At 40.1% G+C, this 230686-nt stretch carries 233 protein-coding genes, 1 tRNA gene, 1 other RNA gene and 1 pseudogene (2 of these 236 only partly in view); 182 read left to right on the plus strand and 54 right to left on the minus strand.

Going from position 1 to position 230686, the window contains the following annotated elements:
• From E0E32_RS09915 to E0E32_RS10015, 22 genes are all read left to right on the plus strand, one after another.
• A protein-coding gene (locus E0E32_RS09915; protein ID WP_066192259.1) for a TIGR03826 family flagellar region protein crosses the window boundary here: on the plus strand, positions 1-328 show its 3' portion. It extends 80 nt beyond the left edge of the window; only the last 328 of its 408 coding nucleotides appear in the window; its start codon lies beyond the left edge, outside the window; the stop codon is at positions 326-328.
• 149 nt (positions 329-477) lie between these two features.
• Positions 478-732, plus strand: coding sequence for a flagellar biosynthesis anti-sigma factor FlgM (gene flgM / locus E0E32_RS09920; RefSeq protein ID WP_066192261.1), 255 nt, complete (start codon positions 478-480; stop codon positions 730-732).
• A gap of 59 nt (positions 733-791) precedes the next feature.
• Entirely contained in the window at positions 792-1277 is a 486-nt protein-coding gene (locus E0E32_RS09925; RefSeq protein WP_066192263.1) for a flagellar protein FlgN, read from the plus strand.
• 15 nt (positions 1278-1292) lie between these two features.
• Entirely contained in the window at positions 1293-2954 is a 1662-nt protein-coding gene (gene flgK / locus E0E32_RS09930; protein ID WP_130859691.1) for a flagellar hook-associated protein FlgK, read from the plus strand.
• Between the two features lie 4 nt (positions 2955-2958).
• The gene (gene flgL, locus E0E32_RS09935) at positions 2959-3858 is read left to right on the plus strand and encodes a flagellar hook-associated protein FlgL (RefSeq protein WP_130859692.1); all 900 of its coding nucleotides are present in this window, start codon (positions 2959-2961) and stop codon (positions 3856-3858) included.
• 59 nt (positions 3859-3917) lie between these two features.
• Positions 3918-4508, plus strand: a complete 591-nt coding sequence (locus E0E32_RS09940; RefSeq protein WP_130859693.1) for a DUF6470 family protein — start codon at positions 3918-3920, stop codon at positions 4506-4508.
• 13 nt (positions 4509-4521) lie between these two features.
• Positions 4522-4968, plus strand: a complete 447-nt coding sequence (fliW, locus tag E0E32_RS09945; protein ID WP_130859694.1) for a flagellar assembly protein FliW — start codon at positions 4522-4524, stop codon at positions 4966-4968.
• A 1-nt stretch (position 4969) separates the two neighbouring features.
• On the plus strand, positions 4970-5200 hold the full coding sequence (csrA, locus tag E0E32_RS09950) for a carbon storage regulator CsrA (RefSeq protein ID WP_066192275.1): 231 nt from the start codon (positions 4970-4972) through the stop codon (positions 5198-5200).
• Positions 5201-5327: 127 nt separating this feature from the next.
• A complete protein-coding gene (locus E0E32_RS09955) occupies positions 5328-6155 on the plus strand; it encodes a flagellin N-terminal helical domain-containing protein (protein WP_130859695.1) in 828 nt (275 codons plus the stop codon).
• A 134-nt stretch (positions 6156-6289) separates the two neighbouring features.
• Complete coding sequence (locus E0E32_RS09960) at positions 6290-6889, plus strand: DUF8042 domain-containing protein (protein WP_066192283.1); 600 nt, start codon at positions 6290-6292, stop codon at positions 6887-6889.
• Positions 6879-8726, plus strand: coding sequence for a motility associated factor glycosyltransferase family protein (locus E0E32_RS09965; RefSeq protein WP_130859696.1), 1848 nt, complete (start codon positions 6879-6881; stop codon positions 8724-8726). Before E0E32_RS09960 ends, E0E32_RS09965 begins: the two co-directional genes overlap by 11 nt.
• The gene (gene pseB, locus E0E32_RS09970; RefSeq protein WP_130859697.1) at positions 8726-9697 is read left to right on the plus strand and encodes a UDP-N-acetylglucosamine 4,6-dehydratase (inverting); all 972 of its coding nucleotides are present in this window, start codon (positions 8726-8728) and stop codon (positions 9695-9697) included. Before E0E32_RS09965 ends, pseB begins: the two co-directional genes overlap by 1 nt.
• A gap of 8 nt (positions 9698-9705) precedes the next feature.
• Positions 9706-10866, plus strand: coding sequence for a UDP-4-amino-4,6-dideoxy-N-acetyl-beta-L-altrosamine transaminase (gene pseC, locus E0E32_RS09975; protein WP_130859698.1), 1161 nt, complete (start codon positions 9706-9708; stop codon positions 10864-10866).
• 10 nt (positions 10867-10876) lie between these two features.
• Positions 10877-11605: a cytidylyltransferase domain-containing protein gene (locus tag E0E32_RS09980; RefSeq protein WP_130859699.1), complete on the plus strand. Its 729-nt coding sequence runs from the start codon at positions 10877-10879 to the stop codon at positions 11603-11605.
• A gap of 17 nt (positions 11606-11622) precedes the next feature.
• Positions 11623-12672: a UDP-2,4-diacetamido-2,4,6-trideoxy-beta-L-altropyranose hydrolase gene (gene pseG, locus E0E32_RS09985; RefSeq protein ID WP_130859700.1), complete on the plus strand. Its 1050-nt coding sequence runs from the start codon at positions 11623-11625 to the stop codon at positions 12670-12672.
• Positions 12673-12682: 10 nt separating this feature from the next.
• Complete coding sequence (locus tag E0E32_RS09990; protein WP_130859701.1) at positions 12683-13894, plus strand: ATP-grasp domain-containing protein; 1212 nt, start codon at positions 12683-12685, stop codon at positions 13892-13894.
• Positions 13895-13896: 2 nt separating this feature from the next.
• A complete protein-coding gene (locus E0E32_RS09995; protein ID WP_165445008.1) occupies positions 13897-14994 on the plus strand; it encodes a nucleoside-diphosphate sugar epimerase/dehydratase in 1098 nt (365 codons plus the stop codon).
• A gap of 16 nt (positions 14995-15010) precedes the next feature.
• Positions 15011-16039, plus strand: a complete 1029-nt coding sequence (pseI, locus tag E0E32_RS10000) for a pseudaminic acid synthase (protein ID WP_286171863.1) — start codon at positions 15011-15013, stop codon at positions 16037-16039.
• A gap of 640 nt (positions 16040-16679) precedes the next feature.
• Positions 16680-16850, plus strand: coding sequence for a hypothetical protein (locus tag E0E32_RS22195; RefSeq protein WP_165445009.1), 171 nt, complete (start codon positions 16680-16682; stop codon positions 16848-16850).
• Positions 16840-17196 (plus strand): IS66 family insertion sequence element accessory protein TnpB, encoded by a 357-nt coding sequence (gene tnpB, locus E0E32_RS10005; protein ID WP_042528993.1) that lies wholly within the window; start codon positions 16840-16842, stop codon positions 17194-17196. The genes E0E32_RS22195 and tnpB overlap by 11 nt, the downstream gene beginning before the upstream one ends.
• 97 nt (positions 17197-17293) lie before the next feature.
• The gene (tnpC, locus tag E0E32_RS10010) at positions 17294-18850 is read left to right on the plus strand and encodes an IS66 family transposase (RefSeq protein ID WP_130859703.1); all 1557 of its coding nucleotides are present in this window, start codon (positions 17294-17296) and stop codon (positions 18848-18850) included.
• Positions 18851-19024: 174 nt separating this feature from the next.
• Positions 19025-20305 (plus strand): histidine--tRNA ligase, encoded by a 1281-nt coding sequence (locus tag E0E32_RS10015; protein ID WP_130859704.1) that lies wholly within the window; start codon positions 19025-19027, stop codon positions 20303-20305.
• Positions 20306-20448: 143 nt separating this feature from the next.
• Here the strand turns inward: E0E32_RS10015 and E0E32_RS10020 are convergent, their stop codons facing one another.
• Positions 20449-20820 (minus strand): GIY-YIG nuclease family protein, encoded by a 372-nt coding sequence (locus E0E32_RS10020; protein WP_130859705.1) that lies wholly within the window; start codon positions 20818-20820, stop codon positions 20449-20451.
• A 336-nt stretch (positions 20821-21156) separates the two neighbouring features.
• Here E0E32_RS10020 and istA (E0E32_RS10025) point away from each other — a divergent pair, with 336 nt between their 5' ends.
• The 3 genes from istA (E0E32_RS10025) to darG all read left to right on the plus strand — a co-directional run bounded on the left by istA (E0E32_RS10025) (position 21157) and on the right by darG (position 24791).
• A complete protein-coding gene (gene istA, locus E0E32_RS10025) occupies positions 21157-22707 on the plus strand; it encodes an IS21 family transposase (RefSeq protein WP_165445010.1) in 1551 nt (516 codons plus the stop codon).
• Entirely contained in the window at positions 22704-23429 is a 726-nt protein-coding gene (istB, locus tag E0E32_RS10030; RefSeq protein ID WP_130859707.1) for an IS21-like element helper ATPase IstB, read from the plus strand. The genes istA (E0E32_RS10025) and istB (E0E32_RS10030) overlap by 4 nt, the downstream gene beginning before the upstream one ends.
• 309 nt (positions 23430-23738) lie before the next feature.
• A complete protein-coding gene (gene darG / locus E0E32_RS10035) occupies positions 23739-24791 on the plus strand; it encodes a type II toxin-antitoxin system antitoxin DNA ADP-ribosyl glycohydrolase DarG (protein ID WP_130859708.1) in 1053 nt (350 codons plus the stop codon).
• A gap of 79 nt (positions 24792-24870) precedes the next feature.
• On the opposite strand, the gene E0E32_RS10040 is transcribed toward darG, so the two are convergent.
• Together E0E32_RS10040 and E0E32_RS10045 are read right to left on the minus strand one after the other, a co-directional pair.
• A complete protein-coding gene (locus E0E32_RS10040) occupies positions 24871-25299 on the minus strand; it encodes a hypothetical protein (protein ID WP_066192301.1) in 429 nt (142 codons plus the stop codon).
• 460 nt (positions 25300-25759) lie between these two features.
• A complete protein-coding gene (locus E0E32_RS10045) occupies positions 25760-26215 on the minus strand; it encodes a DUF2188 domain-containing protein (protein WP_066192303.1) in 456 nt (151 codons plus the stop codon).
• A gap of 569 nt (positions 26216-26784) precedes the next feature.
• Between E0E32_RS10045 and E0E32_RS10050 the strand changes: the two genes are divergently transcribed.
• The 6 genes from E0E32_RS10050 (at position 26785) to E0E32_RS10070 (ending at position 31855) form a co-directional block, all read left to right on the plus strand.
• A complete protein-coding gene (locus E0E32_RS10050; protein ID WP_207302284.1) occupies positions 26785-28230 on the plus strand; it encodes a hypothetical protein in 1446 nt (481 codons plus the stop codon).
• A gap of 296 nt (positions 28231-28526) precedes the next feature.
• Positions 28527-30077: an IS21 family transposase gene (istA, locus tag E0E32_RS10055; protein WP_130859130.1), complete on the plus strand. Its 1551-nt coding sequence runs from the start codon at positions 28527-28529 to the stop codon at positions 30075-30077.
• Positions 30074-30856, plus strand: coding sequence for an IS21-like element helper ATPase IstB (istB, locus tag E0E32_RS10060; RefSeq protein WP_130859131.1), 783 nt, complete (start codon positions 30074-30076; stop codon positions 30854-30856). Before istA (E0E32_RS10055) ends, istB (E0E32_RS10060) begins: the two co-directional genes overlap by 4 nt.
• 32 nt (positions 30857-30888) lie before the next feature.
• Positions 30889-31215: a MerR family transcriptional regulator gene (locus E0E32_RS10065; RefSeq protein WP_130859132.1), complete on the plus strand. Its 327-nt coding sequence runs from the start codon at positions 30889-30891 to the stop codon at positions 31213-31215.
• Positions 31215-31427: a hypothetical protein gene (locus tag E0E32_RS22200; RefSeq protein ID WP_165445012.1), complete on the plus strand. Its 213-nt coding sequence runs from the start codon at positions 31215-31217 to the stop codon at positions 31425-31427. Before E0E32_RS10065 ends, E0E32_RS22200 begins: the two co-directional genes overlap by 1 nt.
• Complete coding sequence (locus E0E32_RS10070; protein ID WP_165445013.1) at positions 31415-31855, plus strand: hypothetical protein; 441 nt, start codon at positions 31415-31417, stop codon at positions 31853-31855. Before E0E32_RS22200 ends, E0E32_RS10070 begins: the two co-directional genes overlap by 13 nt.
• A gap of 25 nt (positions 31856-31880) precedes the next feature.
• Here the strand turns inward: E0E32_RS10070 and E0E32_RS10075 are convergent, their stop codons facing one another.
• Both E0E32_RS10075 and E0E32_RS10080 read right to left on the minus strand, forming a co-directional pair.
• The gene (locus tag E0E32_RS10075; RefSeq protein WP_130859711.1) at positions 31881-32639 is read right to left on the minus strand and encodes an EAL domain-containing protein; all 759 of its coding nucleotides are present in this window, start codon (positions 32637-32639) and stop codon (positions 31881-31883) included.
• 187 nt (positions 32640-32826) lie between these two features.
• On the minus strand, positions 32827-33888 hold the full coding sequence (locus E0E32_RS10080; protein ID WP_130859712.1) for an NAD(P)/FAD-dependent oxidoreductase: 1062 nt from the start codon (positions 33886-33888) through the stop codon (positions 32827-32829).
• 238 nt (positions 33889-34126) lie between these two features.
• Between E0E32_RS10080 and E0E32_RS10085 the strand changes: the two genes are divergently transcribed.
• The 5 genes from E0E32_RS10085 to E0E32_RS10105 all read left to right on the plus strand — a co-directional run bounded on the left by E0E32_RS10085 (position 34127) and on the right by E0E32_RS10105 (position 39833).
• A complete protein-coding gene (locus E0E32_RS10085; protein ID WP_066192325.1) occupies positions 34127-35083 on the plus strand; it encodes an AAA family ATPase in 957 nt (318 codons plus the stop codon).
• Between the two features lie 7 nt (positions 35084-35090).
• Positions 35091-36194, plus strand: coding sequence for a DUF58 domain-containing protein (locus tag E0E32_RS10090; RefSeq protein ID WP_066192327.1), 1104 nt, complete (start codon positions 35091-35093; stop codon positions 36192-36194).
• Positions 36184-37485 carry a hypothetical protein gene (locus E0E32_RS10095; RefSeq protein WP_130859713.1) on the plus strand — a complete coding sequence of 434 codons (1302 nt, stop codon included), beginning with the start codon at positions 36184-36186 and terminating at the stop codon, positions 37483-37485. The genes E0E32_RS10090 and E0E32_RS10095 overlap by 11 nt, the downstream gene beginning before the upstream one ends.
• An 85-nt stretch (positions 37486-37570) precedes the next feature.
• Positions 37571-39637 carry a flagellar filament capping protein FliD gene (gene fliD, locus E0E32_RS10100; protein WP_066192331.1) on the plus strand — a complete coding sequence of 689 codons (2067 nt, stop codon included), beginning with the start codon at positions 37571-37573 and terminating at the stop codon, positions 39635-39637.
• A gap of 19 nt (positions 39638-39656) precedes the next feature.
• Positions 39657-39833, plus strand: coding sequence for a YjfB family protein (locus E0E32_RS10105; RefSeq protein WP_066192333.1), 177 nt, complete (start codon positions 39657-39659; stop codon positions 39831-39833).
• A 132-nt stretch (positions 39834-39965) separates the two neighbouring features.
• On the opposite strand, the gene E0E32_RS10110 is transcribed toward E0E32_RS10105, so the two are convergent.
• Positions 39966-40346, minus strand: a complete 381-nt coding sequence (locus E0E32_RS10110) for a hypothetical protein (RefSeq protein WP_165445014.1) — start codon at positions 40344-40346, stop codon at positions 39966-39968.
• 190 nt (positions 40347-40536) lie between these two features.
• On the opposite strand from E0E32_RS10110, the gene flaG reads away from it, so the two are divergent.
• The 11 genes from flaG to E0E32_RS10165 all read left to right on the plus strand — a co-directional run bounded on the left by flaG (position 40537) and on the right by E0E32_RS10165 (position 53309).
• Positions 40537-40896 carry a flagellar protein FlaG gene (flaG, locus tag E0E32_RS10115; protein ID WP_066192338.1) on the plus strand — a complete coding sequence of 120 codons (360 nt, stop codon included), beginning with the start codon at positions 40537-40539 and terminating at the stop codon, positions 40894-40896.
• A 28-nt stretch (positions 40897-40924) separates the two neighbouring features.
• On the plus strand, positions 40925-41323 hold the full coding sequence (gene fliS, locus E0E32_RS10120; RefSeq protein ID WP_066192339.1) for a flagellar export chaperone FliS: 399 nt from the start codon (positions 40925-40927) through the stop codon (positions 41321-41323).
• Positions 41320-41676 carry a flagellar protein FliT gene (gene fliT / locus E0E32_RS10125; RefSeq protein ID WP_066192341.1) on the plus strand — a complete coding sequence of 119 codons (357 nt, stop codon included), beginning with the start codon at positions 41320-41322 and terminating at the stop codon, positions 41674-41676. Before fliS ends, fliT begins: the two co-directional genes overlap by 4 nt.
• A 156-nt stretch (positions 41677-41832) precedes the next feature.
• On the plus strand, positions 41833-42393 hold the full coding sequence (hpf, locus tag E0E32_RS10130) for a ribosome hibernation-promoting factor, HPF/YfiA family (protein ID WP_066192343.1): 561 nt from the start codon (positions 41833-41835) through the stop codon (positions 42391-42393).
• A gap of 406 nt (positions 42394-42799) precedes the next feature.
• Positions 42800-45307, plus strand: coding sequence for a preprotein translocase subunit SecA (gene secA, locus E0E32_RS10135; protein WP_066192345.1), 2508 nt, complete (start codon positions 42800-42802; stop codon positions 45305-45307).
• A 14-nt stretch (positions 45308-45321) separates the two neighbouring features.
• Positions 45322-46426, plus strand: a protein-coding gene (gene prfB, locus E0E32_RS10140; protein WP_130859715.1) for a peptide chain release factor 2 whose coding sequence is annotated in 2 segments (ribosomal slippage) — positions 45322-45393 and positions 45395-46426 — 1104 coding nt in all. Because the reading frame shifts where the segments join, the coding sequence is not laid out codon by codon here.
• Positions 46427-46993: 567 nt separating this feature from the next.
• Positions 46994-47680, plus strand: coding sequence for a cell division ATP-binding protein FtsE (ftsE, locus tag E0E32_RS10145; RefSeq protein ID WP_066192348.1), 687 nt, complete (start codon positions 46994-46996; stop codon positions 47678-47680).
• Complete coding sequence (ftsX, locus tag E0E32_RS10150; RefSeq protein ID WP_066192349.1) at positions 47670-48563, plus strand: permease-like cell division protein FtsX; 894 nt, start codon at positions 47670-47672, stop codon at positions 48561-48563. The genes ftsE and ftsX overlap by 11 nt, the downstream gene beginning before the upstream one ends.
• A gap of 36 nt (positions 48564-48599) precedes the next feature.
• Complete coding sequence (locus E0E32_RS10155; protein WP_130859716.1) at positions 48600-50180, plus strand: murein hydrolase activator EnvC family protein; 1581 nt, start codon at positions 48600-48602, stop codon at positions 50178-50180.
• A gap of 169 nt (positions 50181-50349) precedes the next feature.
• Positions 50350-51828, plus strand: coding sequence for a S41 family peptidase (locus tag E0E32_RS10160; RefSeq protein ID WP_130859717.1), 1479 nt, complete (start codon positions 50350-50352; stop codon positions 51826-51828).
• A 332-nt stretch (positions 51829-52160) separates the two neighbouring features.
• Entirely contained in the window at positions 52161-53309 is a 1149-nt protein-coding gene (locus tag E0E32_RS10165) for a PDZ domain-containing protein (RefSeq protein ID WP_066192354.1), read from the plus strand.
• 18 nt (positions 53310-53327) lie between these two features.
• On the opposite strand, the gene E0E32_RS10170 is transcribed toward E0E32_RS10165, so the two are convergent.
• Positions 53328-56555: a DEAD/DEAH box helicase gene (locus E0E32_RS10170; RefSeq protein ID WP_286171864.1), complete on the minus strand. Its 3228-nt coding sequence runs from the start codon at positions 56553-56555 to the stop codon at positions 53328-53330.
• Positions 56556-56782: 227 nt separating this feature from the next.
• On the opposite strand from E0E32_RS10170, the gene E0E32_RS10175 reads away from it, so the two are divergent.
• The 8 genes from E0E32_RS10175 to E0E32_RS10210 all read left to right on the plus strand — a co-directional run bounded on the left by E0E32_RS10175 (position 56783) and on the right by E0E32_RS10210 (position 65642).
• A complete protein-coding gene (locus E0E32_RS10175; RefSeq protein ID WP_066192358.1) occupies positions 56783-58366 on the plus strand; it encodes a peptide chain release factor 3 in 1584 nt (527 codons plus the stop codon).
• A gap of 211 nt (positions 58367-58577) precedes the next feature.
• The gene (gene uvrB / locus E0E32_RS10180; protein WP_066192360.1) at positions 58578-60563 is read left to right on the plus strand and encodes an excinuclease ABC subunit UvrB; all 1986 of its coding nucleotides are present in this window, start codon (positions 58578-58580) and stop codon (positions 60561-60563) included.
• A 5-nt stretch (positions 60564-60568) separates the two neighbouring features.
• Entirely contained in the window at positions 60569-63421 is a 2853-nt protein-coding gene (gene uvrA / locus E0E32_RS10185) for an excinuclease ABC subunit UvrA (protein WP_130859720.1), read from the plus strand.
• A 78-nt stretch (positions 63422-63499) separates the two neighbouring features.
• Positions 63500-63820 carry a hypothetical protein gene (locus E0E32_RS10190; RefSeq protein ID WP_130859721.1) on the plus strand — a complete coding sequence of 107 codons (321 nt, stop codon included), beginning with the start codon at positions 63500-63502 and terminating at the stop codon, positions 63818-63820.
• A 170-nt stretch (positions 63821-63990) separates the two neighbouring features.
• Positions 63991-64344: a YojF family protein gene (locus E0E32_RS10195; protein ID WP_066192364.1), complete on the plus strand. Its 354-nt coding sequence runs from the start codon at positions 63991-63993 to the stop codon at positions 64342-64344.
• 20 nt (positions 64345-64364) lie between these two features.
• A complete protein-coding gene (gene bshB2, locus E0E32_RS10200) occupies positions 64365-65024 on the plus strand; it encodes a bacillithiol biosynthesis deacetylase BshB2 (RefSeq protein WP_066192365.1) in 660 nt (219 codons plus the stop codon).
• A gap of 76 nt (positions 65025-65100) precedes the next feature.
• Positions 65101-65301 (plus strand): PspC domain-containing protein, encoded by a 201-nt coding sequence (locus E0E32_RS10205; protein WP_066192367.1) that lies wholly within the window; start codon positions 65101-65103, stop codon positions 65299-65301.
• Positions 65301-65642 (plus strand): phage holin family protein, encoded by a 342-nt coding sequence (locus tag E0E32_RS10210; RefSeq protein ID WP_066192369.1) that lies wholly within the window; start codon positions 65301-65303, stop codon positions 65640-65642. The genes E0E32_RS10205 and E0E32_RS10210 overlap by 1 nt, the downstream gene beginning before the upstream one ends.
• 105 nt (positions 65643-65747) lie before the next feature.
• Here the strand turns inward: E0E32_RS10210 and E0E32_RS10215 are convergent.
• Both E0E32_RS10215 and E0E32_RS10220 read right to left on the minus strand, forming a co-directional pair.
• Positions 65748-65978: pseudogene (locus E0E32_RS10215) on the minus strand (PH domain-containing protein); the annotation flags it as partial.
• A 200-nt stretch (positions 65979-66178) separates the two neighbouring features.
• Complete coding sequence (locus tag E0E32_RS10220) at positions 66179-67495, minus strand: uracil-xanthine permease family protein (protein WP_130859722.1); 1317 nt, start codon at positions 67493-67495, stop codon at positions 66179-66181.
• A 237-nt stretch (positions 67496-67732) separates the two neighbouring features.
• Between E0E32_RS10220 and E0E32_RS10225 the strand changes: the two genes are divergently transcribed.
• The 11 genes from E0E32_RS10225 to E0E32_RS10275 all read left to right on the plus strand — a co-directional run bounded on the left by E0E32_RS10225 (position 67733) and on the right by E0E32_RS10275 (position 77873).
• Complete coding sequence (locus tag E0E32_RS10225; protein WP_066192374.1) at positions 67733-68713, plus strand: aromatic ring-hydroxylating dioxygenase subunit alpha; 981 nt, start codon at positions 67733-67735, stop codon at positions 68711-68713.
• Positions 68714-68877: 164 nt separating this feature from the next.
• Entirely contained in the window at positions 68878-69840 is a 963-nt protein-coding gene (hprK, locus tag E0E32_RS10230; protein ID WP_066192376.1) for an HPr(Ser) kinase/phosphatase, read from the plus strand.
• A 20-nt stretch (positions 69841-69860) separates the two neighbouring features.
• The gene (gene lgt / locus E0E32_RS10235; protein ID WP_130859723.1) at positions 69861-70703 is read left to right on the plus strand and encodes a prolipoprotein diacylglyceryl transferase; all 843 of its coding nucleotides are present in this window, start codon (positions 69861-69863) and stop codon (positions 70701-70703) included.
• Between the two features lie 456 nt (positions 70704-71159).
• Positions 71160-71801: a pyrophosphatase PpaX gene (gene ppaX / locus E0E32_RS10240; RefSeq protein ID WP_066192382.1), complete on the plus strand. Its 642-nt coding sequence runs from the start codon at positions 71160-71162 to the stop codon at positions 71799-71801.
• Positions 71802-71803: 2 nt separating this feature from the next.
• Positions 71804-72331, plus strand: a complete 528-nt coding sequence (locus tag E0E32_RS10245; RefSeq protein WP_130859724.1) for an acyltransferase — start codon at positions 71804-71806, stop codon at positions 72329-72331.
• Between the two features lie 83 nt (positions 72332-72414).
• On the plus strand, positions 72415-73410 hold the full coding sequence (locus tag E0E32_RS10250; protein WP_066192384.1) for a tetratricopeptide repeat protein: 996 nt from the start codon (positions 72415-72417) through the stop codon (positions 73408-73410).
• A gap of 78 nt (positions 73411-73488) precedes the next feature.
• A complete protein-coding gene (gene trxB, locus E0E32_RS10255) occupies positions 73489-74439 on the plus strand; it encodes a thioredoxin-disulfide reductase (protein WP_066192386.1) in 951 nt (316 codons plus the stop codon).
• 293 nt (positions 74440-74732) lie between these two features.
• Positions 74733-75614, plus strand: a complete 882-nt coding sequence (gene rapZ / locus E0E32_RS10260) for an RNase adapter RapZ (RefSeq protein ID WP_066192388.1) — start codon at positions 74733-74735, stop codon at positions 75612-75614.
• Between the two features lie 2 nt (positions 75615-75616).
• Complete coding sequence (locus tag E0E32_RS10265) at positions 75617-76573, plus strand: gluconeogenesis factor YvcK family protein (protein WP_066192390.1); 957 nt, start codon at positions 75617-75619, stop codon at positions 76571-76573.
• 21 nt (positions 76574-76594) lie between these two features.
• Positions 76595-77542, plus strand: coding sequence for a DNA-binding protein WhiA (gene whiA / locus E0E32_RS10270; protein WP_130859725.1), 948 nt, complete (start codon positions 76595-76597; stop codon positions 77540-77542).
• A 76-nt stretch (positions 77543-77618) separates the two neighbouring features.
• Entirely contained in the window at positions 77619-77873 is a 255-nt protein-coding gene (locus E0E32_RS10275; protein WP_066192399.1) for an HPr family phosphocarrier protein, read from the plus strand.
• Between the two features lie 359 nt (positions 77874-78232).
• On the opposite strand, the gene clpP is transcribed toward E0E32_RS10275, so the two are convergent.
• Positions 78233-78829, minus strand: a complete 597-nt coding sequence (gene clpP / locus E0E32_RS10280; RefSeq protein WP_066192401.1) for an ATP-dependent Clp endopeptidase proteolytic subunit ClpP — start codon at positions 78827-78829, stop codon at positions 78233-78235.
• 396 nt (positions 78830-79225) lie between these two features.
• Positions 79226-79298 (minus strand) — tRNA-Arg (locus tag E0E32_RS10285).
• A 588-nt stretch (positions 79299-79886) separates the two neighbouring features.
• Here E0E32_RS10285 and E0E32_RS10290 point away from each other — a divergent pair.
• From E0E32_RS10290 to E0E32_RS22205, 3 genes are all read left to right on the plus strand, one after another.
• Complete coding sequence (locus E0E32_RS10290) at positions 79887-81683, plus strand: PLP-dependent aspartate aminotransferase family protein (protein ID WP_066192433.1); 1797 nt, start codon at positions 79887-79889, stop codon at positions 81681-81683.
• A gap of 105 nt (positions 81684-81788) precedes the next feature.
• On the plus strand, positions 81789-82751 hold the full coding sequence (locus E0E32_RS10295) for an L-lactate dehydrogenase (protein ID WP_130859726.1): 963 nt from the start codon (positions 81789-81791) through the stop codon (positions 82749-82751).
• A 518-nt stretch (positions 82752-83269) separates the two neighbouring features.
• The gene (locus E0E32_RS22205) at positions 83270-83551 is read left to right on the plus strand and encodes a hypothetical protein (protein ID WP_165445015.1); all 282 of its coding nucleotides are present in this window, start codon (positions 83270-83272) and stop codon (positions 83549-83551) included.
• 57 nt (positions 83552-83608) lie between these two features.
• Here E0E32_RS22205 and E0E32_RS10305 read toward each other — a convergent pair whose 3' ends face one another.
• Positions 83609-85366: a methyl-accepting chemotaxis protein gene (locus E0E32_RS10305; RefSeq protein ID WP_130859728.1), complete on the minus strand. Its 1758-nt coding sequence runs from the start codon at positions 85364-85366 to the stop codon at positions 83609-83611.
• Positions 85367-85681: 315 nt separating this feature from the next.
• Between E0E32_RS10305 and E0E32_RS10310 the strand changes: the two genes are divergently transcribed.
• From E0E32_RS10310 to E0E32_RS10345, 8 genes are all read left to right on the plus strand, one after another.
• Positions 85682-85942 carry a glutaredoxin family protein gene (locus E0E32_RS10310; protein WP_130859729.1) on the plus strand — a complete coding sequence of 87 codons (261 nt, stop codon included), beginning with the start codon at positions 85682-85684 and terminating at the stop codon, positions 85940-85942.
• Between the two features lie 156 nt (positions 85943-86098).
• Entirely contained in the window at positions 86099-87127 is a 1029-nt protein-coding gene (locus tag E0E32_RS10315) for a sugar-binding transcriptional regulator (protein WP_078060100.1), read from the plus strand.
• Positions 87128-87164: 37 nt separating this feature from the next.
• Positions 87165-88172, plus strand: coding sequence for a type I glyceraldehyde-3-phosphate dehydrogenase (gene gap / locus E0E32_RS10320; RefSeq protein WP_066192444.1), 1008 nt, complete (start codon positions 87165-87167; stop codon positions 88170-88172).
• Positions 88173-88253: 81 nt separating this feature from the next.
• On the plus strand, positions 88254-89435 hold the full coding sequence (locus tag E0E32_RS10325) for a phosphoglycerate kinase (protein WP_066192446.1): 1182 nt from the start codon (positions 88254-88256) through the stop codon (positions 89433-89435).
• Between the two features lie 21 nt (positions 89436-89456).
• The gene (gene tpiA, locus E0E32_RS10330; RefSeq protein WP_066192447.1) at positions 89457-90215 is read left to right on the plus strand and encodes a triose-phosphate isomerase; all 759 of its coding nucleotides are present in this window, start codon (positions 89457-89459) and stop codon (positions 90213-90215) included.
• A complete protein-coding gene (gpmI, locus tag E0E32_RS10335; RefSeq protein ID WP_066192449.1) occupies positions 90212-91753 on the plus strand; it encodes a 2,3-bisphosphoglycerate-independent phosphoglycerate mutase in 1542 nt (513 codons plus the stop codon). Before tpiA ends, gpmI begins: the two co-directional genes overlap by 4 nt.
• A gap of 21 nt (positions 91754-91774) precedes the next feature.
• Positions 91775-93061: a phosphopyruvate hydratase gene (eno, locus tag E0E32_RS10340; RefSeq protein WP_066196381.1), complete on the plus strand. Its 1287-nt coding sequence runs from the start codon at positions 91775-91777 to the stop codon at positions 93059-93061.
• Positions 93062-93156: 95 nt separating this feature from the next.
• On the plus strand, positions 93157-93471 hold the full coding sequence (locus tag E0E32_RS10345; protein WP_066192451.1) for a CHY zinc finger protein: 315 nt from the start codon (positions 93157-93159) through the stop codon (positions 93469-93471).
• A 400-nt stretch (positions 93472-93871) separates the two neighbouring features.
• Here E0E32_RS10345 and ptsP read toward each other — a convergent pair whose 3' ends face one another.
• The 3 genes from ptsP to E0E32_RS10360 form a co-directional block, all read right to left on the minus strand.
• Positions 93872-95587 carry a phosphoenolpyruvate--protein phosphotransferase gene (gene ptsP, locus E0E32_RS10350; RefSeq protein ID WP_066192453.1) on the minus strand — a complete coding sequence of 572 codons (1716 nt, stop codon included), beginning with the start codon at positions 95585-95587 and terminating at the stop codon, positions 93872-93874.
• A gap of 7 nt (positions 95588-95594) precedes the next feature.
• Positions 95595-95864: a phosphocarrier protein HPr gene (locus tag E0E32_RS10355; protein WP_066192454.1), complete on the minus strand. Its 270-nt coding sequence runs from the start codon at positions 95862-95864 to the stop codon at positions 95595-95597.
• Between the two features lie 124 nt (positions 95865-95988).
• Positions 95989-96918 carry an alpha/beta hydrolase gene (locus E0E32_RS10360; RefSeq protein WP_066192455.1) on the minus strand — a complete coding sequence of 310 codons (930 nt, stop codon included), beginning with the start codon at positions 96916-96918 and terminating at the stop codon, positions 95989-95991.
• Positions 96919-97060: 142 nt separating this feature from the next.
• On the opposite strand from E0E32_RS10360, the gene secG reads away from it, so the two are divergent.
• From secG to ssrA, 5 genes are all read left to right on the plus strand, one after another.
• Positions 97061-97291: a preprotein translocase subunit SecG gene (gene secG / locus E0E32_RS10365; RefSeq protein ID WP_066192456.1), complete on the plus strand. Its 231-nt coding sequence runs from the start codon at positions 97061-97063 to the stop codon at positions 97289-97291.
• Positions 97292-97485: 194 nt separating this feature from the next.
• Positions 97486-98226: an alpha/beta hydrolase gene (locus tag E0E32_RS10370; protein WP_066192458.1), complete on the plus strand. Its 741-nt coding sequence runs from the start codon at positions 97486-97488 to the stop codon at positions 98224-98226.
• A gap of 38 nt (positions 98227-98264) precedes the next feature.
• Positions 98265-100547, plus strand: a complete 2283-nt coding sequence (gene rnr, locus E0E32_RS10375; protein WP_066192460.1) for a ribonuclease R — start codon at positions 98265-98267, stop codon at positions 100545-100547.
• Between the two features lie 108 nt (positions 100548-100655).
• Positions 100656-101120: an SsrA-binding protein SmpB gene (smpB, locus tag E0E32_RS10380; protein WP_066192462.1), complete on the plus strand. Its 465-nt coding sequence runs from the start codon at positions 100656-100658 to the stop codon at positions 101118-101120.
• A gap of 119 nt (positions 101121-101239) precedes the next feature.
• Positions 101240-101605, plus strand: a transfer-messenger RNA (tmRNA) gene (gene ssrA, locus E0E32_RS10385).
• 252 nt (positions 101606-101857) lie between these two features.
• Here the strand turns inward: ssrA and E0E32_RS10390 are convergent.
• Both E0E32_RS10390 and E0E32_RS10395 read right to left on the minus strand, forming a co-directional pair.
• Complete coding sequence (locus E0E32_RS10390; protein ID WP_286171868.1) at positions 101858-102100, minus strand: hypothetical protein; 243 nt, start codon at positions 102098-102100, stop codon at positions 101858-101860.
• A gap of 306 nt (positions 102101-102406) precedes the next feature.
• Entirely contained in the window at positions 102407-102961 is a 555-nt protein-coding gene (locus tag E0E32_RS10395) for a transposase (protein WP_262361333.1), read from the minus strand.
• Between the two features lie 255 nt (positions 102962-103216).
• On the opposite strand from E0E32_RS10395, the gene map reads away from it, so the two are divergent.
• From map to E0E32_RS10415, 5 genes are all read left to right on the plus strand, one after another.
• Positions 103217-103960: a type I methionyl aminopeptidase gene (gene map / locus E0E32_RS10400; protein WP_066192466.1), complete on the plus strand. Its 744-nt coding sequence runs from the start codon at positions 103217-103219 to the stop codon at positions 103958-103960.
• Between the two features lie 64 nt (positions 103961-104024).
• Positions 104025-104546: a hypothetical protein gene (locus E0E32_RS10405; protein WP_066192468.1), complete on the plus strand. Its 522-nt coding sequence runs from the start codon at positions 104025-104027 to the stop codon at positions 104544-104546.
• A 4-nt stretch (positions 104547-104550) separates the two neighbouring features.
• Entirely contained in the window at positions 104551-104715 is a 165-nt protein-coding gene (locus E0E32_RS22210; protein WP_161485711.1) for a hypothetical protein, read from the plus strand.
• A 42-nt stretch (positions 104716-104757) separates the two neighbouring features.
• Positions 104758-105141 carry a hypothetical protein gene (locus E0E32_RS10410; protein WP_165445016.1) on the plus strand — a complete coding sequence of 128 codons (384 nt, stop codon included), beginning with the start codon at positions 104758-104760 and terminating at the stop codon, positions 105139-105141.
• Between the two features lie 625 nt (positions 105142-105766).
• A complete protein-coding gene (locus E0E32_RS10415) occupies positions 105767-107104 on the plus strand; it encodes a C40 family peptidase (protein WP_066192471.1) in 1338 nt (445 codons plus the stop codon).
• A 292-nt stretch (positions 107105-107396) separates the two neighbouring features.
• Here E0E32_RS10415 and E0E32_RS10420 read toward each other — a convergent pair whose 3' ends face one another.
• Together E0E32_RS10420 and pabB are read right to left on the minus strand one after the other, a co-directional pair.
• Entirely contained in the window at positions 107397-107825 is a 429-nt protein-coding gene (locus E0E32_RS10420; RefSeq protein WP_066192473.1) for a BrxA/BrxB family bacilliredoxin, read from the minus strand.
• 48 nt (positions 107826-107873) lie between these two features.
• The gene (gene pabB / locus E0E32_RS10425; protein WP_066192476.1) at positions 107874-109610 is read right to left on the minus strand and encodes an aminodeoxychorismate synthase component I; all 1737 of its coding nucleotides are present in this window, start codon (positions 109608-109610) and stop codon (positions 107874-107876) included.
• A gap of 567 nt (positions 109611-110177) precedes the next feature.
• Between pabB and E0E32_RS10430 the strand changes: the two genes are divergently transcribed.
• Positions 110178-110657, plus strand: coding sequence for a chemotaxis protein CheX (locus E0E32_RS10430; RefSeq protein WP_066192480.1), 480 nt, complete (start codon positions 110178-110180; stop codon positions 110655-110657).
• A 6-nt stretch (positions 110658-110663) separates the two neighbouring features.
• Positions 110664-111134, plus strand: a complete 471-nt coding sequence (locus tag E0E32_RS10435; protein WP_286171869.1) for a chemotaxis protein CheW — start codon at positions 110664-110666, stop codon at positions 111132-111134.
• A gap of 115 nt (positions 111135-111249) precedes the next feature.
• Here the strand turns inward: E0E32_RS10435 and E0E32_RS10440 are convergent, their stop codons facing one another.
• Positions 111250-111891 (minus strand): YczE/YyaS/YitT family protein, encoded by a 642-nt coding sequence (locus E0E32_RS10440; RefSeq protein WP_130859730.1) that lies wholly within the window; start codon positions 111889-111891, stop codon positions 111250-111252.
• A 180-nt stretch (positions 111892-112071) separates the two neighbouring features.
• Between E0E32_RS10440 and E0E32_RS10445 the strand changes: the two genes are divergently transcribed.
• Positions 112072-113229 (plus strand): acyl-CoA dehydrogenase family protein, encoded by a 1158-nt coding sequence (locus tag E0E32_RS10445; protein WP_066192485.1) that lies wholly within the window; start codon positions 112072-112074, stop codon positions 113227-113229.
• A gap of 138 nt (positions 113230-113367) precedes the next feature.
• Here the strand turns inward: E0E32_RS10445 and E0E32_RS10450 are convergent, their stop codons facing one another.
• Entirely contained in the window at positions 113368-113775 is a 408-nt protein-coding gene (locus E0E32_RS10450; protein WP_066192487.1) for a Fur family transcriptional regulator, read from the minus strand.
• Positions 113776-114272: 497 nt separating this feature from the next.
• On the opposite strand from E0E32_RS10450, the gene E0E32_RS10455 reads away from it, so the two are divergent.
• The 16 genes from E0E32_RS10455 (at position 114273) to E0E32_RS10525 (ending at position 125995) form a co-directional block, all read left to right on the plus strand.
• Positions 114273-114629, plus strand: coding sequence for an arsenate reductase family protein (locus E0E32_RS10455; RefSeq protein WP_066192489.1), 357 nt, complete (start codon positions 114273-114275; stop codon positions 114627-114629).
• A gap of 18 nt (positions 114630-114647) precedes the next feature.
• Positions 114648-115031, plus strand: a complete 384-nt coding sequence (gene gcvH / locus E0E32_RS10460) for a glycine cleavage system protein GcvH (RefSeq protein WP_066192491.1) — start codon at positions 114648-114650, stop codon at positions 115029-115031.
• 141 nt (positions 115032-115172) lie between these two features.
• On the plus strand, positions 115173-115526 hold the full coding sequence (locus E0E32_RS10465) for a ribonuclease M5 (protein ID WP_235817572.1): 354 nt from the start codon (positions 115173-115175) through the stop codon (positions 115524-115526).
• Between the two features lie 15 nt (positions 115527-115541).
• A complete protein-coding gene (locus tag E0E32_RS10470; RefSeq protein ID WP_286171870.1) occupies positions 115542-115871 on the plus strand; it encodes a thioredoxin family protein in 330 nt (109 codons plus the stop codon).
• A 200-nt stretch (positions 115872-116071) separates the two neighbouring features.
• A complete protein-coding gene (locus E0E32_RS22215; protein WP_165444991.1) occupies positions 116072-116224 on the plus strand; it encodes a YuzK family famiily protein in 153 nt (50 codons plus the stop codon).
• A 412-nt stretch (positions 116225-116636) separates the two neighbouring features.
• Positions 116637-117422: a Fe-S cluster assembly ATPase SufC gene (gene sufC, locus E0E32_RS10475; RefSeq protein ID WP_066196387.1), complete on the plus strand. Its 786-nt coding sequence runs from the start codon at positions 116637-116639 to the stop codon at positions 117420-117422.
• Positions 117423-117437: 15 nt separating this feature from the next.
• Positions 117438-118745, plus strand: coding sequence for a Fe-S cluster assembly protein SufD (sufD, locus tag E0E32_RS10480; protein ID WP_066192495.1), 1308 nt, complete (start codon positions 117438-117440; stop codon positions 118743-118745).
• The gene (locus tag E0E32_RS10485; protein ID WP_066192497.1) at positions 118745-119965 is read left to right on the plus strand and encodes a cysteine desulfurase; all 1221 of its coding nucleotides are present in this window, start codon (positions 118745-118747) and stop codon (positions 119963-119965) included. The genes sufD and E0E32_RS10485 overlap by 1 nt, the downstream gene beginning before the upstream one ends.
• Positions 119955-120407, plus strand: coding sequence for a Fe-S cluster assembly sulfur transfer protein SufU (gene sufU / locus E0E32_RS10490; RefSeq protein ID WP_066192498.1), 453 nt, complete (start codon positions 119955-119957; stop codon positions 120405-120407). The genes E0E32_RS10485 and sufU overlap by 11 nt, the downstream gene beginning before the upstream one ends.
• Before the next feature lie 32 nt (positions 120408-120439).
• The gene (gene sufB / locus E0E32_RS10495) at positions 120440-121837 is read left to right on the plus strand and encodes a Fe-S cluster assembly protein SufB (protein WP_066192499.1); all 1398 of its coding nucleotides are present in this window, start codon (positions 120440-120442) and stop codon (positions 121835-121837) included.
• 537 nt (positions 121838-122374) lie between these two features.
• Entirely contained in the window at positions 122375-123352 is a 978-nt protein-coding gene (locus E0E32_RS10505) for a TraB/GumN family protein (protein ID WP_078060102.1), read from the plus strand.
• A 579-nt stretch (positions 123353-123931) separates the two neighbouring features.
• On the plus strand, positions 123932-124306 hold the full coding sequence (locus E0E32_RS10510; protein ID WP_066192500.1) for a hypothetical protein: 375 nt from the start codon (positions 123932-123934) through the stop codon (positions 124304-124306).
• 154 nt (positions 124307-124460) lie between these two features.
• Positions 124461-124934: an SMI1/KNR4 family protein gene (locus tag E0E32_RS10515; RefSeq protein WP_130859733.1), complete on the plus strand. Its 474-nt coding sequence runs from the start codon at positions 124461-124463 to the stop codon at positions 124932-124934.
• A gap of 84 nt (positions 124935-125018) precedes the next feature.
• Entirely contained in the window at positions 125019-125189 is a 171-nt protein-coding gene (locus E0E32_RS22220; RefSeq protein ID WP_161485712.1) for a hypothetical protein, read from the plus strand.
• Positions 125190-125210: 21 nt separating this feature from the next.
• The gene (locus tag E0E32_RS10520; RefSeq protein WP_130859734.1) at positions 125211-125771 is read left to right on the plus strand and encodes a hypothetical protein; all 561 of its coding nucleotides are present in this window, start codon (positions 125211-125213) and stop codon (positions 125769-125771) included.
• A complete protein-coding gene (locus E0E32_RS10525) occupies positions 125771-125995 on the plus strand; it encodes a hypothetical protein (RefSeq protein WP_130859735.1) in 225 nt (74 codons plus the stop codon). Before E0E32_RS10520 ends, E0E32_RS10525 begins: the two co-directional genes overlap by 1 nt.
• A gap of 904 nt (positions 125996-126899) precedes the next feature.
• Here E0E32_RS10525 and E0E32_RS10530 read toward each other — a convergent pair.
• Both E0E32_RS10530 and E0E32_RS10535 read right to left on the minus strand, forming a co-directional pair.
• Positions 126900-127463 (minus strand): GNAT family N-acetyltransferase, encoded by a 564-nt coding sequence (locus tag E0E32_RS10530; RefSeq protein ID WP_286171871.1) that lies wholly within the window; start codon positions 127461-127463, stop codon positions 126900-126902.
• A gap of 136 nt (positions 127464-127599) precedes the next feature.
• Entirely contained in the window at positions 127600-128160 is a 561-nt protein-coding gene (locus E0E32_RS10535) for a TetR/AcrR family transcriptional regulator (RefSeq protein WP_066192510.1), read from the minus strand.
• Between the two features lie 286 nt (positions 128161-128446).
• Here E0E32_RS10535 and E0E32_RS10540 point away from each other — a divergent pair, with 286 nt between their 5' ends.
• From E0E32_RS10540 to E0E32_RS10550, 3 genes are all read left to right on the plus strand, one after another.
• Positions 128447-129196 carry an alpha/beta fold hydrolase gene (locus tag E0E32_RS10540; protein WP_130859737.1) on the plus strand — a complete coding sequence of 250 codons (750 nt, stop codon included), beginning with the start codon at positions 128447-128449 and terminating at the stop codon, positions 129194-129196.
• Between the two features lie 8 nt (positions 129197-129204).
• Positions 129205-129789, plus strand: coding sequence for a TetR/AcrR family transcriptional regulator (locus E0E32_RS10545; RefSeq protein ID WP_130859738.1), 585 nt, complete (start codon positions 129205-129207; stop codon positions 129787-129789).
• A gap of 118 nt (positions 129790-129907) precedes the next feature.
• Positions 129908-130618, plus strand: coding sequence for a DUF998 domain-containing protein (locus tag E0E32_RS10550; protein WP_286171872.1), 711 nt, complete (start codon positions 129908-129910; stop codon positions 130616-130618).
• Positions 130619-130679: 61 nt separating this feature from the next.
• Here E0E32_RS10550 and E0E32_RS10555 read toward each other — a convergent pair whose 3' ends face one another.
• From E0E32_RS10555 to E0E32_RS10565, 3 genes are all read right to left on the minus strand, one after another.
• Positions 130680-131465 (minus strand): helix-turn-helix transcriptional regulator, encoded by a 786-nt coding sequence (locus E0E32_RS10555; protein ID WP_130860182.1) that lies wholly within the window; start codon positions 131463-131465, stop codon positions 130680-130682.
• A gap of 144 nt (positions 131466-131609) precedes the next feature.
• Positions 131610-132770, minus strand: coding sequence for a DUF418 domain-containing protein (locus tag E0E32_RS10560; protein ID WP_130859739.1), 1161 nt, complete (start codon positions 132768-132770; stop codon positions 131610-131612).
• Positions 132771-133042: 272 nt separating this feature from the next.
• The gene (locus E0E32_RS10565) at positions 133043-133969 is read right to left on the minus strand and encodes an FMN-binding protein (protein WP_286171873.1); all 927 of its coding nucleotides are present in this window, start codon (positions 133967-133969) and stop codon (positions 133043-133045) included.
• Between the two features lie 323 nt (positions 133970-134292).
• Between E0E32_RS10565 and E0E32_RS10570 the strand changes: the two genes are divergently transcribed.
• Both E0E32_RS10570 and E0E32_RS10575 read left to right on the plus strand, forming a co-directional pair.
• Entirely contained in the window at positions 134293-135648 is a 1356-nt protein-coding gene (locus E0E32_RS10570; protein ID WP_130859740.1) for an outer membrane protein assembly factor BamB family protein, read from the plus strand.
• Between the two features lie 95 nt (positions 135649-135743).
• Entirely contained in the window at positions 135744-135947 is a 204-nt protein-coding gene (locus E0E32_RS10575; RefSeq protein ID WP_066192523.1) for a CsbD family protein, read from the plus strand.
• Between the two features lie 380 nt (positions 135948-136327).
• Here E0E32_RS10575 and E0E32_RS10580 read toward each other — a convergent pair whose 3' ends face one another.
• Both E0E32_RS10580 and E0E32_RS10585 read right to left on the minus strand, forming a co-directional pair.
• Positions 136328-137173, minus strand: coding sequence for a C40 family peptidase (locus E0E32_RS10580; RefSeq protein WP_130859741.1), 846 nt, complete (start codon positions 137171-137173; stop codon positions 136328-136330).
• Between the two features lie 344 nt (positions 137174-137517).
• A complete protein-coding gene (locus E0E32_RS10585; protein ID WP_130859742.1) occupies positions 137518-138462 on the minus strand; it encodes an alpha/beta hydrolase in 945 nt (314 codons plus the stop codon).
• A 468-nt stretch (positions 138463-138930) separates the two neighbouring features.
• Between E0E32_RS10585 and E0E32_RS10590 the strand changes: the two genes are divergently transcribed.
• From E0E32_RS10590 to E0E32_RS10620, 7 genes are all read left to right on the plus strand, one after another.
• Positions 138931-139458 carry a GNAT family N-acetyltransferase gene (locus tag E0E32_RS10590; RefSeq protein ID WP_130859743.1) on the plus strand — a complete coding sequence of 176 codons (528 nt, stop codon included), beginning with the start codon at positions 138931-138933 and terminating at the stop codon, positions 139456-139458.
• A 121-nt stretch (positions 139459-139579) separates the two neighbouring features.
• Positions 139580-140413, plus strand: a complete 834-nt coding sequence (locus E0E32_RS10595; protein WP_066192531.1) for a sulfite exporter TauE/SafE family protein — start codon at positions 139580-139582, stop codon at positions 140411-140413.
• 16 nt (positions 140414-140429) lie between these two features.
• Complete coding sequence (locus E0E32_RS10600; protein ID WP_130859745.1) at positions 140430-141821, plus strand: bifunctional metallophosphatase/5'-nucleotidase; 1392 nt, start codon at positions 140430-140432, stop codon at positions 141819-141821.
• A 108-nt stretch (positions 141822-141929) separates the two neighbouring features.
• Positions 141930-142241: a YunC family protein gene (locus E0E32_RS10605; RefSeq protein WP_130860184.1), complete on the plus strand. Its 312-nt coding sequence runs from the start codon at positions 141930-141932 to the stop codon at positions 142239-142241.
• Between the two features lie 57 nt (positions 142242-142298).
• Positions 142299-143087 carry a sporulation protein YunB gene (gene yunB / locus E0E32_RS10610; RefSeq protein ID WP_130859746.1) on the plus strand — a complete coding sequence of 263 codons (789 nt, stop codon included), beginning with the start codon at positions 142299-142301 and terminating at the stop codon, positions 143085-143087.
• A gap of 316 nt (positions 143088-143403) precedes the next feature.
• Complete coding sequence (locus E0E32_RS10615) at positions 143404-144885, plus strand: sodium-dependent transporter (RefSeq protein WP_130859747.1); 1482 nt, start codon at positions 143404-143406, stop codon at positions 144883-144885.
• A gap of 22 nt (positions 144886-144907) precedes the next feature.
• Positions 144908-145012 carry a methionine/alanine import family NSS transporter small subunit gene (locus tag E0E32_RS10620; RefSeq protein ID WP_130859748.1) on the plus strand — a complete coding sequence of 35 codons (105 nt, stop codon included), beginning with the start codon at positions 144908-144910 and terminating at the stop codon, positions 145010-145012.
• A gap of 41 nt (positions 145013-145053) precedes the next feature.
• Here E0E32_RS10620 and E0E32_RS10625 read toward each other — a convergent pair whose 3' ends face one another.
• Positions 145054-146010: a M23 family metallopeptidase gene (locus E0E32_RS10625; protein ID WP_286171874.1), complete on the minus strand. Its 957-nt coding sequence runs from the start codon at positions 146008-146010 to the stop codon at positions 145054-145056.
• Between the two features lie 125 nt (positions 146011-146135).
• Here E0E32_RS10625 and E0E32_RS10630 point away from each other — a divergent pair, with 125 nt between their 5' ends.
• From E0E32_RS10630 to E0E32_RS10640, 3 genes are read left to right on the plus strand one after another with little or no spacing between them, the layout of a single operon-like run.
• Positions 146136-146411 (plus strand): YutD family protein, encoded by a 276-nt coding sequence (locus tag E0E32_RS10630; RefSeq protein ID WP_066192543.1) that lies wholly within the window; start codon positions 146136-146138, stop codon positions 146409-146411.
• A 29-nt stretch (positions 146412-146440) separates the two neighbouring features.
• Positions 146441-146881: a DUF86 domain-containing protein gene (locus tag E0E32_RS10635; protein ID WP_130859749.1), complete on the plus strand. Its 441-nt coding sequence runs from the start codon at positions 146441-146443 to the stop codon at positions 146879-146881.
• A gap of 12 nt (positions 146882-146893) precedes the next feature.
• A complete protein-coding gene (locus E0E32_RS10640) occupies positions 146894-147322 on the plus strand; it encodes a YbaN family protein (protein WP_066192549.1) in 429 nt (142 codons plus the stop codon).
• Between the two features lie 44 nt (positions 147323-147366).
• Here E0E32_RS10640 and E0E32_RS10645 read toward each other — a convergent pair whose 3' ends face one another.
• A complete protein-coding gene (locus E0E32_RS10645; protein WP_066192552.1) occupies positions 147367-147882 on the minus strand; it encodes a phosphatidylglycerophosphatase A family protein in 516 nt (171 codons plus the stop codon).
• 80 nt (positions 147883-147962) lie between these two features.
• Between E0E32_RS10645 and E0E32_RS10650 the strand changes: the two genes are divergently transcribed.
• From E0E32_RS10650 to E0E32_RS10685, 8 genes are all read left to right on the plus strand, one after another.
• Positions 147963-148934, plus strand: a complete 972-nt coding sequence (locus tag E0E32_RS10650) for a protein kinase family protein (protein ID WP_066192554.1) — start codon at positions 147963-147965, stop codon at positions 148932-148934.
• A gap of 282 nt (positions 148935-149216) precedes the next feature.
• Entirely contained in the window at positions 149217-150506 is a 1290-nt protein-coding gene (locus tag E0E32_RS10655; protein ID WP_066192556.1) for a homoserine dehydrogenase, read from the plus strand.
• 93 nt (positions 150507-150599) lie between these two features.
• On the plus strand, positions 150600-151661 hold the full coding sequence (thrC, locus tag E0E32_RS10660) for a threonine synthase (protein ID WP_066192559.1): 1062 nt from the start codon (positions 150600-150602) through the stop codon (positions 151659-151661).
• Positions 151658-152569 carry a homoserine kinase gene (gene thrB / locus E0E32_RS10665; RefSeq protein WP_066192561.1) on the plus strand — a complete coding sequence of 304 codons (912 nt, stop codon included), beginning with the start codon at positions 151658-151660 and terminating at the stop codon, positions 152567-152569. Before thrC ends, thrB begins: the two co-directional genes overlap by 4 nt.
• Positions 152570-152890: 321 nt before the next feature.
• Entirely contained in the window at positions 152891-154300 is a 1410-nt protein-coding gene (locus tag E0E32_RS10670; RefSeq protein ID WP_066192563.1) for a PTS mannitol transporter subunit IIBC, read from the plus strand.
• A 32-nt stretch (positions 154301-154332) separates the two neighbouring features.
• On the plus strand, positions 154333-156411 hold the full coding sequence (locus E0E32_RS10675) for a BglG family transcription antiterminator (RefSeq protein WP_130859750.1): 2079 nt from the start codon (positions 154333-154335) through the stop codon (positions 156409-156411).
• Between the two features lie 13 nt (positions 156412-156424).
• Positions 156425-156862: a PTS mannitol transporter subunit IIA gene (locus E0E32_RS10680; protein ID WP_130859751.1), complete on the plus strand. Its 438-nt coding sequence runs from the start codon at positions 156425-156427 to the stop codon at positions 156860-156862.
• A 1-nt stretch (position 156863) separates the two neighbouring features.
• The gene (locus tag E0E32_RS10685; RefSeq protein ID WP_066192569.1) at positions 156864-158003 is read left to right on the plus strand and encodes a mannitol-1-phosphate 5-dehydrogenase; all 1140 of its coding nucleotides are present in this window, start codon (positions 156864-156866) and stop codon (positions 158001-158003) included.
• A gap of 36 nt (positions 158004-158039) precedes the next feature.
• Here the strand turns inward: E0E32_RS10685 and E0E32_RS10690 are convergent, their stop codons facing one another.
• Complete coding sequence (locus tag E0E32_RS10690; RefSeq protein ID WP_066192571.1) at positions 158040-158270, minus strand: NifU family protein; 231 nt, start codon at positions 158268-158270, stop codon at positions 158040-158042.
• A gap of 192 nt (positions 158271-158462) precedes the next feature.
• Between E0E32_RS10690 and E0E32_RS10695 the strand changes: the two genes are divergently transcribed.
• The 3 genes from E0E32_RS10695 (at position 158463) to E0E32_RS10705 (ending at position 160025) form a co-directional block, all read left to right on the plus strand.
• Positions 158463-158708, plus strand: coding sequence for a DUF1450 domain-containing protein (locus tag E0E32_RS10695; RefSeq protein WP_066192573.1), 246 nt, complete (start codon positions 158463-158465; stop codon positions 158706-158708).
• A 17-nt stretch (positions 158709-158725) separates the two neighbouring features.
• Positions 158726-159595, plus strand: a complete 870-nt coding sequence (gene dapF, locus E0E32_RS10700; RefSeq protein WP_130859752.1) for a diaminopimelate epimerase — start codon at positions 158726-158728, stop codon at positions 159593-159595.
• Between the two features lie 70 nt (positions 159596-159665).
• The gene (locus E0E32_RS10705; RefSeq protein WP_066192577.1) at positions 159666-160025 is read left to right on the plus strand and encodes a HesB/IscA family protein; all 360 of its coding nucleotides are present in this window, start codon (positions 159666-159668) and stop codon (positions 160023-160025) included.
• Positions 160026-160381: 356 nt separating this feature from the next.
• Here the strand turns inward: E0E32_RS10705 and E0E32_RS10710 are convergent, their stop codons facing one another.
• On the minus strand, positions 160382-161365 hold the full coding sequence (locus tag E0E32_RS10710; protein ID WP_066192579.1) for an NAD(P)/FAD-dependent oxidoreductase: 984 nt from the start codon (positions 161363-161365) through the stop codon (positions 160382-160384).
• A 409-nt stretch (positions 161366-161774) separates the two neighbouring features.
• Here E0E32_RS10710 and E0E32_RS10715 point away from each other — a divergent pair, with 409 nt between their 5' ends.
• From E0E32_RS10715 to E0E32_RS10725, 3 genes are all read left to right on the plus strand, one after another.
• Positions 161775-163001: an NAD(P)/FAD-dependent oxidoreductase gene (locus tag E0E32_RS10715; protein ID WP_066192581.1), complete on the plus strand. Its 1227-nt coding sequence runs from the start codon at positions 161775-161777 to the stop codon at positions 162999-163001.
• Positions 163002-163246: 245 nt separating this feature from the next.
• Positions 163247-163558 (plus strand): YuiB family protein, encoded by a 312-nt coding sequence (locus tag E0E32_RS10720; RefSeq protein WP_066192583.1) that lies wholly within the window; start codon positions 163247-163249, stop codon positions 163556-163558.
• 66 nt (positions 163559-163624) lie between these two features.
• The gene (locus tag E0E32_RS10725) at positions 163625-163912 is read left to right on the plus strand and encodes a hypothetical protein (protein ID WP_066192585.1); all 288 of its coding nucleotides are present in this window, start codon (positions 163625-163627) and stop codon (positions 163910-163912) included.
• Here E0E32_RS10725 and E0E32_RS10730 read toward each other — a convergent pair.
• A complete protein-coding gene (locus tag E0E32_RS10730) occupies positions 163878-164351 on the minus strand; it encodes a divergent PAP2 family protein (RefSeq protein ID WP_066192587.1) in 474 nt (157 codons plus the stop codon). The two genes, E0E32_RS10725 and E0E32_RS10730, sit on opposite strands and share 35 nt — an antisense overlap.
• A 140-nt stretch (positions 164352-164491) precedes the next feature.
• Complete coding sequence (gene deoD / locus E0E32_RS10735) at positions 164492-165199, minus strand: purine-nucleoside phosphorylase (protein WP_066192589.1); 708 nt, start codon at positions 165197-165199, stop codon at positions 164492-164494.
• 300 nt (positions 165200-165499) lie between these two features.
• Here deoD and E0E32_RS10740 point away from each other — a divergent pair, with 300 nt between their 5' ends.
• The 3 genes from E0E32_RS10740 to E0E32_RS10745 all read left to right on the plus strand — a co-directional run bounded on the left by E0E32_RS10740 (position 165500) and on the right by E0E32_RS10745 (position 166906).
• A complete protein-coding gene (locus tag E0E32_RS10740; protein WP_066192591.1) occupies positions 165500-165763 on the plus strand; it encodes a phosphocarrier protein HPr in 264 nt (87 codons plus the stop codon).
• 329 nt (positions 165764-166092) lie between these two features.
• Positions 166093-166275, plus strand: coding sequence for a hypothetical protein (locus E0E32_RS22225; RefSeq protein ID WP_165444992.1), 183 nt, complete (start codon positions 166093-166095; stop codon positions 166273-166275).
• Between the two features lie 28 nt (positions 166276-166303).
• Complete coding sequence (locus E0E32_RS10745; protein ID WP_286171877.1) at positions 166304-166906, plus strand: superoxide dismutase family protein; 603 nt, start codon at positions 166304-166306, stop codon at positions 166904-166906.
• 20 nt (positions 166907-166926) lie between these two features.
• On the opposite strand, the gene E0E32_RS10750 is transcribed toward E0E32_RS10745, so the two are convergent.
• From E0E32_RS10750 to E0E32_RS10760, 3 genes are all read right to left on the minus strand, one after another.
• The gene (locus E0E32_RS10750; RefSeq protein WP_130859753.1) at positions 166927-168099 is read right to left on the minus strand and encodes a MalY/PatB family protein; all 1173 of its coding nucleotides are present in this window, start codon (positions 168097-168099) and stop codon (positions 166927-166929) included.
• Positions 168100-168354: 255 nt separating this feature from the next.
• Positions 168355-169779: a YfcC family protein gene (locus E0E32_RS10755; protein WP_130859754.1), complete on the minus strand. Its 1425-nt coding sequence runs from the start codon at positions 169777-169779 to the stop codon at positions 168355-168357.
• A gap of 102 nt (positions 169780-169881) precedes the next feature.
• Positions 169882-171036, minus strand: coding sequence for a M20 family metallopeptidase (locus tag E0E32_RS10760; RefSeq protein ID WP_130859755.1), 1155 nt, complete (start codon positions 171034-171036; stop codon positions 169882-169884).
• Positions 171037-171270: 234 nt separating this feature from the next.
• Between E0E32_RS10760 and yugI the strand changes: the two genes are divergently transcribed.
• A complete protein-coding gene (yugI, locus tag E0E32_RS10765; RefSeq protein ID WP_066192603.1) occupies positions 171271-171615 on the plus strand; it encodes a S1 domain-containing post-transcriptional regulator GSP13 in 345 nt (114 codons plus the stop codon).
• Between the two features lie 44 nt (positions 171616-171659).
• On the opposite strand, the gene E0E32_RS10770 is transcribed toward yugI, so the two are convergent.
• Positions 171660-171866 carry a DUF378 domain-containing protein gene (locus E0E32_RS10770; protein ID WP_066192605.1) on the minus strand — a complete coding sequence of 69 codons (207 nt, stop codon included), beginning with the start codon at positions 171864-171866 and terminating at the stop codon, positions 171660-171662.
• A 299-nt stretch (positions 171867-172165) separates the two neighbouring features.
• Between E0E32_RS10770 and E0E32_RS10775 the strand changes: the two genes are divergently transcribed.
• The 4 genes from E0E32_RS10775 (at position 172166) to E0E32_RS10790 (ending at position 176139) form a co-directional block, all read left to right on the plus strand.
• Positions 172166-173512 (plus strand): glucose-6-phosphate isomerase, encoded by a 1347-nt coding sequence (locus tag E0E32_RS10775; RefSeq protein WP_066192607.1) that lies wholly within the window; start codon positions 172166-172168, stop codon positions 173510-173512.
• A gap of 409 nt (positions 173513-173921) precedes the next feature.
• Complete coding sequence (locus E0E32_RS10780) at positions 173922-174320, plus strand: YugN family protein (RefSeq protein WP_066192609.1); 399 nt, start codon at positions 173922-173924, stop codon at positions 174318-174320.
• A gap of 104 nt (positions 174321-174424) precedes the next feature.
• The gene (locus tag E0E32_RS10785) at positions 174425-175483 is read left to right on the plus strand and encodes a M20/M25/M40 family metallo-hydrolase (protein ID WP_066192611.1); all 1059 of its coding nucleotides are present in this window, start codon (positions 174425-174427) and stop codon (positions 175481-175483) included.
• Between the two features lie 92 nt (positions 175484-175575).
• A complete protein-coding gene (locus E0E32_RS10790; RefSeq protein ID WP_066192613.1) occupies positions 175576-176139 on the plus strand; it encodes an ECF transporter S component in 564 nt (187 codons plus the stop codon).
• Positions 176140-176214: 75 nt separating this feature from the next.
• On the opposite strand, the gene E0E32_RS10795 is transcribed toward E0E32_RS10790, so the two are convergent.
• Positions 176215-176586, minus strand: coding sequence for a PaaI family thioesterase (locus E0E32_RS10795; protein ID WP_130859756.1), 372 nt, complete (start codon positions 176584-176586; stop codon positions 176215-176217).
• Positions 176587-176598: 12 nt separating this feature from the next.
• Positions 176599-177531, minus strand: coding sequence for a 1,4-dihydroxy-2-naphthoate polyprenyltransferase (locus tag E0E32_RS10800; RefSeq protein WP_130859757.1), 933 nt, complete (start codon positions 177529-177531; stop codon positions 176599-176601).
• A 484-nt stretch (positions 177532-178015) separates the two neighbouring features.
• On the opposite strand from E0E32_RS10800, the gene E0E32_RS10805 reads away from it, so the two are divergent.
• The 9 genes from E0E32_RS10805 (at position 178016) to metK (ending at position 188693) form a co-directional block, all read left to right on the plus strand.
• A complete protein-coding gene (locus E0E32_RS10805) occupies positions 178016-179407 on the plus strand; it encodes an isochorismate synthase (protein WP_066192619.1) in 1392 nt (463 codons plus the stop codon).
• The gene (menD, locus tag E0E32_RS10810) at positions 179404-181152 is read left to right on the plus strand and encodes a 2-succinyl-5-enolpyruvyl-6-hydroxy-3-cyclohexene-1-carboxylic-acid synthase (RefSeq protein ID WP_130859758.1); all 1749 of its coding nucleotides are present in this window, start codon (positions 179404-179406) and stop codon (positions 181150-181152) included. The genes E0E32_RS10805 and menD overlap by 4 nt, the downstream gene beginning before the upstream one ends.
• Positions 181142-181921 (plus strand): 2-succinyl-6-hydroxy-2,4-cyclohexadiene-1-carboxylate synthase, encoded by a 780-nt coding sequence (gene menH, locus E0E32_RS10815; protein ID WP_130859759.1) that lies wholly within the window; start codon positions 181142-181144, stop codon positions 181919-181921. Before menD ends, menH begins: the two co-directional genes overlap by 11 nt.
• 439 nt (positions 181922-182360) lie before the next feature.
• Complete coding sequence (gene menB, locus E0E32_RS10820; RefSeq protein WP_066192623.1) at positions 182361-183179, plus strand: 1,4-dihydroxy-2-naphthoyl-CoA synthase; 819 nt, start codon at positions 182361-182363, stop codon at positions 183177-183179.
• Positions 183180-183297: 118 nt separating this feature from the next.
• Entirely contained in the window at positions 183298-184728 is a 1431-nt protein-coding gene (locus tag E0E32_RS10825; RefSeq protein WP_130859760.1) for an o-succinylbenzoate--CoA ligase, read from the plus strand.
• Positions 184729-184883: 155 nt separating this feature from the next.
• Positions 184884-185723 (plus strand): ABC transporter ATP-binding protein, encoded by an 840-nt coding sequence (locus E0E32_RS10830; RefSeq protein WP_066192627.1) that lies wholly within the window; start codon positions 184884-184886, stop codon positions 185721-185723.
• Between the two features lie 154 nt (positions 185724-185877).
• Positions 185878-186210 carry a hydrolase gene (locus E0E32_RS10835; protein ID WP_066192629.1) on the plus strand — a complete coding sequence of 111 codons (333 nt, stop codon included), beginning with the start codon at positions 185878-185880 and terminating at the stop codon, positions 186208-186210.
• A 94-nt stretch (positions 186211-186304) separates the two neighbouring features.
• Positions 186305-186778: an RNA deprotection pyrophosphohydrolase gene (ytkD, locus tag E0E32_RS10840; RefSeq protein WP_130859761.1), complete on the plus strand. Its 474-nt coding sequence runs from the start codon at positions 186305-186307 to the stop codon at positions 186776-186778.
• A 715-nt stretch (positions 186779-187493) separates the two neighbouring features.
• Positions 187494-188693, plus strand: a complete 1200-nt coding sequence (metK, locus tag E0E32_RS10845; protein WP_066192633.1) for a methionine adenosyltransferase — start codon at positions 187494-187496, stop codon at positions 188691-188693.
• Between the two features lie 55 nt (positions 188694-188748).
• Here metK and E0E32_RS10850 read toward each other — a convergent pair whose 3' ends face one another.
• On the minus strand, positions 188749-189270 hold the full coding sequence (locus E0E32_RS10850) for a gamma carbonic anhydrase (protein ID WP_066192635.1): 522 nt from the start codon (positions 189268-189270) through the stop codon (positions 188749-188751).
• A gap of 84 nt (positions 189271-189354) precedes the next feature.
• Between E0E32_RS10850 and E0E32_RS10855 the strand changes: the two genes are divergently transcribed.
• Complete coding sequence (locus E0E32_RS10855) at positions 189355-190425, plus strand: tetraprenyl-beta-curcumene synthase family protein (RefSeq protein WP_286171879.1); 1071 nt, start codon at positions 189355-189357, stop codon at positions 190423-190425.
• A 15-nt stretch (positions 190426-190440) separates the two neighbouring features.
• Here the strand turns inward: E0E32_RS10855 and mnmM are convergent, their stop codons facing one another.
• On the minus strand, positions 190441-191010 hold the full coding sequence (mnmM, locus tag E0E32_RS10860) for a tRNA 5-(aminomethyl)-2-thiouridylate-methyltransferase MnmM (RefSeq protein WP_066192636.1): 570 nt from the start codon (positions 191008-191010) through the stop codon (positions 190441-190443).
• Positions 191011-191115: 105 nt separating this feature from the next.
• On the opposite strand from mnmM, the gene E0E32_RS10865 reads away from it, so the two are divergent.
• The 9 genes from E0E32_RS10865 (at position 191116) to E0E32_RS10900 (ending at position 199247) form a co-directional block, all read left to right on the plus strand.
• Positions 191116-191397 (plus strand): DUF2524 family protein, encoded by a 282-nt coding sequence (locus E0E32_RS10865; protein WP_066192638.1) that lies wholly within the window; start codon positions 191116-191118, stop codon positions 191395-191397.
• Between the two features lie 122 nt (positions 191398-191519).
• A complete protein-coding gene (locus E0E32_RS10870; protein WP_130859762.1) occupies positions 191520-192230 on the plus strand; it encodes a hypothetical protein in 711 nt (236 codons plus the stop codon).
• Positions 192231-192232: 2 nt separating this feature from the next.
• Complete coding sequence (locus E0E32_RS10875) at positions 192233-192598, plus strand: GntR family transcriptional regulator (RefSeq protein WP_066192643.1); 366 nt, start codon at positions 192233-192235, stop codon at positions 192596-192598.
• Positions 192591-193247, plus strand: coding sequence for an ATP-binding cassette domain-containing protein (locus tag E0E32_RS10880; RefSeq protein ID WP_066192645.1), 657 nt, complete (start codon positions 192591-192593; stop codon positions 193245-193247). Before E0E32_RS10875 ends, E0E32_RS10880 begins: the two co-directional genes overlap by 8 nt.
• Before the next feature lie 225 nt (positions 193248-193472).
• On the plus strand, positions 193473-194729 hold the full coding sequence (gene codB, locus E0E32_RS10885; protein WP_066192647.1) for a cytosine permease: 1257 nt from the start codon (positions 193473-193475) through the stop codon (positions 194727-194729).
• Positions 194730-195986, plus strand: coding sequence for a cytosine deaminase (gene codA, locus E0E32_RS10890; protein ID WP_066192649.1), 1257 nt, complete (start codon positions 194730-194732; stop codon positions 195984-195986).
• Positions 195987-196085: 99 nt separating this feature from the next.
• Entirely contained in the window at positions 196086-196373 is a 288-nt protein-coding gene (locus E0E32_RS22230) for a hypothetical protein (RefSeq protein ID WP_165445017.1), read from the plus strand.
• A gap of 285 nt (positions 196374-196658) precedes the next feature.
• Positions 196659-197438: a hypothetical protein gene (locus E0E32_RS10895; RefSeq protein ID WP_130859763.1), complete on the plus strand. Its 780-nt coding sequence runs from the start codon at positions 196659-196661 to the stop codon at positions 197436-197438.
• Positions 197439-197537: 99 nt separating this feature from the next.
• On the plus strand, positions 197538-199247 hold the full coding sequence (locus E0E32_RS10900; RefSeq protein WP_130859764.1) for a DNA-binding protein: 1710 nt from the start codon (positions 197538-197540) through the stop codon (positions 199245-199247).
• Positions 199248-199284: 37 nt separating this feature from the next.
• Here the strand turns inward: E0E32_RS10900 and E0E32_RS10905 are convergent, their stop codons facing one another.
• A complete protein-coding gene (locus E0E32_RS10905; protein WP_286171882.1) occupies positions 199285-200520 on the minus strand; it encodes an MFS transporter in 1236 nt (411 codons plus the stop codon).
• Between the two features lie 272 nt (positions 200521-200792).
• Between E0E32_RS10905 and E0E32_RS10910 the strand changes: the two genes are divergently transcribed.
• From E0E32_RS10910 to E0E32_RS10935, 6 genes are all read left to right on the plus strand, one after another.
• Positions 200793-201437 (plus strand): helix-turn-helix transcriptional regulator, encoded by a 645-nt coding sequence (locus tag E0E32_RS10910; protein WP_130859765.1) that lies wholly within the window; start codon positions 200793-200795, stop codon positions 201435-201437.
• A 4-nt stretch (positions 201438-201441) separates the two neighbouring features.
• The gene (locus E0E32_RS10915; protein ID WP_066196402.1) at positions 201442-202248 is read left to right on the plus strand and encodes a pyruvate, water dikinase regulatory protein; all 807 of its coding nucleotides are present in this window, start codon (positions 201442-201444) and stop codon (positions 202246-202248) included.
• Between the two features lie 15 nt (positions 202249-202263).
• Positions 202264-203232, plus strand: a complete 969-nt coding sequence (locus E0E32_RS10920; RefSeq protein ID WP_066192658.1) for a 2-hydroxyacid dehydrogenase — start codon at positions 202264-202266, stop codon at positions 203230-203232.
• A 189-nt stretch (positions 203233-203421) separates the two neighbouring features.
• A complete protein-coding gene (locus tag E0E32_RS10925; protein ID WP_066192659.1) occupies positions 203422-203649 on the plus strand; it encodes a hypothetical protein in 228 nt (75 codons plus the stop codon).
• A gap of 186 nt (positions 203650-203835) precedes the next feature.
• Positions 203836-204606, plus strand: a complete 771-nt coding sequence (locus tag E0E32_RS10930) for a sirohydrochlorin chelatase (protein ID WP_130859767.1) — start codon at positions 203836-203838, stop codon at positions 204604-204606.
• A complete protein-coding gene (locus E0E32_RS10935; protein WP_207302285.1) occupies positions 204578-205615 on the plus strand; it encodes an anthranilate phosphoribosyltransferase in 1038 nt (345 codons plus the stop codon). Before E0E32_RS10930 ends, E0E32_RS10935 begins: the two co-directional genes overlap by 29 nt.
• A gap of 5 nt (positions 205616-205620) precedes the next feature.
• Here E0E32_RS10935 and E0E32_RS10940 read toward each other — a convergent pair whose 3' ends face one another.
• Positions 205621-206238: a precorrin-2 dehydrogenase/sirohydrochlorin ferrochelatase family protein gene (locus tag E0E32_RS10940; protein ID WP_130859768.1), complete on the minus strand. Its 618-nt coding sequence runs from the start codon at positions 206236-206238 to the stop codon at positions 205621-205623.
• Positions 206239-206381: 143 nt separating this feature from the next.
• On the opposite strand from E0E32_RS10940, the gene E0E32_RS10945 reads away from it, so the two are divergent.
• From E0E32_RS10945 to E0E32_RS10980, 8 genes are all read left to right on the plus strand, one after another.
• Positions 206382-206990: an alpha/beta hydrolase gene (locus E0E32_RS10945; RefSeq protein ID WP_066192664.1), complete on the plus strand. Its 609-nt coding sequence runs from the start codon at positions 206382-206384 to the stop codon at positions 206988-206990.
• Between the two features lie 305 nt (positions 206991-207295).
• On the plus strand, positions 207296-207691 hold the full coding sequence (locus tag E0E32_RS10950; protein ID WP_066192666.1) for a GntR family transcriptional regulator: 396 nt from the start codon (positions 207296-207298) through the stop codon (positions 207689-207691).
• Positions 207678-208580, plus strand: coding sequence for an ABC transporter ATP-binding protein (locus E0E32_RS10955; protein WP_130859769.1), 903 nt, complete (start codon positions 207678-207680; stop codon positions 208578-208580). Before E0E32_RS10950 ends, E0E32_RS10955 begins: the two co-directional genes overlap by 14 nt.
• Entirely contained in the window at positions 208555-210531 is a 1977-nt protein-coding gene (locus E0E32_RS10960; RefSeq protein WP_130859770.1) for a DUF6449 domain-containing protein, read from the plus strand. Before E0E32_RS10955 ends, E0E32_RS10960 begins: the two co-directional genes overlap by 26 nt.
• Before the next feature lie 16 nt (positions 210532-210547).
• Positions 210548-211075 carry an RNA polymerase sigma factor gene (locus E0E32_RS10965; protein ID WP_130859771.1) on the plus strand — a complete coding sequence of 176 codons (528 nt, stop codon included), beginning with the start codon at positions 210548-210550 and terminating at the stop codon, positions 211073-211075.
• 138 nt (positions 211076-211213) lie between these two features.
• Positions 211214-211471: a hypothetical protein gene (locus E0E32_RS10970; protein WP_130859772.1), complete on the plus strand. Its 258-nt coding sequence runs from the start codon at positions 211214-211216 to the stop codon at positions 211469-211471.
• Between the two features lie 360 nt (positions 211472-211831).
• Positions 211832-212152: a hypothetical protein gene (locus tag E0E32_RS10975; RefSeq protein WP_130859773.1), complete on the plus strand. Its 321-nt coding sequence runs from the start codon at positions 211832-211834 to the stop codon at positions 212150-212152.
• Positions 212153-212413: 261 nt separating this feature from the next.
• Complete coding sequence (locus E0E32_RS10980; protein ID WP_130859774.1) at positions 212414-213454, plus strand: lactonase family protein; 1041 nt, start codon at positions 212414-212416, stop codon at positions 213452-213454.
• A 41-nt stretch (positions 213455-213495) separates the two neighbouring features.
• On the opposite strand, the gene E0E32_RS22235 is transcribed toward E0E32_RS10980, so the two are convergent.
• The 3 genes from E0E32_RS22235 to htpG all read right to left on the minus strand — a co-directional run bounded on the left by E0E32_RS22235 (position 213496) and on the right by htpG (position 217956).
• A complete protein-coding gene (locus E0E32_RS22235; protein ID WP_162840601.1) occupies positions 213496-213663 on the minus strand; it encodes a hypothetical protein in 168 nt (55 codons plus the stop codon).
• Between the two features lie 24 nt (positions 213664-213687).
• The gene (locus E0E32_RS10985; RefSeq protein ID WP_130859775.1) at positions 213688-215622 is read right to left on the minus strand and encodes an aconitate hydratase; all 1935 of its coding nucleotides are present in this window, start codon (positions 215620-215622) and stop codon (positions 213688-213690) included.
• Positions 215623-216075: 453 nt separating this feature from the next.
• Complete coding sequence (htpG, locus tag E0E32_RS10990) at positions 216076-217956, minus strand: molecular chaperone HtpG (RefSeq protein ID WP_066192679.1); 1881 nt, start codon at positions 217954-217956, stop codon at positions 216076-216078.
• 185 nt (positions 217957-218141) lie between these two features.
• Between htpG and E0E32_RS22625 the strand changes: the two genes are divergently transcribed.
• The 4 genes from E0E32_RS22625 to E0E32_RS11010 all read left to right on the plus strand — a co-directional run bounded on the left by E0E32_RS22625 (position 218142) and on the right by E0E32_RS11010 (position 221010).
• On the plus strand, positions 218142-218960 hold the full coding sequence (locus E0E32_RS22625; protein WP_286171883.1) for a purine-nucleoside phosphorylase: 819 nt from the start codon (positions 218142-218144) through the stop codon (positions 218958-218960).
• 11 nt (positions 218961-218971) lie between these two features.
• Complete coding sequence (locus E0E32_RS11000; RefSeq protein ID WP_066192688.1) at positions 218972-219379, plus strand: cytidine deaminase; 408 nt, start codon at positions 218972-218974, stop codon at positions 219377-219379.
• A 15-nt stretch (positions 219380-219394) separates the two neighbouring features.
• Positions 219395-220060, plus strand: coding sequence for a deoxyribose-phosphate aldolase (gene deoC, locus E0E32_RS11005; RefSeq protein ID WP_130859777.1), 666 nt, complete (start codon positions 219395-219397; stop codon positions 220058-220060).
• Between the two features lie 413 nt (positions 220061-220473).
• On the plus strand, positions 220474-221010 hold the full coding sequence (locus E0E32_RS11010; RefSeq protein ID WP_130859778.1) for a GNAT family N-acetyltransferase: 537 nt from the start codon (positions 220474-220476) through the stop codon (positions 221008-221010).
• Positions 221011-221125: 115 nt separating this feature from the next.
• Here E0E32_RS11010 and E0E32_RS11015 read toward each other — a convergent pair whose 3' ends face one another.
• Positions 221126-222550, minus strand: a complete 1425-nt coding sequence (locus E0E32_RS11015) for a purine-cytosine permease family protein (protein WP_207302292.1) — start codon at positions 222548-222550, stop codon at positions 221126-221128.
• Between the two features lie 343 nt (positions 222551-222893).
• Between E0E32_RS11015 and E0E32_RS11020 the strand changes: the two genes are divergently transcribed.
• Positions 222894-223343 (plus strand): NUDIX domain-containing protein, encoded by a 450-nt coding sequence (locus tag E0E32_RS11020; RefSeq protein WP_130859780.1) that lies wholly within the window; start codon positions 222894-222896, stop codon positions 223341-223343.
• 76 nt (positions 223344-223419) lie between these two features.
• Positions 223420-224193, plus strand: a complete 774-nt coding sequence (locus E0E32_RS11025) for a class I SAM-dependent methyltransferase (protein WP_066192700.1) — start codon at positions 223420-223422, stop codon at positions 224191-224193.
• A 494-nt stretch (positions 224194-224687) separates the two neighbouring features.
• Here E0E32_RS11025 and E0E32_RS22240 read toward each other — a convergent pair whose 3' ends face one another.
• From E0E32_RS22240 to ilvC, 6 genes are all read right to left on the minus strand, one after another.
• A complete protein-coding gene (locus E0E32_RS22240; protein WP_161485713.1) occupies positions 224688-224861 on the minus strand; it encodes an NUDIX hydrolase in 174 nt (57 codons plus the stop codon).
• Between the two features lie 227 nt (positions 224862-225088).
• Positions 225089-225673 carry a 3-isopropylmalate dehydratase small subunit gene (leuD, locus tag E0E32_RS11030; protein WP_066192702.1) on the minus strand — a complete coding sequence of 195 codons (585 nt, stop codon included), beginning with the start codon at positions 225671-225673 and terminating at the stop codon, positions 225089-225091.
• Between the two features lie 20 nt (positions 225674-225693).
• A complete protein-coding gene (leuC, locus tag E0E32_RS11035; RefSeq protein ID WP_066192704.1) occupies positions 225694-227112 on the minus strand; it encodes a 3-isopropylmalate dehydratase large subunit in 1419 nt (472 codons plus the stop codon).
• 102 nt (positions 227113-227214) lie between these two features.
• Positions 227215-228285 (minus strand): 3-isopropylmalate dehydrogenase, encoded by a 1071-nt coding sequence (leuB, locus tag E0E32_RS11040; protein WP_066192706.1) that lies wholly within the window; start codon positions 228283-228285, stop codon positions 227215-227217.
• Positions 228286-228314: 29 nt separating this feature from the next.
• Positions 228315-229838, minus strand: a complete 1524-nt coding sequence (locus E0E32_RS11045; protein WP_130859781.1) for a 2-isopropylmalate synthase — start codon at positions 229836-229838, stop codon at positions 228315-228317.
• A protein-coding gene (gene ilvC, locus E0E32_RS11050; RefSeq protein WP_066192710.1) for a ketol-acid reductoisomerase crosses the window boundary here: on the minus strand, positions 229825-230686 show its 3' portion. It continues 170 nt past the right edge of the window; the window shows 862 of its 1032 coding nt (coding positions 171-1032); its start codon lies off the right edge, out of view; its stop codon occupies positions 229825-229827. Before ilvC ends, E0E32_RS11045 begins: the two co-directional genes overlap by 14 nt.

Below are 230686 nucleotides of genomic sequence, written 5' to 3' on the forward strand. Positions count from 1 at the left end.
GAAAGAAGAAAAACAATTTCAATTAGTCTACCAATTTTTAAAAAAACGAACGAACCGACAAGCAACCATACCAGAGATAGCGGAGGGGACAGGTGTTGAAGAAAAAGTGATTCTTCAGTTCGTCCAAGAAAAAAGATTAAATCCTGTCCATTTTCCTAACCTAAACTATCCGTGTGAACGCTGTGGGCAGCCGATCGTGACAGGCACCATCTGTACTAGCTGTCAGACTGAATTAAAGGAAGACATTCAAAAGCATGACGATAGAAAGCGATTAAAAGAAGAACTAGAAAAGGCGGAAAGGAAAAAAACCTATTTTACAAGAGATTGAAGAAAGTTGATCAAAATCAGATTAAACATTTCTGATTAGCCGCCGATATAATAAATAAAGCATTACTGTCATATGACAACGAGAAGTATCAAGGTGATCAGTGTATCAGGATGAAAATTCGTGTCATTACAGGAAAGAGGTGAACGGTTTTGAAAATTAACGGAACAAATCAGACAAATGTAAATCCTTATCATAAACAAGCACAAGCAAACCAGAAAATAACAGAGCAGATAAAAAAACAGAAACCGGATCAACTGGAAATTTCAGATCAGGCATTGAAATTGCAGCAATCCTCTACACGAAAGGCTTATGTCAATGAAATCAAACAACAAATTGACAACGGCCAGTATGTTACTAATTCTCAAGAGACAGCGAAGAAGATTTTGAATTTTTGGAAAGTATAACGAAGGCTGGCACTGGGACAATGGTCAAAGGCAAATCGTTAGCAAAGGGGCAAAACTAAATGCCGGTACAAACCATCATTAAACAACTAAACAAACTGATAGAGCTTCACGACAGTCTTATTGGCATCTCGAAACAAAAAACGGAAATCGTTAAGGCAGGAGATACCCAATCCTTGCAAAATTTGTTGATTAGGGAACAGAAGCATGTACAGGCGATTAATCAAATAGAAGAACGACGGATAGCATCTGTGCAAGCCTGGGCAGCAGCGGAAAATATGGATCCGAAGACCGTTACGGTAGCAGATATTATTGAAGAACATGCGCAAGGAGTAGAAAAGATTCAATTAGAAGAGGTGACGGTGGCCTTGGCGAGTCAGCTTATGGAACTGCGACGTCAGGAAGACTTAAACAAGCAGTTAATTCAGCAGTCACTTCAATTTATCCAGTTATCATTGGATATGATGCAGCCGTCTATCACCAATATGAATTACGGGAATACGACACAATCGGGTCCGAAACGATCGGTGTTTGATTCGAAAGCGTAAGAAGGAGTTGACATAATGGGATCAACATTTAATGGGCTTCAAGTAGCTAAACGGGCTTTACATACTCAACAGTCTGCCCTGTATACGACGGGGCACAATATTGCCAATACCAATACAGAAGGTTATACGAGACAAAGGGTAAACATGCAACCAACTGCCCCCTATCCATCCATGGGAAGAAATCGGGCAGAAATACCTGGACAGGTGGGTAGTGGTGTAGAGGCAGGTTCGATTGAACGAGTGCGGGATAGTTTTATTGATAAACAATATCGGCAAGAGAATGCCAAGGTTGGTTTTTATGATACAAGGGCCGATATGATGTCGAAAATGGAGGCTATTCTTAATGAACCAACCGATGAAGGATTATCGGCTATTATCGGGCAATTTTGGCAATCACTGCAGGATTTATCTGTCAACCCAGAAGATGCGGGGGCCCGTGTAGTGGTCAAGGAACGTGCCAATGCGGTTGCAGAGTCTTTTCAGTATGTACACACATCGCTGGAGCAAGTCCGTACGAATTTTCAAAACGAGATTGGCGTTGATAATACCAAGGTGAATTCCTTAGTGGATCAAATTAATCAACTCAACGCACAGATTAATAATGTTGAACCACACGGCTATTTGCCGAATGACTTATACGATGAACGGGATCGATTGGTTGATGAATTATCATCGTATGTAGATATCAAGGTAGATTATCGCAAGAGCTCTGGAGATCCTAGTCCGATGGCACAAGGGATTGCAACGATTACGCTGGTAACCGATCAAGACAATATTGAAAATGGTGAAGGGGAACCAATTACCCTGGTCGATGGCAGTGAAGGAGTAATACCAGGTAGTAATGAGGCTGTTAATCATGTGTTTACCTCCTTCAATGAGGATAATAACGTACAAGCCATCTTTTTTGCCTCACCGGATGACAATAGAAGTAAAGAAGAGCAGCTTGCTGATTTAGTGGAAAACCATGGTGATGAGGTGCACATTTATGCCGACCATTTTGATGTGCAAGGGAAGTTGCGGGCATTGATGGACGGCGCTGGATATGTCAGTGATTTTGCCTTTGATGGAGATCCTGGAACTGCAAAAGGAAGCTATAATGATATGCTGACTAACTTGGACCGACTGGTAGAGAATTTTGTCACAGAATTTAATGCCGTCCATCGTCAAGGATACACCTTAGCTACGGATGACAATGGTGATCCGATCCAAGGCAGTGACTTTTTTACCGGAACAACGGCCGATACGATTGCCCTATCCGAAGCAATCGACAATGATCCTGATTTAATCGCGGCAAGTGAGTCAGGTGCTGCCGGTGATGGGGAACATGCCACCACCTTAGCGGATGTTTATAGCAAACGGGCGGAAAATTATTTATCTTATGACCCAGACAATCCCAATCAGTTAGATGACAAAGCTTCGGTGAAGAGTTTCTTTGAAGGGGTTATCGGAGAAATGGGTGTGATGGGAGAGGAATCGCAGCGTATGCAAAATAACTCCCAGGTGCTTCGTCAGCAAATTGAAGAAACAAGACATTCGATCAGCTCGGTATCATTAGATGAAGAAATGACCAACTTAATTCAATTTCAGCATGCCTATAATGCGGCCGCTCGAAATATGACAGTAGTGGATGAAATGCTCGACCGAATTATTAATAATATGGGATTAGTAGGGAGGTAAGTAAATGCGTGTCACACAAAATATGCTAACGAGTAACATGCTTCGTAATATCAGTAACAGTTACAGCAATATGGGCAAGTATATGGATCAGCTGTCAACTGGTAAGAAAATTAACCGTCCTTCCGATGATCCTGTTGTTGCAATGAAGGGAATGGACTATCGCACCCAATTAGCCCAAATGGAACAATTTGAGCGTAATATTGGTGAAGTACACAATTGGATGGATAACTCGGATTCTGCTTTAGATAAGGTGGAAAAGGGATTGGAACGTCTTCGTGACTTAGCCGTACAAGGTTCCAATGGCACTTATGAAGAGGGGCAGCGTGGTAATATGGCTGAGGAAGTAGAACAGATTAAAGAACATCTTGTCGAATTAGCCAATACCAAAGTGAATAATAAATATATTTTTAACGGTAAGGCCACGACAGGTAATAATGGCGAAGCACCGTATCAATTGAATGAGGATGGAGAACTGATTGCACCGATTAATACCGATGATGTCAACATTGAGGTATCCAGCGGTTCTAAGCTCCGCGTCAATGTCAAACCAGACAGCGTCTTTACCGAGCAGTTATTCACCGATCTCACCGAATTTGCCAATACGTTAAGGGACTCAGATACCGAAGATGAGGAAATCAGCGAATTTATCGATCGCATCGATACACATATCAATAATAACGTGAATGCTCGCGCCGATCTTGGTGCTCGGCAGAACCGCATTGATTTAGTTGAAAATCGTATCAATCAGCAATTAGTGACAGTAGAGGACATGAAGTCACGAAATGAAGACGCCGATTTCGAAGAAGTGATTATGAACTTGATCTCGCAAGAATCGGTACACCGAGCAGCTTTAAGTGGAGGATCCCGGATTATCCAGCCTACTTTATTAGATTTCTTACGCTAATCAATATCCGCCTTACCTAAATTACGGGTAAGGCTTTTTTCAAAAAAAGGAGGATAGCGATGCAACTCCCACAAATTCGTATCCAACAACAAGCTGCGCAAATAGGTCTGAACATTCAGTCAGCACAGCTCACGATCGAGCAAGCACCTGCTCAGCAGACGATCGAACAGCAGCAGCCGGAAGTACATATTACCACCAGACCCGGACGATTGACGATTGATCAGTCGAAGGCATTGGCTGATGTCGGTATCATGCCTGTCAAACAATCGATTCAAAATTGGGCCAATAATGCCATGCAAGCAGCGATCTCCGGAAGCAGACAAAAACAGCAGGAAGGTGATCGGCTGATGAAGATTGAGCATGGCGGCAGCCCGCTAGTAGATTTTGCTAAACAGATCGGATTTTCGCAACAAAAGCAACTCGCTATCGATTGGATTCCTTCCGCCGATGGGGTAGAGATTAACTATGAACCAGCTGAAGTGCATATCGAGGCAGAGGTCCGTCCACCTGTCATTCAAGCAGCAGCAACACCTACCCAGTTTCATTATCAACGAGGTGGTGTCGAAACCTATCTCGAACAGCAAAATTGGCTAGAGATCGATATCGCTGATTTAACATTCCAAGGCTATCAGTTTGAACTAGAAATATAAGAGGGTGAACAGCATGCAAATACAGACAAAATATTTTGGTGAAACAACGATTAAGCAAGAGGAAATCCTCGCATTCCCTCAAGGGATTCCTGGATTTCCCCAAGAAAAGCAATTTGTCCTGCTTCGCTTTGAAGAGGCTGGTTTATTTCAAGTACTGCAATCTACCAATACAGAGACGTTGGCCTTCGTTGTCGTCGATCCCTTTTTATTCGTGGAAGATTATCAATTAACACTAGATGACACGATTCTAGAACAGCTGGCCATTATAAAAGAAGAGGATGTCCACACTTTGGCCATCGTCACGGTCAAAGATCCATTAACGACGAGCACGGCTAATTTACAAGCACCGATTATCATCAATCATTCCAATCAGTTAGCCAAACAATATATCACCAAAAGCGAGCAATATACACCACGTGAACCAATCTTTCAAACACCTTCTCAGAAAGAGGTGGATTAAGATGCTAGTGTTAACAAGAAAAAAGAATCAAGCGATCCAAATTGGCGAGGATATTGAGATCAAGGTGATTGGCATCGATGGCGATCAAATCAAGCTAGGCATTTCCGCACCAAAGGATGTCGAGGTGCACCGCCAAGAAATCTATCAGGCGATTCAAGCGGAAAATAATACCGCCGCTAATCTCTCCGAAAATATTTTCGATATCCTAAAAAAAAATCAACAAAATGACTAAACATTCTAGAAGCGTGAGCCGATAGTAATAGTAGGAGCTAGTTTTAGTGATCGGCGGCCGCTTTCACTACAACTAGTACATACCACAAGGATGTGGAAATTGAACTTACTCAAGGAGGAAATTTATTATGATTATCAACAATAATATCCCTGCGTTAAACACACACCGTCAGCTAGGGATCAACCAAGGCAACATGCAGTCTTCAATGGAGAAATTGTCTTCAGGTTTGCGTATCAACCGTGCTGGTGATGATGCGGCAGGGCTTGCGATTTCTGAGAAAATGCGTGCGCAAGTGCGTGGGTTGGATCAGGCGAGTCGAAATGCGCAGGATGGTATTTCTATGATTCAGACGGCTGAAGGAGGACTGGATGAAACACACTCTATCTTGCAACGTATGCGTGAATTAGCAGTGCAATCAGCTAGTGATACCAATGTTGAGGTTGATCGCGATGAATTAAACAAAGAATTTGAACAATTGGCTGAAGAAATCGGTCGTATAAAAGATAAATCACAGTTCAACACACAGAACATATTGGATGGTTCTGCAGGAAGTGGAGTAACATTACAAGTTGGAGCCAATGAGGGAGATGTTATCGCGATTGATTTTACAACCTCAGGTGTGAATCTTACTAATGTGCAATCTGATGTAGCCGCTTTGGATATTTCTGATCGCGGAGGAGCAAGTGGTGCAATTGAGGCAGTAAATGCGCAAATTGAACAAGTATCAGCTGGTCGTTCTTATTTAGGTGCAATGCAAAATCGTTTAGAGCATACAATAGCTAACCTAGACAATTCTTCTGAAAACTTATCTGCTGCAGAATCTCGTATTCGTGACGTAGATATGGCAAAAGAGATTATGGAGATGACTAAATCGAATATTCTTTCTCAAGCCTCTCAGTCTATGTTAGCTCAAGCTAACCAGCAGCCACAAGCTGTGTTACAGTTACTTGGATAATAAATAATGATGAGACGGAGACTCTAGCTTTGCTGGGGTCTCTTTATTTTGGTTAAATTTATTGTAAATTAGACTTTAATATTTAATAAAAAGTCCGATAAATAATAGTAAGAGTTATAATTGGGGGACTTAAGATGAAACTAATTGTAAATGAAAAGAACATTGATACAAAGGAAATAACAACAGCAACTCAAATGGTTGAAAAAATTCAAACATTAGCAGATGACGATATAATTAATCAGGTAACAATTAATGCTCAAGATGTATATGACGATTTTGAAGCTTATTTGGAACAGCATTGGCAAAGCATTGAGTATATAAAAGTAATAACACAGTCAAAGAAGCAGTTTATCAATGATACATTATTGACAGCAGAGAATTATTTAGATAATGCAGTGGATTTAGTACAAGAACTTTCTAATAATTTTTATCAAAAGCCAGGAGCAGAAGATTGGAATCAGTTTCAATATTTCACAGAAGGAATTACATGGTTTTCAAATATACTAGTAACTATCGATTCTTTAAAAGAGCGTCCTAATAATTGGAAATGTTATGTTGACCAATATCATAAATTGGAGGACGGAATTAAAGAGTTAGCAGAGGCTGTAGAAGCTGACGATGAAACTTTAATAGCTGATATTATTCAATATGAAATGATTCCAATTTATCAGAATTTAAAAAAATTAATCTCAAATACAATAGATACTGAAGGATGTCGACCTCATGCTCATTGATAATAAAAACTATTTAAGTGTCAAAAATCGTCCGTTATTACAGTTGCTGAATGAAACTACCACTGATGAAGAATTTGTAGAAATAGAGATGGCCAAGTCTGAGCAGTTAACCTTAAAAATAAAACAGAATGACTCCTACAAATATGTACATAGTAAATATAACCCACTAATAGAGATAGATAAATTAGTTAACCAATTTGACTTGATAGAAGGTAAATCACATATTTTATTATTTGGTTTGGGAATGGGTTATCATTATACGGCACTTAAAAAGAAATTTCCGCATGCCACTTTTTCTATCTATGAACCGGATTTGTTAGTGTTGAAAAAGTTATTATCGCATATTTCATTAGAAGAATTATTTGGTAAAGATAATGTCACCATAGTGGTAAAGGAAACAATGGAATCTAGTATTCAACATTTTTTACAGTCACATCAAAATAAAATAGAAGTCTTTGCACTTCCGTATTACCAAAAGAATTATCAAGTGGAACTAGATAAATTATATGCGCTTTTAGTAGATCAATTAAAAAATACAAAAAGTAGATTAGTAACTAATTTATCATTCCAAAAACGTTGGACAATTAACGCAATTAAAAACTTTCCAACAGTATTAAAAACACCAAATATATTAAGGGATATAGATGAATCAGTTTTTAAAGGAAAACCAGCAATTATTGTATCGGCAGGTCCAAGTCTGAATGAAGAGTTTGAGAATTTAAAGTATATAAAAAAGCATGGTTTAGCTTATATCTTTTCGGTAGGATCGGCGATTAATGCGTTGATTGAAAATGATATTTTACCAGACGCCATATGTACCTATGATCCACAGGCTCACAATTATAAAGTTATTCAGAAAGTGAAAGATCGGAACATAGCTACTATCCCATTGATTTTTGGAAGTACCGTAGGGTATGAAACCCTATTTGATTATCAAGGCCCCTTGTTGCATATGATTACTACTCAAGACACCATTGCACCTTATTTGTTACAAGATGAAAAGGAAATAGATATGGTTAATGACGCCCCTTCGATAGCGTTAGTTACTTATCAATTGTTATCTAAATTAAAGGTGAAAACCATTTATTTAGTAGGACAAAACTTATCTTTTAAAGATAGGTATCGATATGCAGCAGGGGTAGAATACCAAACTGATCAGGTTAGTGAGGATAAATTAATACCTGTAAAGAGTGTGAGTGGTAAAACCGTATGGACGGAAGATGGGTATAATAGGATGCGACAGACACTGGAATTATATATTAAGCAGACTACTAGCGTAAATGTATACAACACAACGAAAGATGGGGCAGCAATTGAAGGTGCTTCATTTATACCGCTCTCTAAAGTAATCAATACGCATTTTACTAACCAATTTGAAGTATCTGATCAATGGTACCATGCAGAACCGCATTATGAACGTAATCATATATTAGATCATATGAATAATCTAGCATATTATAAAAATATATTTATGCAAGACCTAACAGATACAATGAAAATGATGCGTCATATCTATCAATCAAAACACCACTATCGAGGTAATAATGGAAAATTGGAAAAACAGCTTGCCAAATTTGATAAAAAATTTAAAAAAATTAAGAAAAATAGATTTAATCAAACTTTTTTGTCACCTATGCTTAGAGTACAGCTGGAAAATTTGGTAGCCTCATCTCAAGAAATCAAACAAGAAACAGATAACATGAAAAAAATTGATCTGTTTTACAATCGATTTGGTTCATTTTTATCTCAATTAAATCATTTAATGCATGAAGTAAACGAATACTTTGAAGAATTAAGAAACAACGAATTGTTCGTAGAGAAAGAAGTGAGCAAATAATGCAATTTGAAAATAAAACGATACTTATTACCGGTGGAACAGGATCATTCGGAAAAAAGTTCACCAAACGAATATTAGAAACAAATGTGAAAAAGGTTATAGTATTTAGCCGTGATGAATTAAAACAATATGAAATGAAGCAAGAATTTGATGATGATCGGTTGCGTTTTTTTATCGGTGATGTCCGTGATACAGATCGACTATATCGTGCCTTTGATGGAGTAGATTGTGTCGTACATGCGGCTGCGATGAAACATGTGGAGGCATGTGAATATAATCCCTTTGAGGCAGTTAAAACCAATATCAATGGTGCTCAAAATATTATTGAGGCAGCAATAGATAAAAAGGTAGAAAAAGTTGTTGCATTAAGTACAGATAAAGCGGCTGCTCCTGTTAATTTGTACGGAGCGACAAAACTTGCTTCTGATAAATTGTTCGTCGCTGGTAATTCCTATGCAGGGGATAAGAAGACACGTTTTTCCGTTGTAAGATATGGGAATGTGGTGGGAAGCAGAGGTAGTGTAGTTCCTTTTTTTAAAAAAGTGAAAAGTGCTGGGAATCTTCCTATTACAGATGAAAGGATGACACGATTCTGGATCACGCTAGATCAAGGAGTGCAGTTTGTCATAGAAAGCTTTCATAGAATGCAAGGCGGAGAGATTTTTGTTCCGAAGATTCCTAGTATGTCTATCATGGATCTAGCAAAAGCAATTGCGCCTGAATGTAATTTGAATTTTGTAGGGATTCGACCAGGTGAAAAACTTCATGAAGTGATGATTACTGAGGACGATGCAAGACGAACACTTGAATATGATAATTATTATGTGATTCAACCTGAATTTCCATGGTGGGGGAAGGAAAATGGCAATAATGGTCAGAAGTTACAAAATAGTTTTAGGTATAGCAGTGAAACAAATCAAGATTGGTTAACGGTAGAGGATTTACGAGAACTTGTATACGATAAGGAGTAATGTTCATCATGAGTGATCATTCATTTATTCCGTATGGAAAACAATCATTAGACGAAGAAGACATCCAGGCAGTGGTTGATGTGTTAAGAAGTGATTATCTAACTACGGGACCAGCAATTAATCAATTTGAGGAAGCCATCGCTGCATATGTTGATTCTAAGTATGCTGTCGCTTTTTCTAGTGGTACAGCTGCATTACATGGTGCCTGTTTTGCCGCTGGTATTACAGAAGGGGATGAAGTGATTACCACCCCTATGACATTTGTAGCTAGTAGTAACTGTGTTCTATATCAGGGGGGGACACCGATTTTTGCTGATATTGACCCTGTTACGTATAATATCAATCCCTTAGAAATTGAAAAGAAGATTACTGATAAAACAAAGGCGATTATACCAGTGGATTTTACCGGACAGCCATGTGAATTAGAGGAGATTATTGAAATAGCTCGCCGTCATAACCTTATTGTCATTGAGGATGCTGCTCATGCACTTGGTGCCACTTATCGCGGGCAGAAGATAGGATCAATTAGTGATATGACCATGTTTAGTTTTCATCCAGTTAAACATATTACAACTGGAGAAGGCGGGGTTATTACGACCAATAATAAAGCATATTATGAGAAACTCATAGCATTCCGCTCACATGGAATCACTCGTGACCGTTCTAAAATGAAGGAAGATCATGGACCGTGGTATTATGAAATGCAGTTTTTAGGTTATAATTATAGAATGACGGATATTCAGGCAGCTTTAGGGATTAGTCAGTTGGAAAAAATCGAATATTTCATAAAGCAAAGAAGAAAATATGCTGAACTATATAATGAGGCTTTCAAAGATTTACCACAGCTCACTATCCCATATCAAAAGGATCAAGTTGAGTCAAGTTGGCACTTATATGTAATTCGTTTAAATACAGAACTATTAAATGGTGTAAAAAAACAAATCTATGAAGCTTTATTGGTAGAAAATATTGGTGTTAATGTACATTACATACCTATTTATCAATTTCCCTATTATAAAAAACTAGGATATGCAAAAACTGGTTTTCTTAATACAGAGAAATTGTATCAAGAAATGATATCTATGCCATTATTTCCTGCTATGAGTAGAGCGGATATTAATTATATAATAAGTAAGATAAAGAAAATAATAAGCGATTTTTCGAAGTAGGTGTAGTCAAATGAGGATCGTGGCAATAATTCAAGCAAGAATGGGTTCAACTAGATTACCTGGAAAAGTATTAAAAAGAATTTTAGATAAGCCATTACTGGAGTTTCAAGTGGAACGATTAAAAAGATGTCAAACCATAGATCAAATTGTTATAGCTACAACAACAAAAGCTATGGATGATATAATAATTGAATTTTGTAAAGTATTAGACATCGCATATTACAGGGGGGCAGAAGGAGACGTGTTGTCAAGATATTATGAAGCAGCCTCTTATTATCAGGCGGATGTTATTGTAAGGTTAACATCCGATTGTCCACTTATTGAACCTTATGTAGTAGATAGGGTAGTTAATGGATATCTTGATAATCCAAATTATGACTATGTGTCAAATACTATAGAGAGAACTTATCCGCGTGGTTTAGATGTTTCTTTAGTAACATACTCAAGTTTGGAAGAAATACACCATAAAGCAAAAGCTGAATTGGATAGAGAGCATGTAACAAGATATTTGTATAATAGACCAAATGAGTATAAGCTTCTAAACATTTTTAATGATAAAAATGAGAGTTGTCATCGTTGGACAGTGGACACAAAAGAAGATTTCAATTTAGTGAAAAAAATTATAGAAACATTGTACCCAAACAAACCAGCTTTTCAAATGGAGGACATTTTACATGTATTAAATTCGCATCCAGATTGGATAAAAATCAATGATCATGTTGAACAGAAAAAAACTTAAGAAAGAATGAATAAATAATGAATTTAAATAATCATATCTTATTTGTACGAGCTGATGCTTCTGACGTTATTGGCATAGGCCATATCATGCGAAACATACCACTGGCTCAATCATGGAAAAAAGAGGGTGGCGAGGTTTTTTTCATTTCAAATCAATTACCAAATAATTTAGAACGCAGGTTAAAAAATGAAAATTTTGATGTGATATATTTAAAAAGCTGTTTACCAGGAAGTGCTATAGATGCACTTCAAACAGTACAAATGGCACAAAAGAAACATGCTAATTTCTTAATCATAGATGGTTATTATTTCAAAAGTGCCTATCAAAAAATAATTAAAGAACATCATTTAAAATTATTATTTATGGATGACTTTGGTCATCTTGATCACTATTATGCAGATATAGTGTTAAACAGAAGTTTGATCTCTAAGCAGATATCTTACTCAAATAAAGAACCCTATACTAAATTATTGCTAGGCTCAAAATATAATGCAATTCGTGAAGAATTTGTTAAATATGGAGATCATATTCCGATAATTAGAGACGATATTAAAGAAGTATTGATAACATTCGGTGGAGCAGATCCTCAAAATATAACACTAAAAATGATAGAGGTTTTAAATAGAGTCTTCAACAAAGACGTGAAAGTTCATTTCATTATTGGAGCTACTTATAAACATGATATTGAATTGAATAAAATCATGCATTCAGTTAAATATGATTTTAAGATTCATCGAGATGTGAGTAATATGGCGGACTTTATGCATAGTGCAGATATAGCGGTTACTGCTGGGGGAACAACATTATTCGAGATGGCGTATATGGGACTACCAAGTATAGTAATGTCAACTGCCTCAAATCAAAAGTCATCCAAAGTTTTTGCTGATAAATATAATACTTGTTTATACCTTGGTAATGCTCTAAATGTAGGAGAACAATTAATTATAAGTAATATCGAGAAGCTTAAAAGTAAGGAGCTAAGAAGCAAAATGAGTGTGAATGGTCAGCGTTTGATTGATGGTAAAGGTAACGAAAGGTTACTACAAGAAATAATTAAGATAAAGTGAGGTGAGAATAATGGAACGAACGTATATGATTTTAGGTGGAAGTTATGGGCAAGTACCAGCAATCAAAACAGCAAAACGACTAGGTTTGAAAACTCTAGTTATTGATCAAAATCCAAATGCAGTAGGTTTTGAATTTGCAGATTATGCAGAGTGTGTGGATACAACTGACTTGGAAAATGCTTTAAAAGTAGCAAAAAAATATAATGTGTGTGGTTCAATGACTATTTCAAGTGATATAGCTGTGCCTACTTCTTGTTATATCAATGAAACTCTAGAATTGTCTAACCAAGGTATTGGAATAGCAGAAAAAGTAACAGATAAGGCGCTAATGCGGGATGAATTCAAAACTAATGGAATAACATCTCCAAACTTTTTTATTTATGAAGAAAATCAAGATTTATCACTTTTTTTATTGAAAATTAAACAATTCATAGACACTAACATTGTTATTGTCAAACCGTCTGATAGTTCGGGAAGCAGAGGGGTGACTCGAATAAATGACGAATTAGAATTAAGAACAGCAATTCAAAATGCAATGCAATACTCTAGAAATAGGAAAGTTGTGGTGGAAGAATATATTTCTGGAATTGAAGTTGGAGCACAATGTTTCTCTATAGATGGAGAAATGGTGTATTGCTTTATACATAACGATACAGTATCTTCCAATATGGTACCAGTTGGCCACTCTTTTCCATCTTACGAAAAAACGCTAGTATTAAATAAAATTGAAGAAGAATGTGCGAAAGCTTTGAAAGCATTAGGGGTAGTCAATGGACCAAGTAATATTGATATTATAATAGATAAAAATGATAGACCATATATCATAGAAATTGGTGCAAGAATTGGTGCAACGAAATTACCAGAGTTAGTAAAGTTTCACTCGGGTATTGACATTATCGAGAGCGCAATCAAATTGAGTACAGGAATACGAGTTAAAGTAGAAAACAAAGTGGACGTGCCAGTTGCAGTTGAAATGTTATATTTCGAACGAAATGGAGAAGTTGAAACAATAAAAGACTTTAAGTCATTATTATCTAGGTATAATATTGTAGATTACGAAGTCAAAATAAAAAAAGGTATGCAGATAGAAACATTAATTTCTGGGGTTAATGTTTACGGTTTTGTTATGTGTAAAGGGGAAACAGTAGAAGAAGCAGAAAAAAATTGCAATGATTTCATAAGAGATATTAAGTGTAAAATACATATAAGTGAGGTTCAATGATTTTGAAGCATAAATTGATCTTATTTGGTACTGGCAGTAGTAGTGAGAAAATTCAGTCACTCATTAACGAGAAGGATAATAACATAATAGGATATGTAGATAATAATGTAGAAAAACAGGGAGGAGTTATATTTGGAAGGCCAATTTGGCATCCTTCTGTTTTGTGTGATAAAGAATTTGATTATATCATCATATGTAGTATATATTTCACTGAGATACTATCTCAACTTTTGGAGATGGGGATTCAAACAAATAAGATTATTAATATATATCAAGAGATTCGTTATAATGAGTTGAAATTAAAGTTTTCTGAAATAAAGAACGATACTGATATGCTTATTACAGGAATGTCTTATGCTAGATATGGGATTGATAGTAAGTTGTTAAATTTAAAATCTATAAATCTAGCATTTAACAGTCAAGATATTTTTTATGATTACTGTTTAGCGAAGTATATTTTAGAAAGTTATAAATTAAATATAAAATATGCATTAATCGGATTAGCCTATTTTAGTTTTCATTTTGATTTATCTCAATCAAAAGAGAGACACTTGGTAACAAGATATGCTGTTATCAAGGATATTCAAAAGCAAGTAAATCAACAAAAATATGATGAATTTGTGAAACCGAATGAAGAGAAAATGCAACATCCTCGAAATTTCAACTTTTTAAATGGAGTGTTTGAGAAGACATTTTTAGATAAATTTGATTTTTTAGAACAAAATGATAAAAATTACAGGAATTTTGAGATTGAGCGCAGGGATCTAGCTAGGGTTCATTCTGGAAAAAAATATTTGAAGACTCTAGAAGAAAATAAAAAGTATCTCGATTCTTATATTAGATTATTATTAGAAAAAGGTATAAAACCAATTTTTATTATTCATCCACAAGCGTGTGAATACCGAGAACATTTTAATCCTAAAATGATAGGAGAGTTTAAGGAGATTATAAATAAATTTAAATTCAATTATAATATAAGCGTGGTGGATTTGTTCTCTTCCAATGAATTTACTAATGATGATTTTTTTGATGTACATCATTTAAATTCTCAAGGTGCTACAAAAGTATCAAAAATAATTAATAATATTTTAGAATCATAATAGGAAGGTGTTAAATTTGCAAAATAGTTTATTTTCTGAGAAGCCATTTATAATAGCAGAAATGTCAGGAAATCATAATCATTCTCTCGCACGAGCTTTAGACATAGTTGAAGCAGCAGCAAAGGCAGGAGTAGATGCATTGAAGTTACAAACTTATACTGCAGATAGTATGACACTTGATGTGGATAGGCCTGAGTTTATGATACAAGACGAGGAGAATTTATGGAATGGAAAACATCTCTATGATCTTTATAAAGAGGCATATACACCTTGGGAATGGCATAAGCCAATTTTTCAAAGATGCCATGAATTAGGATTAATAGCATTTAGTTCACCATTTGATGAGAACGCAGTAGATTTTCTTGAGAAGTTAGATGTGCCATTTTATAAAATTGCGTCTTTTGAAAATATACATTTACCACTAATAAAAAAAGTTGCCTCAACCGGAAAACCTATGATTATTTCCACTGGTATGGCAACTATTTCAGAAATAGATGAAGCAGTGAGAGTCGCAAGAGAAAATGGCTGTGAAGAATTAGTTCTATTAAAGTGTACAAGTACATATCCAGCGTCACCTTCTGAATCTAATATTAGTACAATCCCGCATTTAAAACAACTATTTAATTGTACAGTCGGAATTTCTGATCACACATTAGGAATTGGTGTTTCGATTGCTAGCGTAGCACTTGGCGGACAGGTGATAGAAAAACATTTCACATTATCTAGAGCGAATGGTGGTGTTGATGCTGAGTTCTCTTTGGAACCATATGAAATGAAACAATTAGTAGAAGAGGCAAACAGAACTGCGGATTCAATAGGTAAAGTGTCATATGGTACATCGGATAAAGAAGAACAATCAAGATCTCGCAGACGATCAATTTATATCTCGAAAGATATGTATGCTGGAGATATAATAACTGAAAATAATATAAAAATAGTAAGACCTGGATTTGGATTAGCGCCTAAATATTTTGATATTGTGTTAGGGAAGCAAGTGAACCAATCAGTGCAAAAAGGAACACCGTTAAGATGGGAACTAATTTGACTCCGTAAGCTTTCTATACAATTGCGAAATCTTTTACTATACAGTGCTGCTTAACTTTATCGCTATTGCTAAAAAGGAATAGATAAAGGATTAAACTGTTCACATAAAGAAAGATATAACAGCAGAGAAATAACGTTTGCTTGATTAAAACGTGCTGAAGGCGGAAAGTAAGCAAGACTTTTTCAAATGGAGAATGCAGATACTTAAATCCAAGTCCAAAGCATGAGCAGGTTTCTGGGGAGTATATTCAGCTGGTTATGCAAAATGTTAAGCAGTTTGTTTTTGTTTGATTATCTAAGAATCATCTCCACAATAACCAATTGAAAACCATCATCTAATATGCTATAGTTATTCGTAATCAGAGGTGAGTAATATGCGTTTAGCCAACTTTTTCTCACAATTACATCATCCTATCTGCTAGCCTTGCTAATCGATTATGAAAAAAAAAAATCGAAATAGGAAGGCTAGTTTTCGTGAAATCGTATTTGAATTAATGTTAACACTTAATTCAAGTGCGATTTTTTTGTTTGTAAGAAAAATTCGTCCCAAGAACGGTAAGCGGGAAATAATAGACCGCATTCTATTATAACGGAACTACCTCTATACTTGGATTTAACAAGTAACAGGAGGTAGTTTTTTCATGAAGGAAAACCCGATTGTTCCCGTAACGATTCCAGCACCATCTTCCTCTACGCCTGTAAATCCAGTAGCGGAAGTTTCTTGTCATTCTCTACAGCTAACAATCTTTGAAGGTTGTCAGGAATCTTTGGCAGTAGCCTTGATAAAGGAGGTGTGCCGTCATGCTCGTTGACTTCTCCCAGATGAAAAATTGTTATTTAGTCTGTGGCTATACAGATCTTCGCAAAGGCATTGATGGTCTGGCTTCCGTAATCACCAGTCAATTTCAATTAGATATTTTAGATGAATCTGTTTTCTTATTCTGCGGGAGAAGAACGGATCGATTTAAAGCTCTCTGGTTTGATGGAGAAGGTTTTTATTTGCTTTATAAGCGATACGATCAGGGAAAGTTAACTTGGCCGCGTTCGCAAACCGACGTTGAAAAACTGACACCAAAACAAATCGAGTGGCTGTTTGACGGTTTTTCCATCTATCAAAAACAAAAAATTCAACCTGCCAAATTAGGTGTCCTCACTTAATCATGGGGGAGAGAAATTGTTTTTTAAATTTTTTCTTCCCTTTTTGATAAAGTGTGGTACGATAAAAGAAATTATTTGGACACAGGGGGTGAATACGTTGACAGAATTGGAAAAGAAGCTGATGAAACAAATCGAACATTTGACAATTCAAAATGAAAAACAAGCAAAACAAATTGAACAGCTGATTAACCAGCTGACCAATATGAATCGTCGACTATTTGGAACATCATCCGAAAAGAATTCTCAAGGTCAACTCTCCTTCTTCGAAGAAGACAATAATCCCCCTTTTAGCGAGGCAGAGCAACCTGCAGACAAAGCCGTTGAAATAGAGACCATCTCTTATCAGCGAAAAAAATATCAAGGGCAGCGGGCCGATATCACAAGAGACTTGCCTATCGTGGTGGAAGAGCACACTCTTCCGTCCGATAGCCAGGTCTGTTCGTGCTGCGCCAGCCCATTAAAACATCTTGGGAAGCGAGAAGCTCGAACGGAGTTAGAGTTTATCCCAGCTCATTTAGTAAAACATGTACATTATGAACATGCTTATGAATGCTTAGCCTGTAAGAAAACCGGTCAGAATCACATTCTCCGACAAAAAGCACCGGAACCAGCCATAGCTAAAAGTTTAGCTGGACCGAGCGTGTTAGCCTGTAATCTCTATCAAAAGCTGGAGATGAGTATTCCTTATCATCGTCAGGAAAAAGAATGGGCAAGATATGGGTTGAAGGTTTCCCGGCGAACGTTGGCAAACTGGGCGATTCGAAGTTCCGAAGAATGGCTGGAGCCATTGTACCAACAAATGAGAGAAAAATTACTTCTAGAACCTGTGCTCTCCGCTGATGAAACGACCTATCAAATTTTACGCCGGGCAGACGAAAAGTCAGCTACAGCCGATGCGAGGATATGGTTATTTCGAACAGCGGAAGCTGCCAAACATCCCATTATTCTCTACCATTCTTCCGAGACACGCCGGTTTGAAGTAGCAGAAACCTTTCTCAAAGGATTTCAAGGACTTCTTCATTGTGATGGATATTCCGTCTATCAAAAATTAGAAGATGTGCAACTTCAAACGTGCTGGGCGCATGTTCGGAGAAAGTTTTTAGAGACCAATGATTCAAATGGACAAGGCGCCGTCGGCGTCCATTACTGTGACCAGCTTTTCAAGCTGGAAAGGCAATGGAAAGATTTATCTCCAGAGGAACGCCTGCAGCAACGCCAGCTGGAAAGCAAGCCGTTACTGAAGGAGTTTTGGGGATGGCTGGACGCTCTCGTTACAATGAAAGGTCCTTTACAAAAAGCTGTGGATTATACACAAAAGTTAAGGGATTCCCTTCAACGCTTTTTAACAGACGGACGCCTTTTCATTAGTAATAATCTCGCAGAACGTTCCATTCGGCCTGTCACCGTCGGACGTAAAAACTGGTATTTTTCAACCAGCGTAGCTGGAGCTCATGCGAATACCATTGGATACAGTGTTATCCAAACAGCTAAAGAAAATGGAATTGATCCGTTTGAATACTTAACCGTTTTATTTACGGAACTTCCCCAGCTTAATATTTTTCAAGACTCGGAACAATGGGAAAACTATTTTCCATGGAGTCCTTATATCCAAGCCAAGGTGAAGCCACTTTCAAAACATATAAAACGAGCATAATAGCCCTAATGGAGCTTCTTTACAAAAAGTTTACTCCTTTCAGGGCTATTTGTCATGGCGTCATATTATTTCCCGCTTACCAAGAACGGCTGATTTGTTATTGATAATGAAGCAAGTAGTTATCTGATTTGGGCCGGATGACAGTTGAACATTAACAATAGGAGGCAGACTCACATGAAAAAAATGAACTATCAAAATGTAAAGGGAACACAAGATTATTTACCAGATGCAGAAAGGGTGCGCAGGAATATTCGAAGGACACTGGAAGATGTTTTTATCCAATATGGATGTCAGCCGTTGGAAACCCCTATATTGAATTATACGGAATTAATGGCTTCGAAGTATGGTGGTGGAGCGGAGATATTGGAAGAGATGTACCGGCTAACAGACAGGGGAGAGCGAGATTTGGCTTTGCGGTACGATCTCACGATTCCCTTTGCCAAAGTGGCTGCCATGAATCCAACCTTGAAAATGCCATTTAAACGTTATGAAATAGGCAAGGTATTTCGGGATGGACCAATCAAGACTGGAAGATTTCGAGAATTCACCCAATGTGATGTGGATATGGTTGGCGTCGATTCTCAAGTGGCCGAAGCTGAATTGATGGTAATGGCCTTAGATGCGTTTCAGAAGCTGAACTTATCGGTAATGGTTCAATATAACAATAGAAAATTATTAACCGGTATGTTGGCACTATTTGGCGTCGCAGAAGAGAATATCAATCGAACGGTATTAATATTGGATAAGCTTGAAAAAGTCGGAGTAGAAACAGTGTTGGATGAACTGAGGCAAGAGGGATTATCATCTGAGACAGTTCGTTCTATTAGAACGTTTTTGCTGGCTGAAAACAATACTGACTTTCGTTATTTTGAGCCATTTGCTAGCCAAAATAAGCAAGTCGCAGAAGGATTACGAGAATTAAAAGAGTTAGAATCTTATCTCAAATATGTAGGTGTTGGTGATCAATGTGTCTTCCAGCCGTTTCTAGCAAGAGGATTAGAGATATATACAGGTACGGTGTATGAAATGTTTCTAACTGATCCGTTGCTTCAATCGAGTATTGGGAGTGGCGGCAGATATGATAATGCAATTGGCGGGCTGATTGGAACCGATCAAGCCTTCTCCACAGTAGGAATTTCTTTTGGACTGGATGTTATTTATACGGCAATGGCTGCTACAAATGAAACTATAACAGAAACTAGTTTGGATTTTTACATCATTCCGTTAGGTTGCCAAAAAGAATCTTTATTGGTAGCGAGCTATCTAAGGAACAAAGGCTATGCAGTAGAGGTTGAAATGGGCAATAAGAAGGTAGGTAAGGCGTTGGACAAGGCAAATAGAGAAAAGGTCCGCCAGGTTATTATTATTGGTGAAAGCGAAGTCAACAACAATCAATATAAAGTGAAGGATATGGTCTCAGGGTCAGAAAAGATGGAGCCATTTTTGTTTTGTTGAGTAAGGCAGGAGAAGTCATTTTAGTGATTAGTTATGAGGAAATATAGTATTTTTTTTATAGAAGGACTACAACTTTAATCTAGTGAATGTTATGCTGTAGTCCTGCTCAACTGGATTTTCTACATTAATGTATGCAAAACTCCTTAACTTTCATAACGAAGATTCCAACCATTTTCAACTGTGTCATGTTGTCTAATTAATCGTGATTCAAGTTGTTTAGCGTCTTCAACGGTTTTACATACTTTCAGAGATACAGTCAGCTGATCTCTATAACTAAATAATTCAGGTTTGCCATTCGCTGCCCCTCGCCAATGTTCCTGTAGTCTTTTCCTTAAGCCCTTTGGTGTTTGATTTTGTCTATTTTCAATTGCGCGACCGACATACATGACTTTGCCATTTAAACTCATGATATACACGCCAACTTCGTTTGGAGCTATATTTTTTACTACTTCAAAGCTAGTGACTTTCCTGGATATCTTTGTTATACCTTTCGCAACACTACTAAGAATCCCCATTTGTAATATCTCCTCTATTTATGATCTTAAAGAACTAATAATATTATTATATAGGAAATAATGTAGTTTACAAGAACTAAAGGAATGGAAATTTAGAAAAGATGATTTGATGAAATAACGTGATTATTCGCATAATAATCATAGCTATTTATGTTCAATCGAAATGAATACCTGAATTGTGATTATTCTTATGTGGCGAAGCCATCTTTTTGTATTTTTAGTGAGCCAGCGATTTGTTAACATGGAGCCACCAATATGGTCCAAGTGAGCCAGCTCCTTTTGTATAATAATAATGTAGCATTTTCTACAAATTATTTTACGGAAGGAGTTTGTTTGATGGAGAAGTACAAAGAGATTTTACGTTATCAAAAAGCCGGTTTGTCTCAACGGCAAACAGCCAGTGTCATGGGCGTCTCACGAAATACGGTTTCAAAAGTTATTCGAGAAGCAAAAGTTCGCCATGTCGATTGGGGACAGGTGAAGTCAAAATCTGAATCAGAGATTAGAGACTTATTGTTCCCACAACCAGAGAAAACAGATTTTCAACTCAAGCCGGACTATGAAACGCTGAGTCAAGAGTTGAGAAAACCCGGTGTGACAAAGAAACTACTATGGGAGGAGTATGTTCGAAACACCCTCGCGGCGGAACAGATTCCACTTCAGTATTCGCAGTTTTGCGTGCGCTTTAACCGCCATCTGGAACAGTCCAAAGCAACGATGTATTTCCAACATCAGCCTGGTGAAAAAATAGAGGTGGACTGGGCGGGGCAGACAATTTCAATTGTAGATCCACATACAAGAGATGTCCGTAAAGGCTATTTATTCGTAGGCACTTTACCTTATAGCCAATACAGCTATGTTGAAGTGACAGAAAATATGAAACAAGAGAATTGGATTACTGCCCATGTGAATATGTTCCACTTCTTCGGTGGGTGCACTCCGTTGACCATTTGCGATAATTTAAAAACGGGTGTGATTAAACATCCGAAACATGGAGATGTCATATTAAATGCGAATTATCGTGAACTTGCGGACTACTATGATACGGCAATTGTTCCAGCGAAACCACGAACACCAAAAGGAAAAGCAAGTGTCGAGAGTACGGTGGGGAAAATCAGCACACAAATTATCGCTACGTTGCGTCATGAAGTTTTCCATAGTGTATTTGAAGCTAATGAAGCTGTCCGCCCCTTGTTAGATCGTTTTAATGAGAAAGGATTTCAAAAAAGAAAGGGGTCTCGAATGGAGGTGTTCTTAACAGAAGAAAAACCATTCCTTCAATCCTTACCGAGAGATCGCTATGAGTATGGTATATGGAAAAAAGCAACGGTCCAATATAATTATCATATCGCTGTGGATAAAATGTATTATTCTGTCCCTTACCAATATATTAAGTTCAAAGTGGATGTACGTGTCACACACCGTTTGATCGAGATATATTATCAACACACCCGCATCTGTTCCCATCGTCGGAAACATGGACATCCTGGACAGTACGCAACAATGGAAGACCATATGCCGAACAACCATCGGCAAGCGAGTGAATGGAATGGAGATCGCTTTATTCGTTGGGCGAAACAAGTAGGCGAGGATACGCGAACCGTCATTGAACGTTTACTCGCAGCTTATAAGGTAGAACAACAAGCATATAATGGCTGCTTATCCATTCTAAAATTATCGGATACCTATTCTCCCGATCAATTAGAAGCAGCGTGTACCAAAGCACTATCTATTATTCACGCACCCCGCTATAGAAATATTAAATTAATCCTGGAATCAAATCAAATAAAACAAATAGAATTAAAACAATCAGAAAGCAGTCCCAACGACCAAACACATGCTTATCTTAGAGGCAGTACTTATTATAATGGAGGGGATAAACGATGAATCAGCATACGTATGAAAAAATGATGTCCATGCGATTATTTGGCATGGCGGAAACATACAAAGATCAATGCCATCAAGCAGATATTAGTGAATGGGGTTTTGAGGAGCGTTTAACCTTACTCATCGATGCCGAGTCAGATCAACGGCTGTCGGATAAAATCACACGTTTAACAAAGAACGCCAATCTATCAGATACTCAAGCGCATGTGGAAGGGATTAAATATTATAGTGACCGCGGACTAAATCGAGAAGTATTCTTAAACCTTGCGGACAACAAGTATATTTTCGAGCCGAAGAATATTGTATTGGTCGGAGCTACAGGCTCTGGAAAAAGCTACATCGCTTGTGCATTAGGAAATAATGCGTGTCAATCAGCTCTTAAAGTTAGATATTATCGTTTGCCCGATCTCTTCACAGAGCTAGAGTTGGCACGTGCACAAGGCACTTATAAAAAGATTTTAAAGCAACTAGAGAACTGTGAACTATTGATTTTGGATGAATGGTTATTAATTCCTGCGACTAGTCAGTCCCAACAGGATCTATTAGAGATTTTAGAACGTCGCTATCGTCAACATGCGACCATATTCTGTTCCCAATTCAGCATTGATGGCTGGCATCAGCGTCTAGGTAGTGGTGCTTTGGCAGATGCCATACTTGACCGAGCATTAGCCAAATCGAAGATCATTCCTATTCAAGGGGATAAATCCATGCGTTCCAGATAACATCTTCTTCAGGTTGGCCAATTACTCTGGCCAACCATATCGTTTCACCGATCACCGAGTGGCTCAATTTGTCCAAATCGATGGCTCAATCACTTCATATTCATGGCTCAAAACCACCCGGAATAATCAAATTGGGTATTTGTAACTATATGTATGTTTTGATATGATGATGATAATCGATAATGTATAAAATGCTGTCAAACTAGTCACTCCATTATTTAAAATATACTACAAACAAATGGGATCAGATCCAAATAAATAGGAGTCTGTGGTATTAATAGAAGCATATACATCTTTGGAGGTGAATAAATGATAGTCTACACAACAGGTGATTTACTCAAATCAGAAGCCGAGGTTTTGGTTAATACTGTGAATTGTGAAGGATACATGGGAAAGGGTATTGCTTATCAATTTAAATTAAGTTTCCCAGAAAACTATAAAGATTATGTGAAGGCATGTAAGTCCGGTGATTTACAGATAGGGAAACTCCATTATTTCGAGGAAGATGGTAAGTTGATCATAAATTTTCCGACTAAAAATAAATGGAGAGCAAAATCGAAAATGGAATATATCGAGAAAGGCTTAGATCAACTTCTGCTATTGATGGAAGAATTAGATATTCAAACGATTGCCATACCTCCATTAGGAGCAGGTAATGGCGGGCTAGTCTGGAGTGAAGTAAAGCAAGTTATTCATGCAAAGCTAAATAATGTCGACGACAATCGCCAAATCTATATTTACGAACCTTCTCAACATTATGTCTCTCAACCAAAAGCAGAACCCAAGCTAAGTTTGTCATCCCTTGTACTAATGAGTATGAAACATCATCTCGATACGTTTGATACACTAAGACTCCAAAAAACTGCCTTCTTTACAGATGTTTTCTCTGGGAAGAACTATTTCCACTTTACTAGACACAAATACGGGCCATATGATAATTCGATCGCTATTATCAGCAGAGAAATCAAGGCATTTCAGACATACCATGATGTAAATAGTACGGAGGAAGCATATCGTATTCTCTGTAGTAAAATCGTTAGTGACAAAGTGAATACAAAATTGACGGAGCTAGATCCGTTTGTTGAAAAGGCAGCTCAATTTGTAAATACAATCAAACAAAACCATGAGTTAGAGTGTCTATCAACGATTACCTATCTATTATTGGAAAAGGAAGAATTATCACGGGAAGAAATAATTTATGAGTTTAAGCAATGGTCGAAAGATAAGGCAAATCGATTTTCTGAAGATGACATCATACAAGGCATTCATAAGTTACTCCAGACAAATGTGTTGGAAAATACCTTAATGGGATACGCACTTTTCAATGATGGCCTGATTCATCGTCGTAAAGGTGTGAATTGAGTAGAACATAGACTACAGGTTCATAACGCAAAACACCTTTCACCTGTAGTCTTTCCACTATAAAAGTACTCCATTACAGTCACAAACAAACTGCATTTTGCTTGCGAAACCACGCTTGAAATCTTGCCCGAGTAAGCGGATAATCCTCTGTCTCCACACGATTCTCCGTAATATTTGTTACCTTCATTAGCAACACCTTATCCTCATGCCTGGTTCCTTTTTTGGCATAATTGACAAGATACAAGATGGCGTTCAAATCCTGTGTCACGCTCCAAAGGCTGGTGAACTTTTTCTTGTTTTTGTGCATATAGCGATTGGGATGGCTGGTATGCGGGTTTACCGTTTGCGATTCTTCACAGAGTAAATATTCGAAAATGATATACGTTCCATCTCGTTTTTGCTGAATCCTATCAAAGTTAATTGCGGCGGTTACATCGCCATTCAGCATCTCTTGGGCAAAATCAAACCCGCTAGTATCATCCATGCCTAAACGTTTGCTTGTGGACAAATGATCATTCCTTTCTTGGTGAATGGTATACAATAAAGTAAAGGTTTAAGCAGTGGAAATTTCTTTTAATTTCACTGCATGTTAGTTAAACGAATAAAATAGTTAATGGTTATTTCATTTTCGAAAATTTCAAGTTTATTCAAATTTCGCATTGAGAGTCTTACAGCTAGTTACACTGTGATAAAATGATGGTTACACCTGATCGATTAGGTAGGCGTACTTTATTTGTAGAGTATAATCATTTTAATATTTATACGATTAACGATATCATTTTGTTTCATTTCATTACATCTATCCTGTTAAGCCTATTAATACACTAGGCAACGTGTTAGGAAAGCTTTCAACAGAGCGGTCACGGCTTAGGTCTATGCTAAATCGTCTTAGCACAAGTGGCTCAGGCTATATATTAGCTCAAGCCAATCAAGTGCCACATAGGATATTACAGTTGTTTCGTTGGTAGTTAGTTTTGCTTATCGATTCGTCGCTCAATCGTTCCGTCTTTACGATGAATGATCACTGCCGTTTGTTTATTGTTTGCAATTTCTTCAGCACGCTGGATTGCCTCATCTTTTGTTGATAATACATCTGAGGCTTGCTTGGCGTCTTGTGCCTTGACTGCCCAGCCATCGGAATGGGGAAGGACATGCTCGCCTTTTTCTAATAGTTCCGGTCGACTGCTTGGCCGATCCTCGTCTGTCTCTTCTAGCTCTTGATCACTCATTTGTAAAACTTGGTTGCGCTCGTGCTCGGAGGCGTTATCGTACCATTTTTTTGCTTGTTCTGTTGCAATCGGGATCGCTTGTCCTTCTTTGTAGCCGTCTTCGATCATGGCATTGGCAATATCGATTGCTTTTTTCCTTACCTCGGTCTCTAGGTTTTTAAATGAATCAGGATAGTCTTGTGTATTCCAAGGCATATGGGTGCCCTCCTTTTTTGGATTACTTATTCTTTATATAACCGAAATTTGGGAGTTGTAATCTCAGAAACAAAAATACGCTGCCTCGTACATAAGAAACCGATCTCGCGGACTGAGGAAAGCAAAACACGTTCCAGGGTCCGTAAGAATGAATCTCGCGGACTGAAAAAAGCCAATCGCGTTCCACAGTCCATAAGAACGGATCTCGCGGACTGAAAAAGAGCAAATCGCGTTCTACAGTCCATAAGAATGGATCTCGTGGACTGGAGAGAGCAAATCGCGCTCCCGGGTCCCGTAAGAATCTACTGGACTAAGAATCAAAAAACTCTCCGCAATCCCAATCCACAAGGTGACAATGATAGTCACACTTCGTCGTTTCCCCAAGGCATTCCTTTTGACGATTAGAATATTTTCCATAAAGTGCTGTATCATGATACCATATCCTTTGTCCTATCATTAGCTTTAATGATGATAAAGAAGGGAATATCAAACCAATGGATACCTACATAAACAGAGGTGAGAAACAATGACTGTCATCGCAAAAAAGCCCAATATACGTCCTTATTTCCGTGAATATGCGGCACCGGCCATCGATTTCGTTGATGGTGAAGGGAAAGATGTATGTCACCGTGGGTCAGAAAGAGCTGCATGCCCCCGTTTTTTCTCATTTTGATGTGTTGGATCATACCGGAAAGCGTGCAGATCACCAAACGGCGGAGACGATGTATACCTATGTATCGATGCTGCAGTCAACTATTTATTTAGAAAAGCTTAAGGATCGCTTAGTCAAGTCGGCGACCAATGAAAGAAAATCAGATAACACCCATTGGATGGATGGAGATAGTGGGGAAATGACTCGTTTGAAGTTTCAATCAGAATATGGAGTCGATATTAACGAGCTGCAACGTGATCAGGAGCGGATTGCCGCCTTATTAGAGGACTTGTCGATCCAAAAGGAGTATCTAACCAAGCTTGATCATTGGTATGTAGCTGATTTTCAAGCTTTTCAACATGCATGGGATGCGTTTTGGCAGGTTTATCAGCAGCGCATGTCCCTTTTATTTACGTTTCGGGAATTTTTGCTGGGGAAAAATATAGTAGAACGGACGATGACGGGGACAGGGTTACGTCAGTTGTATGAAGAAGCGAATGCCTTGCACCAGTTATTCGCAGAAAGTATCGCAGTGAATAAACCGTTGATTACCGATATAGATGACTGGATTACCTGTCAGTTTCAGCTGGGGCGTATGGAACCTAACAACCAGCATGCGCCCCTTGTTTCTGATCGTTGGTATCGTTTCGTCCAGTCAGTGTTTCGCTTGTTATGGTGGGGGATTTTTCCTGTTGCTTTGATACTGACTGCGACAGGCGTATTTTCCAGAGGTCAGTTGATCTGGACAGGAGTTCTTCTCTTGGTATGGTTTCTTGGATATCGGATACATCAATCGAAACTAAAAAAGATGATCAGAGAACGTCGTCTAGCGCGAAGCAAGGATCAGTTGGGGAGTCAGCCCATAATTAAAGAAACATATCAACAGACATTTACCCAATGGAAACAGGCAGAAGAGGAGCGGCTTCAAACAGAAAAAATCTATCAATTTCGCGCCAAGCTTACCGCTTTACAGAATATAGCGGTAGGGGCTGGATTGCTGCTGTTCCTTTTTGGTATCCTGGTGAGATTAACGAACGTCGAAGCTGCTATGTGGTGTATGGGGATAGCAATTGGATTGATTGTACTCGGCATCTTTTTGGGAAAATGGTGCTGGATGGACGTTCAGATCTGGGCGGATAAGCTTATGCTCGGTAAATTAAAGGTATCTGGCCGTTCTGTTGTCTACATTGATATGAAGCGGCGCAGGAATAGATTTTCTGTCAGCACGTTGGGAGATCCAACGCGTCCGCTAGTCTGGAAGATTCGCAAAGGAGATCGTGCCGAGGCAAGGAAGCATTTGGAAAAATGGTGCGATGCCAATTATACATCGTTTATCTGGCGCGGACGTAAGAAAAAGGAATAACAAGAGTAAGGAGAGGTAAGATGGGAGTAGGAGATCACATTCCTTTTTATGTAGAAACACCTCGCGATCGAATGGGGCATAGTTTATACATGGATCGGAATACCAAGAAGCTTTACCGAATATATAATGATAATCATTGAATATTGCATTCAGAATGTACCAGCCTTGCAATCTTTTTTACCACCAAATGCGGAGAGTTTTACCACCTTTTGCGGAAGGCTTTACCAGTTCAACGCCTCCTGTATACTTAATATGCATGCCAAGCAGCATGACATTAGGAATACAGGAGGTTTTTTATGTTCCCCTATCGACAGATGCTGAAATTATATGATGAGGAAAGGAGTTTACGAAATATCGCAGCGATGACGCGGCATTCACGTCAAAAAGTAACAGAAGTCATACGGCTAGCGGAAAAAAGAGGATTGAAGTGTCCGTTAGATGAAGAAATGACGGATGCTTGGATTGAAGATTTTCTCTATCCTGAGAAAAAACTAGAAGCTTCCGGCAGATATATGATTGATTTTGATTACCTGCATCAAGAGTTGGCCAAACCACATGTTACCTTAACATTACTTCATGAAGAGTATGTGAGGAAATCTCAAGAACAAGGGAAGATTCCCTATGCCTACCGGACATTCACAGAGCACTATCATAACTTTGCCCAAAAACACAAAGCTACTCTGCGAATTAAACGGAAACCAGGGGAATTGTTAGAAGTAGATTGGGCTGGTTCTACTTTATTTATCGTGGATCCGGATACAGGAGAAAAAGTAAAAGTATATGTATTTGTGGCAACTTTACCGTGTTCGCAGCTTTCCTATGTCGAAGGTTCATTATCCATGGATTTAGCGGCTTGGATAAAGCTTCATCAACACACATTTGAATACATGGGAGGAATTACTCAAATTATTGTTCCTGATAATTTAAAAGTTGGGATAACCAAACATACCTCCAAAGAATTGGTGTTAAACAAGACATACGAAGAAATGGTTCGTCATTATCACTCGGTCGTCATGCCAGCACGTGTGCGTGCACCAAAAGACAAATCGAGCGTAGAAAGTTCTGTAAATACCGTGTCGACCTGGATTATTGCCGCATTAAGGAATACGCAATGTTTTACGTTAGAAGAAATAAATCAGGAGATTCGAAAAAAACTGGAGGAATTTAATCATCGCCCTTTCACAAAAAAAGAAGGCTCCCGTTGGTCAGCGTTTATGGAAGAGGAGAAGTTTGCCCTTACTCCTCTTCCCACTGAACCTTACCAGATGTCAGAGTGGCGAACAGCCAAAGTACAGCCTAATTATCACATCTCGGTAAAAAGTATGTTTTATTCTGTTCCCTATGAGTATATCGGAAAACAAGTCGATGTAAAAGTCTCCGGTAAGGTGATCGAAGTTTTTTATAATTACATGAGGATTGCATCCCATCTGACGCTTCATGGGAAATACGGGCAATATTCTACGGTACATGATCATATGCCAGATAACCACAAACTTTACGTGGAACAAACACCACAGGATGCGTTGGATTGGGCAGAAAATATTGGAGAGCATACGCTGGCGGTGGTGAGATTTCTAATGGATAGTTATGAAGTAGAAAAACAAGCGATGAAATCTGTCTTTGCCTTGAAGAAACTGGAGCGCACCTACACTGTTTACGAAATCGAACGTGCTTGTAAAATGGTCCATCAAATCACGAATCGTCCAACGGTGAAAAGTATTCAAACACTAATTAAAAATAATAAAAAAGCAGACGCAGAGAATGCTTTCACACAAAAGCAGACACATGAGCAAAATAAGCATGGTTTTACTCGTGGGGCTTCTTATTTTGGAGGGAAAAATAAATGAATCAACAGAATATAGATAAACTAAAAGCATTAAAACTATCAGGAATGGCAGAAGCCTATGAAACCATTTTCTTCAATGAAAAAAATAAGGAAATGAATTTCGATACATTACTCAGCATCTTGATTGATCAAGAAGAGTCCCGACGAAACAGCAATAAAATCAACCGACTTCTTAAACAGGCAACCTTTCCTGAATCTGCTTCCGTGGAAGACATTCTTTATTACGAAGACCGAAAACTGGATAAAGAGTTACTTTTACGTTTAGCTAGTGGCAGCTACATTTTGGATGGACGAAATATTATCTTTAAAGGAGTCTCTGGAGCCGGAAAGTCATGGATGGCTATTGCATTTGGCGTACAAGCATGCCGTCAGCATTTTAAAGTTCAATATACACGGCTTCCTGATTTATTAGAAGCATTCAAAATAGCAAAATATCAACAAGATGACAGCTATATCAAACTAATGAGGAAGCTTCTGAAAGTGGACCTCCTTATTCTTGATGAATGGCTACTTTATACCTTAACAGATGAAGAGACAGCCCTTCTTCTGGAAGTAATTAATACAAGACGTCAGGCAAAGCAATCCAATATATTCTGTTCCCAATTTGACCTTGATGGATGGTATGAAAAATTAGGAAGTGGAACCCTGGCAGAGGCTATTCTGGACCGGATTGTCCATGATTCTTATGATATTTTTATTGACGGAAAAGTATCTATGCGCGAGCGTTTTGGCGTGCAGCATCAAAAAGAGAATGATGAAGAAAATAAGCCGCTTATATAAGGTTTTAAAATAAGAAAAGAGAGGGTTTTTAAATGGATGAGTATATGACGATAGCAGAGACGGTTGATCTCTTACACAATTATGAGGTGGATTGCGATGAAAAAGATGTGTATCGATGGATAGCTAAGGGTGAAATGGAAGCAACAGAACATGAAGGAAACTATTATATACTTGAATTAGATATGTTAGATTTCTTAATAGATTTAAGTAATGTTGGAACAGCTTATGAAAAAGGAATTAATAATGAAACCAAAATAGTAAGACTTGAAAAGAGGATACAAGAGTTAGAAAAAAAGATTGACAGCCTGCGTTGTGAGAAAGTGCAACTTGAACTTCGATTAGGAATTCTTCCGTTTTAATGGATAAAGAAATCCCCTCGATTTTGGTAGTCGGGGGGATTCTTTATATGAATGGTAAAGTGCTCCGCAAAGAGTGGTACATTCCCCCGCAAAAGGTGGTAAAAAAGACCGCACAAGTGGTAAAAATCATCCGCCGTACTCAAATCATCGTATTTTTAATAGTGCGCAATATTGGATCTATGTCTTTGCCGGTTATTCCGTGCTTCGCATGATTGGGGATATTCGCATTCCTATGAATGGCTTTGTCAGTGTGATGGCGCTGCTTATCTTGGGAGGGTTGTCCTTTTGGTTAGGGAACAACTATTTGTACAAAAGGTCCATGGAGAAAACAGAGTGGAAGGATGTCTATTTGAGGAAGGAAGAATTCAAGGATTATGTCAGAGATGGCTGGCGAAATGCACGTTTTAGCGCGATTGTCTTTGCCGTTTGTCTTCTTCTCTCACTGATTTTTTTATGGATTTACCTTTCGTCGCCTTCGATTGAATTATTATTGATCGTAACCTTGGGTATTTTCCTTGTTGGCATCTTGATGCGCTCTGTCCCTATTACTCGGATGCGACTGCATTATCAAGAGAGCTATTTGGAGCAAATGGCGACAGAGGTGGAAGATCAATTGTTACATAAGGATCAATCATCTTAAAAACAGGTGGGTAGTCTCCCCACCTTTATTCATTGCTGGCCATGTCATCTGCCTGTTTCGTCTCATATTGTTGAATAACCGATAATGGCTCAGGCCGGGCGAGCAGGTAGCCTTGAACAATCGAAATACCGATTGATTTTGCCATTTCTAAGTCTTCGGGAACTTCTATTCCTTTTAACACAAGCTTGGTGTTGGTGTGGAAACAATACGTCACAATGGAACGCACCATTTCCTGCTTTTGACTGGATTGGGCAAGGTTTTTGGCAAAAAAACGATTCATTTTAATGAAATCTGGTTTTAATTCGACAATAGCGTGTAAGGAAGAGGCTTGTTTTCCCACATCATCAAAACCAATCAAATAACCAGCATGTTGTATAGAGCGGAGTGAATCCACAAAAGAAGGGGAGTACTTTGTAATATCTGCCTCCTTGACTTCCAAGACAATCTGATCAGGGGCCACCCGGGTCTTCTTTCTAAAGTGTTCTAAATACTGCAGCATCGAGCTGTGCATTAAATTGATCGGGTAAATATTGACGAACAGTTTTTTTTCTGTGGAAAGCCGATCATAGCTTTGGATCGCCTTTTTAATTGAACGCATTTCCAATTCAAAAAAACGCGAGCTGTTACTTGCTTTCTCAAAAAGGATCTCTGTATTTTTAAATAAATCGGACGTTATAAATGCCTCATAACCAATCGTACTAAGTGTTTGAAGGTCAAACAATGCTTGGAATTGATGGGTGAATTTTTCGTTATCAATGAAGTCGTTTAATTTGGCAATCGACATGGTATCTCCCCTTTGTTTCTACATGCGTCCGAGAATAATGTGTACTTATTTTATAATAAAATGATTTTTTAATCTACAAATATACCGTTTCTCACACTAAAAAAACAGACACATTTCAGGAATGGTGTCTGTTTGACAGGTGGAGAAATGAAAAATGCTTGGTTTTATGGCGCTGTAGGATGCTTTATTAATGCCGTTTGTTAAGCCACAACACACCAGACTTGGCTAATCGTGGTAAAAAACCGGTGAATGCACGCCGATACATGTTGCCAAACCCATCTGATTTACCGAGTGAACCTAACTGTCCCTTCAATTTGATCGGTTTTGGTTTCTCTGGCTGCCGACCTCGGATCACGTTGGAAAGGGCATCGCCGATTTGTTCTCCTTGAATACCTGCAAGCTGTGCGCTTGGAGAGAACTCAGAAGCGGCACAATCTCCAACAACATAGACATTGGGATGGCTGGGCACCTGATAGAAATCATTTACGATAATCTTCTCATGCCGATCCTTTTCAAAAGGGAGGGTACGTACGAGATAGTGGGGACGAACACCTGCCGTCCAAATAATCACATCGCTTTCGATCCCTTCACCATTATTATAAAAAATGCCTTCATCCACTGCCTCCACGTTACTATGGTGCAGAATACTAACGTTGTTATCCCGAAACCAATCCTCCACATATTTTTGAATTTTATCATCAAATGCAGAGAGGACAGAGGAGCCACGATCTAATAAACGAATCTTCAAATCTGCTCGGCTTTCTCTTATTTCTGATGCCACCTCGATTCCGCTTAATCCAGCCCCAACAACGGAAATTTGACTGTAGGCAGGCAGGTTGTTGACTTTGTTGCTTGCCTGACGCGCCTTGAAGATACTTTGCACACTTTCTGTATATTCCATCGCCCCGGGAATACCGTGATAATTATCTTCACAGCCGAGACCGATTAACAGGTAGTCATAGGATACCGTTTCTTCCCTGTTGCGTAAGCGAATATGTTCTTCCTCCGTGTTTATTTCTACTACTTCACCAAATATATAAGAAATTTGTGGATGGTCTGGGAATTCGAGGCGTACTTCTTTATCTGCCTTCGTTCCTGCTACAATCGCGTAGAATTCCGTTTTTAAGGCATGATACGGATTACGGTCAATTAATATGACCTCTACATCGTCTGCAATTCCATTGTTGATTAATTGATGCAGGGCGTTCATTCCTCCATAGCCGCCACCAACCATTACAATTCTCTTCATCTTTCACAGCTCCTATCTTATCTATAACCTATTATCCCCCAAATAAGCGAATGTTCAAAAATAAATGGTTTAAACATCCCTTATTAAGACTAACAAAAATCGTTGCAGAAAACTATACAAAAGTATCACTTTCTGATCGAATATTCTTTGCGGATAAGGGATAATGTTTTACTTCCTTTCAAGATACATGATATAAAGAATATTGAAAGCGCCAACAAAAATGAAAAGGAGTTTTCTAATGGAATTAACAGAGATACCATTACTAACCAAAAAGGTAAAAGATAATATCAATCAAGTGGTCGTAGGGCAAGAGGAAACGGTTGATTTATTATTGGTTGCCCTGATTTCCTCCGGTCACGTGTTACTAGAGGACGTGCCTGGAACGGGAAAGACATTGATGGCGAAATCACTGGCAACTTCCTTAGCGGGAGATTTTAAACGAATTCAATTTACACCAGACTTGCTTCCTACTGATATTACGGGAATTCATTTCTATCATCAACAGCAAGGGGAGTTCGAGTTTCGAGCTGGCCCTGTTTTTACTAATGTGTTATTGGCAGATGAGATCAATCGCGCCACACCGAGAACACAATCCAGTTTGCTGGAAAGTATGGAAGAGAGACAGGTTACGATAGATGGCAATACCCATATGTTGGCACAGCCTTTCTTGGTGATTGCTACACAAAATCCGATTGAGAGTCAGGGTACTTTTCCACTGCCAGAGGCACAATTGGATCGCTTTATGCTGAAAGTACATATGGGTTATCCGTCAAAAGAAGAGGGACTAACGATCCTCCAGCGTTTTAAGCAAAGCAATCCGCTGGATACATTATCAGCAGTGCTTTCGATTGATGAAATCGTTACCATGCAGGGCTTATACAGTCAGGTGACGATTAGTGATGATGTGTTGAGCTACTTATTAGATGTAATTGAGAAGACGCGTACGCATGAACAGATTGCATTAGGTGTCAGCCCAAGAGGGAGTCAGGCTTTGTTAAAGGCGGTACAGGTCTATGCCTTGTTACAGGAACGTACTTATGTAATTCCTGATGATATCAAGCAAATGGCTAAACCGGTACTAGGACACCGTATTGTGCTTGCGAAGCGGATTGGTGTCAAGCAAGGAGATACGGATGAAGTCATTGAAAATATCCTGGGCCTAGTACCGGTACCGACAGAGCCAGAAAAGGAATGATCGCCCTATGAATATAGCATGGATTATCGTCGTGTTATTAGCTGTTATTTTTTTGCAGGGGATGCTGTATAGTAAATTCGGTTTGCGTGGAATTAGTTATCAGCGTCAGTTCAAACAGGAGTCTGTATTTGCTGGTGAGCCGATTGAAATGGTTGATCAAATTACCAATCAAAAGCTGCTGCCACTGCCTTGGCTGCGTTTAGAGGTGAAAATGAGTCCCTATTTAATGAAAGAAGGGGAGAAAATAAAGGATGGTGAAGTATTCCATCGCACCTTGTTCAGCTTAATGCCCTATCAAAAAATCACCAGGAGACATCGACTAATTGGGAAGAAGCGGGGTTACTACCCCTTGCATACGGTATCTGTGACAACAGGAGACGGGATTGGCTTTGGTGAGGTATTTGATTCGTTTGAAGCGGCTACTGCCGTTACGGTATATCCTGAACTGGTTCCCTTGGATGAGATCCCGCTTCCTTCCCATAGCTGGTTGGGAGATGTTACGGTTCAACGATGGATTATCGAGGATCCATTTCTTTACGCTGGGGTACGCGAATACCAGCATGGCGATACCTTGCAAGCGATTAATTGGAAAGCAACAGCAAGGACACAAACCTTACAGGTCAACAAAAAAGATTATACGGCAGATCATCATTTATTGATTTATGTTAATTTTGATATAGATGAGGATATTCGCTTGCCTATCCGACAACCGGAATTAATCGAGAGGGCCTTGTCCTATGCCGCTTCCTTGGCGCAATATACCTTAGAAAATGGCATTGCGACCGGATTTGGTTGTAATGGTTATTTTGTGGAACCCTTTACCAATACGGTGGAGCGGATTAAGCCATCGGTACGGGTGGAACCAGCTAACAGCGCGCAACAAGGCTATTATATTTTGGACGCGATTGCCAAATTAAAAATGGATCGCAGTCGTAATTTTCGTGCTTTTTTGCAGGAGGATGTGGATGCTGGCCTGACCAAACATGATGTGCTCATTTTTACTGCTTATTTAACGGAACGTGTCAGTCAGCAAATCACGGCGATAGAACGGCTAGGCAACGCTGTGAAGATAGTCGAATTGGGAGAAGAGGTGGACGAAGATGCAAGCTGATCGCATGTTATCGGTAGGCATTATCTGGCGTGCTTTCTTGGAAATGCTTTGCTTCTTTCCAGTAATTTTCGTGCTTGGTCTGACAGTTTTTCCGGGGAATAGTTTATATTATTGGCTACTTGCCTTGTTGTTCATCTTCTTTTTAGGTTATGTGCTGGCTGCCGTCAATCGTTATCATTGGCTGACGATGGTATTACTATTGATTGCAGCAGGAACGCTAGGCTGGTGGATTGCCCCGGGTATTTGGCAGGCAGCAGTCATGTTCTTGGTGCTATTACTGGCTGCTTTTCGTGGCATTCAGTATGCGGTTATCAGTTGGATAAGAGCATTACCAAGAATGGTGATGTGGGCTGCTGGGTTACCATTGTATTTTGTGGGTTATTTGGCTTTTCATTTTATAGAGAATTTACAGCCTTATCAGCATTGGATCAGCATCATGGGCGTTCTATTTATTATCATTCTGCTCTTTATGACAAACGAAGATCACTTACAAAAGGAGTCGCTGGAAAAAGGGAAAGTACGGTTATCAACGGGAATGAAATCGTTAAATCGGACCTATATGCTGGTGACATTTTTGCTGGTGATAGTGATTACTAATTTTCAAGTGGTGCAATCTGCTGTTTATCATACGGTTCGAGCGATTGCGCAATCCGTCATCTGGTTTGCTGGTTTGTTTGGGGGAGAGGAAAGTGAACCAGCCGAAGAGCCTCCACGTGAAATGGCTCCGATGTTTCCTGAGGAAGAGCCACAAGAACCATCTCGTTTCGCGGAATGGACAGAGCTATTTATGCAGGTGGTGGCGATCTTATTATTAGTGATCGGTGTTGCCTTCCTCATCGCCATTTGTTTCAAAAAATTTCGCCGTCTGTTAAAAAGATGGTTTTTAGCTGTTTGGCGAACGCTGACTAAGATTTTTATTAGACAAACCGGAGTGGAAAGCGATACGGATTATGAAGACACGAAAGAGAATTTGTTTGATTGGCAGGCATGGCGGAAAAGACAACAGGCGAAATGGGGCAAAGTCTTTTCAAGCCGGTCGAGACCCCGGCCAGAGACGGCTGAAGAGAAAGTCCGACTGCTTTATCGAATCATTGCCCATGAGGTAAAACAACGGGAAAAATGGAGTCATGCCCTCACTGCCCATGAGGTTCTGTCATTATCCGACGAACAGGCACAATTGCAGCAGCTGGAGGCATGGTATGACGATATTCGCTACGGTAATCAGCAGTTAACCAAAGCACAGCAGGATCAGATCGATCAGCTTTGGCAGGCATGGCAGGAGAAAAAATAACCGAATTCTTCTCATTTGGCTAAACATTACCATCAGGCATCCGATAATATGGATAATAAGACTAGTGAAAGAGGACGTGATCCAGATGAGAATTTCAGGTATGGCCAGTGGGATGGATATTGATCAGATGGTCAAAGACTTGATGAGAGCGGAAAGTATCCCGTTGCAAAAGATGGAGCAAGAAAAACAGGTTTTAGAATGGCGTCGTGATGATTATCGTGCCATGAACACCTTATTATTAGATTTTCGCACCAAGCTAGCCGAAATGAGAATGCCTAGCACCTATCGAGCTCGCCAGGTTGCCTCAACAAACGAAAATCTGATAACCGCAACCGCCAGCAGTGCTGCCTCCCAGTCATCCTTTGAAATTTCCAGGGTGGAGCAACTAGCCAAGTCGGCTTCTTGGGTGAATGGTGGGGGGATTGCTGGAGATGATTTTGATGCTGGTGGCCGGTTGATCGATCAGAAAGACTTATTAGGAAATGAGGGAGACTGGAAAAAGGGTGCTATTAAGCAGTTTAATGGTAGAGGTAATGAGGCTATCGAATTAGGCGAAGGTGTGGTAGCAGACGGAGTCAATGTTCGAGTGAATGGTAAAGGGTATGAAGTGGTAACGGATGAAGATGTTGAGTTAAACGACAATCAAGTATTATTAACCTCTGATGGTAAATTAACATTTAAAAATAACTTATCGGCAAATGATCGTGTTTCTGTTGATTATGTTACGACTGGTGAGAATATTGATGAAATCACCTTAACTGCAGAGAAGACATCTGGTATTACTTTAGGAGGACGTTCGATCGTTGCGGATAATGGATTTGAATTAACAGTGGATGGTAAGGAGTATAAAATCGACTTAAACAGTGAAAATGATGGGGTTTATCAGTTGGTGAATGCTGAGGATGAATCCGATGTGCTTGGTAGTATTAATGTACATACTGGTAGAGTAACGTTTGAAGAACCCATGGAAAAATCAGACGAAGATGCTGATATCGAAATTAAGGCATCTTATCAACAAAACTACACGACATTTTCAGTAGGATCCAATACTTCCAACGGAGAAACCTACCAAAGCTTTATTGTGCAAGGTAATGAATCGTTAAATCAGGTGGTTCGTCGTGTCAATGATGCCAATTTGGGTGTATCGATGACTTTTGATTCTTTCACTAACCAGCTTTCTATGCGCCGGACGGAGACGGGGATTTTTAGTGATGATGGCCAGGATATCAAGGTCAGCGGAAATTTTATTGAAAATACGCTTCGATTTAATAGTGAAGAGTCTTCCTTTCAAGCAGGCCAAAATGCCAAGTTCACCATCAATGGTTTAAATACCGAACGCACATCCAACAGCTTTCAAATGGATGGTGTGACCTTTCAATTAAGGCAAACTTTTAATAATACCGATGAGACTGACCCTATTCAGCCGGTTACCATTAATGTTACCAATGATGCCGAGGCCGTAGTGGAGCGGATTACAGAGTTTGTGGAGACCTATAACACCTTAATCGATTCAATCAATGGCAAGGTGAATGAGACCTTTCATCGTGACTATGATCCATTAACGGATGAAGAGCGGGAATCGTTATCGGACCGACAGCAAGAAGACTGGGAAGAAATGGCTAAGAGCGGTTTGTTGCGCCATGATTCGTTGCTTCAAAGTACCTTATCCAGTATGAGGAACGATTTTTATTCGCCTGTGGATACAGGAGAAGGGGCTGCTTATAATCAGCTTGCCCAAATTGGGATCACCACGACAAGGAACTATATGGATGGTGGTAAACTAGAGATCAATGAAGCAAAATTAAGAGAAGCGGTTGAAACCGATCCGTCAGCAGTAGAGGATCTCTTCCGTGTAGATGGCGAAACGCAGAGTGAAAAAGGAATCACCCAACGTCTTACCGATTCGGTTAATCAGTCCATGGATCGCATTTATGAACGTGCGGGAAGAGCAACCTATACCAATCAACAATTCACGATTGGACGAAACCTGGAGGATATGGAAGATCGCATTGCCAATTTTGAACGCAGATTAGAACAAACCGAACAGCGTTATTGGCGTCAATTCACAGCAATGGAGAAGGCGATGCAGCAAGCCAATAGCCAAGCTGCCTATATGATGCAGCAATTTGGCGGTGGAATGGGAATGATGTAAACAAAGGAGGCAGATAGGAATGGATATTGCAGCCTTATCTATTTTAATGAATCAGTCGCAAGTTCAGCAGCAGAAAGATATAGCCTTGATGAGTAAGGCGATGGATCAGGTAGAAGCTCAGTCCAATGACATGATCAAGCTGATGGAAAGCTCTGTCCAGCCTCACTTGGGGGGGAATATCGATCTGCAAGGATAAGATGGATAAAAAAGGGTCCCATCAGGACTCTTTTTTTGTTGGGACTATATAATCCCGTAGCATAGCAAAAAGATTGCTACTTGTGACTCTAGAGGCGAATTGTCTTCTGAATGATGGATGGAATCTGTTTCGTCAACAAAAAATGACGGCTAAAATCGGAGAGGGAAGCGCTGAAATGGTCGTCATCTCAGAAATGACGGCCAAAATCGGAGGAGAATCATGAAAAATGGTCGTCATCTCAGAAATGACGGCCAAAATCGGAGGAGAATCATGAAAAATGGTCGTCATCTCAGAAATGACGGCCAAAATCGGAGGAGAATCATGAAAAATGGTCGTCATCTCAGAAATGACGGCCAAAATCGGAGGAGAATCATGAAAAATGGGCGTCATCACGGAAATGACGGCCAAAACCGGAGGGGAATCATGAAAAATGGGCGTCATCACGGAAATGACGGCCAAAACCGGAGGGGAATCATGAAAAATGGGCGTCATCTCAGCAATGAAGACCAACACCAATGCAAAACCACATAAAAACCCGAATACACCCCATATTGCTACATCACAAGTTTCACCACTACATTGTCAATGAAAAGTTAGTACCTCATCTCACTCGTAAACCACCTCATTTATCCAAAAACTATTAAACATTTTATAAAAATGCCGATAATAGGAATAACAATAGAATGAGGAGCTGAGTTTTGTCATGGAAATTGGTAAAATGATCACTGGATCTCCACTCATGCAAACTAACACGACGATTGAGGCATCCAAATCTGCAAGAGAGCGATCCAATAACCATCGGCAAACGATCGAAACAAACATCAATGATATTGACATATCTAGCGATCAATTAAATGGAATGGTGGAAGGGCTGAATTCTTTTCTGGAATCAACCCAAACGAGTATTAGATATGAATTACATGAGAAATTAGATAGGTATTTTGTCAAAATTGTTGATCAGGATACCGAAGAAGTCGTCAGGGAAATACCACCTGAAAAAATGCTTGATGTCTACGCCTCCATGTTTGAATACATGGGTTTTATTGTAGATAAGAAAATATAGGAACTTGAACAGAGGGGGAAATGGCTTTATGGCTTATCAGCAGTATCAAACATATCAGCATAATTCTGTGAATACAGCTACACCAGGGGAATTAACGCTGATGTTATATAATGGGTCCTTGAAATTTATCAAACAAGCAAAAAAAGCGATAGAAAATGGTGATCATGCAAAAAAGAATCAAATGATTCAAAAAACACAAGATATTATTCGTGAATTAATGGTTACTTTGGACAGCGAGGCAGCAATTGCCAAACAGATCATGCCACTATATGACTTTGCCTATCACGCCCTTACACAGGCCAACATCAAGAATGACCTGGAACAACTGGATCAGGCTTATACCATCATGGAGGATTTTCGTAACACTTGGAAAGAAGTCATTAAAAAAGAACGTCTCCGTCAGCATGGGAAAGGTGTGAATGCATGAATGCCAGTATTCAAGCGTATATCGATGTCACGAAACGCATGCTTGTATTATTGAAGGATTCCAAGTCAGATAAGTCACGGGAAGAGCGAATCAAGCAGGTGACAGACTTGCTTACGGATCGCGATCAATACAAAGAGCAAATACGTCCTCCTTTTTCTGAAACGGATCAACAATTAGGTACGCAAGCCGTTGCATTGGATAAACAGCTACAGCAGAACTTAACACAAATGATGCAGCAGATTAAACAAGATATGCGTAACACAAAGAAGCAGACACGCTCCAACCATCATTATTTGAATCCATACAAAAATGTGGCCAATTATGATGGCAGATTTCTCGATTCCAAACAGTAGTCATCTATCGTGCGACCCGGTAAATCAGCGCTTATTCGATATGTAAAGAAATTGTTAAATAATTATGAATATTACTCGTTTATATATGCGAAAGTGTGGTATTATAGAATTATAAAGCGATCACAAGCTTTATAGTTTGAAAGGAGGACACTTTTTATGAAGTACAACATCCGAGGAGAAAATGTAGAAGTAACAAACGCAATCAAGGAGTACGTGGAACGCAAAATAGGGAAACTAGAAAGATATTTTGATACACCTCCCACTTCTGATGTAAATGTAAATATAAGTGTCTATAATGAGGAGCAGCAAATAGAAGTGACGATCCCCATGTCTAATCTACTGCTAAGAGCAGAGGAGCAACACCTCGATTTGTATGCTGCAATTGATCTTGTTGTTGACAAACTAGAGAGACAAATCCGCAAACACAAAACAAAAGTTAATCGTAAATTCCGTCAGCAAGGTGCGCCAAAGCATGTATTTGCTGAGATGGAAAAAGAAATTGCTGAAGCTAGGCAAGAAGACGAATTTGATGATAGCGAAATTGAAATTGTCAGGACTAAACGTTTTGACTTGAAACCAATGGATTCGGAAGAAGCAGTATTACAAATGGATATGCTGGGACATGCTTTCTTCGTATTTGAAAATGCCATAACCGGCAATACAAATGTCGTTTATCGACGCCGTGACGGCAGATATGGTTTAATTGAACCAAGTTAATATATACTTACGACAGAAACGACCAACAAAAGCTGGTCGTTTCTTTTTGATCATAGAATGTAATCGCTTTTTAAAGAGAGTACACATCGATTGTAATCTTTCATAAAAAAACATAAATTCTCATTTTCACTTCAAACAACCGCCATAAAATTCCTTTTCACTGATGAAATAATCTTGTTTTCTTGCTGTTACCTTGCATGAAAATACGATAATGCACATTTGGCACTGTTTATAGGCTATGGTATAAATAATATAGGGGGCGGGAAATCCACATCCTTTCAACTTTTATCTTCTCGCTTCCTTTTTTTGCGGAATATTTTCCTTTTTTTCATCCAAGTGTTATGATAAGGAATGGACAAATAAAAATAGTACAAACGGATCTTATGAAAAAAGAGGAGCGGCTAGAATGCGTGGATTATTGAAAAAAGTATTCGGTGATGGAAATCAACGACAGCTGAAAGGGCTAGAAAAACTTGCAGATGAAATAGAAGCGTTAGAGCCAACAATACAACTATTATCAGATGATGAACTAAAAAATAAAACAGACAGTTTTAAACAAAGATATGGGCAAGGCGAAACAGTTGATGATCTATTAGTAGAGGCCTTTGCAGTAGTGAGAGAGGCGGCCAAACGAGTGTTGGGTATGCGCCCTTTTTATGTTCAATTAGTTGGTGCTATTGCAATGCATAAAGGTAATATTGCGGAGATGAAGACGGGGGAAGGAAAGACCTTAGCTTCCACCATGCCCGCCTATTTAAATGCCTTGACAGGAGAAGGGGTCCATATCATCACTGTGAATGATTATCTGGCAGATCGTGACGCCCGTGAAATGGGAGAATTATATCAATTTCTTGGCCTATCGGTTGGCTTAAACCAAAATGGTATGGATAAAGATGCCAAGCGCGAGGCTTATGCGGCAGATATTACCTATGGTACGAATAATGAATTCGGCTTTGATTATTTACGAGACAATATGGTGTTATATAAGGAACAAATGGTGCAACGTCAACTGCATTTTGCCATTATTGATGAGGTTGACTCTATTTTAATTGATGAGGCTAGAACGCCTTTGATTATTTCAGGAACTGCACAAAAGTCAGCTACTCTCTATCAACGAGCAAATATGTTTGTAAGGACGTTAAGCCAAGATGATTATACGTATGATGAAAAGACAAAAGCGGTTCAGCTGACCGAAGAAGGAATGAACAAGGCTGAAAATTTCTTTAATATCGATAACCTGTTTGATTTAAATAATGTGACATTAACGCACCATATTAATCAAGGCTTGAAGGCGCATATCGCTATGCATAGAGATACGGATTATGTGGTGGAAGAGGAACAAGTGGTGATTGTCGATCAATTCACCGGCCGTTTAATGAAAGGACGTCGCTATAGTGATGGCCTGCACCAGGCAATTGAAGCAAAAGAAAATTTGCCAATCCAAAATGAAAGCATGACATTGGCGTCTATCACCTTCCAGAACTTTTTCCGGATGTATAATAAATTAGCGGGGATGACGGGTACGGCAAAAACAGAAGAAGAGGAATTCAGAAACATTTATGCCATGGATGTCATTGCGATCCCGACTAATAAGGAAATTATTCGTGAAGACCGCTCCGATCTAATCTTTAAATCAATGGATGGTAAATTTCAGGCGGTTGTCAATGAGATTAAACAACGCTATCAAATTGGACAACCAGTATTGGTAGGGACAGTGGCGGTGGAAACATCAGAAATTATCTCAAACTTGTTGAAAAAGGCTGGGGTAAAGCATAATGTGTTAAATGCCAAAAACCACTACCGAGAAGCTGAGATTATTGAAAATGCAGGTCAACAGCATGCCGTAACGATCGCAACCAATATGGCAGGTCGTGGTACGGATATTAAACTAGGAAAAGGAGTCACCGAATTAGGTGGTCTTGCCGTTATTGGCACCGAACGTCACGAGTCTCGTCGGATTGATAATCAATTACGTGGTCGTTCAGGACGTCAAGGTGATCCTGGTATTACGCAATTCTATCTATCGATGGAAGATGAGCTAATGCGTCGTTTTGGTTCTGATAATATGCGTAATATGATGGAGCGAATTGGTATGGATGATACACAACCAATTGAGAGTAAAATGGTTTCAAGGGCAGTAGAATCGGCACAAAAACGAGTAGAAGGAAACAACTTTGATGCACGTAAAACCGTCTTGTCCTATGACGATGTATTACGTCAGCAGCGTGAAATCATCTACAAACAACGTTTTGATGTGATAGATTCTGAAAACCTTCATGATATCATTGAGCAGATGATTCGCACAACCTTAGAAAGTACTGTATCTTCTTATGTCTCAGACGAAAGCGAAGAGGATACCAACTTGTCTGGTTTAGTCGAATATTTGCATGGTAATCTTTTAGAAGAGGAATGGGTAACAGAATCAGACCTGCAAGGGAAAGATAAAGAGGAAGTTATCGAATGGCTGATGACGAAAATCCAAGAGAAATATCAGCAAAAAGAAGAGGAATTTACTTCTGAGAAGATGCGTGAATTTGAGAAGGTTATCCTGCTGCGTACCGTGGATACCAAATGGATGGACCATATCGATCAAATGGACCAGCTTCGTCAAGGAATTCATTTACGAGCTTATGGACAAAACGATCCTCTTCGTGAATATCAGATGGAAGGCTTTGCGATGTTTGAGCAAATGGTCATGACGATCAATGAAGAAGTTGCCCGCTATGTCATGAAGGCTCAAATCAAAGATAATGTAAAACGTGAAGCAGTAGTGAAAGATACCCAAGCAGTATCTGGCGATGGTGAAAAGAAGAAAAAAGTGAAAAAACCATTTGTAAAGGCACAAGAAGTTGGACGGAATGATCCATGTCCTTGTGGCAGTGGGAAAAAATACAAAAACTGTCATGGAAGATAAGATGAGGTGGAATAATGGAATTAGTAGAAGTAAAACAGCAATTAAACAAAATGGCTAATCGTTTAGCGGACTTCAGGGGGTCTCTTTGACTTAGAAGCAAAGAGAGCTCGAATCGCTGAATTAGACGAGGAAATGACAGACCCCAATTTCTGGGATGATCAGCAACGTGCCCAGAAATTAATTGCCGAATCCAATGGCCTAAAAGAATTAGTCGAGAGTTTTGATGAAAATGAAGAATCCTTGGAGAATGCAGAGGTTTCTTATGAGTTGGTTAAAGAAGAGAATGATGAGGATTTACGAAATGATCTCGAGCAGGATGTGCAAGCGCTGGGTGAGGCATTAAATCGATTTGAATTGTTTATACTCTTGAGCGAACCATATGACAAAAACAATGCCATGTTAGAACTCCACCCAGGTGCTGGAGGTACGGAATCACAGGATTGGGCTAGTATGCTGTTGAGAATGTATACCAGATGGGCAGAAGCAAAAGGGTTTAAGGTAGAAACATTGGATTATTTACCTGGTGATGAAGCTGGTATAAAAAGTGTAACCTTATTAATTAAAGGTCATAATGCCTATGGTTATCTAAAGGCAGAAAAAGGAGTACATCGTTTGGTTCGAATTTCCCCTTTTGATTCTTCTGGACGGCGCCATACCTCGTTTGTTTCTTGCGATGTGACACCAGAATTAGATGATGATATTGATGTGGATATTAATCCTGAAGATATTAAGGTGGATACGTATCGTTCTAGTGGAGCGGGTGGACAGCATGTCAATACGACCGATTCAGCCGTCCGTATGACGCACCTCCCTACGAACACGGTGGTCACCTGCCAGTCAGAACGGTCCCAAATCAAAAACAGGGAACAAGCACTAAAGATGTTAAAGGCAAAGCTATACCAACTGGAAATGGAGAAACAGAGGCAAGAAAAGGAAGCTCTCCGCGGCGAACAAAAAGAAATTGGCTGGGGAAGTCAGATTCGCTCGTATGTATTTCATCCGTACTCGATGGTGAAGGATCATCGCACTGACCACGAAACAGGTAACACCCAAGCTGTGATGGATGGCGAGCTCGATCATTTTATTGATGCCTATTTACGCATTTCTATGAATAAATAAGAATAATATAAAAGCGGCAAGTAACATGATCTGAATTCAGGTTACTGCCGCTTTTGTTATACCCCTAGAGCACATCTCTCCAAAGCAAGACATGTATAAACCGCATAATATATGAGAGTTAAGGATTCACTGAAGTATAGTGAATAATAACCACTCCACTTTAAAAGCCGTGTCCACATTTTTCTAAAGAAATCCTCGATGCACCACTTATTTTTTTTTATATGCTCCAATGTTTATTCCTTCTGATTATAATGAATTATTTTGACGAAATATGCTTGCTTAGGAATCACGAAGGTGTTAATATGCTGGAGTGATAGGCGGAGCATTTGTCAAAAAACTCCTTCCTGCGACACGCGAGTTTTAGTTAGCAAAAAACGTGCTAATGACTTATCCCCCTTTACCCGATTATTACAAAATCAAACATTTGAAATGAAATTGTAATATAATTTTCGTCAAAAAAAGGTGTAATTAATGTTATAATGTAAAAAGTGTGAGGGGATTCTGTCGATATTTTACATATTATGACACTAGCTTTATAAATCTATTACAAACAAAGGTGATATATATATGATAGAAATGAAAGATGTCCATATGACATATCCAAACGGGGTCATTGCTCTGAATGGAATCAACGTGAAGATTAAACAAGGGGAATTTGTTTATATCGTTGGTCCGAGTGGTGCCGGAAAATCTACATTTACAAAGATGTTATTCCGCGAAGAAGTACCCGATAAGGGTAAGGTGACCATCAACCATACCGATACCTCGAGTTTAAAATGGAAAGAAGTCCCTTATTTCAGAAGAAATGTAGGGGTTGTATTCCAAGATTTTCGATTACTGCCAAGGATGACGGTTTATGAAAATATTGCATTTGCCCTAGAGGTGATAGAAGAGTCGCCACGTAGTATTCGTAAACGAGTGATGGACGTCTTAGAGCAAGTAGGATTGAAAAATAAGGCGCGCTTTATTCCAGATGAATTGTCTGGTGGGGAACAGCAGCGGGTGACCATCGCACGGGCTGTTGTTAATCGTCCTTCTTTATTAATTGCGGATGAGCCAACTGGAAATCTCGATCCTGAGACATCTTGGGAAATTATGCGTATTTTGGAAGAAATAAATGCAAGTGGCACGACCGTGTTAATGGCCACACACAGTAAAGAAATCGTAAATGCGGTGAAAAAGCGAGTCATTGCAATAGAAGATGGCGTCATTGTCCGTGACGAGCATCGAGGAGAGTATGGATATGAAATTTAGTACGTTAAAGCGACACCTAAAAGAAGGAGCCAAGAATACTTGGCGTAATGGCTGGATGACAATAGCTTCGGTAGGGGCGGTTACAACAACCCTGATACTAGTAGGCGTATTTTTAGTATTAATGCTGAACTTAAACCACATTGCCGACGAACTGGAAGAAGATGTGCAGATCAAGGCATTAGTGGAGTTAACGACAGAAGAGGAAGATATTGATGAAATAGAGGAAGGAATTGACCAAATTTCGGGGATTGAGAGTGTAGAATTTCTTTCCAGAGAAGAAGAATTAGATAGTTTAATAGAAAGTTTCGGTGAGCAAGGTCAGGCATGGGGATTGTATGAACAAGATAACCCATTGAATGATGCCTTTGTCGTCAGTGCGACAGATCCGCAAGAAACAGAGAGAATAGCAGAAGAAATTGAAGAAATTGATTTTGTCGATAGTGTTAATTACGGTCAAGAATATGTGGATACACTGTTTGAATTCAATAATTATGCTAGAAATATAGGTTTGGTATTAATTGTCGCATTGGTGTTTACGGCTATTTTCTTGATATCTAACACGATCAAAATAACCATTATGGCTAGAAAGAAAGAGATAGGAATTATGAAATTGGTAGGTGCAACCAATAACTTTATTCGCCTTCCATTCTTTGTAGAAGGATTATTGTTAGGAGTCCTGGGAAGTCTTATTCCGATAGGGATCATTCTTGGGGGGTACTATTATTTGACCCAAAATATCGTTGTTTTCCAAGAATTTAATTTTATAAAGATACTCTCATTTTATCCATTTGCCTTCCAAGTTGCCGGTATTATTCTAGCAATTGGTGCCATCATTGGTGTGTGGGGAAGCTTGATGAGTGTTCGGAAGTTTTTAAAAGTATAGACACAGAAAAGATCGACGAGAGGGGAATCGTGATTTATGCGAAAAAGAATGCTGACAATGGGAATGACTGTACTACTTACTGGTTTTTTTACTTTCCAAACCGTCTCTGCTGAATCATCAGAAGACGTACAGCAGGAAATTGACTCATTGCAACGAGAGCAAGAGGAATTAAATCAAAAGTCGAACGAAACACAACAAGAAAAACAACAAACAGAAGAAAAAATTTCCGAAAATCAATCGAAGCAATCATCAACAGAAAGTGAACTTGACAATATTAATGCTGACCTCGAAGAGACGCAAGCGGAACTAGAAGCAAAACAGGCAGAGGTTTCTGAAACAAATGGCAAGATCGCTGATACAGAGGCAGATATTACAGCAACAGAAGATGAAATTGCACAAGTGAAAGAAGAAATTGAACGTTTAGAAGAAGAAATTAAACAATTAGAAGAAGAGATTGTGGAGTTAGAAGAAAAAATTGCTTCGCGTGAGAAATTATTAAAAGAAAGATTACGATCCATGCAGCAAAATGGCGGGAACACCAATTATTTGGAAGTATTGCTTGGTGCAAAGGACTTTGGTGATTTCATCAACCGTGCCACGGCTGTGAATAAGATAATGGATTCCGATAAGAAAATTATGGAAGAGCAAGAAGCGGACAAGAAGAAGTTAGAAGAAAACAAAACCAAAGTTGAGGCAAATAAACAAGCGGTCGAAGAGAATAAACAATCATTAGAAGACAAGCAAGCTTCTTTAGAGGAAAGCAAAAGTGCCCTAGAGGATGAGAAAGGACAGCTGCTTTCTCAAGAAGAAGAGCTAGAAGGTATCCAATCTACTTTAAATGATCAGGTGTCCGAAAAAGAAGCGATCATGGGTGATCTTGAAGTAGAAGAAGAAAGTTTACAAGAAGAACAATTAACACAGGAAGAGGAACAGCAATTAATCAATGCACAGGCAGCAGCAATTGAACAGGCAATGGCTGATGCAGAATCAGAAAAACAACGTCTCGAGCAACAAGCAAAAGAAGAAGCAGAGCGTAAAGAAAGAGAAAGAAAAGAAGCGGAACGTAAGGCTGCGGAAGAAAAAAAAGCGAGTGAATCAAGTAGCGATCAAAGCAGTGGAAGTGATCAAAGCACTAGCGGTGGTAGCGACGATGGTGATGAGGAAGAACCATCTACACCATCAACGACACAAACTGCGACTCAATCAGTAAGCAGCAGTGGTTTTATTCGTCCGACAAATGGATCGATTTCTTCACCTTTTGATCCTAATCGACTACATCCTATTCATGGAGTGGTAAAACCACACAATGGTACAGACTTCACCTCTTCAGCTGGATTGTCGATTAAGGCAGCGGCAAGTGGTACAGTCTCCTTTGCAGGTTGGATGAGTGGTTATGGAAACACGATTATGATTACACACTATATTGATGGCAAGGCCTATTCCACCTTATATGGACACTTGGCAAGCATAAACGTTTCAAACGGACAATCGGTCAGCCAAGGGCAAAACATTGCAGTTATGGGGAATACTGGTGGTTCAACGGGTGTACATTTACACTTTGAAATCCATCCAGGCGGTTATAAAAACCCAGTTGATCCAATGCAATACCTTAACTAATAGTGATTCGTAACTGACATTTACATAAAAAGACATCACAAAATACTTGTGATGTCTTTTTTAAACCTTCATAATATAGAAGTAGAGGCGTAGATTTATAATAGAGATAAAAGTAATAAAAAGGAAGTGTGGACAACGGCCTCATTTTCTAATATAACGAGGTGGAGCAATGAATATGAACAAGAAAAAATTTGTTTTAATAATGGTTTTATCTGCTTGCTTGGGAGCCGTCATTACTTTTGCTGGTATATCGGTATTTAGCAGTGGCTTGTTGACGGAAAACAATCAAGGCAGTGTGGCAGGCTCAGATAGCGGCTTATCCTTAGGCGCGCAGCAAGGCGAGGAAGTCAGTTCTGGCGAAATGGAAAAGGTGGCTAATGCATTTTCTGTTATTAAGCAAAATTATGTGGAAGGTGCAGAGGATGACCAATTGATTGAAGGGGCGATTCAAGGAATGCTTGAATCACTGGATGATCCACATAGTGTTTATATGGATCAAGAAACCATGGAGCAATTTAATGAGCAGATTGAATCGTCCTTTGAAGGTATCGGCACAGAGGTATCTATGCAGAATGGTAAGGTCACCATTATTGCTCCAATCAAGGATACACCTGCGGAAAAAGAGGGCTTAAGGCCAAATGATCAAATTCTAGCGGTGGACGGCGAAAGTATAGAAGGTCTTGATTTATATGAAGCGGTTAATAAGATCCGCGGAGAAAAAGGAACGGAAGTAGTCTTAGATATCCAACGTCCAGGCGTAGAAGAAACCTTGGAGGTAGAGATAACCAGGGATTCCATCCCGATTGAAACGGTATATTCAGAGACAGAAGAAGTGGATGGTAAATTGATCGGTGTGTTACAGTTAACCTCTTTTGCGGAAGATACTGCCGCTGATATCGAACAGGAGTTGACCAATTTAGAAGATCAAGGCATTGAAGGGCTTGTGATCGATGTGCGTGGTAATCCAGGTGGTTTACTGCCTGCCGTACAGGATATATTGAAGCAGTTTATCCCTGAAGACAAGCCTTATATGCAGACAGAGGATCCGACTGGTAAGAAAACCAGATATTTCTCCGATACGGATGAGGTCAAGGATTACCCGATTGTCACCTTAATTAATGAGGGAAGTGCTTCGGCTTCTGAGATATTGGCAAGTGCGCTAAATGAAACACAAGGCTATGATATCGTAGGAGAAACATCCTTTGGAAAAGGAACGGTGCAACAGACGGTTTCGATGGGGGATGGCAGTACGATAAAAATCACCACACTTAAATGGTTAACACCGGATGGTAATTCTATCAATGAAGTAGGTGTAGAGCCAACCATTGAACAAAAAATGCCTGATTATTATTACACAAGTCCGATTCAAATTGATCAACCGCTAAGCTTTGATCAAAGTGATAGTAAAATTGCCAATGCGCAAACCATGTTGGATGGCTTAGGCTATTCCCCTGGACGAACAGATGGTTATTTTAATGAGGAGACGCAACAGGCTGTGGAATCATTCCAGTCCGACCATGATCTATCTGCCAACGGAGAAATCAATGAAGAGACAGCAGAAGTGTTACAGACCGAGATCATTGAACATGTAAGAGATGGGGAAGACGACCTGCAACTGGAAAAGGCATTAGAAGCAGTTACGCAATAAGGCTCATTGAATAAAAGGGAGGGGATTCATTCTCTTCCTTTTTGTTTGTTAACTTTTAAGCTTATGGACAGAGGACGGAGATTCGCTCTCTCTAGTCCGTAAGAAATCCTATTTCCTGGTGCTGCCTCTCCTTGAAGTACTCGTCAGGCATAGCAAAACAAACAAACTTTTCACTAGGGAATTCAAATAATGGAAAGCCACATTTGCGTTTCACCGCAATTAATAGTAAAGTATGAATAGATTATCTTGCAAACTAATAAGCTATTAAAACGTAATGAAGCGTCATCATACAAAATGAACATAGTCAGAAGGGATTGTTTAAGGTGGAATGGTTGACAGAGATTGGCTTAACAATTGGTCGTGCTTTTATACAGCCGTTTATCTATTTATTTTTTCTATTGATTTGGTTAAGTGGATACCTGCGAATGAAAAAAGATAGAAAAACGACAGGTGCTAGGGTTTCTCCCTTTTTTTATGAAACAAGACATACTTGGTCAATCTCCTTGATCGCTGGTTTATTATTGTCTATTCTGGCGATTCTAAGCGGCTTCATTTTTACCGTGCCGTTTGCGCTTCTCGTTGGAGCAGTGATGTTACTGGTTGGCCTTGCTGGAAGATTCAGCTGGCTGTCGGCGGGATATGCTTTAACGATTGCCTCCTTGTTGCTAATTGTTATTCAAATGTATGGAGAGCCTTATCTGCCAGCATTTATCATGGAATATGCCCAAGAGATAGATGTGTTTTTTCTCCCGTTCTTGATCGGCTTATTATTATTAATAGAAGCTTGTCATTTATGGAGGATTAGGAGTGAAGACAGTTTTCCTGAATACATAAAAAGTGTCAGAGGTAAAAGGATAGGACAGCATCGTATCAAAAAAATAACCCTTATTCCGATTCTGACGCTTTTACCTGGAGGGTGGATCGAACCATTTGCCGATTGGTGGCCGTTGATTCCCATTGGTGAACAGTCTTATGCCCTGATTCTGGTTCCTTATTTATTGGGTTTTGAATATGTGGTGAAGACAAGCTTACCTCAAACGGCTGGTAAGTGGCTGGGCAATCGCCATCTTTGGTTAGCTTTAGTCGTGCTTCTGCTCTCTGCTGGCAGTTATTATATTGACTGGGTCGGCTATATTGCTTTAGCGGTAGCCTTGTTTGGAAAAGAGGTTATTTACTATTTCCTCCGCAGACAAGAGAAGAAACAACGTATGTATTTCCAACCCCATGAACAGCATTTGCTTGTGCTGGGCATCTTAGCGGACACACCAGCTGTTGATTTAGGTTTAGTACCGGGGGAACAGATTATTAAAGTGAATGATCAAAATGTCAGCACAGAAGATGAATTTTATCAGGTCATCAATCAAAACCGTGCTTACTGTAAGCTTAGTATTAAGGATTTAGATGGGGAAATTCGTTTTGCGCAGCGAGCTTTATATGATGGAGATCACTATAAATTAGGGATTTTATTTGTTTCCCAATGAAAAAACAGGAGGGCCCGATTAAAGGCTCTCCTGTTTTTCGTTAAACTGTAATAGCTCGCGAATCTCTTCCTCTGATAATTTAGATAACAAGGTTTCACCAGGCTGAATAATTTGATCAACCAGCTCTCTTTTTTTGTGCTGGAGTTGATAAATTTTCTCCTCAATCGTTCCTTCTGTAATAAAACGAATAACCTGCACGACATTTTTTTGTCCAATTCGATGGGCCCTTCCAGCTGCTTGCTCTTCAACGGCAGGGTTCCACCATAGATCATATAAGATTACGGTGTCTGCACCGGTTAGATTCAATCCAGTTCCCCCAGCCTTTAAGGAGATCAAAAAGAAACCACGTTCGCCGCTGTTAAATGCCTCGACCATTTCCAAGCGTTGAGAGGAAGGAGTAGAGCCATCTAGATAGAAGACATCCTTTCCATTGGCTGTTAAGGTGTCACGAATCATGGACAGCATGCTGGAAAATTGGGAAAAAATCAAGGTCCTTTTTCCGTTTGCTTCCAGCTCGTCAGTCAGGCTGACTAATTGTTCCAACTTACCAGATTTGCCTGTGTAGTTTTCTAAAAAGAGGCTGGGGTGACAACAAATTTGCCGTAACCTCGTTAATCCGGCTAAGATTTGCAGCTTGCCTCGCTCAAAGCCGCTGGAGGCAATCGTTTCATCCAGTTCTGACTGAATCCGCTGTAGGTAACCAATGTAGACTTCTTTTTGTTCTTTAGTTAACTCCGAGTATTGCACGGATTCGATTTTATCCGGTAATTCATCTAATACTTCCCGTTTGATTCTTCGTAAGATAAAGGGACGGGTGATTTTGGCGATATAATCAGGGTGCATATTGCTAAAGGATTTCTTATTGCCAAACAGTCCAGGCGAAATCGTATAAAAAATCGACCATAGCTCATCTAATGCATTCTCAATCGGCGTACCACTTAAGGCGAAAAACTGTTTGCCTTGTAAGGCGCGTACCGATTTAGCGGTAAGTGTTAAATGATTTTTAATCGCTTGCGCTTCGTCCAAAATAATACAATCAAAAAGGTGCTCTTCGTACATGGAATAATCTTTGCGCAGGATCGGATAGGATGTAATAATCACATCTGTCTCCGTGAGTGTTTCTAATAATTGTTCCCGTTCTTGCTTATTGCCGATCATCACCGCTGATGATAAACTTGGCGCAAATTTCTCGATTTCCTTTTGCCAATTATATAATAAGGAGGCAGGGGCAACGACAAGTGCCTGGTAATTTCCCTTGCTTTGACTAGCTTCAGAGAGTATATAACTAATCGTTTGCAAGGTTTTTCCCAGCCCCATATCATCGGCCAGAATGCCGCCTAAATGATAATGGGAGAGTGCCTTCATCCACTGATATCCCGTTACTTGGTAATCCCGCATGTCAGCCTGGAGTTGGTCTGGTAAAGCAAATTGCAACTTTTCAGGGTGTTTTAATTCTTCCAGCATCGTTTGAAACGCCTGACTATAACGGAGATCTGTTTTATTTAGCGCTTCTTCTACTTGAAAGGTACGGGCAGCAGGTACTTTCACCTCTCCGTCTTCCAATTGACCTTTGCTTAATTGCAAGGCCTCCTGTAATTGATGAAAGGAGGAGAAATCTTCCCTGTCCAAATTGATAAGCGTGCCGTTCGGGATGCGATAATACCTTTTTTTCTCGATTAAGGCTTGAAGAATCTGCTGAACATCTTGGTCAGAGATACCTTCAATGTTAAAAGAGATGTCTAGCATGCCCTCGATCGATTGATAATCAACCGATGATTGCAGTTGGATATCGTCTAACCCACTGGCCATTTGTTTCACACTTTGTGCCAAGTAAATCGTAGCGATCTGTTCCAGTTGTTCCACGCCATCATGAATAAAATGAAAAATCGCATCATCGTTGAACAGATAATAGGTTTGATTCATTTCCATAAAGGCTTGCTCATGGATGGTTTCAATAACCTGATTTTCTCGATAGGTATCCCGTTTCACAATTTTTCCAGAGTATCGGTTATCGGAAAAAGGGGTGAACACCTCGCTACCATAGTGAAATTCCACTACAGCTTTTAAGGCACCTTCCACTTCATCGATATATACCTTTGTTTCCAAGGGTTCCGTATTGATTTGTTCCTTCATTGGTTCGGACAGCTTGATATTTCCTACTTGTTCGAACTGTGGCAGGACATTCTGGACAAACTCATTCATTTCATCCGCCGATATTGTCTGTTTTGCCTTATTTGAAAAAGGAATCACCCGAAATAATTTATCCATGATTTGTTTTTGTTCGTAGGTGATTTTGTAAAAATATTGATCATGAATCACATAGTAATAACTTTCTAAAAAAAAGTAATGAGATAGGTCAGTTATCTCCAGAGTATAACGTTTGGAAGCCTGGTAATCCAAGTGAAATTGTAATTGTTCATTCATATTTTCCACTTGAATGGCGCTATATTCTTTATTCGACGCAGAGCGAAAGGTGTAGTTCATCCCTGATAGCTGTTGTAACAGCTGATCTGTTAAACTTGGCGGGATTAATATGCTGCGCGGTTGTTCCATCTTTAGGACATAATTAGTACCTAACAGCTTTTCTTGCTCCCAACAAGCCACTAACATTTCCAGCATTTGTTTATCTTTTATCGAAAAATAATCGGTATTAGGTTGAAAGGTATAGCTCTGATTGACTTTATAAGGCTGATTTTTTTGAAATGCCTTGATAAATTCTCGGATATCACGAATGACATAAGGCCGTTTGTGTCCAAGCTTGAGTTCCATACTTAAGACATGTTGCCCTGTTTTATTTGATTTATGGAGGCATAAGATATATTCCGTTGTTACCATTAATGACTCCTGATGGGATTCTTGACTCGCTTCCTGTGGAGATCGAAAGCTATGCAGCAATTGTTTTGCAAATAAATCGGTCTCTTGCGTTGGCAGCGGGGAGGTTCCTCGATCCACTGCGAACCGTTTGCGATTGGAAGAATCCTGCTGCGTGATGGCTAGTAGAACCGCCGCAACATGCTTACACGTACCATGTGTAGCAAAGGCGGGACAGTTGCAGGTGGCGTCTGCACGTAAATCATTATTAAAATAAATTCTTACCGTGTAAATCTTCGACCCCTTGACTAGTCCGCGCCAGGAGTTAGCTTCTGGATTATAGGAAAGACCATAGACCTTTCCATCTTCAAAATAGCTTTTCCCTCGCCGATAGAAGCGATCACCGGTGAGTTCGCGAATTGATTGTTTCGACATGTTGATCTTTTGCAAAACGATCCCATCCTTATTAAAAGAATTCATCATTCCATTATAGCAGATTCTGCAAGTAATCACGAGCTTGTTACTGTTTTTTTCAAAAATAAATGTTAAAATAAAGAAGGTTATCAGAAAATCATTTTAACTATTTAAAGTAAGTGTTCCAATCAATGCATGATTGGAGCAACCTCTATAAAGGGAATGTGACATAGAAAGAAGGTAAATGAATGGAGCTACAGGAACAAGTGCAAAAACGCAAAACCTTTGCGATTATTTCTCACCCTGACGCTGGAAAAACGACGATGACAGAAAAATTGCTGTTATTTGGAAACTTAATTCGTTCAGCTGGGACTGTGAAAGGGAAGAAAACAGGAAAGTATGCCACATCTGATTGGATGGAGATTGAGAAACAACGTGGTATCTCTGTCACCTCTAGTGTGATGAATTTTGATTATAAGGGGCATAAGGTCAATATTTTGGATACGCCTGGTCACGAAGACTTCAGTGAGGACACTTACCGCACCTTAACTGCCGTGGATAGTGTGGTTATGATTATTGACGCAACAAAAGGGATCGAAGCGCAAACGATTAAGCTGTTTAAGGTTTGTAAAATGAGAGGTATTCCGATTTTTACCTTTATTAATAAATTGGACCGTGAAGGCAGGGAACCGCTTGATCTATTGGATCAGATTGAAGAGGTATTAAATATTGAAACTTATCCGATGAATTGGCCGGTAGGAATGGGCAAGCGGTTCTTAGGCATTTTGGATCGCTATCATGACCGGTTTGTCCAGTTTAATGGTAATGAGGAAGAATCCTATATTCCAATGGATGAGGTTAGCTCACTTGCCGTGTCTGAGGATCCGACATATCAAGAGACAGTCGAAGAATTGGCGTTATTGGACGAAGCTGGGGATCAATTTTCTTTAGAACGTGTATTAGCAGGGGATCAGACACCTGTATTTTTCGGCAGTGCGTTGGCCCCATTTGGTGTGCAGACCTTCTTTGATACCTTTATTCAAATGGCACCGTCACCAGGCCCTCGTCGCACGGTGGAGGCTGTAGTTAGTCCAGACAATCCCGATTTTTCTGGGTTTATTTTTAAGATTCAAGCGAATATGAACCCACAACACCGTGATCGGATTGCCTTTTTACGGGTTTGTTCCGGCAGGTTTGAACGTGGTATGAATGTAACACTTGCCCGCACCGGAAAGTCGATTCGATTAGGACAGACGCAGCAATTTGTTGCTTCTTCTCGTGATACCGTGGAGGAGGCTTATGCCGGGGATATTATTGGCGTTTATGACCCAGGCTCTTATCGTATTGGTGATACACTTCTGGAAGGGAAATTGAAGGAGTCCTATGATGAGCTGCCACAGTTTCCGCCTGAAATGTTCCAACGTGTTACCGCAAAAAATGTAATGAAGGCCAAACAATTCAGAAAAGGGATCGAGCAGCTTGTGCAAGAAGGGGCCATTCAACTATTCCGCGGTTATCCGATGGACTCGATGATTATCGGTGCTGTTGGACAATTGCAGTATGATGTATTCCAACACCGCATGAGAAATGAATACAACGTGGAGGTATTACTAGAATCCATTGGTGACCGCATTCCACGTTGGCTTCGGTCAGAACAGGTTGACCCAAGTTTATTTGATGAACGAAATATGTTAGTGAAGGATCGTGAAGGCGATTTTTTGGTGTTATTCAAAAATGATTTCGCCCTGCGCTGGTTTACTGATAAACACCCTGATATCGAGCTGATTGATTTATATGAGGTCAATCAATATGATCAAACAACCCACAGCTAATGTGGGTTTTTCGTTCATTCATCCAGACCACGTAATAGCCGTTGAATGGAATAATAATCTTATCTTTTTCACAATAAAAGGGAATTGGGTATAATGGAGAGAATCAACGTCTAACATGAAAATAAAAAATACAATAATCAACGAATATTTGTTCGCTTTTTGTTGAGAAGTAGTGTATACTATTTACTAGGATAGAGAACGGAGGGACAGAATGGATCAGCATACTTTTTCACTACAGTCACCATACCAGCCACAGGGCGATCAGCCAAGGGCGATTAAAGAGCTGGTGACGGGATTAGAAGAGAAAAAGCGTCACCAGACGTTGCTAGGAGCCACCGGTACGGGTAAGACATTTACTGTTAGTAACGTGGTCAAGGAAGTCAATCGCCCAACCTTGGTGATTGCCCATAATAAGACGCTGGCAGGTCAATTGTATAGTGAGTTCAAGGAGTTTTTTCCGGATAATGCCGTCGAATATTTTGTTAGTTACTATGATTATTATCAACCAGAGGCCTATGTACCTTCGACCGATACCTTTATTGAAAAGGATGCCAGCATTAATGATGAAATAGATAAACTCAGACACTCGGCTACGTCATCACTTTTTGAACGTAATGATGTCTTAATTGTGGCCAGTGTGTCTTGTATATATGGTTTAGGTTCGCCAGAAGAATATCGCAGTCAAGTGCTGTCTCTTAGAGTAGGTATGGAGAAGGATCGAGATGAACTGCTACGGGGATTAGTTGCGATCCAATATGCACGTAATGACATTGACTTTCAGCGTGGTACCTTTCGGGTACGTGGAGATTCCGTGGAGATTATCCCTGCTTCAAGGGAGGAGCAGTGTATCCGTGTGGAATTTTTTGGTGATGAAATTGATCGTATTCGTGAAGTGAATGCCTTAACAGGAGAAATTATCGGGGATCGTGAGCATATTGCGATCTTCCCAGCTTCCCACTTCGTTACTCGTGAAGAGAAATTAAAAATTGCGATGGAGAATATCAAAAAAGAATTGAATGAACAGCTTGCCCGTTTTCGCGAAGAGGATAAACTATTGGAAGCACAGCGTATCGAGCAGCGTACCAATTACGATCTGGAAATGATGGAGGAAATGGGCTTTTGTTCCGGTATCGAAAACTATTCCCGGCACTTGGCTTTACGCGAACCTGGTTCTACTCCATATACCTTGCTTGATTATTTTCCAGATGATTCATTAATTGTGATTGATGAGTCCCATGTTACCTTACCGCAGATTCGTGGTATGTATAATGGAGACCAGGCTCGTAAAAAGGTATTAGTTGATCATGGTTTTCGTCTGCCGTCCGCCTTGGATAACCGGCCATTAACTTTTCAGGAATTCGAATCGAAGTCTAATCAATTAATATACGTGTCTGCCACGCCAGGGCCGTATGAACTAGAGCACACACCACAGATGATTGAACAAATTATCCGGCCAACAGGATTATTGGATCCGGAAGTAGATGTGCGACCGATTGACGGACAGGTGGATGATCTAATTGGTGAGATTAATAAGCGTACCCAGCGTAATGAACGAGTACTAGTCACTACCTTAACCAAGAAAATGTCAGAGGATTTAACCGATTATTTAAAAGAAGTCGGGTTGAAGGTGGCTTACTTACACTCGGAGATTAAGACCTTGGAACGAATTGAAGTCATTCGTGATTTGCGTGTGGGCAAGTATGATGTGCTAGTAGGTATTAACTTGTTACGGGAAGGTTTAGATATTCCAGAGGTATCCTTAGTTACCATTCTGGATGCCGATAAAGAAGGCTTCCTACGCTCAGAACGTTCATTGATCCAAACGATGGGACGAGCGGCCCGTAATGAGAATGGTCTGGTTATTATGTATGCCGATAAGATGACGGATTCGATGCAACACGCGATTGATGAGACCTACCGCCGCCGGGAAAAACAAATGGCCTACAATCAGCAGCACGGCATTATTCCGCAGACAATTAAAAAAGACGTGCGTGATGTAATTCGGGCGACCGTTGCAGCGGAGGATCAAGAAGGTTATGAAACAAAAGCAGAAGAAATTAGTAAAATGACGAAGAAAGAAAAGCAAAAGGTTATCGAAAACATGGAACAAGAAATGAAGGATGCCGCAAAGGCGCTTGATTTTGAGCGTGCAGCAGAGCTTCGTGATCTTGTTTTAGAATTGAAAGCAGAAGGGTGAAAGCAATGGCACAGAAATCCATTTCTATAAAAGGCGCTCGCGCACACAATTTAAAAAATATATCTATAGATATTCCGAAAGATAAATTAGTAGTTTTAACTGGACTTTCTGGCTCTGGTAAATCCTCTTTGGCATTTGATACGATATATGCCGAGGGGCAACGACGCTATGTCGAGTCTTTATCAGCTTACGCGCGACAATTTCTAGGACAAATGGACAAGCCGGATGTCGATTCAATCGAAGGGTTGTCACCGGCCATTTCAATCGATCAGAAAACAACGAGTAAGAACCCTAGATCTACCACAGGAACCGTCACCGAGATTTATGATTATATGCGTTTATTGTTTGCTAGGGTGGGGCATCCTATTTGTCCGAAGCATGGAGTAGAAATCACTTCGCAAACGGTGGAGGAGATGGTTGATCGCGTGATGGGATATCCAGAACGAACAAAAATGCAGATTTTGTCACCAGTGATTTCAGGCCGAAAAGGTACACATGTCAAAGTGTTAGACAATCTGCAAAAGGAAGGTTATATCCGTTTACGTATCGATGGCGAAATGCGGGAGATCACCGATGATATTCAATTAGATAAAAACAAGAAACACTCGATTGAAGTAGTGATTGACCGTATTGTTGTGAAAGAGGGGATCACGGGTCGCTTATCCGATTCTTTGGAGACGGCATTAAGACTAGGAGAAGGCAAAGTGATTGTCGATATTATCGGAGAGGAAGAGCTATTATTTAGTGAGAATCATGCTTGTCCGATTTGCGGTTTTTCGATTGATGAATTAGAGCCACGCCTGTTCTCCTTTAACAGTCCTTGGGGAGCTTGTCCTACATGTGATGGTTTAGGTTCCCAATTGGAAGTTGATATGGATTTGGTTGTGCCTAACAAGGATTTGTCGTTGAACGAAGGAGCAATTGTGCCGTGGGAACCGATCAGCTCCCAATATTATCCACAACTTTTAAAAAGCGTTTGTGACCATTATCAGATTGATATGGATACACCAGTCAAGAAACTCCCGAAAAAACAATGGGATAAAATCCTTTACGGAAGTGGGAAAGATCGTATCCATTTTCGTTATGAAAATGACTATGGTATGCTCCGCGAAAATGATATTCACTTTGAAGGTGTGATCCAGAATATTTCCCGTCGTTATCATGAAACGTCTTCTGATTTTATTCGTGAGACGATGGAGAAATACATGACGCAAAAACCATGCCCTACTTGTAAGGGATATCGTTTAAAAGAAGAGGCATTAGCCGTTAAGATAAACGGCAGACACATTGGGGAAGTAACCGATTTGTCGATAGCGGATGCCTTAGATTTCTTTCGCACAATGGAATTAACAGAGAAGGAAGAGCAAATTGCACACATGATTGTACGTGAATTAGATGATCGTTTAAGCTTTTTAATCAATGTCGGGTTGGAATATCTGACGCTTTCTCGATCGGCAGGTAGCTTATCGGGTGGCGAGGCACAGCGTATTCGTCTGGCAACTCAGATAGGCTCTGCCTTAACAGGGGTTTTATATGTACTGGATGAACCTTCCATTGGTCTGCACCAACGTGATAATAATCGTCTAATCCAAACATTGGAACGAATGCGAGATTTAGGAAACACCTTGATCGTCGTAGAACATGATGAAGATACGATGTTGGCAGCGGATTACTTAATTGATATTGGTCCTGGTGCTGGTGAGCATGGCGGTGAGGTAGTGGCACAAGGGACACCAAAACAAGTGATGAAGAAAAAGAAATCTCTCACTGGTCAGTACCTATCTGGTGAGCAGTTTATTCCGGTACCTGCTACTCGTCATTCAAACGATGGTCGCTACCTGGAAATCAAAGGAGCGGAGGAAAACAATTTAAAAGATGTAGACGTGAAAATCCCTATCGGTGTGTACACCGCTGTAACAGGTGTATCTGGTTCAGGTAAGAGTACATTAATTAACGAAATTCTTCATAAAAGTCTTTCCATGCAATTACATCGAGGGAAACGCAAACCAGGTAAGCATAAGGAGATTCGTGGGATCGACCAGATTGAGAAGGTCATTGATATTGATCAGTCACCGATTGGCAGGACACCACGTTCTAATCCGGCAACCTATACAGGTGCTTTTGATGATATCCGAGATGTCTTTGCCCAGACCAATGAAGCGAAAATTCGTGGCTATAAGAAAGGCCGTTTTAGTTTCAACGTAAAAGGCGGCCGTTGTGAAGCGTGTCGTGGCGATGGTATTATCAAGATTGAAATGCACTTTTTACCTGATGTCTATGTCCCGTGTGAAGTATGTGACGGGAAAAGATATAATCGGGAAACACTGGAAGTGAAGTATAAAGGGAAAAATATTGCGGATGTATTGGATATGACAATCGAAGAAGGATTGAAATTCTTTGAGAACATTCCCAAAATCAAACGTAAGTTAGAAACCATTTATGATGTCGGGTTAGGTTATATTCGTCTCGGCCAGCCAGCAACTACCTTATCCGGAGGAGAGGCGCAGCGTGTGAAGCTCGCCAGTGAACTCCATCGTCGTTCCAATGGGAAGTCATTGTATATCTTGGATGAACCAACGACTGGTCTTCATATTGATGATATTTCGCGACTGTTGAGTGTCATCCAGCGCTTGGTAGATAACGGAGATACTGTGATTATCATTGAGCATAATTTAGACGTAATCAAGGCAGCCGATCATATTATCGATTTAGGTCCAGAAGGCGGCGATGGTGGCGGCACGATTGTTGCCACCGGAACCCCAGAAGAAGTCGCCGAAGTAGAGGCTTCACATACCGGTTTGTATTTAAAACCGATTTTGGAAAGAGATAAAGCTAGAATGGCAGCAACCATTCAATAAGTAAAAAGTCGCTCCAGCAATATGAGTTATTGCTGGAGCGACTTTTGGTTGTTGCGAAGGTGATGGCATGCCAAATCAATGACTAAGGAACAGGATTTGCTCTCTCCAGTCCGTAAGAATCTAACGGACAAAAAACCGCCGAATCGCAAAATACTGTCCGTAAGAATGGATCTAACGGACAAAAAACGGCCGAATCGCAAAATACTGTCCGTAAGAATGGATCTCACGGACAAAAAACGGCCAAATCGCGAAATACTGTCCGTAAGAATGGATCTCACGGACAAAAAAACGTCAAATCGCGAAATACTGTCCGTAAGAATGAATCTCACGGACAAAAACCCGTCAAATCGCAAAATACTGTCCGTAAGAATAGCATCCATTGCGCTAGGAAGCAGCTAATTCGCAACCCAGTCCCGAATAAGCGGCAAAGACACAGCTCAACCATCCTATTTACGAACGCTTAAAAGTTGATTTCGTTCCTTTTCACTTTGCATATCAAAAGCACTTAGCACGGTTCTATGCTAAAATAAGAAATGCGTCTAGTAAACAGAGGGGGAAATGATGTTGTTATGGAACCAATTGAAATAGGACAGTTACAACAACAAATTGATGCACTGGCAAATAAGGAAGTATATGTTCACTTAGAAACAACTAATGGTGCCTATGCCAATCATTTTAATAAAGATGCCTATAATGTCGGGGCCTTTATTCGTAATGCTAAGGTATCCTATCAACGTGGAAAGGTAGTCGGAACAGGCACTACCTATCGTGTTGGCTTAAAATTAGATATTGGCTGGATCTATGCCGAAGGAGTAAGCCAATATGAAATAGATGAACAAAACCGTCTGCTGATGGCCGGACATGATCGCGAAGGTCGATTGATGGTGGCCCTGGAGATTAGTGAAACACCATTTAGTCATTAGAAAACAAAGGAGGAATAACCATGGCAGAACATGTAGTAGTCATTTATCCACATCCTGACGATGAGGCCTTTGGAGCTTCGGGTACCATTACTACCTTTCGTCAAAAAGGGATTCCTGTTACTTACTTATGTGGTACTTTGGGTGAGATGGGTCGAAATATGGGGAATCCCACTTTTGCCAATCGCGAAACATTACCGGAAATCCGCAAAAAAGAATTAATCAAGGCCTGCAAAGTGATGGATATTCAATTAGAAATGCTCGGCTATCGTGATAAAACACTGGAGTTCGAGTCGCGAGAAGAGGTAGCAAACAATCTTTATCGTTATCTAAAACAAATGAAACCATCACTTGTTATCACACATTATCCGGGTCACGCCGTTCATCCCGATCATGACGCTTTTGGAGCTGCGGCCATTAGGGCAGTAGAAATGTTGCCAGAAGAAGATCGTCCTACCGTATGGGCACAAGCAATCAGTAATACCCATGTGGAAGAATTAGGAGGTCCTGATATTGAGAACGACGTATCAGATGTATTTGCCAAAAAATTAGAAACCATTATGGCGCATAAATCACAGGCAGATGGCATGTTACAATCAGTAAAAAATGAGGCAGATGATGTGGAGGCAGCCACCAGACAATGGTTAGGTGTAGAATCCTTCTATACGTGGAATGATAAATAATAACAGAATGCCAATGGTAGCACAATGAGTTCATAAAGCATAGACTTATGGCAGGTAAATGATAGGAGGATTCATCATGAACAGGAAATTATATCGTTCGATGACCAATCGTATGTTAGCTGGAGTACTAGGTGGAATGGCAGATACCTTCCGCCTAGATGCGACAATTTTGCGTTTGTTCTATGTTATACTCCTTATTTTTTCTGCAGGCCTTCCATTTATACTGCTCTATATTGCTGCTGTTATTATTATTCCAAAAGAAGGGGAGTCGGTCTAATGCGATTAATTTTATCTCTTGTATTAAATGCTTTAGTGCTTATGTTACTGGATTATTTGTTTGAAGGATTTATGATCAACGGTTTTTGGATGGCATTGCTCGCCGCCGTGATTTTATCGGTCCTCAATGTGATTGTAAAGCCTATTTTGGTTGTTTTAACCTTACCAATCACCATTGTTACACTGGGGCTGTTTTTATTAGTAGTCAATGCGATTACCTTATGGCTTACCCAAATGTTACTGGGATCAAGCTTTATCATCGATGGCTTTGGGGTCGCCATTATATCCGCTATCCTTATCTCCATTTTAAATGCCTTCATCAATCGGATCGTTGATGCATAGAAAAAAGCCGTTATGAGTTATCATAGCGGCTTTTTCTATGCAAGGCAAGGGGGAGCGTAAGAAGATAGAACGGAACATTCATTGGAGGGCGGTCCACCCCTACTCTTATTCACTTATCTTCACTTCTTCTTTTAAATCATTTGATAACACGATTTTAGGGTTTTGCTTCATCCATTCACAAATACATTCCCTGCGATTCCTAGGTGTAACAATAACAGAGCTGTGTTGGTTGAAAAATATTTCGATTCTTTCTGCTATTGGTCCGGCAGCAGGCGCTGTTAATCCACTGTCTATACGGTTCAAGGAAGTGATATTGGAAATAGCTATTGTTTTTTGAAAAGGACCGCTTGGATCAAAAGCATTTCATTTTCTATTGTATAAGTAATCATATACGGGATAGCACAAATGATAATAATCAACATAACCCAATAGTCACCTGAAGTATAGCTGATGACAAGTAAAAACATTCCTGTGATGATTATGAGGTAGTTCAAAGCCTTTGCATAACTAGTTCTAAAGCGCATTTTCTACCCCAGCTATTCATTATTTTTCGCTAATTTATTCGGTAAGATTAAATGTAGCAGCACCGTCGCCAATGCACCAACCGCTGCACCAGAGGAAAGGATATAACCAACAAAATCCGGTGTAGACTCCAAAGCCTCAGCTGGCAAAATCACGCTAGCAATGGTTAATAAAATCGGAATGCCGATAATCAACATATTTCGATCATCAATCATAATCGGTTGAATAACCTTCATTCCATTTGCCACAATTGCTACACAAACAATACCAAAAATCCCATTAATCACTGGTTCAGGAATACAAGTAATGGCAGTGGACAGCTTAGGAATCAATCCCAAAGCAATCAAGATAAAACCACCAGCCATAATGGCTGTACGACTCGCTACCCCAGTGATGGCCAGCAAACCGGCATTGGATGAATAGCCTGTCATCGGTGTACTTCCAAAAAGGGAACCGACAAAACAGCCAAGACCTTCACCAAAGGAAGCGCGATTTAAACGTTCTTCATTTAATTCTTTTCCCGTAACCGAAGAAACGACAAACCAAGTACCGGTCGTTTCAATTAAAATAATAAAATAAACAAATACCATCGTTAAAATGGCACTGATATCAAACACAGGTGCACCAAACGGAAAGAATTTCGGCAAAGAAAACCAAGCAGCATCCTTTACAGGTGAGAAATCTACCTGCCCAAAGAAACTCGCCGTAACCGTACCAATTAGAATGGCAATTAATACAGATACGATGCGAATCGTCGTACCAAGCTTGCCTTTATTTCTCCCTAACATGATACATAGCATTAATATACCGGCAGTCACCCCGGCAATCAATATATTATGCCAGATGTTCCCTGGTGAACCATAAATATTATTCATTCCAATTGGCATGAGGGAGATGCCGACAATAATAATCACCGTCCCGCCAACTAATGGTGGAATAATCTTTTGTACGACTTTGGCAAACCATTTTAGCGGATAACCGATCAAGGCAATGATAAGGGCCCCTGGGATCAAGCTTCCAGCGATGGCGCCTAATCCTAGCTTACTCCCAATTGCGCCAATCGCACCAATTGGTACATAGGATGGGCCTTGCACCACAGGTAGTCGAATCCCGAACTTCGTTTGAATAATCGTTCCAATTCCTGTCGCAAGGAAACACATTTGAATAAAGAAAGACATATTGGCAGTTGATAAGGAAAGAATGCCGGCAATGATAATAGGTGCAATATATAAGTCCATAGCCAGAACGTGTTGCAGACCTAGCAAAAAAGCTTTCTTTACCCCGATTTTTTCATCGATTCCGACGACGATATTTGTTTTTTGTGTTTGCACATGTTAGCCCCCTTTAATAAATACTTCCCGATGTTACTTTGTCGTTGTCCGAATCGCTACACGGAAGGAAAGTGAACATCCTAATAAGTCTCATTTCATTATAGCGTCTTTTGGCTATAATTCAACAGAAAACGAATAAAAATATAAATTTCTTATAAAATGTTCGTATTATATTGCGAAAAGCTGTCGATTAACGTAAAATGGGGATAAATATGCGTGAAAGAAGGGTGTGTAACGATGCGTTTAACAGAAGAAGTGTTGGAAAACGATTGGGTGGTTGCTTGTCCAGCCGCGGATGTGCCTGAAGAGCCAATCCAAGTCGTTATTCTCAATGAGAGAGTGGTTATTTTTAGAAATGAAAGTGGGGTACATGCATTTAAAGACTTGTGTATTCACAGGGGAGCCGCCTTATCACAAGGAAAGGTCAAGGACGGTTGTTTGGTATGTCCCTATCATGGCTGGGAGTATGATGAATCAGGTAACTGTGTACATATTCCTCAATTGCCAAAAGATCGGCCGATTCCGAAAAAGGCGAAGGCCATCAAATATGCATGTAAAGAGGCATATGGTTTTATTTGGGTCAATCTTAATGACAACCAACCGAACTTATTCGAATATCCGGAATATAGCAATGCTAATTACCGTAATATTATTTGGGGCGGTCACACGGTAGAAGCAAAACCACCACGTATCATCGAAAATTTCTTGGATGTGGGTCACCTAGCTGTATTGCATGGCGGCTGGTTGGGTGATGAAGAACATACCGAGATTAAGCCTTACAAAATGAATACGCAGGAGGATGGTTCGATTTTCTCTGATGAAATTCCGATCTTCCAGCCCGATCCAGATGGGTCTGGAACAGCAAAGGATGTCTACTACACCTATGGTATCTATCGTCCGCTTGCCGTTCGGTTTACCAAACGCGATCCAGATACGGATCAAAAGTTTACGATCTTATTATTAGTCCGTCCGATTGATGAGGAACGTTCGATGGTATATGGGATCATGTCGTTTAATTACGATAATGGGCAGACTGATGAGGAGGCAATCCAATTCCAGGATGTTATTTTTGGTCAGGATCAGCCGATTGTGGAAAATCAAAAACCAGAAGACTTACCACTTGATTTACAAGTAGAACTGTCATTGATCAGCGACCGAGTAAGTATTGCCTATCGCCGTTACTTAACGGATATGGGTTTTACATTAGGAACAGCATAATCTATCATTAGGAGGTTAACCTAAACCAACAGGTTAACCTCTTTTACTTTTCATTAAGAAACGATGCGATAACTAGGAAAAGATGGTATAATAAACAGTGTAAGTAGGATAGTATGGTATTTAGAGAAACGTATAAATGGTTTGAAAAAAGGGGATGTTGTCGTATGGTGAAAGTACGGACACAGGATTTGTTAGACCGTTTTCATTTGGAATTGGTGGCTGGCTCTGAAGGAGTGCACCGAGAGATTTTTATGAGTGAAATGGCTCGTCCAGGTATTGAATTAACTGGTTATTTCAAATATTATCCAAAAGATAGATTGCAGTTATTTGGAAAAACCGAGCTTTCTTTTTTTGCGGAATTAACGAGCGAAGAGAAAAAGGATCGCTCTTATCGTTTGTGTACAGATATTACGCCAGGAATTGTCGTGACACGAAATATGGATATACCCGACGAATTAAAGGAAGCCTGTGAGAAATCAGGAGTACCTCTATTACATTCGAAACATAAAACGTCGCGAGTAATCAGTCGGATTACCAACTTTCTTGAAGCGAAGTTTGCCCCTTTCACCGCTATTCATGGCGTGTTAGTGGATATCTACGGTGTGGGTGTCATTATAACCGGTCAAAGCGGTGTAGGTAAAAGTGAAACAGCGCTTGAACTGGTAAAACGCGGCCATCGATTGGTGGCAGATGATAGTGTAGAGATTCGCCAAGAGGATTATGATCGTTTAATTGGTTCTTCTCCTCCATTAATTGAACACTTGTTAGAAATACGAGGGCTTGGTATTATTAATGTGATGACCTTGTTTGGGGCAGGTTCCGTCCGCTCCCATAAAAAGATCTCCCTTGTGATCAATTTAGAGACATGGGATGCCAAAAAGCAGTATGATCGCTTAGGTATCGAGGAAGAAACCATGAAAATCATTGATGTTGATGTTCCTAAGGCGACCCTTCCAGTAAGACCTGGTCGTAATTTGGCAGTTATTATTGAAGTGGCAGCCATGAACTTCCGTTTGAAACAAATGGGGGTTAATGCCGCTGAAGAATTTTCCCAACGATTGACGCAAATGATTCAAAAAGGCGGAGCCGAGGAAGTGGAAATGGAAACCCATTTAGATAGGGAATAGCAGATTGGAGGAAATAAATTTTGTCTTGTGAAGCACCTGCATTAGATCCTGTCTTTCTGCAACTGGGGTCATTATCCATTTATTGGTATGGTGTCATCATTGCTAGTGGTGTGTTTTTGGCATTATGGATGGCGACTAGAGAAGCAGATCGATTAGGTTTAAAAAAAGATTACATAGTGGATTTAGTGATGTTCGCTATCCCGATAGCCATTATCTCTGCAAGATTTTATTATGTTGCCTTCGAATGGGATAATTACGTAGGAGAGCCTTGGTGGAAGATATTTGCTGTCTGGGAAGGCGGGATAGCTATCCATGGAGCGTTAATTGGTTCGGTGTTAACGGCGATTGTTTATACCAGAGTGAAAAAATTATCATTTTGGCAGATAGCAGACATTATGGCACCCAGCCTTCTTGTTGGTCAAGCCATCGGACGCTGGGGAAACTTTATGAACCAAGAAGCGCATGGCGGTCCTATTTCCGAAGCAGCTTATCAAAATTTTCATCAATATTTGCCTGATTTTATTATGAACCAAATGTGTATAGATGGCACGATGTATCATCCAACCTTTTTATATGAATCTGTTTGGAACATTTTAGGATTGATACTGTTGCTGGTATTAAGGAGAAATTCGATTCGTCGCGGCGAATTATTCTTATCTTATGTTATTTGGTACTCTATTGGTCGTTATTTTATTGAAGGTATGCGTACAGATAGTTTGTATGTGAGTGAAGCCCTTGATCTAAGAGCAGCCCAGCTTATTTCTATTTTGTTAGTGATTGGTTCGGTGTTGCTGATGGTATATCGTCGTAAGAGGGGCTTAGCGGATCGTACGTACCAAGGAAAACAGGTGAAAAACAAGTAGCTTGAACAGAAAATCAAGGTGTAGGAAAAAAGAGGGGGAGTACTCCCCTCTTTTTGTTGGTTAGGATGTGGTATGCAGAGAAGATATACTTCGGTATAATAAGGTTTGAACCGATTTTACCTCGATCGACTTTTAGTAAGAAACAGAATGGTGATGATAATACACGAAAGCCAGTCTATATGTTTAATTTTTCGATGAAGCTAAGAAACGAACCTCGCTTCATCATAGACGTTTGGGTCATAAGAATGAATCGATAAGTAATCTTTTTCTTCTAAGAACTGTTGCTTCCAATATAAAAGTCATATGGTGATGAATACCATTGTAGTACGATTTTCAGAGCGATTACTCATCATAAGAACGGTTAAACTCACTGCTAGCGATAAAGCTATCCGACGAGTTTCAGCCCGATTTATCTAATGGACACGTGAATAAACAAAAAAACAAGGAGGAAATATAATGAAAATAGAGACACTATTATTCGATCTAGACGGCACATTAATCAATACCAATGAGCTAATTATTGCTTCATTTGCACACACGTTGGAACAATATGAGGATCGCTCTTATACTAGAGAGGAAATCATCGAATTTATTGGACCGCCTTTAATCGATAGCTTAGGCAAAATAAATCCAGATCAGGCGGAAGAAATGATGAAAACCTATCGCGAGTTCAACATTGCCAATCATGAAAAATATGTAGAAGCATACCCAACGGTTGTAGAAACCATTCAAACATTAAAGGAAGCAGGCTATAAGTTGGGAGTGGTCACTACCAAACTTCACGATACCGCGAAATTAGGCCTGAAAATGACTGGACTTGCAGAATATTTTGATATCGTCATTGGGTTAGACGACATTACCCATGCCAAACCTCATCCCGAGCCTATCTTAACGGCAATGGATGCATTACAGGCTAATCCGATGACTACTATGATGATTGGTGATAATTATCATGATATCGAGGCAGGCCATAATGCAGGTGTACAAACAGCAGGAGTAGCCTGGTCTATCAAAGGGAAAGCAATCTTAGAACAATATGATCCAGGGTTTATCTTAGAAGAAATGCGAGATTTGCTAAGTATTGTTGGAGTGGAATAACTATGCGAAAAACCAAACGCTATCGTGTCTATAATGGAAATAGCCTGCATCAAGTGTATCAAACCGTTTCTTTTTGGAAGGTAATGAAGAATTTTATCATTATTCAAATAGCATGTTATACCCCATTTCTCTCTGTAAAGAATTGGCTGTATCGAACATTTCTAAGAATGGAGGTCGGGAAGCAGACAGCTTTTGGCTTGATGGCCATGCTAGATATCATGTTTCCAGAGAAAATTCATGTTGGAAACAATACGATTATCGGTTATAATACAACGATTTTGGCTCATGAATATTTAATTGAAGAATACCGGTTAGGGGATGTTAGCATCGGTGACGAGGTCATGATTGGTGCAAATAGTACCGTGTTGCCAGGTGTGACGATTGGAGATCGTGCCGTAGTGGCTGCTGGAACTGTTGTTCATCAAGATGTGGAACCAGGCACATTTGTGGCAGGTAATCCAATGCGTCTGATCTACACGGCCGAACAGATGGAACAAAGACAACGTGAGGACCTGTTTTTACAAGGGTAAAAAGAAGGTACCAATATCAAGAACAATTATGTTATAATGCATGAGTTACTGCATTTGCAGGAGAAGGGAGGAGCGAATACGGTATGTCTAAGAATCAACTGCTGCAAGATAACCTAATACCATTCATTCCGGATGGAGAGTTCTATTTCACGAAGGGAGTAGAGGCTTATCAAAAACGGAAATTCGACCTCTCTTTAAAGTGGTTTCAAAAAGCGGTAGAGCAGAAGCCTACCAACCCGTTATATTTGTGCCAGGCCTCGATTGTGCATACCGAGGTAGGGGAATATCATCTCGCTAATCAGTTGCTAACTAAAGTGCTGGCTCATCATGGTGAGGAATATGTAGACTGTTATTATTTATTAGCAAACAATTATGCTCACCTGGGACTGATACAAGATGCCATCAAATACACCACCTTATATTTAGAGCATAACACGGATAATGAGTTCGAAGAAGAGGCAGAAGAATTGCTGCACATGTTGGATGGTGTGGAGGAAGAGACGGATGAGGATTGGCTGTTAGAGGAAGAAGATGATCTGCTTATGTATCAGGAGACGGCCTTTTATCATCTGGAACGTGAGGAATGGGCAGATGCGATTGCGATACTGGAAGAAATGATCACCCTTTTTCCCGAATTCCCACAGGCAAGACAGGAGTACCATTATGCCTTATTTTATGCAGGGGAAAGAGACAAGGCGATTGCTTTGGAAGAAAACTATTGGCAAGAGCATCCCAATACCTTATTTAGCTGTATGAATTTAACGGTTTTTTACCATGATATAAAAGAGCAAGAAAAAACAGATGGCTTTATCGCATTATTGGATAATATTTATCCTTTGCATGAACAGCAAAAGCTAAGGATGGCTGTTACTTTTGCCCATGTGGGGCTTTATCAAAAGGCGTTGCAGCGTTTTAAATTACTGCATAAATCTAAATTAAAGGGTCACCCTTCTTATTATAAATGGTTTAGTTTATGTCACTATCAAGCAGGTACCTCTGTAATGGCCGATCGGTTATGGGAAGAGGGCTGTCGTCAACATCAAGTATTGGCTGACCAGCGTCCCCCATGGCAAAAATGATGATTGAGCAAATTAGTAGACCTTTTGCCATAAAGGCTTGATAATAAAAGCTAAGAAGCGGAAGAGAGGATGACGAAAATGACAGAGGAAAGAATATATGATGTGATTATTGCAGGTGCAGGGCCAGCAGGGATGACCGCTGCGGTTTATACGTCACGTGCAAATTTAGATACATTAATGTTGGAACGAGGAATTCCGGGCGGACAGATGGCCAACACAGAAGATGTGGAGAACTATCCAGGTTATGACCATATCCTTGGTCCGGATTTATCGACTAAAATGTATGATCATGCTAAAAAATTTGGTGCGGAGTATGCTTACGGTGATATCAAAGAGGTAATCGATCATGGCGATTATAAAACAATTATCGCTGGGGCGAAAGAATATAAAACAAAGGCTTTAATTATTACAACTGGTGCGCAATACAAGAAATTAGGTGTGGACGGTGAAGAAGAATTAGGCGGTCGTGGTGTATCTTATTGCGCCGTTTGTGATGGGGCCTTCTTTAAAGAAAAGGAACTATTCGTTATCGGCGGGGGAGACTCGGCTGTAGAAGAAGGCGTCTATTTGACAAGGTTCGCCAGTAAAGTAACGATCGTTCACCGCCGTGATGAATTGCGTGCACAGAAAATTTTACAAGATCGTGCCTTTAATAACGATAAAATCGACTTCATCTGGGATACGGTGGTTAAATCCATTAATGAAAAAAATGGCAAGGTGGGCAGTGTCACTTTGTATAACAAAAAAACAGGTCAGGAATATGATCAAGAGATCGATGGTACTTTCATTTATATCGGTATGGTACCACTAAGTGAGCCGTTCCAATCGTTAGGTATTACCAATGAAGAAGGTTATATTCCTACAAATGAAAATATGGAAACCAGTGTACCAGGTGTATTTGCGGCTGGAGATATCCGTGAAAAACAACTGCGTCAAATTGTTACTGCTACAGGTGATGGCAGTATTGCCGCACAAGCAGCGCAGGCTTACATCGAGAATTTGGAAGAAGCGGTACAGACGCTGGGCTAGTCTTGTAATGGTTTAGACATATAACGTTACTGGAAATTAATCCGGCTGTAACACGGACGAAATAAAAAGGTGATACAATGTAGTTAACTAATTGACCCCCTTTTTAATAATATAGAAACGTTGGACGGCATAGGTTTTCATACCTATGCCAATTTTTTTGTTGGTAGAGCGCTTCTACTCTGTGTATAATAGATGTAGAAGTTGTTCAAAAAGAGAATTGCTTTTTTGGACACGCACATATACATAATCATCGTTATCTAACGTATGAATAATAGAGTGAGGAGTGTGCGTTTATGGGGAGACAATCAGAGGAGATACAATTAGTTGTGATCACTGGGATGTCTGGTGCAGGGAAGACGGTAGCTGTACAAAGCTTTGAAGACTTGGGTTACTATTGTGTAGATAATCTCCCGCCAGCTCTTTTACCCAAATTTTTGGAGTTAATGAAGGACGCAACGAATAATATTCAAAAGGTAGCCCTTGTGATGGATTTAAGAGGAAGAGAATTTTTTGACAGTTTATTTGAGGCATTGGATAAGCTTGGTCAAGAAGAATGGCTGGAGGAACAGATTCTGTTTCTAGACGCGGAGGACAATGTACTTGTATCACGCTACAAGGAATCACGCCGGTCCCATCCATTAGCACAAGACGGTCTGCCCTTAGAGGGTATTCATGCCGAGCGGAAAATCCTTAGTGAACTGCGTGGACGCTCGCAACATATTATTAATACATCTAAACTAAAGCCAAAAGAATTACGTGAAGAGATTGTCGAACGATTTAGTAAAAAGGATCAAGAAATATTCTCTGTTCATACCGTTTCCTTTGGATTTAAATATGGTTTGCCAATTGATGCCGATCTTGTTTTTGATGTGCGTTTTTTACCTAACCCACATTATATTGAGCATATGCGTCCATTAACAGGATTAAGCACGGAGGTATCCTCTTATGTATTTAAATGGTCAGATACACAGAAATTTTTAGAAAAAACGGTTGATTTATTGCAATTTATGCTTCCACAATATAAACGAGAAGGGAAAAGCCAGCTCGTTATTGCGATCGGTTGTACAGGCGGACAGCATCGATCGGTAGCTATTGCAGAGTATCTAGCAAAACATTTCCAAAAAAATTATGTCACACATGTAAGCCATCGTGATATAGACAAACGGAAGGGATAAATATGGCACAAACGAAACAGAAAAAAGTCGTGGTGATTGGCGGAGGGACAGGAATGCCTGTTGTCTTGCGCGGTTTGAAACAACATCCGATTGATTTATCAGCGATTGTTACCGTGGCCGATGACGGAGGCAGCTCTGGTCGATTACGCACAGAACTGGAGATGCCTGCACCAGGAGATATTCGCAATGTGATTGCCGCCTTATCTGATGTAGAGCCGATGTTGATGCATCTATTTCAACACCGATTTACTAAGGGCAATGACTTGTCCGGACATTCGATGGGAAACCTGTTATTAGCAGCAATGACTTCAGTAACAGGAGATTTTTATACAGGAATCAAAGAAATTTCACGCGTATTAAATGTGAAAGGCAACATCTATCCGATTGCAAATCAGAATATGTTTTTACATGCAGAATATGAGGATGGTCAAATTGTGGTTGGGGAATCCAATATTCCTAAAGAAAACAAGCGGATTAAGCGCGTTTTTTTAAAGCCTAATCCCGTTTTGCCATTGCCGGAGGCGGTCACGACAATTCGTGAAGCCGATTTGGTCGTTATCGCCCCGGGAAGCTTGTACACCAGTATATTGCCGAACCTGATTGTTCCGCAGATTGGCAGGGCTTTGTATGAAACAAAGGCAAAAGTGGTGTATGTATGTAATGTGATGACACAGGCAGGAGAAACAAATGATTATACAGCATCCGATCATGTCCAAGCAATTATGGATCATATTGGGGATGGCTGTATTCAATCCGTTGTTGTTCATAATCAATCGATTGATCCTAGTTTAAAGTTAGTATATGCAGAAGAAAATGCTGCACCGGTACGATATGATTTAGAGCGATTAAGATCGATGGGATTAGAGGTGATTGAAGAGGATATTGTAAAGGATCTGAACCAGTCATTACGTCATGATACGGATAAAGTAGCGAAGGTGTTGTGCTCGTTAATGGAATAAAAAGAGAGAGGAGGGAATACGTTGTCATTTGCCGCAGATATCAAGAAGGAACTGACGAATGTAGAAAGTGAAGACTGCTGCAAGCAAGCCGAACTTGCTGCATTAATCCGCATGAATGGAGCGATTTCTTTCTCCAGAAATCACTACTCATTAGACGTGCAAACGGAAAATGCCGCCATCGCCAGACGGATTTACACCTTAATTAAGTCGATATACGAGCTTCCTGTAGAATTACTAGTTCGTAAAAAAATGAAATTAAAGAAAAACAATGTGTATATTGTACGAATGAAGCAGGGTGTTAAGGAGATGCTGCAGGATTTAGAAATTTTGCTAGAGCCTTTGCAGTTTATTCATACGATCTCGGATAAATATACCAAACAGGAATGCTGTCGCAGGGCTTACCTCCGGGGTGCTTTTTTGGCAGGAGGATCGGTTAATAATCCAGAAACCTCGTCCTATCATTTAGAGATTTATAATTTCCACGAACAACATAATCAATCCTTATGCGATCTTCTCAATGAATATGGCCTGCATGCACGTGTATTAGAACGGAAAAAGGGATATATTGTGTATATAAAGGAAGCCGAAAAGATCACCGAATTACTAAACTATATGGGGGCACACCAGGCGCTGTTTAAGTTTGAGGATGTAAGAATTGTTCGCGATATGCGGAATTCGGTGAACAGACTCGTTAATTGTGAAACGGCAAACTTGAATAAAACAATTGGTGCAGCCTTTCGTCAAGTGGAAAACATTCGATTTATTGATCAAACGGTAGGATTAGACGCCTTGCCAGATAAACTGCAAGAAATTGCACGATTACGAATCGAACATCAGGATGTTACCCTGAAAGAACTGGGGGAGATGTTGTCAGGTGGTAAAATAAGCAAATCTGGTATTAACCATCGACTGAAAAAAATTGATCAATTTGCAGATCAGTTGCGTGGCGAGGCTTTGCCGATAGAATAAGCAGCGATAGGGAGATTACTCTTCCTATTGTTTGTGGATTATAATGATAACGGTTACGAAAAGGAGGAGTTTAAATATGGTAGAACAAGAAGTGGTTATTGCAATAGAGCCGGGTTTACAAGCAAGACCTGCAGCACAATTTGTCCAAATGGCAAATAACTATACATCAGATATTTATATTGATAAGGATAATAAGAGGGTAAATGCCAAGAGTATTATGGGATTAATGAGCCTTGTGCTGACAAAAGGAAGCAGTATTAGAATCGTTGTAGACGGCAATGATCAAAAAGAGGCCTTAAATGATTTGGTGAAATTTGTTGAGGCTGGATGATCGTTATGTAAAGATCTTTGGGAAAGAATGGAGTCTCATTTTTATTTGGTGGATTGAACGTCGTGTATGTACCAAAATGAAGTAACAAAAAAGATGGATGATTTACTTGAATAATTTCCTAATGGTTTTACCTGCAGCATGTCCTGTAATATGTCGGCCGATTCGTTTGCCGGCTTTTCCTTTTCTAACGGCGTCTACATCATTCCACACACGTAATATTTTTTAAATAGTGGATTTAAGGCTCACTTTTTGCCTGCTTTTATTCATTAAATTGACATGATCATTCCGTTTAATTTTATCATCAAAAAGTGGTGTTGCAAAAAGCAACACCACTTTTGGGCTGTAGGTTAATCAACTACTTATTTTGAGTTATCTGGTTTTTTCTCCATCACTTGGTCGATTAAACCATATTCTTTTGCTTCTGCAGCCGTTTTGAAGTTATCGCGATCGGTATCTTGCTCGATTACTTCTAATGGTTGACCGGTGCGATCAGCAAGGATTTGGTTTAATTTCTTACGCATTTCGATGATGCGGTTGGCATGAATTTGAATATCGGATGCCTGACCTTGTGTACCACCCAATGGTTGGTGAATCATCACTTCACTATTTGGCAGGGCAAAACGTTTTCCTGGTGCACCTGCTGTTAATAAGAAGGCACCCATCGAAGCTGCCATACCGATACAGATGGTAGAGACATCTGGTTTAATAAACTGCATCGTATCATAGATAGCCATACCTGCTGTGATAGATCCCCCAGGTGAATTAATATACAAAGAAATATCTTTGTCTGGGTCTTCTGCTGCTAAGAACAGCATTTGTGCTACAATGCTGTTGGAAACATTGTCATCAATACCGCTTCCCAGCATAATAATCCGATCTTTTAATAGGCGAGAATAAATATCATACGCGCGCTCGCCACGATTCGTTTGTTCAATAACTGTAGGTATTAAATTCATAAAAAGGTTCCTCCTTTAAACACTTACTTGGTTCACATTTCTTTTGTGACTATACTTATCATAACGCATTGGTCAAAAAAGGTCAAAAGATTTGTATGCCTATTGCAAAACAACTATTAGTCACACCTATAAGAAGCGGTTACAGTGCTGTTCTTCTCGTATAACGACCATCCGCTATCTTGATTTTCTATCTTCATCCTACCCTTAACGGCTTTACTTTAAACATTGGATTGTGAACCTTCGGTGATGTTTATTTTTTAGTCAAAACCATTCAAATGCCTGAGGTGATGAAGTCTACACTTTCTGGAATCTAAAAAACACCTGTAGTATGAACAGGTGTTAGGTGTACAAGATATTACAGATCATTGTTATATCAATGATCTGTGTTAAAGCAGACGCGCCCGGAGGGATTCGAACCCCCGGCTCATGGTACCGGAAACCATTGCTCTATCCCCTGAGCTACGGGCGCAAAAAAGGGTATGTAATAACAAACCTATTACAGTATACGGTTGATCAGTATAATATGTCAAGTTTAGATACTGAAAATTTTGTACTATAGAGAAAACCTATTTTTCACATCATCTAAATGATAAATCTACTGAATACATAACATAACGTCTTTTCTTAAAACGATTGACAACCAACGAGTGCCATGCTAGAGTATTACATATCAAAGTAAAGTGCAATACTTGGATTTAATTACGCTTATCTAGAGGGATGGAGGGGCTGGACTAACAAAGCCCGGTAACTATGAAGCAAAGACTTATAAGTCACGAAAACCTATAAGGGTTGCCCTGAAAGATAAGAAGGAGACATGGATGATGTAGCTAGAGCTTTCTTCTTAGGAAGAGAGCTTTTTTAATCTAGGTGTAAACGTTTGTGAATTTCACCTGGAAAAATGAAAAAAGTTAACCAGGATGGTAACGAACGCTAGCACTTGCTACACGAGGAAAGCCTTGTCAAAAAAAGCTAATGTATTGGCTCAAAAGAAAGTCGAATACGGGTTTTTTTATATAGCAAGCTATTCAAATATTCAAATTTTGGGAGGAAATAAAACATGACAGATTTTAAGCATTCAACGTATGATCCAGAAACCATTCATTTACATGGCGGGCAGGCACCAGATCCTACAACCGGTTCACGTGCTGTTCCAATCTATCAATCTACTTCCTATGTATTCCATGATACAGAACATGCCGAGCGGTTATTTGCCTTGGATGAACCCGGCAATATTTATTCTCGAATCGGAAATCCGACGGTAGATGTGTTTGAAAAACGGATGGCTCTTCTTGAAGATGGTGTGGCAGCTGTTGCAACCGCATCTGGTATGTCAGCCATTACATTATCGATTTTGAATTTAGCAAGTGCAGGTGATGAGATTGTTGCTGGTATAAACTTATATGGTGGTACATACAATTTGTTCAATGTCACCTTGCCACGTTATGGTATTAATGTGAAATTTGTCGATCCAACCGATCCTGAAAACTTTAAACAGGCAATCACCGACAAAACCAAGGCGGTTTATGGTGAAATTATCGGTAATCCTGGGTTACAAGTACTGGATGTGGAACGTGTATCAGAAATCGCTCATGAAGCAGGGGTTCCGGTCGTTATTGATAATACCTTTGCTACGCCGTTTGGCTGTAAACCTATTACACTAGGAGCAGATATTGTCGTACACTCCGCAACAAAATGGATCGGCGGTCACGGTACATCAATCGGTGGTGTGATTGTAGATGGTGGTCGTTTCAATTGGAATTCCGAGAAATATCCTGAATTTACCGAACCTGACCCAAGTTATAGCGGTATTCGATACGCAGTAGATTTTGGTACATTGGCCTTTATTACCAAAGTACGTGTACAGTTGCTCCGAGATTTTGGTGCAGCACTAAGCCCGTTCAACGCATTTCAGTTATTACAAGGATTAGAAACATTACACATCCGCGTCGAGCGTCATAATCAAAATGCTCTTGAACTTGCCCGTCATTTAGAGGCACATGAGGCAGTGGAGTGGGTGCGTTACCCTGGACTGGAAAGCCATCCATCCCATGCCTTGGCAGAACGAATCTTAAACAATGGCTTTGGTTCGATCATTGTATTTGGTATCAAAGGAGGTCGTGAGGCTGGAAGTGCCCTTATTAATAATGTGTCCCTATGGTCTCATGTAGCCAATGTAGGAGACGCCAAGTCCTTGATCATCCATCCAGGCTCTACCACTCATCAACAATTGTCTAAAGAGGAATTAGAGGAAACGGGTGTATCGGAAGAGTTAGTTCGTTTATCCGTCGGTATTGAGTCCCTTCGCGATATCCAAAATGATTTAGATCAAGCGTTAGTAAAAGCGACTGGAATTGGAAGTGAAGCAGATACCCAAATCGTGGTTAATGATGAAGGGGTTATCAAGTGGGCGTTGAATTCACCGTATGAACGCTATACGGAAAATGGCGAAGAAATTACCAGGCAAAAAACGTTGGCAGTGGTTGGATTAAGTGGTAAGGAAGCTCGTCCAAGTTATCGTTTGGCAAGAAAAATGCAGCGACTAGGTTACAAAATTATTCCTGTTAATCCGCGTGAAACAGAAATTTTAGGCGAAAAGGCATATCCGGATTTAAAAAGTGTGCCAGGTCCAATTGATATTGTACAAGTCTTCCGTAGCCCAGAAGCAGCCATAGGTATTGCCGAAGAGGCCATTGAAGTAAAACCAAAAGTATTCTGGCTGCAAGAAGGGGTCGTATCACCAGAGGCCGAGCGAGTAGCCTTGGAAGGTGGCTTGCAAGTAGTTCATAATCGTTGTACCTATAAGGAAGCTCAGCGATTACGAGGAACCATCTCTACCTATGCCTGTGAAATTTAACGAATAGAGGACGTGTTATGGGGGTAACGCGCCTGTTTCTTAAAAGACAAAAGTAAGGTATAGTAGTGAGTAGGTTAATCGTAATTAAGAGGGGATGAGCAGATAATGACGAACATTCAAACGAAAATCAGAAAAGTTGCCATTATTGGTGCTGGTTTTGTCGGAACAAGCTATGCCTATGCATTACTTAATCAGGCAATCGTCAATGAGCTGGTGTTAATCGATTTAGATGAGGCAAAAGCAGATGGGGAAGCACGTGATTTAAACCATGGTTTACCTTTTGGAGAACCTATGAAAGTCAAAACAGGTGGTTATGAAGAATGTCATAATGCTGACTTAGTAGTGATTACAGCAGGAGCTAGTCAAAAACCGGGCGAAACTAGGCTGGATCTGGTAGCCAAAAATGCAAAGATCTTTAAAGGAATTGTGGAGCAAGTAATGGCCGCAGATTTTCAGGGGATTTTCTTAGTTGCTACCAATCCAGTAGATATCCTTACCCATGTGACAAAAGAGGTTTCTGGTTTACCGAAAAATCGTGTATTTGGTTCAGGTACAAGCTTGGATTCCGCAAGATTACAGTATCTTTTAAGCGAGCGATTAGAGGTGGATTCCCGTGATATCCATGCCTATATTATCGGAGAGCATGGTGATTCTTCCTTGCCGGTATGGAGTCAGGCGAGAGTTGGCGGTGTGTCATTACAGTCCTATACCGGGATTACAGATATCGCGAATGACCCTGATATGATTGATCGGTTTGAAGGAGCACGAGATGCTGCCTACCATATCATTGATCGAAAAGGTGCTACCTATTATGGTATTGCCTTAGGATTATTACGTATAACCAAGGCTATTTTTCAAAATGAGAATGCCGTGTTACCTCTCTCAGTGGAACTGGATGGAGAATATGGACAACAAGGCATTTACATCGGGGTTCCAGCCATATTGAATCGTCAAGGCATTCGTGAAGTGTTGGAATTAGAATTGTCAGAAACGGAACAACAACAATTTGCACAATCGGCCGCGATTATTCAGCAAATGAATGAAACAGCACGGAAAGCTATTCAGTAAATAGAGATAATAGCGATATAAAAAACAAGCACACTTGACTCAAGTGTGCTTGTTTTTATTTAAAGATAAGAAAGTATAGAATTCTGAGTATGAAAGGATGTGGACCGATTTTGATCTTGAACGAATGGTGGTGCCGATAAGATGGATTATGTAAAGTAGCCCACTTTCCTTAGTGGTGAGTTTGACCGTTTTATCTGTGCAAAGCAAGCGCTCCGGGAATAGGTTCCGCTTTCCATGGGGCCGGCTTCAGCTAACTAAAAAGAAGAGCACTTTTTAGTGGATCTTCAGCTCGTCCTGGTCCCATAGGAGTCTCCACCTATTTCCTCCGCTGGGTAGCAGGACTACAATCGAATGACTGCTAAGATGAAGCGTTCCAGACACTATATTTCTGCCAATAAGAAAACCGCATAACCTATTTCTGAGAACGGCTTGATCCTATATTATGACTTTTATATTAGTACCGTGATCCATTACGCAGCCAAAGAATCAGTTGACGATTTTTTTCTTTTGCTACAACAGTGTCTAGGTACTTAGAACGCTTTCTCCTTGCAGAGATAACCATTGTTGTACGCCAATCTAGCGGAGGGAATAGGTGGAGACTCCTGCGAGAAAAGCGCAGTGTGAAGACCCCGCAGGAAGCGATCTTTGCTGACGAGGAGGCTGAGCCAAGCTCGCGGAAAGCGGAACCTATTTCCGAAGCGTTTCCTAGCACTGGCAAACAATCAACTTTACTACATGGAATAGATGGACTTGCCAATTTACATAATCCATCTTATCGGCAGTTCAGTGGCTACTTTTAGTTATGCGTCAAGGACCGGGCGAATTTTGCCCGGTTTTTCTTATGTTCATGACGCGGCTTATTTATTGGTTAGCTTAAACTTGTTAACATAGCCGTCTAATTCTTCTGCTATGCGAGAAAGCTCATTGGAACTTTGCGCTACAACTTCCATCGAGGAGCTGGTTTGCTGGGATGAGGCAGCTGTTTCTTCCACTCCGGCAGCGGACTGCTCTGAAATAGCAGCAATGTCTTCAATGGACCGATTAAACTGCTGGCTACTATTGGTAATGCTATTTAAGTTGTTAGCTACTTGATTAATATTAGTAACCATTTCTGTCACCGATTGATTAATACGTTTAAACTTCTCGTCGGTAGCCTCCATTTGGTTAGTACCAGCTTCTACCTCATGATATCCATCTAGTAAGGAGGAGGCCACAGTACTGGATTCGTTCTGAACATTGGCAACAATTTTTGAAATGTTGTCAACGGAATCTGTTACTTGTTCTGCCAGCTTTCTTACTTCATCTGCTACCACAGCAAAGCCTTTGCCATGTTCGTCAGCTCGAGCGGCTTCAATCGCAGCATTTAAAGCGAGCAGGTTGGTTTGAGCCGCAATGTCTTTGACAACATAAACAAGCTTGGATATTTCTTTGGTTTGTGTATCCAATCCTTCCACTTTCTCCACTGCTTTATGTACGATTTGATCAATTTTTTCCATTTGCTGTTTGGAAGCATGCATAAGCTCGTTGCCTTCATTGGTTAGCGTTAAGACGTTTTCTGAATGAGCTTGAATTTCTCTGCTCTGCTGATTCGCTTCTGCTAATTTTTTGGCGAAGTTTTGCATTTCGGAAGATAATCCACTAGCGCTGTCCGCTTGTTTTTCAGAACCAGTAGCTAGTTCTTCCATTGTCATCGCAATTTGTTCGGAACTTGTCTTGACTTCACTGGATGATTGCGTTAATTCCTCACTTTGGTTGCTCATTTTTTCTGAGGCTGTTGCCACATTGGCGATAAGAACATGTAACTGCTTTTGCATATGATTCATTGAATCGGCTAATTTTCCAACTTCATCATTGGATTTAACACTGGTTTTGTTGGTTGTGAGGTCACCGTTTGCTAATTCCTTCATTTGTTTGGAAATACGGTTAATTGGTGTGGCAATATTGTTAGCGAATAGCCAGGTAACAGCAATTCCGATGATTAGCGTGATACCAGCAATGATCAGAATGTTATTCAACAGATCATTAGCAGGTTGGTTAAAGTCCATCATATAAGTACCAGCCACTACGTTCCAGCCCCATACGGGATCTTTTTCTGTGTAAGAGACTTTCGGCTGAATGTTGTTATCATCATTGTTTAACGGCCAATGAAAATAGACAAATCCACCGCCATCATTGGCTGTGTTAATATGTTTTTGAGTTGACTTTACTCCATTTGGATCGACAGAATCCCAAGTGTTACTCCCTTCAGTGAATGGGTGAGTAATTTGAGTGCCTTCATCATCCAGGATAAACATATATCCATTTTCCCCAAGGTTAATATTGGAATTGATCGGTCGTGTCCCATCACTGCTTTGTTCACCTAGAATAGCCTGTTTCACTTTTTCTTGTGCCTCTTCTAACGTCAAATGCCCCTCTTCCACTTCTGCATTTAGCGCTTCAATAAGTTCGATGGTCAGAGCGACACTGTTTTTTAAGTTTGTTTCACCTAGTTCGCTTAAACTATTGGCACTCTTCTGGTAACTAAAAATTCCCAACACCGTAATAGGAATAATAAGTAATAAAATAGAAACCGTGATTAATTTTGCCCTAATGGATCTTAATTGCATCATCTTCATGATGTTCCCCCTTGTAGTAGCTATCATTTGTGACTGGCATCTGCCATTTTTACAATAAAAACTAAAAAAATTATACTTATGTACTAGTCATAAGGTTGTTGTTATTATATCATATTCTCCAGTTCCATAGTAGATAAAATGTCGAATGAGGGTGTCTTTAAGGTCGGTTGTAAAGTATATGCTGATCATAGTTTCCCGTTTGCAGGCCATTCTGTGTAGGTGATCTATAAAAACAGAAGCATCTTATGGTAAAATAGAACGTAGGATTTTGATAAATAACCGATGAATGTTCCATCGACAAGGAGGGAAAAGAGAATGAAGTTGCGTTTATATGGAAAAACAAACTGCAGCCTTTGTGATCAAGCAAAAGTAACCTTGGATATATTGCAGAACCATTATGCTTTTGAAATAGAAGAAATCGATATTTATACTGATGAAGAACTCTTGGAACAATACCATCTCCTTATCCCAGTGGTAACGTACGAACAAGAGGTAATTGACAGCGGCATTATTGATTTGCAAACCGTAGAAGATTATCTAAAACAATCAGTAAACCCAAATAATATGACAAAATAGTTGAGTGGATCGCCTATCTTTGATACAATCAAATGTAAGGAAGTTATTTGCAGATATTTTTTTATTCTTGGTGGGACGGAATGCGACTATGAGGGACAAAAATTACCCGCAGAATATAAAAGGGCGTGAACAACCTTTAAAAGGAGCGTTTCCGGTTTGAAGGACTTAATCGATATTCAAGAAAAATTGTTTCCAGATTTGCTCGATGTTATGCAGCGACGATATAAGGTCTTGCAATACATTCAATTAATGCAGCCGATCGGACGTCGAAGCTTAGCGGAAAATATCAAGCTAAAAGAACGAATAGTCCGCAGTGAGATTGATTTTTTGAGTAAGCATGGGTTTATCATGGTTACGGGAAAAGGTATGCAAGTTACCGTAGAAGGGAACTTTATGATCGAGAAGTTAGCTGCATTTATGGATGAAATCTCTGAATTTCGTGTTTTAGAATCGCAAATTAAGGATAAATTACAATTGGAACGTGTTATTATTGTTCCAGGAAACAGTGATGAACAAGAAGCAGTCCTGCAAGACTTAGGAAAGGCTAGCGCGCAATTCTTAAGCAATATATTAACTTCCAATCAAATAATAGCTGTGACGGGCGGGACATCGATGGCCGAGGTTGCTAACCAGATGACGCCGTTAGAGCATGCGCGAAATTGTATATTTGTGCCTGCGCGCGGGGGGCTGGGGGAGCAAGTAGAGAACCAGGCCAACACGATTTGTGCCCAAATGGCCAAGAAAGTAAATGGCAGTTACCGGATGTTGTATGTCCCAGATCCATTAAGTGAAGAAACTTATCATTCGATTATTGAGGAGCCAACGATCAAGGAAATCCTAGAATTGATCCACGATGCCAAGGTAATTATTCATGGTATCGGAGACGCGATGACGATGGCAAAACGACGCAAAGCTACGCAGGATGTGCTTACGCAGCTAGCTGAAAGAAATGCTGTCAGTGAGGCTTTTGGTTTCTATTTAGATGAAGATGGTGATGTGGTCTATAAGGTACGGACGGCAGGCATGCAATTAGAAGAATTAAATAAGGCCGAATATGTCATTGCCGTTGCGGGTGGTGCCTCAAAGGGAAAGGCCATCCAGTCCTATTTCAAGCAAGGAAAAAGCAATGTGCTGATTACTGATGAAGCAGCAGCCAAACAGTTATTAAAGGGATATTCCCTTTAACTATAAATTAATAGCATTATTAAGGAGGAATTTTAGCATGGCAGTAAAAGTAGGTATTAATGGTTTTGGCCGTATTGGACGTAATGTTTTTCGTCAGGCACTAAACAATGATGAGGTAGAAGTAGTAGCAGTAAATGACTTAACCGATGCAAATATGCTTGCACACTTACTTAAGTATGATTCCGTACACGGGAAATTAGATCAAGAAGTTTCCGTAAATGGAAATGCACTTGTAGTAGGTGGACAAGAAGTAAAAGTTCTTTCTGAGCGTGATCCAGCAGACTTAGGCTGGGGCGACTTAGGTGTAGAAATTGTTGTTGAATCAACAGGTATTTTTACACAGCGCGATGCAGCTGCTAAACACTTAGAAGCTGGAGCGAAAAAAGTTATTATCTCAGCTCCTGCAAAAGAAGAAGACATTACCGTTGTAATGGGTGTGAATGAAGATAAATATGATCCAGCAAACCATCATGTTATCTCCAATGCTTCTTGTACAACAAACTGTCTAGCCCCATATGCCAAAGTATTAAATGATAAATTTGGTATCAAACGTGGTATGATGACAACTATTCACTCTTACACGAATGATCAACAAATTCTTGACTTGCCACATAAAGACTATCGTCGTGCGCGTGCAGCAGCAGAAAGTATCATTCCAACAACAACAGGTGCTGCAAAAGCAGTATCGCTTGTATTACCTGAATTAGAAGGTAAATTGAATGGTATGGCAATGCGTGTGCCTACTCCAGACGGTTCATTAGTTGACTTAGTTGCTGAATTAGGTCAAGACGTAACTGCAGAAGAAGTTAACAATGCGCTTAAAGAAGCAGCAGAAGGTAACTTGAAAGGTATTTTAGGATACTCCGATGAGCCATTAGTGTCTGTTGACTATGTAGGTAATACCAACTCTTCCACTATTGATGGTATCTCCACCATGGTAATGGAAGGTAACATGGTAAAAGTAGTATCTTGGTATGACAACGAAATGGGTTACTCTTCTCGTGTAGTAGACTTAGCGGCATACCTTAAAAAACAAGGACTATAAGATAGAACCAACGGGAGGGGGATCAATCCTCCTCCCGTTTTCACATTTTTATAAATAAAGTCCTGAAGGAGGATCCTACCCATGAACAAACAAACAATCGAAGACATTGATGTAAAGGGAAAAAAGGTATTCTGTCGTGTAGATTTTAATGTGCCAATGGAAGATGGCCAGGTCACAGATGATACACGAATCAAAGCAGCTTTACCAACTATTCTATATCTTTCCGAACAAGGAGCGAAGGTTATCTTGGCAAGCCACCTTGGCCGTCCAGGAGGAGAAGCAGTGGAAGAGTTGCGTATGGATGCCGTTGCCAAGCGTTTAAGTGACCTTAGTGGTAAGTCTGTGATTAAAACCGATCAAGTCTATGGCGAGGAAATAAACCAAGCAGTAGACCAGTTGGCAGATGGCGATTTACTTTTGATTGAAAATGTAAGGTTTGAACCAGGTGAAACCAAAAATGATCCTGCTTTAGCAAAAGAGTTTGCCAGCCTTGCAGATTATTTCGTAAATGATGCCTTTGGAGCTGCTCACCGTGCCCATGCATCGACAACCGGGGTAGCAGAACATATTCCATCAGCAGCCGGCTTTTTATTAGAGAAAGAGCTTGAGGTATTAGGCAAAGCATTATCAGATCCTGAACGACCTTTCACAGCCATTATTGGCGGAGCAAAAGTAAAAGATAAAATCGGTGTCATCGACAACCTGTTAGATAAAGTGGACAACCTGATTATTGGCGGTGGTCTTGCTTATACGTTTGTCAAGGCATTAGGATATGAAATTGGACAATCCTTATTAGAAGAAGACAAGATCCAACTAGCCAAAGACTACATGGAAAAGGCAAAAGAGAAAGGCGTTAACTTTGTGCTTCCAGAGGATGTAGTCGTTGCAGATGATTTTTCGAATGATGCCCATACAGAAATTGTTACGATTGACAGTATCCCGGCAGATCTTGAGGCATTGGATATTGGTCCGAAGACACGTGAAACATATGCTGACATTGTAAAAGATTCCAAGCTTGTGATTTGGAATGGTCCAATGGGCGTTTTTGAGTTGGAGACATTCGCAAATGGTACAAAAGCTGTGGCAGAAGCTCTTACTCAAACAGAAGGGTATACCGTTATCGGGGGTGGAGATTCAGCAGCAGCAGTCGAGAAATTCGGTTATGCCAAGCAAATGGATCATATTTCAACAGGCGGTGGTGCCTCATTGGAATTTATGGAAGGTAAAGAATTGCCAGGTGTTAGTGTATTAACAGATAAGTAAGGCAAAGGAGAGATAATTTTTATGCGTAAAAATGTAATTGCAGGCAACTGGAAAATGAACAAATTACTTGGTGAAGCCGTTGATTTTGTCGAAGCAACAAAGGATAAGATAGCTGCTGAAGCAAAGGTAGAATCAGTAGTTTGTGCTCCGTTTCCTTATTTACCGGCATTGGTAGAGATTGCAAAAGGGACAGATTTACACATTGCGGCACAGAATATGCATTTTGAAGAAAGTGGCGCCTTTACTGGAGAAGTAAGCCCAAGCATGTTACGTGATATCGGGGTAACCTATGTGGTGTTAGGCCATTCAGAACGTCGTGAGTTATTTGCAGAGACGGATGAATCAGTGAACCAAAAGGCAAAAGCAGCTTTCGATCATGACCTTATCCCTATCATTTGTGTGGGTGAAACCTTGCAACAGCGTGAGGCAAACGAAACAATGAACGTGGTAGAAAGCCAAGTAAAAGCAGCATTGGCTGGATTAACGGAAGAGCAAGTGAATCAAACGATTATTGCTTACGAACCAATCTGGGCAATTGGCACAGGAAAAACCGCAACTTCTGAACAAGCAAACGAAGTATGTACGTACATTCGTAAAGTGGTTGCAGAAGCAGTATCAGAAGCGGCATCAGAAGCCTTACGTATTCAATATGGTGGTAGTGTTAAGCCAGCAAATGTCGATGAGTTACTTGCACAATCAGATATCGATGGTGCCTTAGTTGGTGGAGCTAGTCTTGAGGCAGACTCTTTCTTACAGTTAGTGGAGGCTGGTGCCAAATGAGTCAGAATAAATTAGCGGCCCTCATTATTTTAGACGGATTCGCCATCCGTGATGAAGAAAAAGGGAATGCCGTCAAACATGCCAACAAGCCAAACTTTGATCGTTATTGGAATCAGTATCCAACCAATCAGTTACAGGCCAGTGGAGAGGCGGTTGGACTACCTGATGGTCAAATGGGTAACTCCGAGGTAGGACATCTGAACATTGGTGCTGGACGTATTGTTTATCAAAGCTTGACGCGCGTGAATGTAGCGATTAAAGACGGTGATTTCTTTGATAATGAGGTACTCGTCAAGGCAGTAGAACAAGCCAAACAAAACAATAAAGCCTTGCATGTATTTGGCTTATTGTCAGATGGCGGGGTTCACAGCCATCTTAAACACCTATTTGCTGTGCTGAAATTAGCGGCAGATAAAGGGCTGCAAAAAGTATTTGTCCACGCCTTTTTGGATGGTCGTGACGTCGGCCCGCAAACAGCAGAAACCTATATTAAACAAACACAAGAGAAGATGAGCGAATTAGGTGTAGGAGAAATTGCTACACTATCTGGTCGCTATTATTCGATGGATCGTGACAATCGTTGGGATCGCGTGAAAAAATCTTATGATGCGATGGTATATGGAGAAGGCCCAACGTATACCGACCCAATTGAAGCCGTTAAAGATTCGTATCAAAATGAGATTTATGATGAATTTGTGATTCCTTGTGTCATTACGGATGAAAATGGCAAACCGAAAGCAACGATTGAAGATAATGATTCTGTTATTTTCTATAATTTCCGTCCCGATCGAGCGATACAAATTTCTCGTACCTTTGCAAATGAGGATTTTCGAGATTTTGATCGTGGAGACAAGGCACCGAAGGATCTCTATTTTGTTTGTATGACAAACTTTAGTGAGACAGTCGATGGTCATGTCGCTTACCAGCCCATTAATTTGGATAATACCGTTGGTGAGGTATTGGCACAGAATGATTTGAATCAATTACGAATTGCAGAAACAGAAAAGTATCCCCACGTCACCTTTTTTATGAGTGGTGGTCGGGAGAAGGAATTCCCTGGAGAAAAACGAATTTTAATTGATTCGCCGAAAGTAGCAACCTATGATTTAAAACCAGAAATGAGCGTCTATGAAGTAACGGACGCCTTACTGGAAGAACTAGATAAAGATGAAATCAATGCGATTATTCTTAACTTCGCCAATCCGGATATGGTCGGTCACTCCGGGATGTTAGAACCTACGGTGAAGGCGATTGAGGCAGTCGATGAATGTCTAGGTAAAGTAGTCGATAAAATCACAGAAAAAGGTGGTCACGCTATTATTACAGCGGATCATGGTAATTCCGATGAGGTAGTGACCTTGGAGAATAAACCAATGACTGCCCATACTACCAATCCAGTTCCCGTTATTGTAACAAAGGATGGGGTAGAGTTACGCGATGGCGGCATTTTGGCAGACCTTGCACCAACACTGCTTGATTTACTAGATGTCACAAAACCAAAAGAAATGACAGGCGACAGCCTCATCAAAAAATCATAACCAAAAAGGAGTAGATGAATGATGTCATATATTACAGATATTTATGCACGTGAAGTATTAGATTCCCGTGGTAATCCAACCGTTGAAGTAGAAATCTTTACAGAATCAGGAGCATTCGGCTCTGCCTTAGTACCAAGTGGTGCGTCGACTGGTGAGCATGAAGCAGTTGAATTACGCGATGGTGACAAAGACCGTTATCTAGGAAAAGGTGTCTTAAAAGCAGTAGAAAACGTTAATGAAATCATTGCACCAGAATTGTTAGGTGTAGACGTGACTCGTCAAGTCGTAATTGATCAGTTATTATTAGAGCTTGACGGTACAGAAAACAAAGGTAAACTAGGTGCCAATGCCATACTTGGTGTTTCGATGGCAGCAGCACATGCAGCAGCAGATTACCTAGGTGTACCACTTTACACTTACTTAGGTGGTTTCAATGCGACTACCCTTCCAACACCAATGATGAATATCCTAAATGGTGGAGAGCATGCCGATAACAACGTAGATATTCAAGAATTTATGATTATGCCAGTAGGTGCTCCAACATTCCGTGAAGCTTTACGAATGGGAGCAGAAGTATTCCATAACTTGAAAAAAGTACTCAGCAGCAAAGGTTATAATACAGGTGTTGGTGACGAAGGTGGTTTCGCGCCAAATCTAAAATCAAATGAAGAAGCACTATCTACTATTATTGAGGCGATTGAAGCCGCTGGTTACAAACCAGGAGAAGAAGTGAAATTAGCGATGGATGTCGCTTCTTCCGAATTCTATGAAGATGGTAAATACAACCTGAAAGGTGAAGGGGTTGTGCGTTCATCTGAAGAAATGGTTAGCTGGTTTGAAGAAATGATCAATAAATATCCAATCGTTTCCATCGAAGACGGATTAGATGAAAATGACTGGGAAGGTCACAAGCTTTTAACAGAGCGTATTGGTGACCGCGTTCAATTAGTGGGAGACGATTTATTCGTTACGAACACGAAACGTCTTGCTCAAGGTATTGAACAAGGAGTTGGCAACTCTATCCTTGTTAAAGTGAACCAAATCGGTACACTTACGGAAACATTTGAGGCTATCGAAATGGCTAAACGCGCTGGCTACACTGCCGTTATCTCGCACCGTTCTGGTGAAACAGAGGACGCTACGATTGCAGATATTGCGGTTGCCACCAATGCCGGTCAAATCAAAACAGGTGCCCCATCTCGAACTGACCGCGTAGCGAAATATAACCAATTACTACGCATCGAAGACGAATTGGTTGGTACTGCCAAATACGCTGGTAAAACAGCATTTTACAACTTAAATAAATAAGTTGCTGATAAACTCCTGTATATTTAATATACGGGAGTTTTCTTTACATACAGTACGGGATCCTGTACTGTTAATCTACTGAGGAGGGGAGAAATATGCCTAAGGTTTATGGTTTAACGGTTGATGATCAAACACGTTGTCAACACTATCAGCAAGAGGAGGATATTGTTGCCCTTAAATGTAAAACATGTCAGCGTTATTATCCGTGTTTTTTATGTCATCAGGCCTGTTGCGACCACCCATTTGGTCGATGGAATAAAGAGGAGTTTGATCAATACGCTGTATTGTGCGGGAAGTGCAAAAGGGAACTAACCATCAACCAATATGTACATACGAAAAGTTGCCCTAATTGTCAAGCGCAATTTAATCCTAACTGTTCCAAGCATTATCATGTGTATTTTAATGACTAATTTGCTCTCTCCAGTTCATAAGAAAAAATCTGGCGGACTGAGGAACGGAAATTGCGTTCCCCAGTCGTAAGAATGGATCTAACGGACAAAAAACGGCCGACTCACGAAGTTTTGTCGTAAGAAAGAATCTAACGGACAAAAAACCGGCAAATCGCAAAGTTTTGTCCGTAAGAATGGATCTAACGGACAAAAAACCGGCAAATCGCAAAGTTTTGTCCGTAAGAAAGAATCTAACGGACAAAAAAGCAGCGAATCATAAAGTTTTGTCCGTAAGAATGCATCTAACGGACAAAAAATCGGCAAATCATAGAATGTTGTCTATAAGAACCAATTTCACGCTCTCTCTTCAGTTTTTTCATCACAAAAAAACCAGGCCATCAGATGACCTAGTTTTTTGCAATTATTGATTTGTTTTTTCACGGACGAATGCTTCTACTTCATCTGCGGTACTCATACTAAGTAGTTGATCCTTAAAGGAGGCAAGCTCCTGTTTGGATAAGTCTTTAATTTGTGTACGAGCAGGTAAGATAGAAGTTGCACTCATACTAAATTCATCGAGACCCAAACCTAAGAGAATAGGGATAGCGATGGAATCGCCAGCCATTTCTCCACACATACCAGCCCATTTACCTTCTGCATGGGCCGCCTCAATCACGTTATGAACGAGATTCAAGATAGCCGGGTGATATGGTTGATACAAGTAGCTAACCCGCTCATTCATGCGATCGGCTGCCAATGTGTATTGAATCAAATCATTGGTTCCGATACTAAAGAAATCGACTTCTTTGGCGAATTGTCGAGCAATAACCGCTGTTGACGGAATTTCCACCATGATACCAATCTCGATATCATCTGAAACATCGATACCCTCTTCGGTTAACTTGTCTTTTTCTTCAAGTAAGATAGCCTTGGCCTGACGAAATTCATCAAGTGTTGCAATCATTGGGAACATAATTTTTAAATTTCCATAGACACTGGCGCGCAGTAATGCACGTAGTTGAGTACGGAAAATATCATCGCGATCCAAACAGAGGCGGATAGCTCGATAACCCAAGAATGGATTCATTTCTTCTGGTAATTTTAGGTACGATAGCTCTTTATCTCCACCGATATCCAGCGTACGCACAACTACCGGTCCTTGTTTCATTTGCTCTAGGACAGATTTATAAGCTTCAAACTGCTCATCCTCTGTTGGGAGCTGATTTTTACCCATATATAAAAATTCGGTCCGGTATAAACCGACACCTTCACCACCATTGTTTATTACACCGGCAACATCCTCTGGTGTACCAATGTTGGCAACTAGTTCAACGTGACTACCATCTTTCGATACAGTAGGTTCATCCTTGAGCTTTGCCCATTCACGCTTTTGTTCCTCGAATTCGGACTGTTTTTGCTTGTAGACAGCGATTTGTTCCTCATCTGGGTTAATGATCACTTCTCCATTAATACCGTCCACTATGACTATATCGCCCTCGTCTGCTTGGTTCGTTACATCTTTCGTTCCCACAACAGCAGGAATCTCCAATGAACGTGCCATAATGGCAGAGTGGGAGGTGCGGCCGCCGATATTAGTAGTAAAACCTTGCACAAACTGTTTGTTCAACTGGGCCGTATCAGAAGGTGTTAAATCTTCAGCAATTACAATAACCTCTTCATCGATAAGTGCTGGATCTGGAAAAGTCACCTTTAATAGATGAGCCATGACACGCTTTGTTACATCCTTAATGTCCGCAGCACGCTCTCTCATGTATTCATTGTCCATGCTTTCAAACATTTGAATAAACGTTTGTGCTGTTTCATTTAAAGCAGTTTCCGCATTTACGTTGTCACTCTGAATCTTATCTTGTATAGGTTGAATCAATTCTGGATCACCAAGAACTAATAGGTGAGCAGAAAAAATCTCAGCATGCTCATCTCCAAGGGAAACACGAGCATTTTCTTTGATTTTTTCTAGCTCTGACTTAGAGATCTCCAATGCGTTGTTAAATCGTTCTATCTCTTGGGTGGGATTATCGATCTGTTTTTTGTCAAAAGATAGGTCAGGAATAGCAAGCTTATATGCTTTCGCAATTGCTATTCCATTGGATGCAGCTATACCAGTAAGTGGTGCCATTACAGCTTTACTCTCCTAGACCTTCGGATTTAATGACATCAATAATTGCGTTGATTGCTTCTTCTTCGTCAGAACCATCCGCTACAATTTTGATTTCCGCACCTTGTGGGATACCAAGAGACATAACACCCATAATAGATTTTAAGTTAATTGATTTTCCGTTGTACTCTAAGTTCATATCAGAAGAGAAGCTACCTGCTTTGTTTACGAGTACAGTTGCTGGACGTGCGTGTACACCTGTTTCATCTGTAATTGTTACTGTTCTTTCTACTGCCATAGTAAAAAACCTCCTAAGTATTATTTGAATTGAAGTTAACTCTACAACCTAATTTTACCCTTGATCATGGTGTAATTTCAAGCAAAATATCAAGGTAACATGCTTATTATAAAGATTGTCAGGTCTATTGACAAGCCTTTTGCCTATTAATCCAGTCGAAAAGCTCATGAAAAACAGTATATTGATTCTGCTCATTTAATATTTCATGCCTGCCATCATCATATAATAAACACGTTATTTCAGCTATGCCGAGACTTTGATAAAAGGATACGGCGTTTAGCACCCCTTTTCCATATTGGCCGACAGGGTCTTGTTTACCACTAATAAACAGGAGCGGTAAATCTTTACGGATATGCTGACCGATTTGTCGTGATTGCATTCTTTCCATCCCATTATATAAGTCATAAAAAAATTGATTCGTTGGAATAAAACCGCAAAATGGATCAGATTCATATTGGTCAACTACTTGAGGGTCTGTCGATAACCAATCATTCATTGTTCGTTTTTCTGTATGTTTATTATAACCAGAGAAGCTAATCTGATGCAGCAAAGTTCCTTTAGCTTGTTTGCCTTTATATGTACTGATTATTTTCGCTAATTGTTTCCCTGTTTTCAAGAGGAAGTTCCCCTGCGAACCAGTGCCAACAAAAATTGCACCAGCGATTTGTTCCGACGTTTCAGTGATATAATTTCGGGCGACAAAAGAACCCATGCTATGTCCTAACAGAAAAACAGGCGGATGGTGAGGATGAAGTTGTTTAATATATCGGGTTACCTCTTTACAATCATCGACGACCTTGCGAAAACCATCATTATCGGCAAAAAAGCCATAGGGTTGTTCGTCTTTCCGTGTTCGGCCGTGCCCGCGTTGGTCATGACCATAAACAGCAATTCCACAACGATTAAAAAACGCCGCAAATCGATGATAACGTTCGATATGTTCTGCCATCCCGTGAACTATTTGAATAATGGCTGTTGGTTTCTCTTCCGTTAACCAGCCTTTCAAATATAATCGTTGCTGATCGCTTGTCTCGATCCACTCCTCCTTTTCCATCATATATCCCCCTTTATTGATAAGCTTTTGTACTATCTTTATTGTATCCCAAAAAGTGAATCCCGTAAAAAAATCTTGCTATTTTACGGGATGTTTGCTACATTGTAATTGTGTATTTGTACGTTTAAGGGGGGTTTGCAACTTGTTGACCGTTGCAATGACTTTATTAATTATTGATGCGATTGCTTTAATTGTCATGGTATTACTTCAATCAGGAAAGAGCGCCGGATTATCGGGGGCCATTTCCGGAGGTGCCGAACAGTTATTTGGTAAGCAAAAGGCAAGAGGGCTGGATGCCGTGCTCCATAGAGGGACGATTATTACAGGAACACTATTCTTTGTTTTGACTTTTGCGATTGCCTATCTTATATAAATATAGACATCATAGCATCGTAGACATCCTTTGCCATATGCAGGGGATGTTTTTTCATTGTTTGTAACATGTAATGAGGGATATCGCTTATTGATAAATAAGCATTAGTGGCCTTTTCCCATATCTGTGAGGTTTAATTTTTACTAAACAGGAAATAGCTTATAATGGGGAAGTACAGAAAGGGGAAAATAATCATGCAAAGAAAACAACCTGAACCATTTATGTTTAAAGGAGGAGAACATGCGGTATTACTATTACATGGGTTTACCGGACACTCCGCTGATGTGCGTATGCTGGGCAGGTTTTTAAATGAGAAGGGATATACATGTTATGCGCCAATCTATCGTGGTCATGGTAAGTCTCCAGAAGCGTTAACCGAGGTAACGGCGGATCAATGGTGGCAAGATGTACAAGAAGCCTATCAGTATCTACAAGATAGTGGCTACCAAAAAATTGCGATCGCAGGATTGTCACTTGGTGGTGTGCTGGCCTTACATCTCGCTTGTAATTACCCAGTTACTGGGGTCGTGACGATGTGTACACCAATGTTTTTTGATAATGAAGAACAATTGACCATTGGTTTTCGGCAATTTGCAAAGGAATATAAAGAACTAGAGGATAAGGATGAAGAGACGATAAACGAGGAGATAGAACAGCTTCTATCAAAAGCTTCAGGACTATTCCAACAGATTGCCTCCTCCATTGCCAACGTCAAAGAAAATGTAGACATGCTATATGCCCCTACGTTTGTGATCCAGGCCAAACAAGATGAAATGATTAACACAGACAGCGCTAAGTATATATATGAAAATGTAGAGACCGATAAAAAAGAAATAAAATGGTATGAAAATGCCGGTCATGTGATTACCTTCAGTAAAGTGAAAGATCAATTACATGAAGATATTGCAACTTTTTTAGAATCGCTTGATTGGTGATGATAAATAGGAAAAAAAAGAAAGAGGTGAACAAGATAATGACAAACCAAACATTACAGCAAGAAATACAAGATTACTTTCAAGAAAATGCCGAAAAGCCTTTATCTATTCATGAATTAGAAGAAATCTTGGGAATAGAAGAGAGTGAGCAATTTACAGAGTTAGTCAAGGCGCTAAATCAGCTAGAGGATTCAGGTGATTTAGTAAGGACACGCAAGAATCGGTATGGTTTACCAGAGAAAATGAACTTAATCAAAGGTACGATTCAAATGCATGCTAAAGGTTTTGCCTTTTTACTGCCTGAGAATGAGGATATGGATGATGTATATATCAATCAAGCCGATTTATTATCTGCCATGAATGGGGATAAGGTATTTGTCCGTGTCGATCGAAGTAATGAAGATGGCAAACGATCAGAAGGTGTAGTCGTTCGTATTATCGAGCGATATAGTAATAAAATTATCGGTACTTATGAGGATAATGGAGCCTTTGGTTTTGTGATTGCAGATGATAAGCGGATACCAAACGATATCTTTGTACCAAAAGGAGAAGCAAAGGGTGCAATTGAAGGGCACAAGGTGATTGTAGAGATAACCAAATACCCGGAAGGACGCATGAGTGCAGAAGGCAGAATCGTCGATATCCTTGGACACAAAAATGATCCAGGTATGGATATTATGTCGATTATTTATAAGAATGGTATCGGGGTGGAATTTCCTGAAGAGGTATTAGAGCAGGCTGAAAATACTTCTGCGGAAATAAAACCAGAAGAACTAAAAGGTCGACGCGACTTACGTGATCAAACGATCGTAACGATTGACGGTGCAGACGCCAAGGACTTGGATGATGCTGTCACTGTTACCAAGTTAGATAACGGTCATTACAAGTTGGGAGTTTACATTGCCGATGTTACGCATTATGTCAAGGAAGACTCTCCAATAGACCGTGAAGCATTGGATAGAGGAACCAGTGTTTATTTGGTGGATCGAGTCATTCCTATGATCCCCCATCGCTTATCTAATGGTATTTGTTCCTTAAATCCTCAAGTGGATCGCTTAGTGCTAGGCTGTGACATGGAAATTGATGACAAAGGTTCGGTTGTGAATCACGAGATTTTTCAAGCTGTCATCCGTACAACGGAACGAATGACCTACAAGGCTGTGAACCAAATCTTAGCGGAACAAAATCAAGCAACGATCGAAGAATATCAGTCATTAGTGCCGATGTTTCAAGAAATGGAAGAGTTAGCAGAAGTACTACGTCGTAAACGTTTTGGACGAGGTGCGATTGATTTTGACTTTAAAGAAGCCCAAGTCGTTGTCGATGAAAAAGGGAAAGCAGAAGATGTCGTCATTCGGGAACGATCTGTCGGCGAGCGTTTAATCGAAGAGTTTATGTTATGCGCCAATGAAACGATCGCTGAACATTTTCATTGGATGGACGTACCTTTTATCCATCGTGTACACGAGGATCCAGAACCACAGAAGCTGCAGACGTTTTTTGAATTTATTGGAAGATTCGGTTATATTGTCAAAGGAACATCCAATGAGATTCATCCACAGGCCTTGCAGCAAGTGCTGGATCAAGTGGAAGGAACCGATGAGGACATGATTATTTCGAAATTAATGCTCCGATCGATGAAACAGGCAAAATATGATCCGCAAAGCATTGGTCATTTTGGTCTGGCAACCGAATTTTACACTCACTTTACTTCGCCAATTCGTAGATATCCCGATTTGATTGTCCATCGCTTGATTCGGACCTATTTAATAGAAGGAAAACTCGACCCAAAAACGAGACAATATTGGAAAGACCGCATGCCTGATATTGCTAAACATGCTTCGCAAAAAGAGCGAGCGGCCGTAGATGCCGAACGGGAAGTCGATGATCTGAAGAAAGCAGAATATATGCAGGATAAAATCGGCGAAGAGTATGAAGGTGTGATCAGCTCGGTTACCAACTTTGGCTTATTTGTAGAACTGCCTAATACGGTAGAAGGCTTAGTTCATGTCAGCTATCTAACCGATGACTATTATCATTTTGATGAAAAGGCCTATGCCATGATTGGTGAAAGAACAGGGAATGTCTTTCAGGTTGGTGATACCGTAACGATTAAGGTAGCACAGGTCAATTTAGAGGAACGAGCCGTAGATTTTGAAATGGTCGGTATGAAGCCTAGAAAAGCAAAACCGGTGCAGATCAACAAAGAAAAGCCATCCAATGATAAGAAAAAGAAAGAAGGGCTGAAAAAGACAGCCAAAAAAGCACAAAAGTCACATCACAAAAAGAAAAAAGGACCAAAAAAGAAAAAGCGCGGCTGATCATTAGGGAATTGCTGCTTTAAGTGCAGTAATTCCCTTCGTCGTTAATCTGGAAAGCGGCAGTCCTTTTTGTTATAATAGCTTTACTTAGAACTGGGGGAACGCGGAATGGCAAAGAATCAAGGAAGAGCAATTGCACAAAATAAAAAGGCGAGTCATGATTTTTTTATAGAGGATACCTTTGAGGCAGGCATTGTTTTACAGGGGACTGAGATAAAATCAATTCGAGCGGGCAGGGTTAATTTAAAAGATAGTTTTGCTACGATACGGCAAGGCGAGGCATATCTTAATAATATGCATATTTCTCCATATGAACAAGGGAATCGTTATAACCATGAACCAACTCGGGCGCGGAAGCTGCTGCTGCATCGCAAGCAAATTGATCATCTGATCGGCGAAACACAGCGGGCAGGTTATTCCCTTGTACCATTAAAGGTTTACATTAAGAACGGTGTGGCTAAGGTACTCATAGGAGTTGGTAAAGGGAAGAAGAAATACGATAAGCGGGAAGACATGAAACAAAAACAAGCTAAGCGCGACATGGATCGGGCGATTAAAGATCACCTCAAGTAATTCTCGAGCACTTGATTTTTTATGATTTTATGATATAATAAATATTGTCGTTAGAGACATTACTGACAAATTGAATAGATAAGCTAATATGCTTTTCCGTTTGTCCTTCCTATTTATATGGGGACGTTACGGATTCGACAGGGGTAGATCGAACTCAGGTGGCGCGTCGAGGTTACGACTCGTAAAACGTTATGCCAATAATAACTGGCAAAGAAAACAATTACTCTTTAGCAGCAGCTGCATAAGCACTGCCTAAAGGATCCTTCCTACCATCGCCCATGTGGTAGATTGAAGGGTCTCACTTATCAGTGGGCTACGCTGTGATCCTCCGCCTGGGGATTTACAGAAGAGACCAATCAGGCTAGCTGCCCGGACGCCTGTTGGTAGGCAGAACGACCAGCGAAGCGCTAGTATACCAACTATGCGTGTAGAAGCCTGAGTGCCGATATCCTTGGACGTGGGTTCGACTCCCACCGTCTCCACCAATACATAATTGGTGGTTTTTTTGTGAACGAAAAGAACCTTTATGATAATTTTGTCGAAGGTTTTATTCAGTTAAAATAATGATAAGGTAAGATCGGATTTACACAATGATAGTAAGAGGTTTTATGTGTGGAACAGTTGAGTAAATGGAATTTAAGATTTAACAGTTGAACCTAATCTAGATAAAAGTAGAGGTTTAATGAGTGATAAATTCTTTATAATTCAAAAAAATGTGTTTCGAACTCCATTTTCTTTCATAACTTTTCCTTTGTGTATTTTCCATTTCTTACAGTTACTTCTTCATATTGTTTTAAAACCCATTCTGCACGTTTTCTCTTTTTAGTTATTCTAAGATAAGGAAGGACTTCTTTCAATATATAGAAAACATCTTTTTTGATTTTAATACTAAGTATATAAGAATCTTTAAATTTATCTGGTTTATAATTCTTTTTATTATAGATGTGGCCGCTCGTAACGGTTTGGATATATTCTAACAACTCAAAATCGGTAGAAGCAATAGTGATACAAGGACGTCTGTGTTCCTTTTCATGCATTCTTGTTAGTGTTAATGAGAATTTTTCACTGTTCAGTTGATAACTTAAGGGAAAAATATACTGAAAATAATTAACATGTTATAACCTGAATTATTCATATCAATAGACAAATAGATAAATAAAACTGACATTTGATCGATTTTCTTAAAGTAAGGAAAAAATAGACGAGTAAGGATGGACTAAGTCCATCCGTTTTTTAGACATACGACTCCCTTGGTCGGACGAAGTTGTTATAAAAATGGAGACCGCTTACGTTGATAGAGACTCACTCTCTATCTGTAATCGCTGAATGCGCTGTAAAAAATCCCAGAAAAAGGTGGCATATACAAAACTGGAAGCTAATTTAACATAAAACGAGCGTCCAGATCTTACCAACTTACTGGCAACCTTAATAATTCTCGTTCGGATCATTTGGAGCTGCATGTTTTTTTGCTCTTTGGGAAAACAAAATGTACGCAGCCAATTCGTCAGGTTGTACGCCAACAGACTAAGCATCATCCGCACTTCATTACAGGCAAAATGATAGCTGCTCATGCGATCCAGATGGACCCCATTTTTAGATTCCTTAATGTAGTTTTCCATCGTTCCTCTTTTTTGGTAAGAGCGTACGATCGTTTTAGAGGAGAAGACATTGGTTAGATTCGTGACAAAGAAAGCATGCGTGAAGAACAATTCCCTAGCTGGACGAATGGACTGGATGATCACTTTTCTGGGCTTGGTCCATAAAGTCGCTTGATACACGGTTTCTTCGTAGTAAGTTTCCGTTTTGTTTGGTTTTGGTGGTACTTTAACCTTATCAGAAATAGATTCTTTTTTCATTTATTTGATGAATACAGGGTGGGGCTATATCGTTTGATATATAGGTGTTTTCAACGTATGAAAGAACTTACGTGAATAATTCAGGTATAACTAAATACTTCGCTTTCGCAAGGTTGAAATCAGTCGATTCTATTTTGAACACAGTGTGATATGTGATAATTAACATGAAATGGCTATTGTGCCTATGTTAAAAACCAAATGAAATATAAATCATAAAATAGTTAAAAAAGAGGGATATGAATGGTCGCAAAAAATAAAGAGGATGTTAATGGATTGAAAGTAATTGGTGAAATCTGTGGGGCCATTCGAGATGAATTAGTCCATTGTACAAAACCTGGGATTACTACAAAAGAACTCGATGAAATAGCAGGAGAGCTGTTTGAAAAAGCAGGAGCTCAATCTGCCCCCAAAGGAGAATATAACTTTCCTGGATATACGTGCATTAGCATAAATAAAGAAGTAGCACATGGGGTTCCAAAGAGAAAAAGGACTATTCAAGAAGGGGATCTAGTAAATATTGATGTTTCAGGTTCAAAAAACGGGTATTTTGCAGATACTGGAATTTCCTTTGTGGTAGGAGAAGGAGAGGCGACTTTACAGAAAATATGTGATGTTGCGAAAGAAGCATTCGATGCTGGACTAAAAAAGGCAAAGCCAGGTTCGAATAAAAGCGCGATCGGAAAAGCTGTACACCATGTAGCGAAACAGAATGGCTTAACAGTCATAAAAAATCTTACTGGACATGGTATTGGCCGTTCGATTCATGAAGAACCAACACATATTTTCAATTACTTTACCCGATGGGATGATGAGATTTTAAAAGATGGGATGGTCATTGCCTTTGAACCTATGATTTCTACTCTGGAAGAGGAAGTTTTCCAATCTGAAGATGGATGGACCTGCTTAACCGATAAAAGCTTTGTGGCTCAATACGAGCATACGGTTATTCTCACTAAAGAAGGACCGATTATTATTACTTTGTAAAAAGTACTAATGCCGTAATTGGAGTGCTTTTAACTATGTAGTTGAGGATAATAGGCTAGATAAGGTGAATGATATTGCCTATTATAGAATAAAAAATCCTAAGGTAAGCAGTGGGATTATGACTGGTGATTCGGAAATCATTTCAAGAGTAGAGAAAACTGCTCAATATAAAGGCTTTGACATAACTGTGAATGTAAAATCGCTTATTGGTTTACTTGATTTTGGCAAGTATCATTATATTCCGAAAATGATCGATGTTATAGATTTTAAGGAGGAGAAAGAAACAAGTAATATTGTTCCTTATCCAGACAGTATTTCTGGTCAAGAAGCAATTTGGAATAAAGCAATCCGCTATTACAGTTATTCATTAGAAGGTGTATTTTTCAAAGAACCTGGTGATCTAATATATTTAGGCTACGATCTACAAATACCTACTGATGAAGGCTTTGAACGAGTTCCAGGCGAAAGAAAACTTGAATACAACTTTCAATTTGATATTTACGGAAGAGACGCTTTTCGTTTTTATACAAAAAAAGTGGGAGAAGTAGAAAGCTACTTTACACAAAGTTATCAAGTACTGGAGTGAAGTTATGAGAATTTTCAAAAATAAATACGTTATAACTACTACAGGATTACTCTTGCTAGTGGTTGCGACACTCAGCTGGTTGTATGTTTCAGAAATGAAGGAAGATAAAGCATATGCGAACGAACTAGAAGCAAGTATAGGGGATCAATTTAGAGAGTCTGTGGATTAGCTAGCATACATGGTAGAAGATGATCATTACGTTGATTTTTCTGTGAATTATTGGATGGAGAGACAAGTGGCAATAGAAAAATCCTTACAAGTCATTTCTGAACGAATAAGTTTTAGGAAGAATCAAGCTTTAACAGAAGATGAATATCATCATCTCAGTTCGATGAGAACGGCTTTTAGAGAGCTAAGTATACTTTTTCAACGAATACCGTCGCTCATTTCGGATACAGATAGCTCCTATACACTATCTACTTGTAGTCATGTGACGTTAGAAACGGAGGAGGATATTAGAAAAAGGGTAACGGAATACTATGAGCTGTTTAATGATTTTGATCGTTTGAATCTTGGAAATGAAATATACCAAAAAACAGTAGATAAATGGGATAAAAAACAGTCGTACCAGGTTAGAAGCTGTGCTAATTGGTAATTTAAAGATAATAAAGGGAGCGAGAGCATCTTGGTAGTTGCTCTCGTTTATTTTTTAAGTAAAGAAATAATATAATTCTTGGCATAATAGGACTTGAAATGATATGGACATGGAATGAACCGCGATACCGATAAGTGGAATGAAATCATGTCTTATGCATCGGATAGGTGCTCTTGACCCATTTACACGAATGGATCAAACGAAGTATTATCAGGGAAATAATGCGAGCAAGGACTTGCTTGTTACACGTTTTTGTTACTTAAAACTACGTTTATTCTAGCAAATAAAAACAACAGCTATAGACGCAGTACTATTTTACTTGATAAGTACAAAAAATATTTTTTTCTTTACAATTTGCATAGCTGCGTAAAATTACCATGAAAATCCTTTTGAAATCAAGATAAACGGCAAAGCGACGGTAAACACTAAGTTTTTCATTTTTTTCTTGACAAAAGCCGATAAATAAATTCTCGATTTTGAAATAAAAATGTAATATGCATATAACATGATTGAAATCTGTGTATGTTACACTGAGTCTGGTTCAAAAGAAATACAACAAGAAGTCCTTTGAGGACAAGGGATTATACATAGAATAAAAAAAAGATTGAAAGTAGGGGAATTGTTAATGCGAGAATGTAAAGTAACGGTAAAGAATTCGGTCATTGCTCTTTCAGTAGTATCTAGTTTGTTATTTGCCTCCTCCGTTAGTGCGGAGACAAAAGAAGAAGTTCAATCCCAACGATCAGAAGTACAAGCGGATATTGGCGAAAAGGAACAAGAGATTGAAGAGATTAAAACGGAATTAGTAGAATTAAACGAAAAAATACTACGTCTAGATGAAGCAATTGAAGACAATGAGAAAGAAATTGACAAAACCAAAAATCAAATCGAAAAAGCAGAACAGGAAATTAGCGACTTAGAAGCAGAAATTGCAGAAATCGAGGAAGACATGGAACAACGCAATGAAATCCTTAAAGAACGTATTTCCTCATTACAGGAAAATGGTGGATCTAAAGGTTATTTAGAAGTGGTTTTAGGTGCAGATAATTTCATTGATATGATTGATCGAGTATCTAAAGTTAATAAGATTACCAATGCAGACAAAGAATTACTTGAAAAACAAGAAGCAGATAAGATTGCCGTTGAAGAAAATAAAAAAGAACTTGATGAAAAACTAGCAGATTTAGAAGATTCGAAGGCAGAGTACGAAGAGATGCAAGAGCAAATCGTTGCACAAAAAGACGAAAATGAAGAATTAAAAGTAGAATGGGCGCAAAAAGAAGAAGAAAATAGTGATATTTTAGCGGACTTACACATCGAAGACCAAGTATTGGCTAATAAAGAACAAGCCTTGAAAGAAGCGGAAGAAGCAGAAGCAGAGCGTCAACGTTTGGCGGAAGAACAAGCAGCAGCTAACGCTGAAAATGAAGAATCTTCTAATGAATCCAATGAAAGCAGTGAGGAATCATCAGATAATTCTAGTAACTCTGATAGTCAAGCTAGTGAAGAGTCTAGTTCATCCAAGGACAAGAAACCCGAGGTAAAAACAGCGTCTGCCCCAGCTCCTAGTGGTGGTGGTATCCAAACAATCATGAACGCTGGTAAGAAATATATTGGAAACTCAGTATATGTATTTGGCGGCGGAAGAAGCAGTTATGATATTGCTAATGGACGTTTTGACTGTTCTGGTTTTGTAAGCTGGGCATTTAAACAAGGTGGAATTAACTTGCCAGCAAGTACAGCTGGCCAATCATCCGTTGGTTCAAAGGTTTCTCCAAGCGATATGCAACCAGGGGATCTAGTATTCTTCAATACTTATAAAACCAATGGTCATGTCGGTATTTACTTAGGAAATAACAAATTCATTGGATCTCAAAGCTCATCTGGTGTAGCAATTGCTGACATGGGAAGCGGCTATTGGGCACAGAAATTTAGCGGACATGTACGTCGTGTAGCTAACTAATTTTAAATCTTTATTAACTAGATTATAGATCGAAATAGAATATTTACAAAGTGGGCGTGGTTAGATACCTCGTCCACTTTTGTGTAATCACCAATAAGCCAAACGACCATGATGAATAATACTGCAGCTGTTTACCTAAACTTCCTCCTATTCTTTTTTACCCTATTCGTATTAAAATAAACCTTATAAAATAAAAACTAATCATTAATTGCAATGATACGCTCGATTTGTGTTTCTTTAACCATCATAAAAAAGACCCCTTATCTTTTACGATAAGAAGCCTTCCTTGTCTTTAGCAAAATTGATCATAGCTATTCGTTAATTGCTGGATAATATCTTCTACTTCAGCCCCTTCAATCTGCTCGCGAGGGATAAAGTGTTGTAATTCTCCATCTTTGATAATGGCCATGGAAGGGGAAGATGGTTCCACACCTTCAAAATATTCACGCATTTTGTTGGTTGCTTCACGATCTTGTCCCGCAAAAACGGTGACCAGTTGTTCTGGTTTTTTATTATGTGCTAATGACCGTACGGCTGCCGGACGAGCCAGACCAGCTGCACAACCACATACAGAGTTAACGACAACTAGTGCCGTACCTTGGTTGCTATCCATAAACTGTTCTACTGCTTCAGGCGTGTTTAGTTCGTTAAAACCAGCCGTCGTCAGTTCATCTCTCATACCTTGCGTAATTTCTCTCATATATTCTTCGTATGCATTCATCTACAAACCTCCTCTATATAATACCTTCTTTATATAGTAACAAACTTTTTATATCGATGGCGACTGTTTTGTTTGTTCATCTGTTAACTCTATCTCTATCCAACCTCTTAATCCGTTAATAAACCATATTTTTTCATAATCAGCTAGTTCTTGTAAGGCAATGCTCTTTTCTATCAAAAGATCTTGATCGATAAGCTTTTCACGCAGGGTGCCGGGCAATAATCCATCGGTTACAGGAGGTGTATAATAGCGGCCCTCTTTTTCGACTACGAGATTACCTGTAGTGAATTCAGTCGCTTGTTCTTTTGTATTCCATAATAACGAAGTAAAGGTCTTTTCTGGTTTTTCACGATCGACCGTTTCATATAATCCTCGATTGGTTGTTTTATGATAGAGGTAACGATCGTCTGGGTTAATCGCGTAAGGTGCAATTACAGCTAATTGTTGTCGATCACTAGCTGGTAGTTCTGTTATGGAAAGGTTGGTCTGATGCTGATGTATAAGTCTTACCTTATACTGGCCGTTTGGATACTGTTGCGCTAACTGTGTTAACTTGTCCTGAATCTCTTCACGATTAAATCGATAGGCAAAATAGGTACAGGATTGTTTTAAACGTGCTAGATGATAAGGAAGTAATGGGTAACTTCCATTATCTAGTCTCATCGTTTCAATTAACGCATAATTCGTATAAGGTTGCAGCACCTTAGTTTTTTGATAGAGTTCATCATACTCTTCATCGATATTCGAATCCCAGGTGATGCCACTGCCCGTGCCATATGTAGCTTGTTGTCTGTCTATTAAAACCGTGCGAATAGGAACATTAAAAATGGCTTTACGCTCTGGTGTAATAAAGCCGATAGCACCACAATAGATATTCCTAGGTTCTGTTTCTAATTTCTCTATTAGTTTCATTGTTTCTATCTTTGGCGCACCAGTAATGGAACCACATGGAAACAAAGCTTTAAACCAATCAAACATGCGATTCGTAGCTAAAGTCGCTGTGATAGTAGAAGTCATTTGGTGTACGGTCGGATAGGTTTCTACGTCAAATAGTTTATTCACCTTAACACTGCCAACCTTAGCAATTCGGCCAACGTCATTACGAAGCAAATCGACGATCATTCGATTCTCTGCTCGATCTTTTTCCGATTGCAAAAGTTCTTGTTTAAGCAGTTCATCCTCTTGCGATGTATTCCCTCGCTTTCTCGTTCCTTTCATCGGTTTGGTAGTGATTATCCCACTCTCTACACGAAAAAATAATTCCGGGGACGCCGATAAAATTTGAAACTCCTCCAAATCTAAAAAAGCGCAATAGGAAGCAGCTTGATTGTCCCGCAGCTGTTGATAGAGACAGTATGGATTACCAGTGAAATCAGCATGCAACCGAGTTGTATAGTTTACTTGATAGCTATTACCAGCAGCGATCGCTTCTTTAATTTTATTAATATGTTCACGGTAGGTGGAGTAATTTGTGGCACTATTCCAATCTGTCAGGGAATAGCCTGTCTCCTTATCTGCTGTATCTCCCACGATAGGCTGATCAAAAGCAGCAAACCATAATAGTGGGATAGAAGCATTTGGAGATACAGCATAGTTTGCATCAAAGGCAGGGGCCGCTTCATAAGCGAGATAACCAGCTATATAGTAACCTTGATCAACAGCCTTCTCTAGCTGGTGAATCAGTTCTTCGATCTCGTCTATCTTATATGTTTTCCAAATTTTTGCTGGATGCTGGAACTGATAGGTTTGTTTCTCAAAATCAAATTGTAACAAGATATCTGACAAAATCGTTCCTCCTTTTGCTGTCTTATCCTACTGCTTATTATAGCGTATGTTGGTCGGTTATACGATAGTTGTGTAAAATTGACTGTTACCATGATATTAGATTATGGGTTACGATAGGAAAGAAGTACTTCAAACAGAAGTTATATAAGTTGAACTTATAAATGTAACAAAAACGTGTTACAAGTAAGTCTTTGCTTGCATTATTTCCTGATAATACCTTGTTTGATCCATTCGTGTGCATGGTAATTCATACCGCGTAAACGGATCAAAGGCACCTATCAGATCAATCAAAATTTATTTAACTCAACTTATATATTAAAAAATATTTGAAATAGCTCCTTTTTTATTTGGGCTTAATATAGTAAAATAAACATAGGGCAAAATAGTCATTAAGGATAAATGATAAAGGCCAATTAAATGATCAAATATTCAATTAGGAAGAGATCCCTGTTGAATAAAGCTTCACTTAATGAAAGGGAAAGTAATGAGGGGTTGTTTAAAGTATCCAGTTTCTTTCATAAGTCTTTATGACTAAAAATGAAATGTGTTATAATAAGGGGGTATTATATGTCAGCTGTTATAGGCTTGTCAGCTAATATGATAATTAAAGAACTTTACAATGGATCGGTGAAGACGATTCAAAATATAATAAAGACAGAGCAGCATTTTGCAGCGCCTCAATTAACTACTAAGTCAATTGAGGTAAAGTATGGCGTGCTAATCGGATATAATGGCAATTTCAAAGGAGATTTGGTCATTCAAGCAGATCCTTCTGTTTTTCGTGAAATTGGGGGGTTACTGTATGGTATGTCGCTTCCAGATGAAATGCTGGACTCCTTCTCAGGCGAGCTAGGCAATATGCTGGCGGGAGGATTGTCTACCCACTTAGCAAATGCAGGCATTGAAACGGATATTACACATCCTACCATCATGAATGGGGTGACACAATTATCTGGTTTCAAGCGCGCGTTAGAGGTAATGATTCAATACGAGGATATTGGTAATATGAAGATGTCGATCTTATTAAATGATGAAACAGGCAGGTGATAGAAAATGGTGCAAGACATCGTAACGAAAACGATTATTTTTAAACTAGATCAGCAAGAATTTGGCGCTAGTATCGCACAAATCAGATCGATTGAGCGTTTAGAAGAAATTGTTCCCATTCCGCAAACCTCCGAATTTATTAAAGGTATTATTAATTTGCGTGGTAATGTAACTCCTATTATTGATTTGCGAACAAGACTAGGGTTAGAGCAAACGGAAACAGATGATCAGACAAGAATATTAATTGCTAATGTAAGAGATGTGCAGGTTGGCTTTATTGTGGACGAGGCGACCGATGTGTTGGATATTGATCCAGAAAGAATTGATGAGGCACCTGAGTTGGTTCAACATATTGATTACCGCTATTTAAAAGGTGTGGCCAAAATAGAAGATCGAGGTATGATATTACTGCTGGATCTTGATCAAGTATTAACTGTCCAGGAAGCAGATGAAGTACAGCAAGTTGTAGAGGACTAGAGAAGTAAATCTCCAGAGAAAACATTCAAACGAAGAACTGTTATCAGCAGATCTTCGTTTTTGTTATGAAATCTCAACTATTATGGTTGTCTCGTTTGTTCAGGAGACAAGCTCATCACTTGGTATCATAACGAACGGAAGCAGAAGCAGTTTGTAGTTTCTTTTGTATCATTTGAACATAAGGCCTAGCGAATTGAATCACGATGCCGCTGGTTAAGGCGTTAAGCAAAGTACCTACCCCAACATCCCCATGAAAGAACAAGGCGATGATAACAAGAACCACACTAATAATGGCCCTGGATCTGCCAAGCGACCAATTTGTTTTATCGGTTAATATCACCATTGATCGGTCCATTGGGTTTGGAGCAAAACTAGATTCAAGATAAATAGCAATACCTATTCCTGATAAGACGATACCGAGTATTAATACCAGCGATTGTCCGAATAATTGAGACATTTCTAACCATGGTCGTTGAATGACAAGCCATGTATCGATCCCAATACCTGTAATGAAAGAGGTTAAAAGGGCAGTCAATTCCGGTCTTTGCTTGACAGCAATGGCATTAGCTACGACAATCGTGAAACCGACGACAATTTCCCAACTTCCGATAGATAGTCCGAACGTTCGATATAACCCCACTAATAAAGCGTCGAATGGGGAAGCCCCTAACTGGGATTGAATCGTAAGGGAAATACCAAGTGTTAAAATGATTAGGCCCAATAAATAGGTGGCAAAGTTTTTACTCCATTGTTGCATAAGTATCCCCTCAATAATTTCTGAATTTCACTCCTATATGACTATACCAAACTATCCTTCTTTTGGCTATGTATTGAATTCCGATGTAACTACTCTCCATTTCCGAATGAATTAGTGGTAATAATTCGTGATTTTAGCTATCATTAATTTATGAGAAAGGAATACGAAGGAGGTAGGATCATGCATTTTTCTAATCAGTTTATTCAAACAGAACGTCAAGAGCTATTATATAAGCGAGCGGCCGAATTAGCAGATAAGGTAAGACAACGTAGAAAACAAGGCGATCAAACGGCTACGTTACCACGTGAAAATTTGACAGATTTAAAGAAGAGTCATTATTTATCATTGACCTTACCAGCAGCCTATCATGGAGACGATATATCACTGTATGAATTTTTATTGTTGCAAGAAAAGCTAGCAGAAGGAGATGGGGCAACTGCCCTTTCGGTAGGATGGCACTTAAGTGGTATTAAGCAGATTTTTGAAGAAAATCAATGGGAGCAAATTGACCTGGACTATTTGGCAAAAGAAATTGGAGATAACCAGAAGCTGATCAATCGCTGCAATACGGAGCCTGCAACAGGAAGTCCGACAAGAGGCGGAATGCCAGAAACGAGAGCCATTCCTGATGGAGAAGATTACATCATCAGCGGGAGAAAAAGCTTTGCAAGTATGGCGGAAGTATTGGATTATTACATTATTAGTGCTTATGTTGAGGATAAAGAGGCAGTAGGAGCGATTCTAGTCCCTAGCGACTTAGCGGGCATTAGCGTGGACAAAACCTGGGATACGCTTGGCATGAGAGGAACCGGTAGCGATGACCTGGTCTTTGATCATGTACGGGTATCGAAGGCTCACGTTGTGGAATTAAATGACAAACCTAGCAAACCAAAACCAAATGGCTGGTTATTACATATTCCAGCATGTTATTTGGGTATCGCGATCGCAGCACGTAATGATGCGATCGAATTTGCAAAAAGCTTTCAACCAAATAGTTTAAACAAACCCATTGCAGAAGTAGAACATATTCAGCAAAAAATTGGTGAAATGGACTTGAAATTATTACAGGCTCGCCATTTTATGTACAGTGTAGCCGAGAAATGGGATAAATACCCGGATCGTCGCGGGGAGTTAATGAATGCATTGGGCGCTGTAAAATGGACGGCAACCAACCATGCAAACGATGTAGTGGACTTGGCAATGCGTATTGTTGGTGGTAGAGGACTATCCAAACAGCTACCTTTTGAACAATACTATCGAGATGTGCGGGCAGGCTTACACAATCCGCCGATGGACGATATGGTGATCTCTTTATTGGCCAAAAATGCCCTGTCCTAAAACGACGGTCTCCAGGTTGATGGATACAATCTGGAGACTTAGACAGTGTAAAATGGGAAGCTGCTTCCAGTAATACTTTCCTATAAAAAAGCCAACCGCAGAAGCTGTTGACCTTTTTAAATATGTTTGATTATTTTATTATTGACAAGCAGGACAGTATCCGTATATTTCAAACTTGTGATCGGCGATATCGAATTGCTGCAGCTCTTGGGTGATTTGCTCCATTGGGCAAAAACGGATTTCTTTGGTTATTCCGCATTTTTTACAGATGAAATGATGGTGATGTTCTTGTCCACATTTGAGTCGGAAATGTTTTTCACCACTTAACTCCGTTGCTTCAAGAATCCCTAAATCCACAAATAAATGAAGGTTACGATAAATAGTATCAAAGCTAATCCCTTTATAATGAGGTTCCATATTTTCCAATAGATCTTTTGCGGTTCGATAGCGGTTCTCTTTAGCAAAAAAGTCAATGATATGCTTCCGTTTATCAGTGAATTTATAACCTTTTTCCTTTAAGGTGGTTAATGCTTCTTGTGTGTCCATCCTATATTCACCCCCATTTATATGCACTGCTAGCCATTACGTAGTTTCGAGATTAGATAACACGATGACAATCGCTCCTCCATCGAACGAAACGAATGATAGTCACTCTATATATTATCGCATAAATCAGCATTTATTTAAATTCCTTTGCACAAATCGAGTTTCGATGAGCATTCCTCTTCTATATTTATTGTATTGTAATCATTACGATTTGTAAAATAGTCTGCAATGTTTCATCAATAAAGGTTGTCGTTTCGACGAGAATACCAATCTTATCCTTATCGTAAAAACATTTATATAAGTGGAACTTAATTTCCTGATAATACCTCGTTTGATCTATTCATGTGAATGGTTATCTCATCTTACTGCGTAAATGAACCAAGAGCATCTATCCGATCCATGAGAAATTATTTCATTCAACTTATTTAGATTATTTGTTTTTATTCCTGCTTTTGGTTAAAATATGATCAATAGGTTGTTTTTAAAGGAGGATTAGAATGACTCTACAATTTTATTGGTATCCAAAGTGTGGTACTTGTCAAAAAGCAAAGAAATGGCTGGATGAACATGATATTTCGTATGAAGCGATACATATAGTAGAACAGCCGCCCAGTGAAGCGAAACTGAAAGAGGTAGTATCCAAGAGTGGGCTGGAGGCAAGGAAATTATTTAATACGAGCGGTAAAAAGTATCGTGAACTTGGTCTGAAAGATAAAGTAAAGGATATGCAAGAAGACGAAATACTTGCTCAATTAGCCTCAGATGGTATGTTGATTAAACGCCCGCTAACCATTGGGGAGAAACAAGCTACGGTTGGTTTTAAACAAACGGAATATGCCGAAACCTGGGAATAGTAGAAGGAGGATGTACCAATGAGTATACCAGATAATTTATTATATTCGAAAGAGCATGAATGGATAGAAAGAGACGGCAATCAGGTGAAGATTGGCGTGACAGATCATGCACAAGCCGAATTAGGAGACATTGTATTTATTGAACTTCCCGAGACAGGAGATGAGGTAAAAGCCGGTGAACCTTTTGGCAGTGCAGAATCGGTAAAAACTGTTTCGGAGATTTATGCCCCTGTGACAGGTAAAGTCGTAGCGGTTAACGATCATTTGGATGACAATCCTGAATTAATTAATGAGTCTCCATATGATCAAGCATGGATGATCATAGTAGAAGTAGAAGATGAAAAAGAACTGGAAACATTATTGTCTGCGGATGAATATGATAATTTAATACATGAGGCATAATAAAGATAATGGCATTCGCTTGAGCGAGTGCTATCTTTATATTTTCCTTTGCTTCGTTCGGTCATAATGCATGGGATCTGTTCCATAGAATACATTAACGACCTTTCGTGAAATGTACCTTGGATGAAGTGGGTGAGCCGGTTGTCATTAATGGAGAATAAATTAATTATTGTAGAAGGAAGAACCGACAAGGAAAAAGTAGCAAGAATCGTGAATGAGGAAGTGGACATTGTCTGTACCAATGGCACGATCAATGTCGAGCGTCTGGAAGATCTGATCGAATCATTTGAAATGGATGAACGAGACGTGTATATTTTGGTGGACGAGGATGCGGCAGGTAAAAAGCTCAGGAAACAATTAACCAAAGAATTGCCGCATGCAGTGCATATTTATGTGGATAAATCGTATCGAGAGGTTGCGGCAACTCCAGAGCCAGAACTATCTGTTGCCTTATTAGCAGCACATATACAGATTAACCCAATGTACTTATCATGATTGAAGGTGATGTTTTTGAAGGAAGTAACCGAGCAAGTAATGGAACAGGAGCTGCAAGCTGGTCAAATCGCCATGGTTTTTGTGCATACACCTTTTTGTGCTACTTGTCAGCTGGCTGAAAGAATGCTTTATATATTGGAAGAAGCAGAGCAGGAAGAATGTTTTTATCGGCTGAATGCCTCTTTTTTTCCTGATTTTATGGAACAACAACAGATTTCTAGCGTGCCTGCATTGCTGTTGCTGCAAGAAGGTGTGGTTGTCGAACAAATATATGCTTTTGAATCGGTAACGAATATGTTTCATGTATTAGAAAGATGGCGGCAAAAACAGAGCATTTCCTCTTAAACAACCGCAAAAAAGAAGGATTTTAAATGATTGCTATTCTGACCACGCTATTTAAGCTTCAGTTGGCCTCAGTAGCTTCAAATCTAGACTGAATCGGTTTTGCTATGTTGTTAGAAGATGTTACAATGTTCATTGTAGAAATAAGAAAGGATTGATTTATTATTAATGACCAACAGGTAAATCTTAATTATACGCCAGACATGGAGAAAGCTATGCAGCAAACTCATGGCGTAGGTTATGCAGAGTATTGCCGTAAATTGGATCAACGTTTAGCAGTGGAAAAAGAGCGTGAAGAAAGCTATAAGCAAGGAAAAGATGTTATTAAGGATGTAGAACATTTAGTTCACAGATAAAAGCATAGACATGAAATAAGCAGTTATCTCATAAATGGGGATAGCTGCTTTTTAACATGATAAAATAGTAATATGCCCTAATAAGCTATATCCCACTTGATTTCAATCTAACAGCTCCCAGGAGCTACTGGCGATTATTTTATATCATTCAAAATTCAGTACATGTTAAGGAATAAACCAAGAGGCAGTCTGTAAAAATCGAACGGTTTATGGTGACTGACTCTCAACGAAGGTACAATCTTTCGATAAAAGCCTTCAAGGTATGATATAATCATAAACGTGAGCTTTGAAAATGTAACAGTAAATGGTTGATAATAGTTTCTAAATAGTATAAGATTATAATGAGAATAAAGTGAGAATGAATGTAATTCCACTTCAATTTTATCATTATATCGTTTTGGAGGTATTAGATATGGCAAATTCTACATTAGAAATTAAGGATCTTCATGTCGAAATCGAAGGTCAGGAAATATTAAAGGGTGTAAACCTAACTATCAATGGCGGAGAGTTCCATGCAGTAATGGGACCAAATGGTACAGGTAAGTCTACCTTGGCTTCAGCTATCATGGGACACCCTAAGTATGAAGTAACCCAAGGACAAGTTTTACTTGACGGTGAAGATGTATTGGAAATGGAAGTAGATGAACGTGCAAAGGCTGGTTTGTTCTTGGCTATGCAATATCCAAGTGAAATTAGCGGGGTAACTACCTCTGATTTCTTGCGTTCTTCCATTAACGCTCAACGTGAAGAAGGCGATGAAATTTCTTTAATGAAATTCATTAAAGAAATGGATGAAGCAATGGATTACCTTGAAATAGATAAAAACATGGCTCAGCGTTATTTGAACGAAGGCTTCTCCGGCGGGGAAAAGAAACGTAATGAGATTCTTCAACTGATGATGATTAAACCGGAAATTGCCATTCTTGATGAAATTGACTCGGGTCTTGATATTGACGCATTGAAGGTAGTTTCTAAAGGTATTAACAAATTACGTGATGAGTCTTTCGGCTGTCTTATCATCACCCACTATCAACGTTTGCTTGATTACATCACCCCAGATAAGGTGCATGTGATGATGCAAGGACAAGTTGTGAAATCAGGTGGTCCTGAATTAGCACAACGATTGGAAGCAGAAGGTTATGACTGGATTAAGCAAGAACTCGGAATTGAAGATGAAACAGTAGGACAAAAAGCGTAAGGTAGGAGGTATCATATGACTGTGGAAACTAAACTTCCCTATGATCAGGACTATATCCGATCATTTTCAGAGAATAGAAATGAACCAGAATGGATGAAAGAACTGCGATTACAAGCCCTTGAATCGGCAGCTGGATTGGATATGCCGAAACCAGATAAAACAAGCCTTAAACGTTGGAATTTCGATGATTATAAACATGATGTAGCTGGAGAAACGATTACATCCTTCCAAGAACTTCCGTCTGATATCCAGGTGTTCTTAGATATGGAAAATCAACATCAGAATATTGTGATTCAGCGTAATCAATCCATTGCGTATCAATCATTAACCGATGAATTAGCCGAAAAAGGTGTTATTCTAACCGATATGCAAACGGCTTTGACAGAGTATAGTGAATTGGTACAGCGTTATTACATGAAAGACGCTGTGCAGGTGGATGAAAATAAAATGACGGCCTTACATGCGGCCTTAATGAATGGTGGTGTCTTCGTTTATGTACCAAAAAATGTACAAATTGAAGAACCATTACAGGCTGTTTTCTGGCAAGAAGACCCAGAAGCGGCTACTTTTAATCATGTGATTGTAGTAGCGGAAGCCAATAGCTCGTTAACGTATGTAGAAAACTATATCTCACAGAATAAAGAAGAGCATGCTGTAGCAAATATTGTGACGGAAGTAGTGGCTCACGATAATGCGAGTGTCAATTTCGGTTCAGTCGATAATTTTGCGGCAGGTACGACCGTCTATATTAACCGCAGAGGTGTTGCTTACCGTGACGCAAGGATTGAATGGAATCTTGGTCAAATGAATGACGGTAACACCGTTTCAGAGAATATTACCCATTTGCTTGGCGATAATTCCTATTCTTACGCAAAGACTGTTGCTGTTGGGCGTGGCAATCAAATTCAAAATTATACAGCGAAAATTGTCAATTTCGGTAAACAAAGTGAAGGTTTTATTTTGCAGCATGGTGTGATGAAGGATAATGCTTCAGCTATCTTTAATGGCATTGGTAAAATTGAACACGGTGCTTCTAAGGCAAATGCAGAGCAAGAATCAAGAGTATTGATGCTAAGTAAAGGTGCACGTGGCGATGCAAACCCAATTCTTTTAATTGATGAGGATGACGTCATGGCAGGTCACGCCGCTTCTGTAGGACGAGTGGATCCCGTTCAGCTTTATTATTTAATGAGCCGTGGTATTTCTCAACAAGAGGCAGAGCGTTTAATCATTCATGGTTTTCTTGCACCGGTAGTATCAGAAATACCAATTACGGCCGTACGCAATCAACTGACAGAGGTTATTGAAGGGAAAGTTTATTAATGGATATTCAAGCTATTCGTCAACAGTTTCCTATCCTGGATCAGGAAGTAAATGGTCATCCATTGGTCTATTTGGATTCAGCAGCCACCTCACAGAAGCCACTAAATGTGATAGAGGCGCTGGAGGCTTACTATAAGAATGACAATTCCAATGTACACCGTGGCGTTCATACCCTTGGTTCACGGGCGACGGATCAATATGAAGGCGCCCGTGAGAAGGTAAGACAGTTTATCCATGCCGGTTCTACCGAAGAAGTTATCTTTACGCGTGGAACCACTGCTTCCATCAATACAGTAGCATATGGATATGCTCGTCTATTCCTAAAACCGGGTGATGAGATTGCACTAACTCAGATGGAGCATCATAGCAATATTATTCCATGGCAACAAGTAGCCAAGGCAACTGGAGCAAAACTCGTGTATATTCCGATGGAGTCGGATGGTACGATTACACTCGATTCGGTACGGAATACCTTGACCAATCGGACGAAACTCGTAGCTGTTACGCACATTTCTAATGTGCTAGGCACGATTAATCCAGTCAAGGAAATCACCTCTATTGCCCATGAAAAAGGAGCCGTTGTCGTGATAGATGGTGCCCAAGGTGTACCTCATATGAAAGTGGATGTTACAGATATAGACTGTGATTTTTATGCCTTTTCGGGACATAAAATGTGTGGACCTACCGGCATCGGTGTCCTGTATGGAAAAAAAGAGTTGCTTGAAAAAATGGATCCAGTAGAATTTGGTGGGGAAATGATTGACTTTGTTGACTTGTACGATGCCACGTGGAAGGACCTTCCTTGGAAATTTGAAGGAGGGACACCGATTATTGCAGGTGCCATTGGATTAGCTGCGGCGATCGATTTTCTTGATGAAGTTGGTATGGAGAATGTGCTGGCACATGAGCAGAAGCTTGTGCACTATGCACAAGAGCAGCTTTCAGCAATCGATGGACTGCGTATTTTTGGGCCGGAACGTCGTGGAGGTTTGTTGACTTTTAATATTGATCAAGTACATCCACATGATACGGCAACTGTCCTCGATGCTGAAGGTGTCGCTGTTCGGGCGGGTCATCACTGTGCGCAGCCTTTAATGAAATGGCTGGATGTGACAGCTACTGCACGAGCAAGCTTTTATCTATACAACAATGAACAGGATGTTGATCGCTTAGTAGATGGAATAAAGCGAGCGAAGGAGTATTTCGGCGATGTCTTTTGATAATTTAGATACATTGTACCGACAAGTAATTATGGATCATTATAAGAATCCGCGTAACCGTGGAACTTTAGCGGATGAATCTGTTACAATAGATATGAACAACCCCACATGCGGTGATCGCATAGAATTGCATTTACGCATAGAAGGTGGCATGGTGCAAGAGGCCAAATTTGAAGGGGAAGGTTGTTCAATAAGCATGTCATCAGCTTCGATGATGACGCAAGCAGTAAAAGGGAAAACATTAGACGAAGCAGTGGAAATGTCTACGGTTTTCTCGAAGATGATGTTAGGTGAAGAACTGGATGACGTGGATGTTGATTTGGGAGATATCGAGGCATTGCAAGGTGTTTCTAAGTTTCCTGCAAGAATCAAGTGTGCAACATTAGCATGGAAGGCAATGGAGAAGGCCGCAGCCGCTAATGAAGAGGAAAAGCAAGAATAGTCAACGGAAATCCATTAATAGGAGGTAATCATATGGCTAAGCAAGCACCTGAAATAAGTGAATATAAATATGGCTTTCATGATAAGGATATCTCGATCTTTCGGACCGAAAAGGGGTTAACACGAAATATTGTTGAAGAGATTTCCCGAATGAAAGAAGAGCCAGAGTGGATGTTAAATAAACGCTTGAAGGCTTTGGATCAATTCTATAAAAAGCCAATGCCACAATGGGGTGGTGACCTTTCTGAACTAGATTTTGATGAAATTACGTATTACGTAAAACCGTCCGAACGTTCCGAGCGTTCTTGGGATGAAGTACCTGATGAAATCAAACAAACCTTTGATAAATTAGGTATACCAGAAGCGGAACAGAAATATCTAGCAGGTGTATCGGCTCAATACGAATCAGAAGTGGTTTACCACAACTTAAAAGAAGATTTAGAAGAATTGGGTATTGTCTTTAAAGATACCGATACAGCATTAAAGGAAAATGAAGACTTGTTTAAAGAATACTTTGGTAAGGTTATTCCGTCAGCAGATAATAAATTTGCGGCCTTGAATACGGCGGTATGGTCTGGTGGTTCTTTCATCTATGTACCAAAAGGCGTGAAAGCTGAAACACCATTGCAAGCCTACTTTCGAATTAATTCGGAAAACATGGGACAATTTGAGCGTACGCTTATTATTGTTGATGAAGGTGCATCAGTCCATTATGTAGAAGGTTGTACAGCGCCAACGTATACAACCAATTCCCTTCACAGTGCTGTTGTAGAAATCTTTGTTAAAAAGGATGCTTATTGCCGTTATACAACGATCCAAAACTGGGCAAACAATGTATATAACTTGGTAACCAAGCGTGCTACTTGTGACGCTAATGCAACAATGGAATGGATTGATGGGAACATTGGCTCTAAGCTGACGATGAAATACCCATCTATTCTTCTTACAGGAGAAGGTGCACGTGGAAACACGCTTTCCATTGCATTAGCAGGTAAAGGGCAACATCAGCATGCCGGAGCAAAAATGCACCATTTGGCGCCTAACACATCTTCAACGATCGTATCGAAGTCCATTTCAAAACAAGGTGGTAAAGTAACCTATCTTGGTATGGTTCACTTTGGACGTAAAGCAGATAATGCACGTTCCAATATCGAATGTGATACGTTAATTATGGATAACAAATCCACATCGGATACGATTCCTTACAACGAAATTTTAAACGAGAACATCTCGTTAGAACACGAAGCCAAAGTTTCTAAGGTATCGGAAGAGCAGTTATTCTACTTGATGAGCCGTGGTATTTCTGAACAAGAAGCAACCGAAATGATCGTAATGGGCTTTATTGAACCATTTACGAAAGAGTTGCCAATGGAATATGCGGTTGAGATGAATAGGCTCATATCCTTCGAAATGGAAGGAAGCATCGGATAAAAATAAAAAATAAAAAAGTGACTTCTGCGGAGGTCACTTTTTTTATTTTTCATAAAAGTATAACAGTCTTGGTATGATAGGGTGTGGACCGATTTTGACCTGGAACGAATCGCGATACCGATAAGTTGGATGATGTAACGTAACGAGTCCCTCTATGCCTTAGAGTAAAGTGGTCTACTTAATATCATCCCGCCTTATCGGTAGTCAGCATCTTCTTTTGATGATATAAGTGGAATGAAATAATTTCTCATGGATCGGATAGGCCATTTATACGAATGGATTAAACGAAGTACACGTTTTTTAATTGCTTCTACGCTGGGTAATTCCACTTTCGTTAACGAATCATACTCCGCATTTTTTATATGTTCTTCTACCGCTGCACTCCAGCTGCATGCATATTCCGTTACCAGTATTTTTTCTTGTTCATTCTTTTGAATGGAATTCTTTCATATGACTTCTTATCTTTTGTATAGTAGAGTTATGGTAAATCAACAAAAGGATTACACCTCATTTTCAAATTAATTGTGGAGGGATTAGATGAAGCAAATAGTATTAGCATTATTTATCTTCCTGTTTGCATCTGTGCTTGGAGCATGCAGCACGGAAGACGATGCGCCTGAAACGGAGGGCACCCAGGATGAATCTGTAACAGAAGCGCAGGATCAGGATGCAATAGAGGAAACAGATCATAACGAAGAGAGCGGGGAAGGGAATGGAGGGTTCTTGTGGAAGGTGGAATCTGGTGATACTGAAATGTACTTACAAGGGACAATTCATTTAGGCAATGATGATTTTTATCCACTGGACCCAGCGATTGAAGAAGCCTTTGATCGTGCGGATGTGGTATTGCCGGAGTTTAACTTGTTGGAAGAAACGCCTCCTCAACAAGAAATCATGGAATATGCCACATTCGAAGATGATACCACCTTGGACGAGGTGCTTCCAGAGGAGACCTATGCGGAGTTGGAGGGAATTCTTGAAAGCAATGGGATGGATGTAGAAGCCGTCAATGGATATCAACCATGGTTTGTAGAAATGACGCTGCTTCAATTTACCATTATGAGCAGTGATGTAAACGCACAAGACGCTGTGGATTTGTATTTTCTAGAAAAAGCAACGAAGGAAGGAAAAGAGATTGTTTCTTTAGAGAGTGCAGAAGAACAATACGAAATGCTCAGTGGATATTCGATGGAAACACAAATACAAACATTAGAGTTAGCGTTGGACGGCTATGAAAATGCTGCGGATGAAATGGAAGAGCTAGCTGATGCCTGGTTGGAGGGAGAGATCGAAATATTGTCCGATGCTGACAATGAAGCGGAAATTAATGATGAGTATATGGAAGAGTTAAATGATAAGCGCAATGTCGATATGGCAAATCGTCTTGATGAGATTTTGCAAGAAGATAATGGTCAAATTTATTTTGTGTTTGTCGGAACAGCCCATTTGACAGTGGATCCGAGTATATTGACGGAGCTGGAGGACAAGGGCTATGAAGTGGAGCGTGTGTATTAAACCGAATTGGCGACAGTGAGGTGCTTCATTTCGTAAGTGTATATAAGCTTGCGGATATTTTCTCATCCTATTTTCGTGGTAAACAAATAGGGGTGTTGAATGGTGTGTTTAAAAAAGGCTATTATCATAGCTATTTTGTCGCTTATTATCAATCTGGCAAATGTTTTAAATGCTGTATTTGGTGTTTGGTCCAAAACCGGATAACCTCTTTCTGAGAACGATTTGATCCTACGTTATGGCTCTTATAAGTTAACGATTTTCTCCTTTCGTTACCATCCTGTTTATGTACCAAGAATTCTTCATCCTTGCAGTAACGACCGTTGTGTACGTCTTTCTAGCGGAACCTATTCCCGTAGCGCTCGTCTAGTACAATCAAACGGTCAGACTCACTATATGAAAAAAATACCACTTCACATAATCCATCTTATCGGTAGTTCCGTATCTATTTTGAGTGGTTGGTAAAGGTCTCATACTATTTGGCTGATTAAGAAGAGAAGCGATATTTACTGGGAAATAAAGTATCTTTATCACGGTGCTTTAACACTTACTAGAAAAAATAATAGGTAAGGAGTAATAAAAATGAGTATAAAAGTGAAAAGAAACACGGGCATGCTGGGTGGCGCGATGAAGGTGTCATTGTCCGTAGATGGCCAGCAAACGAGTAAATTAAGCAATAATGAAGAATGCATCATTGATTCAACGAAGGATTCCACAAAGATTCAGGCGAAACAATCGTTTTTTGGAAGCCCAGAAAAAGAAGTAAAAGATCCAGTAAGGATAGAAATAAAAATAAATACAATGGCGGTGTTATTGTTTATTATTTCGCTGGCTTTTATCTTTATTGGGGGAATGATAAACCATGTGATTGTTATTGGAATAGGCTTAGTCAGTGTGATTGCGACCATGATTTATGGGGTTAAAAATTGGTTCGCTCTAGAAATAATGGAAGAGTGAGAAAGATACATAGACATTGTGCAAGTGTAAATGTTTTAAAATAAGCCAATTAGCACCAAATACCTTGTGGTGGCGAATAAATCCACTTTAATCTTGAAAAGACAAAAGATAGGTTGGCTGGTGTTTCGAAATCATAAGATAGAGAGGTATTGTAATGGTATGTAAGGCTGAATCAATCATTTATCCACTACCAGATGATATGTTACTGGCTGAAAAAGAAAGTAAATGGAGAATCCATTTGCCAGAAGCGTACAAAGAATTTATAAAAAAATATAACGGCGGCATTCCTATCAAAGATCGTTTTACTTGTCATAATCATCTTTATGCACTGGACAGGTTTTTGTGTATATTACAAGTTAGTGGAGAAAACGATGATGAGTATTACGATATAGGAGTAGTCCGAACACAATTAGATGAGAGAATCGTGTTTGATGAAAATGTAGTAGGTGCGGAATTGCTGCCAATACTTGCTTTATTTGCAGGTGACTTTGTTTGTTTAGACTATACCGACAATGTGGAAGAGCCAAGTGTATGCGTTTGGAGTCATGAGGCATCTTCCGATTTACAACCAGTAACGTATACGATAAGTAATAATTATGCAGCGTTTCTAAATAGCTTGACAGCATAAATATTATTTGAAAACGCACAAAAATGGTTTTAAATGAATCAAGTAAAGCAATAAGTGCTTTTACCCAGAAATAATTGGACAATAATGAAAAGTTTGGAAGATAGTTTTTCAGAATTACAAAGTGATATGGTCGCTGCTGCTTTAGAATATGTTACATCTGAAGCTGATATATTTGAGGCATGGCATAAGGAAATAAAACAGCAGATGGAAAATAAATGTGTGGGAAATCAATTATCCCAATCAATAGATGAATGAGATGGAAGAAGGAAAGAAAACATGCGTTTGCATAAATTAGAAGAAAAAGATTTTCAAGTGTTAAGAGGGCCTCTGGAATCTGGAAGGCAAAGCCCAAAAGCAAATAGTGGAACATTATTATTGGCCATACCTCTGGCGGTTTTCATGTATGTCATCCTTTATGTCGTATTAGGATGGGGGCAGGATTTTCCGTATCTTTATCAAAAACAGATATTGTTCGTCTGCTTCGCTATACAGGTTACTATGATTCTCTCATCTATCATTTTTGCTGTGCCTGTAGTGTATAAGAGGAATGAGAATCTGCAATATGCAGTATTTATCGTAGCGTCCCAAAATTTGTTTACCATCCCATCTTATTTAATGACGATATTTATTGCTGCAGAGAGTAATGCTTCGAATAGCTCTTTACTCATCTTTACCTTTATTAAGTTGTTATTAGGTGTTTTGGTATTTGTAACAACTTGCGTGCGTTTTTCTATTCTGTTAAAAAAAGGCCAATACAGAAAAGGTTCAAAGAAGGATAAATCAAGAGTACATTTGGAAAAGAAGTCACTTATATCAATAGCATCTTCGGTGGTTTAATGGCATTGTATATTATTCAATACATAGCCCGGCATTTTGATTATATTCAAGTGGATTCTATCTTCATCGCTGTGTTAGGTATGGGAATATTTTATACGATGATCTTTGTCTTGCCGGAGCAATTAGTCATCTTGTATTGCAAATATCGCTTCGATAGTTTTAATTTTGAACCAAGCGGAGAAATAAAACCATCTCGAGATGAAAATGAAAATATGGTAAGCTAACTATATCAACTTCTGCATACTAAAATAGACATGTACCCGTCGATATAGTTGGGTGAACTTGCTAGCCGTTGTTGTACTTTATTTTTGATTAAACTTTGGATGTGTTTATGGCTGTGAGAAGGGGAATATTTCAAGTGTACGAGTGACCGCATTTTCACGTAATCGGAAGTAGAGAAATAACCTTCTTGTGTTATGTGATCAAACCGTTCATCATCTATATAACCTCAATCATGTTTTTTGGCATTCGTAAGCTCGACAACGTTGTCTTTTTATCCCTTGTTTGAAAGCCCGGTTTATCGTGAATTTGTATTATTAATTTAAGAAAAATATCTTCAAAAAATACTGTCGGAACTTGACTTTGTACAAAAAAAAAATAAGCCCCCTATTATAAATCAGTTGGAGAGTCCTATCTATTCACAAGCGTAATTTCATTTATTATATATGTGCGTCGGATACATCACTGCTTCCACTCGTTCCACATGTATACTCATGGGTGGGGGGAGTTGTATACGTCCCATATTTGTAAGCGTCATTGTTTTTACTTTACCTGCGTGTTGAAACCCATAACGCATGGCCATATGTTTAATTGGTATAGGAACGAATCTTGCTGAAAGCCTTTTTTCTAATTTTACGTTATCGTAAATTTTATAAGCTAAGTGCTTCTTCGTTTTCAACACCGTCCATGGATTTATACCAATAGCAAAAATAAATGCTATTTACTATGCATATCGTCAACCTGGAAGTGAATTCAACCTTTGTAAATCAGTGCAAGCTATAATGAAAGATTCTCATACCAGCTTTCGAAGGTATGAGACCCGATTTTGTTTCACATATAAACGGGAATTATTAGTCTCTTTTTCAATTAACATCATCCATCACAAAGAAATATCTATCACTATAAAGTTTACACTTCCAGCTTCATATAAATACGCTCTTTAAACCCTTTAAAAGAAGAAAATCTCTCCTGCTTCCTTTCCATCTCGCTAAATCCCAGTTTGACATACATCTGATACGCTATTTTATTCGTATCGATCACTTCTAAAATAAAGTGATGATAAGCAGTATGGTATAAAACATGCTGAAATAAAGCTGTAGAAACTCCTTTTCCTCGAGCCTTTACAGAAGTGGCAACACATTCAATATATCCCGTACTATCTTTATACGGAAGTTTTTTATTAAAATCGTCTTTCATGAAGCGATAGCCCAAGTTCCCCTTCACAAAACCAAAGTGTCTTTTCAATATATTTCGATCAATGTTGAGTCCGCGCTCCTTATCATTAGAACAAGCAAGTATACCTACTATTTCTCTATTTAATAAAGCAAGATAGAAAACCTCTGGATTTATCATTTTTTGAAAAGCATCAACTAAGTTTTTACGGTCTTTTGAGAAAAAACCCAATTCTTTTTTATAACCATCCACAAACACTTCAGCGGCTTCTCTTCTTACGTCGCTGTCAAAATCCTTCATTTGCTTCACTTCAATGGCAGTCTTTTGCATTTTTTTCTCTCCTTCGCTGGATATCATACCAAGCTTGTAATTTTATTTGTTAATTATAAAACTATTATGGTTTTATTAGTTTTTTTAAAAAAATAAATCGAACTTTTTATTTTTTTTTAGAAATTAATCCATATAAGATGATATCTGTCATTTGCGATAAAGCTTCCGTAATGGAAATGTCATTTACGATATAGAACTGCTGATCTTGAGCAGTTTCAATTGCCCCTCTGATCATTTTTACAATCAAGGCAGGGTTTTTATTGACGATAATCCCTTCACGAATAGCTTGATCAATTAAAGTATTCATTTCATCCCAGTCTTTGGTGTACATTTTGGATAGTTTCTCCCATTGTTTTGGGAAAGAACGTTTAATTTGTTCTAATGTAGGGCGATCAACAAGTTCGATGTGAGTAGGTAAACTTATGATAACTTGTTTAATCTTCTCGGTTACTGGGATAGCATCGTTTTGCAAAATTAATTCGTTTCTCTTATCAACTTCAGAAAAAGAGTCTTCGATTAGTGCATCCAAAATATCTGCTTTAGATGAAAAATGCTCATATAACGTACGTTTACTAATACCTAAATGACGAGCAAGATCATCCATTGTAAATTTTATGCCACTTTTCTTTAATTCTTCCGCGAATCCTTGGATTATACGTTGTTCCATAATAACTTCCTTTCCGAAAACTAATTAAACCAATTTAGTTTTTTCATTTCAAGTATTAGTATACCTGATAGATAACAGGGTCGCAAGTCACTTTTTAAGCATTTTTGATAGTGGAGATGAGTAGAAAACCACACAAGTCACTTTTTAGGTGTTTAGTAGGGTACATATCAATAATCAGAAAATGAAATAATGTATACTGAATGATCATACATTTATCATTGACTAATCGGTCATTCAATAGTAAGATGAAGACAAATAGTTAGCAAAAGCATAGGAGGAGATAGAAATGGATCTGCATTACGAAGTTGCTGGTAGTGGGCAACCGGTTATTTTACTTCACAGTGGGGGTGCTGATTTACGAGATTGGACGTTTATTGCTCCCCTTTTAGCCAAACATTATATGGTGGTTAGTTATGACGGCCGTGGAGCGGGAAAGTCACCAGATCCAACTGGTGATGTAAACTGTGTGGAAGATTTGAAAGCGCTTCTGGACCACTTACAGATTCATAAGGCTGTGTTAGTCGGACATTCGATGGGAGGACAAGTGGCTACAGACTTTTCTTTGGAGTATCCCGAATATGTTTCCGCACTAATTGTTATCGCACCAGCATTAACTGGATTTGACTACTCTGCTGATTTCTTAGACTATATGAATAACATAAATGCGGTGGCACCGAATGTGGAAAAAATGATGGAAGTGTCACAAAGTGCAGCCTCCTATCGTGTCGTTCAAGCCAGCCCTCATAAAGAACTAGTAGATGAAATGCTGCGACATCATATCAAACGAACATTTCAGTGGCCAGGTTTTGAATTGATTTGGCCAGCTCCTCCGGCAGTGAAGCGGCTGAACGAATTGGTCGTTAACACGCTATTTATCATAGGTACGGAAGAATTACTCGATAATCTCCGTGTGGCTGATTATTTCCGGAAAGAAACAAATGCTCGGATCGTTGACATTTCTGGTGCAGATCATATGGTTCCCTTAACCCATTCAGAGGATTTATATCGCCATATAACAGAATTTTTGGAGGATTGATGACTGCTATGCCAAGAACAGCACAGGAAAATGAGCGTATACGTCAATTAGCGAAAGAGAGAATTTTGACAGCTGCTATGGAATTATTTATAGTGCAGGGGTATCACGCGACTTCTATCAGCAAGATTGCCGAACATGCTAGCATATCTAAGGGATTGCTTTATAATTATTTTAAGGGAAAAACTGAACTGCTGGCGACCATGGTGGATAGAAGAGTGGCAGATATGGTGGAAGTGATGGAACAAGCTCAGAACATGGAAACTCCAGAACGACAGCTTGAGTATATTATTGCAGGGGCTATTGATAATGTCTTCAGCAATCCAGAAGTATTCCGTTTCTATCTTCATTTGCAAACACAACCAGAAGCAGATCAGGAGCTGCTTCCATACAGTCGTTTTCTTGTCGAAGAGAACGCAAGACAGTTTGAGTTTCAATGTGAGATTTTTGAAAGGCTGGGTGTGCAGGAAGCGCGGAAACGATCGCTATACTTTTCTTCCACGCTTCAAGGGATTATGTTGATGATAGCTACGTATCCGCAGCAATTCCCTATAAATGAAATAAAACAGCACATCATTGACGAGTTTTGTCGCTAGTTTAATAGGTAACGAAATGCATAAGTCGAATGAATGAAATGAATGCAATTGAGATCAACGTGTGAGATTTGATATGCTTATCAAATGATAAAAAACAGGGAAGTGGGGATAGGATAACATGAATGATGGATTCCATGCAGGATTAATGATACTTGTTGCCATGATAGCCATATTAACACTGTTTTTATTGCGTAAACCAACGAAAGGTTCGGTTCTCATTGGCTTGATTAGCTGGGTGGCACTAAGTGCGTATTTTGTAATAGAAGTAATCGTTATTCGTGCAACGACCGTACCCTATGATTTTCTGAAACAACCGATGAGTGACCTAGGGGTAACTGCTTGTGGAACGGACACATATGAACTTGCCTCGTACGATATTTGTTCACCCTATCATTGGCTAATGAACTGGACTTTTTTTCTAACTGGTCTGTCAATTTTGGTAGGGGCGGTTCTTCTTTACCCTTTATGGCCGAAAGCCAGGTCATCTAAAGTGGCAACCGTTTTTATTGGAATCTTTGGAATAAGCTATGGGATTTCAGGTATCATTCCTGCAGATGTGAACTTTTATTGGCATACACTGAGTGCGCTTCCTGGGATGGTAGTGCAGATTCCCGCTATGATTCTAATCAGTAAGGTTATCTATAAAAAAATGCCTTACATAGCTTGGTGGACCATTGTTTGCACCGTGGTGACTATGGGGACACTTTTCATGCTATTCTTGCAGCCGGTATTCACGGATATTCCAGGTGGATTGCTGCAGCGTATATTGTATGGCTCTGTCTATTGGTGGTTAACGGTAACAGCTATTATTTTCTGGAGAAAACATTGAGAAAGCAAAAGTAGGGATGTGCCAATGAACCCACGGTGGTGCATCCCTGTTATTTCTATCGTTAATGGGAAATAGAGGATCGCTGCAGAAAATGCTTCATTAACAACGGTAAAGAGATAAGAATTGGTGGATCTGTGATTTCTGGTTTCCTCATGATCAGATGGATATCAGGTACAGGTAGTTTTTTATCGATACAAATGGGCTCTAGGTAACGGGCGCGTAATGTTTCATGCGGAATAAGAATAGATTCGGCATTTGTTTCCCATGATACAGCCGTTGCCATGATAAAATAAGTACCAACAGGGATATTGGTTATCTGAAAATAATCCGTCTGCGTTAGTAAGGTGCCGCGGATGGGCAGTCCTTCTGGAATCGGTTTAGGGAAAAGACCTACAAAAATAATGCCATGAAAAGCTTGCGATGTCTGAATGGTTCCGGATACTTGCCGCTCAGAATAAGCGTTTATTTGCCTGTGTTGCCATTTGCCTTGTTTTAAGTCTGTCATATACCGTTCGGGATGCTGAACAGACGAACGAAATGAAGCGGGTGTCATGCCGATACTTTTCGTAAAGCGCGTGGAAAAAGTACCGAGACTTTGCTGTCCGATTTCAAGACCAATATCACGAATGGGGAATGAAGTGTCTAACAATAATTTTTTGGCAAGCTGGAGTCGTAAGCTGGAAATAAAATAGATGGGAGATACCCCAACTTGTCCTTTGAACATACGGGAAAAATGATAGGGACTATAGGCTGCCTGTTTAGCAAGCGATGTGAGTGTTAGGTCCTTATCCAAATTTTGCTGTATATATACAATAGAATCCTGAATCGTTTTATCTGGTATTAACATCATAAATCCCTCCCTTGATTACGAGTATAACGTAAAAAAGGAAAAAATCTATGATGATTTTTGATTTTTATATGATTTTGCATCGATTTATCACTATCATTTTTGTCAACCTAAAAACAAATAATAGGCGACTTGATGCGTTTTCTATTTTTTATAAATCAAATAGCGAATATAGCTCTCCAGCGGCCCTGCTATGTGACGTTGTTCCATCAAGTATGCAATGGATAAAGTAAAAAGCCACATCAGGATGCCAACCATTACAGAAGTGGTGACTGTTAAAGAGGACCCTAAATCGAAGCCAATAGGGGAGAGAAGCATAACTGTCAACACCTCATGAATAACAAAAAACGTTAACGATCGTTTGCCCATCGCTGCGATTGCTTGTATCATCACTCCTTGTTTTTTAATAAAGATTCCAAGCAGTCCAAATAGTGCTGCATAGCCAATCCCTCCTGCAAAACCTGTGATAATATGAAGGCCATAAGCAAATCCTGCAGTGAATAGAGAAGGAAACCAAACATCATTGATTAGTACAAGTGGAATAGCGCCTGCAAGTGAAATCGTTAAGCCACTAATGGTTAGCAGCTTTAATCGTTTGATATGCTGCTGCTGTTCTGTCAAGATGTTGATGTTCCCTAACCAAATCCCCATTAGTACAGAAGGTATAATGGGAAAGGTGATATGGGTGAACAGTGGAATAATAGGGATCGAAACCACCCGCTCCAGTATGGTATCGAAGTAGGTTTCCTGACCGGTTAATGCTATTGGTAACCCATAGGATTGATTTTCTGCGATTATGCCGCCCCATAAAAAAGGGATATATACAAGACATATCATGGTAGAAATAAGGGTATACTTTTTTATCTTAGTATGAGTCTTTTTCAAGCTAGGGGTCAACAAAAGTCCGGCAATACCATAAGTCATTAAGATATCCTGGCCGCCTGCAACACCTGCGAGGACTGCACCAAATAATATCAAATACCAGCAACGCCGTTTGATGATGCGTTTGGCTTCATTTGTTCCATTTCTTTCTGTTTGTTTACGGTAAATCATGGAGAGTCCATAACCGAACAATATGGCAAATAAGGGGCGTGCACGATTATCTACCATTATTTCCATTAATACATTTAAGATGTGATCCAAGGCTGTACTGCCAGCCACTTTGGTTATCACACCAGGTTCGATAGTATATAAGAACAATGGAATATGCGAGAGGATAATCAAAAAGAGCATCAGTCCTCGTGCAAGATCTAGGGATAGTGCACGTTTGGCGTGCATTGTTTTAGCGGTTTTTGTCTCGACCATGAACCTTCCTCCTTATCAATTGCTATTATGATTGTCCAATTAATTTATTGTTTAAGTAATATAAAAATTGCTTGATTAATTATATTTTTGGTTATATAATCAAAAATTATCATCAAGTATCTTTCTTGTCAAGTACTTTTTAGGACAATTTGATAGTTTTAAAGGGAATATTTTTATACAGGGGAAAGAAAAGTGCATTTAATCAAAATAAAAAAGACTGCTTTAATCGTGTGTAGCAGTCTTTTTATACTTGTTTTAAATTGTCAATTATTTTATTGTGCGTCTGCCAACGCTTCTTCTGCTAAGTCAAAGAACTCACTAACATGGATGGATACGCCAGAGATGGCATCCGTGTGTCCTTCATCATCGGTATATTCGATATCTGTTGGATCTTGTGTTTCTAGTAAATGTGCTTCTGCTAACTCTGCTTGTTCATGCCATTCTAATTCAGCGTCACTATTTTCTACCATTCCATATTCACCATTAGCGGAAACGGTGTCTTTATTATCGCCACCATCAGTATGCACTCCATTCCAATCAGCAGCTACAATATAGCCATCAATTACCGTTAAATCAGCAGTATACTTCCACCCTGAATCAGGATCAAAATCGGCTTGTTCTGCATGGTAAGCACCGTCAGTATAGTCACCTCTGCCCACAGGTCCATTACTTAGTGCTTGTTGGGCAAGGTCAAAGAATTCAACGACATGAATGGAAACGCCTGAAATTGCGTCGGTGTGCCCTTCATCATCAGAATATTCAATAGCAGCTGGATCTTGTATTTCTAATAAATATTCTTCAGCTAATTCTGCTTGCTCATGCCACTCTAATTCAGCGTCACTATTTTCTACCATTCCATATTCACCATTAGCGGAAACGGTATCTTTATCATCACCGCCTGCTATATTGGCGCCATTCCAGTCAGCAGACACGATGGAGCCGTCTTCTACTTCTAATGTAGCGGTATATTTCCAGCCGCTATCCTCGGAAAAGCCATCTTCTTCTGCAAAATAAATACCATCTTCGTATTCTCCTGGTTCTGCCTCAACTTCTGGTGTTTCCTCTGTTTCTGTTGTGTTATTACCGCTCTCCTCATTTTCTGAACCATCTGCATCCTCTGTGTCAGAGCCACAGCCAGCCATTACGAGAACAAAGAAGAGTGCACTGATTAGGAACAGAAACCCTTTTTTTCTTTTCAACATCATCGCCCCATTTCTTTTTAGAAATTTTGTTCAACCTTTCACAATTCCATTATAAATGATTGCTAATATAAATGCTATATTAAAGTTAAATATTTCACATAATAGTCAACTTTGTTTAGGGGTATAACTTAATGAAAAGTTTATAATAATAAGCTTTATAAGCTAATGTTATATGATTTCACATGTGGAATATCCAGTGATATTGTGAATATTCAAACTTTATAATAATAAGTTTGTCATGTTTCTCGTTCAAATGCTTGTCTTTCATTTTCTACAACAATCGTTTAAAATGAAGAAAACTTATCGGTGAGGAGAATTTGATGTACACCAAAACTTTTTTCTGCTTGATTCTTATGTGCACTTTCTTTCTGTTACCTGGCTTCGTATCAGCGGAAGATTTTGGACCAGAGGAATGGCAGCAATATCGAATGAAAAGTGATAAAAATGCGGTATTTGATAATGGGAGTGATCCGCTTGAAAGTCAAGTTTACGAAACGGCGGATGAAGTAAGGGCGACGCCGGTAGTTGTCGGTGATAGATTATTTGTGGGAAATCATAATTCTGGTGATTTATTTGCTTTTGATATTGCAAGTGGAGAAGAAATCTGGCGTAATCAGGCACCTAATTGGATTCATTCAGAGATGATTTATCAAGATGGTACTATTTTTGTAGGTTATGGGAATCGCTACTTCCAGGATAATGGTATCCGAGGTACAGGGGAGAGTGGTGTCTTAGCATTGGATGCGGGAAATGGCGATATTTTATGGAAGTACGTAACGGAAGGAGAAGTTATGCCTACTCCGGTTTATTATGATGGTGCTGTGTATGCAGCTACTGGAGATCGACATTTATATAAGTTAGAACCTGATTCTGGTGAATTGTTGCACAAAGCAGAAATCGGCTCCACTGTTAGTATGTCGGCACCGAATATTACGGATGATCAGCTGTTTGTAGGCGGGAGCAGTCCATCACCTTACACATTCTCAGCCTATTATTTAACATCAGATGAATTTGCCTGGCAGACAGAATTCCCTGAAGTTATTGCTGGTCTTGATGATGTGCCACCAGCCGTTGCAGACGACCTGGTTGTTACGACGGCGATAGAAGGCACACAGGAAGAACCAGAGCATAAGATGTATGCGATGGATACGGAAACAGGAGAATTAGCATGGGAAGCTAGTTTTGGCGTTGGTCAGTTTGTCAAAAACAATAAATCTGGCGCACCTATCATTTATGAAGACATGATCTATGTGGGAAGCCCGATCACCAAAACATTTTATGCGTTTGATTTGGATACAGGGGAGAAGCAATGGGAATTTGAGAATGAAGTGATGAAAGCACCTCCTGTTGCACAAGATGGGGTAGTTTATTTTTCGAATGCGGAAGGATTTGTTTATGCGTTGGACGCTGAATCAGGCGAAGCATTAGGAGAGAAACAGCTACAAGGTGTATTGGCTCCTGCAGGTCCTATTATTGTCAATAATACGATGTTTATTGGTAGTCAGGATTCCAATGTATATGCCGTTCCAATTGAAGAATTTGGAGAAGATGTATTACAACATGCAAGTAAACATACTGGAATCAATCAGACCATGGTCTATACAATCGGTGCTTTGCTTCTCATTGTCCTTATTATTGGTTTGGTATGGTTGAAAAGACGTCGTCAAAGAGGATAAATGATGTGTTACAACCAGCTTTAAAACCTGATGAATGATCATGTTTAATTGTCAATCCTTCAGGGAAACAGTCATTGTAAAGGAGGATTGGTAACATGACAGATGGATTTAAAGATAAAGTAGAGGGAGCAAAGGATAAAGTAAAAGGGGAAGCAAAAGATGCGTATGGAAAACTAACAGGTCAGAAAAGTAAACAAGCAGAAGGCAAAATAGATAAGGCGAAGGGTTTTGCCAAGGACACGAAAGGAAATATAAAAGATGCCAAAAACGAAAATGAGGAAGAAAACGATCAGCGCTAAAGGGATAGTTATAGCAGACAGGACGCTTATTTGAAAGTGACCTGTCTGCTTGTTTTTAGCATATAGATGTAACTAACCTGAAATTTGACTTGTTCAAGGCTCTGGACAGACTTGGATAGTGATAAATCGTTAATGTAAACTAATTCGGGGGCCAAAAACGCTTGCTTGACTTATTTTTCTAGCAGCAGCGTATGGTAAGGTGATCGAATTCTAGCTTTCTTACGGATTGAGGAGAAGCAAACCAGTTCCTGAGCCCATAAGAAATGAGTGATGTGCTGCGCTGCGCAAATCACGGGAGACATCTAACTCGATGCTATTTTAGCTAGTCGTTCCTTTTTGAATATAAAAAAAGAGCCTTCCTAAGAAGACCCTTTTGTTGCTTATCTAATAAATGATTTTGCTCCAATATAGTGATTTTGCCAATAATCGATACTCATATCTGCAGCTACAACACCTTCACTGCCAGTATGGATCATTTGGTTATTACCGATATAAATTCCGCTGTGAGAAGCTCCTTCTGTGTCATAGGTACCTTCAAAGAAAACCACATCACCAATCTGCGGAGAATCCACGTGAACACCAGTGTTTGCCCACATGTCACTATGAGTACGAGAAATATCTACTCCTACTTGATTGAAAACGTAGTTAATGAAACCACTGCTATCCATTCCGCTAGGGCTTGTCCCACCCCATGCATACGGCGTACCAATTACGCTTTGAGCAGTGTCAACGATATCTTGCTGGATAGAAGTATCTGTTGTATTAGAATCATTGTTGTCACTTGGCTGATCAACCTCAACCACTTCTTCTTGATTACCTTCACTGCTGGAACCATTAGTAGGTACGTCTAAGGATTGAGCAGTATTTGGACCGACAATGCCATCCACCTGCAATCCTTGATCGGCTTGGAAATCCCGAACTGCTTGTGCGGTAATATCCCCAAAAATGCCATCAATGTTATATGTATAATAACCTTGATTCTGTAGTTGAATTTGGATATCTTCTACGGATTCGTTAACGTCACCTTGTTGGATAAGTGAGGTTTGATTAGCAACGGGTTGCTCTATGTTAGGAGCGTTGCTTTCGTTAATGGAAATATCACCTTCTGAAGATCCTTCACCAGCTTTAGCAAAGACGCTGCCGCTGAATACGGGGGTAAGGGCAATTGAGGTGACAATTGCAGTCGAAATAACGTATTTTTTTAGATAATGTTGCGATTCTACCAATGTTACTCCTCCTTAAAAAATTGTAGTAGAATTAAGCGTAAGCCTAATTACCGCTTATTACGCTCAACTGTCTACTACTTTAACATCTGAACATCACAGGGGAGTTGCAAAATATTTAAGCAGGGATAACAAATTATGATAAATTATTACACAGATAAATCGACATTAGAAGTGATAATTTGGCTATGACGGCTTATTCTTCACATTTTACAAAGAACCCCATTTCAATTAGGTAAAAAGATGACACAAGCAATAATCAAAACCGTTTGTAGAGGGGATTTATATTACACAAAGAATCAAGTTGTTTCCATTCTGGGGGATCACAACTTGATTCTGAATGTAGTCTACCTCATTTGATTATCTAACCAGCTAGTTATTTTTGTGATTACTTCATTCGCTAGGGACAGCTTGGACTGCTGTTCGATAAAATCGGCTGTTTGCTGATGCGGAGGCTGATCTTCTCCTTTTCGTAAAAAATGATTGATCTCAGGGATGATCTGCCATTCTGCTTGACCGGAAACGAGTTCGGCTATAGTCTGGGCATGATCTGGCGGTACATGCTGATCATTAGCACCGGTTAGGCTGAAGGTGGGACAATGGATAGCTGGAAGTATTTCGCAGACATTATAACGCCAAAATTCTCGAATATATTTTGCGTTTATCCGTCTTCCGTTAGACATCATTACCTCTTGATCAGAGAAGAGTATCTTATTTCGTTGTTTATTTAATACTTTTTTTTGCAGGGAATCGATTTTAAATAGGCGATAAAGCAAGCTTTTCAATGATTTACCTTGTTTGAACTGCTCAAAAAACGCATCATTTTGCCGATTGGTTAAATCAATGATGGATTCTGCTAAACCGCTAAGCAAGATGATTCCCTGCACCTCCTCTTGTTTTTGTATGGCTGGGGTGATCATCGCCCCTTCGCTATGTCCTAGTAAATAAATTTGTTCAGCGTTTACTTCCGTTACTTCACGCAAATGATGGATGCAGTGTACGGCATCTTCAATAAAGTCATAGAAACCGGTCTCTAAAAAGTCTCCTTCACTTTCAAAGAGCCCTCGCTTATCATAACGAAATGACGCATATCCGCGAGCAGCTAACGCCTCCGCTATGTCTTGATATAAATACATCGCTGGTTGTTCTGCTGTATCGCCATTTCGGTCTATCTCGCCGGAACCAGGAATAATGAGAACGGTAGGGTAGCTGACTTGTTCGCTATCGGGAAAGGTGAAGGTACCTTGTAATGGATATGCTGCGGGGATCGTTATTTCCTTTTGATTGAACATTTTTCCAGCTCCTTTTGGTTATAAATTCTGTTCGATAGGTTGTTTAAAGGGTTATTCTTGCATTACTAATAATGAACATCTTGATTCCGCTTTAGGCTCATTTCATGCTATATGCCGTCATTAGTCTTTATTTGCCACTTGGATAAGGCAAGACTCGTTGCCAGACATTTAGCGAGATTTTAACTATATAAGTTGCATGAAATCATTTCCCATTGATCGGATAGGTGCTCTTGATCCATTTACATGAATGGATTAAACGAAGTATTATCAGGAAATAATGTGAGCAAAGACTTGCTTGTCACACGTTTTTGTTGCATTTATACGTTCAACTTATATAGAAGGGGTGACTATAAGTAATCATATCACAATTATTGAAGAGATTGTACATTGCAATAAATTGACGTTCGTTCTGCATCTCTTTAAAATAAATAATATAATGAAGAGGTTGTTCCAAAAGGAGAGAAAACTATGCACTATACCATAAGACAAGAAACAGAAACTGACTATCCTGAAACCGAACGAATAGTGAAGCAGGCGTTTGCCGATGAGACATACAGTGATCAAACAGAGCATGTTTTAGTACATAAAATCAGACAAACAGAAGCGTTCGTCCCAGAACTATCCTTCGTTGCGTTTAATGAAACCAATGAAATAGTTGGGCAGGTACTGTTATCCAAGATAACCATTGGAGCCTTCCATACTCCATCCTTGGCACTTGCGCCGGTATCTGTATTGCCTGCATATCAGGGACAAGGGATCGGTAGTAAGCTGATTGATACATCGTTGCAGAAGGCCGCAGAGCTTGGTTATTCCTCTGTTATTGTACTTGGCCATCCAGATTATTATCCGCGATTTGGTTTTGCGCCAGCAAGCAAGTGGGAAATAACGGCACCTTTTGCAGTAGAAGATGAAGCGTTCATGGCAGTTGAGTTAATACAGGGCGGGCTAACTAATACACAAGGTGTTGTCCAGTACAGCGTACCCTTTGATCAATAATCCAACATCACTTGGCAAAATGGATATTTAAAGACAGAATCAGTATAATATAGGGAGATTGCCATCAGCAACGATAGGTCGCTGATGGCTAAGAAAAATATCTGTAAAAGAAGGGATAACTGTGTTTGTCATCATACTTTGTTTTATAATAGGTTTGGCCTCTGCCACGGTAGGGAGTTTAGTAGGACTTGGGGGCGGAGTGATACTTGTTCCCACATTATTAATTCTGCATGTTACTACGCCGTCGTTTGACTGGGCGGATACTAGTACGATTGTCGGGATATCACTGATTATTATGATTTTCACTGCGGCATCCTCCACTTATACGTATGCCAAAAATCATCGAATCGATTATAAGAGTGGTGTATATTTTATTATTGGAAGTTTACCTGGTGGAATATTAGGAGCATGGCTTAATCAGTTTGTCGAAACAGACATGTTCTCTGTGTTTCTAGGACTTTTTATGTTGGTGATCTTCCTTGTCTTTATTTTGAAAAAAACACCGGATTCCGGTGAGCAAATGCCTCTGAAGAAAGGCAGACATAAGGTGAGGAGAGAAATCACAATTGGTTCTTCTACTTATCGTTATGGGTTTTCGCCAGTTATTGCTATGTTGATTGCCTTTGTGGTGGGGGTATTATCCGGATTTTTCGGTATTGGCGGGGGTTCTTTAATGGTGCCAGCGATGATTTTACTCTTCTATTTTCCACCACATATTGCAACGGCAACCTCGATGTTTATGATCTTAACACTTAGCACGGTCAGTTCATTAACACATATCAGCCTGGGACATATCGAGTGGATGTACGTTTGGGCATTTATTCCGGGTGCTTGGTTTGGCGGTATACTAGGGGCCAAACTGAATCAGCGTTTGTCGAGCACCTCGGTAGAATATTTGCTTCGCGCCATTCTGTTGTTGATTGGTTTGCGATTAATATGGCAAGGACTGTTTTAGAAGGGGGTTTGGCTAGATGATCGAACGTTTTCATTTTTATTATTGTAATGATTTACATAGTCATTTTGATCAGTGGCCAAATATTGTACACTATTTCAAAAAAGAGAAGGAGAAAAATGCACAGCGTGGTCAGCAGAGCTGGATCGTCGATATTGGGGATCATATTGATCGTTCTCATCCAATTGCAGAGGCTTTTCGTGGCAAGGCCAATATTCGCTTATTAAATGAAGCGGGGTTTGATTTTGCCACGTTAGGCAACAATGAAGGAATCACGCTAGAGCATGAAGATTTATTTCATTTATATGATCAAGCGGCATTTCAAGTAGCTTGTGCTAATTTGGATACATTGCAAGGACCTAATCCTTCCTGGTTAAAAGACAGTATCACATTTGAAACAAAGTATCAATTAAGGGTGACAATATTTGGTTTGACGGCTCCGTTTACTGCTTTTTATCAGCCATTAGGATGGCAAGTTACTTCACCTTATGACTATTTGGCCGAACATATCCAAGCTTTAAAAAAAGATTGTGATGTATTGATTTTCTTATCACATCTCGGATTGTCCGATGATGAAATGATTGCGGAGAAATACCCGGAGATTGATGTGATTATCGGTGGTCACACCCATCATTTGTTAAAAAACGGGAAAGAGGTTAATCAAAGCCTGTTAACGGCTGCAGGGAAATTTGGGAAGTATGTCGGTGAAGTCCATCTGGAGTGGGACCATACAGTAGGCCAATTGACGAAAAAGCAAGCCTATACAGTGGAAACAGAGTACTTGGATCGAGATCAGGCAACAGTGAATTTGGTCCAATCGATGGAACAGCAAGCAATGGAGTTACTTCAGCAGCCAGTAACCGAGCTTGCCCAGCCACTAAGGGTTGATTGGTTTGCTAATACACCGATTATTCAAGAATTGACGGATAAGTTAAGGGAATGGACAGATGCTGATATTGCCATGCTAAACGCTGGTATTTTGTTAGATGGTTTACCTGAGGGAGTAGTGACCTATGGTGATATTCATCAAATATGTCCACATCCGATTAATCCATGTACAGTACCGTTGAGAGGCATAGAAGTACTGGAAGTGATCAGAGGGGCTTGTCAATCGTCTTTACGACATTTAGAGTTAACTGGGTTTGGTTTTCGAGGAAAAATTATAGGTGAGTTTGTCTTTAGCGGAGTCAAGGTGACGCTACAAAGCGATCAAGATGGTTCAACAAGAGTACAGGATGTAGAATGGCAGGGGAAACCGCTGAAATTAAATCGCATTTACACCTTTGCTACTGCTGATATGTTTACTTTTGGAACTATGTTTCCGGAAATTGTCCGCTCCAAAAGGAAAGAATTTTTCCTTCCTGAGTTTATGCGTGACCTTTTAGCGCAAATGTTGAAACAACATAACTGAGCTTTATTGCAATGGGACTCTTTCCATACCATATCGGCAGTTACACGGTGATAAACACCAATACGCCCTTTTTTTCATAGACTAAGAGGAAAAGGGGTGTATTGGATGATGATGGAGGTTTACCCAATCACGATTGAAGGACAGACATTTACAGCGATCACGGTGAAGTTACCTTATACTAATCTTTTAGTGATTTCAAATGAGATCGGTTATGTGATGTGCGGTGCTTTAGATGTAGAATTATTAAATGAAAAATTGTCAGACCGTCCGATTGTGGCAGGTCGAGCAGTAGGTGTTAAGACTATTGCGGAACTGCAAGAAGCGGAGTTGGAAAGTGTGACTCATCATGCTAGGCAATACGGATGGCAACAAGGCATGAAAGTGCGTGAGGCATTAGTAAAGATTGGCCAAGAAAAATAGATATACGTATATAAACGACTCCCCTTATCATAAATATAAGATAGGGGGAGATTTTTTATGAAACGAAAACCAAGAGTAAGACAATGGAGAAGATCTCCAGTACATCGCATCTTCTTTCTTTCTTTCTTCTTTTTTATATTGGCACTGATTTCCAGTATACTAGTGGTCAATCAAGGGCTCAAACCAGTGCTGCTTAATATTGCAGAGTTCCGAGTGACGCAAATTGCCAATCAAGCATTAGGGATTGCCGTTAGTAAGAAGATTTCGGAGGATTTAGAGACTGCTGATTTAATTGAAGAACAAGTTGATGATCAGGGCAGGGTGGAGAGTTATGTGTTTAATACAATTGTGGAGAACCGCGTCCAGCGGAATGTACAATATCGGGTAGAGAATTTCTTGAAGCTCTTGGAGGAAGGCGAGCGGCCGGAGACCGGTGTGCCGATTGAAGTAGAGTTAGAGTTGGATGAATCTGAGCAAGCCTTGTTGGATGATATTCGTAAAAGGGGACTATTAGTCGAAATCCCCATTGGTCAGGCTTTAGGCATTCCGCTGTTAGGGAATCTAGGTCCGAAGATTCCGGTTCATATGGAGGTAATCGGAAGTGTAGCAACGGAAACCACTAGTGAGATTGTTCAAACGGGGATTAATGGAGCGATAATCGAAGTGAATGTGCATGTAGAAGTAGAAATGAGTGTCGTCATTCCCTTTGCTTCTAAACCAGTGAAACTAGAGCAGAACATCCCTGTAACAAAGGTATTTCATCCAGGTGATGTGCCGAATTACTATCATAATGGGGAAGGGTCATCTGATTTATCCATTCCCATTGATCCCAATCTTTCTCCTTAATGTTTATTGGGTGTAAAGGTGGAAAAGATATAATCTTGTTGCTCAAAAAAACTGGATGAACGCTTGAGTTAATTCCGATTCCGTTTTATTTCAGAGTGAATATGGACCATGAATAGCAGATCTCTGCTATCCATGGTCAACAAAAAAACAACTGCCTTTCTTTTTTAATATTTGACAGAATATTCAAACATTCGTTATACTTTCATGGATTAGCACTGTTATCTATTCATCATGTTTTCACTGGATCATGTGAGCTGGTGAACAGTAAATTCATCTGGCAAACAAATTAAATAGAAATGAGAAAGGAGCAAACATTATGGATAATCGTTCACAATGGGGAACCAGGATAGGCTTTTTGCTGGCGGCAATCGGTTCAGCCGTTGGTTTGGGTAACATATGGCGATTCCCCGCAACTGCATTTGAGAATGGAGGAGGTGCTTTCTTTGTACCCTATCTATTTGCCTTGCTAACGGCAGGTATTCCATTATTGATTATGGAGTATACAATCGGTCACAAGTATCGCAGTTCAGCTCCTCGTAGCTTCTCTAAAATTAGTAAAGGGATGGAATGGATAGGCTGGTGGCAGGTACTGATATCTTTTGTGATTTCGACCTATTATCCGATTATTATTACTTGGTCTGCCATGTATGCCTATTTTGCAATTGGAACCAAATGGGGAGATGATGGCGCAGCATTCTTTACCGGAGACTTTTTAAACGTAACCGATGCCGGATCGTTTGGATCGATTGTGCCGATGGTTATGATTCCGCTCCTTGTTGTATGGATCATCGTCTTCTTTATTTTAGGAAGAGGGGTAAGGAAAGGGATTGAGTGGGCCAACCGGATTTTTATCCCAACTCTGTTTATTGTCTTTCTGATTATTGTTATTCGTGCCGTTACCTTGCCTGGTGCAATAGATGGTCTTGATGCCTTTTTTAAACCAGATTGGTCTAGTATTATGGATGGCTCCGTCTGGGTAGCAGCCTATGGACAAATTTTCTTTAGTTTATCGATTGCCTTTGCGATTATGATTACTTATGCTTCTTATTTGCCGAGAAAATCAGATATTACGAATAATGCCTTTATTACCGGATTTGCCAACTCATCGTTTGAATTACTGGCCGGTATTGGTGTTTTTGCTGTGTTAGGGTTTATGGCTTTACAGTCAGGTGAAGAGGTCTCTGAAGTAGTAGACGACGGGATGGCGTTAGCCTTTATGGTCTTCCCTGAAATTATTAATCAAATGCCTGCTTCTGGATTCTTTGGTTTCTTATTCTTTGCGTCCTTGTTCTTGGCAGGTCTGTCGTCAATGATTTCGATTTCTGAAACTTATATTGCCGGTCTCCAAGAGAAATTCTCGATTACACGCGGAAAGGCACTATTATTTGGTGGCGGTTTGGCGTTCCTAGCTTCGTTACTATATGCTAACCAAGGTGGTCTTAACTTATTAGATACGGTAGATTACTTTATTAACAATTATGGCGTAGCTTTAGCTGGTTTATTTGAGGTAGTGGCGATCGCATGGTTTGCCCGTTCGTTGAAAGACTTACAGCAGCATGCCGATTCGATCTCTGATATCAAATTAGGTCTATGGTGGAGATTCTGTCTGGGTGTAATCACCCCAATTATTCTAGGTTATATGATGTTGCAAAATTTAAAAGGAGATCTAGAAGAGAACTATGCAGGGTACCCCATTGATTTCCTCTTCAATTTTGGCTGGCTTGTGGCGCTTGGAGCGATGTTAATTGGTGCTTTAATTACAATGAAGAAATGGCCGAAAAAGAATCATCAGGCTTAAAAAATACAAAGGAGGACTCATTATGTCTGCAAGTGCCATTGTGATGGCTGTGATTGGAATTGTGATTATCTGGGGCGGGTTAATTGCCAGTGTATTGCGGGCAAGAAATGCGTCGAAGGAATCATAACATAGTAAAGCTGAAACAATCCGTAAAGTGCATTTCGTGCTTTACGGATTGTTATTTTCCCAACGTTTTAAATGGGGATACGGATCAAAGGACCATTCTGTTTTGCCATTATCTTTGTACATACCATAATGAAGATGTGGCGGGAACTTTCCAGCGGTACCAGGCGGGCCGTAGCCTGTGGAACCTACCGAACCAATCGTTTGCCCGGCTTCGACGATATCTCCCATTTCCAGACCTTCCGCAAAGCCATTAAGGTGGGCAAAGTAGTGATATCTGTTATAAATATCGCGAATGCCAATACGCCAGCCACCATACTTATTCCAGCCTTTCAGTTCCACAACCCCATAGGTGGTTGCACGTACAGGGGTGCCATAGCTTGCAAAAATATCTGTTCCTTCGTGAATTCTTCGTCCGCCGAATCCTCGGGCATCGCCCCATGTGCTGCGATAACTATAATTATACCCTTTAGGAACAGGAAAGGCTGTTTCATCCAAGCTAATTGTCTGATATTGTTGAAATAACTTGGCGTAATTCATAATGGACATAACCGATAACTCTCGATGATAATAATTCCATAACGCCGTGCGAATGTCCTGAGAAGTATAACCGCTCTCTTGCAAATAAGATGCCACCGTATATAATACATCGATATCATTATCTTTATCAGCAAGCTGATCTCCATCACCATCTTGCCCGATACCGCCAAACATCTGCAGCAGCTCAGGGGTAGCAGGTTGTTGAAATGGTACAAATCCGTACCATTTTTCTTCGCTAATGTTTATATTAATTAAACCAGTTTCTTGATCATCGGCGTCACGTATGTTTGCTTCATAGCGATCAATCGCAGCTAAATAATACCATGGAATGAGGGTGACGGCTTCCATTTGTCGATAAAGTGCGATTTTTTCAGCGTCTGCATCCACATTTTCTTCTGCATATGCTATAGTAGATAGAAGAAAAAAACCTAACAAGGCAAATAGTAAGATACGTTGAATCAAAAATAATAACCTCCTTTTCTTTAGGGGTGGAACGACTTGAACCGTTTCTACATAGTGTGAGCAGTGCGATTATTTTCATGCTAGAAACATTTGTAAAAACTTTTACGAAAAAGGTGTGACATCGAATGATTGAAGTACAAGGAAAACGTTATGAAGTGATCAAAGATTATCGGTCTGCCTTTGAGGAAAAAGCCTTCAAGGAGAGATATGCCGATATATTAACGAAATATGATTTTATTGTTGGTGACTGGGGGTATCAACAGCTGCGGTTAAAGGGCTTTTATGATGACCAAAACCCAAAAGCTACCTTTGATACAAAATTTAGTACCTGTGAAGATTATTTGTACGAATATTGTAATTTTGGCTGTCGTTTTTTTATTGTTAAACAGGTGAACCATTAGAAAAGGATAAATATATGGAGGGAAGCACGTTGTATTTTGTAGACATGATGCAAATGAATGAAACGTTGGATTTTTTTGACCGAATCCTGCCGAAAGTAAAAGATTACTCGGGTGAAAGTGACTTGGACAAATATGCGTTGGAGCGTATGACACATGTGCTGATCGAGGCCTTCATTGATACGGGTAATATGATGATAGATGGGTTTATAATGCGTGATCCAGGGAGTTATCTGGATATTGTTCATATATTAGTGGATGAGCAAGTGATTAATAAGCAAGATCAAGGGGCTTATGAGGTATTTGTATCATTGCGAAAGCATGTTGTACAAGAATATAAGCAGATCGATCATGCTCGCTTAATGAGTGTTTTCATCGTTGCCTACGAACCTTTATCGCGGTTTAGCTCCAGTATACGACAATATCTGGCTAATGAAATCGGCGTAGCGAATACATTTACAAACAAGGGGTAAGGAGGATATACCATGAGAAAAATACGGCGATTATGGTTTCTGACGATGGGGACACTGAGCTTACTTAGTGGTCTGATTGGTATTATTGTACCGATTTTGCCGACTACTCCTTTTATTATACTGGCAGCCTTTTGTTTTGGAAAGGCTTCGCCAAGGTTGCATCATTGGCTGATCACTAACCGGTACTTTGGCCGTTATATCGCCGATTATCAACAAGGTAAGGGAGTGCCTGTGAAAATTAAGATTGGTGCTGTCTGCCTTGTTTGGACAAGCGTTGTGTTTTCGCTCTTTTTTATTCCTTTAAGTGCGATTAAGGTCATGATGATCGGCATAGCCATATTTGTAACCATTTTTATTTTCACCTCACCGTTGTTGAAGGAGAAACAGGATGTCTACCAAGAATCGGCAGCCAACCAGGTTCCAGCAAAAATAAGCAAGTGACTGTTAATAAGCCGTATCCACTGTGGATACGGCTTATTTAAGCTTTATTCATCGTCAATAGTGGATTCATCATGTTCTGCGCTATGTGCTAAGCGTGAGGAGGCAGAAGCAGCAATCGCTCCTACGATATCATCAAGAAAAGTATGGCAGCCATTGGCCTTATCGTTGAGCTTCTCCAATATTCCTGGCTTTTGCTTATCGATATAACCATAATTGGTAAAACCGATCGAACCATATACATTAACAATCGATAAGGCAATAACCTCATCAATTCCATATAAGCCTTCATCTGATTCAACAATTTCCTGTAGTGGAGAATGGAGTTTGCCTTGTTCTGCTAGGATATCTAGCTGGATACCGGTGATGATGGCATTCTGCACTTCTCGTTTCATTAGTACATGGTCCACATTCTTATAACATGTTTCTAAGGTTAGATTCTCTTGATATTTATTTTGTAGGTAAAAGACTAGATCAGCAATATCATCAAGCTCTACTCCCCGATCTTGCAGCATTTCTCTTGCTTTTGTTTCCAGTACACTCTTTTTTCGTTGATTTGACATCTAATCACATCCTGTATTCATCATTTTTGAGAGGAAAGACACATATAGTTTAATATATTTCTAAAAAAGGGGGAATAATCATGCATTCTGTATTCTTACACTACCCGATGCAGGTTCCCGTTAAACCAATAGCTGACCAGCCTTATATGACATATCAGGACCAATCTACCTATTATTTCGTGGTGCCAAGTGCTTATTCAGAAGAAGCCGCTTTGGAATGGTACAGCATTGCCTCTTATTATCATCAACAAGGGTTTACCAATGTAACCTGCCCCATACCTAATATACATAATCAGTTTATCACGACGGTTGGTAAAGAACAGTATGTTGTCTGTTATGCTTATCCATCCAACTTCGAGCTGGAGGAGGGGCAAATGTTGGCAGCCTTTCAGCAGATTGGGTTTCAGTACCCTTATCAACCTAAGGAGATCAATCATTATGGTCGTTGGCGGCAACTTTGGTCCAATAAGACGGATCAGTATGAGTTAGTATATAAACAACTATATCAACAACGGCCAGCGAATTCAATCTTGCGGGATACGGTAAACTTATTTCCCTATATTGTTGGTTTAGCAGAAAACGCCATCCAATACTTACATGTGGTGGAACAGGAAAGGCAATTCAGTGCCAATGATCAGCCGACCATTACCTTTGGACGTTATCAAAAGGAGATGAAGGAAGATTTTATTTATAGTCCTACCTTTATATATGATCACCCCGTTCGCGATCTTGCCGAGAAGATAAGACATTTTATGCTGGAAGAAGAAGGCCTGCGCCATGCAGATTGTGAACGTTTTTTACGTTCCTATCTCTCGCAAATACCATTGTCTGCCTTTGGCTGGAAGTTATTATATGCCAGACTGCTTTTTCCGATTCATTTATTCGATTTGGTGGATCAAATCCAACAAACGTCTCGATCCACGATATCAATGGAAGACATCATCACACAACAACATAATTACCAACAGCATTTGGCGTCCTTTTTTTATCAATTAGGGGTGGATGAAAGAGACATAAATGGTATACAATTAGATTGGCTGACCAATATATAATCAACCTGCTATTTTAGATCATTCCATCCTAATGGGCAGTTCTGTATCTCATTTATGTCAGCAATAAAGTACCAGGTAGCTTTCAGCTTCGATAAACTTCGGTGAGGCTGGATGGTGAAGGACAAGTTATAGTTAATGAATCAAATCTACTCATTCGATCAGCAGCACGAGGATTTTTTTCAATTTTAGATGAATGCACCTTGCTAAAGCAGGTATTCAGATGTATAATGTCCACTATGGAAATACAAATGTACACGTTATGCAAACAAGGGAGGCGTCTAGATGGATCAAATCAATGTTGGTTTGTGTGGCTTGGGAACAGTAGGTACTGGAGTTGTCAAGCTATTACAAAACCATGCAGAAGAAATAAAATATAAGGTAGGTTGTGAAATTAATATAGAGAAAATTCTCGTTCATGACTTGAACAAACAACGTGATGTGGTGATCCAGCAAGAATGGTTAACCGATCAGGCAGCCGAATTAATTGATAATCCCAATATCGACATTATTATCGAAGTAATGGGTGGTATTGAGGATACTAACCTTTTATTAGAAAAGGCAATTCAAAATAAAAAACATATCGTAACGGCGAATAAAGATTTAATGGCAGTACATGGTCAGAAACTGCTTCGATTAGCCAAAGAAAACAATTGTGACATCTTATATGATGCAAGTGTTGCCGGTGGTATTCCGATTATTCGTTCGTTAACAGAAGGGCTAGCATCCGATCGTATCCAAAAAATTATGGGGATCGTAAACGGCACTACAAATTATATATTGACCAAAATGACAGATGACTCATTGGCATTTGAGCCCGTTCTAAAAGAGGCCCAGTCGCTTGGGTTTGCAGAAGCGGACCCTACTTCTGATGTGGATGGGCTGGATGCTGCCCGTAAGATGACTCTCTTGGCAAATTTAGCCTTCAAAATGGAAATTGCCTTAGAGGATGTTGAAGTGACAGGGATTCGTACTATTTCTCAAGAAGATATTACGTTTGCGACGAGTTTAGGGTATACTATTAAATTAATAGGAATTGCGTCTATTACGAATGGGAAAGCAGAAGTTACGGTAGAGCCAACCTTGCTTCCGATTGATCACCCATTGGCACAGGTGAAAAATGAGTATAACGCCGTCTATGTCTATGGGGAAGCAGTAGGGGAAACGATGTTCTATGGCCCGGGTGCCGGTAGTATGCCAACCGCAACGGCTGTTGTATCCGACTTGATGGATGTGGTGAAGAATATTCAGCTTGGTACCACAGGCAACGAATACGTTATCCCACAGTATGAAAAGCAATTAAAAGCAGACAATGAAAAGTATATGCAGTATTTTATCCGCATGGAAGTCGATGATCAAGCAGGCACTTTTCAAAAATTGACAAATGTGTTTACCGATGAACAAGTAAGCTTCCAGAAGATCTTACAATTACCATCAGAAAAAGAGAAACTGGCAGAAATTGTTATGGTGACACATAAGATAAGCAAACAGCAACTACTCAATAGTAGAGAAAACTTAAAACGGTTAGACGTTGTTAATGAAATCATTAGTTGTTACCGCGTTGATGGAGAATGATACGTCATTACCGTATATTAACTAGTCTATTCCAACAGGGGTTTGAACACGAATAGACGTAAATTGTTGCAAAATTAGAGGGGAGACTTATTCATGGCTTGGCAAGGATTATTAGCAGAGTATCAATCATATTTACCAATTGAAGAGAACACACCAATGCTTACATTATTTGAGGGAAATACACCTTTGTATAAACTGGAGAAATTATCAGAAAAATTTGGAATTAATGCCTATGCAAAATTTGACGGACTAAATCCAACTGGTTCTTTTAAAGACAGAGGGATGGTTATGGCAATGGCTAAGGCCGTGGAAGATGGAGCCAAGGCCGTTATCTGTGCTTCTACCGGAAATACGTCTGCTTCAGCTGCGGCGTTTGCAGCTAGAGCGGGTCTTAAATGTATTGTCGTGATTCCAGATGGCAAGATTGCACAAGGGAAATTGGCACAGGCGGTTATGTATGGCGCCGAGATCTATTCTATTGCTGGCAACTTTGATGATGCTTTGCGTTATGTGCGTAAATTGGCGGAATCAGGCGATGTGGCGTTAGTGAACTCGGTCAATCCTTATCGAATTGAGGGCCAAAAAACGGCGGCATTTGAAGTGTGTGATGAATTAGGCAAGGCCCCTGACTATTTATTTATTCCAGTTGGAAATGCCGGCAACATTACGGCATACTGGAAAGGCTTTAAGGAATATCATGAGCAGAAGCAGACCGGCTTACCAAAGATGATGGGCTTTGAAGCGAGCGGTGCAGCTGCTATTGTCCATGATCGTGTATTTGAAAATCCAGAAACAGTGGGAACAGCTATTCGAATTGGTAATCCAGCTAGCTGGCAAGGTGCTGTTAATGCCCGTGAGGAATCCAATGGAGAAATCGATGAAATTACGGACGAGGAAATGATTGCCGCTTATAAATGGATTGCCCAGGAAGAAGGGGTATTCGCCGAACCTGCCTCTTGTGCCTCGATTGCTGGATTGTTCAAGAAGCTGGAACAAGGAAAAGTAGAAAAAGGATCGACCGTTGTATCGGTCTTGACCGGTAATGGTTTAAAAGATCCAAACACGGCAATTGACTATAGTGACGTACAACCAACGGTGTTGCCGAATGATGAAGAAGTGATAATTAATAAAATCTTAGGCAGTGTCAAGGCATGAGCTGGATGATAAAGGTTCCTTCCAGCACTTCTAACTTAGGTGCTGGTTTTGACTCGATTGGTTTGGCATTAAACTTATATTTGGAATTACATGTATCAAAAGCGGAAGAATGGCTGTTTACTCCCGTTTCGGAATCGTTAAGCGACATTCCAACCGGAAAAGATAATTTGGTTTATGAAATAGTAGAAAACGTGGCGCTTCAATATGGGAAAGCGGATCAAATTCCTGCATGTCATGTAGAGATGACGAGTAATATTCCATTAGCGCGAGGGTTGGGCAGCAGTGCGACAGCTATTATCGCTGGGATTGAACTAGCTAATATATTATTGGATTTAGATTTGACGGAAAATGATAAATTGCAGATTGCGACCGATGTGGAAGGACATCCTGACAATGTTGCGCCTTCCCTAATTGGTGGCTGTGTAGTTGGTCATTATGATGGTAAGGTAAGTTACACCAAGCTTCCAGTCAAAGGGGTTACCTTTGTCGCCATGATTCCTCCATTTGAGCTTAAAACCAAGGAAGCCCGGGCTGTACTGCCGCAGACTTTTAGTTTTAAGGAAAGTGTCCAAGCAAGCAGTGTGGCCAATTTAAGCGTGGCAGCTATCTGTAAAGGCGAATGGGAAACGCTTGGTGACATGATGGAAAAAGACCATTTTCATCAGCCATTTCGTAAATCCTTGATTCCGCATTATGATGAGCTCTATCATTACATGAAAGAAGATGCTTACGGTGTTTTCTTAAGTGGGGCAGGACCGACTATGATTGCTGTAGTCGATGATAAAAAAGCTTTTGCGACGATCCGTAAATGGCAACAGGCATACCCTGATTTTCAATGGCTGCCATTACAAGTAGAACAAAGAGGATCATCCGTAGAGCAATTCGAACAAGCCGAAATGAAAGAATAATATACGCAGCTGTTATAGAGCCTGACATAAGGTTTTATAGCAGCTTTTTTTATAGATAAGAAAACATTCTTGTTATGATAAGATGTGGAACGATTCTGACCTTGAACAAACCGAGGTGCTTAGTTTCAGGCAGTCATAAGGGATCGGGTGGAATTTGCTGAATGAATCTTATGAACTCCCCCATAATATAACCGCTTACAAATTTGATTTTGGCAGCATAGGACGGACAAAATAGCATTTTGATCTTATTGTATAGGGATGAAACACTCCATTAAAATAAAAGATAAGCAAGAACTACACAATGGAGAGGAGATTAACAAAATGTCAGAACAAACAAGCGCTTTTAGGGCAAAGATCCAGAAGTTTGGCAGTAATTTAAGCGGAATGATCATGCCTAACATTGGTGCATTTATTGCTTGGGGGATTATTACTGCTTTGTTTATCCCTGATGGCTGGACACCAAATGAAACAATGGCACAGTTGGTAGATCCAATGATCAATTATCTATTACCATTATTGATCGGTTTTACTGGCGGGCGGGTGGTATATGGTGCCCGTGGCGGTGTAGTAGGTGCTACCGCAACAATGGGTGTGATCGTCGGCGCCGATGCACCTATGTTCTTAGGTGCTATGATTATGGGGCCTCTTGCAGGTTACTTAATGAAAAAAATTGACGAACCATTCCAATCAAGGGTTCGACAAGGGTTTGAAATGCTTTACAATAATTTTTCAGCAGGAATTCTTGCCGCATTACTAGCGATGTTGGCTGTATCTGGGGTAGGGCCGATTGTATCTAATTTAACCAGTTGGCTTGCGTCAGGTGTAGAGGCTATTATTAATGCAGGACTACTGCCTATTGCAAGTATTATCGTAGAACCAGCTAAGGCGCTATTCTTAAACAATGCGATCAACCACGGTATATTAACACCGCTTGGGGCCGACCAAGCAACTCAAGCAGGGAAATCGATTCTCTTTCTAGTAGAGGCCAACCCTGGACCTGGTTTAGGTATCTTACTAGCTTTTGCTATCTTCGGTACGGGTGTGTCGAAGTCATCTGCTCCAGGGGCAGCTATTATTCAATTCTTAGGTGGTATTCATGAAATTTATTTCCCTTATATCTTAATGAAACCTACTTTGTTGATAGCTGCGATTTTCGGCGGCATGTCTGGTATATTCACCTTACAATTATTTGATGGCGGTTTAAGAGCAGCCGCTTCCCCTGGAAGTATTTTTGCTGTGTTGGCGATGACTCCTGGTGATAGTTATGTGGGAGTAATATTAAGTGTCATTATAGCAGCTTCGGTATCTTTTGTGATTGCCGCTTTTATCTTAAAAACATCGAAATCGTCAGAAGATGATTTGGCTGCGTCAACAGCGAAGATGGAAGCAATGAAAGGGAAGAAAAGCAGTGTGAGCAGTGCATTAACAGGAAATGATGAGAAACAAGCAGCACAAGTGGAAAAAGTGATTTTTGCCTGTGATGCAGGGATGGGATCGAGTGCTATGGGCGCTTCTTTGTTACGAAAGAAATTTAAGGACAATAATATTGATATCGAAGTAACGAATAAGGCAATTAATGAAATTCCAGCAGACGCCGATATTGTTATTACACAAGCAGCTTTGACAGAGCGTGCTAGAAGTAAACAGCCATCAGCGGAACATATTTCAGTAGATAACTTTTTAAACAGTCCTAAATATGATGAATTGGTGGAACGAATGAAAAATACGTAAACGATACTAATTGGAAAAGGGGGTGAATGGTCATGTATCTATCGGGGCGTGAAAGAAGTATCTTAGGATATTTGTTATCTAGTTCAAATCATAAAACCGTTAAGGAAATTGCTGAAAAGTTTCAAGTTAGTGCACGAACCATTCACCGTGAGTTAAGGAGACTTGAACATTCGTTATCACATGACAATGTCAAGCTAGTAAAAGAGGTTGGCAAAGGAATCATGGTGGAAGGTTCAGCAGAAAGTATAGCAGCGCTCAAGAATAAAGTGGCACAGATAACGGGAGTGGAATTAACAACAGAAGAAAGACAATCGATTTTACTGCACACCTTAATTCAATTAAATGAACCGGTTAAATTATATACGCTATCTCTTGAGTTAGACACAACTATTCCAATGATTACACAAGATTTAGATGAAATAGCAGATCGCATAGCCAGCTTTGGTTTGGAACTAATAAGAAAAAGGGGGTATGGCGTACAGGTAAAGGGAGAAGAGGCACAGAAACGTGCGGTACTAAGCCACCTTATTTCCAGCCATATTGATTTGTTTCAATTTATAGACCGGATTAAGGCTAAAAATAAAGAGCAATCAGAAACCACAGAAACGATTGCCGATCGCTTACTTGGTTTGATTGATCCATTAAAACTGGAGTTGATTGAACAGCAAGTGCAGCAAATGCGTCATCAATTACCTTATGATTTGGCGGACGGCGCTTATATTGGTCTAATTGTTCATTTAGCCTTAGCTGTTGAACGTTTACAAAAGGGAGATACGATTCATTTTGATGAAGCGTACCGAACAGAAATTAAAAATACACCCGAACATCAAGTAGCGACTGAGATGATTGAACGATTGGGAACCGCATTTCATATGCAAATTCCACAAGACGAAGTGGGTTATATTACCATGCACCTAAGAGGGGCAAAACTACGTGAGAACCAGGATTATTTATTAGAAGATACAAGCCTTAACTTGGCATGGAAGGCAAGGGAACTTATCGAATTTGTGAATGAACACATGCAAACCCAGATTGAAGGGAATACCCAGTTTTTAAATGATTTAACGACCCACCTAAAACCTGCAATTTACCGAATTAAACAGCAGATGAATATTAATAATCCCATGCTAGCGGATATTAAACGTGATTATTTGGAATTGTATACCGTCCTGAAAGAAGGGCTGGTCACGATATTTCCAGAACTTCAGGTGCCTGATGAAGAAATTGGATATTTAGTGCTCCATTTTGCAGCTATCCTTTTACAAACAGAGGAACGACGCCATTTGCGAGTACTGGTTATTTGTTCAACTGGGATTGGTACTTCTAATATGCTTGCGAGTAAATTAAAAATAAGATTTCCTGAAATCGACAGGGCAGACCATCGATCGTTTTTTGAACTAGATCGTTCCACTGCAGAAGGCTATGATTTGGTAATATCGACCATGCCATTGGAGACAGTTGACTTAGATTATGTACTTATCTCGCCTATGTTGTCAGAAGAAGAAGTGGTAAAAGTGAAACAGCAAATTGACAAGCTTTCACTGAGAACTTCTCGTCACAGGCACAAGCTTAAAGCAGAGAATGGATCGGCATTTATTGATAATCTGCAATCGATGCAGCGCTATGCCGAGACAATTCTGGAGATTTTGCATGGTTTTACTATTTATTCGATCCCGGGTCACGATTACTTTTTGCAGGAAGTGTGTTTGATAACAGAGACAATCGGTTTGGTAACGGATAAGCAAGTATTATTCGACAAGTTAAAAGAGAGAGAAAGACATGGCGGTTTAGGGATTCCAAATTCAGATATTGCCTTGTTTCATACGAGATCAGAGATAATTCAACGTCCAAGCTTTCTCATTTTTAGCTTACCTTATTCTGTTAATGTGCAAGCCATGGATGGTTCTTACCTAGCAATTAATCGTATCCTGTTAATGCTTGCCCCAACCTCTGCACATCAAGAAGCGCTAGACATTTTAAGCCAAATTAGTGGGTTGCTTATACAGGGTCAAGATACATTGCAGCTCTTTGCAAATGGTAGTGAAACGAAAATTTATCAGTATTTAAGCAGAAAATTTCAATTATTCATGAATGAAAAATCTGATATATAAGGGAGTGCCAACAATGACAAAACAAATGTTAACTGAAAACAATATTGAATTACATCAAAGTTTTGAGACAAAGGAACAAGCCGTTCGACAAGTAGGACAGATTCTCTTAGATAATGGCTATATTAAGGAAACTTATATTAATAAAATGTTAGAGCGTGAGGCTCTAGTCTCTACGTACATGGGGAACTATTTGGCAATACCGCATGGTACAGAAGATGCCAAAACAGAAGTGATAGAAACAGGATTGTCTGTCGTAACGGTGCCTGATGGTATTGACTTTGGTGATGGCAATGAAGTAAGGGTGCTGATCGGGATTGCCAGTCAAAAAGATGAGCATCTGGAGATATTGTCACAGATTGCTATTATCTGCTCAGAAGTAGAGAATGTGGAAAAGCTGGTGAATGCCTCAAAAGCAGCAGAAGTGATCGACTTATTACAAGAGGTGAATTAATATGAATGCTGTCCATTTTGGTGCAGGAAATATTGGAAGAGGCTTTATTGGATTGTTATTAGAGCAAGCTGGCTATCATATCACCTTTATCGATGTTAATCAACAACTGATTGAGGAAATAAATAAACGACAATCGTATAATGTACACTTTGCAGATGACACTAGTGAATCGCAGACGGTGCGACAGATATCCGCTGTTAACAGCAAGGAAGATCCTTTATTAGTTACACAAGCTATCGAAGAAGCAGCTATTATTACGACAGCAGTTGGTGCATCTGTATTACCGATGATTGCAAAGACGATCGCAGAAGGACTACAGCAACGCATCCATACAAATAAAACACCCTTGTCGATTATTGCCTGTGAAAATATGATTGGTGGCAGTTCCAAGCTCAAAGAAATGGTTTATCAGGAGATTACACAGGACGAAAAAGCAACATTTGATCGTTTATATCATTTCCCAGATGCTGCTGTCGATCGAATTGTGCCCAATCAGACAAATGATCATATATTGGATGTCACCGTTGAACCCTATTATGAATGGGTCGTGGATCGATCTGCAATAAAAGGGCCGGTGCCAAGGATAGAGGCGATTCACTATGTGGAAGATTTAGGGCCATATATCGAACGAAAATTATTTACCGTTAACACTGGGCATGCCGTGATTGCCTATGTGGGATACAGTAAGGGTTATACCACGATAATGGAGGCATTAAAAGACCGATCGATTCTGCAGACGGTACGAGGTGCTTTAGAGGAATCGGGGCAAGCATTGACGGAAATCTATGGTTTTGATCATCATCAGCACCAAGCTTATATGGAAAAGATAATCGAACGTTTTCAAAATCCATACCTTTCCGATGCTATCATTCGAGTGGCAAGAGGGCCGATTCGGAAGCTTGGTCCAAACGATCGTTTGGTAAAACCTGCGCTCATGTATTTAGACACTACAGGCAAACTTCCTTATCACTTGGTTACGGCCATCGCTGCTTCTCTAACTTTTTATAACGAAGCAGATGAAGAGGCTGTGCACTTGCAGGATATGATAAAAAAGCAGGGTGTAGTTGCCACCTTTGCAGAAATGAGTAAGCTATCTTTAACACACCCACTAACTGAGGCAGTGATGGAACAATACCAGTAATGTGAAAAGGTGACCCAGTTATCAGGGTCACCTTTCTTAAAATACTTGTTCTATTTCCGTTACACCAGGCACTTCAGCCATTAACGCCCGCTCAATCCCTGCTTTTAAGGTGATGGTTGAGCTAGGGCAATTACCGCATGCCCCCATTAGTCGTAAGCGTACAATACCATCTTCCACATCGACCAATTCCACATCACCGCCATCACGTAAAAGGAACGGACGCAATTTATTTAAAATTTCCTGTACTTGTTCCGTTTGTTGCTCCATCTCTTAAGGCCCCTTTCTGTTCTTGAAAGCTTTATTCGATAGTGATATGATTTCCGTAAAACCATAATCACGCCATTGATAATCATTCTCCCTTTTATTTTAGCGTTTATTATTTTATTTGTAAACGAAAGTGTGTTAAAAATAAGAGAAAAGCAAAGGCGTATCTAATGGATATAAAGGTGTGATAAGATTATGATTACGATAAAAATAGGATTTTGTGTCAAGAATTTGGCGAAAGGGACCGAGCAGGTACGCCAAAAATTATTAAAAGATCCGGATATGGATGTAGTCGAATATGGTTGCACAAGCTATTGTGGTATTTGCCGACGGTACCATGTAGCGATTGTAAACAGCCACCCGATCAAAGCGGATACACCAGAAGAACTGCTTGACCGTATTTATGACTATATTGACAATGAATTAGTCGATCAATTTTAAGAAGGGAAAGAACAGGAATGAATATACCATTCACTAAAATGCATGGACTTGGAAATAGTTATATTTTTATAAATATGTTTGAGGTTACTTTAGCAGAAGGCATATTGGCTGATCTTGCCATTGCGGCTGCCAATAAAAATACAGGGATTGGTTCGGACGGACTTATTCTGATTCATCCGACAGAGCAGGCAGATGTGGGGATGCGGATTTTTAATAAAGATGGCTCTGAAGGAAAGAACTGTGGTAATGGGTTACGTTGTGTGGCCAAATATTCGTATGAGAACAAGCTCGTTGCTAACAAACAGTTTACGATTGAAACGAAGGCGGGCAATGTGACGGCGGAAGTGCACGGTGATCGGGAATTGATCTCGGAGGTCACGGTTGATATGGGTGAACCTATTTTGCAGCGATCGGCCATTCCAATGACAGGAGAAGACACAGCGTCGGTTGTAGCAGAACGTTTTGAAATAGATGAAAGTAAATGGGAGTTTACCGCTGTATCGATGGGGAATCCACATGGCGTGTTTTTTGTGGGGGATATTGAAGAAGCTCCTTTAACCACCTTAGGACCAAAAGTGGAAACAGATCCACGTTTTCCAGAAGGAGTAAATGTGGAATTTATTGAACAAGTAAACGAAGAAGAACTCCATTTCCGTGTATGGGAAAGAGGGTCTGGTGTGACGCAAGCCTGCGGTACAGGAGCATGCGCGGCTGTTGTCGCAGCTGTTTTAAATGACAAAGTGAGCAAAAATAAAGAAATAACCGTGCATTTAGCAGGAGGCGACCTATTTATTACTTGGGCGGAGAGTGGTCATGTCTGGATGCGTGGTGCAGCCGAAACAACCGTTGAAGGAAGTTTTCTTTGGCATAAAAAACAAAAAAATTGAATTCATCGCTAGCTGTTTGTATACTTAATTACAGAAACGTTTGTTAACTAAATGGGAAAGGAGTTTTCCAATGATTTTAAATATTACTGATGATGCAAGATTACAGATAAAAGAGATGATGAAAGAAGAGGATGCCGACCGTGTTCGTCTGCGTTTTGGTGTGAAAGGCGGTGGCTGTAGTGGTCTTTCCTATTCACTGGGATTTGATTATGATGTAAATGAAGAATTAGATCACACAGAGACGTCGAATGGTATCCCGATCATCATCCAAAAATTCGATATTGATGTGATCGAAGGCACTAAAATAGATTATAAACAAAACATGATGGGCGGCGGCTTTACCATTGATAACCCGAACGCGATTGTGTCCTGTGGCTGTGGCTCTTCTTTTAAGGCAAAAGCACGAGAAGGAACACCGGAGAATTGTTAAAAAAATAATGCTTTTTAAGCGATCCGCAACCCTTACCCACACTCTCTAGTAGTGAGGGTTTACAACCTCTTTGGTAGATAATGTTAAAATGCCAAAGGGGTTTTTTGTAGAAAAAAGCATATAATTATTGATAGGAAGTCGTGTGCCAGCTGAAGAGGGTGAACCAACTGTAAAATGTAAAGAAAATGAAAAGTAAGTTGGCTAATCAACTAGAATCAGTAGGATCTATGACAGAAGATGAAAAAGGCAGATTCCTTATTTAGAAGGCGACATATGATGAAAGGTTATTTATGAAAACAGGCGAAGGGCCCTATGACTTTACAAATCCTTCGCCTTTTTCTGGTTACGCGACCATCTTAAAACATGCTTGTTGAGTGTTTCGGCTGAATTCTAGCCTTTGGATCCATGTAGGATTTGGCATTATTAACAGCCGTTGGTCCCTCACCAAAGCCAGAAGCAATCAAGTTTACTTTACCTGGATAGGTACAAATATCACCAGCTGCATATATACCAGGAATGTTGGTTTCCATTTTTGAATTGACGACAATGCTGTTTTTATCAATTTCCAGTCCCCAATTCTTAATCGGACCAAGTGATGAGATAAATCCATAGTTAACAAGAACATGGTCAATATCCAAAATGATTTCTTTATCCCCTTTGACTTCTTTTAAACGAACTTGCTCAATCAAATGATCCCCGATTAAACTCTCAGGAACATAAGGTGTAAGTAAATTAACTCGAGAATTCATCAGGTTTTCGACACTCGCTTCATGAGCTCGGAAGGTATCACGACGGTGTACTAAGGATACTTCTTTGGCAATCGGCTCTAGCATAAGGGCCCAATCGACCGCAGAGTCTCCACCACCAAACAAGACGACACGCTGATCTCTAAACTTGTCCATATTATCGACGAAATAATGGAGATTGCCCTCTTCATGAGCTTCGGCATTATCTATCGTTAACTTTCTTGGCTGAAAAGCACCGTTACCACCTGTGATAATGATCACCTTTGTATAATGCTCTTCTGTGGGTGTTACAATGCGGAAAGTCTCGTCATCTAAACGTTCTACTTGTTCAACAGATTGATTTAAGACAATTTCCGGCTCGAATAAATCGGTTTGTTCCTTTAGGTTATCGACTAATTCTTGTGCACGGACCTTTGGAAAGCCTGCGACATCATAAATATATTTTTCAGGATACAAGGCACTTAACTGTCCACCGATTTGTGGTAGACTTTCAATGATTTTGACAGAAGACTGTCGTAATCCACCATAAAAAGCAGTAAACAAGCCGACAGGACCAGCGCCTATCACCGTTATATCATAAACTTCTTTTGACATTTCTTGATTTCCCCCTTAATGCAACGCTCAACGATTTTTATTTTAACATAATTTCATATAAAGTGTCATACTTTATTACTTGCTAATTGAGAATTTTTATCACAATGCTAATCGTCCATAAATCCTCATTTCAAGATGCCAAAACCAAAGAAGCTAAGTAGGGAAGGTGGAAGTAGACAAAGTTCGCTGTACTAGCGCTTCCTGCGCGTTGAAAATTTCCATATAGGATAGTTTCACTTTATCATGATAAAAATTATTAGTACTAAATCATCATCAAGGGTTGAAAAATGTTGAAAAAAAGTCTAACATATTAAAAGGGATGAATTCTTCTCGTTGATTTGTTAGAGCATTTTACGTGAAGAATATCACGAGCTATTATAGAAAATATTTAATAATGGATGTGAAGAAGATGGGTCAACCAAAAATTGTTGTTTTAGGTGCGGGGTATGGTGGTTTAACAACCGTTACAAAGTTACAAAAAAAGCTAGGGGTAAATGACGCGCAAATTACCCTTGTCAACAAGAATGACTATCACTATGAGTCAACGTGGCTGCACGAAGTATCTGCTGGTACAATTGCGCCGGATAAGGGGCGTTTTAAAATTACGGACGTGATTAATTCAGCGACGGTTAATTTTGTGCAGGATACCGTAACAGCTATCAAACCTGATGAGAAAAAGGTGGAGTTAGAAGATGGTGAATTGGATTATGATTACCTAGTTGTTGCGTTAGGTTTTGAGGCCGCTACTTTCGGTATTCCTGGATTATTGGAGAATGCCTTAACGATTGGCAGCATTAACAAGGCTAGATTAATTCGTGAGCATATCGAATACCAATTTGCCCAGTACAATAATGAAGCAGAAGCAAAACAGGAACGCTTAAACATTGTTGTAGGTGGAGGTGGATTCACTGGTATTGAATTTGTCGGTGAAGTAGCCAACCAAATTCCGAAATGGTGTGAAGAATTCGACATTGATCGTAGTAAAGTGCGTTTAATTGTAGTAGAAGCAATGGATACGATTATGCCTGGATTTGACCCTGCATTAATTGAATATGCAATGAACTCACTAGAAGGACGTGGAGTAGAATTCAAGCTTGGTGCGTTCTTAAAAGAAGTACGAGCGGATGGCATTACGATTGAGCAAAATGGCGAGAAAGAAGATATTCCAACGATGACAACCGTATGGGCAGCAGGTGTACGAGCTAATCATTTAGTAGAAGAGTCGGTCTTAGAGGATAATCGTGGTAAGGTGGAAGTATCTGCTGAATTACGTGCACCGTCTCATCCAGAGGTCTTTGTTGTTGGAGACTGTGCCTTAATATGGAATAAAGAAATTGATCGCCCATATCCACCAACTGCACAGATCGCTATGCAACAAGCAGAAACTTGTGCACATAATCTTATTACCTTAGTAAAAGGTGATGGAGAATTACATGGATTTGAATTTAACGATCGCGGAACGGTTTGTTCATTAGGTGAAAATGATGCGATGGGTTCCATTTTTGGCGGTAAGAAGATCTATGGCTGGACAGCCACCGTCATGAAGAAAGTCATCGATAATCGTGCCCTACTGAAAACAGGCGGCATCGGTCTGATGTTGAAAAAAGGTAAATTCAATATTTTCACTTCTAAATAAGAACAATCGAGCAAAGCAGAGGAGAGGATACCCTCTGCTTTTGCTCTTCCATCTGAAAGGAATCAAGACATGAAAAAAGTGATATTTAGTGTGGAAGTTGTTGATTTATCTTGTGATGAGGAAGAATGTCCATTATTTAAGTTACAATCGTATGAACAGGATTGCACTCTGACCTGTCTCATTATACAATGTTAGCAGAGGTTGTTAGAAGTGAAAGAAATGTGTGATCAAAGAGGAGCAGACAGATGATACAACTTTTTATTTCCGTGCTTTTGTTTTTTGTGTTATTTTTCGGTATCAGTTTTATTCTTAATATGATTTTAAGGCAGACTTGGCTGATGGCCTTTGTATTCCCGATTATTGTCGTTTTGATTGTGGATACGTTCTCCTTTTTTACTTATTTTACAGATCCAGGATTTGCCTTTACCACATTAGGTAGAGAATTTGCAGCATTAGGTGTTCAGGATATCGTTATTTTATCGTCAGGATTTATTGGAACCATTGTAGCAGGCTTTGTGATCAGATTCTTACGTAAGAATGGTTATCAAATGTTTTAATGTAGTAGAAAAGGTATATTTAATAACAGGAAGGAAAAGATGACATCTAAAAAGGTGTGATCTTTTATGTTTTTAAAGAAAGTGTCAAAAAGCGGATTGCTCATCATGTTATGGTTTTGGGCACTTATTGCAAGTTTCACGATGATTACCAATTTATCTGCCTTCGAGGTATTAAATGGTTTTCAAGAAACAGCTCAGCCGTCTGTTAAACAAACGGCATTACATACATCGGACATGGCTTCTCCACAAGAAACAATAGAAAACAAGCGACGCGCTGGGCAAACACAAAAAGAAAAGGAGTCGGAACACCTCCTTTTCTTTAGAACAACGGATATAACAAGAATGCCAAAATAATACCTGTTAAACCACCGAAAAATACTTCAATAGGTTGATGGCCTAATAATTCTTTTAATTCTTTTTGTTTTTGATATTCTCCTTTTTGTGCCCAACCTTTTGCTTCAGATAAGAAACGGTTAAAATCCTTGACTAGCATATTTAGTAAAATAGCTTGTTCACCAGCTTGCCTACGAATACCGGTGGCATCAAACATGATGATAACAGCTAGTACACATGAAACGGCAAACAGGCCTGAGGAAACACCGTGTTCGATCCCTATACCGGTTGTTACAGCAGTAACTGCTGCCGAATGACTGCTGGGCATGCCTCCCGTACTGAAGGCTAGGCCTGGTTTAAATTCCTTTGTAGCAACAAAATGAAGGGGGACTTTCACTGTTTGTGCAAAGATTATCCCAATTAAAGCCGCCCAAAGTGGATAATTCGTGAAAATTTCCAAAACATAACATCCTCTCTATCTCTAAAAAAACGCTCCAATGATTAGCGATTATAAACAGGTATCGCTAGTTTTCTAAACCCCTCATTTCACGTTGCCTCATTCATAAATTGAGCTGGTCGTTGCTTGCAGAGACCATTTACTTATTTAATAGCTGCTTCTAATGACACCTCAATCATGTCGTTAAAGGTTGTTTGTCGTTCTTCGGCTGTTGTTTCTTCACCTGTAATAATGTGGTCCGATACGGTTAGGACAGAGAGTGCCTGTCGATTAAATTTAGCTGCTAAGGTATACAAGGCAGTGGTTTCCATTTCGATCGCCAGCACATTATATTGATCCAATAGAGCGAGCATTTCTTTCATATTATCACGATAAAAACTATCACTTGTAAACACATTCCCGACTCTTAAGGCAAGCCCTTTATCTGTGCCCGTATCATATGCCTTTTTCAGCAAATCAAAAGAAGCGGTCGGCGCATAATCAATACCGCCGAAAACCATGCGATTCATTTGCGAATCGGTAGAAGAGGTGCTTGCTAGAATAACATCCCGAACCTTGACATCTTTTTGAATTGCCCCACAGCTTCCGACCCGAATCAAGTTTTTGACATCATAGCTTTGGATTAATTCATTGACATAGATGGAGATAGACGGAACGCCCATCCCTGTTCCTTGTACAGAGATTTTTTGGCCTTTATAGGTACCAGTGTAACCATACATGCCGCGAACTTCATTGTAGCAGTTTACATTCTCCAGGAATTTTTCTGCAATATATTTTGCACGAAGCGGATCGCCAGGCAGTAAAATAGTATCAGCAATTTCTCCTTGTTTTGCTCCAATATGTACACTCATTGGGATAGAACCTCCTTCATAATGGTTATTGTAGGGATAGAAACACGAGTAACGGTAACTTCCATAAATAAAAATTATCACAAAGTCCCGATAATTACAAACAGAAGCGTAAGAGATGTGAAAGATATGGAATTTGTACCAATAAAGAAGGTGATTTTGTTTCTAATTTTCTCATTATCGTATATAATGGGAGTAGTAAGCTTTTTTATATTAACAAAAGGGAGTTTGCTTTCTTGTGAGCTGATTCATCTTTTGGAAAGAAAGCGCTATCATTAAGTATACTGGAGGAGGAAGTGCAATATGAAGGAGCAATCGTTTCATATCGAAAGCGACACTGGAATTCACGCAAGGCCAGCTACATTACTTGTGAATAAAGCTGGTCAATATGAATCACACATTGAATTACATTATAATGGAAAAACAGTTAACTTAAAATCAATCATGGGGGTTATGTCACTAGGTGTACCACAAGGTGCCGATGTGAGAATTACCGTCGATGGTAATGATGAAGAACATGCCATGGAAGGGATCGCAGCAACCATTGCAGAACAGTTTGACAAATAGAACAGGGGCTGATCCAAGCCCTTGTTTTTTTGTAAGTAAAGCATGTAATCCAATCCTTGGTATAATAGGATTTGTTTCATTGATTGGATAGGTGCTCTTGATCCATTTACACGAATGGATCAAACAAGGTATTATCAGAAAATTATGCGAGCAAAGACTTGCTTATCACACGTTTTTTCTTATTTGAAAGTATAAATCCTTGATATCATAAGATTTGAAACTATTTTGACCTTGATCGCTCTGGTTATCTTGTTCAACGTCATTTTTCTAAGGTATCCTTTGTCGATATGTGATACAATGAATGGTATAATGCTTGTTTACAAAGGAACGTGATAACTATGATGGAATTTCTCTATTTTCCCGAGGATAAAAGTTTGTATATACCTGCTGTCATCACCTTGATCATTTTTGTGACAGGAGCAATAGTGACCATGTCACTGATCAAGAAAGCGGCAAAAAAAGAACAGCAGAAATTTGAGCAAGAGTATCAAGATATGGATCGGCATGATTAGAATCGCTTCGGTCCGTCCATAATAAAGGATGGATAATGAAGAAGAGAGGCGAATAATGATGCGAATCAGGCTGATTATGTTTGTGATAATGATCGTATTGCTAACAGCGTGCCAAGAAAATGAACGTTCACCACTAGAAGTTCGCTTATATAATGCAGATAAGGACGCGGTAGGAACGGCCAGATTTAATGAGTTAGAAGATAATGTAGCAGTACAAATAAAGGTAGAGGGACTGGAACCAGGTTTGCATGGTGTTCATATTCATGAATATGCCAAATGTGAAGGGCCAGATTTCGAAAGTGCGGGCAATCATTTTAATCCGGAAGGGAAGGAGCACGGGTTGATGAATCCAGATGGTGCCCACTTAGGTGATATGCCTAACCTTGAAGCAGGGCAGGATGGCACTGCGGATGTAGAATTCGATTTACCTGGAGCGACATTAATGGATGGAAATAACTCTCTGCTAAGGGAGGATGGTACATCGATTATTATCCATGCTGATCAAGATGACGGTGTTTCCCAGCCTGGAGGTAACTCAGGAGCACGTATTGTCTGTGGAGAAATCACCTTGAAAAATCAGCCGGAGGAAGAGGCCACGGATCCAACTGAGACGAATAATAAAGAGGAGTGAGGGAATTCCCTCACTCCTCTTTATTTTCGTGCTTCCAGTGCATAGATAATACGCGATGTTCCTTCTTGTACAACGGAAAGCGGACAAGCTACATTCATACGCATAAAGCCATTGCCTTCTTCTCCGAAAGAAGCGCCATCATTGAGTCCAACTTTCGCCTCTTTCTGCAAGAAATCCTTTAATTGATCTTGATCCAGTTGTAATGATCGAAAATCAAACCAGATCAGATAGGTTCCCTCAGGCTGAAAAACGTTCACATCGGATCGTTCCTGAAATACCTCTATTACGTGATCAATATTGGTTTGCAGCTGCACAAGTAGTTGATCAAGCCATTCGCTACCGTTAGTATAGGCGGCATCAAGTGCAGTTACCCCCATGGTATTGATATGGTTGGCCCCTTGTTTATGGAACATCTTCTCTAATTCCGTCCTTTTTTGTTTATCTGAGACAATCACAAACGAAGCTTGAAGTCCTGCTAGATTAAAGGTTTTTGTCGGGGACATACAGGTGATAATATTGCCCTGCATATCATTATCCACTGTAGCCGTCGGAATATGCTTGTTTGGGGAAAAGACAAGATCAGCATGTATTTCATCGGAAAAAATCATGACATGGTATTGTTTACACAAGTTTACCATCTTTGTTAATTCCTCTTTAGTCCAAACCCGTCCTACCGGATTATGCGGGTTACATAAGATGAAGGCCTTAACTCCTTGTTTTAATTGCTTTTCAAAATCGTCAAAATCGATTTCATAGTGTTGATTATTTAAACGTAATTGATTTTTGACAAGTGTTCGTTCGTGTTTCTCCACTATGTCATAAAAAGGAGGATAAACCGGTGTTTGGATTAGTACCTTATCACCCTTCTCTGTAAAAGTTTGCATGGCCATCTGTAAGGTGGTAATGACACCAGGGCTGTACATGATATCTTGTTTTTTAATCTGCCAATCATGACGTTCTGCCAGCCAGTTACTTACGGTTTGATCTAATGCCGAGTCGGTAATTGTATAACCGAATACACCGTGTTGTGCTCGTTTAACTAAGGCATCTTTTACTGCTGGCGGAACTTCGAAGTCCATATCGGCTACCCACATGGGCAGCACGTCGTCTGCGCCATATAATGTCTTTATCAAATCCCATTTTGCGGCTCGTGTATTTCGTCTTTCAATTTTGTTTTCAAACGAAAAAGTCATTTCATCCTGCACTCCTAACTTGTATAAATCCTATACATTATTCCATCATATCACTTGTCGAGGAAAAAGTCTTTCGATGCAATGCGGCATCTAGGTGATAATATGCAAAAAAAAGAGCAAAGCGGAAAAACGCTTTGCCATCTAAGGGGAATACGAGAAAGTCTTACACATTAATACTATGCCCGATTTTCATAAATGCTAAACCTACTTATACGCATTTTTTGGCAGAATATTTCATTTGCTATGTTCGTGTGCTTAAGCCGGCCACACGAATAAATGGATAATCGTTAGAGTAACAGCCCCGAGAATATAGAACAAAACAAGGAGGGGCATTACCCAGCGTAGCCAAACGGTCCATGGTATTTTTGCGATGGCCAGAGAAGCCATTAGTACACCGGCAGTTGGTGTGATTGCGTTCGAGATACCGTCGCCAAACTGGAACGCCATGACGGCCGTTTGACGATTCACACCTGTAAGATCCGATAATGGTGTCACAAGCGGCATTGTCAGGGCAGCTTGACCACTTCCAGATGGGACGAAAAAGTTAATAAAGCTCTGCATCAGATAGATCCCCATGGCTGAAAACGTGGTAGGAAGCTGACTAACCAGGTTGGAGGCGGTGAATAAGATCGTGTCAATTGTCTTGCTTTCTTCGAGTACAACGAGGATCCCGAAGGCAAAACCAACCACTAATGCTCCGACTATCAGGTCTTTACAGCCATTAATAAACGCTTCGGCAATTTGATTGACACGTAAGCGACCGATAAATCCAGCGAATACGCCCATCACTAAGAAGAGAGAGGCGATCTCCATGATATACCAATGAAAGTAGATAACGCCAAGGGCTAACATGATGATAGAAGCAATTAATAATCCAATAATGATCCATTGTCTCGTTGTTAGCCTTGTTTCGTGCTCTGGGAATGTTTCCGTGATCGTTCGCTGCTGATCGATTTTATACATTGAGCTTTTTTCAGGATTTTTTTTGATCTTTTTTGCATAAAGCATGACAAAAATAATACTAATAGAAACAAAAATGATCCATATGATAAAGCGTACTCCCATACCTGAGAATTGTGGTAGTTCTGCAATTCCTTGAGCTACACCAATTGTAAATGGGTTCATAAAGGAAGCGGTAAAACCTATGCAGGATCCGATAATCACCATTCCTGCACCGACCAAAGAATCAAAACCTAGTTTCAGCGCCAGTGGAACCAAGATCATGATAAACGGTATGGTTTCTTCTGACATGCCAAAAGTTCCGCCGCCCAGAGCGAACAATAGCATGACAATGGGGATCAGATAAACTTCTTTGCTGGCTAATTTGGTTGCTACACTGGCAAATCCTGTTTCGATGGCTTGGGTAGCACTCAAAATACCAAATGCCCCGCCCACAATAAAAATAAAGAAGATAATCTCGGCACCTTGAACCATTCCTTTATGAACGGCCTCAAAAATGCCAAAAAATCCGGTCGGGTTGGAGCTGACTGCTTGATACGTTCCATCAATCACAACCGTTCTTCCTTGTTCATTCATTTCACGTTCAAATTCTCCCGCAGGTATGATATAGGTTAATAAGGACGTTAGAATAATAAGTCCAAATAATAGGACAAATACATGGGGGAATGTAAATTTCTTTTTAATTTTGTTTTCAGTAGATGGTGCATGGCCATCACTCATTTTCTTACTCCTCCTTGGGTGGTTCACTATTGCATTTTTTCGAAAAGAAACAGGTAGTTTACCCTTTCAAACATAAACTACCTGTTACGATGGGTGTATACCTTATGATTGGCGGTTAAACGCCTCTTTAATCGCATGTAGTAAATCTTTATTGGCGATAATATCGTAACCAGTGTGAGCTAAGGAAAGTACTGCGTCATGAATTGCTGCTTCGCCATCAGGAGTCATCGTTTTATCAGCGAACTCCTTGGTGTGAAACACAAGCCCGGGTTCATTCAGGCCGACAAAAGGGTGGATCGCAGGTACTACCTTGCTGACATTTCCCATATCCGCTGATCCCGTTGCTGGTACTGCAGGGTAGACAGGATTGGCGCTGTATGTCTTTAGATGTTTGGTAAACGCAGCGGACAGGGGTTGGTTAGTTACCATATTATCATAGCTTAATTCATAATTTGATATCGTCAAATCAGCTCCTGTCATTGAAGAGGCACCTTCCGCAATACGTTTTACCTTGGTAACAACGTCATCTAATACCTCCCGCTGATTGGCACGAATATAAAATTGTGCCACGGCTTCTGCCGGAACGATTCCAGCAGCTTCACCGCCTTTGGTAATAATACCATGCATTTTTACATCGGAAGGGACATGTTGTCGCAATGCATTGATGCCATTAAATAATTGAATGACGGCATCTAATGCATTAATCCCTTGTTCGGGTGCCGCTGCTGCATGGGCTGCTTGTCCTTGATAGGCGAACTGAAGAGCATCCATCGCCAACATTGGTCCACTTTCAGAAGAAATATCTGCCCCGTGCACCATCATTGCTACATCAATATCATCGAACGTGCCTTGTTCACTCATCGGCACCTTAGCACCATTGGTTTCCTCCGCTGGTGTACCAAGCACCACTACTTTTCCGCCAATTTCTTCAATCTGTTTACGGAGCATAACGCCAGCTCCAACCGCGAAAGTGGCAATTAAATTATGGCCACAGCCATGTCCGATGCTTGGTAAGGCATCGTATTCTGCTAGATAGGCAATGGTTGGTCCAGGTTTATCACTGGAGAATTCTGCTCGAAAAGCCGTTGGTCGTTGCACAATCCCGGTTTCTACATCAAAATCATAGGAACGTAGATAATCAACTAGCAATTTCATTGATTGGTATTCTTGATCCCCTAATTCGGGGTTTTCAAATAGTTGTTTGCGAATTTGGAATAACTCATCTTGGATGTCTTCAAAGTCTTTCTTTAGTGTCATGTTGCGCCTCCTAAAAAGATTCAATCGTTTTGCATTATATCATAAGGAAGTCTGCCTAGAAAAGAAGAATATCCTCACTGGTTTTACCTGGTAATACTTCCAGCAACTCAGCCTAAGTTTCTGCTTTTTTGAATGTGTCAGTGCTTGGGATTAGGCATTTTATGTATAGTATGTTAACATTATTCGTTGTTTAAAAAAAGAAGAAGCGGCTATAAATAGAAGAGAGGGGTGTAAATGGTGACCGTTAAATATCAAGTCGGAGATATAGTAGAAGGTATAGTGACAGGCGTACAGCCATATGGAGCCTTTGTTTCTATCGATCAGGACACACAGGGATTGATCCATATATCTGAAGTAACGAATGGTTTTGTCAAAGATATTCATGCATATATACAAGAGGGCGAAACCATTAAAGTAAAAATAATTGAAATGGACAATAAGGAGAATAAATTGGCGCTATCGATTCGAGCGATTGAGGATCAATTAAAAAAAGAAAGTGTGATTGCAGATAAAGAAGGCGAACATGGCTTTCATACTTTAAAGGACAAGCTGCAAGAATGGATTAAACAATCAGAATAAGCAACATCAACCCACCTGACTGTTAACAGGTGGGTTGATGGAGATTAAGCCGTTTGCCGTTGTTCATTTTTAAATAGAAAGGCAATACTTGCTAATCCTGCGATTCCGACAATCGTGTAAATAATCCGCGAAATCATCCCAGCTTGACTTCCGCCTCCAAACAGAGACGCTACTAAATCGTATTGAAATAGACCAATTAATCCCCAGTTAATCGCACCGACAATAATAAGAATTAAGGCTAATTTTTTCATGATGGTCCTCCTTTCTTTATTTTTCAAAGTGTAAGCCGTAAGACTTCCATCAATAAACATTTCAGTTCTAAGTGGAAGCATGAACGGCTTGATTAGTTTGATAAACATGCAGTGGGTTTTCCCATTATGCGCTGTTATTGTATGGATATGCAGAAAAATTATACAACATTTCTGTTAATTGCTGATAAAAACAGTCATAATGATAAAAAAATTGTCATTATCCTAGTAGATAGCTTGATTTAACGAACAGGATTCGGTACATTAAAGGGAGACGATAAAATATTGGAGGGTTATATATCATGACACATATTCGTTTTGATTATGAAAAAGCACTTAGCTTTTTCGGGGAACATGAATTAACGTATTTAAAAGAACCTGTAAAATTGGCACATGAAATGGTACATAATAAAACGGGTGCAGGCAACGATTTCTTGGGTTGGGTAGACTTGCCGACCGATTATGATAAAGAAGAATTTGCCCGTATCCAAAAGTCCGCAGAGAAAATCAAATCCGATTCTGATATCTTGTTAGTAATTGGAATTGGTGGTTCTTATCTGGGTGCGCGTGCTGCATTAGAAATGTTAAACCATTCTTTTTATAATGAACTGTCCAAAGATCAACGTAAAACCCCACAGGTATTTTTCGTTGGTAACAGTATCAGTGCGCCATATCTTAATGATTTATTTGATTTATTGGAAGGAAAAGACGTTTCTGTTAATGTTATTTCCAAGAGTGGGACAACCACTGAACCGGCAATTGCCTTCCGAATTTTCCGTAAGTTCTTAGAAGAAAAATACGGAGTGGAAGAAGCAAGGAAACGGATCTATGCCACTACAGATAAGGCAAAAGGTGCGTTAAAGACACTTGCGAATGAAGAAGGCTATGAAAGTTTCGTCATTCCAGATGATGTGGGTGGTCGTTATTCTGTTTTAACCGCCGTTGGACTATTACCAATTGCAGCAAGTGGTGTTGATATTGAAGCAATGATGAATGGTGCGCAAAAGGCCCAGGAGGAATTGAATGTGGCCGATATCGAGAAAAACCCTGCATATCAGTACGCAGCCGTACGTAATGTCCTTTACAATAAAGGGAAAACAATCGAAATGCTGATTAATTATGAACCGTCCTTGCAATATTTTGCAGAATGGTGGAAGCAATTATTTGGCGAAAGTGAAGGCAAAGATTTTAAAGGAATTTACCCATCTTCTGCCAACTTCTCAACCGATTTACACTCATTGGGCCAGTATGTACAGGAGGGCCGTCGTGATATTTTTGAAACGGTACTTCATGTGGAAGAACCGAAGTCCAATATCACAATTGAAAAAGAGCAGCAAGACTTAGATGGGCTTAACTATTTAGCTGGAGAGACGATCGACTTCGTTAATGAGAAGGCCTTCCAAGGTACGTTGTTGGCTCACACGGATGGTCAAGTGCCAAACTTATTAGTGCATGTACCTAAGTTGGACGCTTATACATTTGGTTACATCGTCTATTTCTTTGAAAAAGCGTGTGCCATCAGTGGCTATCTATTGGGAGTAAATCCATTTGATCAGCCAGGGGTAGAGGCATACAAAAAGAATATGTTTGCCTTGCTTGGTAAACCAGGATTTGAAGAAGAAAAAGAAGAACTAGAAAAGCGTTTATAATAGCATGCAACGAAGCCCCATAGGTGATGACTTATGGGGCTTTTTTATGAAAAAGTATACAATCCTTGATATCTTAGGAACCGGATTAGCTTTCCCCAGTCCATAACATCCTTACAGACTGTTCAAATGCAGCATATTCCCAAAGCGAAGTGTTTGCCTAGCATAAAAAACCAGTCAAACTCACTGCTAATAAAAGTGGTTCTACTTCACATCATTCATCTTCCATTTTTTTATAGTGCTAATGTGTTGCCTCTCTCCTCCTTTTTTCTGAAAGTGAGAAGTACCATGGTTTGCTAATTAGGCAATGTTCCTTTTTAAGACGGAACAAGGGAAATGGTTACGAAAAATCAACGTTTGTGCGTATGATATTTCGATAAACGGAGATTGTAAGGACAAAGGAGGAATTCCATTGTTTCCATTAGAATCCACTGTTACAGACCGTACATTTGACTATCAAAAAGCAAAGGGTATTTTAGAGGGTCAAGGTTTTTCATTAGGAGGATCCTGGGATTATCAGCACGGTTCGTTTGATTATAAACTAGCCAACGATGACGGTTATCACTTTTTGCGTATCCCATTCCGTGCAATACGGGGAGAGGTGGAGCAAGATGCTGTGATTGTTATCGATTCACCGTTTATTTTAACTCACCGCTATCAAAATGATAATGATTCGACGGCAGAAAGTGGGGTATTGCAAGCATCCTTTAACCAATTTCAAACACCTATAGACAAAGATGGGGACATTCCATCAAAATATGTAGAGCATGCCAAAGTTGTATTAAACAATATGGAGACACTGCTTTCCTAAGCGTCTGAATTAGTAGCTGTTTATTGAAATACTCTGCTATAATAATAACAGGGTATTTCTTGAACTAGCGCAGACGTTTGGAGCAAAAAGGAGGAAGAGTTAGCATGAGTCAACTAAACATAAACTTTTTACAGGAGTTATTACATACACCCTCACCGTCCAGCCTTGAAATGAATATTCAGCGGAAATGGATCGATTATGTGAAACCATACGTAGACGAGATTCGGACAGATAATGCTGGAAATGTGATCGCCGTCAAAAACGAACAGGCTGATTTTCATTTGTTATTAGCAGGTCATTGTGATGAGATTGCTTTTGTCGTTAATCGAATCGATGAGAATGGTTTTGTATATGTAGACAAAATGGGGGGGATCAATCCTAAAGCGGCCATCGGCATGAAAGTGGAGATTCTTGGCGAGACCCAATCGATTTCAGGTGTGATTGGCGTAAATGCCCAACATCATGGCGGCAGCAAGGGTGGCTTTGAGGTCGATGATTTATTCATTGATTGTGGAGCAGAGTCCAAAGAAGAAATAATCGACACCATACAAATCGGAGATCTGGTAGTGTACCGGAGGCAGTCAGAGATCTTAATGGGTCGTTATTTATCGGGGCGGGGATTAGATAATCGAACAGGTGCCTTTATTGTTGCTGAAATTATGCGAAGACTGCATGAGCAAGATATTCAGATTGGCGTATATGGAGTAAGCACCGTCAACGAGGAAACGAATATGGGTGGCGCCTATTTTGCGGCAGCTGGACTTGAACCGGATATGGCCGTAGCCTTAGATGTAACTTTTGCTACAGATTATCCAAGTGCTGATAAGCAAAAATTTGGTGACATTCGCTTGGGAGGAGGACCTGTCCTTGCCAAGGGGGCACCGATTAGTCGTCCATTTAATAAGCTATTAGAACAAACGGCACAAAGGCTTGGCATGGATGTACAATATGAATTAACATCCAGTCACACGAGCACAGATGCTGATAGAATGCGATTAACTGGTAAGGGTGTACCTATTAGCCTGGTCTCATTACCATTACGTTACATGCATTCACCAGTGGAAACCGTTAGTATTCGAGATATAGAAGAGGAAATAGAACTAGTGACGAATACCATTGCGGCGATGACAGGGAAAGAAAGTTTAAATCCTCTTGACTTATAAGAGATTTTTAAGGCCCAACAATCAACAGTTTGTAGTATACTAGATAAAGAGTCTTTACGAATCATCAAAGAAAAGAAAGGGGGGTCATACTATTGAAATCAACCTCAGGAAATCTCTACCGTCTGATTGTATTATCGATTATGGGTACGATAGCGGTTGTGCTGATGTTTTTAAGTTTTCCATTGCCGTTTCTCCCTCCTTACTTGAGGATCGATATCAGTGATATACCCGCATTGGTTGCTGGTGTTATCTTTTCGCCAATGGCAGGTGTACTAGTCGTTGCTATCAAAAATATATTATATTTATTAATTACGGCGATTTCTGATCCAATTGGTGTGGTTGCTAATTTCGTGGCAGGGGTATTATTTATAGTGCCAGTTGCATATATGTTTAAGAAACATCGAACCAAACGAAGTGTTATTCATGGATTATTAATTGGTACGGTGTTCATGGCAGTTGGAATGGCCGTAACAAATTATTTCTTGTTTCTACCCGCATATAGTCTTTTTATGGGGTGGGATTCCATGTCTCAAGCTGTTAAACTCCATACTGTACTTATAGGATTTTTACCGTTTAATTTTATTAAGGGAATAGCAGTTGGGATTCTTTTCTTGCTTTTGTTTGGTAAGTTAGAAAAATGGATTCAAAAGACTTAGAGCGTCAAATACTGTGTATATCCGCAAATAAAACAGGCAGTGAAGGGTATCTTTTATCCCTTCCTGCCTGTTTTATTATTCATTCGTTATCCTGCCTAAAGTACAGCGCGCACTCGCGATTCGTTCGTCCTTCTCATCGGTAACAGTAATACTCCAGATCATGGTCATTCGGCCGATGTGGATAGGCGTAGCTTCTGCAATAATTTTACCATCTTGTTTTCCTTTGATATGATTACAATTTATTTCTATTCCAACTATCGATTCGGTTTCGGGATCAACATGTTTCATCCCGCCAAGGCTTGCGGCAGTTTCTGCTAAGGCGATAGTTGCACCGCCATGCAGAAAGCCAGCTGGTTGTTTAATCTTATCGGTAACAGGCATTTCGATGATAACTTGCTTTTTGTCTACAGTTATCGTGCGCATCCCCAGAGTTGTCATCAATGTCATTAGGGCTCCTCCTTATAATGGAAAAACAATTTGTATAAGCAAGGAAACACCAATTAATCCACCGTACATCGTGTTTGTTTTTGCAACGGCAACCATTGCGGGTATCATGCCTACATTCGTTGTATTGGCTAAGAATTGGCGAATCGCTTTCCGCGCCTGTAAGATGCTAAGCAGGCTGATCGCACTGTATATTGGCAGCAGACCAGTGAAAATAAAGGAAGCGGTGAGACAATAACTCACTAGCATTAAGCTTGATAATAGAAAGATGGCACGATTTCTCCCAAGCAAAATGGCGAGTGTTTTACGTCCGTTTTCCTTGTCGCCGTCTAAATCTCGAATATTGTTGGCAAGTAGGATACAACCAATCAGAATAGCGATTGGTATCGAGATAAATACTACTTCCCACGTCATTGTCATGGATTGGATGAAATAACTGACTCCAATAATAACCGTCCCCATTAAAAAACCAGAAAATAATTCGCCAAAAGGGGTGTAAGCAATTGGCAAAGGTCCGCCCGTATATAGATAACCGATCAACATACATATGACGCCAATCAATGCAATCCACCAGCTAGAAAACAAGCAGATATAAACTCCTAATAAAACAGCTACAGCGAAAAAAGTAAACGCCAACTGTTTCACTACTTTCGGTTTGATCCCATCTCTTACAATGGTTCCACCAATGCCGACAGATTGTTCATTGTCTAATCCACGTACGAAATCGTAGTATTCATTAAACATATTAGTGGCTGCTTGAATAAGCATGGAAGCTAACAACATAGCTAAAAAAACTAGTGGTTGAAAGTGACCATCAAGAATCGCCAGCATGGTACCAACAAAGACGGGGATGAAAGAAGCGGTTAAAGTATGTGGACGAAGTAACCTCCACCATATATGGAAGCCAGGCTTCTCATTTAAATGATTTGCAGTAGAGTTTGTTTCCATTGTTCTATCCCCTTAAATAGTTATAAAAAAATGCCGTAACAGTATTAGTTTAGTGAATACTTGAAGGTGTGTCAAACTATTGTTACATCGTGTATGAGAAAAATGATATAGAAATGACGACAAAATCTCGTGAAATCCAGTTAAGAAAAACCGGGCCAAATTCGTCCGGTCCTTGACGCATAACTAAAAGTAGCCACTGAACTACCACCATTCGTTCAAGATCAAAATCGGTCCACATCCTATCATACTCAGAATTCTATGCTTTCTTATCTTTTAAAATAGTCGTCATTGTTTTCACACTTTATTCCATTGATATGTCATAAAATTCAAACTTCTTTGCGATGAAGCAATAAACAAGCTTTAACAGAACATTTTTTGCTATACTAGGAAGGAAGGTAAAAAGTGCGACTTTCAAAAAGAGTAATTTTATAATATAATGGATAGCGTTTATGAGAACATGCCCTATAATATTGGAGGGTTAGCAATGATTGAAATGCAAGACATAAACATAGATGGTGTGTTACAGTCTGCTCAGCAGCAAGCGATTAAACAGGCTGCACCAACGTTTGTCAGTGTGACGGAACAGGTGGATCCCATCGATCCTATTATGTTCTTTCATACAGGCAGAGGGTTAAGTGACAATCGGATTTTTTGGTCGAGTGCTGATCAGGAGCTGGAATTTGTTGGTGTCGGTGAGGCGATGACTTATCAAGATGGACAGGCTTCTACACAGCAGATTAAGCAGCAATGGTTAGAGGGATTACAGCAAAGTTATATTAAAAACCCGTTTGCACAATTTAAAACGGGGCCGATTGCCTTTGGTGGTTTTCCTTTTGATGGGGAAGAACAGCTGCAAACCTTATGGAAAGAGTTTGCAGGAAGTCAATTTCGTGTGCCCACCTTTCTATTAACTGTTGAGCAAGACCAGTATTTTGTAACCACTTCTTTGCATGTAGAACAAGACAGTGATTTGCCTGCATTATTGGAACAGCTACAGCGTCAAAAACAGTATTTGCTACAACGCATGGAGGCCCCTCAACAAGAGAATCACATTGTATTAAAACATGAAGTGGACCCTCAGCAGTGGAAAGAAATGGTTGAACAAGCTACCGCACAGATTGATAGAGAAGAAGTTCATAAAATTGTATTAGCAAGAGAGCTACAAGTTGAATTTGAACAGTCATGTAATATGGGAGAAGTCTTGACAAATCTGAAAAAGACGCAAAAGAATAATTATGTATTTGCATGGGAAAAAGCGGGTACTTGTTTCATAGGTGCCACCCCAGAACGGTTAGTCAAGGTAGAGAACAATCAGGTTTATTCAACGTGTTTGGCAGGTACTGCGCCGCGTGGCGTTACCATTCAAGAGGATCGTGAAATTGGTGAACAATTACTGCAAGATCAGAAGAATCTCCAGGAACACCAATTAGTAGTGGACATGATCAGACAAGCTGTTCATTCTTTTGCCACCTATGTTCATATTCCAGATCAACCGGTATTATATCCATTGAGAAACTTGCAGCATTTATATACACCGGTAGAGGCAACATTAAAGCAGGGGTACACGCTTTTAGAGATAGTTGAGAAATTGCATCCTACACCGGCGTTATGTGGGTACCCGCGCCAGACGTCTTTAGCATTTATCCGCACATTTGAACAATTAGAAAGAGGCTGGTATGGCGCGCCAATTGGCTGGTTCGACAGTCAATTTAATGGAGAGTTTGCCGTGGCGATTCGATCTGCACTTGTTGATGGTACAAACGCCTCTCTTTTTGCTGGGTGTGGTGTGATGCGTGATTCTGATGCAAGGTTAGAATATCAAGAAACAGCGATAAAATTTGCTCCTATGTTGGATGCCTTAGGAGGATCGCAATGAATCATACATCGAGTCTGACCTTTTATGTAGGAAACTTTGTCGCACAGCTCTACCGATCTGGTGTACGGGATGTGGTGATTTCACCGGGTTCGCGTTCGACGCCACTTTCCTTAACATTTGCTGCTGACAGGCGGTTCCAGATTTGGGTGGATATTGATGAACGATCGGCGGCCTTCTTTGCCTTGGGTATTGCCAAGCAAACCAACCGGGCTGTCGCTTTAGTTTGTTCATCTGGTACGGCTGCCGCCAACTATTTTCCAGCTATTATCGAAGCAAGCCATCAACGGATACCGCTTATTGCCCTGACCGCTGATCGGCCACATGAATTAAGGGCGGTTGGCGCACCGCAATCGATTGATCAGATCAAATTATTTGGGGATTACGTGAAAGCATTTCATGAGATGGCTTTGCCGGAAGATTCTGAACAATTGCTTCGATATGCGTGTCATCATGCAGATCGAGCCGTTCAAACAGCCTTGGCTCCATTACAAGGACCGGTACATCTCAATTTTCCATTTAGAGAGCCATTGATTCCAGATTTTCAACAGGTCGTGCCAACAGAAATGCCATATGAAGAAGCACGGCATTATCCATCGACACATACGCAATTAACTGTGGAAGCCTTGCAGGATATCAAACAGTATCTTATGGCAAAACAACGAGTGGTATTAGTGATTGGACCTCATCAAACGGAAGGTCTAGCTGAAGCCGTGTTACGATTGGGTGAAGCTTGGGATATACCTGTATTGGCAGATGTCTTATCCTCCGCACGCATCAATACGGAAAAAAGGGTTGTCATGGATTGTTTTGATAGTATCTTAAAAAGGCCTGCCGTGAGAAAGCGAATCGGGGTGGATGTGATCATTCGTTTTGGTGCGATGCCGGTTGCCAAATCAATATTGCAGTTATTACAGGAACAAGAAATAGAGCAAATGATTGTTGATGAGGCTTTTAGTTACCGCAACCCAGTGCTGAAACAGGCGCGTTATGTGCAGGGGAATCCCGTTGATATCGCATTACAATTAGCAGAAATACCGCGAGAACAAGGGGATCGCTGGTTAGCTTTTTGGCAAAAGTTAAATCATACCGCCAAACAGGTTCTGCTTGATAACCAAGAGGAATTAACAGAAGGAACAGTTATACATGTGATCCAAGAGGTGATTCCAAAAGATAGTAATCTTTTTGTTGGCAACAGTATGCCCGTACGTGATGTAGATACTTTTTGGCACAATACAGATAAGGATGTGGTTATCGCTGCCAATCGAGGCGCAAATGGTATCGATGGTGTAGTGTCTACTGCCTTAGGGATGGGAACCACAGGGAAACGAGTGACACTCATTATTGGCGATATCTCCTTTTTACACAGCATAAATGGACTGTTGTTGGCAAAAAGATATCCGCTGAATGTGACGATTGTTTTGATCAATAACCAAGGCGGTGGAATCTTTTCCTTTTTACCGCAGGCGCAGCAGGGAAATAAGGATGACTATGAGTTACTATTTGGTACACCACAACAGGTAGATATCCAGTATGCTGCAGCATTGTATCAATTATCATCTTATCAGCGTGTGAACGATGGGGGAGAACTTAATCAAGCGTTAGCAGCTAGTTATCAAACAAATGGGGTATCATTGATCGAAGTGAATACGGATCGAGATGAGAATGCAGCATGGCACATGGAAAAATGGCAAACGATTGAAAGAACTGTTTTGCAGGTTATAGAGGACAATCCATATGTTGATTAACCAATATTGGGTAGAGCGTATCGGGGATGGGGATCCAATTGTCTTCTTCCATGGCTTTACAGGTTCTGTTCAAACATGGTCATTTATCCGAGAATACTTGCCTGGATACGAGTTGATCCTTATTGATTTGCCAGGGCATGGCAAATCAACGGCAAAGGTGGATTCCCTGCAGGCATGCTGTCATGATTTGCAGCAGGTGTTGATGGAATTACAAATTACAAGCTTTCATTTGGTAGGCTACTCTATGGGAGGGCGTACGGCGCTGCTTTTTGCTTCCTATTTTCCAGGCATGATAAAATCACTCGTGTTAGAGAGTGCCTCACCTGGGCTGCAGGATAGGGAGGAGCGTCAACAAAGAAAGCAGAAGGATCAAGAGCTGGCAGCATACATCCGTCAGCATCCCTTACAGACGTTTGTCGACAAATGGGAAAATATTGCTTTGTTTGCATCGCAAAAATCGTTAAGTGCAGAGAAAAAGCAGCAAGTAAGGGAAGAACGACTGGCGCAATCCAGGTCAGGTCTGGCTACTTCTCTCGAAACAATGGGAACAGGTACGATGCCTTCTTGCTGGTCGTACTTGCCAGAATTAGAACTGCCAGTTTTTTTAATAACAGGGGAGTGGGATCAAAAGTTTATCATGATTAACCAACAAATGCACGAGCGATTGCCTAATAGTTCCTTTCAAGTCGTAAAAAGAGCGGGACATGCAGTTCACGTGGAACAAGCGGTGTTTTTTGGTACAATGGTAAAAGAGTTTTTCGCAGTGTAACTGGCTGTAAGGCTTCCACTACAAGAATCAGTGAAGGTATGAGGGAAGAGAATGGAATCCAAACAGCCAGTAACGGCCCGATTGGCTCAACTAACATTCAGCGAAAGGCCCACTGAATGAAGTTTCACTTTATCGCAGTGTAACTGGCTGTAAGGCTTCCACTACAAGAATCAGTGAAGGTATGAGGGAAGAGAATGGAATCCAAACAGCCAGTAACGGCCCGATTAGCTCAACTAACATTCAGCGAAAGGCCCACTGAATGAAGTTTCACTTTATCGCAGTGTAACTGGCTGTAAGGCTTCCACTACAAGAATCAGTGAAGGTATGAGGGAAGAGGATGGAATCCAAACAGCCAGTAACGGCCCGATTGGCTCAACTAACATTCAGCGAAAGGCCCACTGAATGAAGTTTCACTTTATTAACCAAAGGAGGTAAGGAAATGACAGTAGATTGGGTAACAGCTCATACATTCGAAGATATTTTATATGAAACATACGATGGAATTGCTAAGATTACGATTAATCGACCAGAGGTGCGCAATGCCTTTCGTCCGCAAACTGTGAATGAACTAATTGAGGCATTTACATACGCACGTGATGATTCAAGCATTGGTGTGATTGTCTTAACTGGTGCAGGGGATAAGGCTTTTTGTTCTGGGGGAGATCAGAAAGTGCGCGGTCATGGAGGTTACGTGGGGGATGATGAGGTACCACGTTTAAATGTCCTCGATTTACAGCGTTTAATCCGTGTCATCCCTAAACCAGTAGTGGCAATGGTTGCAGGCTATGCCATCGGTGGAGGTCATGTATTGCATGTCGTTTGTGATTTAACGATTGCGGCAGATAACGCTATCTTTGGGCAAACAGGGCCAAAGGTAGGCAGCTTTGATGCAGGATATGGCGCTGGTTTATTAGCTAGAATCGTCGGCCATAAAAAGGCGCGTGAAATTTGGTATTTATGTCGGCAATACAACGCACAAGAGGCGTTAGATATGGGACTTGTTAACACGGTCGTACCTTTGGAGCAATTGGAAGAGGAAACGATCCAATGGTGTTCTGAAATGTTGGAAAAATCACCAACTGCCCTTCGTTTTCTTAAGGCATCATTCAATGCAGATACCGATGGATTGGCTGGTTTGCAGCAAATGGGCGGAGATGCCACCTTGTTGTATTATACAACGGATGAAGCCAAAGAAGGCCGCGATGCCTTTAAAGAAAAGCGCAAGCCGGACTTTAAACAGTTTCCGCGTTTTCCGTAAGTGAGAAGAAGGTCAATGCTGTAAAGGTGTTGATCTTCTTTTCATTAAGTGCATGTTTCAAAAATACTACATCATATGATAAAGGTGATGATGCCATCTTTTAATAAGGGGGAGCAGTATGGAGCATTGGCTGACAAAAAGAGCATTATTAACACCAGAACAAACGGCATTAGAATTAGCAGATGGACAACGGCTTTCTTTTCGAGTTTTACGGGAGCGAGCACTGTCTTTTGCTGAACATTTAGCTCGACTAGACATCAAGCAGCAAGTAGCGATTCTATCTCATAATTCAGTAGATATGGTGGTGGCTTTATGGGCTTGTACCTATTTGCAGACACCGGTCGTTTTTTTAAATACCAAATTAACAAACGCTGAATGGAAAAAACAATGTGAAGATGCCCATGTCTCTACCATAATTACTTCCGAATCGTTTCGGAAACAGGCGGAAAGCTTACCAGTCGCGGTGGTAACTTTTGCAATGGTGAAAGAATTATCGGCACTGCCAGGGACAGTAAAAGAAACGATGAAGGAAGAAGCGATCTGTTCCATGATGTTTACTTCAGGTACAACAGGCAGGGCTAAAGCCGTTCAGCATTCCTACGGCAATCATTGGGCAAGCGCGATTGCCTCGGTACTCAACCTTGGATTAACAACCGATGATAAGTGGCTGGCCTGTCTTCCTTTATTTCATATTGGCGGTTTGTCTATTTTGTTTAAAAGTGTGATCTATGGCATGCCTGTTTATTTACTGGAACGCTTTGATGAAGAGCAGGTACATCAAGCTATTATGCACCAAAGAGTGACGATGATTTCCGTGGTTGCGCTGACCTGTGCGCGATTATTAGAACGTCTCGGGGATGAGCAATACCCAGAGACGTTTCGCTGCATGCTTTTAGGTGGCGGATCAGCGCCAGAGCCTTTATTAAAAAAGGCAGAGCAGAAACAGGTACCTGTGATCCAAACCTATGGTATGACAGAAACCAGTTCACAGGTTGTCACGCTGCATGAAACAGAGGCATTACGAAAGCTTGGTTCAGCAGGTAAGCCGCTTTTTTCAGCTTCTTTACAGATTAGAGATGGTCACAAAGCGTTGCCTGCAAAACAAGTTGGAGAGATTGCTGTTCAGGGACCGATGATTACGCCAGGTTATTACCAAGCAGATGCGAGCAATCAAGCTGTCTTTCATGATGGCTGGTTTTATACGGGAGACCTGGGCTTTTTGGATGAGGAAGGTTTTTTATTTGTGGTTGATCGAAGAAGTGACTTGATTATTTCGGGAGGAGAGAATATTTACCCTGCTGAGATCGAGGCCGTTTTGCTGGCGTTTGCTGGTGTAGTTGAGGCAGGTGTAACAGGCAGAACGGATGCAAAATGGGGTAAAGTACCTGTAGCTTATGTGGTAGTAAGTGACCCAGCTATTACTGAAAATGCATTGCAGGCTCACTGTGAACAACAACTAGCAACATTTAAGGTGCCTAAACAGATTTATTTTCGGAAACATCTTCCACGCAATGCGACCAAGAAGTTGCAACGTTATAAATTACAATAGAATAAAATATTTCTCCAGTTTAATTAATCTTAATGAGATTGATTATCAATATTGACAGGAAAGAAAAAAAGCCCTAAACTTAGAGAAAGAGATTATTTTAATTTAAACAACAAATAGTAAGAACCTGACCCATGTTGTTGAAAGGGGTAGTTCGCATGGAGACGTTAGTAGCGAAAGATTTGACGCTGGGATATGGCGATGATGTCATTATTGATGACTTAGATATAACGATTCCGAAGGGTGAAATAACGGTATTTATTGGTGGGAACGGCTGTGGCAAATCAACCTTGCTGCGCTCTTTGGCACGATTATTGAAACCAAAGACAGGTAGTATTGTTTTAAATGGAGATGCTATTGCGAGTATACCAACGAAAGATGTAGCCAAGCAATTAGCTATTTTGCCCCAAGGTCCGACAAGCCCAGAAGGTTTAACGGTAGAGGATTTGGTAAAGCAAGGGCGTCATCCGCATAAACAGATGTTTAAACGTTGGTCAAAAGAAGATGAAGAAGCTGTAGAAGAGGCGTTACAATCAACCAATATGGATCATTTGCGAGATAGAGATGTCGATTCTCTGTCAGGTGGTCAAAGGCAACGGGCTTGGATTGCGATGACCTTGGCACAAGGTACGGATACGATTCTGCTTGATGAACCAACGACTTACTTAGATATGACACATCAGATAGAGATATTGGATTTATTATTTGAGTTGAATGAGAAACGTAATAGCACGATTGTGATGGTGCTGCATGATCTTAATATGGCGTGTCGTTATGCTCATCAAGTAGTAGCTATTAAAGATAAACAGATTTTTGCTCATGGTAAACCAGAAGAGATAGTTAATTGCAACCTCATACATGAAGTCTTCCAAATGAAGGCAGATGTTGTTTATGATCCCATGTTTGGAACACCAATGTGTATTCCTCATGGACGTGGACGTTGTCTAATTAAGGAGACCATTGCAGAATCGCAAAAGCAAACCAGCCTAACAAGTTAATGAAGTAAGCCTTGCATTCCAAATAAGAGTGTGAGGCTTTTTGTTATGTTAGATAAGCGCTTCATGGTGATCGGTCTCTATTAAAAAATGATATAATATTGCGTCGTACATGTTTTAGCCTAGGATGCATACAATATGGGCAGAGGTGATCAACATGGAAAAACGACAATATTATGTGAACATAGGAACAAAAGAAATATCCCAAATTCCATATGGAAACAACGCTACTTATACGATTAAGGCAACCGGTGAAGAGGTCTTTTTATTAAGAGAAAAATTTAATGAAATACAACAGGATGAGATGGGCACGTTCGTCCGCTCCCACATCCCTTTTATGCAATACCATCAAGATCCTGAGAACCAAGAATATGACAACGATTTGCAAGAGATATACCAAATGATTTATCAACTAGCGACTCCTGAGACAAGACAAGCACTGCAAGAATCGGGGATGAAAATCGATGGAAATGAATTTTTAAAAGATTAGTTTCGGCATCAGATTAGGCGGCAACGGGAATAGTAAACCTTATTATCGTTTGTAAACATTCGCATTTGTCGAAAGAAAAAGGTAGTATAGAGATATGAAAACTTTTTATGATTATTATCACAATAAGGTGCAACTTTCTTTGGATAAGCAACAACGATTCGAGTCAAATCCAAGACATGTATGGGTGATTTGTCGTTATCAGGATCAATGGCTGCTCACCAAACATAAGGATCGAGGATTAGAATTTCCAGGTGGAAAGGTGGAGTCAGGCGAATCTCCGCAGCAGGCTGCTATTAGGGAGGTTAGAGAAGAGACTGGCGGACAAGTACAAGATATTCAATTAATCGGTCAATATTATGTGTCGGGAAAAAAAGAAAAGCTAGCAAAAAATATTTATTTTGCCCGGATCGATCGACTGGATGTACAATCCACTTATTTTGAGACAAACGGACCTGTGTTGTTACCGACGATTCCTTCCAAGGTTAAAGATAATCCTCAGTATAGTTTTATTATGAAAGATGATGTACTGACCCATAGCTTAGCGTATATTGAGCATCATCTATCATAAAAAGAAGCGTTATGCACGGGTTGTTCTGATTAAAAAAAGGCTGCAACCCGTCCGGTTCTTTATCGCTAAACTAGGCTAGATATTATACTCCTGATAAGATGAATGATGTGAAGTAGCAGGTCCATCTATTCCTGACGGTTTGTCAGTGCTAGGAAGTGTGCTGCGGAAATAGTTCCGCTTGTACCTACTAGGGCATAAATCAACAAGCGATGCGAGCAAAGAATGTTCTTATCGAGTTTTCTATACCGCGAGACAAGCTTTAGCGAAGGGCTTGGCCGGAGCGTTGTTATGCATACAAACTCTCAGAATAATGACTGGGCTATTTCACGGCACTGCGATTCATTTAAATTCTTTCCAAATCCTATTGTATCAAGAGAGTTATCCTTTCTTGGCTTGTATAACCATTTTTTTAGTATGGACCATCCATTAAGCTGGATAAGGTCCTCATTTTTTTGTTGGAAACTAGTCAGATAATCCGTGACGTCCTCCCAGAGCACTTGCTCAGCCCATGCAAATGATCGAACGCCTCACATAAAAAATGGACGACTTAATGAGCTTCATCCCATTGGCTTTCGTTAATTGTTTCGTGCATTTTTTGCTAAAACGTTGTATAGTGAAAGGTATAGGTTTATTCATAAAATCCATAAAGCAGACTTTTACATATAGATAGTACAGGAAAGTCTTAGTGATTGATCATAGGGAGGATGCTAGAAAGATGACGAAAAATCGACGTTTATTTACATCAGAATCGGTAACAGAAGGACATCCGGATAAGATATGTGACCAGATTTCCGATTCTATCTTGGATGAGATACTTAAAAGTGATCCCAATGCCAGGGTAGCTTGTGAAACAACCGTTACTACCGGTTTGGTCTTGGTTTCAGGTGAAATCTCCACAACAACCTATGTGGATATTCCCAAAATTGTGCGGGATACCATTAAAGATATTGGCTATACGCGGGCAAAATATGGTTTTGACGCAGAAACTTGCGGTGTGTTAACTGCAATTGATGAGCAATCTCCAGATATTGCTGGAGGTGTGGACAAGGCGTTAGAAGCTCGGGAAGGCAAGATGACAGAAGATGAAATTGAAGCAATTGGTGCGGGAGATCAAGGCTTGATGTTCGGCTATGCCAGTAATGAAACATCGGAATATATGCCATTACCGATTAGTATGGCACATCGTTTGGCTAAGCGTTTAGCAGATGTGCGCAAAGATAAGACATTAGCTTATTTGCGTCCAGACGGAAAAACACAAGTCACCGTGGAATACGACGAGAATAACCAGCCAAAACGGATTGATACGATTGTTGTTTCCACTCAGCATCATCAAGATATTACTTTGGAGCAGGTGCAAGCTGATATAAAGGCACACGTCATTCAACCGGTTGTGCCCAAGGAATTATTGGATGATCAGACAAAATATTTTATTAATCCAACCGGTCGTTTTGTGATTGGTGGACCTCAAGGGGATGCAGGTCTAACAGGGCGTAAAATTATTGTCGATACATATGGTGGTTATGCCCGTCATGGTGGCGGAGCGTTCAGTGGAAAAGATGCCACCAAAGTCGATCGATCGGCGGCATATGCGGCGCGTTATGTGGCCAAGAATATTGTAGCGGCTGGTTTAGCAGAAACGTGCGAAGTGCAATTTGCCTACGCCATTGGAGTAGCCCAGCCAGTTTCGATTTCGATTGATACGTTTGGCACGAGTGACTATTCGGAGGAAGCTTTGGTTGCTGCCGTGCGCGAGCATTTTGATTTGCGTCCAGCAGGTATTATTAAGATGCTGGATTTGCGCAGACCGATTTATCGCAACACAGCTGCCTACGGTCATTTTGGGCGTACAGATGGAGACTTCCCTTGGGAAAAAACAGACAAAGTAAAGGCGCTTCAAGCTGCCTTATCTCGATAAGATAAAAAAAGGTTGTGACGCAGCGTTAGAATAAACGCCGTCACAACCTTTTTTATCAATCTGTCTGCTCGATAGTCTTTTTGTATTCTTGCGCTTTTTCTGCATATTCGGCTTGAATCCGTTTCATCTCTGCTATATCTTCCTCAGTTAAATCACGCACTACCTTGGCCGGACTGCCAAAAGCAAGTGTGCGAGGTGGAATTTTCTTTCCAGGTGGTACGAGACTACCTGCGCCGATAAAGGCTTCTTCACCGATCTCTGCTCCATCTAAAATAATGGATCCCATACCGATTAAGGCCTTTTCCCGAATAATAGCGGAATGTAACGTTACTTGATGTCCAATGGTTACATGATCTTCCACGATCAAGGGAAGATCAGGGCTCTGGTGCAATAAAGACAAATCCTGAATATTGCTATAGCTGCCAATACGAACTGGGGCGACATCGCCTCTAATCACCGCCTGGAACCATACACTACTGTGTGCACCAATTTCTACATCCCCTGTTATCACCGCATCCGGTGCTACAAAAACTGTTTTATCGATTACAGGCCATTTTCCTTTATATTGATAGTTCATTTGTGTTAACCTCCTATATAGCTAGTCCTATTTATATGATATCATATTTAAGCGTGTAATTATGCAAAAAGTGAGGGAAACAAAGTGTCCGTTAAAGTCCCAGCAAGCGCTACTTTATTAATGAAAAATGTTTATCGAAAAGTTTTTCCTGAAGTAAATAATCAATTAGCTTACTGGAAAGAAAGAGCAAGTCAGATACCTGACCCAGAATTACGCACGCAAGCATTAGCGAGCATTCGTGATAAGAAATTTCATTGCCAGGGCGGCAGTGTTTATAGTATGCTAGCGGGCGAATATTGGCAGGAAGCGATTCGATTTATTGTCGCCTATCAAACGATCAGTGATTATTTGGACAATCTGTGTGACCGCAGTACCTCCTTGGATCCTACTGATTTTCGTATGTTGCATCAATCCATGGAAGACGCACTTTCTCCAGATAACAAGGTACAGAACTATTACCACTATCGAATGGAGCAGGAGGATGCAGATTATCTGAAGGATTTGGTGTTAACCTGTCAAGCTGTTGTACGTTATATCCCTAATTACCGCTTGTTTCAACACCATGTACTGGAATTGGAAGGGATGTATAGTGACTTACAGGTACACAAACATGTCACGCATAGTGAGCGAATTCCACGTTTGGAAAAATGGTTTGGAGAATATCAAGAAAAATGGCCCATGTTGACTTGGTATGAATTCTCAGCCTGTACAGGTTCGACATTAGGTATTTTTTGTATGATGGCATATGGATTGACTAATGAGTTAACGAAAGAATTATCTGAGCGTATTTTTTCGAGCTATTTCCCATTTTTACAAGGTTTACATATTATGCTCGATTATTTTATTGATCAACAAGAAGATCAAGAAGAAGGTGACCTCAATTTCTGTAACTACTATGCCAATGAGCAAGAATTAGAGGAGCGATTGATCTATTTTGTTGAACAAACCAACCAGATGATGCAGGAATTACCTGACTCTACCTTTCATGAGATGGTACAGCAAGGACTGGTTGGACTTTATTTGGCCGATCCAAAAGTGAAAAAAATGAGTCAGTATCAAGCCTTAGTCAAACGATTAATCCAGGCAAGCGGGCGTAAATCGTCGTTCTTTCACTGGAATATTCGGGTGTACAATCGTTTAGCGGGTAAAGGGTAAACAAGCATCAGCGTGTTAAGAAGCGCTGGTGCTTGTTTTTTCAATCGCAAGAATAAAAGGCGGGTGATTTCGCTGGTTAATAAATTGATATTGCAACACTTGGTAATTTTTTTGATCCAGTTGTTGGCAGTACGAAAGCAATTGATCTCGCTCGTCTGCTCCACCGGGGTGTCCGTGATAAATAACCAGTACAACACGTCCATTTTGCTTTAAAACAGATAAGATGGTATCAACGGCGCTGATCGTGGTTTTCGGCAAAGTGGTGATGGAATGATCGGCTTTTGGCAGATAACCGAGGTTAAAAATTGCCCCAGCAATCGGTTGTTGATCGAGATATTGTTCGATATGCTGATGCCCGTCATGGATGATCTCGACTTGTTTCATATTTGCGTTTGAGACTAATGAACGCGTGTTTTCAATCGCCTGCTCCTGAATATCAAAGGCATAGACCTTTCCTTTTTCTCCGACAAATTGGGCTAATTTTAAGGTGTCATGACCATTCCCGCAGGTAGCATCAATGGCAAGATCTCCGGGTTTTAGAGTGTCTGCTAATAATTGATGGGAAAATTGGATAACAGATTGCAACAAGGATACTCCTCTCTCTATTTACTCCTGCTTAGTTTAACAAATCAATCTCGAAAAGTGTATGATTTTTTCTGAATTCCTCACACTATAACAGAGGTGATCATGATGGCAACAAGGGATTCCATTGATCGCTTGCTGGAAGAAGGCCAGCAGTTGGTGCAGCAGGCGGAAGAACAATTAGAGCTGTCTAATAGAAATAATTTTATCATGGATGAAGAATATACGAGTGCCCATGTGGAGCTGGAGGCGTTGGCCCAAAGAATTGAGCGTGTCTTGCAAAGCGCTAACCCACAACAGCGAGAGCAACTTCAGCGATTCCAATTCATCGTAAATGAAAAGCTCAATGATTTGATTTTAGATCAAACCGATGTGGAACGTTATCAATAAAATAAAGTAAAACGTTATGCAGTGAGGAGATTTTTCCTCACTGCATATTAGTTGTGGGGGTAGACATTTTCTTTGTATTAGTGTACTATTTGATTAGTACACTAATACAAAGAGGTGATGATTTGTCTGTATATCAAGGTTTATGGAAAAAGGAAATCAGAATGATGCGTGGTTTTCACATATTGTTTGGTTTAGCGGTTCTTCTTATGTGGACCAGCCTGCTTTCTCAAGGTAACTGGGATTGGATGATGTTAGTTGATATGTCACTCTTTAGTTTTGTGATCATACCAGTCGTAGTGCTTTTTAGTTTAAATATGGAAAGGCATCAACTTGCTTCTTTTTTATTTGTGAAAAAACATTTGTCTAAACAAGTTTTGATTAAATTCGGGCATGGTTTACTGCTTTACATGTTGTACTATATTTGTATTGGATTGATGGGAATTGTTTTATTCTTCACTAATCATTTGGATGAGTCGCTATCTCACACTTTTTCGGTAGTAGGAATGGTTGGTATATACTTATTGGCGGTTTCTTTAGCGGGTGCTGTGTTCATATTACTGGCATGGGTGCTCTATCAGTGGTGGAGAAAGAACCTGTTCACTTTACTAAATATTCTGCTTTTTTTCGTCCTTTTTATAGGAGCTATAAAAGCAATGCAGTGGTTGATGGAAATAGTGAGCAATTGGTTGGTTCTAACGATTGATGTTACAGAGGTGCATGCATTGTTTGGTGATGGACAAATTTCTCTGCTTGCTGTGTTTTTGTTCATCTGCTTAAACTTTCTTATCTACCAAGTAAGTGTCATCGTGTTAAGACGCAAGGTAGAGGTGTAAGGATGCCACCACAATTTCAACGGGATAAACCCATCTATTTGCAAGTTGTCGACCAAATCATTCAAGAGGTTGTCAGCGAGGAACGTCAACCTGGGGAAAAGCTGCCAGCAGTTCGTGAGCTTGCGCTAGAAACAGGTGTAAATCCCAATACGATTCAGCGTGTCTATCGTGAACTAGAAGGACGGGGGATCACGGTTACCAAACGAGGGCAAGGCACGTTTGTAACGGAAGATCGCAAACATATCGCCGCTGTTCGCGAACAATTAAAAGAGCAATATGTTACCTCTTTTATTGAGGATATGGCGGCATTGGGATTTGATAAACAGGAAATTATCGACCGGCTTAAACAGGAGGAGAAATATGATTAATATCCAACATTTACAAAAAAAGCGACGAGTAACCGATGCCACTTTTCAAATCGAAACGGGCAAGATCATTGGAATAATAGGTGAAAATGGCAGCGGAAAAACAACGATATTAGAAATGATCGCCGGAGTATTGCGTTCGGATAAAGGAGAAATAAATCTGCCGGCTGACCGAAGTGAAATACTCTCCTTCAGTTCTGATCAAGATTATTTTTATGACTATTTTACGGTAACACAGCTAGTGGATTTTTATCAGTCGCAATTCGCTGATTTTCATCGCGAGAAAGCAGAAGAACTCATCGATTTTTTCTCGATACCACGACAGGAGAAGATGGCCTATCTGTCAAAAGGTCAAACGGCGCGCGTGAAATTGGCCGTAACCCTCGCCAGGAATTGTCCGTTATTTATGTTGGATGAGCCTCTGGCAGGACTGGATCCAATGGTGAAAGAAAAAATCGTGCAAGGACTGATTCGATTTATTGATCTGGAGAAGCAAAGCTTGTTAATTACGACACATGAATTATTGGAAGTAGAGGCTATTCTGGATGAAGTAGTGGTCATGAAGCAAGGGAAAGTTATTGCCCAACAAGCAGTAGAAAATATCCGTGAAGAGACGTCGGTGCAAGAATGGCTGAAACAGATGTATGCCTGATTAAATTGATATTGACAAAAACCGACTTGATTGAGATAATATTTTTAATTTGATATTGGTACCTTTAATTCAGTCCCGCGAGGCTGACAAGGACAACGTGTGATACAATAGACGATAGGTGCTGTCTATTGATCGAAGGCTTCTTGTCGGTTGGGCAGGAAGCTTTTTTTATGATAAAAAATCCTGCCTGACGTTGGTACCAGTAGCTGACAAGGAGGATAAAAAATGGATAAAGAATTTTCACTGCAGCCTGTACCAGCAGCACACAGGCAAGGATTTTGGCGAATGTTTGTTGTCATGTTGGGTTTTACCTTTTTCTCGGCAAGTATGTTGTCGGGTGGAGAATTAGGTTTAGGATTGACGATGTCCCAGTTTATTTGGATGGTATTACTTGGTAATTTGATTCTTGGTGGCTATACAGCTGGACTTGCCTATATGGCTGCTAAAACAGGATTATCGACACACTTATTGGCCCGTTATGCCTTTGGCGAAAAGGGTTCTTACTTGGTTTCTTTTTTATTAGGGGGAACGCAAGTAGGCTGGTTTGGTGTTGGTTTGGCCATGTTTGCCGTACCGGTTAACAAGGTTACCGGGATAGATATGTTGCCGCTTGTGCTTATTTCTGGGGTAGTGATGACGGCTTCTGCCTTTTTTGGCATGAAGGCGCTGGCGATCTTAAGCTTTGTCGCTGTTCCAGCTATTGCCGTGTTAGGAAGTATGTCTGTTGGTATTGCTATTAGCGATTTAGGTGGTATCTCTGCCTTGTTCGACTATCAGCCGGAAACTACCTTAAGTCTAGCAGCAGCATTAACGATTTGTGTAGGTTCTTTTGCCAGTGGTGGGACATTGACACCTGACTTTACTCGCTTTGCCAATCGTAAAAAAACGGCCGTGTGGACGACGCTAATTGCCTTTTTCATCGGAAATTCATTGATGTTTCTTTTTGGGGCAGTGGGATCTATTTCCACTGGATTAGGTGATATCTCAGAGGTCATGTTTGTGCAAGGCTTAATTGTGCCAGCCGTGATTGTCTTAGGGCTGAACATTTGGACGACCAATGATAATGCCCTTTACGCGTCTGGATTAGGATTTTCCAATATTACCAAGATTAAAAAAAGCAAAATGGTTATTTTCAATGGAATTGTTGGTACGATTTTTGCGATGTGGCTGTACAATAATTTTGTTGGCTGGTTGAACTTATTGGGGGCTGCCTTACCGCCAATCGGGGCCATTCTATTAGCTGATTTCTTTATTCTTCGTAAAAGGAAATATCCTGATTTTCATAAAATGACGTTTCAAACGATCAGTTGGCCGGCGGTTATTGCTTGGGTTGGTGGTTTTGCCTCGGCTCAGTTCTTACCAGGTATACCTCCATTGAATGGTATTGTTGGCGCGGTTATCATTTATGTAGGATTGCGTCTAGCTGCCGATAAGTTAGGAGAAACAGACAAGCAAACGGAAATAGGAAAAGGGGTATCTTAAATGATATTGATGAATGCGACTTTACCAAAACAAGAGGGATTATGGAATATTCATGTAGAGGATGGTCGATTTACAAAAATAGTGGAAGCGACCGAGGTAGAAGGGGCGGTTAATCTGAATGGTAAGCTAGTCAGTGCTCCGTTTATCGAACCGCATGTCCATTTGGATACGACGCTCACGGCAGGCGAACCGAAATGGAATGAAAGTGGGACCCTTTTTGAAGGGATATCTACCTGGGCAGAGCGTAAGAAGACTTTAACGATAGAGGATGTCAAACAACGAGCAACGAAGGCGTTGAAATGGCAAATCGCTCAAGGCATTCAGCATGTGCGTACTCATGTTGATGTTTGTGATCCATCGCTTACAGCAATGAAGGCCTTGTTAGAGGTAAAGGAAGAGATGAAGAATTACGTGGACCTGCAGTTGGTTGCCTTTCCGCAAGAAGGTTACCTGTCTTATCCGAACGGGACAGAATTGGTTGAAGAGGCTTTGAAACTGGGGGCAGATGTGGTTGGCGGAATCCCTCATTTTGAATTCACGCGTGAGTATGGGGTAGAATCGATGAAACTCGCTTTTGACTTAGCCGAGAAGTATCAGCGCTTGGTCGACATTCACTGTGATGAGATCGATGATGAACAGTCTCGTTTTGTCGAAGTGGTTGCAGCAGAAGCCCATAAACGGAATATGGGAAGTAAGGTAACTGCCAGTCATACGACAGCGATGCACTCTTATAATGGTGCCTATGTCTCTAAATTGATGAAATTATTAGGGATGGCTCAAATCAACTTTATTGCCAATCCGCTTGTAAATATTCATTTGCAAGGGCGGTTTGATGATTATCCAAAACGACGGGGTGTAACAAGGGTAAAGGAATTGACCGAAGCCGGTTTGAATGTCAGCTTTGGTCATGATGATATCTTCGATCCTTGGTATCCACTGGGTACCGGTAATATGTTGCAGGTGTTACATATGGGGATCCATGTGACCCACTTGATGGGGTATCAACAAATAATTCAATCGTTTGACTATATAACAGAGAATAGCGCTGTTACCATGGATATCCAAGACCAATATGGCATAGAGCCAGGTAAACCAGCCAATTTTATTATTCTTAATGCTACCAATGTTTATGACGCGATTCGCAAACAGGCAGAAGTGCTTGCCTCTTATCGTAATGGCGTGAAGATTGCCGAAACCAAGCCAAAAGAAGCTTCTCTTTTTATGGAGGAGACAGAGCTGATTAACTTTGAGAGATAACAGCTGTTCGAGAAAACCGTATCCCTTGTTGAGATGGATACGGTTTTCTCTTGTTTCATCGGTTGTTAGTTTTACTTTGTTCAGAGACGCAGAGAGAGTTTGGCTGTTCTTCTAACGGACAAAAAACCAGCGGATTACGAAATACTGTCCGTAAGAATGAATCTAACGGACAAAAAAACGCTGAATTGCAAAATACTGTCCGTAAGAATGAATCTAACGGACAAAAAACCACTGAATCGTGAAATACTGTCCGTAAGAATGAATCTAACGGACAAAAAAACGCTGAATTGCAAAATACTGTCCGTAAGAATGAATCTAACGGACAAAAAACCACTGAATCGTGAAATACTGTCCGTAAGAATGAATCTAACGGACAAAAACCGCTGAATTGTAAAATACTGTCCGTAAGAATGAATCTAATGGACAAAAACCGCTAAATTGCAAAATACTGTCCGTAAGAATGAATCTAACGGACAAAAAACCGCTGAATTGCAAAATACTGTCCGTAAGAATGAATCTAATGGACAAAAAACCGCTGAATCGCGAAATACTGTCCATAAGAAATGTTATCGTACTCTATAAGGGATAGACGCTGGCAGCTAGTCACTTTCATAACAAATGCAATTGAGCAACATTTTATTCAATCAGCAGTTTAACGAAGGGGGAGCAGGAATGTTTTTTGACGGAGTGATGCCGTTAGCGACAGAGCTTACCATCTGGGCTACCTATATCATGGCTCTTATCTGGGGCTATCGCGGGCCGCGAACATATCGACGGGATCGTTTTTTTGCAACGAAAAATAAAAATTTGCAAGAAGAAAGCGAGGAATTGATTACGACTGGTCAATTATTTTATCAAGGCTTTCAGGAGGTAGAAGACGTACGGCAGCTGTTACCAAACCAGCCGTTATGGAAACGACATGATATTCAGTTTCATTATACCTCTCGATTCTATATCTATACCGAAGACTGGTCCTGTCATGTTAGTGAATCTGTAGAAGAAAGCCGGAAAATAGTCGATTATGCCAGAATGACAAAAATGCTTGGTGCCGTAAGTTTGGAAATGGCGCCCAACTTTTTTCACCGTGTGTTACGATTGATTAATTGGATGCTTTTCTTCATATTATTTCTCACCCCTTTTGTGCTAGTAATTACGGCGGTGGAAACACGGCCAGATGGACTCCCCAATATCGGCGGGCCTTGGGAGCAGCTTAATGATGGCGGTATCGTACTCTTTTTCTATATGGTCTTCCGCTTGGGAGTGGAAACCATTCAATATCTTATGCAGAATCGACGTTCTAAAAAAATGATCAGTGAATTACAGGTCTTTCAATCGGAGCGGACGATTCAATTGATTCACCAATACTTACACCGCCAATTTTGGGGTTATTTCATCAGTTATGCCCTAGTAATCATGGTGTTTTTAGCACTCACCGCTTGGTCATTGGAATAAGGGGACGTCGGTTCCAGTAAAAAATCGTAGCATGCAAAATGAATCCTTTTTGCTTGTTTGTTCGTAAATGATAGTAGAGTAAGTAAGGAGGAAGAAAAAATGGGAGTTCTGTTAACGTCATTAATGAGTTTAATCTTGTATGTGGTAGGTGTGATCGTCACCACTGTTGTGACATCATTTTCGACCAAGAAAGTTTTCAAAGTATCTTTAGGAATATTTATTTTTGGATTTATTATCATGGTCATTATTAATTATTTTGCCATGCCGACCATTACGGTTCCAAACATGTTAACCATTAATATAATTGTGGCGGTTATCCTGATTCCGCTCTATTTATTTTTACTACAGCCAAGTAAACTTGTAGAGAAAAAGGTATTTATGCCATTAATGGGTATAGCCGCTTTAGGTCTTATTGCTATCATTGTCGTAGTGATTACTAGCTTTGTCACATTGGATAATGCCCAGCAGACCATTTCCGTGAGTGAAGAAGAAGAGGCAGAGCCGTTGACCAAGGATGAAACGCCTATCACGGTTGCACCAGAGTTTGCCCGGAATAAGATTCAGAAGGCGATGAGTGTGGTACCGAACCCGCAATTTTATGACCTTGGTAAGCTGCAAGTGCAAAAGGTAGACGACGAGATTGTGTATGTCGCACCGGTAGAGTTTGCTGATTTTTGGAAGTTTTTAAGAGGTCAAGAAACACCTGGTTATTTTACGATTTCGGCTACGAATGTAAATGCCCAACCTGATTTTCATGAAGATGCCATGAATTATACTAATTCTAGCTATTTTCATAAATATGTTAAGCGGGTCATCTACAATCAATACCCTAATTATATTCAAAGTGGTGAGGCACAGATTGAAGTAGACGATAACGGCAAGCCTTGGTATGTGCAAACCATTTATAAGCCGATGCACATTACCAATAAGCCGAACTTGGATCAGTTAAAAGTGGTGGTCATTGATCCCGATACTGGGGATATGCAATCCTTTGATACAGACGAGGCACCAGCATTTATCGAGGGATCGGTCAGTTCCGAGATGGCTACTTTAACCAATGATTATTACGGAAAATACGTACATGGCTGGTTAAATAGTGTGTTTGGCAAGCGAGATGTGAAGATTCCTAATCAGTCCGGATCCGAATCTGGTGTTACTCCGATGTTTGATGAAAATGGAGACATGTATTATTTTACCGACATGACGTCACCAAAGGAAAATATTGATTCGGCGTTAGGTTATACGTTAATCAATGCTCGTACCGGTGAATTAACCTATTATGGCGGAGAAAAGAATAACGGTATTATGGACAGTGAAGGGGCCAAACAGATTGTTAACAAGGAATTTCCTGAGAAAAAATGGGAAGGCTATATGCCTGTTTTGTATAATATTGATGGGAATCCAACGTGGGTCGTGAATGTATTAGATCCGAATGGTTTACACAAGCAATATGCCTATATTAAAGCCAATGATTCGGATTTCGTCGTGTTTGGCGATACGGCTAATGAAACACTGGATGCCTATCGCATGGCCTTATTACAAGATCCAGGTAACACTGGGGCAACAGGTGAAACACAGACAGAGGAAGTGACAGGCACAATAAACCGTGTGTTGGTTCATTCCACCGAGCAAGGACAGATTGTACAATTTTTAATCGAAGACGATACAACGATTTATACTGTCAACGCCAGCAAGGTACCATTAGCGATTTTCTTACAGCAGGGTGATGGAATCCAAGCAGAGGCGCAAGTGCTTGATAACGGAACGGCAACGATTGAGACGATGGAAATAGAGGGATTAACGGAATAAAATAAGCAATTTGGTTGATAAGAAAAAGGCACGAGGATTACTCGATGCCTTTTTTCTGTCTGCGATAAATTTCTAACGTGCTCACGGCACAGAGAATGGCGGTGAGCCCGATAAAGAAATAGCCTGCTTGCATACCGATTTGTCTGCTTGCCTCCCATGAAGAGCCAAAGGATAGACTGGTGACAAATTCAATAATATAACCAATTAATAGGTTTGTCAGAACCCCGCCAATCCCAATCAGTACTACGACGAAGGTGATCGCAGCATCGGTTCCTGCCTGATATTGTTTGGTGACTAGTGCCATCATTGTAGGATAAATCGGGCCAATCCCTAAACCAGCAATCGCAAATAAGAAAGCAATCTGATCACCAATAAAAAGTGGCAATAGACTAAGTAAACCTGCGAATGTAGAAAAAATAACAATCGAGATCGCATAACCAATCCGATCTGTTAACGGTCCAAACAACAATCGTGCCATCATAAACGTAAAAAAGAACAGAGATAATAAGCCAGAAGCATCACCAATCGACCATTCACTTACCCTAACCAAATAATTCACCAGCCAAGCGGCGATTCCTAATTCAGCGGTCACACCCATTGTTAAGGCAAAGACAATCAGCCAAGCTATCGGGTCTTTAGTCAGCTTTTTAAAAGAAGCCGGTTCTCCGGATTCTGTTGCCACCTGTTCCTTAGGGAATTTGCTCCATAACACCGGGATAATAGGAAAGAGTGACAAACTCATCATCACTAAATACATACCACGCCAGCCAAACACGGTAGACGATATCTCCCAGCCCATCACGTAGGCAGCAGCAATCGGTGCTACTGTAGAACCAACCCCGTAAAAGAAGTGAGATAGGTTAAGCATGGTTCCCGTATTTTTTGTAAAAAGCCGGGCCGCAATAATGGCTAAACCGATTTCAAGCATGCCATTTCCTATATATAATAAAAAGTAAGCGATCACTAAAGAGGTAAAATTATTAGAGAAATAAATAAAAACGCCGGACAACGCCATCAAGATAAAGGTGAGAATATTAGTTGTCTTTGCTCCGATTTTTGCGATTAACCACGACGTATAGGTACAGGCGAGAAAAAAGCCAAAGGAATTAATCGCTAATAAGATTCCTAATGTCCCATCTGTTATGGTTAATTCTGTTTGCATCTCTGGCAAGGCCGGCCCCTTAATATTCTCGGAAATGCCAAAAATGAAAAATCCCCCAAAAATAACAAATAGCAATAATATGTAGTTCGTTTTTTCTTTCTGCTTGATCATGACTGAACTCCTTTGATTTTCCATTCCGTCTATCATATCATAAAAATGATGGGTTACCTATGCTTTTTTTGCGAATATTATTTCCTTATAGGATAAGAAAGCAGTCTTGGTGTGATCAGATGTGGAACAATTTTGACTTCTTTGAGTGCCGGTTTTTTCTTACTTGATAGAAGGAAACAACATTAGCCGATAGATTTTTCGCTACTCATCAAAAATATGTTATGATATTTATTAGACATGTGTTTGTTTTGCATAGAATCAGGAGGAAGATAATGATTGATTTTACCAAGCGACAAAAAGAAATTATGCATATTTTAGCAAAACATGAACCGATTACGGCGGAACAAATTGCAGAAATGCTGGGCGTAAGTAAAGGGACATTGCGATCTGATCTAGCTGTGTTAGTCATGACGGGACATATTGAAGCTAAGCCGAAAGTAGGTTATTTTTTAGCGAAGGAACAGAAGGAGCCCAGTCAACAGAACATTTGGAAGCAAACACAAATAAAAGATGTTCAAGGAGTACCTGTTACCATTCAGCGGACAACCACCGTCAAGGATGCTGTGATATCTCTTTTTATGGAGGATGTGGGAACACTGATTGTGGTCGATGAACATCATTATTTAGAAGGAATTGTCTCGCGCAAGGATTTATTAAAGGTAACTTTGGGAAATCCAGAAGCTGTATCAATGCCGGTACATTTGGTGATGACCAGACAGCCAAAGGTATATACCATTGCATCAGATAAAAGCGTTTACGAGGCTGCCAGTATGATGGTGTTGTATGAAGTGGACAGCTTACCGGTCGTTAAGAATCAAGAAAACAAAGACAAAGTGATTGGCCGAATCACCAAAACCAATATCGTGAAAGCATTGATTGATCATCCATTTGATAGCTTACACACAGGGGGAGTGTAGAGTGATGGCAGAACAGTCCTACGTATTTGTATGTTCCGATGCCGTGGGAGAGACGGCAGAAGCAGTGGTGAGAGCAACCATCAGACAATTTGCTAATAACAATGTACAAGTGAAACGACAAAGCCATATTCAGACAGAAACAGAAATAGAGGATATTATGAAAGAGGTAAAAAGCAAAAAAGGTTTTATAGCGTATACCTTGGTTCAGCCTGAATTGAGGGCGAAAATGCAACAAGAAGCGATTCAAGCTGATATTCGGGCCGTAGATGTGATGGGACCGATGATGCAGGCATATATTGATACCTTTGATGGTAATCCAAAGCCAGATCCCGGTCAGCGACAGGTCTTAGATGAAGAATATTTTAAACGGATTGAAGCAGTGGAATTTGCCGTTAAATATGACGATGGAAAAGATGTGAAAGGTCTCCTGATGGCTGATGTTGCCTTAATCGGGGTGTCACGCACTTCGAAAACACCCTTAAGTATATTTTTAGCTCATAAAGGTATTAAAACGGCGAATTTGCCTATTTTGCCTGATATGGAAGCACCGGAAGAGCTGTTTGCTGATGTAGATAGAATGGTGGTGGGACTGACGATTGACCCAGCCCAACTGTTGAAAATCAGGACGGAGCGGTTAAAGACTTTAGGTTTGCCTGCTCAATCCAAGTATGCCTCCATGGATCAAATTGAACGGGAGATGGAAACAGCCGATAACTTGATGGACAAGTTAGGTTGTCCGGTGATTAACGTATCCGATAAATCCATCGAAGAAACAGCAGGATTGATTATGAAGATGTTGTCAGAAAGATAAACGAGGAGGTAGACAATGAGAAAAAGCGTATTAGTAACGGAAACTATACCGTCATCCGTAAAAGAATTATTGGAAGCGGAGGTCGACGTAACAGAGTGGGGGAGCTCTGAACAAATGCCAAGAGAACAGCTACTGAAGGAGATCCATGCATACCACGGATTATTGACTTCCAAGGATAAGATTGACACCGAGTTGTTACAAGCAGCCAGCAAATTAGAGGTGGTCAGTAATATTGCCGTTGGTTATGATAATTTTGATACAGAAGCGATACAACAGGCGGGAATACAGGCTACCCATACGCCATATGTATTAGATGAAACCGTCGCTGATTTGATTTTTGGACTGATTCTGGGCACTGCACGGCGAATACCAGAGTTAGATCAATACGTTAAACAAGGCAGATGGCAGAAGGCAATAGATCTCCCTGAATTCGGTCATAATGTACACCATAAGAAATTGGGCATTATCGGAATGGGACGAATAGGGGAAAAAGTAGCTCGCCGTGCCCGCTTTGGTTTTGAAATGGATGTGTCTTACTATAATCGTTCCCGTCATGAAACGGCAGAACAAGAATTACAGGTTACTTATGAAGAATTGGATCGTTTACTGGAAAGCTCTGATTTTATTTTGCTAATGACGCCTCTTACAACAGCCACTTATCAGCTAATAGGAAAAGAAGCATTTGCCAAGATGAAAGACAGCTGCTTTTTTATTAACGCCTCTAGAGGTGCCGTAGTAGATGAACAGGCTTTAATCGAGGCATTGGAAGACAAGCAGATTGCCGGGGCAGGTTTAGATGTATTTGTGCAGGAGCCAATCGATCCTAGTCATCCTTTTTTACAGATGAATCAAGTCGTTACCCTGCCGCACATAGGTTCAGCGACTGCCGAAACACGGGAAGCAATGAAAAAGTATGCAGCTGAAAACTTGCTGACAGGACTGCGCGGTGAGCAGCCAGAGGCGTTGATTAAGGAACTACGATAGGAATAGCAAAAAATGCACAAAGGGAAGATTTCCTTTGTGTATTTTCTTACAAGTAATAAGGATGTTTTAACACCCAATACACGACATTTTTCTTAACAAAAAGGTTACATTATAAAAAAATACTTTCATATTCGGCAAAATATTGTATCATAGTAGAAGAAAATAGTTCATGTTTAATGAGGTGTAGTTGTGAGTATCTTAGTCGAATCGATGAAAATGCCAGTAGATAATTTTCTGGGCATGCTTTTATATGCAGTCATTTATATTTTTGTTACAGTAATTGTATTAGGACTTATTCTGAAGCTCATACCATACCAGCTTCCATACGCGATAAAAAGTCTGATCGTATTTATTGGTATCCTGATTAGTTTATTGGTTTGGTGGAATACGATCGCCTCCCCAGCCTTGCCGTTGTAAAGTACGGCTGCCATCAGTGGAGCTTTGCTTTACTGATGGTTAGTGCTTTGGACAATGAATCACCCTGCGCGCACATCTCCATTGCCTGGCAATATGCTGCCAGCCTCTCTGTTCTCCTTTTAGCTTCTCAGCAGATATGATAAAATTAGAATGTAAATAAATAAAATAGATAGAGGGGCTGTTAGCGTGGAAGCCGTTATATATATATGTCATGGGAGTAGAGTAGAACAAGCCAAACACGAATCAATGCAATTGCTTAGACGAGTAAAGGATCAAGTCGATGCACCGATTCAAAAGGGTTGCTTTTTAGAACTACAGGAACCAAATATATCAGACGCCGTTGCAAAAGTTGTAGAACAAGGGGCCACAAAAATTGTTGTGATGCCCATTTTATTACTCACTGCAGGACATGCTAAACGAGATATTCCCAAACTGATCGAACAAGAACACCATAAGTATCCCGAAGTAGAGTTTGTTTATGGAAAGGCGATTGAAGTGGATGACAGGATGGTAGATGTATTGGCAGAACGCATTGATGAACTACCACTTCAAAATCTGGAGCATTTCGAAATGTTGTTGGTGGGAAGAGGCAGCAGTGATCCGGATATATTAACCGATATGGAACAATTGGCAAACATGCTACAAGAACGATATCCGAATTCCTCGCTGGAGGTCTGTTTTCTAGCGGCTGCAAAACCTAAATTTGAACAACTGTTACAAGCCAAGGTAAATCAATCCAGTTCCGTGATTGTTATTCCTTATTTATTATTTACCGGGCTGTTAGATCGTGGCATCAAGGAATATATTGCTTCCTTGAATTTGGGGAACGATCAACAAGTGCTGCGAACCGATTATCTAGGGCATCACCCTAATGTGGTTGATGTGTTAGTTGATCGAACCAAAGAAGCAATGGAGGGAGCGGCTGACCGTGCAGAAATGGCTGAAGGAAGTAGCTAGAGGAAAAAAGGGCTCCAAGGATTTAACTTATCAGGAAACAGTGGAAGTAGCCGAAACCTTGCTGTCTGGACAAGCAACATCGGCACAAACCGCCGCTTATTTGGTGGCAGAACGCATCAAGATGGAATCGGCAGAAGAATTATTGGCATTTATTCATACGTTATCCGATCATGCCGACCATCTAGACTTAAGCGCCGATCGGCAAGCCCAAGCCATTGATTTTGCAGGACCGTATAATGGTCGGAATTCCTTTGCGGCCACTATTCCTGTATCGCTTTTGTTAGCGGAACATGGTGTACCTGTTTTTCTCTCTGCTAGTGACACGCTGCCTCCTAAATATGGTACTTCATTAAAAGCGATTATGCAGGAATTGTTGATATCAACGGAAGCAACTAAGCAAGAGCTGACCGCCATGGTCGAGCATGATCAGTTTGGGTTTGCCGACACCGAACAATATTGTCCGGCTCTTGCTCGCGTTCGTCCCATAAGAGAAGAGATCGGGGTGCGGACCCTATTTAACACCGTAGAAAAACTAGTCAACATTAGCCAGGCGAAAAATGTGATGCTGGGTGCCTTTCATCGGACGGCTATTAATAAATTATCGGAGGTCTTCAAGCAGCTTGATTATCAACATGTTTATGTAGTTCAAGGCTTGGAAGGTTCAGAAGATGTCCCAGTGCACCGCAATAGCTTCGTCTTTGATTGGACACCAGAGGGACTGGACTCGTTTATCGTCAGACCAGAAGATTATGGGCTGGCGAGTAAAGAATTTGATAAACAGGAAAAGTTATCGGCAGTAGAGCAGGCACATAGAGTTCGAGCTGTTTTCCAAGGGGAACAGACGGGGAAGTATCGCTATGCCTATCATCAAACCCTTTTAAACGCGGGTTTACGCTATTACCTTTTTCATATCACCTCAAGTATAGAAGAAGGAATTGAGCTTGCTAAGCAACAAATACATACGGGGCGGGCGTTGGAAAAATTGCAGTCGCTCCAGCAGCATAACTGAGGTGTCTACATCGATTTCATTTGCGCCACATGATCGAGCCAGTCTTGTTGTGCTCTCGTAGAAAAAATAGGTTCATCGACAATCGCTTGTAATAACTCCTGTCTCTTTTGGGCAGAAGCTATATGCGTACGGACTGTGATGCGGGCTTGGTATAAAAAATCGATATATTGCTCATACGAATCAGGGATTTGTTCTTCTATCGTCTGCTTTATTTTTTGTGCAAGGATAGGACTGGCACCTCCCGTAGAAATCGCAACCTGTAATCGCCCTTTGTTTATCGTGATCGGGAATTGCAGGTTGCCGACGTGTGCTTGATGGCTGGCATTTACCCAGGCTTTCTCTGGAGCATGTTCTGCCAAATATTGATTAGTCGCTGGATCGTTGGTGGCAATAATAATAACGTCTGCCTCTGTCATATGGGATAATTGACAACGTGCCTTGATCCATTGAATTTGATACTGGTCAATAAGGTTTTGTATGATAGATGATATTTCCGGACTGACAATCGTTATATTGTGATGAAAAGGAAGCAGTTTTTGCAATTTTCTTGCTGCTACCGTTCCTCCGCCTGCTAAGACAATTTTTTTATGATGCAGATTCACAAATAAAGGTATGAGATACATGGATAAATCTCCTCGCCGTGATGGTTTTTCTTCATTTTAGTATGAGTAATCACTTTAGACAAGCGGTTTGACAGAAAGTATGATCTTTTTTAAACTTAATATAATAAATAGTTTGATTTCGAGAGAAGAGGAAGGGTGATAAGATGAAGCATATTTTCAAAGAAGGAAAACAATTACAGGGCCCCACCTTACTTTTATTACATGGCACAGGCGGTACAGAAACGGATTTGCTGCCGATTGCAGAACGACTGGATCCAGATGCCAATGTGTTAAGTGTGCGTGGCAACGTGTTGGAAAATGGCATGCCGCGATTTTTCAAACGGTTAGCGGAAGGCGTTTTTGATGAAGAGGATTTGCGCTTGCGGACGAAAGAGTTATATGAGTTTCTGGATGAAGCGGCAGAGGAATACCAATTTGACCGTAACTATGTGATCGCCGTAGGTTACTCGAATGGCGCAAATATCGCAGGAAGTTTGTTATTTCGCTATCAGGATGCTCTATCTGCTGCTATCTTACACCATCCAATGGTCCCAAGCAGGAACATCGAATTGCCAGAGCTGACTAATGTGAAGGTTCTGATTACCGCTGGACATAATGATCCTTTGTGTACAGAGCAAGAATCCTTGGACCTGGAGCGAATTTTGAAGGATAATGGTGCTTTGGTTCAGATTCATTGGGAGAATAATGGCCATCAGCTGACCCAAACAGAAGTTGCTGCAGCAAGCGAATGGTATCAAAAAGAAATGAGTTAAAACAAGACCTTGTATTCCGTGATGGAGTGCAAGGTTTTTTATGGTTGCCATAAAAGAAATGACGACCAAAAAAGTTCGGAAAGCTTAGAAAATGGTTGTCATGATCAAGATAATCCCCCGTTTTATTTTCCAGGTTTGGTCCATCATTTAAGATCGTCAATGTTCCTTAAGTGATAAAAGATCAACACATGGAAGTCTAAAAAATTAAAAAACCCTCTTGCAATTTTTCAAAAATCATCTATAATTAACTGTATTAACATAACTAGTACACCTAATACAATTAATACAGTGAAAGGGAGGGTGCCATGTTTGAATTAGATTTGCGCAGCAGGCAGCCGATTTATGAGCAATTAGTGGATAAATTCAAACAGCTCATTATGAGTGAAGTACTTCAGCAAGATGAACAGTTACCCTCGGTACGATCACTAGCACAAGATTTATCAATTAATCCTAATACGATTCAAAAGGCATACCGAGAGTTAGAAGCACAGGGCTATATTTATTCTGTAAAAGGAAAGGGTAGCTTTGTCAGTCAAATATCACAGATAGATAACACAGCAGAGATCAAGGAAATTAGAGAACATTTGAAACGATTAATGGTCGAGGCTTTTTTTCTCGGCATGACAAACCAAGAGATGAAGCAAATAATAGAAGAGAGTCAGACATCAGTGTTAAAGGGGGATGCTTATGATCCAGATTGAGCAATTGTCAAAGCATTTTGAAAAAAATAAGGTGCTGCAACAGATTAACTTATTCGTTAAAAAGGGTTCAATTTATGGATTACTTGGTTCGAATGGCGCGGGCAAAACGACATTGCTAAAAACGATTGCTGGTATCATTAAGCAGAATCACGGGAGTATCCTGATTGAAGACAACCCGGTTTTTGAGCATACGCTATTAAAAGAACGAATGATTTTTATTCCAGATCAACCCTTTTTCTTTTCACAATATACCGTTAAGCAAATGGCATCATTTTATGCCAATACCTATCCATACTGGGATCAAAAACGCTTTGATCATATGCAGCAGTTATTGGATTTAAATCCGAAAGAGAAAATCCATAAATTCTCCAAAGGAATGCAGCGCCAAGTAGCTTTTTGGCTGGCTTTATGTGCTCGCCCGGATTACTTAATTATGGATGAACCATTTGATGGGCTTGACGCCGTCATCCGACGTAAAATCAAGTCATGGATCATTCAGGATGTAGCGGAACGTGATATGACTGTACTTATTTCCTCGCACAACCTTCAAGAAGTGGAGGACATGTGTGACGCGATCGGCGTATTACATCGTGGTAAGCTCTTGATCGAGAACAATCTTGATGATCTAAAATCCGATACACATAAGGTGCAATTTGCCTTTAAAGGCGAAGTGGATGAGGCAGCTTTATTAGAAGGATTACAGATTATTGAAAAGGAAAAACGAGGCAGTGTTTATGTTTGTGTGATTCGAGGGGATCGAACAGATATTGAAGAAAAAATAGGGAAGTATCAACCAGTGATTTTTGATATTTTGCCGTTAACATTAGAGGAAATCTTTATTTATGAAATGGAGGATGCGGGCTATGGGATCGAGAATATTCTCTTATAAAAAAGAATTAATGAAACAAAGTTTTCGATCAACTGGCTGGATTGGCATCGCCTATTTATTGGTATTATTGCTCGTCTTACCAATACGCGTTCTCATGGAGCTGTCCAATGAGGAATTTAGGCTCGGACTTGCGCAAGAAGAAATGTGGGAGCATACCGATATCTTTCTATCCTTGGGTTCTGCTTTTCAAGTGCTTTTTATTGTTATCTTTTCTGTATTGGCTGGTATTTTCGTTTCCCATTATATGCACGCAAAGGGGTCTTCTGATTTTATGCACAGTCTGCCCTTGAAACGCTCCACCATTTTTATTCATCAGCTGGTGATGGGGTATATCCAATTGTTAGTTCCTGTTGTGATTACTGGTTTGATCTTACTGGCGCTGTTGAATATCGATCAAGTGGATATCATTTATCAAAGTGACGATATTTTTCGCTGGTTTTATTATACGATGACGTTCCAAACCTTGTTCTTTGCTTGCAGTTTATTTATCGGACACCTTACCGGTAATTCAATTGTTCAAGGTGCACTTACCTATATTACCCTGTTTTTCCCGGCGGGTATTATCTTTTTGCTGCAAAGTAATTTGGCGCTATTATTAATTGGTTACAGCGATTCCTTTACGCCAGATGCGTTAATGTACCGTTTATCGCCAATTATCTGGCTGATAGATAATATGTATGGCGTTTCGGATGGCTGGACGTTATGGTATTACTGGATTGTTGCCCTTGTCTTTATCGTTGTGGCTGCTTTGCTTTATCAGATAAGACCAGCAGAAGTAACACAACAAGCCTTTGCGTTTCCAATTATCAAGCCTATTTTTAAGTTTGGGGTTACCTTTTGTATGATGTTGCTGGGCGGCATGTATTTTGCGGTGATACAAGGTGCAAGCCTTTCTTGGTTAACGGTAGGTTATGGATTAGGAGCTGTGATTGGCTATGTATTGGCAGAAATGTTAATTCAAAAAACTTGGCGTGTGTTTGCCAAGTGGAGAGGATTTGTCGTGTATATCGGCATCTCGATTATTTTACTCTTATCCGTTGTCTTTGATTGGTATGGATTTGAGTCTAAAATTCCAACCGCTGACCAAGTAGAGGGAGTGATGATTAACACTGGAGAGATGGGAAGCAGGTACTATTTAAATGAGGAGTATGATTCCGATTATTTTGTGGAAGATCATCAAAGCATTCAAGATACGATCTCGCTGCATCAAGAGCTACTGGATCGGAACCGACACTCTACTTTTGACGGCATTTTCTATTCCAATAACGTAACGCTAACGTATTTATTATCCAACGGCCAGCAGATGACGAGGGAATACACAATGGATGATATTACGACACTAGATCCATACCTAGAACGAATGGCACAGCATGATAATTTTAAAAAAGCTATCTATCCGTGGCTATTTGAGGAGGGTATTACATTCCGGTCTGTTTACCTTTATGGTTACCAGCAATCACAGGAGATAACGTCTCCGGAAATGATCGATAAGCTAGTGGAAGCTTATCGGCAAGATGTGCTTGATATGGACTATCAAATGCTTAGACGGGCAGATGTACAATCTACGCTTTCGATCGAATTTCAACTCCATGATGGAACGTCTATTGGTCATGGTGTTCCGGTGAATTTTCGGCATGTGATTGAGTTGTTGCAAGAAGAAAACATGGATGACTTAATACAAGTCAACGAAGATGATGTGCGAATGATTGCTATTACGGATGGAACAGGGAATTCGGAAGATTTTTACTCTTTTCCATTTCAAGAGGTACCAGGAAATTGGCTGCAAGTAACGAATGAGGAAGATATCAGTGAGCTAATGAATATACAAGCAAATGAAGCTGGTGAATGGCAGATTGGTTTTTACGGACGTGGGGATGAATTATTGTATATCATTCCGATTGATTCGTCGCAATTACCAACTAACATAACCAGTCAATTAGAGTCATCATAAAGGAAGGTGAAGCAGTATGTGGAGCTATGATGTCATTGTTGATCAATTTCAAGCCATGATGTATTATACCGCCTTCAATGTAGTAAAAGACAAACAAACTGCGGAAGACGTTGTGCAGGAAACATGGATCAAAGTGCTGAAGCAAGGCAAGAAAATAGCGCAGGTAGAAAAGCTGGGTTCCTGGTTAAAAACAATTACGACCCGAACGGCCATTGATTTACTCCGCAAAGAGAAACGCTCGCATACCTGTTTGTTTCAGGATCCTAATTGGCTGGAAGAGCTGGATTTGTGTGCGGGGGACTTTGTGGAAGAACGTTTAAATTGTTCAATCCTATTGGAAGAGTTAGAACAATGTATCGGTAATCAGCAAAAATTATTGGCTGTCTTTCAACTAAAATTCAGGCTGGAGTTTGATAATCAACAAATAGCAGAGATGTTAAATATTAGTAATTCAGCGGTGAAAACACGACTGTTCAGAATCAGAAAATTACTTAAACGTGCGGAAGTTGTAGAGGATTTTTCCGAATTTGCAGTCGGTGCATAATATGTATATGCAACTGTTTTTTACAAAGGGACTTCTTTTAATGGAAGTCTCTTTTCACTTAGGTAAAATAGGTTTATAATGACAGTAGCAAGGAGAATGATAACTAACTCCTGTCAGTGTAAATAAAGGATGAGTAATGTGGGGCATTTTATCTATGTGGTATTACCATGGTTTTTTCTAAGTGTGTGTTTGATCGGGATGATTATTAGTTTATTCAAACGATTGCCTTATTGGTGGGGGTTTCTTAGCTGTGCCGTAGGTGTAGTGATCTATCTGATTGGTAATGAAATGGTAGGGGGCTACAATGGGATGAGTTTGAGTCTGATTGGCGCTTTGCCCTTTACCATTGGCTTGTTTATTTTATTTTTTCTATTTGTAGGAAACAAATTCCAATGAGATGCTGGGGTTAGATAGAACAAGATAGCAAATAATAAGGTGTATCCTAACGAATGGAGGAATACACATGAGAAACAAACGAATGCTGTCTGTACTAGCGTCGGTTGGAATTGGTGCGTATGCCTATTACCATATGCGCCGCAACAAAACAATGATGTAATCGATAGCGAGGGGAAACTCGGCAATTGTCGAGTTTCCCCTCGTATGCTATTCTAGACGGGCATGCTTCCTGTTCTTGTAAATGACTGCCTATTGTATGTGAGACTAAGAAGAAAAGGCAGCCTCGATCCCGTATCATCTAACGGACAAAAATCCGTACAATCATGAAATATTGTCCGTAATGAATCTGACAGACAAAAAATGGAGAAATCACGAAATATTGTCCGTAAGACCGAATCTAACGGACAAAAAAATGCGAAATGGCGAAATGTTGTCTGTAAGAATGAATCTAACGGACAAAAGATGGAGAAATCACGAAATATTGTCCGTAAGACCAAATCTAACGGACAAAAAAATGCGAAAATGCGAAATGTTGTCCGTAAGAACGAATCTAATGGACAAAAAATGGAGAAATCACGAAATATTGTCCGTAAGACCAAATCTAACGGACAAAAAAATGCGAAAATGCGAAATGTTGTCCGTAAGAACGAATCTAATGGACAAAAAATGGAGAAATCATGAAATGTTGTCTGTAAGATCGAATCTAACGGACAAAAAAAGCGAAATCGCGAAATGTTGTCCGTAAGACCGAATCTAACGGACAAAAAAATGCCAAATCACGAAATATTGTCCGTAAGAATGAGCACAATACTGCTTCGTCTTATCTGCATGCTTGTAACTAACACAGCTCATGGTGGTACCAAGTACACTTCTTGGTTTTAACAATTATTTTTTGCTATAATAAAAGGGTGAAAACACGGAAACAACGAAAGGTGGAGGAAAATGACAAAATATATCGGCTATATCGGATCTTATACAAAAAAGGAAAGTGAAGGAGTATATAAATTTATTTTAGATACAGAAAAGAAACAATTAAGCGGTGTAGAGGTGGTAGCCTCTCTTGATAACCCTACATATGTAACGATAAGTAAAGATAATCAGAATCTCTATGCGGTGGCAAAAGAAGGAAATCAAGGTGGCGTGACGGCATTTGAAATTGCGGATGATCAGGGAAGCTTACGCCCGTTAAACAGTCAAGTAACACCTGGATCAGCTCCTTGCCATGTCAGTGTAGATAGTCAAAAACAACTAGTGGTGGCAGCCAACTACCATACTCAGTTAGTGGAGGCATTCGCAACCAATTCCGATGGATCCCTGCAGGCACCAACTTCTGCCAAGCATGAAGGGAATGGGCCTCATGAAAGACAAGAAAAGCCACACTTGCATTTTGCAGGATATACACCAGATGAACGTTTTGTGGTGGTAGTCGATTTAGGAACGGATACGATCACGACATATCAACCTCAGGATGGTAGTTTGGAAGAAGTGAATGTGTTAAAGACAAAACCAGGTAGTGGTCCTCGTCATATCGCTTTTCATCCCAATGGAGAATATGCTTATGTAATGACAGAGCTTAGCAATGAAGTGATTGTCTTAAAATATGATCAGCAGGACGGTCGTTTTGAAGAATGGCAGTATATCTCAACATTACCAGAGGATTTCACGGAGAACAGCCAGGGAAGTGCGGTTCACCTTTCCTCTGACGGTCGGTTTGTTTATGCTGGAAATCGAGGACATAACTCGATCGCTGTGTACCGCGTATTAGATGATTTTACCGTGGAATTTATCGAATGGACAGATACAGAAGGGGATTGGCCACGTGATTTTGTTTTAGATCCTTCTGAACAGTTTATTGTAGCTTCCAATCAGGAATCTGGCACCATCGTATTATTTGAACGTGATCCAGAAGCAGGCACGTTAACGCTTGTCCAAAAAGATGTAGCTGCACCGGAAGCCGTTTGTTTGAAATTTCTTTATGCATAAAATTAAGAAGTGCCCTGTCTTGAAAAAACAGGGCACTTTTGCTATTCAATGACTCGGTTTGTTTCATCTACTTCTAACTTCTCAACTGTCTCCATACGGGCAATATAACCATCTCCATGGCAGATGGAACAAGTATATTGCCACTGGTTATCATCCATTAACAGACCTGTTCCATCACAAGCCTTACAAGCAAACTGTTGGGAACCCATAAACGAACACCCCTTCCATTGGGATTATTGTTTTTGTTTAATCCAATTAATAATACCGCCTTGTAAGATGATATCAAGCTGTCGATCGGTTAAATCATGCTGTACCTGGATTTGTTGCTCGGATCCTTTGACCTGAATCGAAAAGTCTCGTTTTTCTTTAAGGGTATCATGGATGTGACGAAATTCCAGGATATCTCCTTGTTTAATCTTTTCAAAATCCATTTCATCGACAAAGGTTAATGGTAAAATCCCGAAGTTAATCAGGTTTTGTAAATGGATCCGGGCAAAATCCTTCACCAGTACCACTTTTAATCCCAAATAACGCGGCGCAAGTGCAGCGTGTTCTCGACTGGAACCTTGACCATAATTGGAACCGGCAATAAGCGTGTGTCCACCACTGTCACGCTTTTTCATCGCCTTCTCATAATAGTCTTCATCGATAATTTCAAAGGCGAAGGTACTAATTTTTTGAATATTACTACGGTATGGCAATACTCTGGATCCACCAGCTAGGATCTCATCGGTAGAGATATTGTCCGTCATTTTTAATAATACAGGCAGATCGAAATTATTTTCAATAGCTTGAAAATCAGGTATGGAGGAAATATTTGGTCCTTTTTCCAAGTTGATCTCACGATTGTCTTCTGGTGGTGCCTCCAACATACCCTGTGTAGAGAATTTGGTTGGCTCACTAATAGTCGGATAGTCCATCTCCAAGCTGCGTGGATCGGTTATCTTACCTGTCAGGGCAGAAGCGGCAGCTGTCTCTGGACTACATAAGAAAACACTATCCTCTTTGGTACCTGAGCGTCCCGGGAAGTTTCTCGGCGTGGTGCGCAGACTGTTTCTTCCTGTAGCTGGCGCCTGTCCCATACCGATACAGCCATTACAGCCAGCTTGATGCATACGGGCGCCAGCCGATAAAAGATTGGCGATATGGCCGTTTTCGACAAGCTGTTCCAATAATTGCCGCGAAGTAGGGTTAATATCGAAAGAGATACCTGCCGCAATTTGTTTGCTTTTAACAATCTCACTAGCAATCGCAAAATCACGATAACCAGGATTTGCCGACGAGCCGATATATGACTGATAGATGGTCTCTCCAGCTACCTCTGCAACTGGAACGACATTGTCTGGACTGGATGGCGTTGCAATTAATGGTTCTAACGTAGATAAATCAATATGATCTTCTTCATCATAGCTAGCCCGTTTATCAGCAACCAGTTCTGTCCAGTCCTCTTCACGTCCTTGTTGTTGTAAAAATCGCTTGATCTCCTGATCGGAAGGAAATACTGTTGCTGTTGCACCAAGTTCGGCGCCCATGTTGGCAATCACATGTCGATCCATTGCCGATAATTCTTGGACTCCTGGGCCGTGATATTCAATAATTTTACCAACACCGCCTTTTACTCCGTGACGGCGTAACATTTCTAGGATGACGTCCTTGGCACTTACCCAGTCTGGTAATTCTCCGGTTAATTCAACGCCCATCACACGTGGCATTTTTACATAATAGGGTTCACCGGCCATTGCCATGGCGACATCAATCCCACCGGCGCCAATTGCTAACATGCCCATACAGCCATTGGCACATGTGTGACTATCCGACCCTAACAAAGTTTTACCTGGTTTGGCTAGCTGTTGCATATGGACAGGGTGGCTAACTCCATTACCTGGCCTGCTGTAATAGATGCCAAACCTCTGAGCCGCACTACGCAAAAATAGATGGTCGTCGGCATTACGAAAGTCTTCTTGAATCAAGTTATGATCGACATATTGAGCTGAAGCTTCGGTCTTCACCTTATCAATTCCCATTGCTTCTAATTCCAGCATGACCATTGTACCTGTTGCGTCTTGCGTCAATGTCTGGTCTATCTTCAGTCCGATCTCTTCACCAGCATTCATCTCACCTGACAGTAAATGTTCTTGAATTAATTTCTGCGCTACGTTTAGCTGCATGCTTTCTCCTCCTTATGTTATACTGTCTTGCTTAGAATATGCTTATATAGTAATTATTACACCTGTGAGTTGTCGTTAAACTGTAAAAATGGGGAAGTGACAATATTTTATGTAGGAAATCTTTGCTTAAGAGGTTATAGCCTATTGATAATTAGATAATTACCAAGACCACAAGTGATGAATCTCGCGGACTGTAGAGAGGAAAACGCGTTCCTGAGTCCATAAGAATGAATCTTGTGAATGAGAACTGAGGAAAAAAGATCGCACTTGACGTGAGATAGCTCTGGAAAGCAGAGGGCTTGGCTAGAGTGTTGTTAGGCACTAATTATTCTCTCAAAGTACCCGATTTATCGATACGCTGATTTTGAGGATCCAATCGATTCAAAATATAATGAGGATTGTATTATTATCCTCAAAAAAAAGATACCGGAAAAAACCGGTATCTTCATGACCTTACACCATCACCTTACACATATCATTCGTAAGTGCAACAGGATCTTCAACAGGAAGACCTTCGATTAACAAGGCTTGGTTGTATAGAATATTGGTATATAATTTAACCTTTTCTTGATCAGAACCATGGGCGCGTACCAATGCATCGAAAATCTCATGCTTATTGTTGATTTCCAATACTTTAGTCGCTTCGATGTTTTGATTATCTGGCATTTGCTTTAATACCTTTTCCATTTCAATCGATACTTCACCCTCAGCAGATAAGCAAACCGGATGCGACTTCAAGCGAGTAGATAGCTTAACATCCTTCACTTTACCGCCTAAGATTTCTTTCATCTCGTTTAGTAAATCCTTATGCTCTTCTTTTTGCTTTTCTGCTTCTTGTTTGGTCTCCTCATCCTCTAGATCAAGGTCACCGCTAGAGACATTCTTGAATTCTTTCTCGTCATAATTCATTAGCATACGGATCGCAAATTCATCGACTTCATCAGTGAAATAAAGGATCTCATAACCTTTATCCTTGACTAATTCGGTTTGTGGCAGTTTTTCAATCCGGTCATGCGATTCGCCTGTTGCATAATAAATATGCTCTTGATCCTCTGGCATGCGTTCGACATACTCTTTTAAGGATACTAATTTGTTTTCACTCGAAGAATGGAACAGTAATAAGTCCTTTAACGTTTCTTTGTTGGCGCCGAAGTCGGAATAGACACCAAACTTGATTTGTCGGCCAAAGGCTTGGTAGAAACGTTCATATTTTTCACGATCGTTCTTCAGCATGCTTTGTAAGTGATTTTTGATTTTCTTTTCTAAGTTTTTGGCGATTAGCTTCACCTGGCGATCTTGCTGCAGGATTTCCCGGGAGATATTTAAAGATAAATCCTCGGAGTCAACAATCCCTTTGACAAAACTGAAATGATCCGGTAATAGGTCAGCACATTTTTCCATAATCAAGACACCGTTAGAATAGAGCTCCAACCCTTTTTCATATTCCTGAGAATAATAATTGAACGGTGGCTGTTCTGGAATATAAAGGATTGATTGGAAACGTACGGTACCGTCGACACTGATGTGCTGATGGCTTAATGGTTTGTCAAAGCCAAAACGTTTCTCTTGATAAAAGCTTTCATAATCCTCATCTGTTAACTCCTGTTTATTTTTGCGCCAGATTGGCACCATACTGTTAACCGTCTTTTCTTCGGTAACATCGATGAATTCTTCTCCTTCATCGTCTTGCGGTTGTTGTTCGGTTATATCCATCTTGATTGGGTAGCGGATAAAGTCAGAATATTTTTTGATAATCGTCTGTAGTTGGTTTGGATCTACGAAATCATCGTAATTTTCTTCTTCTTGATTTTCTTTGATTTGGATGACGATTTCTGTACCAACGTCTTCCTTTTCGATCGGTTCAATGGTATAACCCTCGACACCGTCAGACTCCCATTTGTAACCTTCGTCACTGTAGAGTGAACGTGTATAAACGGTTACTTGATCGGCTACCATAAAAGAAGAGTAGAAACCAACCCCAAATTGACCAATGATCTCTTGTCCATCCTTCATATCAATGTCTTTTTTGAAATCAAGGGAACCACTCTTGGCAATGATACCAAGGTTATTCTCCAGCTCTTCTTTGGTCATTCCGATACCAGTATCTTTTACGGTTAAGGTACGAGCTTCTTGATTTGGTTCAATACGAATAAAATAATCTTCTTGGTTAAAAGATATATTTTCATCCGTCAATGCTTTATAATAGATCTTATCAATCGCGTCACTCGCATTGGAAATCAATTCACGTAAGAAAATTTCTTTTTGTGAGTAGATAGAGTGCACCATCATTTCTAACAGCCGCTGTGATTCGGCCTGGAATTGCTTCTTTTCCATGTCGTATTCCTCCTCTATTTCTGTCTACTATGTATTTTAGCACTCTTTGCTTCTGAGTGCTAACACTTTACATAAATATCATATATTTAATAGACTGTCAAGAATAATAGTGTGAGTACGGACTTTCCGTTTATTTCTATATAAAAAATGATATAATAAAACCAAACGTAAGTAGAAACGGAGGAATGGCAATGAAGCAATTAAATGAAGCAACGAATTTTTTACAGCAAAGAATCAATGGCAAGCCAGCGATCGGATTGATTCTCGGCTCGGGATTAGGCGTGCTTGCTGATGAGATCACAGAGGATACGAAAATCAAGTATGAAGAAATCCCAGGGTTCCCTGTTTCCACCGTGGAAGGACATGCAGGACAGTTAGTTATTGGCCAGCTGGATGGGGTTGAAGTGATCGCCATGCAAGGACGCTTTCACTACTATGAAGGATATGGACTAGACGCTGTCACTTTTCCGGTCCGTGTAATGAAGGAATTAGGTGTCAGCACATTAATTGTTACCAATGCAGCCGGCGGAGTCAATCAATCCTTGGAACCGGGCGATTTAATGTTAATTACAGACCATATCAACAATACCGGTCAAAATCCATTAATCGGGGAGAATGTGGCTGAGCATGGTGTACGCTTTCCAGATATGTCGACGGCTTATGATCGAGATTTACAAGCAATCGCCAATCAAACAGCGGAAGCTCTAGAGCTCCCACTAAAACAAGGGGTGTACGTATGGAATACCGGCCCTAGCTATGAAACACCAGCCGAGATTCGCATGTTAGATAAAGTTGGTGGCGATGCAGTTGGCATGTCCACTGTACCAGAGGTAACCGTCGCTCGACATGCTGGCATTAAATGTCTCGGTATTTCTTGTATTTCCAATATGGCGGCAGGTATTCTCGACCAGCCATTGACACACGACGAGGTGATCGAAACCACCGAAAGAGTGCGGGCCAGTTTTTTACAATTTGTGAAGCACTTAGTGCAAAAAATTGGCTAGAGAGGAGGGAAATGATGCAAACGAAACTTATCGAAGAGGCAAAAAAAGCGATGAAAAAAGCCTATGTACCCTATTCGAACTTTCAAGTAGGTGCCGCCTTGTTAGATAAAGACGGACACATTTTTCATGGCTGTAATATTGAAAATGCCGCTTACCCTATGTGTAATTGTGGTGAGAGAACGGCTTTATTTCATGCTTATGCCAATGGTTCGCGAGATTTTTCCATGATGGCAGTTGTCGCCGATAGTGACCGGCCCGTTTCACCATGTGGGGCTTGTCGTCAGGTGATGGCAGAATTGTGCGAGGCTGATATGCCGGTGATTTTGACCAATTTACAAGGGGATGTACTGGAAACGACGGTGCAGGACTTGCTGCCAGGCGCATTTATCTCAGACGATATGTCTAATGTACAACAATAAAGGAGTGTAGCAAATATGACACTAGCAAATAAGATAGATCATACGGCATTAAAGCCAGATACGACGAAAGAACAGATAGAAACCTTATGTCAAGAGGCGAGAGAACATAGCTTTTTCTCCGTATGTGTGAATCCAACCTGGGTAGAGACAGCGGTTGCATTATTAAAAGGATCAGATGTGGCTGTATGTACGGTGATTGGTTTCCCATTAGGAGCCACCACACCTGCCGTCAAGGCCTTTGAAACCAAATATGCTATCGAAAAAGGCGCTACAGAAGTGGATATGGTCATCAACATCGCTGCCCTAAAGGATGGCAACCATACCTTGGTACAGCGAGATATCGAGTCCGTAGTGCAAGCAGCAGGGGAGAAGGCCTTAGTCAAAGTGATTATCGAAACATGTCTGCTCACTGATCAAGAAAAGGTAGCTGCCTGTGAACTGGCTGTTGCGACTGACGCTGACTATGTCAAAACCTCAACAGGCTTTTCGACAGGAGGCGCTACCGTAGAAGATATTCGCTTAATGCGAAAAACAGTAGGACCAGACATTGGTGTGAAGGCTTCAGGCGGTGTCCGGGATCGTGAAAAAGCAGACGCCCTCTTGGAAGCAGGAGCAAGCCGAATTGGCGCTAGTGCCAGTGTAGCGATTGTGAATGGTGGAGCGAGTAATAGTGATTATTGATAGGGCAGGATGATTGGTAGAGAGAATACTTTTTTGTTAATAATTAATATCCTAGTGGAGTGCTCTTGGCTTTCACTAGGATATCATTCTAAAGGAATAAAAAATTGGATCACCATAATGCATCCAAATGATATCGAAGAAATGATATTATTTAAAGAAATATATGTTAGTGTTTAAATTTTTGTATTTATGTTAGTTTCCTAAACATGGAGGATATGGCATTGATCATAGCACTCGATCCATACTTTCCAGCACTTCGGACTGTCTTAAAAGATTGAAAAGGAAAATGGAATTCTCCACTCGTAGACCGCAGTTATTTACCAGGGGATAATCAGAAGAAGGGGTGTTTTTGGAAGTTAAACAAGTTACGACTCCATGCGATGAGCCAACTATGAAAGGAATGGAACTAGAAAATGATCCAACTTGAATATTTCGAAGAGAAAGATTTTAAGGATTTGATGGATTGGATACCTTCAGCAGAATTTCTTCTTCAATGGGGAGGTCCCCAATTTGTATTTCCTTTGACCAAGGATCAACTTCATGATTACATCAAACATGCCAATCTACATGATTCCGAAACGTATATTTATAAAGCAAAGGATTCTGTAACAAGGAAAATGATTGGGCATATTTCATTAAATAAAGTGGATAGAAAAAATAGATCAGCTCGAATAGCTAACGTATTAATTGGTGATAAAGCTTCCCGCGGAAAAGGAATGGGAGAGGTAATGGTAAACGAACTTCTTCCTATTGCGTTTGAAGAATGGAAGTTGCATAGAGTGAGCCTTGGTGTATTTGATTTTAACCAATCGGCTATTCATTGTTACGAAAAAGTTGGATTTAAAAAAGAAGGACTATTAAGGGAATGCCGTAAGATAGGGGGAGAATATTGGAATCTTTTAGAAATGAGTATTTTAGAGGATGAGTGGAAGACGTTATCCTATAAATAAGCCAAATCCAAACCCGATTACTTATCGTTGGAAAATAAATAGGATGAAAAATATAAAGTAACTCTATCCACAAAAGGAAAAACCCTCTACAAATTCATGTAGAAGGTTTAACACGTCAAGTAATATAGTCTTCTCTTTCAATATCATCAGTTTCTTTTTTAAGATAATATTTTCCTTTGGTCGTACCGGCGATAACAACGGTTAAAACCGAGGCCAGTATGGCGGCGAAAAATGCTGCTGTGCTTTGCAGAAATTCCCCCATAAATCCTAACGCAGCCACGGTTCCGAGACCACTAGCAATGATCAGCGAAACAACACCCACTGGATTCCATTTATGCAGATTTTCTTGTCTCACCTCATAATATCCAGGACCAATTTTTAACATACGCTTCACAAAAACAGCATCCGTCACAAGAATAGCTGCCCAGGATAATAGGAAAACTCCTTGGAATGTCAATACGGTATCCAGATGGTTTACAATGTTGGCGAGCATTAAGATGATTGCAGATACACCTGTTACCACCACCCAAAAACGTCTGCCCGGTTTAAAATGAAAAATATTTTCAAAAAAATTAGATAAGGACAGGGAGCCGCTATAGATATTTGTCACGTTAATTCTTACTTGGGTAATCATGGTGAATAATGCGCCCCAAACGCCAAGAAGTGTAACAATATATACACCCGGATTGGGCTCTCCTAAACGAACACCGAACCAAATGCCAAGGCCGCCCATAACCCCGAAACAGAAAATTTGCGGGATAAATCCAATAGCAAATATACCAATTTTACGATCCTTTGGTTTAAGGAAACGGGCATAATCGGAAGCCAGCAGGGGGGTTAGACCCATAATGCCATGTTGCATTCCAATACAAAGCAGCAAGGCTGTGCCTCCAACCTGCACATTTTCTGGCATATATGTCCAAAATTCGCCCTCATAAAGAGATGGTTTCATTGCAGCTACAATAATGGCAGTTAATAAAAATATAAAAAACAATGGCAATGACCATTTCTGCAATTTATCCAATTGCTTAATGCCAAACCAATTTAACGGAATAACAAGAGTTCCAAAGAAAAGAATCAAAGCCCACTCCGGGATAACAGGGAAGAATTCATGTACAGCAGCAACTAGAATAAGTCCCTCAAGTGCGCAATACATAATAAAATTGGTGGCATAAATCAAGGAAGTCAAGGACGCACCAATATAACCAAAACCGCCGCCTCTTGATAATAAGTTGACGTTCGTACCAGATTTTGCTGATAGATACGCAATGAATGTTCCGAGGATACCAGCTACTACGATAGCATATACAGCAGAGATAATGGCATTAATTGCGCCAAATTGCAGGGCCATCACACTTCCCATTTGAAAATAAAATATTGCCGTGGCAATGCCAAAAGTAATATTAGTAATACTTAACCAGCCCATGTTTCTTTTGTGGACAGGGACTCTGCCCAATGAATAGTCATCACTAGAGCTTTGGGTTTGATTTTGATCTGATGAAATATCAGAACGCACATCATCATCTCCTTTTGTATACATTTTCACATATTCTTTGCTTACGAAAGTTCGTACAGAAATCAGACGAACTTTTATATAGTATCAATTATTTAGAAACCGAACAAATGCAATGACTGTTCATATTCCCGTGTGTAACACAGGGAAGCTTCCTCTATCTGCTAAACCCCTCGTTTATCATAGGATTAAGGAAGATATGCTATTTTGTAGTCGTTTCATTCAGCAATTCAATCGACGAATCTTTTATATAAATGAGCTGGCTAATTACTACTGTTATTTACTCAAAAATCCCCATGATAATGTTGTAACCGATTACTTTTCATTGTATAATAAGCTTTATGTAAAATATTGAAGGGGTGTTAAATACATGCATGATCATTTATTTCAGGTACGGGTTACGGGGATTTTAGTTGAAGATGATAAAATACTTATAGTAAGACAAAATGTTTCCACAAAAAGAAATTGGTCACTTCCAGGTGGGCGTTTGGAAGAAGGGGAAACGTTAGAAGAAGGTGTTAAAAGAGAATGGAAAGAAGAAACAGGGATAGAAGCTCAAGTCATTAAATTGTTATATGTATGTGATTTTCTTGAAGCCACTTCACCTTTACTACACATAACATTTCTCCTGAGCAAAGTTGGTGGCTCGATAACCCTTCCTTCTAATGAGTACGATGCAAACCCTATATCGGATGTGAAAATGGTACCGATTAGCGAGTTAGAACAATATGGATTTAGCACAAGATTTACGAATTTAGCTTTATCTGATTTTCCTCATGCTGGTCAATACATGGGAGTGAAATCGAATATTGGATTGTAGAATTTAGCGAGGAATATTAATGAATCTTACAATCAATTGAATAATAAGATTTCAATGATGAAAGGTGTTTTATAAAATGGGAATTGATTTTCACAATCAAGAAAATAGACACAGTTATTCTGCTAGAGGGGTGGATGATACATGGATAAACTTCATGAGAGATTTAATTCCTTCTAGTAAACGTAATAAAGCATTAGATATTGGATGTGGAGGTGGTATTTACTGTAAAGGGCTCTCAAAACTAGGTTTTAAAAGTATAACAGGAGTTGATTATTCAAAAACTCTTTTAAAAGATGCTATAGAAAATTGCAAAGAATATAATCATATCAATTTTATTAACGGAAATGCTTTTAATACGGGACTAAAGAGTAATGAGTACGATATTGTACTAGAGAGAGCATTGATTCATCATGTCAATGACCTGGAACAACTTTTTATGGAAGTTTATAGAGTTTTAAAAAAGAATGGTCTTGTTTTTATACAAGATCGAACTCCTGAGGATTGTGTATTAAAAGGAAGTAATACTCATATAAGAGGTTACTTTTTTTCATGTTTCCCAAAGTTATCCCAAAAGGAAGCGAATAGAAGATATAAAAGTGAGACCGTAAAATATAATTTGAAAAAAGTTGGTTTTAAAAAAATAGAAGAATTCAAGATATGGGAGGTAAGGAAAAAATACCAGAGTAAGCAACAACTGTTAGAAGACTTGCTATCAAGAACAGGAAGAAGTATTTTACACGAACTCAGTGATGCTGAATTAAAAGAGCTTGTTCATTATTTGGATAAAAAAATTCATGATAATGATATTATAGAAAAAGATCGTTGGACGATTTGGTTGGCAACGAAGTAAATTAGCATGATAAGTAATACATTTTGGTGAAGCAAATAACGTAAAAAATGCAGATTATATAATTGTACTAGAGAATGGTTTAGTAGTAGAAGAAGGAAACCACGATGAATTAACAGCAAAAAAAAGCGTCTACCATAAGTTGGTTCATTCAGTGGAAGAATATGAAGTAATAACATAATTTATAACTCAAAGATAGAATAGACAGGTATGTCATAATATAGTTTGGTATGCCTGTAGTCAAGTGCTATAGTTGATTATTAACTTTGATTTCCTAAAACATATTGCTCAAAGTTTGTCCATCAAGTCTACAGCTGCTTATGAAGATTCTATAGCCCATTTTAACTCATCATTAAGGGGAACCCACTCTATAGTAGCTTTTGCAATTTTTTTCATTTAAAATAACTTTTAGCAAAGCTTTGTGATAATCAGGGATATCTTTATGAGATGGAATATCATCTATACTTATCCAGTGAGAAGTCTGCTTTTCAGGTTCATTAGATCGTAACTACCTCTCTAATACAAGCATTTTCTATTTTTTCGAATGTATCTACATGTCCACCTGGTGGGATATATTTATTATACGTTTTATATTTCGGATCATTCTTTTTTATTGTAGCAATACAATTATTTTTAATGATGATACAGGATGTTTGTACTCGAATATCCATATGTAAAGCTCCTTCGGGTATATTTAGCTCGTTTATTTTAACCTATGGATTGACTTATATTAATTCGTGTTACGGTAGTTTGATTTTTTCTTTTTGTGATTGCGTTTACCATTTCAAAATGGGGTAACAAGTATCTATTTCTTTTCAAAACAAAAGGGGAGAAAAGCTTCTCACAAAAAAGCAAATACCCCCAGACTCTCGTTTCCAAGAGCCTGAGGGCTATTCTTTTAACCGCGCGCTTGCTCAAATGCAGCAATGCGGTCTTCATTGGTTAAGGTTACAGCAATTTCGTCCCATCCGTTTAAAAGCATTTCTCGTTTATAGTTATCCAAATCAAAGCTTGCCTCAAATCCTTCGTTATCGAAGACTTTCTTTTCTTCCAAGTCTACGGTAAGATGGTAGGATTCGGATTCGGCCTTTTGGATTAAGGTCTGTACTTCATTCTCTGTTAGCTTGACGGGCAAGATCCCGTTTTTCGTACAATTGTTATAGAAAATATCGGCAAAGCTTGGGGCAATGATTACCCGGAAGCCATAATCCTGCAATGCCCACGGTGCGTGCTCACGTGAGGAGCCGCAGCCGAAATTCTCGCCAGCTACCAAGATGGAGGTGCCTTTATATTTTGGTTGATTTAATGAAAAGTCTTCTCGTAATTCTCCTTTGGAATCAAAGCGCCAATTATAAAAAACAAATTGACCGAAACCTTGACGAGAGATTCGTTTGAGAAACTGTTTTGGAATAATTTGATCGGTGTCAACATTTGCCCGGTTTAACGGGTATACAAGCCCTTCATGTTTACGAATTGGTTCCATGTCTCATTCCTCCTTGTCGATTAGCTTGGTGTAGCAACGCCTAAATGACGTACATCGGTAAAGTGGCCCTTGATCGCAGCGGCTGCGGCCATTTCTGGGCTGACTAAGTGTGTACGTGCACCTGTGCCTTGACGACCTTCAAAGTTACGGTTGGAAGTAGAGGCACAGCGCTCGCCTTCTGGTACGACATCATCATTCATGGCAAGACACATACTGCAGCCAGCATCACGCCATTCAAAACCTGCCTCTTTGAAAATTTGATCCAATCCAAGCTCTTCTGCCTGTGCCTTGACGCTATGGGAGCCAGGTACTACAATGGCCTGCACATCAGGATGGACAATGTGTCCTTTGATAATTTCCGATGCCCGTTGTAAGTCAGCTAATCGCGAGTTCGTACAAGAACCGATAAAGACATGCTCAATGTTAACAGAAGCAATCGGTTCGCCGCCTTCTAGTCCCATATATTCTAAGGCGCGTTGGATTTCATCACGGTCATTGTCATTTGTTGCGTCTTCTGGAACAGGAACATTAGCACTAACCGGAATACACATGCCTGGATTCGTGCCCCAGGTTACTTGTGGTTCGATTTCTTCTGCGTCTATTTCTACTTGCTCGTCATAGACAGCACCTTCATCGGTTGCTAGTGCCTTCCATTCTTCGGCTAATGCTTCGAATGCCTCTCCTTCTGGAACATATCGTTTACCACGTAAGAATTCGATTGTAGTATCGTCAGGACTGATTAAACCAGCACGTGCTCCAGCTTCAATCGACATATTACAGATCGTCATCCGGCCTTCCATGGATAGGTTACGAATCGCTTCTCCCGTGTACTCAAGCACATACCCAGTACCAAATTTTACGCCGAATTTACCGATAATTGCTAGGATTAAATCTTTGGCAGTAACGCCTGTTCCTAGCGTGCCATTTATTTTAACATTTAAGGTCTTCGGTTTTTCTTGCCAGATCGTTTGAGTGGCTAATACGTGCTCCACTTCACTCGTACCAATGCCAAATGCCAAGGCGCCAAATGCACCATGAGTAGATGTGTGGCTATCTCCACAAACAATCGTTTTACCTGGCTGGGTTAAACCTAGTTCTGGCCCGATTACGTGCACAATCCCTTGGTCGGGATGATTAATGTCTGCTAATGGTACACCAAATTCTTCACAATTTGTCTTCAACGTTTCCATTTGTGTTTTGGAAACTTCATCTTTGATCACATTGCGGTGGATCGTTGGTACGTTATGATCCATCGTCGCAAAGGTAAGGTCTGGACGTCGTACCTTACGATTATTAATCCTTAGTCCTTCAAAGGCTTGGGGAGATGTCACCTCATGAACAAGGTGCAAATCAATATATAACAAGTCCGGTTTACCTGCTTCTTGATGGACCACGTGCTTTTCCCAAACTTTTTCAATGACTGTCTTTGGTGTCTTCATCGATTGTCACTCCTTCTTTTATCATGATAAGTAGAAAAAAGATCGGCGTTGATACGATCCGAAGATAGACCACGCCGACATTTTCCCTCTTGGTTTATGACACTAAGCCTGAATTTCCTCTGCAATGAGGCGTGTCATTTCCGCTGTATTTACGAGTTTACCATCCGTACTTTGCAAATCTGCTGTATGGTAATTGCGATTTAATACGGCTTCTACCGCTGTTTCAATCGCCTCTGCTTCCTTATTCAGGTTAAATGAATAACGCAGCATTAAGGCAGCGGAGAGCACCATTGCAATCGGATTGGCAATACCTTTGCCAGCGATATCTGGTGCCGAGCCATGGGCCGGTTCATATAAACCAACACCATCCTCCGCCAAGCTGGCAGAAGGGAGCATACCAAGCGATCCCGTTAATACAGAAGCTTCATCACTGAGAATATCACCAAACATATTCTCGGTCACGATCACGTCAAAATCAGTTGGGCTGGTGATCAATTTCATGGCAGCGGCATCGACTAAGACATGATCTACGGTTACGTCGGGATAGTCTGACTTTTTCTCTTCGACAATCTCTCGCCACAGTTTACTAGATTCTAACACATTTGCCTTGTCAACAGAAGTAAGGTGCTTATTGCGCAGTTGCGCACTTTCGAATGCCTTATCGACAATGCGTTCGATTTCTCTTCTTGTATAGGTTAACGAATCGACAACTGCATTACCATTGTCGCGTCGTTCACTCGGTTCTCCAAAGTATAAGCCACCCGTTAATTCACGGACAATCAACAAATCACTTCCGGCAATAATGGACTCCTTTAATGGGGAGGCATGTAATAATTTTTTGAATCCTTTTACCGGACGCAGATTGGCATATAAATCTAATGCCTTACGAATCCCTAATAATCCACGTTCAGGCCTCAGTTCAGATGGGTTGTTATCCCATTTTGGGCCACCAACCGCTCCTAATAGAACCGCATCTGCAGCTTGACATGCCGCTATCGTTTCATCTGGGAGGGGAGTGCCATGGTTGTCGATAGCAATTCCACCAATATCATAAGAAGAGAATGTGAATGAATGATTGAATTTTTTTTCAATTGCTTCAAGGATATCTTGGGCTGCATGGATTACCTCAGCACCAATCCCGTCCCCGGGAAGCAATACGATTTGTTTACTCAATGCCTTAACCTCCTGTAAGAAAATGCGATTTAACTAGCTTTTTTTTGATAAATAGCCCGATTCACACCATTAATATAGGCTAAGATGGCAGCTTCTAATACATCTTGTGCAGAGCCGCGACCACTCACGTGATGTCCGTCAACGGTTAAGCTGACATGCACTTCTGCTAATGCATCACGCCCTTGACCGATTGAACTCAATTGAAAATCGGTTAAGTGGGTTTCCTCGACGAAAATAGCGTCTAAGGTGTGGTATAATGCCTCCACACTTCCAGCACCTGTCGTTGTTTTTTCAACGGATTGACTAGACGGTGTCGTTAAGCTGATGGTTGCCTCTGGTTGATGATTGGAACCATACTGAACAAAGAAATGATCCAGCTGATATCGTTTGACATTGGATGTGTCGGTTTGGATATCGGTTAGTATAGCAAACAAATCATCATCGGTTACTTCTTTTTTATGATCCGTTAAGCTTTTGAACGCCTTGAACGCTTCTTTTAGTTTTGCTTCTGGTAATTGATAGCCTAATTGTTTGATTTTATCGGTAAAGGCATGGCGACCTGAGTGTTTGCCTAGTACTAGATTATTAGAATGTATCCCAACTAATTCAGGGGTAATAATTTCATAGGTTTCGGCATTCTTGAGCACACCGTCTTGATGAATACCAGATTCATGGGCGAAAGCGTTACGACCGACGACGGCTTTATTGCCTGGTACGGTCATACCGGTAAACTTACTGACCATGTCACTAGTGCGTTTGGTTTCGTTTAATATCAAGTTTGTATAAAAAGGATAATAATCATTGCGAATTTGTAAGGCAACGGCAAATTCTTCAAGGGCAGCATTACCTGCGCGCTCACCGATACCATTAATGGCACCTTCGACTTGTGTTGCTCCATTTTCGATGGCAGCAAAGGAATTAGCCAAAGCCATTCCCAGATCATTGTGGCAATGACAGGATAAATCTACTTGCTCAATATTCGGTACGTTGTCTTTCATATACTTAAACATGGCACCGTACTCACGAGGCATCGTATAACCAACGGTATCAGGCAGGTTAATCACGGTGGCACCGGCGTCAATTACCTTTTCTATGATTTCTGCTAAGAATGGCAAATCAGAACGGGAAGCATCCTCTGCTGACCATTCGACATGGTCAAAGAATTGCTTACCATATTTCACCATCTCGACAGCCGTTTCGATCACTTCTTCTGGTGTCTTGTTTAGTTTGTATTTCATATGAATAGGGGAGGTGGCGATGAAGATGTGGACTCTGGGGTTGGTGGCGTCCTTCAAGGCATCTCGACAAGCATCGATGTCTGATTTTACCGCACGCGCTAAACCAGTGACGGAGACATCTTTCACCGTTTCCGCAATCTTTTTGACTGCTTCAAAATCCCCTTTGGAGGAAGCAGGGAATCCTGCTTCCAATATATCTACTCCAAAGCGTTCTAATTGTTTAGCCAGCTCTAATTTCTCTAATTGATTTAAGTTGACACCTGGTGATTGCTCACCATCTCGCAGTGTCGTATCAAAAATCTTAATTGGAGTCATTAGAGACCACTTCCTTCTTATTAATGGCCTTTTGTTTTACAAATGGCATTAATTCACGAAGTTCTCTACCTACCTCTTCAATTTGAAGTTTTGATTCTGCTGTTTTAATAGCTTCATAACGAGGACGGTTTGCTTGATTTTCAAGGATCCACCCTTGGGCAAACTTACCTGTTTGGATATCAGAAAGTACTTCTTTCATACGTGCTTTGGTGCCTTCATCAATGATACGCGGACCAGACATAAAGTCGCCCCATTCAGCAGTATCAGAGATAGAGTGGCGCATGTTTTCAAGACCACCTTCATATAATAAATCAACGATTAGTTTTAATTCATGCAGACATTCGAAGTAAGCAATTTCTGGTTGATAGCCTGCTTCTACAAGTGTTTCAAAGCCTGCTTTAACTAGCTCAGAGGTACCACCGCAAAGTACGGCTTGCTCACCGAATAGATCTGTTTCTGTTTCTTCTTGGAAGCTTGTTTCAAGAATACCAGCACGACCTGCACCGATTCCTTTGGCATAAGCAAGTGCGATGTCTACAGCATTACCAGTCGCATCTTGGAACACACCATAAAGGGAAGGGACACCAGCGCCTTCTTCATAGGTTCTGCGTACAAGATGTCCAGGGCCTTTTGGAGCTACTAGGAATACATCCACATCGGACGGAGGTACGATTTGGTTAAAGTGAATATTGAAACCATGAGCGAATACTAGAGCATTTCCTGCTTCTAGGTTAGGTTCGATCGCTTCTTTATAGATAGCTGGCTGATTTTCATCTGGAAGAAGAATCATGATGACATCGGCATCTTTGGATGCTTCTGCAACGGTTTTAACTTCTACACCATCTTCT

It is taken from the genome of Gracilibacillus phocaeensis (genome assembly GCF_900626275.1).
GTDB lineage: Bacteria > Bacillota > Bacilli > Bacillales > Amphibacillaceae > Gracilibacillus > Gracilibacillus timonensis.

Coding starts and splice junctions, on each gene's coding strand:
- E0E32_RS09925 (WP_066192263.1), top strand. CDS start 792: ATGCCGGTACAAACCATCATTAAACAACTAAACAAACTGATAGAGCTT.
- flgK (WP_130859691.1), top strand. CDS start 1,293: ATGGGATCAACATTTAATGGGCTTCAAGTAGCTAAACGGGCTTTACAT.
- flgL (WP_130859692.1), top strand. CDS start 2,959: ATGCGTGTCACACAAAATATGCTAACGAGTAACATGCTTCGTAATATC.
- E0E32_RS09940 (WP_130859693.1), top strand. CDS start 3,918: ATGCAACTCCCACAAATTCGTATCCAACAACAAGCTGCGCAAATAGGT.
- fliW (WP_130859694.1), top strand. CDS start 4,522: ATGCAAATACAGACAAAATATTTTGGTGAAACAACGATTAAGCAAGAG.
- csrA (WP_066192275.1), top strand. CDS start 4,970: ATGCTAGTGTTAACAAGAAAAAAGAATCAAGCGATCCAAATTGGCGAG.
- E0E32_RS09955 (WP_130859695.1), top strand. CDS start 5,328: ATGATTATCAACAATAATATCCCTGCGTTAAACACACACCGTCAGCTA.
- E0E32_RS09960 (WP_066192283.1), top strand. CDS start 6,290: ATGAAACTAATTGTAAATGAAAAGAACATTGATACAAAGGAAATAACA.
- E0E32_RS09965 (WP_130859696.1), top strand. CDS start 6,879: ATGCTCATTGATAATAAAAACTATTTAAGTGTCAAAAATCGTCCGTTA.
- pseB (WP_130859697.1), top strand. CDS start 8,726: ATGCAATTTGAAAATAAAACGATACTTATTACCGGTGGAACAGGATCA.
- pseC (WP_130859698.1), top strand. CDS start 9,706: ATGAGTGATCATTCATTTATTCCGTATGGAAAACAATCATTAGACGAA.
- E0E32_RS09980 (WP_130859699.1), top strand. CDS start 10,877: ATGAGGATCGTGGCAATAATTCAAGCAAGAATGGGTTCAACTAGATTA.
- pseG (WP_130859700.1), top strand. CDS start 11,623: ATGAATTTAAATAATCATATCTTATTTGTACGAGCTGATGCTTCTGAC.
- E0E32_RS09990 (WP_130859701.1), top strand. CDS start 12,683: ATGGAACGAACGTATATGATTTTAGGTGGAAGTTATGGGCAAGTACCA.
- E0E32_RS22195 (WP_165445009.1), top strand. CDS start 16,680: ATGAAGGAAAACCCGATTGTTCCCGTAACGATTCCAGCACCATCTTCC.
- tnpB (WP_042528993.1), top strand. CDS start 16,840: ATGCTCGTTGACTTCTCCCAGATGAAAAATTGTTATTTAGTCTGTGGC.
- E0E32_RS10015 (WP_130859704.1), top strand. CDS start 19,025: ATGAAAAAAATGAACTATCAAAATGTAAAGGGAACACAAGATTATTTA.
- E0E32_RS10020 (WP_130859705.1), bottom strand. CDS start 20,820: ATGGGGATTCTTAGTAGTGTTGCGAAAGGTATAACAAAGATATCCAGG.
- istA (WP_165445010.1), top strand. CDS start 21,157: ATGGAGAAGTACAAAGAGATTTTACGTTATCAAAAAGCCGGTTTGTCT.
- istB (WP_130859707.1), top strand. CDS start 22,704: ATGAATCAGCATACGTATGAAAAAATGATGTCCATGCGATTATTTGGC.
- darG (WP_130859708.1), top strand. CDS start 23,739: ATGATAGTCTACACAACAGGTGATTTACTCAAATCAGAAGCCGAGGTT.
- E0E32_RS10045 (WP_066192303.1), bottom strand. CDS start 26,215: ATGCCTTGGAATACACAAGACTATCCTGATTCATTTAAAAACCTAGAG.
- istA (WP_130859130.1), top strand. CDS start 28,527: ATGTTCCCCTATCGACAGATGCTGAAATTATATGATGAGGAAAGGAGT.
- istB (WP_130859131.1), top strand. CDS start 30,074: ATGAATCAACAGAATATAGATAAACTAAAAGCATTAAAACTATCAGGA.
- E0E32_RS10065 (WP_130859132.1), top strand. CDS start 30,889: ATGGATGAGTATATGACGATAGCAGAGACGGTTGATCTCTTACACAAT.
- E0E32_RS22200 (WP_165445012.1), top strand. CDS start 31,215: ATGGATAAAGAAATCCCCTCGATTTTGGTAGTCGGGGGGATTCTTTAT.
- E0E32_RS10075 (WP_130859711.1), bottom strand. CDS start 32,639: ATGTCGATTGCCAAATTAAACGACTTCATTGATAACGAAAAATTCACC.
- E0E32_RS10080 (WP_130859712.1), bottom strand. CDS start 33,888: ATGAAGAGAATTGTAATGGTTGGTGGCGGCTATGGAGGAATGAACGCC.
- E0E32_RS10085 (WP_066192325.1), top strand. CDS start 34,127: ATGGAATTAACAGAGATACCATTACTAACCAAAAAGGTAAAAGATAAT.
- E0E32_RS10090 (WP_066192327.1), top strand. CDS start 35,091: ATGAATATAGCATGGATTATCGTCGTGTTATTAGCTGTTATTTTTTTG.
- E0E32_RS10095 (WP_130859713.1), top strand. CDS start 36,184: ATGCAAGCTGATCGCATGTTATCGGTAGGCATTATCTGGCGTGCTTTC.
- fliD (WP_066192331.1), top strand. CDS start 37,571: ATGAGAATTTCAGGTATGGCCAGTGGGATGGATATTGATCAGATGGTC.
- E0E32_RS10105 (WP_066192333.1), top strand. CDS start 39,657: ATGGATATTGCAGCCTTATCTATTTTAATGAATCAGTCGCAAGTTCAG.
- flaG (WP_066192338.1), top strand. CDS start 40,537: ATGGAAATTGGTAAAATGATCACTGGATCTCCACTCATGCAAACTAAC.
- fliS (WP_066192339.1), top strand. CDS start 40,925: ATGGCTTATCAGCAGTATCAAACATATCAGCATAATTCTGTGAATACA.
- fliT (WP_066192341.1), top strand. CDS start 41,320: ATGAATGCCAGTATTCAAGCGTATATCGATGTCACGAAACGCATGCTT.
- hpf (WP_066192343.1), top strand. CDS start 41,833: ATGAAGTACAACATCCGAGGAGAAAATGTAGAAGTAACAAACGCAATC.
- secA (WP_066192345.1), top strand. CDS start 42,800: ATGCGTGGATTATTGAAAAAAGTATTCGGTGATGGAAATCAACGACAG.
- ftsE (WP_066192348.1), top strand. CDS start 46,994: ATGATAGAAATGAAAGATGTCCATATGACATATCCAAACGGGGTCATT.
- ftsX (WP_066192349.1), top strand. CDS start 47,670: ATGAAATTTAGTACGTTAAAGCGACACCTAAAAGAAGGAGCCAAGAAT.
- E0E32_RS10155 (WP_130859716.1), top strand. CDS start 48,600: ATGCGAAAAAGAATGCTGACAATGGGAATGACTGTACTACTTACTGGT.
- E0E32_RS10160 (WP_130859717.1), top strand. CDS start 50,350: ATGAATATGAACAAGAAAAAATTTGTTTTAATAATGGTTTTATCTGCT.
- E0E32_RS10170 (WP_286171864.1), bottom strand. CDS start 56,555: ATGTCGAAACAATCAATTCGCGAACTCACCGGTGATCGCTTCTATCGG.
- E0E32_RS10175 (WP_066192358.1), top strand. CDS start 56,783: ATGGAGCTACAGGAACAAGTGCAAAAACGCAAAACCTTTGCGATTATT.
- uvrB (WP_066192360.1), top strand. CDS start 58,578: ATGGATCAGCATACTTTTTCACTACAGTCACCATACCAGCCACAGGGC.
- uvrA (WP_130859720.1), top strand. CDS start 60,569: ATGGCACAGAAATCCATTTCTATAAAAGGCGCTCGCGCACACAATTTA.
- E0E32_RS10190 (WP_130859721.1), top strand. CDS start 63,500: ATGACTAAGGAACAGGATTTGCTCTCTCCAGTCCGTAAGAATCTAACG.
- E0E32_RS10195 (WP_066192364.1), top strand. CDS start 63,991: ATGGAACCAATTGAAATAGGACAGTTACAACAACAAATTGATGCACTG.
- bshB2 (WP_066192365.1), top strand. CDS start 64,365: ATGGCAGAACATGTAGTAGTCATTTATCCACATCCTGACGATGAGGCC.
- E0E32_RS10205 (WP_066192367.1), top strand. CDS start 65,101: ATGAACAGGAAATTATATCGTTCGATGACCAATCGTATGTTAGCTGGA.
- E0E32_RS10210 (WP_066192369.1), top strand. CDS start 65,301: ATGCGATTAATTTTATCTCTTGTATTAAATGCTTTAGTGCTTATGTTA.
- E0E32_RS10225 (WP_066192374.1), top strand. CDS start 67,733: ATGCGTTTAACAGAAGAAGTGTTGGAAAACGATTGGGTGGTTGCTTGT.
- hprK (WP_066192376.1), top strand. CDS start 68,878: ATGGTGAAAGTACGGACACAGGATTTGTTAGACCGTTTTCATTTGGAA.
- ppaX (WP_066192382.1), top strand. CDS start 71,160: ATGAAAATAGAGACACTATTATTCGATCTAGACGGCACATTAATCAAT.
- E0E32_RS10245 (WP_130859724.1), top strand. CDS start 71,804: ATGCGAAAAACCAAACGCTATCGTGTCTATAATGGAAATAGCCTGCAT.
- E0E32_RS10250 (WP_066192384.1), top strand. CDS start 72,415: ATGTCTAAGAATCAACTGCTGCAAGATAACCTAATACCATTCATTCCG.
- trxB (WP_066192386.1), top strand. CDS start 73,489: ATGACAGAGGAAAGAATATATGATGTGATTATTGCAGGTGCAGGGCCA.
- rapZ (WP_066192388.1), top strand. CDS start 74,733: ATGGGGAGACAATCAGAGGAGATACAATTAGTTGTGATCACTGGGATG.
- E0E32_RS10265 (WP_066192390.1), top strand. CDS start 75,617: ATGGCACAAACGAAACAGAAAAAAGTCGTGGTGATTGGCGGAGGGACA.
- E0E32_RS10275 (WP_066192399.1), top strand. CDS start 77,619: ATGGTAGAACAAGAAGTGGTTATTGCAATAGAGCCGGGTTTACAAGCA.
- clpP (WP_066192401.1), bottom strand. CDS start 78,829: ATGAATTTAATACCTACAGTTATTGAACAAACGAATCGTGGCGAGCGC.
- E0E32_RS10290 (WP_066192433.1), top strand. CDS start 79,887: ATGACAGATTTTAAGCATTCAACGTATGATCCAGAAACCATTCATTTA.
- E0E32_RS10295 (WP_130859726.1), top strand. CDS start 81,789: ATGACGAACATTCAAACGAAAATCAGAAAAGTTGCCATTATTGGTGCT.
- E0E32_RS10305 (WP_130859728.1), bottom strand. CDS start 85,366: ATGAAGATGATGCAATTAAGATCCATTAGGGCAAAATTAATCACGGTT.
- E0E32_RS10310 (WP_130859729.1), top strand. CDS start 85,682: ATGAAGTTGCGTTTATATGGAAAAACAAACTGCAGCCTTTGTGATCAA.
- gap (WP_066192444.1), top strand. CDS start 87,165: ATGGCAGTAAAAGTAGGTATTAATGGTTTTGGCCGTATTGGACGTAAT.
- E0E32_RS10325 (WP_066192446.1), top strand. CDS start 88,254: ATGAACAAACAAACAATCGAAGACATTGATGTAAAGGGAAAAAAGGTA.
- tpiA (WP_066192447.1), top strand. CDS start 89,457: ATGCGTAAAAATGTAATTGCAGGCAACTGGAAAATGAACAAATTACTT.
- gpmI (WP_066192449.1), top strand. CDS start 90,212: ATGAGTCAGAATAAATTAGCGGCCCTCATTATTTTAGACGGATTCGCC.
- eno (WP_066196381.1), top strand. CDS start 91,775: ATGTCATATATTACAGATATTTATGCACGTGAAGTATTAGATTCCCGT.
- E0E32_RS10345 (WP_066192451.1), top strand. CDS start 93,157: ATGCCTAAGGTTTATGGTTTAACGGTTGATGATCAAACACGTTGTCAA.
- ptsP (WP_066192453.1), bottom strand. CDS start 95,587: ATGGCACCACTTACTGGTATAGCTGCATCCAATGGAATAGCAATTGCG.
- E0E32_RS10355 (WP_066192454.1), bottom strand. CDS start 95,864: ATGGCAGTAGAAAGAACAGTAACAATTACAGATGAAACAGGTGTACAC.
- E0E32_RS10360 (WP_066192455.1), bottom strand. CDS start 96,918: ATGGAAAAGGAGGAGTGGATCGAGACAAGCGATCAGCAACGATTATAT.
- E0E32_RS10370 (WP_066192458.1), top strand. CDS start 97,486: ATGCAAAGAAAACAACCTGAACCATTTATGTTTAAAGGAGGAGAACAT.
- rnr (WP_066192460.1), top strand. CDS start 98,265: ATGACAAACCAAACATTACAGCAAGAAATACAAGATTACTTTCAAGAA.
- smpB (WP_066192462.1), top strand. CDS start 100,656: ATGGCAAAGAATCAAGGAAGAGCAATTGCACAAAATAAAAAGGCGAGT.
- map (WP_066192466.1), top strand. CDS start 103,217: ATGGTCGCAAAAAATAAAGAGGATGTTAATGGATTGAAAGTAATTGGT.
- E0E32_RS22210 (WP_161485711.1), top strand. CDS start 104,551: ATGAGAATTTTCAAAAATAAATACGTTATAACTACTACAGGATTACTC.
- E0E32_RS10415 (WP_066192471.1), top strand. CDS start 105,767: ATGCGAGAATGTAAAGTAACGGTAAAGAATTCGGTCATTGCTCTTTCA.
- E0E32_RS10420 (WP_066192473.1), bottom strand. CDS start 107,825: ATGAATGCATACGAAGAATATATGAGAGAAATTACGCAAGGTATGAGA.
- E0E32_RS10430 (WP_066192480.1), top strand. CDS start 110,178: ATGTCAGCTGTTATAGGCTTGTCAGCTAATATGATAATTAAAGAACTT.
- E0E32_RS10435 (WP_286171869.1), top strand. CDS start 110,664: ATGGTGCAAGACATCGTAACGAAAACGATTATTTTTAAACTAGATCAG.
- E0E32_RS10440 (WP_130859730.1), bottom strand. CDS start 111,891: ATGCAACAATGGAGTAAAAACTTTGCCACCTATTTATTGGGCCTAATC.
- E0E32_RS10445 (WP_066192485.1), top strand. CDS start 112,072: ATGCATTTTTCTAATCAGTTTATTCAAACAGAACGTCAAGAGCTATTA.
- E0E32_RS10450 (WP_066192487.1), bottom strand. CDS start 113,775: ATGGACACACAAGAAGCATTAACCACCTTAAAGGAAAAAGGTTATAAA.
- E0E32_RS10455 (WP_066192489.1), top strand. CDS start 114,273: ATGACTCTACAATTTTATTGGTATCCAAAGTGTGGTACTTGTCAAAAA.
- gcvH (WP_066192491.1), top strand. CDS start 114,648: ATGAGTATACCAGATAATTTATTATATTCGAAAGAGCATGAATGGATA.
- E0E32_RS22215 (WP_165444991.1), top strand. CDS start 116,072: ATGGAGAAAGCTATGCAGCAAACTCATGGCGTAGGTTATGCAGAGTAT.
- sufC (WP_066196387.1), top strand. CDS start 116,637: ATGGCAAATTCTACATTAGAAATTAAGGATCTTCATGTCGAAATCGAA.
- sufD (WP_066192495.1), top strand. CDS start 117,438: ATGACTGTGGAAACTAAACTTCCCTATGATCAGGACTATATCCGATCA.
- E0E32_RS10485 (WP_066192497.1), top strand. CDS start 118,745: ATGGATATTCAAGCTATTCGTCAACAGTTTCCTATCCTGGATCAGGAA.
- sufU (WP_066192498.1), top strand. CDS start 119,955: ATGTCTTTTGATAATTTAGATACATTGTACCGACAAGTAATTATGGAT.
- sufB (WP_066192499.1), top strand. CDS start 120,440: ATGGCTAAGCAAGCACCTGAAATAAGTGAATATAAATATGGCTTTCAT.
- E0E32_RS10505 (WP_078060102.1), top strand. CDS start 122,375: ATGAAGCAAATAGTATTAGCATTATTTATCTTCCTGTTTGCATCTGTG.
- E0E32_RS10510 (WP_066192500.1), top strand. CDS start 123,932: ATGAGTATAAAAGTGAAAAGAAACACGGGCATGCTGGGTGGCGCGATG.
- E0E32_RS10515 (WP_130859733.1), top strand. CDS start 124,461: ATGGTATGTAAGGCTGAATCAATCATTTATCCACTACCAGATGATATG.
- E0E32_RS22220 (WP_161485712.1), top strand. CDS start 125,019: ATGAAAAGTTTGGAAGATAGTTTTTCAGAATTACAAAGTGATATGGTC.
- E0E32_RS10520 (WP_130859734.1), top strand. CDS start 125,211: ATGCGTTTGCATAAATTAGAAGAAAAAGATTTTCAAGTGTTAAGAGGG.
- E0E32_RS10525 (WP_130859735.1), top strand. CDS start 125,771: ATGGCATTGTATATTATTCAATACATAGCCCGGCATTTTGATTATATT.
- E0E32_RS10530 (WP_286171871.1), bottom strand. CDS start 127,463: ATGAAGGATTTTGACAGCGACGTAAGAAGAGAAGCCGCTGAAGTGTTT.
- E0E32_RS10535 (WP_066192510.1), bottom strand. CDS start 128,160: ATGGAACAACGTATAATCCAAGGATTCGCGGAAGAATTAAAGAAAAGT.
- E0E32_RS10540 (WP_130859737.1), top strand. CDS start 128,447: ATGGATCTGCATTACGAAGTTGCTGGTAGTGGGCAACCGGTTATTTTA.
- E0E32_RS10545 (WP_130859738.1), top strand. CDS start 129,205: ATGCCAAGAACAGCACAGGAAAATGAGCGTATACGTCAATTAGCGAAA.
- E0E32_RS10550 (WP_286171872.1), top strand. CDS start 129,908: ATGAATGATGGATTCCATGCAGGATTAATGATACTTGTTGCCATGATA.
- E0E32_RS10555 (WP_130860182.1), bottom strand. CDS start 131,465: ATGTTAATACCAGATAAAACGATTCAGGATTCTATTGTATATATACAG.
- E0E32_RS10560 (WP_130859739.1), bottom strand. CDS start 132,770: ATGGTCGAGACAAAAACCGCTAAAACAATGCACGCCAAACGTGCACTA.
- E0E32_RS10570 (WP_130859740.1), top strand. CDS start 134,293: ATGTACACCAAAACTTTTTTCTGCTTGATTCTTATGTGCACTTTCTTT.
- E0E32_RS10575 (WP_066192523.1), top strand. CDS start 135,744: ATGACAGATGGATTTAAAGATAAAGTAGAGGGAGCAAAGGATAAAGTA.
- E0E32_RS10585 (WP_130859742.1), bottom strand. CDS start 138,462: ATGTTCAATCAAAAGGAAATAACGATCCCCGCAGCATATCCATTACAA.
- E0E32_RS10590 (WP_130859743.1), top strand. CDS start 138,931: ATGCACTATACCATAAGACAAGAAACAGAAACTGACTATCCTGAAACC.
- E0E32_RS10600 (WP_130859745.1), top strand. CDS start 140,430: ATGATCGAACGTTTTCATTTTTATTATTGTAATGATTTACATAGTCAT.
- E0E32_RS10605 (WP_130860184.1), top strand. CDS start 141,930: ATGATGGAGGTTTACCCAATCACGATTGAAGGACAGACATTTACAGCG.
- yunB (WP_130859746.1), top strand. CDS start 142,299: ATGAAACGAAAACCAAGAGTAAGACAATGGAGAAGATCTCCAGTACAT.
- E0E32_RS10615 (WP_130859747.1), top strand. CDS start 143,404: ATGGATAATCGTTCACAATGGGGAACCAGGATAGGCTTTTTGCTGGCG.
- E0E32_RS10620 (WP_130859748.1), top strand. CDS start 144,908: ATGTCTGCAAGTGCCATTGTGATGGCTGTGATTGGAATTGTGATTATC.
- E0E32_RS10630 (WP_066192543.1), top strand. CDS start 146,136: ATGATTGAAGTACAAGGAAAACGTTATGAAGTGATCAAAGATTATCGG.
- E0E32_RS10640 (WP_066192549.1), top strand. CDS start 146,894: ATGAGAAAAATACGGCGATTATGGTTTCTGACGATGGGGACACTGAGC.
- E0E32_RS10645 (WP_066192552.1), bottom strand. CDS start 147,882: ATGTCAAATCAACGAAAAAAGAGTGTACTGGAAACAAAAGCAAGAGAA.
- E0E32_RS10650 (WP_066192554.1), top strand. CDS start 147,963: ATGCATTCTGTATTCTTACACTACCCGATGCAGGTTCCCGTTAAACCA.
- E0E32_RS10655 (WP_066192556.1), top strand. CDS start 149,217: ATGGATCAAATCAATGTTGGTTTGTGTGGCTTGGGAACAGTAGGTACT.
- thrC (WP_066192559.1), top strand. CDS start 150,600: ATGGCTTGGCAAGGATTATTAGCAGAGTATCAATCATATTTACCAATT.
- thrB (WP_066192561.1), top strand. CDS start 151,658: ATGAGCTGGATGATAAAGGTTCCTTCCAGCACTTCTAACTTAGGTGCT.
- E0E32_RS10670 (WP_066192563.1), top strand. CDS start 152,891: ATGTCAGAACAAACAAGCGCTTTTAGGGCAAAGATCCAGAAGTTTGGC.
- E0E32_RS10675 (WP_130859750.1), top strand. CDS start 154,333: ATGTATCTATCGGGGCGTGAAAGAAGTATCTTAGGATATTTGTTATCT.
- E0E32_RS10680 (WP_130859751.1), top strand. CDS start 156,425: ATGACAAAACAAATGTTAACTGAAAACAATATTGAATTACATCAAAGT.
- E0E32_RS10685 (WP_066192569.1), top strand. CDS start 156,864: ATGAATGCTGTCCATTTTGGTGCAGGAAATATTGGAAGAGGCTTTATT.
- E0E32_RS10690 (WP_066192571.1), bottom strand. CDS start 158,270: ATGGAGCAACAAACGGAACAAGTACAGGAAATTTTAAATAAATTGCGT.
- E0E32_RS10695 (WP_066192573.1), top strand. CDS start 158,463: ATGATTACGATAAAAATAGGATTTTGTGTCAAGAATTTGGCGAAAGGG.
- dapF (WP_130859752.1), top strand. CDS start 158,726: ATGAATATACCATTCACTAAAATGCATGGACTTGGAAATAGTTATATT.
- E0E32_RS10705 (WP_066192577.1), top strand. CDS start 159,666: ATGATTTTAAATATTACTGATGATGCAAGATTACAGATAAAAGAGATG.
- E0E32_RS10710 (WP_066192579.1), bottom strand. CDS start 161,365: ATGTCAAAAGAAGTTTATGATATAACGGTGATAGGCGCTGGTCCTGTC.
- E0E32_RS10715 (WP_066192581.1), top strand. CDS start 161,775: ATGGGTCAACCAAAAATTGTTGTTTTAGGTGCGGGGTATGGTGGTTTA.
- E0E32_RS10720 (WP_066192583.1), top strand. CDS start 163,247: ATGATACAACTTTTTATTTCCGTGCTTTTGTTTTTTGTGTTATTTTTC.
- E0E32_RS10725 (WP_066192585.1), top strand. CDS start 163,625: ATGTTTTTAAAGAAAGTGTCAAAAAGCGGATTGCTCATCATGTTATGG.
- deoD (WP_066192589.1), bottom strand. CDS start 165,199: ATGAGTGTACATATTGGAGCAAAACAAGGAGAAATTGCTGATACTATT.
- E0E32_RS10740 (WP_066192591.1), top strand. CDS start 165,500: ATGAAGGAGCAATCGTTTCATATCGAAAGCGACACTGGAATTCACGCA.
- E0E32_RS10745 (WP_286171877.1), top strand. CDS start 166,304: ATGGATAATGAAGAAGAGAGGCGAATAATGATGCGAATCAGGCTGATT.
- E0E32_RS10750 (WP_130859753.1), bottom strand. CDS start 168,099: ATGACTTTTTCGTTTGAAAACAAAATTGAAAGACGAAATACACGAGCC.
- E0E32_RS10755 (WP_130859754.1), bottom strand. CDS start 169,779: ATGAGTGATGGCCATGCACCATCTACTGAAAACAAAATTAAAAAGAAA.
- E0E32_RS10760 (WP_130859755.1), bottom strand. CDS start 171,036: ATGACACTAAAGAAAGACTTTGAAGACATCCAAGATGAGTTATTCCAA.
- yugI (WP_066192603.1), top strand. CDS start 171,271: ATGGTGACCGTTAAATATCAAGTCGGAGATATAGTAGAAGGTATAGTG.
- E0E32_RS10770 (WP_066192605.1), bottom strand. CDS start 171,866: ATGAAAAAATTAGCCTTAATTCTTATTATTGTCGGTGCGATTAACTGG.
- E0E32_RS10775 (WP_066192607.1), top strand. CDS start 172,166: ATGACACATATTCGTTTTGATTATGAAAAAGCACTTAGCTTTTTCGGG.
- E0E32_RS10785 (WP_066192611.1), top strand. CDS start 174,425: ATGAGTCAACTAAACATAAACTTTTTACAGGAGTTATTACATACACCC.
- E0E32_RS10795 (WP_130859756.1), bottom strand. CDS start 176,586: ATGACATTGATGACAACTCTGGGGATGCGCACGATAACTGTAGACAAA.
- E0E32_RS10800 (WP_130859757.1), bottom strand. CDS start 177,531: ATGGAAACAAACTCTACTGCAAATCATTTAAATGAGAAGCCTGGCTTC.
- E0E32_RS10805 (WP_066192619.1), top strand. CDS start 178,016: ATGATTGAAATGCAAGACATAAACATAGATGGTGTGTTACAGTCTGCT.
- menD (WP_130859758.1), top strand. CDS start 179,404: ATGAATCATACATCGAGTCTGACCTTTTATGTAGGAAACTTTGTCGCA.
- menH (WP_130859759.1), top strand. CDS start 181,142: ATGTTGATTAACCAATATTGGGTAGAGCGTATCGGGGATGGGGATCCA.
- menB (WP_066192623.1), top strand. CDS start 182,361: ATGACAGTAGATTGGGTAACAGCTCATACATTCGAAGATATTTTATAT.
- E0E32_RS10825 (WP_130859760.1), top strand. CDS start 183,298: ATGGAGCATTGGCTGACAAAAAGAGCATTATTAACACCAGAACAAACG.
- E0E32_RS10830 (WP_066192627.1), top strand. CDS start 184,884: ATGGAGACGTTAGTAGCGAAAGATTTGACGCTGGGATATGGCGATGAT.
- E0E32_RS10835 (WP_066192629.1), top strand. CDS start 185,878: ATGGAAAAACGACAATATTATGTGAACATAGGAACAAAAGAAATATCC.
- ytkD (WP_130859761.1), top strand. CDS start 186,305: ATGAAAACTTTTTATGATTATTATCACAATAAGGTGCAACTTTCTTTG.
- metK (WP_066192633.1), top strand. CDS start 187,494: ATGACGAAAAATCGACGTTTATTTACATCAGAATCGGTAACAGAAGGA.
- E0E32_RS10850 (WP_066192635.1), bottom strand. CDS start 189,270: ATGAACTATCAATATAAAGGAAAATGGCCTGTAATCGATAAAACAGTT.
- E0E32_RS10865 (WP_066192638.1), top strand. CDS start 191,116: ATGGCAACAAGGGATTCCATTGATCGCTTGCTGGAAGAAGGCCAGCAG.
- E0E32_RS10875 (WP_066192643.1), top strand. CDS start 192,233: ATGCCACCACAATTTCAACGGGATAAACCCATCTATTTGCAAGTTGTC.
- E0E32_RS10880 (WP_066192645.1), top strand. CDS start 192,591: ATGATTAATATCCAACATTTACAAAAAAAGCGACGAGTAACCGATGCC.
- codB (WP_066192647.1), top strand. CDS start 193,473: ATGGATAAAGAATTTTCACTGCAGCCTGTACCAGCAGCACACAGGCAA.
- codA (WP_066192649.1), top strand. CDS start 194,730: ATGATATTGATGAATGCGACTTTACCAAAACAAGAGGGATTATGGAAT.
- E0E32_RS10895 (WP_130859763.1), top strand. CDS start 196,659: ATGTTTTTTGACGGAGTGATGCCGTTAGCGACAGAGCTTACCATCTGG.
- E0E32_RS10900 (WP_130859764.1), top strand. CDS start 197,538: ATGGGAGTTCTGTTAACGTCATTAATGAGTTTAATCTTGTATGTGGTA.
- E0E32_RS10905 (WP_286171882.1), bottom strand. CDS start 200,520: ATGATCAAGCAGAAAGAAAAAACGAACTACATATTATTGCTATTTGTT.
- E0E32_RS10910 (WP_130859765.1), top strand. CDS start 200,793: ATGATTGATTTTACCAAGCGACAAAAAGAAATTATGCATATTTTAGCA.
- E0E32_RS10915 (WP_066196402.1), top strand. CDS start 201,442: ATGGCAGAACAGTCCTACGTATTTGTATGTTCCGATGCCGTGGGAGAG.
- E0E32_RS10920 (WP_066192658.1), top strand. CDS start 202,264: ATGAGAAAAAGCGTATTAGTAACGGAAACTATACCGTCATCCGTAAAA.
- E0E32_RS10940 (WP_130859768.1), bottom strand. CDS start 206,238: ATGTATCTCATACCTTTATTTGTGAATCTGCATCATAAAAAAATTGTC.
- E0E32_RS10945 (WP_066192664.1), top strand. CDS start 206,382: ATGAAGCATATTTTCAAAGAAGGAAAACAATTACAGGGCCCCACCTTA.
- E0E32_RS10950 (WP_066192666.1), top strand. CDS start 207,296: ATGTTTGAATTAGATTTGCGCAGCAGGCAGCCGATTTATGAGCAATTA.
- E0E32_RS10955 (WP_130859769.1), top strand. CDS start 207,678: ATGATCCAGATTGAGCAATTGTCAAAGCATTTTGAAAAAAATAAGGTG.
- E0E32_RS10960 (WP_130859770.1), top strand. CDS start 208,555: ATGGGATCGAGAATATTCTCTTATAAAAAAGAATTAATGAAACAAAGT.
- E0E32_RS10965 (WP_130859771.1), top strand. CDS start 210,548: ATGTGGAGCTATGATGTCATTGTTGATCAATTTCAAGCCATGATGTAT.
- E0E32_RS10975 (WP_130859773.1), top strand. CDS start 211,832: ATGGAGAAATCACGAAATATTGTCCGTAAGACCGAATCTAACGGACAA.
- E0E32_RS10980 (WP_130859774.1), top strand. CDS start 212,414: ATGACAAAATATATCGGCTATATCGGATCTTATACAAAAAAGGAAAGT.
- E0E32_RS22235 (WP_162840601.1), bottom strand. CDS start 213,663: ATGGGTTCCCAACAGTTTGCTTGTAAGGCTTGTGATGGAACAGGTCTG.
- E0E32_RS10985 (WP_130859775.1), bottom strand. CDS start 215,622: ATGCAGCTAAACGTAGCGCAGAAATTAATTCAAGAACATTTACTGTCA.
- htpG (WP_066192679.1), bottom strand. CDS start 217,956: ATGGAAAAGAAGCAATTCCAGGCCGAATCACAGCGGCTGTTAGAAATG.
- E0E32_RS22625 (WP_286171883.1), top strand. CDS start 218,142: ATGGCAATGAAGCAATTAAATGAAGCAACGAATTTTTTACAGCAAAGA.
- E0E32_RS11000 (WP_066192688.1), top strand. CDS start 218,972: ATGATGCAAACGAAACTTATCGAAGAGGCAAAAAAAGCGATGAAAAAA.
- deoC (WP_130859777.1), top strand. CDS start 219,395: ATGACACTAGCAAATAAGATAGATCATACGGCATTAAAGCCAGATACG.
- E0E32_RS11010 (WP_130859778.1), top strand. CDS start 220,474: ATGATCCAACTTGAATATTTCGAAGAGAAAGATTTTAAGGATTTGATG.
- E0E32_RS11015 (WP_207302292.1), bottom strand. CDS start 222,550: ATGTATACAAAAGGAGATGATGATGTGCGTTCTGATATTTCATCAGAT.
- E0E32_RS11020 (WP_130859780.1), top strand. CDS start 222,894: ATGCATGATCATTTATTTCAGGTACGGGTTACGGGGATTTTAGTTGAA.
- E0E32_RS11025 (WP_066192700.1), top strand. CDS start 223,420: ATGGGAATTGATTTTCACAATCAAGAAAATAGACACAGTTATTCTGCT.
- E0E32_RS22240 (WP_161485713.1), bottom strand. CDS start 224,861: ATGGATATTCGAGTACAAACATCCTGTATCATCATTAAAAATAATTGT.
- leuD (WP_066192702.1), bottom strand. CDS start 225,673: ATGGAACCAATTCGTAAACATGAAGGGCTTGTATACCCGTTAAACCGG.
- leuC (WP_066192704.1), bottom strand. CDS start 227,112: ATGAAGACACCAAAGACAGTCATTGAAAAAGTTTGGGAAAAGCACGTG.
- E0E32_RS11045 (WP_130859781.1), bottom strand. CDS start 229,838: ATGACTCCAATTAAGATTTTTGATACGACACTGCGAGATGGTGAGCAA.